The sequence below is a fragment of the Streptomyces sp. NPDC008137 genome (genome assembly GCF_042957035.1).
Classification (GTDB): domain Bacteria; phylum Actinomycetota; class Actinomycetes; order Streptomycetales; family Streptomycetaceae; genus Streptomyces.
Window position 1 is genome coordinate 227,374 of the sequence record NZ_JBIBHN010000004.1, and the last position, 227,545, is coordinate 454,918.

Annotated in this window: 163 protein-coding genes and 9 pseudogenes (1 of these 172 cut by a window edge); 75 read left to right on the forward strand and 97 right to left on the reverse strand. The window is 70.2% G+C overall.

Going from position 1 to position 227,545, the window contains the following annotated elements:
• Positions 1-59: the 5' portion of a fused MFS/spermidine synthase gene (locus tag ACFZBT_RS09155; protein ID WP_391100334.1), read on the reverse strand. Its footprint begins 1,486 nt before the window's first position; 59 of the gene's 1,545 nt are visible here — the first part of the coding sequence; the start codon lies at positions 57-59; its stop codon lies off the left edge, out of view.
• Positions 60-560: 501 nt separating this feature from the next.
• Here ACFZBT_RS09155 and ACFZBT_RS09160 point away from each other — a divergent pair.
• Together ACFZBT_RS09160 and ACFZBT_RS09165 are read left to right on the forward strand one after the other, a co-directional pair.
• Entirely contained in the window at positions 561-1,328 is a 768-nt protein-coding gene (locus ACFZBT_RS09160) for a thermonuclease family protein (protein ID WP_391100336.1), read from the forward strand.
• Positions 1,329-1,413: 85 nt separating this feature from the next.
• Positions 1,414-1,551: pseudogene (locus ACFZBT_RS09165) on the forward strand (aldehyde dehydrogenase family protein); the annotation flags it as partial.
• 208 nt (positions 1,552-1,759) lie between these two features.
• Here ACFZBT_RS09165 and ACFZBT_RS09170 read toward each other — a convergent pair.
• A complete protein-coding gene (locus tag ACFZBT_RS09170; RefSeq protein ID WP_391100339.1) occupies positions 1,760-2,233 on the reverse strand; it encodes a winged helix-turn-helix transcriptional regulator in 474 nt (157 codons plus the stop codon).
• Here ACFZBT_RS09170 and ACFZBT_RS09175 point away from each other — a divergent pair.
• Positions 2,232-2,489, forward strand: a complete 258-nt coding sequence (locus ACFZBT_RS09175) for an amidase family protein (protein WP_391100341.1) — start codon at positions 2,232-2,234, stop codon at positions 2,487-2,489. The genes ACFZBT_RS09170 and ACFZBT_RS09175 overlap by 2 nt on opposite strands.
• A 129-nt stretch (positions 2,490-2,618) precedes the next feature.
• On the opposite strand, the gene ACFZBT_RS09180 is transcribed toward ACFZBT_RS09175, so the two are convergent.
• The gene (locus ACFZBT_RS09180; protein WP_391100343.1) at positions 2,619-4,049 is read right to left on the reverse strand and encodes an aspartate ammonia-lyase; all 1,431 of its coding nucleotides are present in this window, start codon (positions 4,047-4,049) and stop codon (positions 2,619-2,621) included.
• A gap of 186 nt (positions 4,050-4,235) precedes the next feature.
• Between ACFZBT_RS09180 and ACFZBT_RS09185 the strand changes: the two genes are divergently transcribed.
• The 3 genes from ACFZBT_RS09185 to ACFZBT_RS09195 are packed head-to-tail and all read left to right on the forward strand — an operon-like array spanning position 4,236 to position 6,974.
• Complete coding sequence (locus tag ACFZBT_RS09185; protein ID WP_391100346.1) at positions 4,236-5,498, forward strand: cation:dicarboxylate symporter family transporter; 1,263 nt, start codon at positions 4,236-4,238, stop codon at positions 5,496-5,498.
• On the forward strand, positions 5,495-6,205 hold the full coding sequence (locus ACFZBT_RS09190) for an amino acid racemase (RefSeq protein ID WP_391100348.1): 711 nt from the start codon (positions 5,495-5,497) through the stop codon (positions 6,203-6,205). The genes ACFZBT_RS09185 and ACFZBT_RS09190 overlap by 4 nt, the downstream gene beginning before the upstream one ends.
• Positions 6,206-6,260: 55 nt before the next feature.
• Positions 6,261-6,974, forward strand: coding sequence for an FCD domain-containing protein (locus tag ACFZBT_RS09195; RefSeq protein ID WP_391100350.1), 714 nt, complete (start codon positions 6,261-6,263; stop codon positions 6,972-6,974).
• A gap of 34 nt (positions 6,975-7,008) precedes the next feature.
• Here the strand turns inward: ACFZBT_RS09195 and ACFZBT_RS09200 are convergent, their stop codons facing one another.
• Both ACFZBT_RS09200 and ACFZBT_RS09205 read right to left on the reverse strand, forming a co-directional pair.
• Positions 7,009-7,422, reverse strand: coding sequence for a cytidine deaminase (locus ACFZBT_RS09200; RefSeq protein ID WP_391100353.1), 414 nt, complete (start codon positions 7,420-7,422; stop codon positions 7,009-7,011).
• Between the two features lie 39 nt (positions 7,423-7,461).
• A pseudogene (locus ACFZBT_RS09205) lies at positions 7,462-8,193 on the reverse strand (nuclear transport factor 2 family protein); the annotation flags it as partial.
• 9 nt (positions 8,194-8,202) lie between these two features.
• Between ACFZBT_RS09205 and ACFZBT_RS09210 the strand changes: the two are divergent.
• Positions 8,203-8,535 carry a LysR family transcriptional regulator gene (locus ACFZBT_RS09210; protein ID WP_391100356.1) on the forward strand — a complete coding sequence of 111 codons (333 nt, stop codon included), beginning with the start codon at positions 8,203-8,205 and terminating at the stop codon, positions 8,533-8,535.
• Here the strand turns inward: ACFZBT_RS09210 and ACFZBT_RS09215 are convergent.
• From ACFZBT_RS09215 to ACFZBT_RS09225, 3 genes are all read right to left on the reverse strand, one after another.
• Positions 8,489-9,022 carry an AAA family ATPase gene (locus ACFZBT_RS09215; RefSeq protein WP_391100359.1) on the reverse strand — a complete coding sequence of 178 codons (534 nt, stop codon included), beginning with the start codon at positions 9,020-9,022 and terminating at the stop codon, positions 8,489-8,491. The genes ACFZBT_RS09210 and ACFZBT_RS09215 overlap by 47 nt on opposite strands.
• Positions 9,023-9,283: 261 nt before the next feature.
• The gene (locus ACFZBT_RS09220) at positions 9,284-9,709 is read right to left on the reverse strand and encodes a hypothetical protein (protein ID WP_391100361.1); all 426 of its coding nucleotides are present in this window, start codon (positions 9,707-9,709) and stop codon (positions 9,284-9,286) included.
• A gap of 228 nt (positions 9,710-9,937) precedes the next feature.
• Positions 9,938-10,495 (reverse strand): TetR/AcrR family transcriptional regulator, encoded by a 558-nt coding sequence (locus tag ACFZBT_RS09225; protein WP_391100364.1) that lies wholly within the window; start codon positions 10,493-10,495, stop codon positions 9,938-9,940.
• Positions 10,496-10,587: 92 nt separating this feature from the next.
• On the opposite strand from ACFZBT_RS09225, the pseudogene ACFZBT_RS09230 reads away from it, so the two are divergent.
• From ACFZBT_RS09230 to ACFZBT_RS09255, 6 genes and pseudogenes are all read left to right on the forward strand, one after another.
• Positions 10,588-11,739, forward strand: a pseudogene (locus ACFZBT_RS09230) (FAD-dependent monooxygenase); the annotation flags it as partial.
• A gap of 147 nt (positions 11,740-11,886) precedes the next feature.
• Positions 11,887-12,324 (forward strand): annotated as a pseudogene (locus ACFZBT_RS09235) (DinB family protein); the annotation flags it as partial.
• A gap of 82 nt (positions 12,325-12,406) precedes the next feature.
• Complete coding sequence (locus tag ACFZBT_RS09240; protein WP_391100366.1) at positions 12,407-20,449, forward strand: SDR family NAD(P)-dependent oxidoreductase; 8,043 nt, start codon at positions 12,407-12,409, stop codon at positions 20,447-20,449.
• Positions 20,446-21,939: a tryptophan 7-halogenase gene (locus ACFZBT_RS09245; protein ID WP_391100369.1), complete on the forward strand. Its 1,494-nt coding sequence runs from the start codon at positions 20,446-20,448 to the stop codon at positions 21,937-21,939. Before ACFZBT_RS09240 ends, ACFZBT_RS09245 begins: the two co-directional genes overlap by 4 nt.
• Before the next feature lie 52 nt (positions 21,940-21,991).
• Positions 21,992-23,512, forward strand: a complete 1,521-nt coding sequence (locus ACFZBT_RS09250) for an aromatic amino acid lyase (RefSeq protein ID WP_391100728.1) — start codon at positions 21,992-21,994, stop codon at positions 23,510-23,512.
• Positions 23,509-24,582 (forward strand): ABC transporter substrate-binding protein, encoded by a 1,074-nt coding sequence (locus tag ACFZBT_RS09255; RefSeq protein WP_391100371.1) that lies wholly within the window; start codon positions 23,509-23,511, stop codon positions 24,580-24,582. The genes ACFZBT_RS09250 and ACFZBT_RS09255 overlap by 4 nt, the downstream gene beginning before the upstream one ends.
• Here ACFZBT_RS09255 and ACFZBT_RS09260 read toward each other — a convergent pair.
• Together ACFZBT_RS09260 and ACFZBT_RS09265 are read right to left on the reverse strand one after the other, a co-directional pair.
• Positions 24,570-25,478 carry an endonuclease/exonuclease/phosphatase family protein gene (locus ACFZBT_RS09260; protein ID WP_391100731.1) on the reverse strand — a complete coding sequence of 303 codons (909 nt, stop codon included), beginning with the start codon at positions 25,476-25,478 and terminating at the stop codon, positions 24,570-24,572. The two genes, ACFZBT_RS09255 and ACFZBT_RS09260, sit on opposite strands and share 13 nt — an antisense overlap.
• Before the next feature lie 92 nt (positions 25,479-25,570).
• A complete protein-coding gene (locus ACFZBT_RS09265) occupies positions 25,571-25,921 on the reverse strand; it encodes a hypothetical protein (protein WP_391100374.1) in 351 nt (116 codons plus the stop codon).
• A 119-nt stretch (positions 25,922-26,040) separates the two neighbouring features.
• Between ACFZBT_RS09265 and ACFZBT_RS09270 the strand changes: the two genes are divergently transcribed.
• Both ACFZBT_RS09270 and ACFZBT_RS09275 read left to right on the forward strand, forming a co-directional pair.
• A complete protein-coding gene (locus tag ACFZBT_RS09270; protein ID WP_391100376.1) occupies positions 26,041-26,424 on the forward strand; it encodes a VOC family protein in 384 nt (127 codons plus the stop codon).
• 163 nt (positions 26,425-26,587) lie between these two features.
• Positions 26,588-27,006 (forward strand): annotated as a pseudogene (locus ACFZBT_RS09275) (histidine kinase); the annotation flags it as partial.
• Between the two features lie 5 nt (positions 27,007-27,011).
• On the opposite strand, the gene ACFZBT_RS09280 reads toward ACFZBT_RS09275, so the two are convergent.
• The 3 genes from ACFZBT_RS09280 to ACFZBT_RS09290 all read right to left on the reverse strand — a co-directional run bounded on the left by ACFZBT_RS09280 (position 27,012) and on the right by ACFZBT_RS09290 (position 29,928).
• Positions 27,012-27,719 carry a GNAT family N-acetyltransferase gene (locus tag ACFZBT_RS09280; protein WP_391100733.1) on the reverse strand — a complete coding sequence of 236 codons (708 nt, stop codon included), beginning with the start codon at positions 27,717-27,719 and terminating at the stop codon, positions 27,012-27,014.
• A 160-nt stretch (positions 27,720-27,879) separates the two neighbouring features.
• Entirely contained in the window at positions 27,880-28,674 is a 795-nt protein-coding gene (locus tag ACFZBT_RS09285) for a hypothetical protein (protein ID WP_391100378.1), read from the reverse strand.
• Positions 28,675-28,806: 132 nt separating this feature from the next.
• A complete protein-coding gene (locus ACFZBT_RS09290; RefSeq protein ID WP_391100380.1) occupies positions 28,807-29,928 on the reverse strand; it encodes a SpoIIE family protein phosphatase in 1,122 nt (373 codons plus the stop codon).
• Positions 29,929-30,035: 107 nt separating this feature from the next.
• Between ACFZBT_RS09290 and ACFZBT_RS09295 the strand changes: the two genes are divergently transcribed.
• The 4 genes from ACFZBT_RS09295 (at position 30,036) to ACFZBT_RS09310 (ending at position 38,088) form a co-directional block, all read left to right on the forward strand.
• The gene (locus ACFZBT_RS09295; protein ID WP_391100382.1) at positions 30,036-32,777 is read left to right on the forward strand and encodes a SpoIIE family protein phosphatase; all 2,742 of its coding nucleotides are present in this window, start codon (positions 30,036-30,038) and stop codon (positions 32,775-32,777) included.
• 83 nt (positions 32,778-32,860) lie between these two features.
• Positions 32,861-33,433, forward strand: a complete 573-nt coding sequence (locus ACFZBT_RS09300; RefSeq protein WP_391100384.1) for a helix-turn-helix transcriptional regulator — start codon at positions 32,861-32,863, stop codon at positions 33,431-33,433.
• A 94-nt stretch (positions 33,434-33,527) separates the two neighbouring features.
• Positions 33,528-35,252, forward strand: coding sequence for an acyl-CoA dehydrogenase family protein (locus ACFZBT_RS09305; RefSeq protein WP_391100387.1), 1,725 nt, complete (start codon positions 33,528-33,530; stop codon positions 35,250-35,252).
• Between the two features lie 397 nt (positions 35,253-35,649).
• The gene (locus ACFZBT_RS09310) at positions 35,650-38,088 is read left to right on the forward strand and encodes a SpoIIE family protein phosphatase (protein WP_391100735.1); all 2,439 of its coding nucleotides are present in this window, start codon (positions 35,650-35,652) and stop codon (positions 38,086-38,088) included.
• Positions 38,089-38,191: 103 nt separating this feature from the next.
• On the opposite strand, the gene ACFZBT_RS09315 is transcribed toward ACFZBT_RS09310, so the two are convergent.
• Together ACFZBT_RS09315 and ACFZBT_RS09320 are read right to left on the reverse strand one after the other, a co-directional pair.
• A complete protein-coding gene (locus ACFZBT_RS09315) occupies positions 38,192-39,493 on the reverse strand; it encodes an RICIN domain-containing protein (RefSeq protein WP_391100738.1) in 1,302 nt (433 codons plus the stop codon).
• Positions 39,494-39,593: 100 nt separating this feature from the next.
• Positions 39,594-41,024: an endo-1,4-beta-xylanase gene (locus ACFZBT_RS09320; RefSeq protein ID WP_391100389.1), complete on the reverse strand. Its 1,431-nt coding sequence runs from the start codon at positions 41,022-41,024 to the stop codon at positions 39,594-39,596.
• A 333-nt stretch (positions 41,025-41,357) separates the two neighbouring features.
• Between ACFZBT_RS09320 and ACFZBT_RS09325 the strand changes: the two genes are divergently transcribed.
• Together ACFZBT_RS09325 and ACFZBT_RS09330 are read left to right on the forward strand one after the other, a co-directional pair.
• Complete coding sequence (locus ACFZBT_RS09325) at positions 41,358-42,827, forward strand: non-reducing end alpha-L-arabinofuranosidase family hydrolase (RefSeq protein ID WP_391100392.1); 1,470 nt, start codon at positions 41,358-41,360, stop codon at positions 42,825-42,827.
• A gap of 442 nt (positions 42,828-43,269) precedes the next feature.
• The gene (locus ACFZBT_RS09330) at positions 43,270-44,235 is read left to right on the forward strand and encodes a glycoside hydrolase family 6 protein (RefSeq protein ID WP_391100395.1); all 966 of its coding nucleotides are present in this window, start codon (positions 43,270-43,272) and stop codon (positions 44,233-44,235) included.
• 348 nt (positions 44,236-44,583) lie between these two features.
• Here the strand turns inward: ACFZBT_RS09330 and ACFZBT_RS09335 are convergent, their stop codons facing one another.
• Positions 44,584-44,709 carry an NAD(P)-binding protein gene (locus tag ACFZBT_RS09335; RefSeq protein ID WP_391100398.1) on the reverse strand — a complete coding sequence of 42 codons (126 nt, stop codon included), beginning with the start codon at positions 44,707-44,709 and terminating at the stop codon, positions 44,584-44,586.
• A 25-nt stretch (positions 44,710-44,734) separates the two neighbouring features.
• Positions 44,735-45,127: a nuclear transport factor 2 family protein gene (locus tag ACFZBT_RS09340; RefSeq protein WP_391100401.1), complete on the reverse strand. Its 393-nt coding sequence runs from the start codon at positions 45,125-45,127 to the stop codon at positions 44,735-44,737.
• Positions 45,128-45,249: 122 nt separating this feature from the next.
• Here ACFZBT_RS09340 and ACFZBT_RS09345 point away from each other — a divergent pair, with 122 nt between their 5' ends.
• The gene (locus ACFZBT_RS09345; protein ID WP_391100403.1) at positions 45,250-45,834 is read left to right on the forward strand and encodes a helix-turn-helix transcriptional regulator; all 585 of its coding nucleotides are present in this window, start codon (positions 45,250-45,252) and stop codon (positions 45,832-45,834) included.
• 400 nt (positions 45,835-46,234) lie between these two features.
• On the opposite strand, the gene ACFZBT_RS09350 is transcribed toward ACFZBT_RS09345, so the two are convergent.
• From ACFZBT_RS09350 to ACFZBT_RS09365, 4 genes are all read right to left on the reverse strand, one after another.
• Positions 46,235-47,044, reverse strand: coding sequence for a GDSL-type esterase/lipase family protein (locus tag ACFZBT_RS09350; protein WP_391100406.1), 810 nt, complete (start codon positions 47,042-47,044; stop codon positions 46,235-46,237).
• A 531-nt stretch (positions 47,045-47,575) separates the two neighbouring features.
• Positions 47,576-47,911: a respiratory nitrate reductase subunit gamma gene (locus ACFZBT_RS09355; protein WP_391100408.1), complete on the reverse strand. Its 336-nt coding sequence runs from the start codon at positions 47,909-47,911 to the stop codon at positions 47,576-47,578.
• A 273-nt stretch (positions 47,912-48,184) separates the two neighbouring features.
• Positions 48,185-49,912: a glycoside hydrolase family 6 protein gene (locus tag ACFZBT_RS09360; RefSeq protein WP_391100412.1), complete on the reverse strand. Its 1,728-nt coding sequence runs from the start codon at positions 49,910-49,912 to the stop codon at positions 48,185-48,187.
• Positions 49,913-49,998: 86 nt separating this feature from the next.
• Complete coding sequence (locus tag ACFZBT_RS09365; protein ID WP_391100414.1) at positions 49,999-50,475, reverse strand: hypothetical protein; 477 nt, start codon at positions 50,473-50,475, stop codon at positions 49,999-50,001.
• Positions 50,476-51,127: 652 nt separating this feature from the next.
• Here ACFZBT_RS09365 and ACFZBT_RS09370 point away from each other — a divergent pair.
• From ACFZBT_RS09370 to ACFZBT_RS09385, 4 genes are all read left to right on the forward strand, one after another.
• Positions 51,128-54,043, forward strand: a complete 2,916-nt coding sequence (locus ACFZBT_RS09370; protein ID WP_391100416.1) for a glycoside hydrolase family 48 protein — start codon at positions 51,128-51,130, stop codon at positions 54,041-54,043.
• A 441-nt stretch (positions 54,044-54,484) separates the two neighbouring features.
• The gene (locus ACFZBT_RS09375; protein ID WP_391100419.1) at positions 54,485-55,624 is read left to right on the forward strand and encodes a cellulose binding domain-containing protein; all 1,140 of its coding nucleotides are present in this window, start codon (positions 54,485-54,487) and stop codon (positions 55,622-55,624) included.
• A 352-nt stretch (positions 55,625-55,976) separates the two neighbouring features.
• Complete coding sequence (locus tag ACFZBT_RS09380) at positions 55,977-56,999, forward strand: substrate-binding domain-containing protein (protein WP_391100421.1); 1,023 nt, start codon at positions 55,977-55,979, stop codon at positions 56,997-56,999.
• A 157-nt stretch (positions 57,000-57,156) separates the two neighbouring features.
• Positions 57,157-57,369, forward strand: coding sequence for a hypothetical protein (locus tag ACFZBT_RS09385; protein WP_391100424.1), 213 nt, complete (start codon positions 57,157-57,159; stop codon positions 57,367-57,369).
• A 13-nt stretch (positions 57,370-57,382) separates the two neighbouring features.
• On the opposite strand, the gene ACFZBT_RS09390 is transcribed toward ACFZBT_RS09385, so the two are convergent.
• Both ACFZBT_RS09390 and ACFZBT_RS09395 read right to left on the reverse strand, forming a co-directional pair.
• Positions 57,383-58,009 (reverse strand): TetR/AcrR family transcriptional regulator C-terminal domain-containing protein, encoded by a 627-nt coding sequence (locus tag ACFZBT_RS09390; RefSeq protein ID WP_391100427.1) that lies wholly within the window; start codon positions 58,007-58,009, stop codon positions 57,383-57,385.
• A gap of 151 nt (positions 58,010-58,160) precedes the next feature.
• Positions 58,161-58,358, reverse strand: a pseudogene (locus tag ACFZBT_RS09395) (D-arabinono-1,4-lactone oxidase); the annotation flags it as partial.
• A gap of 324 nt (positions 58,359-58,682) precedes the next feature.
• Here ACFZBT_RS09395 and ACFZBT_RS09400 point away from each other — a divergent pair.
• Together ACFZBT_RS09400 and ACFZBT_RS09405 are read left to right on the forward strand one after the other, a co-directional pair.
• Positions 58,683-61,973 carry a discoidin domain-containing protein gene (locus ACFZBT_RS09400; protein ID WP_391100429.1) on the forward strand — a complete coding sequence of 1,097 codons (3,291 nt, stop codon included), beginning with the start codon at positions 58,683-58,685 and terminating at the stop codon, positions 61,971-61,973.
• Positions 61,974-62,429: 456 nt separating this feature from the next.
• Positions 62,430-62,696 (forward strand): hypothetical protein, encoded by a 267-nt coding sequence (locus ACFZBT_RS09405; RefSeq protein ID WP_391100432.1) that lies wholly within the window; start codon positions 62,430-62,432, stop codon positions 62,694-62,696.
• Between the two features lie 130 nt (positions 62,697-62,826).
• Here the strand turns inward: ACFZBT_RS09405 and ACFZBT_RS09410 are convergent, their stop codons facing one another.
• Positions 62,827-63,492, reverse strand: coding sequence for a TetR family transcriptional regulator (locus tag ACFZBT_RS09410; protein ID WP_391100434.1), 666 nt, complete (start codon positions 63,490-63,492; stop codon positions 62,827-62,829).
• Between the two features lie 289 nt (positions 63,493-63,781).
• Between ACFZBT_RS09410 and ACFZBT_RS09415 the strand changes: the two genes are divergently transcribed.
• Positions 63,782-64,999 carry an oxygenase MpaB family protein gene (locus tag ACFZBT_RS09415; RefSeq protein WP_391100436.1) on the forward strand — a complete coding sequence of 406 codons (1,218 nt, stop codon included), beginning with the start codon at positions 63,782-63,784 and terminating at the stop codon, positions 64,997-64,999.
• A gap of 110 nt (positions 65,000-65,109) precedes the next feature.
• Positions 65,110-66,618: a DHA2 family efflux MFS transporter permease subunit gene (locus tag ACFZBT_RS09420; RefSeq protein WP_391100438.1), complete on the forward strand. Its 1,509-nt coding sequence runs from the start codon at positions 65,110-65,112 to the stop codon at positions 66,616-66,618.
• A 1,857-nt stretch (positions 66,619-68,475) separates the two neighbouring features.
• Here the strand turns inward: ACFZBT_RS09420 and ACFZBT_RS09425 are convergent.
• The gene (locus tag ACFZBT_RS09425; RefSeq protein ID WP_391100441.1) at positions 68,476-69,486 is read right to left on the reverse strand and encodes an NmrA family NAD(P)-binding protein; all 1,011 of its coding nucleotides are present in this window, start codon (positions 69,484-69,486) and stop codon (positions 68,476-68,478) included.
• Positions 69,487-69,608: 122 nt separating this feature from the next.
• Here ACFZBT_RS09425 and ACFZBT_RS09430 point away from each other — a divergent pair, with 122 nt between their 5' ends.
• Entirely contained in the window at positions 69,609-69,986 is a 378-nt protein-coding gene (locus ACFZBT_RS09430) for a MerR family transcriptional regulator (RefSeq protein WP_391100444.1), read from the forward strand.
• 24 nt (positions 69,987-70,010) lie between these two features.
• On the opposite strand, the pseudogene ACFZBT_RS09435 reads toward ACFZBT_RS09430, so the two are convergent.
• The 3 genes and pseudogenes from ACFZBT_RS09435 to ACFZBT_RS09445 all read right to left on the reverse strand — a co-directional run.
• Positions 70,011-70,316 (reverse strand): annotated as a pseudogene (locus ACFZBT_RS09435) (transposase); the annotation flags it as partial.
• A gap of 308 nt (positions 70,317-70,624) precedes the next feature.
• The gene (locus ACFZBT_RS09440; RefSeq protein ID WP_391100446.1) at positions 70,625-70,978 is read right to left on the reverse strand and encodes a pyridoxamine 5'-phosphate oxidase family protein; all 354 of its coding nucleotides are present in this window, start codon (positions 70,976-70,978) and stop codon (positions 70,625-70,627) included.
• 78 nt (positions 70,979-71,056) lie between these two features.
• On the reverse strand, positions 71,057-72,088 hold the full coding sequence (locus tag ACFZBT_RS09445) for an aldo/keto reductase (RefSeq protein ID WP_391100448.1): 1,032 nt from the start codon (positions 72,086-72,088) through the stop codon (positions 71,057-71,059).
• Positions 72,089-72,193: 105 nt separating this feature from the next.
• On the opposite strand from ACFZBT_RS09445, the gene ACFZBT_RS09450 reads away from it, so the two are divergent.
• On the forward strand, positions 72,194-73,135 hold the full coding sequence (locus tag ACFZBT_RS09450) for a cupin domain-containing protein (RefSeq protein ID WP_391100450.1): 942 nt from the start codon (positions 72,194-72,196) through the stop codon (positions 73,133-73,135).
• A 400-nt stretch (positions 73,136-73,535) separates the two neighbouring features.
• Here ACFZBT_RS09450 and ACFZBT_RS09455 read toward each other — a convergent pair whose 3' ends face one another.
• The 6 genes from ACFZBT_RS09455 to ACFZBT_RS09480 all read right to left on the reverse strand — a co-directional run bounded on the left by ACFZBT_RS09455 (position 73,536) and on the right by ACFZBT_RS09480 (position 80,691).
• A complete protein-coding gene (locus ACFZBT_RS09455; protein ID WP_391100452.1) occupies positions 73,536-74,492 on the reverse strand; it encodes a hypothetical protein in 957 nt (318 codons plus the stop codon).
• A 148-nt stretch (positions 74,493-74,640) separates the two neighbouring features.
• The gene (locus ACFZBT_RS09460; protein ID WP_391100455.1) at positions 74,641-74,994 is read right to left on the reverse strand and encodes a DoxX family protein; all 354 of its coding nucleotides are present in this window, start codon (positions 74,992-74,994) and stop codon (positions 74,641-74,643) included.
• On the reverse strand, positions 74,991-76,958 hold the full coding sequence (locus ACFZBT_RS09465) for an acetoacetate--CoA ligase (RefSeq protein ID WP_391100458.1): 1,968 nt from the start codon (positions 76,956-76,958) through the stop codon (positions 74,991-74,993). Before ACFZBT_RS09465 ends, ACFZBT_RS09460 begins: the two co-directional genes overlap by 4 nt.
• Complete coding sequence (locus tag ACFZBT_RS09470; protein WP_391100461.1) at positions 76,955-78,538, reverse strand: bifunctional 3-(3-hydroxy-phenyl)propionate/3-hydroxycinnamic acid hydroxylase; 1,584 nt, start codon at positions 78,536-78,538, stop codon at positions 76,955-76,957. The genes ACFZBT_RS09465 and ACFZBT_RS09470 overlap by 4 nt, the downstream gene beginning before the upstream one ends.
• A 19-nt stretch (positions 78,539-78,557) precedes the next feature.
• Positions 78,558-79,496, reverse strand: coding sequence for a fumarylacetoacetate hydrolase family protein (locus ACFZBT_RS09475; RefSeq protein ID WP_391100464.1), 939 nt, complete (start codon positions 79,494-79,496; stop codon positions 78,558-78,560).
• A gap of 49 nt (positions 79,497-79,545) precedes the next feature.
• Positions 79,546-80,691 carry a VOC family protein gene (locus ACFZBT_RS09480; protein ID WP_391100467.1) on the reverse strand — a complete coding sequence of 382 codons (1,146 nt, stop codon included), beginning with the start codon at positions 80,689-80,691 and terminating at the stop codon, positions 79,546-79,548.
• Positions 80,692-80,828: 137 nt separating this feature from the next.
• Here ACFZBT_RS09480 and ACFZBT_RS09485 point away from each other — a divergent pair, with 137 nt between their 5' ends.
• Entirely contained in the window at positions 80,829-81,509 is a 681-nt protein-coding gene (locus ACFZBT_RS09485) for a TetR family transcriptional regulator (protein WP_391100469.1), read from the forward strand.
• Between the two features lie 125 nt (positions 81,510-81,634).
• On the forward strand, positions 81,635-81,769 hold the full coding sequence (locus ACFZBT_RS09490) for a hypothetical protein (RefSeq protein ID WP_391100472.1): 135 nt from the start codon (positions 81,635-81,637) through the stop codon (positions 81,767-81,769).
• 113 nt (positions 81,770-81,882) lie between these two features.
• Here ACFZBT_RS09490 and ACFZBT_RS09495 read toward each other — a convergent pair.
• A pseudogene (locus ACFZBT_RS09495) lies at positions 81,883-82,179 on the reverse strand (aldehyde dehydrogenase family protein); the annotation flags it as partial.
• A gap of 622 nt (positions 82,180-82,801) precedes the next feature.
• Between ACFZBT_RS09495 and ACFZBT_RS09500 the strand changes: the two are divergent.
• From ACFZBT_RS09500 to ACFZBT_RS09515, 4 genes are read left to right on the forward strand one after another with little or no spacing between them, the layout of a single operon-like run.
• A complete protein-coding gene (locus ACFZBT_RS09500) occupies positions 82,802-83,635 on the forward strand; it encodes an alpha/beta fold hydrolase (RefSeq protein ID WP_391100475.1) in 834 nt (277 codons plus the stop codon).
• A 19-nt stretch (positions 83,636-83,654) separates the two neighbouring features.
• Positions 83,655-84,560: an alpha/beta fold hydrolase gene (locus ACFZBT_RS09505; protein ID WP_391100478.1), complete on the forward strand. Its 906-nt coding sequence runs from the start codon at positions 83,655-83,657 to the stop codon at positions 84,558-84,560.
• Entirely contained in the window at positions 84,557-86,086 is a 1,530-nt protein-coding gene (locus ACFZBT_RS09510) for an FAD-dependent monooxygenase (protein WP_391100481.1), read from the forward strand. The genes ACFZBT_RS09505 and ACFZBT_RS09510 overlap by 4 nt, the downstream gene beginning before the upstream one ends.
• Before the next feature lie 59 nt (positions 86,087-86,145).
• Complete coding sequence (locus ACFZBT_RS09515; protein WP_391100484.1) at positions 86,146-87,471, forward strand: amidohydrolase family protein; 1,326 nt, start codon at positions 86,146-86,148, stop codon at positions 87,469-87,471.
• Positions 87,472-88,273: 802 nt separating this feature from the next.
• Here the strand turns inward: ACFZBT_RS09515 and ACFZBT_RS09520 are convergent.
• Positions 88,274-89,392, reverse strand: a complete 1,119-nt coding sequence (locus ACFZBT_RS09520) for a tyrosine-type recombinase/integrase (RefSeq protein WP_391100487.1) — start codon at positions 89,390-89,392, stop codon at positions 88,274-88,276.
• Between the two features lie 620 nt (positions 89,393-90,012).
• On the opposite strand from ACFZBT_RS09520, the gene ACFZBT_RS09525 reads away from it, so the two are divergent.
• Complete coding sequence (locus ACFZBT_RS09525; protein WP_391100490.1) at positions 90,013-91,428, forward strand: hypothetical protein; 1,416 nt, start codon at positions 90,013-90,015, stop codon at positions 91,426-91,428.
• A 188-nt stretch (positions 91,429-91,616) separates the two neighbouring features.
• Here ACFZBT_RS09525 and ACFZBT_RS09530 read toward each other — a convergent pair whose 3' ends face one another.
• The 7 genes from ACFZBT_RS09530 to ACFZBT_RS09560 form a co-directional block, all read right to left on the reverse strand.
• Positions 91,617-92,411, reverse strand: coding sequence for a hypothetical protein (locus tag ACFZBT_RS09530; protein WP_391100493.1), 795 nt, complete (start codon positions 92,409-92,411; stop codon positions 91,617-91,619).
• A gap of 185 nt (positions 92,412-92,596) precedes the next feature.
• Entirely contained in the window at positions 92,597-94,357 is a 1,761-nt protein-coding gene (locus tag ACFZBT_RS09535; RefSeq protein WP_391100495.1) for an Hsp70 family protein, read from the reverse strand.
• Entirely contained in the window at positions 94,354-95,082 is a 729-nt protein-coding gene (locus ACFZBT_RS09540; protein WP_391100497.1) for a hypothetical protein, read from the reverse strand. Before ACFZBT_RS09540 ends, ACFZBT_RS09535 begins: the two co-directional genes overlap by 4 nt.
• A 173-nt stretch (positions 95,083-95,255) precedes the next feature.
• Complete coding sequence (locus ACFZBT_RS09545; RefSeq protein WP_391100500.1) at positions 95,256-96,980, reverse strand: hypothetical protein; 1,725 nt, start codon at positions 96,978-96,980, stop codon at positions 95,256-95,258.
• Entirely contained in the window at positions 96,980-102,439 is a 5,460-nt protein-coding gene (locus tag ACFZBT_RS09550) for a DEAD/DEAH box helicase (RefSeq protein ID WP_391100502.1), read from the reverse strand. Before ACFZBT_RS09550 ends, ACFZBT_RS09545 begins: the two co-directional genes overlap by 1 nt.
• 2 nt (positions 102,440-102,441) lie before the next feature.
• Positions 102,442-103,422, reverse strand: a complete 981-nt coding sequence (locus tag ACFZBT_RS09555) for a hypothetical protein (RefSeq protein WP_391100504.1) — start codon at positions 103,420-103,422, stop codon at positions 102,442-102,444.
• Positions 103,419-105,479, reverse strand: coding sequence for a hypothetical protein (locus ACFZBT_RS09560; protein ID WP_391100506.1), 2,061 nt, complete (start codon positions 105,477-105,479; stop codon positions 103,419-103,421). The genes ACFZBT_RS09555 and ACFZBT_RS09560 overlap by 4 nt, the downstream gene beginning before the upstream one ends.
• Before the next feature lie 1,081 nt (positions 105,480-106,560).
• Between ACFZBT_RS09560 and ACFZBT_RS09565 the strand changes: the two genes are divergently transcribed.
• Positions 106,561-107,619 carry a hypothetical protein gene (locus ACFZBT_RS09565; RefSeq protein ID WP_391100508.1) on the forward strand — a complete coding sequence of 353 codons (1,059 nt, stop codon included), beginning with the start codon at positions 106,561-106,563 and terminating at the stop codon, positions 107,617-107,619.
• Here the strand turns inward: ACFZBT_RS09565 and ACFZBT_RS09570 are convergent.
• The 8 genes from ACFZBT_RS09570 to ACFZBT_RS09605 all read right to left on the reverse strand — a co-directional run bounded on the left by ACFZBT_RS09570 (position 107,580) and on the right by ACFZBT_RS09605 (position 132,582).
• Entirely contained in the window at positions 107,580-109,964 is a 2,385-nt protein-coding gene (locus tag ACFZBT_RS09570) for a UvrD-helicase domain-containing protein (RefSeq protein WP_391100511.1), read from the reverse strand. The two genes, ACFZBT_RS09565 and ACFZBT_RS09570, sit on opposite strands and share 40 nt — an antisense overlap.
• Positions 109,961-116,704, reverse strand: coding sequence for a DEAD/DEAH box helicase (locus tag ACFZBT_RS09575; RefSeq protein WP_391100514.1), 6,744 nt, complete (start codon positions 116,702-116,704; stop codon positions 109,961-109,963). The genes ACFZBT_RS09570 and ACFZBT_RS09575 overlap by 4 nt, the downstream gene beginning before the upstream one ends.
• Complete coding sequence (locus ACFZBT_RS09580; RefSeq protein ID WP_391100516.1) at positions 116,701-122,187, reverse strand: hypothetical protein; 5,487 nt, start codon at positions 122,185-122,187, stop codon at positions 116,701-116,703. Before ACFZBT_RS09580 ends, ACFZBT_RS09575 begins: the two co-directional genes overlap by 4 nt.
• Positions 122,184-125,180, reverse strand: a complete 2,997-nt coding sequence (locus ACFZBT_RS09585) for an SNF2-related protein (RefSeq protein ID WP_391100518.1) — start codon at positions 125,178-125,180, stop codon at positions 122,184-122,186. Before ACFZBT_RS09585 ends, ACFZBT_RS09580 begins: the two co-directional genes overlap by 4 nt.
• Before the next feature lie 171 nt (positions 125,181-125,351).
• Positions 125,352-126,524: a protein kinase gene (locus ACFZBT_RS09590; RefSeq protein ID WP_391100521.1), complete on the reverse strand. Its 1,173-nt coding sequence runs from the start codon at positions 126,522-126,524 to the stop codon at positions 125,352-125,354.
• A gap of 185 nt (positions 126,525-126,709) precedes the next feature.
• Positions 126,710-127,969, reverse strand: a complete 1,260-nt coding sequence (locus tag ACFZBT_RS09595) for a TIGR02679 family protein (RefSeq protein WP_391100523.1) — start codon at positions 127,967-127,969, stop codon at positions 126,710-126,712.
• Complete coding sequence (locus tag ACFZBT_RS09600) at positions 127,969-131,241, reverse strand: SDR family NAD(P)-dependent oxidoreductase (RefSeq protein WP_391100525.1); 3,273 nt, start codon at positions 131,239-131,241, stop codon at positions 127,969-127,971. Before ACFZBT_RS09600 ends, ACFZBT_RS09595 begins: the two co-directional genes overlap by 1 nt.
• Before the next feature lie 297 nt (positions 131,242-131,538).
• On the reverse strand, positions 131,539-132,582 hold the full coding sequence (locus ACFZBT_RS09605) for an alcohol dehydrogenase catalytic domain-containing protein (protein ID WP_391100527.1): 1,044 nt from the start codon (positions 132,580-132,582) through the stop codon (positions 131,539-131,541).
• 246 nt (positions 132,583-132,828) lie between these two features.
• On the opposite strand from ACFZBT_RS09605, the gene ACFZBT_RS09610 reads away from it, so the two are divergent.
• Positions 132,829-133,716 carry a helix-turn-helix domain-containing protein gene (locus ACFZBT_RS09610; protein WP_391100529.1) on the forward strand — a complete coding sequence of 296 codons (888 nt, stop codon included), beginning with the start codon at positions 132,829-132,831 and terminating at the stop codon, positions 133,714-133,716.
• Positions 133,717-134,098: 382 nt separating this feature from the next.
• Here ACFZBT_RS09610 and ACFZBT_RS09615 read toward each other — a convergent pair whose 3' ends face one another.
• Complete coding sequence (locus ACFZBT_RS09615) at positions 134,099-135,076, reverse strand: aldo/keto reductase (protein ID WP_391100531.1); 978 nt, start codon at positions 135,074-135,076, stop codon at positions 134,099-134,101.
• A 282-nt stretch (positions 135,077-135,358) separates the two neighbouring features.
• Positions 135,359-136,258 (reverse strand): helix-turn-helix domain-containing protein, encoded by a 900-nt coding sequence (locus tag ACFZBT_RS09620; RefSeq protein WP_391100534.1) that lies wholly within the window; start codon positions 136,256-136,258, stop codon positions 135,359-135,361.
• Positions 136,259-136,441: 183 nt separating this feature from the next.
• Between ACFZBT_RS09620 and ACFZBT_RS09625 the strand changes: the two genes are divergently transcribed.
• From ACFZBT_RS09625 to ACFZBT_RS09645, 5 genes are all read left to right on the forward strand, one after another.
• On the forward strand, positions 136,442-136,795 hold the full coding sequence (locus ACFZBT_RS09625) for a nuclear transport factor 2 family protein (RefSeq protein ID WP_391100536.1): 354 nt from the start codon (positions 136,442-136,444) through the stop codon (positions 136,793-136,795).
• A 47-nt stretch (positions 136,796-136,842) separates the two neighbouring features.
• The gene (locus ACFZBT_RS09630) at positions 136,843-138,093 is read left to right on the forward strand and encodes an MFS transporter (protein WP_391100539.1); all 1,251 of its coding nucleotides are present in this window, start codon (positions 136,843-136,845) and stop codon (positions 138,091-138,093) included.
• 75 nt (positions 138,094-138,168) lie between these two features.
• Positions 138,169-139,212, forward strand: a complete 1,044-nt coding sequence (locus ACFZBT_RS09635) for an alcohol dehydrogenase catalytic domain-containing protein (protein ID WP_391100542.1) — start codon at positions 138,169-138,171, stop codon at positions 139,210-139,212.
• The gene (locus ACFZBT_RS09640; RefSeq protein ID WP_391100740.1) at positions 139,209-139,472 is read left to right on the forward strand and encodes an NAD(P)-binding domain-containing protein; all 264 of its coding nucleotides are present in this window, start codon (positions 139,209-139,211) and stop codon (positions 139,470-139,472) included. Before ACFZBT_RS09635 ends, ACFZBT_RS09640 begins: the two co-directional genes overlap by 4 nt.
• A gap of 42 nt (positions 139,473-139,514) precedes the next feature.
• On the forward strand, positions 139,515-140,018 hold the full coding sequence (locus ACFZBT_RS09645) for an NADPH-dependent F420 reductase (protein WP_391100545.1): 504 nt from the start codon (positions 139,515-139,517) through the stop codon (positions 140,016-140,018).
• A 34-nt stretch (positions 140,019-140,052) separates the two neighbouring features.
• Here ACFZBT_RS09645 and ACFZBT_RS09650 read toward each other — a convergent pair whose 3' ends face one another.
• From ACFZBT_RS09650 to hmgA, 5 genes are all read right to left on the reverse strand, one after another.
• Complete coding sequence (locus ACFZBT_RS09650; protein WP_391100547.1) at positions 140,053-140,553, reverse strand: flavin reductase; 501 nt, start codon at positions 140,551-140,553, stop codon at positions 140,053-140,055.
• A 58-nt stretch (positions 140,554-140,611) separates the two neighbouring features.
• Positions 140,612-141,823: an acyl-CoA dehydrogenase family protein gene (locus ACFZBT_RS09655; protein ID WP_391100549.1), complete on the reverse strand. Its 1,212-nt coding sequence runs from the start codon at positions 141,821-141,823 to the stop codon at positions 140,612-140,614.
• 29 nt (positions 141,824-141,852) lie between these two features.
• On the reverse strand, positions 141,853-142,629 hold the full coding sequence (locus ACFZBT_RS09660) for an alpha/beta fold hydrolase (protein ID WP_391100552.1): 777 nt from the start codon (positions 142,627-142,629) through the stop codon (positions 141,853-141,855).
• A 96-nt stretch (positions 142,630-142,725) separates the two neighbouring features.
• The gene (locus ACFZBT_RS09665) at positions 142,726-143,892 is read right to left on the reverse strand and encodes a fumarylacetoacetate hydrolase family protein (protein WP_391100555.1); all 1,167 of its coding nucleotides are present in this window, start codon (positions 143,890-143,892) and stop codon (positions 142,726-142,728) included.
• A gap of 31 nt (positions 143,893-143,923) precedes the next feature.
• Complete coding sequence (gene hmgA, locus ACFZBT_RS09670; protein ID WP_391100557.1) at positions 143,924-145,261, reverse strand: homogentisate 1,2-dioxygenase; 1,338 nt, start codon at positions 145,259-145,261, stop codon at positions 143,924-143,926.
• 125 nt (positions 145,262-145,386) lie between these two features.
• Here hmgA and ACFZBT_RS09675 point away from each other — a divergent pair, with 125 nt between their 5' ends.
• From ACFZBT_RS09675 to ACFZBT_RS09685, 3 genes are all read left to right on the forward strand, one after another.
• Positions 145,387-146,307 (forward strand): LysR substrate-binding domain-containing protein, encoded by a 921-nt coding sequence (locus tag ACFZBT_RS09675; RefSeq protein ID WP_391100560.1) that lies wholly within the window; start codon positions 145,387-145,389, stop codon positions 146,305-146,307.
• A 137-nt stretch (positions 146,308-146,444) separates the two neighbouring features.
• The gene (locus ACFZBT_RS09680) at positions 146,445-147,635 is read left to right on the forward strand and encodes a cytochrome P450 (RefSeq protein ID WP_391100563.1); all 1,191 of its coding nucleotides are present in this window, start codon (positions 146,445-146,447) and stop codon (positions 147,633-147,635) included.
• A 43-nt stretch (positions 147,636-147,678) separates the two neighbouring features.
• Positions 147,679-148,479, forward strand: coding sequence for an SDR family oxidoreductase (locus ACFZBT_RS09685; protein ID WP_391100565.1), 801 nt, complete (start codon positions 147,679-147,681; stop codon positions 148,477-148,479).
• 16 nt (positions 148,480-148,495) lie between these two features.
• Here ACFZBT_RS09685 and ACFZBT_RS09690 read toward each other — a convergent pair whose 3' ends face one another.
• From ACFZBT_RS09690 to ACFZBT_RS09755, 14 genes are all read right to left on the reverse strand, one after another.
• On the reverse strand, positions 148,496-148,714 hold the full coding sequence (locus ACFZBT_RS09690) for a 3-hydroxyacyl-CoA dehydrogenase NAD-binding domain-containing protein (protein ID WP_391100568.1): 219 nt from the start codon (positions 148,712-148,714) through the stop codon (positions 148,496-148,498).
• The gene (locus tag ACFZBT_RS09695) at positions 148,711-149,952 is read right to left on the reverse strand and encodes an FAD-dependent oxidoreductase (RefSeq protein ID WP_391100571.1); all 1,242 of its coding nucleotides are present in this window, start codon (positions 149,950-149,952) and stop codon (positions 148,711-148,713) included. The genes ACFZBT_RS09690 and ACFZBT_RS09695 overlap by 4 nt, the downstream gene beginning before the upstream one ends.
• Entirely contained in the window at positions 149,949-150,272 is a 324-nt protein-coding gene (locus tag ACFZBT_RS09700; protein WP_391100573.1) for a 2Fe-2S iron-sulfur cluster-binding protein, read from the reverse strand. Before ACFZBT_RS09700 ends, ACFZBT_RS09695 begins: the two co-directional genes overlap by 4 nt.
• 230 nt (positions 150,273-150,502) lie before the next feature.
• Positions 150,503-151,492 (reverse strand): AI-2E family transporter, encoded by a 990-nt coding sequence (locus ACFZBT_RS09705; protein WP_391100575.1) that lies wholly within the window; start codon positions 151,490-151,492, stop codon positions 150,503-150,505.
• A 200-nt stretch (positions 151,493-151,692) separates the two neighbouring features.
• Complete coding sequence (locus ACFZBT_RS09710; protein ID WP_391100577.1) at positions 151,693-152,535, reverse strand: alpha/beta hydrolase fold domain-containing protein; 843 nt, start codon at positions 152,533-152,535, stop codon at positions 151,693-151,695.
• Between the two features lie 139 nt (positions 152,536-152,674).
• A complete protein-coding gene (locus ACFZBT_RS09715; RefSeq protein WP_391100580.1) occupies positions 152,675-154,339 on the reverse strand; it encodes an ATP-binding protein in 1,665 nt (554 codons plus the stop codon).
• On the reverse strand, positions 154,336-155,025 hold the full coding sequence (locus ACFZBT_RS09720; RefSeq protein ID WP_391100742.1) for a response regulator: 690 nt from the start codon (positions 155,023-155,025) through the stop codon (positions 154,336-154,338). The genes ACFZBT_RS09715 and ACFZBT_RS09720 overlap by 4 nt, the downstream gene beginning before the upstream one ends.
• A 70-nt stretch (positions 155,026-155,095) precedes the next feature.
• Positions 155,096-156,652, reverse strand: a complete 1,557-nt coding sequence (locus ACFZBT_RS09725; RefSeq protein ID WP_391100582.1) for a streptophobe family protein — start codon at positions 156,650-156,652, stop codon at positions 155,096-155,098.
• 256 nt (positions 156,653-156,908) lie between these two features.
• A complete protein-coding gene (locus tag ACFZBT_RS09730; RefSeq protein WP_391100585.1) occupies positions 156,909-158,207 on the reverse strand; it encodes a hypothetical protein in 1,299 nt (432 codons plus the stop codon).
• Positions 158,208-158,611: 404 nt separating this feature from the next.
• Entirely contained in the window at positions 158,612-159,352 is a 741-nt protein-coding gene (locus ACFZBT_RS09735) for a response regulator (RefSeq protein ID WP_391100588.1), read from the reverse strand.
• A 268-nt stretch (positions 159,353-159,620) separates the two neighbouring features.
• On the reverse strand, positions 159,621-160,280 hold the full coding sequence (locus ACFZBT_RS09740; RefSeq protein WP_391100590.1) for a response regulator: 660 nt from the start codon (positions 160,278-160,280) through the stop codon (positions 159,621-159,623).
• Complete coding sequence (locus ACFZBT_RS09745; protein ID WP_391100592.1) at positions 160,277-161,605, reverse strand: histidine kinase; 1,329 nt, start codon at positions 161,603-161,605, stop codon at positions 160,277-160,279. Before ACFZBT_RS09745 ends, ACFZBT_RS09740 begins: the two co-directional genes overlap by 4 nt.
• Before the next feature lie 157 nt (positions 161,606-161,762).
• The gene (locus ACFZBT_RS09750) at positions 161,763-163,997 is read right to left on the reverse strand and encodes an MMPL family transporter (protein ID WP_391100594.1); all 2,235 of its coding nucleotides are present in this window, start codon (positions 163,995-163,997) and stop codon (positions 161,763-161,765) included.
• A gap of 723 nt (positions 163,998-164,720) precedes the next feature.
• On the reverse strand, positions 164,721-165,605 hold the full coding sequence (locus ACFZBT_RS09755) for an IclR family transcriptional regulator C-terminal domain-containing protein (protein WP_391100597.1): 885 nt from the start codon (positions 165,603-165,605) through the stop codon (positions 164,721-164,723).
• Positions 165,606-165,706: 101 nt separating this feature from the next.
• On the opposite strand from ACFZBT_RS09755, the gene ACFZBT_RS09760 reads away from it, so the two are divergent.
• From ACFZBT_RS09760 to ACFZBT_RS09770, 3 genes are all read left to right on the forward strand, one after another.
• A complete protein-coding gene (locus tag ACFZBT_RS09760) occupies positions 165,707-167,200 on the forward strand; it encodes a bifunctional 3-(3-hydroxy-phenyl)propionate/3-hydroxycinnamic acid hydroxylase (protein WP_391100599.1) in 1,494 nt (497 codons plus the stop codon).
• 27 nt (positions 167,201-167,227) lie between these two features.
• On the forward strand, positions 167,228-168,439 hold the full coding sequence (locus ACFZBT_RS09765; RefSeq protein ID WP_391100602.1) for an acyl-CoA dehydrogenase family protein: 1,212 nt from the start codon (positions 167,228-167,230) through the stop codon (positions 168,437-168,439).
• Positions 168,440-169,095: 656 nt separating this feature from the next.
• Positions 169,096-170,499 (forward strand): MFS transporter, encoded by a 1,404-nt coding sequence (locus tag ACFZBT_RS09770; protein ID WP_391100604.1) that lies wholly within the window; start codon positions 169,096-169,098, stop codon positions 170,497-170,499.
• A gap of 57 nt (positions 170,500-170,556) precedes the next feature.
• Here ACFZBT_RS09770 and ACFZBT_RS09775 read toward each other — a convergent pair whose 3' ends face one another.
• The 4 genes from ACFZBT_RS09775 to lnt all read right to left on the reverse strand — a co-directional run bounded on the left by ACFZBT_RS09775 (position 170,557) and on the right by lnt (position 175,592).
• A complete protein-coding gene (locus ACFZBT_RS09775) occupies positions 170,557-172,503 on the reverse strand; it encodes a GAF domain-containing protein (protein WP_391100607.1) in 1,947 nt (648 codons plus the stop codon).
• A 79-nt stretch (positions 172,504-172,582) separates the two neighbouring features.
• The gene (locus ACFZBT_RS09780) at positions 172,583-173,383 is read right to left on the reverse strand and encodes a 3-hydroxybutyrate dehydrogenase (protein ID WP_391100610.1); all 801 of its coding nucleotides are present in this window, start codon (positions 173,381-173,383) and stop codon (positions 172,583-172,585) included.
• Between the two features lie 54 nt (positions 173,384-173,437).
• Positions 173,438-173,917 carry an NUDIX domain-containing protein gene (locus ACFZBT_RS09785; protein ID WP_391100612.1) on the reverse strand — a complete coding sequence of 160 codons (480 nt, stop codon included), beginning with the start codon at positions 173,915-173,917 and terminating at the stop codon, positions 173,438-173,440.
• Between the two features lie 67 nt (positions 173,918-173,984).
• Complete coding sequence (gene lnt, locus ACFZBT_RS09790; protein WP_391100615.1) at positions 173,985-175,592, reverse strand: apolipoprotein N-acyltransferase; 1,608 nt, start codon at positions 175,590-175,592, stop codon at positions 173,985-173,987.
• 287 nt (positions 175,593-175,879) lie between these two features.
• Between lnt and ACFZBT_RS09795 the strand changes: the two genes are divergently transcribed.
• The gene (locus ACFZBT_RS09795; RefSeq protein ID WP_391100745.1) at positions 175,880-176,935 is read left to right on the forward strand and encodes an O-antigen ligase family protein; all 1,056 of its coding nucleotides are present in this window, start codon (positions 175,880-175,882) and stop codon (positions 176,933-176,935) included.
• A 39-nt stretch (positions 176,936-176,974) separates the two neighbouring features.
• On the opposite strand, the gene ACFZBT_RS09800 is transcribed toward ACFZBT_RS09795, so the two are convergent.
• Complete coding sequence (locus ACFZBT_RS09800) at positions 176,975-177,526, reverse strand: hypothetical protein (protein WP_391100617.1); 552 nt, start codon at positions 177,524-177,526, stop codon at positions 176,975-176,977.
• 111 nt (positions 177,527-177,637) lie between these two features.
• Entirely contained in the window at positions 177,638-178,423 is a 786-nt protein-coding gene (locus tag ACFZBT_RS09805; protein ID WP_391100619.1) for an aspartate/glutamate racemase family protein, read from the reverse strand.
• 39 nt (positions 178,424-178,462) lie between these two features.
• On the opposite strand from ACFZBT_RS09805, the gene ACFZBT_RS09810 reads away from it, so the two are divergent.
• Positions 178,463-179,656: a glycosyltransferase gene (locus ACFZBT_RS09810; protein WP_391100621.1), complete on the forward strand. Its 1,194-nt coding sequence runs from the start codon at positions 178,463-178,465 to the stop codon at positions 179,654-179,656.
• A gap of 22 nt (positions 179,657-179,678) precedes the next feature.
• Here the strand turns inward: ACFZBT_RS09810 and ACFZBT_RS09815 are convergent, their stop codons facing one another.
• On the reverse strand, positions 179,679-180,974 hold the full coding sequence (locus ACFZBT_RS09815; RefSeq protein ID WP_391100623.1) for a TerD family protein: 1,296 nt from the start codon (positions 180,972-180,974) through the stop codon (positions 179,679-179,681).
• Between the two features lie 295 nt (positions 180,975-181,269).
• Here ACFZBT_RS09815 and ACFZBT_RS09820 point away from each other — a divergent pair, with 295 nt between their 5' ends.
• The 4 genes from ACFZBT_RS09820 (at position 181,270) to ACFZBT_RS09835 (ending at position 186,015) form a co-directional block, all read left to right on the forward strand.
• Positions 181,270-181,701, forward strand: a complete 432-nt coding sequence (locus ACFZBT_RS09820; protein ID WP_189730607.1) for a DUF6643 family protein — start codon at positions 181,270-181,272, stop codon at positions 181,699-181,701.
• Between the two features lie 42 nt (positions 181,702-181,743).
• Entirely contained in the window at positions 181,744-182,568 is an 825-nt protein-coding gene (locus ACFZBT_RS09825; RefSeq protein WP_391100627.1) for an MOSC N-terminal beta barrel domain-containing protein, read from the forward strand.
• A 176-nt stretch (positions 182,569-182,744) separates the two neighbouring features.
• Positions 182,745-183,350 (forward strand): hypothetical protein, encoded by a 606-nt coding sequence (locus tag ACFZBT_RS09830; protein WP_391100630.1) that lies wholly within the window; start codon positions 182,745-182,747, stop codon positions 183,348-183,350.
• A 229-nt stretch (positions 183,351-183,579) separates the two neighbouring features.
• Positions 183,580-186,015: a right-handed parallel beta-helix repeat-containing protein gene (locus ACFZBT_RS09835; protein ID WP_391100632.1), complete on the forward strand. Its 2,436-nt coding sequence runs from the start codon at positions 183,580-183,582 to the stop codon at positions 186,013-186,015.
• A gap of 8 nt (positions 186,016-186,023) precedes the next feature.
• On the opposite strand, the gene ACFZBT_RS09840 is transcribed toward ACFZBT_RS09835, so the two are convergent.
• Positions 186,024-188,369 (reverse strand): hypothetical protein, encoded by a 2,346-nt coding sequence (locus tag ACFZBT_RS09840; protein WP_391100635.1) that lies wholly within the window; start codon positions 188,367-188,369, stop codon positions 186,024-186,026.
• 291 nt (positions 188,370-188,660) lie between these two features.
• Here ACFZBT_RS09840 and ACFZBT_RS09845 point away from each other — a divergent pair, with 291 nt between their 5' ends.
• Both ACFZBT_RS09845 and ACFZBT_RS09850 read left to right on the forward strand, forming a co-directional pair.
• Positions 188,661-189,491 carry a DeoR/GlpR family DNA-binding transcription regulator gene (locus ACFZBT_RS09845; RefSeq protein WP_382488087.1) on the forward strand — a complete coding sequence of 277 codons (831 nt, stop codon included), beginning with the start codon at positions 188,661-188,663 and terminating at the stop codon, positions 189,489-189,491.
• A 63-nt stretch (positions 189,492-189,554) separates the two neighbouring features.
• Complete coding sequence (locus tag ACFZBT_RS09850; RefSeq protein WP_391100638.1) at positions 189,555-190,022, forward strand: SRPBCC family protein; 468 nt, start codon at positions 189,555-189,557, stop codon at positions 190,020-190,022.
• 16 nt (positions 190,023-190,038) lie between these two features.
• Here the strand turns inward: ACFZBT_RS09850 and ACFZBT_RS09855 are convergent, their stop codons facing one another.
• A complete protein-coding gene (locus tag ACFZBT_RS09855; RefSeq protein ID WP_391100640.1) occupies positions 190,039-191,163 on the reverse strand; it encodes a pyridoxal-phosphate dependent enzyme in 1,125 nt (374 codons plus the stop codon).
• 395 nt (positions 191,164-191,558) lie between these two features.
• On the opposite strand from ACFZBT_RS09855, the gene ACFZBT_RS09860 reads away from it, so the two are divergent.
• Together ACFZBT_RS09860 and ACFZBT_RS09865 are read left to right on the forward strand one after the other, a co-directional pair.
• Positions 191,559-191,882, forward strand: coding sequence for a hypothetical protein (locus ACFZBT_RS09860; RefSeq protein WP_261682162.1), 324 nt, complete (start codon positions 191,559-191,561; stop codon positions 191,880-191,882).
• 183 nt (positions 191,883-192,065) lie between these two features.
• Positions 192,066-192,602, forward strand: a complete 537-nt coding sequence (locus ACFZBT_RS09865) for an ATP-binding protein (protein WP_391100642.1) — start codon at positions 192,066-192,068, stop codon at positions 192,600-192,602.
• Between the two features lie 61 nt (positions 192,603-192,663).
• On the opposite strand, the gene ACFZBT_RS09870 is transcribed toward ACFZBT_RS09865, so the two are convergent.
• Positions 192,664-192,954, reverse strand: a complete 291-nt coding sequence (locus ACFZBT_RS09870; RefSeq protein WP_391100644.1) for an SHOCT domain-containing protein — start codon at positions 192,952-192,954, stop codon at positions 192,664-192,666.
• Between the two features lie 154 nt (positions 192,955-193,108).
• On the opposite strand from ACFZBT_RS09870, the gene ACFZBT_RS09875 reads away from it, so the two are divergent.
• From ACFZBT_RS09875 to ACFZBT_RS09885, 3 genes and pseudogenes are all read left to right on the forward strand, one after another.
• Positions 193,109-193,672 (forward strand): TetR family transcriptional regulator C-terminal domain-containing protein, encoded by a 564-nt coding sequence (locus ACFZBT_RS09875; RefSeq protein ID WP_391100647.1) that lies wholly within the window; start codon positions 193,109-193,111, stop codon positions 193,670-193,672.
• Between the two features lie 10 nt (positions 193,673-193,682).
• Complete coding sequence (locus ACFZBT_RS09880) at positions 193,683-194,261, forward strand: DUF4865 family protein (protein ID WP_391100649.1); 579 nt, start codon at positions 193,683-193,685, stop codon at positions 194,259-194,261.
• Positions 194,258-195,171, forward strand: a pseudogene (locus tag ACFZBT_RS09885) (phosphotriesterase). Before ACFZBT_RS09880 ends, ACFZBT_RS09885 begins: the two are co-directional and overlap by 4 nt.
• A 2-nt stretch (positions 195,172-195,173) precedes the next feature.
• Here the strand turns inward: ACFZBT_RS09885 and ACFZBT_RS09890 are convergent.
• The 4 genes from ACFZBT_RS09890 to ACFZBT_RS09905 all read right to left on the reverse strand — a co-directional run bounded on the left by ACFZBT_RS09890 (position 195,174) and on the right by ACFZBT_RS09905 (position 198,531).
• Positions 195,174-195,596 carry a TIGR03618 family F420-dependent PPOX class oxidoreductase gene (locus ACFZBT_RS09890; RefSeq protein ID WP_391100651.1) on the reverse strand — a complete coding sequence of 141 codons (423 nt, stop codon included), beginning with the start codon at positions 195,594-195,596 and terminating at the stop codon, positions 195,174-195,176.
• 12 nt (positions 195,597-195,608) lie between these two features.
• Positions 195,609-196,553: an NAD(P)-binding domain-containing protein gene (locus ACFZBT_RS09895; protein ID WP_391100747.1), complete on the reverse strand. Its 945-nt coding sequence runs from the start codon at positions 196,551-196,553 to the stop codon at positions 195,609-195,611.
• Between the two features lie 61 nt (positions 196,554-196,614).
• Entirely contained in the window at positions 196,615-197,850 is a 1,236-nt protein-coding gene (locus tag ACFZBT_RS09900) for an ROK family protein (RefSeq protein ID WP_391100655.1), read from the reverse strand.
• A 36-nt stretch (positions 197,851-197,886) separates the two neighbouring features.
• Positions 197,887-198,531, reverse strand: a complete 645-nt coding sequence (locus ACFZBT_RS09905) for an alpha-ketoglutarate-dependent dioxygenase AlkB (RefSeq protein WP_391100657.1) — start codon at positions 198,529-198,531, stop codon at positions 197,887-197,889.
• Between the two features lie 56 nt (positions 198,532-198,587).
• On the opposite strand from ACFZBT_RS09905, the gene ACFZBT_RS09910 reads away from it, so the two are divergent.
• Positions 198,588-199,730 (forward strand): methyltransferase, encoded by a 1,143-nt coding sequence (locus ACFZBT_RS09910; protein ID WP_391100660.1) that lies wholly within the window; start codon positions 198,588-198,590, stop codon positions 199,728-199,730.
• Here the strand turns inward: ACFZBT_RS09910 and ACFZBT_RS09915 are convergent.
• Positions 199,720-200,580 (reverse strand): ketose-bisphosphate aldolase, encoded by an 861-nt coding sequence (locus ACFZBT_RS09915; RefSeq protein ID WP_391100662.1) that lies wholly within the window; start codon positions 200,578-200,580, stop codon positions 199,720-199,722. The genes ACFZBT_RS09910 and ACFZBT_RS09915 overlap by 11 nt on opposite strands.
• 27 nt (positions 200,581-200,607) lie before the next feature.
• On the reverse strand, positions 200,608-201,498 hold the full coding sequence (locus ACFZBT_RS09920; protein WP_391100664.1) for an SIS domain-containing protein: 891 nt from the start codon (positions 201,496-201,498) through the stop codon (positions 200,608-200,610).
• 117 nt (positions 201,499-201,615) lie between these two features.
• On the opposite strand from ACFZBT_RS09920, the gene ACFZBT_RS09925 reads away from it, so the two are divergent.
• Positions 201,616-202,395: a DeoR family transcriptional regulator gene (locus ACFZBT_RS09925; protein ID WP_391100666.1), complete on the forward strand. Its 780-nt coding sequence runs from the start codon at positions 201,616-201,618 to the stop codon at positions 202,393-202,395.
• A 68-nt stretch (positions 202,396-202,463) separates the two neighbouring features.
• Positions 202,464-204,281, forward strand: coding sequence for a glycoside hydrolase family 15 protein (locus ACFZBT_RS09930; protein WP_391100669.1), 1,818 nt, complete (start codon positions 202,464-202,466; stop codon positions 204,279-204,281).
• A 190-nt stretch (positions 204,282-204,471) separates the two neighbouring features.
• Here ACFZBT_RS09930 and ACFZBT_RS09935 read toward each other — a convergent pair whose 3' ends face one another.
• Complete coding sequence (locus tag ACFZBT_RS09935) at positions 204,472-205,434, reverse strand: hypothetical protein (RefSeq protein ID WP_391100671.1); 963 nt, start codon at positions 205,432-205,434, stop codon at positions 204,472-204,474.
• 192 nt (positions 205,435-205,626) lie between these two features.
• Here ACFZBT_RS09935 and ACFZBT_RS09940 point away from each other — a divergent pair, with 192 nt between their 5' ends.
• Positions 205,627-207,864 carry a heavy metal translocating P-type ATPase gene (locus tag ACFZBT_RS09940; protein WP_391100673.1) on the forward strand — a complete coding sequence of 746 codons (2,238 nt, stop codon included), beginning with the start codon at positions 205,627-205,629 and terminating at the stop codon, positions 207,862-207,864.
• Between the two features lie 11 nt (positions 207,865-207,875).
• On the opposite strand, the gene ACFZBT_RS09945 is transcribed toward ACFZBT_RS09940, so the two are convergent.
• Positions 207,876-208,532: a methyltransferase domain-containing protein gene (locus tag ACFZBT_RS09945; RefSeq protein ID WP_391100676.1), complete on the reverse strand. Its 657-nt coding sequence runs from the start codon at positions 208,530-208,532 to the stop codon at positions 207,876-207,878.
• Positions 208,533-208,696: 164 nt separating this feature from the next.
• Here ACFZBT_RS09945 and ACFZBT_RS09950 point away from each other — a divergent pair, with 164 nt between their 5' ends.
• From ACFZBT_RS09950 to ACFZBT_RS09970, 5 genes are all read left to right on the forward strand, one after another.
• Positions 208,697-209,365, forward strand: a complete 669-nt coding sequence (locus ACFZBT_RS09950) for a phosphatase PAP2 family protein (RefSeq protein WP_391100678.1) — start codon at positions 208,697-208,699, stop codon at positions 209,363-209,365.
• Between the two features lie 110 nt (positions 209,366-209,475).
• A complete protein-coding gene (locus tag ACFZBT_RS09955; protein WP_391100680.1) occupies positions 209,476-210,294 on the forward strand; it encodes a hypothetical protein in 819 nt (272 codons plus the stop codon).
• Between the two features lie 22 nt (positions 210,295-210,316).
• Positions 210,317-212,377 carry a CHAT domain-containing protein gene (locus ACFZBT_RS09960; RefSeq protein WP_391100683.1) on the forward strand — a complete coding sequence of 687 codons (2,061 nt, stop codon included), beginning with the start codon at positions 210,317-210,319 and terminating at the stop codon, positions 212,375-212,377.
• Positions 212,374-217,479 (forward strand): hypothetical protein, encoded by a 5,106-nt coding sequence (locus ACFZBT_RS09965; RefSeq protein ID WP_391100686.1) that lies wholly within the window; start codon positions 212,374-212,376, stop codon positions 217,477-217,479. Before ACFZBT_RS09960 ends, ACFZBT_RS09965 begins: the two co-directional genes overlap by 4 nt.
• Positions 217,476-218,768 (forward strand): hypothetical protein, encoded by a 1,293-nt coding sequence (locus ACFZBT_RS09970; protein WP_391100689.1) that lies wholly within the window; start codon positions 217,476-217,478, stop codon positions 218,766-218,768. Before ACFZBT_RS09965 ends, ACFZBT_RS09970 begins: the two co-directional genes overlap by 4 nt.
• Positions 218,769-218,828: 60 nt before the next feature.
• Here ACFZBT_RS09970 and ACFZBT_RS09975 read toward each other — a convergent pair whose 3' ends face one another.
• From ACFZBT_RS09975 to ACFZBT_RS10005, 7 genes are all read right to left on the reverse strand, one after another.
• Complete coding sequence (locus tag ACFZBT_RS09975; RefSeq protein ID WP_391100691.1) at positions 218,829-219,443, reverse strand: hypothetical protein; 615 nt, start codon at positions 219,441-219,443, stop codon at positions 218,829-218,831.
• 5 nt (positions 219,444-219,448) lie between these two features.
• Positions 219,449-220,309 (reverse strand): ABC transporter permease subunit, encoded by an 861-nt coding sequence (locus tag ACFZBT_RS09980; protein ID WP_391100694.1) that lies wholly within the window; start codon positions 220,307-220,309, stop codon positions 219,449-219,451.
• On the reverse strand, positions 220,306-221,244 hold the full coding sequence (locus tag ACFZBT_RS09985; RefSeq protein WP_391100696.1) for an ABC transporter permease subunit: 939 nt from the start codon (positions 221,242-221,244) through the stop codon (positions 220,306-220,308). The genes ACFZBT_RS09980 and ACFZBT_RS09985 overlap by 4 nt, the downstream gene beginning before the upstream one ends.
• Entirely contained in the window at positions 221,241-222,524 is a 1,284-nt protein-coding gene (locus tag ACFZBT_RS09990) for an extracellular solute-binding protein (protein ID WP_391100698.1), read from the reverse strand. The genes ACFZBT_RS09985 and ACFZBT_RS09990 overlap by 4 nt, the downstream gene beginning before the upstream one ends.
• A gap of 69 nt (positions 222,525-222,593) precedes the next feature.
• Entirely contained in the window at positions 222,594-223,355 is a 762-nt protein-coding gene (locus ACFZBT_RS09995; protein ID WP_391100701.1) for a cupin, read from the reverse strand.
• On the reverse strand, positions 223,349-224,275 hold the full coding sequence (locus tag ACFZBT_RS10000) for a DUF6807 family protein (protein ID WP_391100703.1): 927 nt from the start codon (positions 224,273-224,275) through the stop codon (positions 223,349-223,351). Before ACFZBT_RS10000 ends, ACFZBT_RS09995 begins: the two co-directional genes overlap by 7 nt.
• Positions 224,272-225,396, reverse strand: a complete 1,125-nt coding sequence (locus ACFZBT_RS10005) for a Gfo/Idh/MocA family oxidoreductase (RefSeq protein ID WP_391100705.1) — start codon at positions 225,394-225,396, stop codon at positions 224,272-224,274. Before ACFZBT_RS10005 ends, ACFZBT_RS10000 begins: the two co-directional genes overlap by 4 nt.
• Positions 225,397-225,736: 340 nt before the next feature.
• On the opposite strand from ACFZBT_RS10005, the gene ACFZBT_RS10010 reads away from it, so the two are divergent.
• Positions 225,737-227,281 carry an alpha/beta fold hydrolase gene (locus ACFZBT_RS10010; RefSeq protein WP_391100708.1) on the forward strand — a complete coding sequence of 515 codons (1,545 nt, stop codon included), beginning with the start codon at positions 225,737-225,739 and terminating at the stop codon, positions 227,279-227,281.
• The last annotated feature ends 264 nt before the right edge of the window (positions 227,282-227,545 follow it).

The window sequence follows — 227,545 nt, forward strand, 5'->3', positions numbered from 1 at the left end:
TGATTGCCAGACGGGCCTTCGGAGTTGGGCGGGGAAGACGATCCGGTCACGGGCGACATTCTGACACGCGGACGACTCAGCGGCTCAAGGGCGGCAGATCGGCGTGGAAGTGGCGCGCTCCTCCCTCAAGTAGGCAGCGCCCGGCGAAAGATACGAGGGCCCCGGGACGGCGCCGTCCCCCTGCGGCGCGGGCTGCTGGAGCCATCTTGTGATGTGCGCTCATTGAATCGCCAACCGTTACAGAGCGGTGGCGTTGACCTCCCTTGCGGCACATAATGGATAGAGCAATCTCACTCATAAATGCCGGAGTGACGGGGGCTTACCGACTTGAGGTCGCAAAGCCCAGGCGTGACCGGCAGTTTTCACCTCAGAGCCGATGAAGCCGGTCGCGGTTGAACGCCGAAGTAATTCCGGGGCGCCGGAGCTTGCGCGCATTGACATACGCAGTCACATGAGACCGGAACAAGACCATGATCGATCTCGGCTTCGTGGGCCCCAGTCGGCCTGCCAAAGATTACAGATTCCTGAGTGTTACCGACGGCGACACTCCGAATATCGCAATGGCGATTCGCATGGTGTCCATCGACACCCCGGAAAGCGAATTCGGCGGCGCCCCCGCCACCGCCCAGGCCGCTCTGGACCGCACCAAGGAGCGACTGCTGGACGGCACCTATGACGCACTGCCGCAAGACCTGCGTGACTATCTCGTCTCCCGGATCACTCCCGACGCAGCACAGCGGCATCAGGCAGCCGGCAAGGCGGCGGCCGAGGCCCACTCGGACATGGTGGCCACTCGTCTGGTCCGCCCCGACGGCTCCCAGCGCAAGCTGGCCGTGATCGCCACCGGCGAGCTCGTCGAGAGCAACGGACGCCTCCTCGCCTACACCGCGCCCTGGTTCAGCGGCGGTTCGTCCGACCCCCTGCCGCCACGTGACGACCCGCGCCGGCGGACGTTCAACCTGGACATGGTGGCTCTCGGCTGGGCTGCGACCTTCCTCATCTACCCCTCCATCCCGCCCACCGGCGACCTGAACCTCCTGCTTGAGGAGGCGGAGTCGGCGTGGACCCAGCAGCTCGGTGTCTGGGCCCAGTTCGGACAGGACCTCCTGCTGGGATACGAATACCGGGCCTGCATCAAGCTCGGTGCCCGTGAGGTGAACGATCCGGCCAAGACCATCGGCCAGGCTTACCAGCGGGTGTGCGTGGACCTGCGAACCCTGACCGAGGTCGGCCTGTACGGCTACCACCAGGTGCCACCCCAGCACCGGCTGTGGATCTGGGAGGACGATCTCGAGCAGGCACGCGAGGACCTGCCGATCACGCTCTGACGATCTGCCGCGTGTCGGCCTGTGACAGCCGGCCGGGGATTCACTCCGTCGGGACGGTGTCCGGCAGGCCGAGTGCGGTGGAGACATGGCGCCATACGGAGGTGAGCGCCGGGTGTTCGGCCCGGTCGTCACCGTCCAGCCCCTCAGCGACGAGTCCGAGGCCTTCCGCCTGGCCAACGGCGTGCCCCAGGGGCTCGCGGCCGGCGTCTGGACTCGCGACCACGACCGGGCCATGCGGGCGAGCCGCGCGCTGCGGACCGGCATCGTCTGGGTCGACACCCACCGGCACGACGGTCTCGGAGATGCCGCACGGCGGCGTACGCCATTCCGGGTACGGCAGCGACCTCTCGCTCACCGGTCTGCTCGACTACACGCAGGTCAAGCACGTGATGCTGTGAACGGCATCCGATGTATCGCCGGCGGGTGGAACGTCAGCCGGGCAGCCACGGCGCGAGCATCCCGCCCCGCTTCAGAGATCCGAGGACCATCGACACATCCACGGACGCCGCCTCGTCCAGCCACGGAGAGCGGGTCACGAAGTCGTGGAGGGCGGCCTCGTCCGGAAAGGCGGTCAGGGTGAGCAGTTGACGTTCGCCGGTGACGAAGCTGACGTACCGGACGTGCGGGGAGCCGGAGAGCGCCGCCGCCACCCTGTCGACCCCCGCCGGGACGGCACGCACCCACAGCACGGCCTCCACCGGCAGTCCGAGCAGCACCGGTTCCGTCACGGCCCGGACGCGGACGCGCCCCTCCCGGCGCAGGGCGCCCAGCCGGCGTCGGGCGGTGGCCTCGGACACGCCGGAGACCCGGGCCAGTTCGTCGTAGGTGCACCGCCCGTCCTCGGCCAGGATGTTCACCAAGAGGCGGTCGGGGCGAGCGAGTCCGGCGCCTTCGAACGCGGGCATGAGGTCTGCCGACGCGGCGGCGGTTCTGGTGGGCGTGCCCTGGGCCAGTGACTGGATGCGCTCGGCCTACCTGATCACCATGACCGGCTGCCCGGCCCTGTCGGTCCCGGCCGGCTTCACCCCGGCCGGGCTGCCGGTCGGGCTCCAGGTGGTGGGGCCGCACCGGGGGGACGCGGCCGTGCTGAGGGCGGGACACGCCTTCGAGCAGGCGACGCGGGTGGGGGAACGGCGGCCCCCCTCAGCGGCAAGCTGCTGACCGGGAGTCGTGCGGCCCGGAACTCCTCGTCCTGCGCGGCGGGGTGAGGAGTCTGCAGCTGCTGGTGATACCCGTGGCCGCCCGGTGCTCGGGGTCACGTCGGGATGGGTGGCGAGCCGGACCTGATTCCTACGCGGGCAGTACGGCCCGAGCGTCCGGCACGGGCGCCTGCCCGGTGAGGTTCTCCGGGCGCAGGATCGTTTCCAGCTCCTCGGCGGTGAGCAGACCCGCTTCCGCGGCCAGATCCTTGATGCCACGGCCCGTGGCGAGGGCCTGGCGGGCCAGCGTGGTGGCGGCGGCGTAGCCCACGTGCGGGGCGAGGGCGGTCACGAGGCCGATGGAGCGGTGGACCGTGTCGCGGAGGTGCTCGCGATTGGCGGTGATGCCGGGGACGCAGCGAACGGCGAGCGTGTCGCAGGCGGCGCGCAGCTGGGTCAGGGAGCGCAGCAGGCTGTAGGCGATGACGAGTTCGAACGCGTTGAGCTGGAGCTGTCCGGCTTCCGCGGCCATGGTGACGGTCAGGTCGTTGCCGATGACCTCGAAGGCGACCTGGTTGACGACCTCGGGGATCACCGGGTTGACCTTGCCGGGCATGATGGAGGAACCGGCTTGCACCGGCGGCAGGTTGATCTCGCCGAGCCCGGCGGTGGGGCCGGAGGACATCAGGCGCAGGTCGTTGCACGTCTTGGAGAGCTTTACCGCGACGCGCTTGAGGACACCGGAGAGCTGGACGAAGGCACCGCAGTCCTGGGTGGCTTCGATGAAGTCGCCCGCGGGCCGGACGGGTTCGCCGCTGATCTCCGCGAGGTACGCGCGGGCGAGTCCGGCGTAGCGGGGGTGGCCGTTGATGCCGGTGCCGATCGCGGTGCCGCCGAGGTGGGACTCCAGCAGCAGGGTGGCGGCCTCGGTGAGCCGCCGGCGGTCCTCCTCGATCATGACGGCGTAGGTGGTGAACTCCTGGCCCAGCGTCATGGGAACCGCGTCCTGGAGCTGGGTGCGGCCCATCTTCAGTACGTCGCCGAAGTCCGTCGCCTTGTCGGTGAAGGCCGTGGCCAGCGCCCCCAGGGAGTCGCCGAGCCGACGCAGTGAGGCGACCAGGGCCAGACGTACGGCGGTGGGATAGACGTCGTTGGTGCTCTGTCCGACGTTGACGTGGTCGAGTGGGTGGATCACGTCGTAGCGGCCGCGCGGGTGGCCGAGGATCTCCAGGGCGCGGTTGGCGATGACCTCGTTGGCGTTCATGTTCGTCGACGTGCCGGCCCCGCCCTGGACGGGGTCGACGACGAACTGCTCGTGCAACCGTCCGGCGCGGATCTCGTCGCACGCGCCGATGATCGCCCCGGCGATGTCCGGCGGCAGCAGACCGAGATCACGGTTGGCCTGCGCGGCGGCTTGTTTGACGGCGGCCAGCGCGGCGATCAGGTCGGGGAACCGGGCGATGGTCGAGCCGGTGATCGCGAAGTTCTCCACGGCCCGCACGGTGTGTACGCCGTAGTAGGCGCCGGCGGGGACCTCCTTGTCTCCCACCAGGTCGTGCTCGATGCGTGTGCTCCGCGCCATCTGATGCTCCTCGTCCGTGCGGGCCCCTTGACAGGCCCCCGCTTCCGGCCTCAGTGTTACCCGCCAACACGCAGAACGCAATATATTGCATATGGCAGGAGTCCCATGGGCACCGATCACCCCCGTCCCACCAGCACAGACACCCCACCGGCCCGGCGCGCAGGGTTCTGGCGGCGCTGCCGGAACATGCCGATCGGAATCCAGTCGATCATCGCCGTCGGCCTCGGAGCCCTGATCGGATCTCTCACCCCCTCGGCCGGCGAGCAGCTGAAGATCCTCGGGGAGGTGTTCCTGAACCTGGTGCAGGTCGTGGTCCTGCCGCTGGTCTTCCCGCTCATCGTGCTGGGCATCGCCCGCATGGAGTCGGTCAAGAAGGTCGGCCGGATCGCCGGAAAGGCCATCCTCTACTTCGAGATCGTCACCACGGTCATCCTGCTGATCGCGGTGGGCCTGGCGAAGTTCACGGGCATCGGCAAGGGCGCCCCGGTCGAAGGGGCCGATGCCAAGGACCTGGACGGCATGAGCCAGGGCATCGACTTCCACGAACTGGTCCTGCACGCCTTCCCGAAGAACATCTTCGCCGCGTTCGGTGAAGGCAATCTGCTCGGCGCGATCGTCTTCGCCCTGCTCGTGGGCGTCGCCATGGCCGCGATCGGGGAGAAGTCCGAGCCTTTCGCCGCCGTCCTGGAGTCCGTCGCCTCGGTGATGTTCAGAGTCGTCGGCTACGTCATCCGCATCGCGCCCATGGGCGTGCTCGGCTTCATCTCCTACGACGTCGCCCACTACGGCTTCGGCAACCTGCGCAGCCTGCTGGGCTTCATCGCCGTGGTCTACGCCGGACTGGCCATCGTCATCGGCGTGCTGTTCCCGCTCATCGCCGCGTTCTACCGCATCCGCTACGTCGAACTGATGAAGTCGATCGCCGGGCTGGCCGGAATCGCCTTCGTCACCCGCAGCTCCGAATCGGTGCTGGCCCCGCTGATGGGCAGGCTCGAGGCGTTCGGCCTCAGCCGGTCGACGACCTCGTTCGTCGTCCCTCTCGGGTACTCCTTCAACACCGACGGCTCGGTCCTGTACCAGGCCGCCGCCCTGGTCTTCCTCGCCAACGCCTACGGCGCCGACACCTCGCTGCCCGCCCTGCTCCTCATGGTCGGCGTGCTGGTGATCCTCTCCAAGGGCATGGCCGGTGTCGCCTCCGCCTCCATCGTCGTACTCATCGCCGCCGGCAACTCCATCGGCCTGCCCGCCGAAGGCATCGCCCTGCTCCTGGGCGTCGACTTCATCGTCGACATGGCCCGCACCGGCGTGAACGTCATCGGCAACTCACTCGCCGCCGCCGTCGTCGACAGCTCCGAGAAACGGCGCGAGGCCAAACGCGGTGCCGACGACCTCCCCCGCACCCCGGCCGGGACCGAGGCCACGAACCTCCAGAAGGAACCCGTCCGGTGACCGCCTCCCCCTCGGAGATCATCGGCATCCTCGGCGGCATGGGCCCGGCCGCCACCGCCGACTTCTACGCCAAGCTGGTGTCGATGACCCCGGGCAGCAGCGACCAGGACCACCTCAGGACAGTCATCTGGTCAGACCCCACCATCCCCGACCGCACCGCGGCCCTGATCGGGGACGGCCCAGACCCGACACCGTGGCTCCTCCACGGCGGGCGTGTCCTGCGCGAGGCGGGCGCCACCGTCATCGCCATCCCCTGCAACACCGCCCACGCTTTCGTCCCCCGCATCGCCGGCCATGTGGGCCTGCCCATCGTCCACATGATCGGCGAGGTCGCACGGCACCTGTCCGCCCTACGGCCCCCTGTGCACACCGCCGGGCTGCTCGCCACGACCGGAACCGTCCGTGCGGGCCTCTATCAGGAGTGGCTGGACCGCTTCGGCATCAGCCTCGTGCTGCCCGGCCCCGACAGCCAGCGGGACGAGGTCATGGCCGCCATCCACGCGGTGAAGGCCGGCCGGCACGACACCACGGCGACCGAGCCGCTGACGCGTGCCGCGCGCGGACTCACGGCCCAGGGGGCGCAAGTGATCATCGCGGGCTGCACGGAGATCCCGCTCGGGCTGTCCTCCGGAACGGTCGAGGTCCCCCTCGTCGACCCGGCCGTCGTCCTGGCTCAGGCCCTGGTCCGCCGGATACGCACGGCATGAGGAGGAGGGTGGGTGATCGGGAAGGCCGCGCGGCGACCGATGTACTGTACGCAATATGTCACTCGACAGCCCTGTCTCCCGCCGTCTCCTCAGCGACGAGGTCTTCCACCGTCTGCGCGACTCCATCGTGCGCGGCGAACTCGCCCCCGGGGAAAAGGTCAAGGACGGCGAACTCGCCGAGCGTCTCGGCCTCAGCCGCACCCCGGTGCGCGAGGCGCTCGCCCGGCTCGCGGACATCGGTCTGGTCGAGTCCAAACCCGGCGTCTACACACGGATCACCACCCTCAACCGCCGCGACGTGGAGAAGACCCTCGCCGTCCTGCGCTCCCTCGACCAGCTCGCCATCGAGACGGCCGTGCCGGTGATGACCGAGCAGGACCGGGAGCGCATGCGCGAGGCCAACCGGGACTTCGAACGGGCCGTCGCCGCCAACGACACCGACGCCGCCCTGGCAGCCGACGACCGCTTCCACGCCGTCCCCATCACGGCGGCGGACAACCCCGTTCTCAGCCGGATCGTCGAGCGGCTCCACCCGCAGATCCACCGCATCCTCTACCGCAAGTTCTCCACGCTCCTCGGGGGCCGCAACACCATCGAGCACCACGACCAGCTCATCGACGTCTGTGCGGGAGGCGACGCCCGGGCCGCCGCCGAACTCTCCGGACAGCACTGGTCGGAGCTCGGCGGCCACATCAACCGGCTCTTCGACACCAACCAGTTCAAGGAAACCGCGCCCGCCGTCGAGTACAGGGCAACCGGAATCCGCTGATGGACCATCCCGGGTGGGCCCGCCGAACGGCGGTCTACTCGGTGTCGTCCAGGTGGTCGGCCCAGACATAGCTTTCGGGGAGCAGGTCGGTGATACGGACGGTTCGGAGGCGGTCGCCCTCGCCGACGACGACCCTGATGGCGGGGAAGTAGTCGAGAAGGACCTGACGGCACCGGCCGCACGGCGGGACGACCCCCCGGTCGCGGTCCCCCACGGCGACGATCGTGTCCAGGTCGTGGATCCCCTGGGTGGCTGCCGCGCCGATGAGGGCCAGCTCGGCGCACGGGCCTCCGGTGAAGTGGTAGACGTTCACCGCCGTGACGATCCGCCCGTCCTGAGCGCGGGCCGCGGCCGCCATGGTGTGCTGGTCGCCGCGGCAGCGGGTGCGGGCGATGTGCGCCGCCGCCTCGATGAGTTCGTGGTCGACGTGGTGCGTCTGCGTGGTCATCGTCTCCGCTTTCGTGAGGTCCGCTTCCGCGAAGGATCCTCACGAGTGTCGGTGATAGGCCTTGTTGGCGATGCGCCAGCCCTCGTCGGCACGGACCAGAAGGAAGATGTCGGTGAAGAGGTCGGTGCCGTGGCGCAGCGTCATGGTGGCGGTCGCGACCGTGCCGTGGACGTCGACGGCGTCGATACGGCGGGAGCGGGCCGGTTCGTCCGGGGCCGGCCGGCCCGGGAAGAGAGCGCAGTACTCGTCCAGGCGCCAGGAGACGAACACCCCGTCCCGGATTCCCTCGATGTGCGCGGTCGGCAGGAAGGCAGCACGGAAGTGGGCGGGCTCGCCGGTGGCGTGCCCGCTCATGTAGGCGTGCAGCGGTTCCAGCACGGCGTCCGGCACGGCGGGGGCGGTGGCGGCAACGGCGGTGTCAGCCTCAGGGTCGGCAGCGGTGTCGGCCAGGTCGGCCGCGCAGCGCAGCGCAGCGCAGCGGAATGTTCGACGCGGCGGCCAGCAGAGCCATGTCCTTGGCCAGCGCACCGATCGTGAACTCGGCCGTGCCGACGGCTGTTTCACCGTCGAGGAAGGGTCTCTTGGCGGTCACGAGCCCGCCGAGCCGACCGAGTTCGAGGACGTCCAGCACTTGGGCGCGGGGCAGGCCGAGGGCGTCGGCCTGCCGCAGCGCGTCGCGCAGCGCGAGGACGGCCCCGGCGAGGCTGTTGTTGGCGATCAGCTTGAGCGCGCGGCGGCGGTGCAGGCGTCGTCCACGCGTAGCGCGGTGCCCGAACCATCGTGACCGTGTGCCGCCTGGGTTCGCTGTCGGCCGCTGCCGCCGAGCTGAATCACACGCAGTCGGCCGTCTCCGGGCAGATCGCCGGACTGGAGCGGCAGCTCGGCGTGCCGCTGATGGAACGTCATGCGCGCGACATCACCACGGTCGACCTCGTCGACCCTCCGGCCCGGGGCATCTACACGATCACCCCGCGCCGCGACCCGCACCCCTGTGCGGCGCCCCTGCTCGACCATCTCGCCACGGCGTTCACCTCGATCCGCTCAGGAGCGGGTCAAGCCGCACCGCTCAGCGGTCCAGTGCGGGAAGGCGGTCCAGGCCGGTCTCGCGCATGATGCGGTCGACGGTCTCGTGCAGGGCGCTGCCGGCGCCGATGACGGTCTCGCTCCCGCCCGGCAGCAGATCGAGCGGCCGGTGCCAGTCGCGCAGTTGTACCTCACTGACCTCGTCGGCGATCGGTTTGCCGGCGTGCCGGGCGAGGGTCTCGGCGAACGGAACGTCCAGGTAGTAGCCGTGGGTCGGGCCGCGGTGGTCGGCGCGCAGCCGGGCGAGCATGTCGCCGTAGCGGTCGGCGTAGAGGATGCCTTCGACCACGACGTGGAATCCGGCGTCCAGCGCGTAGCGGGCCGTCAGGTCGATCAGGCCGATGTTCGCGGCGCCGGGCCGGTCCCGCTCACGCAGGACGATACGGCGGAGGTTGTCCTGGCCGACCAGGGCCAGCCCGCGGCCGAACATCTCGCGGAGCGCGGCCGCGACGGACGACTTGCCCGAGGCGCTGTTGCCGCGCAGGACGACCAGCCGGGTCTCTTCGGTGCCCACCATCACGGCGGTCACGTTACCGACGGCGCCGGTCAGCGGAGACTTGTCGCCGGGTCCGCCACGGGATACGCCACGAACGTGCTGCTGACGCGGCAGCCGCTGGTCGTCGAAGCCGTGGTGGCCAACCGCGACGCCGAGACCGAGGTCTTCGGCGCCCTCGACACACCGCCCTGCTGATCTTGTATCTGCTGAGGGGCCCGCGGGGTGTCACAGGGAGGGCGGGAAGCGCGAGTGAGGTCCCGCCCGGGGGCGCGTCGGTCCGAGTCAGGAGCCGTAGTAGGGATTCACCGCGATGTATCCCGTCTCGCACTCGTCGGCTGTTCCGGGCGCGCTGCGGCACAGGGTCATCGTGAGGCTTCTGACGCCGCTCGGGTCGGTGGCGGCGATGTTCTGGAAGTCGGCGGTCGTGCCGCAGCCGCCGGTGTTGTGGTGGTCGCTCACAGGGCGGGCCGCGCCGGATCCCGTCTGGACGGTGAGGGTGGCGTGGACGGACCGGTCGTCGCAGGTCTGGTCGGCGACGGCGAGGGCACCGTTGTGGAAGGAGTCGCGGTCGGCCCAGGTCAGCTGAACGCGGGTCCGGTCTCCCCAGCTGGTGGTGATGTCGCCAGTGGTGGTGTCCGCCCAGCCCTGGCCGGCGGTCCCCAGCGTGAGCGCGGTCGTGGCGGCGACGACGAAACCTGCACGGCGCATAGAGGTGCCTCCTCCGGCGGAGCGGCGAGCTGTTCTTCCGCATATGTCGTGTCAATCCTCGACCGCTCCCGGCAGTCACCTCTCGCGAAGCGCCGCCAAAAGCGTGAGCGGCTCGGGTGCTGTGCGTGCCGTCGGTGGGCGGGGCGCGGCGAGTGCGGGTGTGGGTGTGGGTGTGGGTGAGTCGTAGGCGAAGATCGGCGTCGCCGTCTCGTAGCCGTACGCGGCGCTTCATCGCAGCGTCGCCATCACCAGTCCGCGGATCTCCCGTTCCGACACGCTTCCGCCGCTCACGAGGCGGTCGAAGACCAGTCCGTCCACGCAGGTCAGCAGCGTCACCGTACGGTCCTCGGAGTCCGGGAGGCCTTGCGCGGTGAGGAAGTCCTGTACGACCTGTCGCCCCGCGTTCTCGCGTGCCACGAGGATCTCCCGCAACTCGGGGTGGCGCACGCTCTCGAGGGCGCACGCGTAGCGCGCGAGGGAACGCCGCCGTCCCTCCCCCGTGAGCCGCCGCTCCACGAAGCCGGCGATCCCGGCCACCAGTTCCTCGGCGTGCCTCGGCACCGGTGTCCGCTCCCCGATCTCCTGGAGTTCGGCCTGATCGAGGGCGACCAGGCGCCGGACCAGTGCGGTGAGCAGTGCCTGGCGGGTGCGGTAGTAGGCGGACGTGGTGCCGGGCGGCAGGTTCGCCGTCCGGTCCACGGCGCGGTGGGTCAGTCCTCGTATCCCGCTCTCGGCGAGCACGGCGATGGCCGCGTCGGCGAGGAGGGTGCGTCGGTCGGTGGACACCCCCTAGTTCTACACCTGTAGAGGGTCGGAGCAATGTCGGCGTACACTCCTTCTACATCTGTAGAAGAACGGTGAGCGGGGGCGGACCGGGCATGCGCGGCAGTGCGGTGGTGGTCGGTGCGGGGATCGGCGGTCTGGCCGCCGCGATCGGCCTGCGCCGGATCGGCTGGGACGTGACGGTCGTCGAACGCGCTCGCGTCCTGGCCGACGCGGGAGCGGGCATCTCCCTGCACGCCAACGGCATCCGCGCCCTGGACGTCCTCGGCGTCGGCGGAGCGGTACGCGCGGCCGCCCGGCCCCAGTACACCGGGGGCACCCGCACCCCCGACGGCAGATGGCTGATGCGCATGGACGGGGCCGTGCTCGAACGCGAGCTGGGCACGCCGATCGTCGGCATCCCCCGGGCCGTACTGCACCGCCTGCTGCGTGCGGCGCTGCCGCCCTCGTCCATGGTCATCGGATCCGAGGTCTCGGCCGTCGACCGCTCAAGCCCCGGCCGGGTCCGTGTGCCGGTCACCGACGGCGTCCTGGACGCCGACCTGGTCGTGGCCGCCGACGGTGTGAACAGCCGGCTGCGGGCGCAGGTGTTCCCGGGCATGCCCGGCCCCGTCCACAGCGGATCGACGGTCCTGCGTGCCATCACCGAGCATCCGGTGTCGTTGCGCACCGACTTCGAACTGACCTGGGGGAAGGGGGCCGAGTTCGGCCACATCGCCTTCCCCGACGGCCGGGCCGAGTGGCACGCCGTGCTCAACTCGCCGCCGGGCATACGGCATCCGGACGCCCTCGCGGTGCTGCGCCGGCGCTTCGGCGACTGGCACGATCCGATCCCCGCGCTGCTCGACGCCACCCGGCCGGACGCCGTCCTGCACCACGACATCCACGAACTGGCAACGCCTCTGCCCACGTTCGTCGAAGGCCGGGTGGTGCTCCTCGGCGACGCCGCCCACGCCATGACCCCCAACCTCGGGCAGGGCGCCTGCCAGGCACTGGAGGACGCGGCCACCCTGGCCGCCGCCCTCGCCACCGAGCCCACGGTCGATTCGGCACTGGCCCGGTACGACGCCGAGCGCCGCCCGCGCAGCCAGTCCGTGGCCCACGCCGCCCGTCAGGCCGGCCGGATGGGCCAGCGCCTCACGCACCCCTTGGCCGTCGCCCTGCGCAACACGGCCCTCCGCCTGGTCCCCTCCCGCGCGTCCGTCCACGCCATCCTGCGCCACGCCGACTGGACACCGCCGAGCCTGGAACGCCCCGGGCCGGTCGTCGACGATGCTCTCCCGGGGCCTTCGAGAAAGGTCGCGCGGCCTATCGTTGCGGGCATGGTCTTCGAGTCAACGACAGAGCCCGCCGTGTTCCACGCGGCGTTCCGCGACCAGTTCGAGGTCTTCCTCGATGAGCATCGATCCGCGCTGCACGACAGTCTCGACGGGCTGACCGAGGAGCAGGCACGCCGGTCGCTGGTCCCGTCCAAGACCACCCTGCTCGGCCTGGTCAAGCACGCCACGTTCGTCGAGAAGGTCTGGTTCGACGAGGCGATCACCTGCCGGTCACGTAGTGAGATCGGCATTCCCGACTCGCCCGACGAGTCGTTCGACCTCCACGACGACGACACGGTCGCCTCGATCCAGGATGCCCACCGGCAGGCGTGCGCGGCGTCCCGCCGGGCCACGGAGAAGCTGACGCTGGACGACCTGCTCCACGGCAACCGCCGGGGCCCGCTGCCCCTGCGCTGGATCTACCTCCACACACTGCGCGAGCTGGCCCAGCACTGCGGCCACGCCGAGATCCTTCGCGAGCAGATCCTCGGCGACACGACGCGCCCCAGCTGATCCGGGGCGCCGACCGGGGCACCGCTCCCAGGTCCCGTATGGTCAACATCGTTGCCACGTGGGGGACTTGGGAGGCGGAGACATGGGGCGTGACGAGCTGATCCGGCCGGTGCCGGAGCTGTTGCGGCAGCACGCCGAGGTGGCTCCGCGGCGGATCGCCTACTCCGACTCCGCGCGCAGCGTCACCTACGCCGAGCTGGAGCGCCGCACCCGCTCGCTGGCCTCGTACCTGAAAGCCCGGACAGCTCTGCGCGACGGCGACCGCGTCGCGATCTGCCTCGGCAACCGCGTGGAGGCGGTGGAGAGTTGCCTCGCCGTGCTGCGCGCGGGGATGGTCGGGGTGCCGCTCGACCCGCGGTCCTCCGACGCCGAGCTGGCCCACTTCCTCCGGGACAGCGGTGCCGGGTTCGTCATCACCGATGCCGCGCGTCTCGCACAACTGCGCCGCCTGGGACCGCCGTACGACCGCCTGGGTGTCCTGGTCACCGGGACCGGCCCGGTCCCGGAGGGCGGCGAGCTGTTCCGGAGCGCGGTCGAGAGTGACACGTCCGCGGAGATCGATCTGCTCGGGCTCGACGATCCGGCCTGGATGCTCTACACCTCGGGCACCACACACCGGCCCAAGGGCGTGCTGTCCACGCAGCGGGCCGCGTTGTGGTCCGTGGCCGCCTGCTACGCCCCGATCTTCGGCCTCTCGCCCGACGACCGGCTGTTCTGGCCGCTTCCGCTGTTCCACAGCTTCAGCCACTCCCTGGCGATCCTGGGCGTGACCGCTGTGGGCGCGAGCGCACGGATCGCGGGTGAACCACTGCCGCCGGGCGGCCTGCGGCAGGAGCTGCTCACGGCGCACGAGGGTCTCGGCGGGCCCTTCACCATGCTGGCCGGTGTGCCGACGACGTATCAGCGACTGGTCGGCTCGGCGGGCGAACTCCCCGAGGCGCCACGGGTGTGCGTCGTGGCCGGCGCCCCGAGCGGACCCGCTCTGCGCGCGGCCGTGGAGGAGAGCCTCGGGGCGCCGCTGCTCGACGCGTACGGCAGTACCGAGACCTGCGGCATGATCGCGGTGAACCGCCCCGACGGGCCCAGGGCCGACGGTTCCTGCGGTGCCCCCGTCCCGGGCATGGACGTACGCCTGGTCGACCCGCGCAGCGGCGAGGACGTCCCGGACGGGGCCGAGGGCGAGGTCTGGGTGCGAGGGCCGGGCCTGATGACCGGGTACCACGGGCAGCCCGAGGCGACGGCCGCCGCGCTGCGGGACGGCTGGTACCGCACCGGCGACCTCGGCCGCCGCATCGAGCACGGCCGTCTCCGGCTCACCGGCCGGGTCAGCGAGTTGATCATCCGCGGTGGCGAGAACATCCACCCCACGGAGATCGAGCGGGCCTTGTCACACTGTCCGGGCGTGTCCGAGGCCGTCGTCGTGGGTGTGCCGCACGACGTGCTCGGCGAGGTGCCGGTCGCCTTCGTCGTACCGGGTCCGGAGGGGATCGACGCACGGCGGGTGCTCGCCGACTGCCGGACCCTGCTGGCCGACTACAAGGTTCCGGCCGAGATCCACGAGATCGCCGAGGTCCCGCGCACCGCGTCCGGCAAGATCGCCCGGCACGCGCTGGCCGTCCCGGCTCCGCCCGCGGCCGATACGGCCCCCACCGCCCTGCGCGAGCGGCTCCTGCCCCTCTCGCCCGAGGACCAGGAACGCGCGCTCCGCGAAACGGTGCTCACCGAGACGGCCGAGGCCTGCCGGTACACGCTGGGCGATCCGCCCGACGCGGACAGCCCTTTCACCGATCTCGGCATGACATCCGTCGGCGCCGTCGAGCTGGTGGACCGGCTCGGTGAGCTGACCGGCCTGAGTCTGCCGTCGACGCTGGTCTTCGACCACCCGACACCGGCCGGGGTCGCCCGCTACCTGCGTGTGGCGCTGTTCGAGGGCGAGCCCGGCGATGAGCCGCGTACGCCCGTGACAGAGGGCCGGTCCCCCGACGACGATCCCGTGGTGATCGTCGCCATGGGCTGCAGGTATCCCGGTGACGTCAACTCACCCGACGAACTGTGGGAGTTGGTGACGCGGGGGCGGGACGCCATCTCGGAATTCCCGACCGACCGCGGCTGGGACCTGGATGCCTTGTACGACCCGGATCCCGACCGGATCGGCACGTCGTACACGCGACACGGCGGTTTCCTGCACCGGGCGGCGGAGTTCGACGCCAGGCTGTTCGGGATCTCGCCGCGCGAGGCGCTCGCGATGGATCCGCAGCAGCGGCTGCTGCTGGAGACGTCCTGGGAGGTGTGGGAGCGGGCCGGCATCGATCCGGCCTCGGTGCGTGAGAGCGACACCGGCGTGTTCGTGGGCGTGATGTACGGCGACTACTCCGCCCGCTTCAGCCGCTCCCACGAGTTGGAGGCACACCTGGGGCTGGGCTCGGCGGGCAGCGTGGCCTCCGGGCGGATCTCGTACGTCTACGGTCTGCGCGGTCCCGCGATCACGGTCGACACCGCGTGCTCGTCCTCGCTGGTGGCGCTGCACCAGGCGGCGCGGGCGCTGCGCTCGGGCGAATGCTCGATGGCGCTGGCCGGCGGGGTCACGCTGATGGCGACGCCCAAGCCGTTCCTCGCCTTCAGCCGGCAGCGCGGGCTGTCGCCGGACGGGCGCTGCAAGTCGTTCTCGGCGGCGGCCGACGGCACGGCCTGGGGCGAGGGCGTCGGCCTCGTCCTGCTGGAGCGGCTGTCCGACGCGCGCCGCAACGGCCATCCGGTCCTGGCCGTGCTCCGCGGCTCTGCCGTGAACTCCGACGGCGCCTCCAACGGGCTCGCCGCGCCCCACGGGCCGGCGCAGCGGCGGCTGATCATCCAGGCTCTCGCGGACGCGGGACTGCGCGCCGGCGACGTGGACGCGGTGGAGGCCCACGGCACCGGCACCAGGCTGGGCGATCCCATCGAGGCACAGGCCCTGCTGGCCACGTACGGACAGGGCCGCGAGCAGCCGCTGTGGCTCGGCTCGGTCAAGTCCAACCTCGGGCACACACAGGCGGCGGCCGGAGTCGCCGGCGTCATCAAGATGGTGCAGGCCCTGCGGCACGGCGAACTGCCCCGGACGCTGCACTGCGACTCGCCTTCGCCGCATGTCGACTGGTCCGCCGGACGCGTGGAGTTGCTGACCCACGCCCGGCCCTGGCCCGCTGCGGACCGGCCGCGGCGTGCGGGGGTGTCGGCCTTCGGGATCGGCGGGACCAACGCGCATGTGATCCTGGAGGAGGCGCCGGAGAGGGAACCCACGGGCTCACCGGGAGCAGGGACGGCGCCGCCCCTGCCGCGGCCGCTGTCCGCCGCCGTTCCGTGGTTGCTCTCGGCCGCCGACGAACCCGCCCTGCGCGCCCAGGCCGGCCGGCTCGCGGCCGAAGTGGCGAACCGGCCCGGCCTGTCGACCGTCGATGTCGCCTGCTCGCTGGCGGTGTCGCGCTCCGCCCTCCCCCATCGTGCGTTCGTGCCGACCGGTGACCCGACCCGGACGCTGGACGCGCTTAACGCGTTCGCGCGGGGCCGGGACGCACCGGGAGTGGTAAGGGGACTGGCGGACCCGGAGATCCGTACGGCCTTCCTGTTCACCGGGCAAGGCGCCCAGCGCCCCCGGATGGGTGCCGAACTGCGCGCCGCCTTCCCCGTCTTCGCCGACGCCTTCGACGAGGTCTGCCGGCACCTGGACGACCGTCTCCCCCGGCCGCTCAGCGCGGTGCTGTCCGCCGAGGCGGGCTCACCGGAGGCGGCGCTCGTGGACCGTACGGACTTCGCCCAGGCCGGACTGTTCGCCTTCGAGGTGGCACTGTTCCGGCTGCTCGGGTCGTGGGGCGTGCGAGCCGACCGCCTGGTGGGCCACTCCGTCGGCGAGCTGGCGGCCGCCCATGTCGCCGGGGTGCTCGATCTGCCCGGCGCCGCGAGGCTCGTCGCCGCTCGCGGCCGCCTGATGCAGGCACTGCCCGACGGCGGCGCGATGGTGGCGCTGGACGCGACCGAGGAAGAAGCCGTGGCATCGCTCGCGGAGTTCGGGGCGCGGGTGGCCGTCGCGTCGGTCAACGGGCCCCGTTCCGTGGTGATCTCGGGCGCGCGGGACGCGGTACTCGCCGTCGCGGCCGCCTTCGAGGCGCGTGGCCGCAGGGCCGTACGGCTGCGGGTGAGTCACGCCTTCCACTCGCCCCTGGTCGAGCCCATGCTCGACGAGTTCCTCGACGTCGCACGCGAGTTGAGCTTCCAGCCGCCGCGTATCCCGATCGTCTCCACCGTGACGGGCCGGCCGGCCGATCCCGCGGAACTGTGCTCGCCCGAGTACTGGGCCCGGCACGCCCGGCTGCCCGTGCGCTTCGCCGACGCCGTGCGCGGGCTCGCGGACGACGGGATCTCCGCCTGCCTGGAAGTCGGCCCCGGACCCGTCCTCACCGCGGCGGCCACCGACTGTCTGTCCGAGGCGCTCACGACCGGCTCCTCCGTTCTCGCCGCGGCGACACGAAGCGGTACGGGCGAGCCGGAAACGCTGCTGTCGGCCGTGGCCAGGCTGCATGTGGCCGGCGTCGCTGTCGACTGGGCGGCGGTGTACGCGGGTTCCGGTGCGCGCCGCGTGGATCTGCCGACGTACGCCTTCCGGCGGCAGCGGTACTGGCTGAACGCGCCGCGCCCGGCGGCGGCCGACGACGGGGCGGCTCTGCTGAGCCCCGCGTTCCCGGTGCCGGACACCGGGCGGACCGTGCTGACCGGGCTGTTGTCCCTCGCGACCCACCCATGGCTGGCGGATCATGTCGTCGCCGGGAGGGTCGTCGTGCCGGCGACGGTGTTCGTGGAGATGGCCGTACGGGCGGGGGACGAGGTGGGCTGCGGCACGGTCGACGAACTCGTGCTGCTGTCGCCGCTCGCGCTGCCCGGTTCCGCCGGGGTGCGGATCCAGGTCGTGGTGGGCGCGCGAGACGACTCGGGATCGCGCACGGTCGACATACACTCCCGGCCGGAGGAGTCCGGCGAGGAAGCGTCGTGGACCAGGAATGTCACGGGACGGCTGGGCCGGGGCCGCGCCGCGCGGGACGAGCTGACGCGGTGGCCGCCCCAGGGCGCCGAGGCGGTGGACCTCACCGGCGCGTACGCCGCCGTCGCCGACGCCGGGCTCGTCTACGGGCCCGCTTTCCAGGGGGTCGGCGCGCTCTGGCGGCGTGGCGACGACGTCTTCGCGGAGGTCGGGCTGCCCGCGCAGCACACCGCGGAAGCGGACCGCTTCGGGCTCCACCCGGCGCTGTTCGACGCCGCGTCGCACGCGCCGCTGCTGGCCGCGTCCACCAGCACGGGCCCGGTCCGAGTGCCGTTCGCCTGGAGCGGCGTGAGCCTGCACGCCTCGGGAGCCACGGAGCTACGGGTCAGGGTGACACCGACGAGCCCGGACACGGTCTCCCTGACCCTGGCGGACCCGTCCGGCCGAGTCGTGGCACACGTGGATGCGCTGACCACCAGGGAACTCCCGCCCGACCAGGCCGGCATGGCGGACGACACGGCCGCCGACGTCGTACGAAGGGCTCTGCTGCGTCCCGGGTGGGCCACAGTCGACGTCTCCGGCGACACCGACGGGCACACCTGGGCGGTACGCGGGCCCGACGAGCTGAACCTCGCCGGGTTCCTGCCCGGTGCCGTGGACGCCGAATTCGTCGCGGTCACCGCCATCGCCCGTGCCGCCGGCAGCAATCCTCTCTCCGCCGTACACGAGCTGACCGGCCGCGTGCTCAAGGCGCTCCAGGACTGGCAGGACGATCCGGGTACGGCGGGTTCCCGGCTGGTGGTGGTGACGCGGGATGCCACCGGGCCGGTGCCGGACCTGGCGGGTGCGACGGTCTGGGGGCTGGTGCGTGCGGCGCAGTCGGAGCTGCCCGGTCGTGTGGTCCTGGTGGATACGGACGGGCGGCCCGAATCGCTGCGGACGCTGCCGTCGGCGGTCGCCACCGGTGAGACGCAACTCCGGTTGTGGGAGGGGCAGGTGACGGTTCCGCGACTGGCCGCGGCCGGTGCCGCCTCCGGCGAGGCGCCTCCCTTCGACGCGGACGGCACGGTTTTGATCACCGGAGGCACCGGCGCGCTCGGCGCGGAACTGGCGCGTCACCTGGTGGCCGAGTACGGCGTACGCCATCTGCTGCTGACCGGGCGCCGTGGGCCACAGGCACCCGGGGCCCGGGAACTGCGCACCGAACTGGCGGAGTTGGGAGCGCGGGTCGCCCTCGTCGCCTGCGACGCGGCCGACCGTGCCGCCCTGGCCGAGGTGGTCGGGCGCTGCGAGCCGCCGCTGACCGCGGTCGTGCACGCCGCCGGGGTCCTCGACGACGGCGTGCTGGACTCGCTGACCCCTGAGCGGATGGCTGCCGTGCTGCGGCCGAAGGCCGACGCGGCCTGGCATCTGCACGAACTGACCCGGGGCATGGACCTTTCGGCGTTCGTCGTGTTCTCCTCCGTCTCCGGTCTGCTGGGCCGGGCGGGCCAGGGCAACTACGCGGCCGCGAACGCCTTCCTGGACGCCCTCGTCCGGCGCCGCGCCGCCGAGGGGCTCCCGGGGGTGTCGCTGGCGTGGGGCCCGTGGGAGCACGCCGAGGGCATGGCGGCGGGGCAGCACCCACAGCACCACCCGCACCCACAGCACCCACACGACGTGCTGCTGCCGCTGTCGACACAGCAGGGCTTGGCCCTCTTCGACGCCGCGCTGCGTTCGACGGAGCCGGTGCTGGCGCCGATCCTGCTGGACCGGGCGGCGCTTCGGTCGGGGGTGGGGCAGCTGCCGCCGCCGTTGCGCGGGCTCGTCCGCCGGAACCGGCCGGCCGTCGCGAAGGCGCCCTCCGGGTCTTCCGGGCATGCCGGGTCCTCCGGCTCCTCCGGGCCCTCCGAGCAGATGCTGGAGCCGGGAGCCTGGCGGAAGCGGCTGGCCCTCGTACCCCCGGGTGAGCGGGAGGCGGCGCTCGTGGAGCTGCTGCGGGCCGACGTGGCCGCCGTGCTCGGCTATCCGCACGCCGACGCGCTCCCGGCCGGCAAGTCCCTCGCCGACCTGGGGTTCGACTCCCTCACCGCCGTGCAGATCCGAAACCGGCTCAGCATCGCGCTGAAGCTCCGGGTGTCGGCCGCGGTCGTGTTCGAGCACCGTACGGCCGAGGATCTGGCACGCCATCTGCTCGGCCTGCTGGACGGCGAACCGGCGGCGGCGACGGCCACCGAGACCACGGGGCCCGAGCGACAGGCGTACACCCTCTCCTCCCTGTTCCGGACGGTCAGCACCGCCGGCCGGCCGGTGGCGGCGATGCACCTGCTCGTCACCGCGTCCTGGGCGCTGCCCACCTTCCCGGCCGCGCAGGGCCGCGAGCACGCGCTGCCCCCGATCCGCCGCTCCCACGGCCGGTCCGGCTCCGGCTCCGGCCCCGGGAGGCCGACGGTCGTCTACTTCCCGGCCTACCATCCCTCGCTCGCGTCGGGCGGCGGAGACTTCCCCCGGTTCCACCGCGCGCTCCAGGACGAGCTGGGCGTTCTGGAGTTCCCGCACCCCGGGATCGGCGCCGGCGCCGCCGTACCGGAGGACCGGGCCGCGCTGGCGCGTACGCAGGCCGAGAACGTGCTGCGGCACGTCGGGGACGAACCCTTCGTGCTCGTAGGACGCTCGGCGGGCGGCAATGTGGCCCATCTGGTGGCCCACCGGCTGGAAACCATGGGCCGGGCACCGACCGGTCTGGTGCTGCTGGACACGTACCACATCACGCCGCGGAACAGCGGCGAGGACTGGCTGCTGTCCCTGGGCGCCCCACCGCCGCAGGACACCGAACAGCCCCTCTTCACCGAGGACGACGACAGGGCCCTGGCGGCGGTCGGTGCCTACAACCGGATCTTCCTCGACTGGGACCCGGAGCCGGTCGCCACGCCCACGCTGCTGGTGCGCGCGCTGCGACCCACGCCCGCCATGGCGGCCTCCGCCGACACGGACCACTGGCGGACGTCCTGGCCGGCGGCACACGAGGTCGCGGACGTCCCCGGCGACCATCTGACGATGATGCGGGAGCACGCGGAGACCACCGCGGCGACGGTCCGCACCTGGATCGACGGGCGCGCGACGAAGGGAGACCAGTGAGTCAGGCCCATCCTCCGCAGGACTTCGACGTCATCGTGGTGGGTGGCGGCCCTGCCGGGTCCACCGTCTCGGCGGCCGTCGCCCTGCACGGCCATCGCGTGCTCCTGCTCGAGAAGGAGACCTTCCCTCGGTATCAGATCGGCGAGTCCCTGCTCCCCTCCACCGTGCACGGCGTGTGCCAAATCCTCGGTGTCGAGGACGAGATGGCGCGGGCGGGCTTCAAGCCGAAGCGCGGCGGCACGTTCCGCTGGGGCCGCAACCGGGACCCCTGGCAGTTCTCCTTCGCACTGTCGCCGCGGCTGGCCGACCCGACCTCGTTCGCCTACCAGGTCGAGCGGTCCCGGTTCGACGCGATCCTCCTGGACAACGCCCGCCGGGTCGGGGTCGACGTACGGGAGGGCTGCCGTGTGACCGGCGTACTCGACGACGAGGAGCGGGTCCGCGGGGTGCGCTGGACCGGCCCCGACGGCGAGATCCGCGAGGCCGGTGCCCGGTACGTCGTGGACGCCTCCGGCAACGGCAGCAGGATCCACCCGCACGTCGGCGGAAAGCGGATCCACTCCGACTTCTTCCGCAACATCGCGGTGTTCGGCTACTTCGCCGGCGGCGCGCGGCTCCCGGCGCCGAACGACGGCAACATCTTCTGCGCCGCCTTCGACGAGGGCTGGATCTGGTACATCCCGCTCCGGGACGACCTGACCAGCGTCGGTGCCGTGGTCGCCCGCGAGAACGCCGAGGCCGTCCAGGGGGACCCGGCGGCCGCCTGGCGCCGGCTGATCGACGCCTGCCCGGAGATACGCGACCTCCTCGACGGCGTCCCGCAGGCCACGGAGGCGCCCTACGACCAGGTCCGCGTCCGCAAGGACTGGTCGTACTGGAAGTCACGGCTGTGGCGGCCCGGCATGGCACTCGTCGGAGACGCGGCGTGCTTCGTCGACCCGGTGCTCTCCAGCGGGGTGCATCTCGCGACCTACGGCGGACTGCTCGCCGCCCGGTCCCTCAACGGCTGCCTCGCCGGAACCCTGGACGAGGGCCGGTTGTTCGCCGAGTTCGACGCCCGCTACCGGCACGAGTACGGCCTGTTCCACGAGTTCCTGGTCTCCTTCTACGACATGCACCAGGACGAGCGGTCGTACTTCTGGAAGGCGCGCAAGGTCACCAGTATCGGCACGACGGAACTGGAGGCGTTCGTCGAGCTGGTGGGCGGTCTGGCGTCCGGCGACGCGTCGCTCACCGGGGCCGGACCGGCCGGCGAGCGGCTGACGGCGGCAGCCGGCGACTTCGAGCGAGCCGTGCGCCGCCTTCCCGACGCCGACGACCTGCGCAATCCGCTCTACGAGTCCGAGACCTTCCGGCAGGTGTTCCAGGAAGGGACCGTCCTCCAGGAACGCGGGTTGTTCGGCGGCCCGCTGGAGGACGAGGTACCGCTGCGGCCGGGCGGACTGGTCGCGTCGGAGGACGGGCTGTCCTGGGTCGCCCCTGAGCGGTAGGACTGTGCATGAATAGCGGTCAACTGCCTGGATCGAGGGGTGTTTGGGCTTGATCTCGTCTCTGGTTGCGGACACTCCGGACATCCCCGGGGGTGCCCGCCAGGGCTCGACTCTCGTCGCTCTCGACGGCACGGGTCTCGGTGTGGCGGACGTCGCGCGGCTCGCCCTCGGGACCGCGCGGCCGACTCCCCGGAGCGAGGCGATGCTGCGCATGGAGGAGTCCTGGAACGCCGCCCGGCAGATCGCCGCGACCGGCCGCGTCTACGGCCGCTCCACCGGTGTCGGCGCCAAACGGAACGAGGACGTACCCACCGGGGCGGACACCGAGCACGGTCTGCGGCTGCTGCGCAGCCACGCCGGCGCCATCGGTGAGGAGCTCCCCGCCCGTCAGGTACGCGCGATGCTCGCGGTACGGGCCAACCAACTGCTGGCCGGGGGCGCGGGGCTGCGGCCCACCGTCGTGACGGCGCTGTGCGAGGCGCTGGAGAGCGGGGCGTACCCGGTCGTCAACGAGTTCGGGTCCGTCGGCACCGGCGACATCGCGGCCCTGGCGCAGGCGGGGCTGGCCCTGGCAGGGGAGCATCCCTGGCGCGGAGGCACGCCGCCGCGGCCCCTGCCGCTCGACAACAACGACGCGCTGGCCTTCATCAGCAGCAACGCCCTCACCCTCGGTCAGTCGGCCCTCGCCCTGCACGAGTTGCGCGGGCTGCTGGAGGCCACCCAGGTCGTCGCCGCGCTGTCGCTGCTGGCCACGGACGGTTCGCACGAGGCCTACGCCGCTCCCGTGCACGCCGCCCGCCCGCACCGCGGATGCGCCGATGTCGCCCGCCGTATGCGAGAGCTGATCGGCGCGGCCGATCGTCCGACCCCGCCGCTGGACCGTCTCCAGGATCCGTACGGCTTCCGTTGTCTGCCCCAGATCCACGGCCCGGCCCATGACGCGGCGGACGCCTTGGAGGAGGTCGTCGCCGTCGAGATCAACGCGGCCGCCGAGAACCCGCTGATCTTTCCCGAGGACATGGCGGCCTACCACCACGGCGGCTTCTACCAGGCCCGACTCGGCCTCGCCCTGGACCATTTCCGGCTGTCCCTGACCCAGGTGGCACGGCTGTCGACCTCCCGCCTCGCGACCCTGAACGAGCCCGCCTACACCCGGCTGCGCCCGTTCCTCTCCGACCAGGTGCCCGCCTCCTCCGGCGTGATGATCCTGGAGTACGCCGCCGGGGCCGCGCTCGCCGATCTGCGGGCGTTCTCCGCGCCCGCGTCGCTCGGCCACGCCGTGCTGTCACGCGGCGTCGAGGAACAGGCCGGCTTCGCCTGCCTGGCCGCACGTCAGACGCTGCGTGCCTGCGGCGCGTACCGGCTCGTCGTCGGCTGTGAACTCGTCGCCGCCGTACGGGCGTTGCGTCAGCACGGCCTGAGGCCCGAGCCGGGACTTCCGGTGGCCCACGCGCTGGAACTCACCGGATCGGCGCTCGACGAGAACCATGCAGACCGGCCGCTCACGGACGATGTGACGGCGGCGGCCGCACTGCTCGACCGGTTCACGGACATTTGGAGGAAGGGCGCATGAGGCTACCCGTACGGATCGGCGCACTCGTTCCGCTGACCAGGCCCGGCTGGACCGAAGCGGGCCGGCACCTGCTCGCCGGGCTGGAGCTGGCCGTAGCCGAGGTCAATGACGCCGGGGGGATCGCCGGGAGACCGCTCGAGCTGGTGGTCCGGGACACCGCGGCCGATCCCGGGAGGGCCACGGCGGCCGTGGACGAGCTGTCCGCCCTGGGTGTGGCCGCCTTGTCCGGGGAGTACCACAGCGTCGCCGCCCGCGCCGCCGCCACCAGGGCCGATGCCGTCGGCCTGCCGTTCCTCTGCTCGTCGGCGGTTCTCGACGCGCTCACCGAACAGCCGACGGAATGGGTCGCGCGCCTGCCCCCTCCGCAGTCCCGCGGCTGGCGGGCCTACGCGGACTTCCTCCTCGGCGCGGGCCACACCCGTATCGCCGTGGCGACCCAGCCGAGTGTCTACTGGGCATCCGGGACCCGCGTGCTGCGGGACTCTCTCGCCCCACGCGGCGGCACGGTCATCGAACTCGACATGAGCGCGCTCACTCCCGCAGCCGTGTGCGACGCACTCGCCGGCCTTCGCGCGACCGCCCTCCTGCTGCTGGTCGGCCACCCGGAGCCGGCCGTGCCGATCGTCCGGTCCGTCCGGCGCGACCAGCGCCTCGCCGAGATCATGATCGGTGCTCCGGCCGGGCAACCGGAGTTCACCTCATGGGCGGAGCTGCTGGGCGACGACGGCGCCGGGGTTCCGTTTCTGCGCTACCTGCCCGAGCGCCTCAGCCCCCTCGGTGCGCGAGTGGGGGCGGCCCTCCGCGAGCGACTGGCCGAAGCGCCCTCCTTCGTCGCCTTCGAAGGCTACGACACGATCGCCGTCCTGGCCGACGTCCTGCGTTCGCACGGCACGGAACGACGACGCGTCGCCGAATCCTGGCCGCGTGTCGCGGTCGAAGGCACCCGCGGGCAGATCCGGTTCACCCGCACGCCGGGCATCAGCGTCTGGCAAGGGGCCGGGCCGCCCATCCAGGTAGTCGACCGGGATCCCGCGGATCCGGATCGCTTTCGGATCCTTCACACCGGCTGAGCCGGGCCCTCGCTGAACGCTGGATCCACGTCGGTGTACAGCAGGTCGTGGTCCGAGTACGGGGTGGTCTGCACTCGGTGCCTGAGCGGGGCGATGCCTCGCAGGAAGACATAGTCGAACTTGCTGCGCCAGTCCGTGGTCGGCTCGCAGGTGCCGGCGGACGAGGGACGGCACTCGGAGTCCGTGTCCGCGGCCAGGGCCCAGATGGGGGCGAGTTCGGGGGCGCCCGGCACGGCGTTGAAGTCGCCGAGAACGATCGCACGGTCGTGCCGGGCGACGTCCGCGGCGAGTACGCGGGTCTGGTCCGCCCGGACCGCTTCCTGACGTCGTTGGGCGAGGTGGGTGTTGAAGACCCGGACGGGCTGGCCGCCCACCATGGTGGTGACGGACATGTACCCACGGTCCTCGGATCCGCCGTCGGGGTATTCCACTTCGACGGTGTCCGTCATCGGTGCGGCCGAGAGGACCGCCTGGCCGAAGGCTCCCGGATTCCACGGCGCTCCCCCACAGCGGCCCCAGTCCTGGAGAACGGTCCCGTACTCGACGTGGTACTCCAGCCCGTGAAGGCTCCTCAGATACTCCCGGATCCTCTCGACATCACGCACACAGGCTTCTTGCAGGCCGATGACCTGAGGCGCGTACGTGGCGATCTCCGCCGCCCGGCCGACGTTGCTCGCATCGCAGGGGTTGCAGATGTTCCACGTCATGACCCGGTTCGGTACGACATCCCTGACGGCTTCGACGGGCACCGACCTGCCGAAGAGGGCACCGCTGGGTGCGCTGGGCCCGACCAGCACCATGCAGGCCACGACAACGGCGCCCGCGAGCAACCGCGTACCCCTGACGAGCACCATCGCCTCCTCCGTGTGAAGACATGTGGCGTCCGGCGTCTCCATGTCCAAGCACGAGGTTATGGGACGAGGCTGTCGGCGACACACGCTTCTCATCGTTCAGCAGCCACCGCCCGGCAGGGGGCGACCGGCCCGGATCATGACACGCGATGCGCGAAGCGCGCGGGAACTCTTGCGCGATTCGCGCAGTCATGCGGGCGTTCCCCTGGCGTCAGCGCCTGAATGCCCTTGCCGGTCCAGGGCTTGCCGATCGGTCCGGTCGGCGCCAGGTCGACGGCGCGGCCCACCTGCTTCATGCGCGCCGGCGCCCAGTGCGAGAGGGCGGCGGCCCGCTCCGCCGCCGTGTAGCCGACCGTACTGACCTCACCGTTGCCGGCCGCGGCCGCCACGGGTACGACCGGGGCCGCCAGAGGAGCGGCCAGGGCCAGCAGAGCGGTGGCGAGAGCGGAGACGGTGCGGCGCGCGCCTGAGGACGGGCTGTGCGACATGGATGTCCTCTCGGATGATCAGGATCGGGCGGCCACCCGGAAGGACGCGGTTTCGGCGAGTGGGGTGCATCCGCCGTCTGGTCTTTCCTCCGGGCGGAGCTTCAGGCAGGCTCTCGTGCATGGTCTCGGTATTGCGGAATGTGGCGATCGACTGTGCGAATGCCTATGAACTGGCCCGGTTCTGGAGCGAGGTGCTCGATTGTCCGCTGCACCAGGACGACGAACCAGGCTCCCCGGAGACCAGGGTGATGCTGCCGGAGGGCCCGCTGCTGCACTTCAACCAGGTGCCGGAACCGAAGACCGTCAAGAACAGGCTCCACCTGTGCCTGCGTCCGAATACCACGCGCGAGGAGGAGGTCGAACGACTCTTCAAACTCGGCGCCACCCTCGTCGAAGACCGCCGCGAACCCGACGGCCCCGGCTGGGCTGTCCTCGCGGACCCCGAGGGCAATGAATTCTGCGTTCTCCGCAGCGAGTCCGACCGCGCGGCGACGACTGAGTAAGGCTCCCACGCGCGTCGGAGGCTCCGGCACCGCTGCCCCGGAGGCGCGGGAACTGTTTGAAAGCCCTGAGCAAGACCGGCCAGGTATCAGCCTCCGTCACGGAACAGCTCCACCAAGAGCGCCAAGAGCAGCAAGCTGCTCATGGTCCGAGTTTTCGGCGGCTCTTATGGCGAACGGCCTGATCGAGGACCGGGAACACGGCCCCGACACCGGCCTCGCAGCACTGCGCCAAGCCCTGGCACACCCGGCCCGGCCCCCGAGGAGACCTGCCAGGACGTCCTCGACGCGGTGCTGCCCGCCCGGCAGAGCGACGACATCGCCCTGCTCGTGGCCCTCACCCGCCTGCTGGACCCCTCCCACATGGGTGAGTGCGGCACGGAACCGATCCGGCTACGGCCGGTGCACGACCGCGACAGCCTGATCTGCGAGGTCGCCGACGGCAGCAGCACCTCCCGGCACCTGCGCCGGGCCGCGACAACCGACGAAGGCGGACGAGGGCTGTTCCTTGTCGCCCAGTTCACCGATCCCGACGGGGCGTCGGCCGACGAGCTGCTGGACCGAACACGGATGCCTGAGGGATAGATGCCTCACGGAGTGCGGAACCCGCGAAACGTCACGTGCTTCCGGGTCTCGAACCCGAGCCGCTCGTAGAGCGCGATCGCTCCGGTGTTCGCCTCGGCCACGTGCAGGAAGGGACGTTCACCCCGACCCGCAATGCGCGCGACGAGCGCACGCACCAGACGTTCGGCGTGGCCCCGACCGCGTGCCTCGGGAGCTGTGCAGACAGCGCTGATCTCGGTCCATCCAGGAGGCCGGAGCCGCTCCCCCGCCATCGCCACCAGCGTGTCGCCGTCGTGGATGCCGAGATAGGTGCCGAGTTCATGGGTGCGTGGCCAGAACGGCCCCGGCCGGGTCCGCTCGACGAGACCGAGCATCCCGGGCACGCTCCCAGCGCCCAGCTGGACCACGGCGGGATCGAACTCGCCACGCGAGACATCAGGACGGCCGTCGCCGGTCCAGATCATCTGACGGCCCTCGAGGACGAAGACCGGCTCCCAGTCCGACGGCGGCATCGCCGGGCAACTGAACATGTCAGCGAACTCGCCACGCCCCAGCAGTCTGGCGAGGTCGCCCCACTCCTCCGGGTCCGCCTCCGCCGACACCGCGGAAAAGGTCGCGACTTCCGGCAGGTATGTGACAGCCCTGCCGAGGCTGCGAGCGAGATGCCCGTGGCGGCCGCGGAGCGATTCCCCCACCGGGTCGTCGAGTGCGACGACGTCGCGGAGACCTGTCATCGTGCTGTGCCGCTCCTGACCTTTGTCGGAGTCGGTCACCCCTGACCGACCCGGTGCCATCGGGTGCCGACGGACCATCGTAATGACCTCAGGCGTCGCCGTTTGCCGTGCCCCGGACATCTGGACCGGCGCGATCAGCCTCGGTTGACACGACGGCGGGTCAGGACCCGTCGCATGGGGGTGCGTCCTGCGCCGAGATGTTCCACGCCTCCGAGCTCACCATGGTGGGCCGCCCTGACGCCGCCCACGCGTCCCTACGCGCCAGGACCCCGCCACTGTTGCGGATCCAGGCCTTGCCCATCGGGTCCATGAACTCCAGCCGGAGCTGGGCCAGGTCCCATTCCGTCAGACTCACCGGCGGCTGCTCCACGGCCATGGAGTCGAGCAGTGCCTTGTTCGGGACGGCGATCTGCTTGCAGGGTTGGAGGAGGTCCAGGTCCCATCTCACCTTGTTCGCCGGGAGCGTGAGCCGCATCGCCATGACGCGGGAGCTTCCGTTCACCACGATCACCTCCGAGCCCATGCGGTAGAAGTCGACGAGGTTCGCGTACGCCTTCTCCCGGTCCTCCTTTGACCGGCGCTCCTCCGCGGCCGCGCGCTGGTCCTCCCTGCCGGCGTACAGCTCGGCCCGAATACCGAGGATCAGCCCGACCAGTGCCGCTGCCACCGTGACGGCGCCGACCGCGAACCGTCCGAGATCCAGCACGGTGACGCGGTACGGGCCGGTACCGGAGTCCTCGGAGGGGGCATCCGCGTCCGCGGCCGGCGCGGACGCCTCATGCGGGGGTGAGGTCTGTTCCGTGCCAGTTCTCGTCCCGGGTGGAGACACGTTCTCCGGCGCGCTGCCGCCGTCACCGGTCCCGGAGGCATGCGCGAGGCCGGCGGGCGGACCGGCGGAGGTCCTCGCCGTCCCCTCGGACTCCGACGGGCTCTCTGCACTTTCGTCTGGGGCCATTCGGCAAGCATGCCCATGCTCCCCTGCCGCGGGGGCCGGTTGCGACATATGGTCCGGAATAGACACCGGCAGAACACACTGGCCGGCGCGCCGACCGCCGTCGACTCGATCTGTTCGCCGGCACTCAGTGGTTCATGGGCCGACGACTCCCCGATCCCCCACGTCGGAGCGCCTCAGCGCGAGGGCCGCGATGTCGTCGTCGAGCCTTCCTCCGCTGTGCCCCAGCAGATCCCGGTGCAGCTGATCGAGCAGCTCGCGGGGCTGCTCCAGGCCCTGCCGCTGCATCCAGTCCGGCAGCGGAAAGAACCGGCCGGCGTGGTCGCGGGCCTCCGATACGCCGTCCGTGTAGAGAAGCAGCTGGTCACCCGGGGCAAAGGCGACGCTGTCGACCCAGTAGCGGTCACCGATGAGCGCTGCGAGGTTGAGGGGCGGGGAGGAGATGGTGGGCTCCAGGACCCGGGCCTTCCCGCGATGCGCGATCAGTGGCGGGGGATGTCCGCAGTTGAGAAGTCGTATGCGGTCGCCGTCGGGCGGGATCTCGGCGAGGAGAGCGGTGGCGAAGTGCTCGGGCTGGTCCTGGGCGGGAAAGACGGCACTGTGGCGCGTGACGGTGGTCTCCAGGCGATGGACGATGCCCCGCAGGTCGGGCTCGTCGTACGCGGCCTCCCTGAAGCAACTGATCACCGCCGAGGCCACCCCCACCGCTGACAGACCCTTGCCCCGTACGTCGCCTATGAGCAGCCGGACCCCGTGCGGTGTACCGATCGCTTCATAGAAGTCGCCGCCGATCCGGGCCTGTTCCTGGGCCGCCAGATACAGCGACTCGATCTCGAGGTCCTCGATACGGCGTGGCAGCGGGCGCAGCAGAACCTTCTGGGCCGCGTCGGCGACGAGCCGGACCTGGAAGAGTACTTCCTCTCGCTGAAGCCGGACATGGCTTCCGTACGCGGCCGCCAAGGTGACGGCGACGATGGCGGCCGACGTGTACTGCGTCCCCAGATCGGTGTGGAAGAGGCTGAGGACCGTCATGAGCAGCAGACAGAACGCCCCCAGCAGCATCGTGGGAAGCACGGGCCACATCGCGGCGGCAAGGGCGGGCGCGGCGGGCAGGAGGCGGCTGATGGCGATCTCCCGGGGAGTGGAGAACGCGAGGACGGCGATGAGGACGGTCAGGACCACGGGTGACAGCCGTGCCGCGTCCCATCGACCGCTGTAGGCGGGGCGATGGCGCCTCAGCCGTGCAGACGTGATCACAAATGCATGATATCGACCTAATCGGACATCGGGCGCGCAGGGAATCATGCGCCGCGTGGATCATGCGGGCTCTGGCCGCTCGGGATCACCAGTGTTAAAAAGGTCGCATGGCGAATCGCTTCGCCCGTGTCCAGCACCTGTCGGTCAAGCACGTGATCAGCAAGACCACGCGGAGCGTGGCCGGTCAGGTGTTGATCTTCCAGGTGACTCTCGTGGTGCTGCTCGTGGCCTGCGGCGTTTTCGCTCTCATTCTGCAGTCGGAGCGGGACTCCGCCGCCGAGGCCAGGCGCCGTTCCACAGCCGTGGCACAGACCTTCGCGCACTCACCGGGCGTACTGGCGGCTTTGCGGACCCCGGACCCGAGCAGGATTCTCCAGCCGCTCACCGAGGAGGCGCGCCGGACCGCCGGTGTCGACTTCATCGTGGTCATGGACACCAAGGGCATCCGGTACACGCACCCTTTGCCGGACCGTATCGGAAAGCAGTTCGTGGGCGAGATCGGACCGTCGCTGGCGGGTGAGGTCTTCGTGGAGAGCGTCGACGGCCCGCTCGGTCGCGAAGTGCAGGCCACGGTCCCGATCGAGGACGCCGGCGACAAGGTGGTGGGCCTGGTCTCGGCGGGGATGAAAGTCAAGAACGTCGAAAGCCAGTTGAACCGGCAACTACCGATCATCCTGGGCGCGGGGGCCGGAGCGCTCGCGTTGTCGACCGGTGTGACGGCACTGGTGGGCAGGCGGCTGCGACGGCAGACGCACAGCCTGGCCCCGGACGAGATGACCCTGATGTACGAGCACCACGACACGGTGCTCCACTCCGTCCGGGAAGGCGTCCTGATCATGGCCGACGACGGGCGGATCATGCTGGCGAACGATGAGGCCAGACGGCTGCTGGAGCTGCCCCCGCACGTGGAGGGACGACCCGTTTCGGGACTGCCGGGCCTCGATCCCGAGACAAGGGCGCTGCTCGCCTCGGGGCGCGAGGCCACCGACGAGGTACACCTCGCGGGAGAGCGGCTGCTCGCGATCAACCAGCGGCCCACCAATCACAGGGGAGGCACCAAGGGAACGGTGGTGACGCTGCGCGACTCCACCGAGCTGCAGGCGGTGACCGGCAGGGCGGAGGTGGCACGGGAACGGCTCAGGCTGCTCTACGACGCCGGGCTCCACATCGGCACCACCCTGGACGTGCTGCGCACCGCCGACGAGCTGGCGCGGGTCCCCGTTCCTCGCTTCGCGGACTTCGTCACCGTGGACCTGGCCGACACCGTCCTGCACGGCGATGAGCCGTCCGCCACGGGGACGGACATGCGACGCGCGGCCGTGTGCGGCATCCGGGACGACCACCCGCTCTCCGAACCGGGCCGGCTGTTCGACTACCTTCCCTCCACTCCCCAGGCACGCGGCTACGGCAGCGGCCACTCCCAGCTGGAGAGCGATCTGCCGAGGGCCACGGGCTGGCGCCTGCAGGACCCGGAGCGCGCCCAGGCGGTCATCGACTACGGCATTCATTCCCTCATCACCGCCCCCATCCAGGCCCGTGGCGTCGTGCTGGGCATGGCCAGCTTCTGGCGCGGGCAGGGGCACGAGCGCTTCAACGAGGAGGACCTGTCACTGGCGGAGGAGCTGGTGGCCCGGGCCGCGATCAGCATCGACAACGCCCGCCGCTACACCCGCGAGCACGCCCTCGCCGTCACCCTCCAGCAGAGCCTGCTGCCGCAGGCGATGCCCGAGCAGAACGCCCTCGACATCGCCTACCGCTACCTCCCCGCCCAGGCAGGCGTGGGCGGGGACTGGTTCGACGTGATTCCCATGCCGGGCAGCCGGGTGGCGCTGGCCGTCGGCGATGTGGTCGGCCACGGCCTGCACGCCGCCGCCACGATGGGACGACTGCGCACCGCGGTCCACAACTTCTCCGCCCTGGATCTGCCACCCGACGAGCTGCTGAGCCATCTGGATGACCTGGTCGGGAACATCGACCAGAACGAGACGGCGGAGACCGCGGCGGGTGTCGTGGGCGCCACGTGTCTGTACGGGATCTACGACCCCGTGACGCGTCGCTACGTCGTGGCGCGTGCGGGGCATCTGGTGCCCGCGCTGGTCAACCCCGACGGATCCGTCACCTTCCCGGACGTGCCGGCCGGTCCGCCTCTGGGCCTCGGCGGCATGCCGTTCCAGACCGCGGAGCTGTGCCTCGAGGAGGGGACTCAGCTGGTCCTGTACACCGACGGCCTCATCGAGGACCGCAGGCGCGACCTGGACGTCGGGATGGAGTTGCTGCGTGACGCGCTGACGGGCCACCCCGGCCGGCCGCCCGAGGAGACCTGCAAGGACTTGCTGGACAACCTGCTCCCCGGGCGTCCCAAGGACGACGTCGCCCTGCTCGTCGCCCGCACGCGGCAACTGCCGACCGACCGGGTCGCCGACTGGGACGTGCCGGCGGACCCGGCCGCCGTCTCCGGCATGCGCGAGGCCGTGTCGCACAAGCTCGAGGAGTGGGGCCTGGAGGAGTTCGGCTTCGCGATGGAACTCATCCTGAGCGAGCTCATCACCAACGCCATCCGCTACGGCGCAGGGCCGATCCACGTCCGGCTGATCCGCGACCGTGCGCTGATCTGCGAAGTGGCCGACGGCAGCAGCACCTCACCGCATCTGCGGTACGCCGCGACGACCGATGAAGGAGGCCGGGGTCTGTTCCTGGTGTCGCAGATGGCCGAGCGCTGGGGCACCCGGTACACCCCGCAGGGCAAGGTCATCTGGGCCGAACAGGCCCTGCCCGAGGTCATGCAGCAGCCCGCCCCCGGGGCGGCCGACGCGAAGACACCCCTGGACGGCGAGACAGCCGACCCCTGAGGCAGGTCGTTCGGGCGTGAGCCGCGTCGCATCGCCCGGGGTGGGACTTGCTATGCAACGAGTTGCATAGCACGATCGCCGTCATGGCGCTCGAACACGCGATCCTGGTGTCGCTCCTGGAGAAGCCGGGATCCGGCTATGAGCTGGCCCGGCGTTTCGAACGGTCGATCGGCTACTTCTGGACCGCGACCCACCAGCAGATCTATCGCGTACTGAAGCGCATGGAGAACGACGGCTGGGTCGAATCCCGGGACGTCCCGCAGCAGGGACGGCCGGACAAGAAGGAGTACTCCGTCGCCGACCTCGGCCGGGCCGCGCTGTCCTCGTGGCTGCGCGATCCGATCGAGCCGGAGAGTGTCCGCCACGACCTGGCGGTGAAGATCCGGGGTGCCGCCTTCGACGACCCGGCCGCACTGATCCGCGAGGTGGAGCGGCACCGGCAGGCGCACCGGGACCGGCTGGCGCACTATCTGGCAGGCGAGGAGCGGGACTTCACAAGGCCCGAAGCGGGCGCGGCCGCTCCGCAGGCGCCGCTGGACGCGGAGCGGGAGCTCCAGCACATCGTCCTGCGCGGCGGCATCGCGTACGAGCGGATGATGATCGGCTGGCTGGACGACGTGCTCGCCACGCTGGCCCGCTTCGGCCCGGCCCGTTGACCGCGCTCCACCGCACCGGCCGCGACTGTTCCGCCGCTCCGGCCGCCGCACCTCTCCATTCCCATCCGTCCACCAGCCGAAAGGGGCCCTCACCATGGCTGACCACCTGCTCTTCAACCCGCGCACCTACGACCCCGCGCACTTCGACCCCGAGACACGCCGCTTGCTGCGTGCCACCGTCGACTGGTTCGAGGAGCGCGGGAAGCGGCAGCTGATCGAGGACTACCGGACCCGCGCCTGGCTCGGTGACTTCCTCGCCTTCGCCGCGAAGGAGGGCCTGTTCGCCGCCTTCCTGACGCCGTCGTCCGCCGCTGGGGAGGGGGAGCCGGACAAGCGGTGGGACACCGCCCGGATAGCGGCGCTCAACGAGATCCTCGGCTTCTACGGCCTGGACTACTGGTACGCCTGGCAGGTCACCATCCTCGGCCTCGGCCCGGTCTGGCAGAGCGACAACGCCGCCGCCCGCGCCCGCGCCGCCGAACTCCTCTCACAGGGAGAGGTGTTCGCGTTCGGCCTGTCCGAGAAGGCCCACGGCGCCGACATCTACTCCACCGACATGCTGCTCGAGCCCGACGGCGACGGCGACTTCCGCGCCACCGGCTCCAAGTACTACATCGGCAACGGCAACGCCGCCGGACTCGTCTCCGTCTTCGGCCGCCGTACCGACGTCGAAGGCCCCGACGGCTACGTGTTCTTCGCCGCCGACAGCCGTCATCCGGCCTACCACCTGGTCAAGAACGTCGTCGACTCGTCCAAGTTCGTCAGCGAGTTCCGCCTGGAGGACTACCCCGTCACGTCCGACGACGTCCTGCACACCGGCCGCGCGGCCTTCGACGCCGCCCTCAACACGGTCAACGTCGGCAAGTTCAACCTGTGCACCGCCTCGATCGGCATCTGCGAACACGCGATGTACGAGGCCGTCACCCACGCCCACAACCGCGTCCTGTACGGCCGCCCCGTCACCGCCTTCCCGCACGTGCGGCGCGAGCTGACCGACGCCTACGTCAGGCTCGTCGGCATGAAGCTGTTCAGCGACCGCGCCGTCGACTACTTCCGCTCCGCCGGACCCGACGACCGCCGCTACCTGCTCTTCAACCCCATGACGAAGATGAAGGTGACCACGGAGGGCGAGAAGGTCATCGACCTGATGTGGGACGTCATCGCCGCCAAGGGCTTCGAGAAGGACAACTACTTCAGCCAGGCGGCCGTGGAGATCCGCGGCCTGCCGAAGCTGGAGGGCACGGTCCACGTCAACCTGGCGCTGATCCTGAAGTTCATGCGCAACCATCTCCTCGACCCCGCCGACTACCCGAATGTGCCGACCCGTCTCGACGCGGCCGACGACGACTTCCTGTTCCGGCAGGGGCCGGCCCGCGGCCTCGGTTCGGTGCGCTTCCACGACTGGCGCCCGGCCTTCGAGGCGTACGCGCATCTGCCCAACGTCGCTCGACTGCGCGAACAGGCCGACGCACTCTGCGAGTTCGTCGCCGCGGCCGCCCCCGACGCGGAGCAGAGCCGCGACCTCGACCTCGTCCTCTCGATCGGCCAGCTCTTCGCGCTCGTCGTGCACGGGCAGCTCGTCCTGGAGCAGGCCGGCCTGACCGGACTCGACGAGGACGTGCTCGACGAACTCTTCGCCGTCCTCGTACGGGACTTCTCCGGCCACGCCGTCGAACTGCACGGCAAGGACTCGGCGACCGAACAGCAGCAGGAGTGGGCGCTGGCCTCGGTCCGGCGGCCGGTCGTCGACGAGGCGCGCACGGAACGCGTCTGGCAGCGGGTCGAGGCGCTGTCCGGCTCGTACGAGATGGCCCCGTAGGCGCGCCGAGTCCATCACCGGTGGCCGGGCCGCGGCCCGGCCACCGGCCGGCCAGGGTCCGGCTCCGCAGAGGGGATCCGGCGTGCAGCAGACCGTGAAGCCCGGCAGGGTGACCACGGTCATGATCAGGATCCTGGGACCGACGCCGATGCGGTCCAGCCCGACGAGCAGCACGGGGATGCCGATGGCGGCGCCGACACGGCTCACGGCCGCGCCGCGCGACCATCGCGGTCGGCACCGCCTCGCTCGGCCTCCTGGCCATCGGGTTCCCGGCTCTCGCCGCCGAACGCGCACCGGCCGGAGCGCCGTGGTGCAGGGGCCGATCTACGCTGGAAGCAACCGCTGGTAGCCAGCCCTCACGGGCACGGGAATCCGGACGGAGGCGTGGCACGTGGAGATGGCCGACAAGCAGGATGCCCCCACTGCCGCTGTAGTGGTGGGGCCGGACGGCATCGTGTGCGGCTGGAGTGAGGGGGGCCGGCTGCTGCTGGGCTGGACCCCGGAGGACACCGTCGGGCGCCCCGTGGCGGACCTGCTGGTCGATCCCCCGCCACCCGCCTTCCCGGAGGGCCTCGGCGACGACCCGTCGGGGTTGGTCCTCCTGCGCCACCGGGACGGTTCCACGGTGGACGCCGTGGTGACGGCTCACCCGCTGTCCGGGCCCGATGGGCAGGCATTGGGCCACGTCATAACCGTCCAGTGTTGGGGACGTCGCCCGGTGATCGCCGACCGGGCGTTCGAGCAGTCCCCCTTCGCTCTGGGCGTCTACGACCCCGAACTGCGGTTCCTGTGGATCAACGCCTCCTCGGGCCGGGTGATCGCGCACTCCGAGGAGCAGGTGCTCGGCAGGAAGTACCGTGAGGTGCTCCCCGAATTCGACCGCACCCTGTTTCCCGAGCGGGACGACAAGCCCTACACCGACGCGCTCGCCCAGGTGGCGAGGACGGGCGAGCCCACGCGTCTCATTACCGTCTTCCGCCCACGCGGCAGCGACTACGCCAACGCCTGGGCCACCAGCATCTGGCCCGTCCGGGACGCCGAGGGCAGGGTCCGGGCGATCGCCAACTGGGGATTCGACATGAGCGCCGAGTACTGGGCCCGGCAGCGCCTGCTGATCCTCAACGAGGCAAGCGGCGGCATCGGCCGGACCCTCGACGTGATCGGCACCGCCCGGGAACTGGCCACCACTCCGGTGCCGGGATTCGTCGACCTCGTCAGCGTGGACCTCTTCGACGAGGTGCTGAGCGGAGAGGAACCGCCCTCAGGATTCCCCTTCGCGCCCGGCGAGACCATCACGCTCACCCGTGCCGCCCGGCACAGCACGAAGGAGGACGCCGGGGAGGCTCCGACACCGGTCACACACGCCCCCGGTTCCGTCGCCGCCCGCTGCATGGCCGCCGGCACGTCCCTGGTCGAGCTCTCCGCCGGGCCCGGCCAGGGCGGCGAATGGGCCTTCGGGCCCGGACTCGCCGCCGACCCAGCGCACTGGCCACCGGGCAATCCGGTATTCGACGAGTCCATCACCGCAGACGGGCTGACCGGCCGGATCACCGTGCCGCTCCGGGCGCGCGGCGCGCTGCTCGGCGTCGTCGCCTTCTCCCGCGTCGACCGGCCCGAGGCGTTCACCGCCGACGACCTGATCCTCGCCGAGGAACTGGCGGCCAAGGCAGCCGTCGCCATCGACAACGCCCGCCGGTACTCGCGCGAGCGCACCACCGCGCTGACCCTGCAACGCTCCCTGCTGCCGCAAGCGCTGCCGGTCCAGGAGGCGGTCGAGGTGGCCTCCCGCTACCTGCCCGGAGGGACGGGGACGGAAGTGGGCGGTGACTGGTTCGACGTCATTCCGCTGTCCGGCGCCCGGGTCGCCCTGGTCGTCGGCGACGTCGTCGGGCACGGCCTGCACGCCTCGGCCGGCATGGGCAGACTGCGTACAGCGGTACGCACCCTTGCCGACGTCGATCTGCCACCGGACGAACTGCTGACTCACCTGGACGACCTGGTCCTCCACCTCGCCAGCGACCTCCGGCCCACCGGCGACTTCCAGCCGACCGGCGAGTCCGGGGCCACCTGCCTCTACACCGTCTACGACCCGGTCTCCCGGCACCTCACGCTGGCGAGCGCCGGTCATCCCCTGCCGCTGATCATCTCCCGGGACGGCACCCGGACCCCGGTGCCCGTCCAGCCGGGACCGCCGCTCGGCATCGGTGGGCTGCCTTTCGAAGCCACCGAGCTCGAACTGCCGGAAGGCAGCCTGCTCGCCCTCTACACCGACGGACTCGTGCGAAGCCGCGAGTTCGACGTCGACCAGCGGACCGCCGAACTGCAGCGAACCCTGAACCACCCGACCACCTCGCTGGAGACCCTGTGCGACACGGTGATGGACGCCATGCTTCCCCAACGCCGCACCGACGACGCCGCGCTGCTGCTCGTGCGCACCCACGCGCTGGATCCCCAGCACGTCGCCGACTGGGACGTCGAGCCCGACACCGCGCAGGTGCCGCGCGCCAGGAAGCTCGCCGTCGACCAGGTGGACGCCTGGGACCTGGAGGAGGCGGCGTTCGTCACCGAGCTGGTGGTCAGCGAGCTGGTGACCAACGCCATCAGATACGGCGAGCCGCCCATCAGGCTGCGGCTGATCCGCGACACCTCCCTGATCTGCGAGGTCTCCGACGCCAGCAACACCGCCCCGCACATGCGCCGGGCCCGCGCGTTCGACGAGGGCGGCCGGGGCCTGTTGCTCGTCGCCCAGCTCACCCAGGGGTGGGGCACCCGGCACACCACCCACGGCAAGACGATCTGGTGCGCGCAGAACCTCCCTGGGCCTGAGCCGCACTGAGATCGGCGGAACACGGGGCCTCAACCGAATCCCGCTCCCCCACGGCCTGCCCCGACGGAGTGGAGCCAGGATCCTCCTCGCTCCACTCCGCGGTGCGGGCGTGTCACTGGAACTGTGCGAAGAACCTCCAGATCTCTGTCTTGGTCCAGGTGGTGACGCCGCTTTCGCCGCCGGAGCCGTCGACCGGACCGGGTATGTGGCCTCCGTCGAACGCGGCCCACTGGACCGGGTATCCGGCACGGCAGCCCGAGTAGGTGGTGGTGATGTGCGTCCGGCTGCCCGGCGCGGGTTCGCGCGGGCCCTGGGGGGTGCAGCCGTTGTTGCTGACGAATCTGTCGCGCAGGGACCGTCCCTGCGCGATGTTGAGGACGTTGTCGCTGATGCCGTGGATCCCGAAGTAGGCGATGGGCTGGGTGCCGCCGCTGCACCCGCTGATCTGAGCGCCGGAGATGACCGCGACGGCCCTGAAGACGTTCGCCCGGCTGCATGCGAGTGCGTAGCTCATGCCGCCGCCCCAGCTGAATCCCGTGGCGAATCGCTGTGCCGGGTTGACACAGAGGCCGCCCTCGATGCGCCGGATCATGTCGTCGACGAAGGTGACGTCCTCACCACCCGTATTGGCCCAGCCGTTGCCGAGGCCCTGGGGAGCGACGAGGATCGCGGTGTTGTTCGCCTGTTGCTGTTGGCCGTAGTAGGACCAGGCGTTCCCGCTCGTGCCGCCCGAGGCGACGTCGCCGGCGGTTCCGCCCCGCCAGTGGAACGCGAAGATCAGGCGGTAGCGGTGGCTGCTGTCGTAGCCGGCGGGAATCCTGAGGATGAAGCTGCGGCTCTTGCCGCCGCTCTGAATCGTGTGCGTACCGCTCGTCAGGGTCGGGGCGCTGCCGCATCCGCCGCCGCCTCCGGACGACAGCTTGACCAACTGCCATTGCTGGTTGGCGCCACCCCAGTCGCTGTACTGGACGACGCTGCCGCCGTCGGCCGTGGAGGCGCCCTGAACCTCCACCGCCTTGCTGCTGCCGCGATTGATCAGCCGGACGTGGCCCGCGTCGGAGTCCGCCAGGCGGAACTGCTGGTTGGCCCCGTTGTGGTCGGCCCATTGCTGGACCGCGGCGCCGTCCGCGTTCGAGGCGCCGGCCACGTCGAGGACCTTGCCCGAATGCCGGGCCTTGAGACGGTAGAAGCCACCGCCGGAGTCCACGAACTGCCACTGCTGGCCGGCTGCGTCGTTGCGCGTCCACTGGCCGACCCGCGCGCCGTCGGCGGTGGACGAGCCGGAGACCTCCAGGGCCTTGCCGCTGTTGCGATTGACCAGGACGTACCAGGCGTTGGTGTCCACCGTCGCCGCCTCCGCGGGCACCGGATCCACCGCGGCGAGCATTCCGATCGCGAGGGTGGCGGCCATCACGGCGGCGACCCGGGACCACCAGCGCTGTGTACGAGGAGGGGCGGGAGGATCCGCACCGTCGGTCTTCATCGATTCACCCTTTCGTCGGTGACAGGTCCCCTCAGGTGCGCGTCCAGCGTTGGTTACTGCCGTTGGAGCACGAGTAGAGCTGGATCAGGGTGCCGTTGGCGGTGCCGCTCCCGACGGCGTCGAGGCAGAGGCCGGACTGGACGCCGACGATGGTTCCGTCGGAGCCGAGGCGCCATTTCTGGTTGTCACCGCCCCAGCAGCTGTAGATCTGGACTTTGGACCCGTTGCCGGTGCCGGCGGCGTCCAGGCACTTGTCGCCGTAGACCCTGAGTTCGCCGGCGGCGGTATACGTCCACTGCTGGTTGGTGCCGGTGTGGCAGTCCCACAGGTGCAGCTGGGTGCCGTCGGCCGTACTGGTGCCGGGCACGTCCAGGCAGCGGCCCGAACCGACCCCCTTGATCGTTCCGCCGCCCGGAGAGGGCGTGGAGGTGCCGCCGTTGAGCGCGTTGAGGACCGCGGTGTAGGCCGGCTTCTTGCTGCCGTCGCGGTTGAACAGCAGCGGCGTGTGCTCCGGTCGCCAGGAGTCGCTGTCGCGCACGCCCCAGACGGTGATGCCGAGACAGCGGGGGACGGCGAGACAGTCGTTGGTCACGTTGGCGTAGGTGGTGGCCGGGGCGCCCTGGATGTCGAGTTCGGTGATGGCGACGTCGACGCCGAGGGCGGCGAAGTTCTGCAGGGTGGTGCGGAAGTTGCTGTTGTAGGGGCTGCCGCTGTTGAAGTGCGACTGGAAACCCACGCAGTCGATCGGAACGCCGCGCTGCTTGAAGTCGCGGACCATGGCGTACATGGCCTGGGTCTTCGCCCACGTCCAGTTCTCGACGTTGTAGTCGTTGTAGCAGAGCTTGGCGGCCGGATCGGCGGCGCGCGCGGTGCGGAAGGCGACCTCGATCCAGTCGTTCCCGGTGCGTTGCAGGTTGGAGTCGCGCCGGGCTCCCGAACTGCCGTCTGCGAAGGCCTCGTTCACGACGTCCCACTGGGCGATCTTGCCCTTGTAGTGGGCCATCACGCCCTTGATGTGGTCGTTCATCGCCTGACGCAGCGCGCTGCCGCTGAGGGCCTGCATCCAGCCCGGCTGCTGGGAGTGCCAGGCCAGGGTGTGGCCGCGCACCTGCTTGCCGTTCTGCACCGCCCAGTTGTAGACGCGGTCACCGGCGGTGAAGTTGAACTGACCCCGCTGCGGTTCGGTGGCGTCGATCTTCATCTCGTTCTCGGCCGTCACCGAGTTGAACTCGCGGTTCGCGATCGTCGTGTACGCCGAGTCGCCGAGCCGGCCCGAGGCGATGGCGGTGCCGAAGTAGCGGCCGCTCTGCGCCGCCGCGGCACCGAGCGTGCTCTCGGCGGCGTGCGCGGTCGGCGTCGCGACCAGTGGGGCGACGACACCGAGTACGCCGATGAACAGCGCCGGCAGCAGGCCGCGGACCTTCCGGCGGCGAACGGGTCTGGGAAGGGCGTACGAGCCCATGGCTGTGCCTCCAAGGTAGAGATCACGGAAGGACTGAAGCTCAGGGGGAAGCGTCGTCCGGTACATCTGCCGTGCAGCACACGTGGTTCGGAATATCGAACTATGACCGGCCCCTCAGCCACGGAGCGTGCGGGATTGACGATGCATCGTCAACACTCCGAACGGAAGAAGTTTCCGACTCGCGTCCGAAACTTGCGGAGCCCCCGCTCCAGGGTGCGCCCGCTGTATGTGGACAGATCGGCGACAGGCCTTGACCAGAGAGCCTCACGTTCCTAACTTGTGCCCTCAAGCTTCCGGGAATCGCTCGAATGTTTCGAGAAATGAGGCCCCCACATGTGGTTGCGTCACCTGTCCCCGGTCCGCCCGAGACGATTAATCGCCGTTCTCGCGCCCTTGCTGCTCATGGTCACCTTCCTCGGTGCCCAGCCCGCAGACGCGGCGACCATTGACCCCAACGCCTCGTACGTGCTGGTCAACCGCAACAGCGGCAAGGCGCTGGACGTCTACAACATGGCGACCGGCGACGGCGCCCGCATCACCCAGTGGACCAGGAACGACCAGAAGCAGCAGCAGTGGCGGTTCGTGGACTCCGGGGGCGGCTACTACCGCATCGAGTCCCGCCACTCGGGCAAGGTCCTGGACGTCCACAACCGGTCCACCGCGAACGGCGGCTCGATCGTCCAGTGGACCGACCTGAACGCCACCAACCAGCAGTGGCGACTGGCCGACAGCTCGGACGGCTACGTGAGGCTCGTCTCGCGCCACAGCAACAAGGCCCTCGAAGTCCAGGGCGCATCCACCGCCGACAACGCGAACGTCGTCCAGTACGACGACTGGGGCGGCAGCAACCAGCAGTGGCAGCTCGTCAAGGTCGGCGCCGACGGCCCCGGCTCGTGCGATCTCCCGTCGGCATACCGCTGGACCTCGACGGGCGCGCTGGCCCAGCCCAAGGCGGGGTGGGCCTCGCTCAAGGACTTCACCGTCGCCCCCTACAACGGCAGGCAGCTCGTCTACGCGACGACGCACGACACGGGGACGAGTTGGGGTTCGATGAACTTCGGCCTGTTCACCAACTGGTCGGAGATGGCCTCGGCGAGCCAGAACAAGATGTCGGCCTCGACCGTCGCGCCCACGCTCTTCTACTTCGCACCGAAGAACATCTGGGTGCTCGCCTACCAGTGGGGCGGGCCCGCCTTCTCCTACCGGACCTCCAGCGACCCCACCAACCCGAACGGCTGGTCCTCCCCGCAGACGCTCTTCTCCGGCAGCATCTCCGACTCCGGAACGGGACCGATCGACCAGACACTCATCGGTGACGGGACGAACATGTACCTGTTCTTCGCCGGTGACAACGGCAAGATCTACCGGGCCAGTATGCCGATCGGGAACTTCCCGGGCAGCTTCGGCGCGACGTCGACCGTGGTCATGAGCGACACGAGGAACAACCTTTTCGAAGCCCCGCAGGTGTACAAGCTCCAAGGCCAGAACCGCTACCTCATGATCGTCGAGGCGATCGGCGCGCAGGGCCACCGCTACTTCCGCTCGTTCACGGCCACCAGCCTCAACGGCTCATGGACACCCCAGGCCGCGACCGAGAGCAACCCCTTCGCCGGCAAGGCCAACAGCGGCGCCACATGGACCAACGACATCAGCCATGGCGAACTGATCCGCACCAGCGCCGATCAGACCATGACCGTCGACCCGTGCCGCCTGCAGTTGCTCTACCAGGGGCGCAGTCCCGACTCCGGCGGCGACTACGGCCTGCTGCCCTACCGCCCGGGCCTGCTGACAATGCAGCGCTGAGGGCATGACACGAGTCCGGCTCCTCACGGAGCCGACGTGGCGGGCTCGGGGAAAGGCCGAGCCCGCCAGGCTCACGCAACAGCGCCGACGCACACACGGTGCCGACGCGCGCACGGCGCCGGGGCGTGAGGGCGGACAGCGCGCACCGGGCACAGGCCCGCCCACAACGCGGTGCCGCCGGTGGCGCACCACCAGCGGTCCGGGCGCACCGGCCCGCCCGGTGCGCCATGGCGGACAAGCCGGACGTCGGTGATGTGGCTGCACTCACCTCGGCCGCGCCGCTCGGGTCGTGGTGGCGTGGCGTCACCGGCCCGCCGCCCCGGACCAACTCGACCTGCTGATACCGACCGTGCCTCGGGGAGCACTTCCGACGGGAGCGCTCCCCGCACTCACCGCCGATCTCCGGACGCATCCCCGTCAGACAGAAAGCCGAGGTAATGCCATGCGCCGCAGACTTCTCGCCCTCGTGGCGGCACTGTCCTCGCTGCCGCTGGCGCTCGCCGCCGCGCCGTCCGCCCACGCGGCCGATCCGACGACCATGACCAGCGGGTTCTACGTGGACCCCGACTCCAGCGCGAAGCGGTGGGTCGCCGCCAACCCCGGTGACGGCCGGGCGGCCGCGATCAACGCCTCCATCGCCAACACCCCGACGGCCCGCTGGTTCGGCTCCTGGAGCGGCACCATCGGCACCGCCACCGGCGCGTACGTGGGCGCCGCGGACGCCCGGGACAAGCTGCCCCTCCTCGTCGCCTACAACATCTACAACCGCGACTACTGCGGAGGGCACTCCGCGGGCGGAGCCTCCTCACCGTCCGCCTACGCGAACTGGATCGCCCAGTTCGCGGGCGGAATCGCCTCGCGCCCGGCCGTCGTCGTCCTCGAACCGGACTCCCTCGGGGACTACGGCTGCATGACCCAGGCCCAGATCGACGAACGCGAGCGGATGCTGACCGGAGCGCTCGCCGAGTTCAGCCGTCAGGCCCCCAACACCTGGGTCTACCTCGACGCGGGCAACCCGGCCTGGGCGAGCGCGGCGACCATGGCCCAACGCCTTCACGAAGCGGGTCTCCGGCAGGCCCACGGATTCTCGCTCAACGTCTCCAACTACCTGACCACGGCCGAGAACACCGCGTACGGCAACGCTGTCAACAGGGAACTCGGCGCCCGGTACGGCTACACCAAGCCGTTCGCCGTGGACACCAGCCGCAACGGCAACGGCTCCAACGGCCAGTGGTGCAACCCTTCGGGCCGCCGCATCGGCACCCCTTCACAGCTGGGCGGAGGCGCCGAGATGCTCTTGTGGATCAAGGTGCCGGGCGAGTCCGACGGCAACTGCGGCGTGGGAGGCGGCTCCTCGGCCGGACAGTTCCTCCCGGAGGTCGCCTACAAGATGATCTACGGCTACTGACCGGGAGCCGCCGGGGACAACGCCATACGGATCGCTGGAGCAGACCGAAGGGGGACCTCAGGGCACTGTGACTGCGTCCTTCCTGACCTGCCCGGCGGGCCGACAATCGTTCCCCGCGGGCAGAGGGAGCAGCCGACTCAGGCCGCGAGCACGAACACGATCGCGGGACCATTCCCGCGGTCGCGGGGATGAACTCGACCTGACCTGTGTCCGGGCGAAGGGTTTGGGGCTGATGCCCAGCGATTCAAACGGTGCCGCTGCTGGCGGAGCAGCGCTTCGCAACGCACGCAGTTCGTTGCCGTCGAGCACGGTGGTCCCCGGGTAGCGGCTTGTTGGAGCCAGTAAGCGCTATCGCCGGATGGAGGTGGCGCAGCCGCCGGGGAGGTTGTGGCGTTCCATCAGGAGAGTGCGCAGTCCCGCGCGTTGGAGAATAACGGCGGCGGTCAGTCCGGCGTTGCCCGAGCCGATGACCACCGAGTCGAGGTTCGTCGTCGCGTGGCTACTGTTCGGCGGCCTCTCGGGCGATCTGTTCGAACTGGGCGCCCATGGCCTCGGCGAGCGCCTGGGCAGCGGAGAGCGGACGCACCATCACCATGAACTCGTCGATCTTCCCCTCGTCGTCGAAGTGCAGGAAGTCGCACCCTTGGAGCTTCTTGCCGGCGACGGTGGCGGTGAAGACGAAGGCGTGGTCGCGGCCGTCGGGGTTGGCGATCTCACGGATGTAGGTGAAGTCCTCGAAGACCCGGGACACGCCGCGCAGGATCGCGGCGGTGATGGCCTTGCCCGGGTACGGCTTGAAGGCGACGGGACTGGTGAAGACGACGTCGTCGGAAAGCAGAGCGGCCACGGCCTCCATGTCGTCACTCTCGACGGCCTTACGGAAGGGATGCATGAGCCTACCTGTACTCAGAAATGTGAATAGGTGCGGTGGAGCCTAGAGGGCCCGTTAAGGCTTGTCTACAGGGAAAGGGCGACTATTAGTCACCTTGTTGAATAGTCTGCTAGCGTGGATCCATGGCTTTGCGGAACGCGGTGATGGCCGCGCTGCTGGAGGGCGAGGCGTCCGGGTACGACCTCGCGAAGGCGTTCGACGCGACGGTCGCCAACTTCTGGATGTCGACACCTCAGCAGCTCTACCGGGAGCTGGATCGCATGGAGGCCGAAGGACTCGTCACGGCCCGCGTCGTCGAGCAGGAGCGCCGCCCTAACAAGCGGCTGTTCTCCCTGACGGAGGCCGGGCGGAAGGCCGTCCACGACTACACCGCCGAGCCCATGGGTAAACCGGCCGTGATCCGGGACGAGTTGCTCGTCAAGGTGCAGTGCCTGGATGCGGGCGACATGGAAGCGGTCCGGACTGCCATCGCCGAGCGCATGGAGTGGGCCACCGCCAAGCTGGCCCGCTACGAGAGGCTCCGGCAGCGTCTGCTCGACGGGCGCTCGGAGGAGGCGTACTTCGCTGAGGCCGAGCGCATCGGCCCGTATCTGACTCTGCTGCGCGGCATGTCGTTCGAGCGGGAGAACCTCCAGTGGGGGGACATGGCGCTGCGCAGGCTCGAACAGCGCACGGCCGCCCTCCGGGCGGACGCGGAGACGCGGTAGCAGCCGGGGAGGGTGCAGCCGAGGGCGTTGCCCACCTGGCCGCTGATGGCATGGGTGGCGAGCATGCCGCAGGCGACGAGGACGAGCGAGTAGTAGAGGGCACTCAGCCCCGGGCCGCTGTGCGAGTCGAGCGGATGCCCGTCCCGACCTGTGCCACGGTCGGGCCGGTCAGCAGCAGGAGCACGGCAACGGCAAGCTCTGCCTGAGCGGTCAGCTCCCTGCCCGCCTGTGCATAGGCCGACTGGCCAACACGGTGAGTGTCGGGCGGGCGGCGTTGCGCGCCGCCTCGGGGCTGGTGAGTGCGGCGACGGTGGAGGTGAAATCACGGGCGACGAGCGCGCCGAACAGCTTGCTTCGCCGAGCTCCTCCGTCATTCCCTTCTCGTCCACCACCTAGAGCATCACACCGCTGGGGCGGTGTCCCCAGCGGACGCGGCCACCGGAAGAAGCGTCGGCCGCTTGGCCTGGCGGCCGTCGCCGGAGGAGCGGCCACGCAGGCGGCGGCCGACCCAAGGGCCGAGGAAGGTGCCGGCCCAGCGCAGTTCGGCACCCACGGTCCTCCAGGCAGAGATGTCTGTCCTCGCGGCCGCCGGAAGGGGAAGGGTCCACTTGTCGTCGCTGCCCGGCAGACCGAGCGCATGGGCCACGGCAGCCGCGATGCGCGCGTGCCCCAGCGGGCCGGCGTGCAGCCGGTCAGCACACCACAACCGCGGATCGGTCGCCGCCGCGTGCGCGGCCGTCTCCGCCACCACCACTCCGTGGCGGTCGGCGGCCTCCCGGATACGCGCGTTGAGAGCGAGAACACGGTGACCGATCGGGCGGGCCAACGGCGTGATACGCCCGACGTCGGGAAACATGAGGGTCGCGACGGTGGCGCCCTGCGCGGTGAGGGCGGCGAACATCGCCTCAACGTGGCCGGCCACCTCGTCGAGGTCGCAGTTCGGCCGCAACACATCGTTGACCCCGGCCACCACGGTGGCGAGGTCGGGCCGCATCGCGAGAGCCGGAGCGAGCTGCTCGGCGCGCACCTGATGGGCCTTACGGCCGCGCACCGCGAGGTTGGCGTAGAGCAGGCCGGGGCAGTGTCGGGCGACCTGCTCGGCGAGCCGGTCCGCCCAGCCTCGAAGACCACGGACGTCGTCGCCGTCCCCGAGCCCCTCGGTGTGACTGTCACCCAGGGCGACATAGCGCAGATACCCACTGCTCGACACGGGGCCGACCGCCTCTCGTCAACGCTGCTGATGGAAGTGGCACACGGCCATCACTAAACAACTAGACACCTAGTCGCATTGTTGAATAGGAGGATAGCTGCGGGCTCACCTTCCTGCAAAGTAGCGCCCCTCAGGCAAGTGCTGAGGAGGTCGAGGGCGGGCAATCCACCGCCTCGGTTCCGCGCCGATCTCACCGCCTATTCCCTCTTCAGACCTGAGCACCGACCACAGTCCGCGTTGGCACCTTCGCGCCCGGGTCGTCAACGGCATGCACAACGAGGACGCGGTCGGCTTGGCCTTCGCCAGCCGTTTCGCGCCGAACCGCCCGTACCGGGTCACCTTCAAAGGTGGCATCCACGGCCCGGCCGACGAACACTCGGGAAGCCGGATCTCGTCAACCAGGGCGAACCCGCGCGCGGGACCACCACGACCATCAGCTGACATGCAGGTCCCGGCTTCCCGACGCTCAGGATCCCGGGAACCCGCGCGCTTCGTGGCGCACTGGCCTCATTGCCGCCGGCGCCAGCACCGTCAGCTGGACGGGCGCGGGCGCCCTGTGGCTGAACGTCCTCGGCCACTGGTGAAAACCCCACCCCGGAGCCTGGCGCCCGCGCGGCCCGGCTCAGCAGCCGGGCCCGTCGGCATGTCCATGGGCGGACAGCCCCGCTCCTCGACCACCGTGGCGGCCAGGCCGAGCACGATGGTCACGGTCAGCGAGACGTACATGGCCTTGTCGTTGCGCGTGGTGGCGGAGAAGACCAGGCCGACGGTGCGGCGCCGGTAGATCAGGAAGGACAGTCCGCCGAGCGTGGCGACGCCCGCGATCGTGCCGACCGAGCCATGTGCCGGTGCGGGCCTCCAGGGCATGGAAGCCCTGCGTGGCCAGATGCCCGTTGGTGGTGCCGGACACCACCGCGGGCAGGGCCGCCACGAACCACGGCTCAACCCGTGCGTATCTCCCGCTGACCCGAACCCGCCCAGCGGCCGGGACACAAGAAGTCGTGCGGAAATCCGAGGAATATCCGACGAAGCCCAGAAGATCCACGACGACATCCGCCACGGGAGCCGTGACGCCCCCTCCGCCGGGGCCCGGCTCACAGCAAGGGCCGACCCCCGGCGGACACGCACCCCTTCAGGAGGTTACGGAAGCGGTGGGTAGGCGTTCTGCATCAGCTGCCGGAACTGGGCGGAGAACCAGTGTCCCGCCACGGGCGCGTTCGGCAGTGAGCCCGAGGGGTTGTTGCCGTTGCGCGGGTTGCCGCCGTAGGTCGGGTCGCACATGCGGTCGAAGCCCTTGCCCTCGTCGTTGGGGATGGCGGCGCTGGAGCCGTCCGACTCCCCCGGCGGCTTGACCCATACGTAGGCGTCGATACCGGCGGCCGGTGCCGCGGTGGGCCGTTCGCCGATGCCGGCACCGCTCTGGTTGCACCAGTTGCCGGCGTGGATGCGCCGGTCGATGCGGCTGCCGTTGACGTAGTCGTCGACGGAGGTCATCGGGCCGGGACCGCTGGGCCGGGCGGCGCCGCCCCAGCCGTTGCGGGAGGTGTCGATCAGCATGCCGATGCCGGAGCCGAAGCCGGCCGCGACGAGCTTGTCCCGCAGGGCCTGGGCGAACGACTGCTCGTCCGCGTACTGGTTCCAGTCCAACCACTTCGACTGACGCACGGTCTGCCCGTTGACCGTGTCGGTGATCTTCAGGTGCGGCTCCTTGGTCGGGCTGTAGTTGGCGGTGTTGACGATGAACCCGGCCACGTCGTTCACGCTCGCGCCGTTGGTGGTGGCGACCTTGTGGAACTGCTGCACGGCGGGACCGAGGTTGCTGTCCCAGCCGAGCCAGCCGTGGTGCGCGGCGTCGATGTAGTTGTAGACGTTCGGGATGGCACCGAGCTTGTCGAGGGCGTAGGAGACGCCCTTCTCGTAGTTGCCGTTGGCCTTCATGGTCACGCAGGCGTCGGTGGTGGTGGGGGTGCCGCCCGCGTTGGTGACCAGGTTGGGCAGCGAGTCGGGTTCGATGATGGTGGCGATCCTCAGGGACGCGTACTTCGCGTCGGAGAGGATCGAGGTGACGGGGTCGATGTACTGGGTCTTGTACTTGTCGATCTCGTCGGGCTTGAGCTCACCGTTGGAGGCGAGGGCGGCACAGTCGCGGCCCGGGAGGTCGTAGATGACCACCTGGATGACGAGTTCGCCGGAGCCCTTCTGCTTCAGGGCCTCATCGAGGTGGGCGCGCAGCCCCATGCCGTCGTTCACGCCGTTGATCGCGGCGATCCGGTCGAGCCACACAGCGGTGGGCTGGTCGGCGATGCGGCTGCCACCCGGCTCGGCGGCGGCCTTGGCCGACCATTCGGGGTTCACATAGGCCTTGGCTCCGACATAGGGATTGGCGACACGACTGCCGTTGTCTCCGCCACCCCCGCCGTTGTCGCCTCCGCCGCCCGAGCCGCCCCCGTCATCGACGTTGCAGGCCACGCCGTCGAGGGTGAACGTGGCCGGAACGGCGTTGGTGCCGCTGTAGGTGCCCTGGAAGCCGAAGCTGACCGAACCGCCGGTGGCGAGCGTGCCGTTGTAACTCTCGTTGGCGGCGGTGACGGCGCTCCCGCTCTGGCTGATCTTCGCGTTCCAGCCGCTGGTGACCTTCTGGTTTCCGGCGTACGACCACTTCACCGACCAGTTCGACTTGGCGGCAGCGCTGTTGGTGATGGTGACGGCGGCGGTGAAGCCGGTGGCCCACTGGTTCTGCACCTTGTAGTCCACCGTGCAGGGGACCGAGGCGGTGGCGGCACCGGCCGGTGCCGTGAGGAGCGCAGCACCTGAGCTTCCGGTGAGCAGCGCGAGTGCGGCGAGCAGTGAGGTCCTGGTACGACTCATGAGTGTGGGTTCCTTCTCCTTCGGGATCCTTCTACCGATCACGGCCGCGCAGGCGGTCGCGCGGTCCGATGCCGTACGGGGTGGGCTTACCGTCGTGGTTCGAGACCGGGGACCGGCCGCAGCAGCGGTGCCCGGGTGTTCCCTCTCCAGCCCGGATAGGACGGACTGCGGTCGCCGAACCACTTCATGACCTGGCCGGTGACGCCGTGCGAGGAGGTGCTCTCACCGATCTCCCCGGCCACCAGGAGCAGTTGCGCGGCTGCGGGATCGAGCAGGGACGTCTGCCGGCTCTCGTCGGTGCAGGTGTCGGTACAGGCATTGAAGTTGTGGACGCGCCGGGGGCGACCGGATGGCGCAGGTCGGTGGGCTGCAGCCACCACGCGGCCGTTCTCGCACCTGCCGGCGACCGATACCCGGGCTGACAGCACGGACTGAATGTCCGGAATCGACTGCCGGCAGCCGGCGGGCACGTCGGAGCGGCCTGCCGAGATGCCGGCGTACCTGCCGCAGGTACGGTGCAGATCGATGACCCGGGTCATGCCGTGCGACTCGACGGGAGCCACGAGGCTGTTGTCGGCGGCGGCCTGTCCGCGCTCCCGTGGTCCGGTCTGTCGTCGGACAGGCCGTGTCGAAGCACCTCGCTGCCGGTCGGCTCCAAGCCCTCGGTCGTGGCGGCCACCGGCGTGCCGGACCGGGGCCAGACGGCGTTCCGGTCCTGGGTGAGCGTCCGACTGTCGGCGAAGATCGAACGGCGATGTCCGACCGTGCGGCGTGACGGACCCGTCGGTACTACCTACTGAAACGTGGAAGCCGTTGTCCCGCTGATCGTCGACGGTGTGCTCCCTCGGCCGAGGACGCGTTGCTCCCCGGGCCAAGACCATCGGGACGACCGTGGTGGCGACGAGCGCGTCGGCGCCCGCAGCGGCTAAGAGTATCGAAGGTGGGGGGTGTCGCATGAGCGACTCCTTGCAGTTGAGCGCGCCGTGACCGGCGCGCCGCCTGATTGGAATCGCTCCCACTGGTGCGAAGGACGGTAGCGCCCAGTGGCGCGGTTGCCCAGGGGGCTGCCGAAACTTTCGTTGAACTGAACCGTTCTGAGCCTTCGAGTCTTCAAGCGTCTTGACCGCCATTGCCCGCATCCCCATTATGGGAGCGCTCCCACTGGCCAAGACTTGTCCTTCCCCGAGCCGCATAGCCGCTAGGAGGAACCAGTTCATGGATCCCGGACGCAAACGCAAAGCCGTTCGGCGGGTGTGGACCGCCGTGGCAACCGCTTTAGCCCTGCCCCTGTCGTTGCTGGCCACGGGTTCGGCTCCCGCTCAGGCGGCCGCACTTCGGTGCAGCGTCGACTACAAGACGAACGACTGGGGCTCCGGCTTCACCGCCGACCTGACGATCACCAACCGCGGCACGGACGTCATCGACGGCTGGACCCTGACCTACAGCTACGCGGGCAATCAGAAGCTGAGCAACGGCTGGAACGGCACCTGGTCACAGTCCGGCCAGTCCATCACCGTGAAGGACGCCGGCTACAACGGGAGGATCGCCGCCGGCGCCGCCGTTTCGACCGGCGCGCAGTTCAGCTACAGCGGCTCCAATGCCGCCCCCACGAACTTCGCGATCAACGGCACCAGTTGCACCGGCGCCCATCAACCCCCGATCACGGTGCTGACCAGCCCGGCAGCGGGTGCGGTGTACTCGCAGGGCGACGCCGTTCCGCTCGCGGCCACCGCCGCGGCCGCGGACGACGCCGCCATCAGCAAGGTGGAGTTCTACGACGACACCACACTGCTGGGCACGGACACGACGGCGCCGTACTCGCTCTCGGTCTCAAGCTTGACCGTGGGCAGTCATTCGCTCGTCGCAAAGGCCTACGACAGCCTGGGCGCGTCGGCGTCGTCCACGCCAGTCGGCATCATGGTCGCCTCTGGGCCCACGGTGGTCGCCACGCCCACCCAACTGGGCGTCCAGCAGGGCAAGACGGGCACGTACGAGGTGAAGCTGTCGAAGCAGCCGAGCGCGAACGTGACGGTGGCGACCGCTCGTGCGAGCGGTAACTCAGGTCTGTCGGTGACCGGTGGCGCCTCGCTCACCTTCACTCCCTCGAACTGGAACACGGCCCAGAAGGTGACCATCACCGCCGCCTCCTCGGGTACCGGCGCGGCGACCTTCGAGTCGACGGCCAACGGCCACGCGAAGGCCTCGGTCACCGTGACGCAGCTGGGAGCGACGAAGGACTACGACGCGCGCTTCCTGGAGCTGTACGGGAAGATCACCAACCCGGCGAACGGCTACTTCTCCCCCGAGGGCATCCCCTACCACTCGGTGGAGACGCTGATCGTCGAGGCGCCGGACCACGGCCACGAGACCACCTCGGAGACCTACAGCTACCTGCTGTGGCTCCAGGCCATGTACGGCAAGGTGACCGGCGACTGGTCCAAGTTCAACGGAGCCTGGGAGATCATGGAGAAGTACATGATCCCCACTCACGCCGACCAGCCGACCAACTCCTTCTACAACGCGTCCAAGCCAGCCACCTACGCGCCCGAGCACGACACCCCGAACGAGTACCCGGCCAAGCTCGACCCGTCCGCCGCGGCCGGCTCGGACCCGATCGCGGCCGAATTGAAGAGCGCGTACGGCACGGACGACGTCTACGGCATGCACTGGCTGCAGGACGTCGACAACGTCTACGGCTACGGCAACTCGCCCGGCAAGTGCGAGGCGGGCCCCTCGGACACCGGACCGTCCTACATCAACACCTTCCAGCGCGGACCGCAGGAATCGGTGTGGGAGACCGTCCCGCAACCCACCTGTGACGCCTTCAAGTACGGCGGCAAGAACGGCTACCTGGACCTGTTCACAGGTGACGCCTCCTACGCCAAGCAGTGGAAGTTCACCAACGCGCCGGACGCCGACGCCCGGGCCGTGCAGGCCGCCTACTGGGCGGACCTGTGGGCGAAGGAGCAGGGCAAGGGCGGGGACGTCTCCGCGACGGTCGGCAAGGCCGCCAAGATGGGCGACTACCTGCGCTACGCCATGTTCGACAAGTACTTCAAGAAGATCGGCAACTGTGTCGGGCCCTCGGCCTGCCCGGCGGGCACGGGCAAGGACGCCTCGCACTACCTGCTCTCCTGGTACTACGCCTGGGGCGGCGCCACCGACACCTCGGCCGGTTGGGCCTGGCGCATCGGCTCCAGCCACGCCCACGGCGGCTACCAGAACCCCTTCGCGGCCTACGCGCTCGGCAACTACGCGCCGCTGAAGCCCAAGTCGGCGACGGGCGCTGCCGACTGGGCCAAGTCCATGGAACGGCAGTTGGAGTTCTACCGCTGGCTGCAGTCGAGCGAGGGTGCCATCGCCGGCGGCGCGACCAACAGCTGGGCGGGCCGGTACGCCACCCCGCCCGCCGGGAAGTCGACGTTCTACGGCATGTACTACGACGAGAAGCCCGTGTACCACGACCCGCCGTCCAACCAGTGGTTCGGCTTCCAGGCGTGGTCCATGGAGCGCGTCGCCGAGCTGTACCAGCAGACGGGCAACGCGCAGGCCAAGACGGTCCTGGACAAGTGGGTCGACTGGGCGCTGTCCAAGACCACGTTCAACCCGGACGGCACCTTCCGGATCCCGTCGACGCTCCAGTGGTCGGGCCAGCCCGACACCTGGAACGCCTCCAGCCCCGGCGCCAACAACGGGCTTCACGTCACCGTCGCCGACTACACCAACGACGTCGGTGTGGCCGCCGCGTACGCCAAGACCCTGACGTACTACGCCGACCGCTCCGGTGACACCGAGGCCGCTGCGGCGGCGAAGAAGCTGCTGGACGGCATGTGGGACAACCACCAGGACGATCTGGGCATCGCTGTCCCGGAGACCCGCGCCGACTACAACCGCTTCGACGACAGGATCTACGTCCCGAGCGGCTGGACCGGCACGATGCCGAACGGTGACGCGATCAACTCGTCGTCGACGTTCGACTCGATCCGCTCGTTCTACGAGGACGACCCGGCCTGGTCGAAGATCGAGGCATATCTCGCGGGCGGCGCGGCGCCGTCGTTCACGTATCACCGGTTCTGGGCCCAGGCGGACATCGCCCTGGCCATGGGCTCGTACGCGGAACTCCTCGAGTAGCCCCCCGCTGAGGCCGCGTGCGCGACCCCGTCACCAGGAGACGGGGTCACCCGCCGGGCGGCCCCCGCACACAAGGGCCGCCCGGCAACCACCCGTTTCGCCGCCGAACGCGCCTGTCGGCCGTAAGTGGGGAGAGGCACCAAGGAAGCTTGCCGGCCTGTGGCCCGCGGTGCCTCCGCCGCGGACAGCATCGGACGGGACGGCACGGACGAGATCCGGCCGGAACAACCCGTCGCAGGACGAGAGCGCGCATCACAGGGCCGTCAAGTTGCCTTCCGCCAGCATGACCTGCGGCTTTAGGGCCCCCTCGTGAGGCACGCTTTCTCCATCTTGTCAGGTTCATGATCCTCTCCTACAGTCCTTGCGAGAAGGGAATGGGAGCGCTCCCAAACAGTGGCGCTCTTCTCCCTCTCTCCCCCACGTCCATTGCGGAGGAGCCGCATGCAACCATCACGCCACCACGCCCGCGGAGTACGCGCCCTGTCCGGTGCGCTTCTCACCTCACTCGCCGCGCTGGCAGCGCTGCTCACCGGCACTTCGACGTCGCACGCCGACACAACGATCTGCGAGCAATTCGGCTCCACCACCATCCAGGGCCGTTACGTCGTGCAGAACAACCGCTGGGGGATCAGCCAGCCCCAGTGCATCACCGTCACGGACTCGGGCTTCAGAGTTGCCCAAGCCGACGGTTCGGTCCCGACGAACGGCGCCCCGAAGTCCTACCCGTCCGTGTACAACGGCTGCCATTACACCAACTGCTCCCCCGGCACGAAGCTCCCGGCGCGACTGAGCACCATCGCCGACGCGCCCACGAGCATCTCCTACGGCTACGTGGGCGGCGACGCCTCCTACAACGCCTCGTACGACATCTGGCTGGACCCGACACCCCGCACCGACGGCGTGAACCGGACCGAGATCATGATCTGGTTCAACAAGGTGGGCCCGATCCAGCCCATCGGCTCCCAGGTCGGCACCGCCACCGTGGGCGGACGTACCTGGCAGGTGTGGTCGGGCAGCAACGGCTCCAACGACGTGCTGTCCTTCGTCGCGCCGTCTGCGATCGACAACTGGAGCTTCGACGCGATGGACTTCGTACGGCAAGCCGTCTCCCGCGGGCTCGCCCAGAACGACTGGTACCTGACGAGCGTTCAGGCCGGCTTCGAGCCCTGGAGGAACGGCGCCGGACTGGCGGTCAACTCCTTCTCCTCAACCGTCAACCTCGGTGGCGGCTCCCCCGGCGGTCCCGGCACTCCCAGCGGACCCGCGGCCTGCAAGGTGGCCTACGGCACCAGCGTGTGGCAGGGCGGCTACACCGCCGATGTCACCTTGACCAATACGGGCTCCTCGCCCGTCAACGGCTGGAATCTCGCGTTCACGCTGCCCGCGGGGCAAACGATCACCAGCACGTGGAACGCCGGGATCTCTCCGTCGTCGGGGGCGGTCAAGGCCGGCAACCTGACGTACAACGCGTCCCTTGCACCCGGTGACCGGGTTTCCTTCGGCTTCCAGGCCTCCTACAGCGGCAGTTTCGCCAAGCCGTCCGACTTCAGTCTGAACGGCACTTCCTGCACCACGGCTTGACGTCTTCAGGATGCCCACCCGACCGGGACACCGGCCGACCACCCCATTGCCGAGCACACACCGGACCCGAGTCGCCCATGCCCACCCGGGACCCGCCCTCCAGGCTCGCGCTGGAGGGCGGGTCCCGCCTTTGTCACGAAGCATCTGTCTCCGGCTGGTCGAGTCCATCCCACCCACGCACCCAGCGCCGCAGGTTCGAAGCACCTGAACGCGACGACGTGCAGAGCGCAATCACATATGAACGAGGCGAACCAGACGTCCTCTCGGCCCACGGAGCGCAGGTCACGCCTGGAAGCCGTGTGCCCGGTTCCTTCGCCACGTAAGATCGGATGATCTCGTGGGGGAGGTGGTCATGGGCAGGCGACGCCCCGGTACGCCAACACTGGAAGAGGTGGCCGCTCGCGCGGGGGTGGGGCGGGGCACGGTCTCCCGGGTCATCAACAACGCGGCCGGCGTGAAGGAGTCGACGCGCGAAGTCGTGCAGCGAGCCATCGAGGAACTGGGGTACGTGCCCAATCTCGCGGCCCGCTCCCTGGCCGGGCAGCGCACCGATGCCGTTGCTCTCGTTCTGACGGAGCCCGACTGGAGGGTGTTCGCCGAGCCGTTCTTCTCGGAGATCGTCGGCTCGCTCGGGGACGCGCTGACGCACACCGGGATGCAACTGATGCTGACCCTGGTCCGCTCGGACACCGAACGCAAGCGCTTTTTGGAGTACGCCCGCGGCGGCCGGGTCGACGGGGTCCTGCTGCTGTCCGTGCACGCGGGAGACCGGCTGCCGGACATGCTTGCGGAGGCACGGTTGCCGACCGTGATGCTGGGGCGCCGCTCGGGCGACGAATATGTCAGTTACGTGGACGCCGACAACGTGGGCGGTGCCCGCAGCGCCGTCTCCCATCTGCTGGCACGGGGCCGCAGAGAGATCGCCACCATCGCGGGGCCGTTGGACATGTACGTCGCCCAGTGCCGGCTGCGGGGCTATCAGGATGCTCTGGCGCTGGCCGGCCTGACCTACGAGGAGTCCTTGGTCGCGGAGGGCGACTTCACGGAGGAGAGCGGGCGCCGCGCCATGGCGGAACTGCTCGCACGGCACCCGGAGATCGACGGTGTACTCGCCGCGTCGGACACCACGGCGGTAGGGGCGCTTCATGCATTGCGTGCGGCAGGGCGTCGGGTACCGGAGGACGTCGCAGTGATCGGTTTCGACGACTTTCCACTGGCTCAGCGCACCGAGCCACGCCTGACCACGGTGCGTCAGCCGCTGGAGGATATGGGGCGGGCCATGATCCGGCTGCTGCTGGAGGACATGGAGGAGCCGTCGGTGGCCTACCGCCACGTCATCCTCCGCACGGAGCTGCAGGTCCGTGATTCCGCCTGAAGGGCGTCGGCGCCCGCCCGGTGACCCGAACGGAGATCTTCCAAAGGCTTTGGGAGCGCTCCCGATCGCAGCGTCGTGCTGGGCGGTCCACCGCTTCGGGTGCACCGCCCGCCAGGCACCTGCTGCCACCCGGTCCTGCCGCTGCGGAGGTGTGACGGTGGCACCGGAGAACGCGGTGCCACCGCGCTGGTCGCGCCATGCACGGCGGATCGGGTCCGGCTGCTTCCGAGAGCTGGTCGTCTTCAGCAGAAAGCCAACTTCGCAACCGGCGGAACGCTACCGGGACATGCTCACCTCCCTGGAGCTGCCACTGACCGCGGAGCGGGATCTGCCCGAGGGAGCGGTCCGTTTCCAGACCTTGTCCGAGTGATCACATCGCTCGGTCAGACCTCGTCACGCAGGCGGGCAAGCCCGCCGAGAAGGAGTTCGAGGCCGAAGGAGAACTCCTCCTCGATCGGCACCGGCATCACCCCGGCAACGGCGACGGTGGCCGGGAACAGGTCCGGATCCACGCTCTGGAAGACGGCCGCCGACTGTGTGTCGTCGGGCTGTCCCGCACCGCCGTGTCCGTTGACCTGCACGGCGAACCCGAGGACGTAGCGGCCCACAGTCGCGTACGCGTACGCGGCGGCTCTCGGCGGGAAGCCACTGTCGAGCAACACCGCGAGACAGCGCTCCCGCAGTGCCATGGCGTTCGGCCCCAAGGGAATCCGCTCAACCACCAGCCGCGCCGCGTTCCGGTGCCGGGCCAAGGCATCGAACATGGCCTGTGCGACCGTCCGCAGCGCCCGCTCCCAGCCCATCGCGAGGAGTTCGTCGCCGTTCAGCTCCACGACGCCGAACATGCGGTCCACGACATGAGCGACCAGAGCCGCCCGGTTGTCGAAGTGCCGGTACAGCGTCGCCGTGCCCGAGCCCAGACGCTGGGCCAGCGTCCGCATCGACAGAGCGTCGGGGCCCTCCTCGTCCACGATCCGCAGTGCCGTGGCGACGATGCGCTCCAACGGCACCGGCGGCCGCCCCGGAGAACGCCGAGCCGATGCCGCGCCCGCTCGCGCAGGACCAGGTTCCGCCACGGTACGTCCACCTCCTCGAATCGAACAGCACCATAACAGCAACACCGTAGCCGATATGAGGTCGCAGGTCGGACGAGACGCGTGATCATTCTCCCAGCTCCCGGCGCAGATAGAGGTTGGTGAAGCGCCGGTCGGGGTCGAGTCGGTCGGGCAGCGCCGTGAACTCGTCGAAGCGGGGGTGGAGCGCGGCGAAATGTTCGGCGTCGCGAGTGTTGAGTTTGCCCCAGTGCGGGCGCCCCTCATGGGCGACGAAGATGCGCTCCGCCCGCGTGAAGTACTTCTGGGCCAGCATGCAGTCCCTGCCTACGACACCACGACGAACTCGACGGGCAGGCCATGAAACGCACTTGACGCTACCTCGTGCGGAGAACCGAGCGCACGGGCCTTGACAGTCTCTCGCGCGACGTCGAACAATTCCCGCTGCAAGCACGCTGATGAAACGATTCAAAACATCGCGTCCCGCAGACCTCTCTCATCCTCGGCCTCCAGGACGCCCCCTCCTCACCATCACCGCACATCGCCAGCGGGAGCCCGTATGTCCTCTGTAACGCGTCGGTCTGTCCTGCGCTCGGCCATAGCCGTGGCACTCACGCCCACCCTCGGCTCGGTGCTTCTACCGGGGCTCGCTCCCGCGGCGTCGGCCGCCGTCTCCTGGACCGCGAAGTGGATCTGGGCCCCGTCCAGCTCGGCGAACCAGTGGGTGGCGTTCCGTAGATCGTTCAGCCTGGGCTCCGCGCCGTCCAAGGCGGTGACGCAGATCGCGGCGGACTCCAAGTACTGGCTGTGGGTCAACGGCACGCTCGTCGTCTTCGACGGGCAGCTCAAGCGCGGCCCCAGCCGCACCGGCACCTACTACGACGAGATCGACCTCGCTCCGTACCTGAAGAGCGGCAGCAACACGGTGGCGCTGCTGGTGTGGTACTTCGGCAAGCAGGGCTTCTCGCACAGCAGCAGCGGCAAGGGCGGTCTGCTGTTCCAGTCCGACATCACCGCCGGTTCCACCACCACCCGGGTCGTCAGCGACACCAGCTGGAAGCACACCGTCCACCCCGGCTACTCCAACAACACCAGCGGAACCCAGGTCAACTTCCGCCTGCCCGAGTCGAACATCTACTACGACGCCCGCAACGCCACCGCTGTGACCGCCTGGGAGTCGGCCGGCTTCGACGACAGCGCGTGGAGTGCCCCCACCGACTTCGGAGCCGCCGGCGCCGCGCCCTGGAACGGGCTCGTCCAGCGGCCGGTCCCGCAGTTCCGGTACTCGGGCCTGAAGTCCTACGGCAACGCGTCGTCGTTGCCGTCCACGGGACAGGGCGCCACCGCCATCACGGCCACCTTGCCCTCGAACCTCCAGGTCACGCCCTATCTGAAGGTGAACGCTCCGGCCGGCGCGGTGATCGGCATGCAGACCGACCACTACGCCGACGGCGATGGCCTGACCGGCCTCACACCCGGGGCGGAAAACAACATTCGCGCCACCTACGTCTGCGCGGGCGGGATTCAGGAGTTCGAGGCGCTGGCCTGGATGAGCGGCACGGCGATGAAGTACACGATCCCCGCGGGCGTCACCATCCTGGATCTGAAGTATCGGGAGTCCGGCTACGACACCGACTTCGCAGGCTCCTTCAGCAGCAACGAGGCATTCCTCGACACCCTGTGGGGCAAAGCGGCCCGCACGATGTACGTCAACATGCGCGACACCTACATGGACTGCCCCACCCGCGAGCGCGCCCAGTGGTGGGGCGATGTGGTCAACCAGCTCAAGGAAGGCTTCTACACCTTCGACACCCGCTCCCACGCCCTCGGCGCCAAGGCCATCGCCGAGCTGACCGCCTGGCAGAAGCCGGGCGGCGTGCTCTACTCGCCGATGCCGTCCACCATCTGGACCGCGGAGCTGCCCGTCCAGATGCTCGCCTCGGTGTGGGCCTTCGGTACGTACCACCTCTACACGGGCAGCTCCGACGCGGTCTCCGGCACCTACCCGGCGGTGAAGGCGTACCTGAACCTGTGGAGCCTGGACTCGGCCGGGCTGGTCAACCACCGCGCCGGGGACTGGGACTGGGAGGACTGGGGCACCAACATCGACGCCCGCCTCCTGGACAACTGCTGGTACTACCTGGCTCTCGACACGGCCATCACCCTCGCCCGCCTCAGCGGCAACAGCGGCGACGTCGCCTTCTGGCAGGCCAAGCGCGACAGCATCGAGGCCAACTTCGACCGCGTTCTGTGGGACACCTCCAAGAACGAGTACCGCTCACCCGGCTACACCAAGGACACCGACGACCGCGGCAACGCACTCGCCGTCGTCGCCGGCCTCGCACCCGCCTCCCGCCACCGGGCGGTCACCGAGGTGCTGCGCACCCACCTCAACGCCAGCCCCTACATGGAGTTCTACGTCCTGGAAGCGCTCTACCTCATGGGCGCGGCCACCGTCGCAGAGGAGCGGATGCGTAACCGCTACGCCGCCCAGGTCGCCGACCCCGCCTGCTACACCCTGTGGGAGATATGGGACAAGTCGGGTGGAACCGACAACCACGCCTGGAACGGCGGCCCCCTGTACGCACTGTCCGCCTACGCCGCCGGTGTCCGCCCCACCAAGCCCGGCTGGACCACGTACGACGTCGTCCCGCAGACCGGCACGCTCACGCAGATCAACACGGTGACACCGACCGTCAAGGGCAACGTCCGCGTCGGCATCACCCGCGACGGCACCCAGGTGACGCTGACCCTGACCTCCCCGAGCGGCACGACCGCGCGAGTGGGGGTGCCGACCTATGGCGGCTCCTCGCCGGTCATCAAGGCGAACGGCACCACCGTCTTCACGGGCGGCTCCGCCACCGGCAGCGTCTCCGGCCTCGGTTACGCGGGCAAGGACTCCTCGTACGTCTACCTCACCCTTCAACCGGGCAGTTGGACGTTCACGGTCAGCGGCGCCGGCCGTCTCGACAACCTCGCTCTGGGGCGGCCCGTCACCAGCAACAGCAGCCTGGAGAACAGCGACTGGGGCAAGAACCGGCTCACCGACGGCAAGCTCACCAGCGTGACCGGCGCCAAGGGCTGCACCAGCATCGACTTCCCCTCCGCCGACGTCAGTGCCAACCCGGTCTGGGTCGAGATCGACCTCGGCACCGACACGGACCTCGACGCCGTGCGCCTCTTCCCCCGCACGGACACCCCGGCGGTCGGCGGAGGCACCGCGGGCTTCCCCGTCGACTTCACGATCCAGGTCCGGGCCGACAGCGCCACCGCGTACACCACGGTCCGCACGGTCACGGCCGAGCCCAACCCGGGCGGGCTGGTGCAGACGTACGGCTTCAAGACCACCACCGCCCGTTACGTACGCCTCCAGGCCACCAAACTCGGTACGCCCCCCGTGGACGAGACCACCAAGTACCGCCTTCAACTCGCCGAACTCACCGTCCCCACCGCCGCGACCACCGTCACCGCCAACTACACGCTGGAGAACGGCGACTGGGGCAAGACCCGTGTGCTCGACGGCTCCACCACCAGCGTGACCGGCTCCAGGGGCTTCACCAGCATCGACTTCCCCTCCGCCGACGTCACCGCCAGCCCGGTCTGGATCGAGATCGACCTCGGCGCCGACCGGTCCATCGGCTCCGTCACCCTCCACCCCCGCACCGACACCGGCGCGGTCGGCGGAGGCACCGCGGGCTTCCCCGTCGACTTCACCATCCAGACCCGCCCCGATGGAGCCGGCACCTACACCACCGCCCGCACCGTCACCGCCGAACCCAACCCGGGCGGAGCCGCTCGAACCTACGCCCTCACGTCCGCCACCGGCCGCTACGTACGCCTGAAGGTCTCGAAACTCGGCAAGCCCGCCTCGGACGAGACCACGAGGTACCGCCTCCAACTCGCCGAGATCCGTATCAAGTAGCAGGTCATCCCGAAACATGCGGCGGTGAGGTCCTTCACCACGACATCACCGCCGCGGAATGGGTCGAGTGGTTCAACGACCAGCGTCTCCACACCGCGATCGGGCACATCCCGCCCCACGAGCACGAGATCTACCACCACGCTCAACACCAGCCCCGACCGACGGCTGGAGTCGACCTATGGAGCATCCACCGATCCCGGAGCGCTTCACCCACCCCTACCGGATCACCTCGCTGCCCTCGGCGTCGAGAGCGCCGAAGGTGCGGAGGGTGCCGAGGGTGCGGAGGGTGCCGAGGGTGCCGAGGGTGCCGAGGGTGCCGAGGGTGCCGACCGGATCGTGCTGCGCACCGCCGGAGTTCGCGCATTTACGGCCGCAGAGAGAAAGGTTTCCTCTCCCTCACCGACGCCCAGGACTCCGACGCCGCCGTCCACTGCGATCTGTTCGACTGGGACCTGGGTGCTCGCCCTCCGTTCCGCCGCCACGCTTCCCTGCGCGACGCGGACCAGCCCCTCGCGGCCGGCGGCGACCAGCCCGGGGAGTGGGGGCGCCAACAAGACCTTCAGCCTCGAACCCGCAGAGGGCGGGTGCGAGTTGCTGCGCGACATGCTCACCGGCGGCCGGGCGCAGGCCGAGCCGGACACCGGCAGCCTCGTGTCCACCGCGCAGGCTCCCGAGCGGGCGGTCCGCACCGCCCGGTACGTCACCTGCGCCCTCCAGGGCTGAGTCCTGTCGCTTGAATCAGGCCGGCTGTGAGGTGCGGTGCCTTCCGGCCGACCGCAGCGGAGCCCGCGACACCGGGCTGATCCGCCTGATACGAGCTCCCAAGCTCCGCAGGACAGGACGCCGGACGAGCTCACCGGCTCGTTGGCGCTCCCATCGCGAGGAGTCCGTTGACCACGAGCGTCGCCAGCGCCTCCGCTGTCTCCGTGAGCTGCTGCGACGAGGCGGGCTCGGGTCGGCCAAGGCGCCGCGCCAGAGGGCCCTCGACCATTCCCGCGACGGGCGGAATGACAGCGAAGAACAGCACGTCCATAGGGACGGGCGCCATGCGTCCGGAGGCGACGAGCCGCTCGATGCTCGGCGTCATGAGCCGCAGAGTCGGAGCGATGTGGCGCTCGTACAAGTAGTCCAACCGTTCGGTGTCCCGGGACGACTCGTCGACGAAGACGCGTCCGATCAACGGCGTGTCTGCCGCGGCGCGGTAGAAGCCGGTGACGATCTTGCGCAGCCGCTCGGCGTCGTCGACTCCGGAATCCGCCTGTGGCAGGTGCTCCAGTTGCGGCCCCAGCGCATGGTCCATCACCGCCCGCCAGAAGGCCGCCTTCGACCCGTACCGGTCGTTGATGAAGTTATGGCTGACGCCCAGACGGCGGGCCAGTTCACGCGCGGAGGCACGGTCGTAGCCCAGCTCCGCGAAGGCCTCGAGGCCTCGCTGGAGGATGCTCTCCTCCCCGGGCACCGCGGGAGTGCCGGCACCGGGGCGTCCCGGCCGCCTGCCGGACTCGGTTCGTACTCCCATCACAGCCTCCATGACTGCTGGTTCGTGCCTGCGCGGTGTGTACCTCACAGGTGTCCTTCGCCGATGAGTCTCGCGCTCTTCCCGAAGAGCCCGCGCCTCGGCTGCCTGCGAGGGCTGCCCGCAGCCCGGCTCCGGGCCCACGAGAAGAGCTTACTTGACACCCGTCAGATCGGCACTAATCTGACAGGTGTCAGAGAGCGTCTGCGACGGACACCCCACCTTCCCGACCGGCTCGGGGAACTGCGCGCGCCCGACGCCCCGGTCGCGCCTTCTCGGAAGTGAGAGCCGCATGACCGCGAACCACACCCCCCACACACCCACCGAACGAGTGATCGACCTGGAAGCGGTGGGCCGTCGGCCCTCCGTGGAGGCCGACCGCATGGCCCCGCTGCTCACCGCCGGGGATCCACTCGCCGACGCCGTCATCGCCGAACTGGACCTCCACGGCCCCAAGGCACGGCAGGCACTCGACGCCGGTCTGAGGAAAGGGCTGGCAGGTCTCGACGAGCGGCCCCCGGACGCCGTCGCCGCACTGCTGAAGCACGTGGAGACGACCCCTTCCTGGGTCGACCCCCTGATGCTCCACCGTGGCGATGTCGTGAGCCTGTCCATCCCGCCCATGTGGTTCAGTCTCTGCGCGATCACCAGTGCGCTCGCCCACACCTACGCTTCCCCGGCCACCGCCCGGCTGTTGATGCGAACCGACAGGCCCACGCCGACCGTTTCGCGCCGGCTCTCGGAGGACGGGGTGTGGGTGAGGCAGACCATCCGGCCGGGCGGGCTGCTGCGCGGAGAGCCCGGGTACGTGGCCACCGTCGAGGCCCGGCTGCGCCACGCCCGCCTGCGGGCCACGGCCCTCACCGACTGGGACTCGGGCGTCCCGGGTCTGCCGATCGGCCGGCTCGACATGGCACGCACCTGGCTCGGCTTCACCCTCATCGCCCACCGGTCCCTGGCAGCCGTCGGCATCGACATCACGTCCGAGGAGGAGCGCCACCTCTACCGGTACTGGTCGTACGTCGCCCATCTCCTGGGGCTTGACGAGATCCTGTGCAAGCCCGTCGTCGACCACGCCGGCGCCCGCCACCTGCAGGACCTGCTGGAGGCCATCACTCCTGCGCCCGACGACACTTCACGCACCGCTACCGCTGCCGTGATCGGCACGCAGGCCCACGCGACGTCTCACGCCCCGGGCGCGGTCCTGTCCGAGGACGCACTGCGCGACCTCATCCAGGGCTTGCTCCGGCGGTCCCTCGGGAACTCTGCGGCAGATCGCCTGGGCATCCCCGAGGCCCCGGCCGTAACCGACCTCATGCCGCTGATCAGCACCTTGAACCGCCAGGCCCGGTACTGGCAGACCTTCTCCCCCGCCTTGGCCCAGGCAGCTCGCCTGGAGGCCGCCGAAGAGCCCGGACCCGGATCCGAACCGGTCGCGGCAGTTCTTCCCCTCGGTGTCGCCTTCCAGCGCCGCACAGGCGTCCGCCGCTCAGGTACGCCGGCGGCCTGACGGCTACGCGATCACCGACCGCATCACGTGACGAGCTCCGACGAAGCAGCCGTCCGCATAGCACCACCGCACCTTCATGTCCCTCGACCACTTCGTCTGGAGACCTCGTCATGTCCCAAACCTCCATCGACAGGCCGGACACGGCCACCGTGTCCCCGCCCCCGCCCAGCCACGCACCACCTCGCCATCGCTGGTGGATCCTCGTCGTCATCGGCGTGGCCCAGCTCATGGTGGTCCTCGACGCGACCATCGTGAACATCGCCCTGCCCTCGGCACAGAAGGACCTGGGCTTCTCCGACGGCGACCGGCAGTGGGTCGTCACCGCCTACGCCCTCGCCTTCGGCAGCCTGCTGCTGCTCGGCGGACGCATAGCCGACCTCTTCGGCCGCAAGATCACCTTCCTGATCGGGCTGGTCGGCTTCGCCGGGGCCTCCGCCCTGGGCGGCGCCGCGGGCAGCTTCGAGATGCTGGTCGCCGCGCGCGCCGGCCAGGGCCTGTTCGGCGCCCTCCTCGCCCCGACCGCGCTGTCACTGCTGACCACGACCTTCACCGACCCCAAGGAGCGCGCGAAGGCCTTCGGCGTCTACGGCGCCATCGCCGGCGCTGGCGGTGCCATCGGCCTGCTGCTCGGCGGTGTGCTCACCGAGCACCTCGACTGGCGCTGGACTCTCTACGTCAACCTCGTCTTCGCCGGTGCCGCGTTCATCGGCGGCGCCCTCCTGCTGCGTCGTTCCGTCCGCGACAAGACCGCGAGCCTCGACATCCCCGGCGCCGTCCTCGTCGGCGGCGGCTTGTTCAGTCTGGTCTACGGCTTCGCCAACGCCGAGAGTCATGACTGGAGTTCGCCGCAGACCTGGGGATGGCTGGCCGCCGGGGCCATCCTGCTCGCCGCGTTCACCGTGTGGCAGACCAGGTCCTCCCACCCCCTGCTGCCTCTGCGCGTGCTGCTCGACCGCAACCGCGGTGCCTCCTTCGTCGCCGTGCTGATCAGCGGCGCCGGCATGTTCGGCGTGTTCCTCTTCCTCACCTACTACCTGCAGCAGAGCCTCGGTTACACGCCCATCCAGACGGGACTGGCCTTCCTGCCCATGTCCGGCGCGCTCATGATCACCGCCACCCTCGCCACCAGCGTGCTGGTCCCCCGCATCGGTCCCAAGCCGGTGGTCCCGCTCGGCATGGGCCTGGCCGCCGTCGGCATGGCCTGGATGACCACCCTCGACCTCAACAGCTCCTACGTCACGGACGTCCTGCCGACACTGATCGTCACGGGACTCGGCCTCGGCCTGGTGATGCCGCCGGCCATGGCCCTGGCCACCGAAGGCGTGGACATCGAGCACTCCGGGGTCGCCTCCGCCACCGTCAACGCCATGCAGCAGGTAGGCGGCTCGATCGGCACCGCCCTGCTCAACACCCTCGCCACCAGCGCCGCCACCGATTACCTGGCCGGCAAGGACCCCAGGGACCCCGCCGTGCAGGCCCACTCAGGCCTGGAGGCCTACTCCACCGCCTACTGGTGGTCGGCGGTCTTCTTCGCCGTCGGCCTGGTCATCAGCGTCGTCCTCTACCGGCGCGGCGTACCGGAGCAGAACCCCGACGCCGTCCCCGTCGTGCACATGTGACGGCCGAGCAGGGGCGGAACCGACCTTCTGCACCGGGTCGGTTCCGCCCCTTCGGCGACCTGGCTTCGCGGTCTGCCGCGGCCGCGCCCAGGAGCGGTCCCCCGGACAGGAGTGCGGTGTCCGGCCGTCGGCGCGCGGCGGGGACGTGAACCGGAGAAGTACGGCACCGGGCGAGACGTCTACAACGAGCTGCAGATGTGGGCCGTCGACGGCACGTGGGAGCGGGTGTTCACCGCCCTGGTGGCCCAGGCCGACGCGGACAAAGAACGTCAGATGGGCCGTGTCCGTGGACTCCACGATCGTGCGCGCTCACCAGCACGCGGCCGGGGCCCGCAAAAAGGGGCCCCGGCCGGGAGCCGGACGACCACGCCATCGGCCGGTCCCGCGGCGGACTGACCACGAAGATCCACGTCGCGGCCGACGGCCGGTGCCGCCAACTGGCGTTCGTCCTCACCAATGGCCAGGCCGGCGACGCACCCGCCTTCACCGAGGTCATGGCCCGCCTGCGCCTTCCCCGCTCTTACGGACGGCCCCGAACCAGGCCGGACCTGGTGATGGCCCGACAAGGCGTACTGCTCCCGCGCGTCTGCGAGCACCTGCGCAGACACCACCCGCACGGTGATTCCGGAACGGGTCGACCAGCAGGCCAACCGGCGGCAGCGCGGACAGGCGGGCGGCAGACCGCCGGCCTTCGACCGAGAGGCGCACCAGTAACGCAACACCGTCGAGCGGCATCTCGGCATCCCCCATGCCACCTTCCATCGCCACTATGCCCACCTGATCGACATTCACTTCCGGCCCCGGATCCCGGGCCCCGCGCCGACTCGCACACGAACCAGCCACAGGCCGCCGCGGCGAAAGAAGGGAACCTTCGCCGGCTGCGGCAGGAGAACACCGACTTGCGCCGAACCCTCGCCTTGCATGAGGAAGCCATCCGCAAGCTCGGGTCCTCGAAAACGACGCCCTGCGCGACGGTGCCACCGTCGTCCCGCTGCCCGCCCGCAGCCGAATTTCCCCACCATCACGGCCCTGACCTGGGCCCATTCGGGTCTTTCCAGCGGGCGAGTGGGGGCGGTCGCGCGTAGATGTGACCGTGTGGCCCTGACTCCCCCGATCGAGCCGATGCTTGCCGAGGGCCGCCGTCAGCTGCCTCCGGAGGAGGCGCCGGCGCGCGACTGGACCGCGGAACAGAAGCTGGACGGCTTTCCGGAGCATCCTCTTCGCTCGCCCCGGCCTGGTCGTGCTGCAGTCCCGTCAGGGCGCGTACCTCACCGGCGCCTTTCCCGACATCGCCGTCCGCGGCCGGCGAGTTGAGCGAGGCGGGGCGCCTGCATTTCGGGGAGTTGCAGCGCCGCGCCCGCCGCCGTGGCCGCGGAGCCATCGAAGCCGCGGCCGAACGCCCCGCCTACCTGATTGCTTTCGACGTCCTAGAGCAAGGGGACACCGAGTTACTCGCCCGGCCCTACCGAGAGGCGCACAATCCTGGAGGATCTTTTCACCGGCTTGGCGTTAACCGCTGTTCCGTTGTGCCCAAGGCCGTCCAACGCGGGCGCGCGTGTCCGAGTCGAAAGCTGAACCGTTCACCTCCCGCCGGTGACCGTGCGCCCGCAGGATCGCCCCTGATGAACTGGAGATCGTCCCGAAACGCGGGAAGGGCCCCAGGGCCGTCCGTGGATGACTCTGGGGCCCCGTTGGTGCCCGTGGCGCTCTCAGCGGCCTCCAGCGCCACCGTGGGCCCCGTGGTGGTCACGCGTTTGTCGTGCTCTCGCGGCATTCGCATGACGGTCGGCGGGGAAGGGTGCTGCCCCTTCTTGGTGCCCTTGGTGATGACGAGCCGGGCGGCGATCTCGCGCAGGCTCAGCTCCTGGCCCGCAGGTGCAGCGCCATGCCGAGCATGTCGTCGTCGGTGACGCTCGCGCCGCCGATCCCCTTACCGAGGTTTTCCTTGACCCACTGGCGGAGGTCGGTCACGGGGATCGCGTGGCGTGCGTTGTAGGTGTCGTCCTTCGCCCACGCGACGCCGCGGCCCTGCGCGAAGACCGCCCGGTACTTCCGCGTCATGTTGTCCGGGTCGGCGGCCAGCTCGTCGAGCAGCGATGGAACCGTCCACACCACACGGCGAAACGGACGCTCCAGCACGGTCTCGAGCGTCTCGGCCAGCTCGCCGTAGGTGATGGTGTCACCGGCGAGGTAGACGATCTCGTTACGGATGCGAGGTTCGGCGAAGAGGATGTCCGCGGTCAGGACGCCGATGTCTTCGGGCGTCGTCACGGTGACCGCCGTCTCGAGACTTCCCAGTGCGTTGACGGTGTCGTTGGGCAGGTCCACCATGCCCGAGCCGGGCTCGAAGAGGTAGTTCATGAACATGCCGGTGGAGATGATGACCCACTCGGTCTGGTCCTGGGACCGGAGCAGGTCACGGACGTCCAGCTGGGAGTCGAAGATGTCCTGCGGGCTCCCTCGGCCGATGACGTCGAAGTCGACGCCGAACTGCCACGGGAAGTACCGCGGAACCCTCGCCTGGAGGGCGGCTTCGGCGACCTTCATCGGGGTTTCGAGGCCGGCGGTGATGCCCGTGCACCCGATGACCGTGTCGTAGTCGGCCAAGAGGGAGGCGAGTTCGTCGACGGTGTTCTTCACGAGGTCCCCTTCGACGATCTTCACGCCCAGGTTCTTGATCTCAGCGACGTCGCGCTGCTTGTCGGGTGCCGTGGACGCGATGGCGCCGGCCCGCAGGAGCACGCTGATGGACGAGCCCTCCACGTCCTTCGCTCGTCGGACGACGTTGCGGATGACGGGCATGCCGAGCTCCCCGGCTCCGATGATGAGGATGTCCCGGGATGTGGGGATCGAGCTGTCGTTGATCATCTGAAGATCGCTCTCGTGTTCGTCTTCCCCCAGCGTGTTCTGGTCGCTGGGTCTCGAGAGTCACCGTAAACTTTGACATCAATGTCAAGGTCAAGTCGGCGACTGACGAGGAGGAACGAGTGATGAAGATCAGTGAGGCCGCCCAAAAGGTAGGAGCACCGGCCCGGATGCTCCGCTATTACGAGCAGCAGGGGCTCATCGAGTCGTCGCGGTCGACCAACGGTTACCGCGACTACTCCGAGGACCAGGTCGAGCATGCCCGTCACGTCCGGGCGCTCGTCGAGGCTGGTCTGTCGACGAGGATGATCAAGATCGTGCTGGACATCGAGGCTCCATCGAACCAGGACGCAGCAGGCGCGTGCACTCAGATCCTGGCAGAGGAACTCGCTCGCGAGCTGCGCGTCGTCGAGAACAGGATCGTGTGCCTGGAGAAGAGCCGAGATGCGGTGATCGACTACCTCCGGCGAACGGGCCACGCAGACCTGCTGAGCCCAGCGTGACTCGCAACCCCCGGCATGGCGGGTGCGGGCGGTGGTCGCAAGTCTGGCTGCGGCGGAGAACAGTCGCAGGCGCATCTTCTTGGACTCCCAGCGGCGGACTTCGCCGTCGAGGGCGAGCATCGGCGGCCATGCGAGCAGGTCCAGGGCGGGGGAGACGATCTCCAGCCAGACCTGGTTCTGGGAGGTGCCGTGCAGGGGGAGGTTGCGCAGTCCGGTGGTGCGGGCGGCGCGGATGCGATCCTCGGCGCGTGCCCTGCGGCGGTGGCGAAGTTCGAGGTCTACGAGCTGGCCGCCGGAGGTGTTCGTGGCGAAGACGGTGAAGCTGTGGCCTGTGCCGCGTCCAGCCCGCTTTTGCGGGCTGTCTCGACCAGCAGCACCCCCGCCGGCGTGGGGGACCACCCCGCTGGAGTCACCCGATACCCGCACACGCGGGTAGGGCCCGCTACGACTCTTCACTTGAAAGGTGCCTCTTGCTCGGCGACATACTGGACCCTCGATAAGCCCTGTCGTCCCAGGTAAAAGGCCCTTTCTGATTCCTGACCATCCGTTGGACAGTCAGCTCCGTGAAGCGCGAGGTCAGAGCTGAAGGGGACAACCTCCGGACCAACCGAACCACCGGTCGATCGCTACGTGGACCGTCACGAGCGGGTGCTCTCTGGCGAGGTAGTCCTTGCCGAGGAAGTGCCTTGAGAGTCGGTCGATGTCGCGAGTCCCTCATCAGGCTTGATCGACACGACGTGTCCCTGGACGGAGACGTGCGTGCCGAAGTCGTCCGCTCCGAGCACGGTCAGTGACACATGGCCGTTGTTTTGCAGGTGTTTCAGGCGGGCGCGGTCGGCGTTCATGCACAGCACGAGAAGGCCGTCATCTTCGATGAGGTACCAGGTCGCCACAGATACTGGGCGGCCTTTCGCCGTGACCGTCGCCATGACGGCCGGATTCGGTTTACGGAGCAAGGCCAGAGCAGCCTCGGGCAGCGGAGCATCAGACATAGATCTATCCCTTCCATGAGACGGGTCCCGTGATGGGGGCCTCCGTCGGATCACATCTCAGACCAACAGCACGGGCCGTCACGCCGCCGCGCGTTCAACCGGCGGCCGGCGCCTCAGTTCCCGCTGGAGGACGGCCGGCGGCTGGTGGGCCACGTCGAGTGTGCCGGTGTCCGTGCCGGGCGGCACGATGGCGTCGATCCGGTCCAGGACGTCGTCCGGGAGGGTGACCTCGGTGCCCGCGAGCAGATCGTCCAGATGCGCCATGGACCGCGGTCCGAGGAGGGCGGAGGTGACACCGGGGTGAGCGAGCACGAAGCCTACGGCCAGATGGGTCAGGGGCATGCCCGCCTCCTCGGCGAGCGGGATGAGCTGTTCGACGGCGTCGAGCCGCCGTTCGTCCTTGAGGTGTGCGAAGTCGTATTTCGAGGTGCGGTGTGTCGCGGCCTGCCGGCCCTTGCGGTAGCGCCCGGTCAGCAGCCCGCCGGCGAGCGGCGACCAGACCAGGGTGCCCATGCCGAACTCCTGCGCCACCGGGAGCACCTCGCGCTCGATGCCCCGGTCGAGGATCGAGTACACCGGCTGCTCGGTACGCGGCCGGGAAAGGCCGCGCCGCTCGGCGACCCAGTGGGCGCGGACGAGGTCGGAGGCCGGCATGGCCGAGGTGCCGAAGGTGCGGATCTTGCCGGCTCGCTGCAGGTCGGTCAGAGCCCCGAGCGTCTCCTCGATGTCGGTGTCGGGGTCCGGGCGGTGAATCTGGTAGATGTCCACATAGTCGGTATCGAGGCGGCGCAACGAGTCCTCCAGCGCGCGCACCAGCCAGCGCCGGGACGCGCCCTGGTGGTTGGGGTCGTCGCTCATCGGCCTGCTGGCCTTGGTCGCGAGGACGACGTCGTCCCGCCGGCCCTTCAGCGCCCGGCCGACGATCTCCTCCGACTCGCCGTGGCCGTACACGTCGGATGTGTCGATGAGGTTGATGCCGGCGTCCAGCGCCCGGTGGATGATGCGGACGCAGTCGGCGTGATCGGAGTTGCCGATGGCCCCGAACATCATCGCGCCGAGAGCATAGGGGCTTACCTTGATCCCGGTCTTGCCGAGGCCGCGGTGACGCATGTTCTCTCCTGTAGAACCGTCTGCGAGGTACAGCAACCAGCCTGCCGGGGGGAAGCCGGACGATGAATACTTGAGAGTCCCGATTTTTTGAGCGAGAGTACGGGTATGGCCACCGACCGACTCTCCGAAGCACTCGATCTGGTCGAGGTCCGCGGTGTCCTCGCGGGCGGCATCGCGGCTCGCGGCGGATGGTGGAGCCGCGCACCGCTCTCCGACCCGGTCAAGTTCTTCGCGCTCGTCAGCGGTCGGGCCCGCCTGGCCACCGACGGGATCGACGAACCGGTCGACCTCGTGGCGGGTGACGTGGCGATCCTCACCGGGCGCTCCTGGGTCGCATTCGAGGCCGGTGCGGAACCCCGCCAGGAGGTGCAGCCGGAATCCGACTTCTCCACCGACCGCTTCGCGTCCGCGGACCGCGACGCCGACGACATCGTGATCGGCGGCAGCGTCAGTCTGAACGAGGCCGGAAGGACACTCCTCCTCGAAACACTGCCGCCACTGGCGCACATCAAATCGGCCGGTGACGACGACCGGCTCCTCGCCGCCTTGCTGCGGCTGTTCGACGAGGCCACCGCGCGGCGGCCCGGCTCGGCCTTCGCGGTCCAGCAGTACGCCCAGCTCTTCCTGCTGGAGGTGCTGCGGTCCTATGTCGACCAGACCGCGCTGCCCTCCAGCTGGCTGCGGCTGCTCGTCGACGAGCGTCTGCGCCCCGCCCTCGACCTGCTGCACGACTGCCCCGGGCGCCCCTGGGGGCTCGAGGAGTTGGCGCGGGCCGCCGCGATGTCCCGGACGACCTTCGCCGACCGGTTCCGGCAGGCGGCCGGTGTGCCACCGCTGACCTACCTGGGACGATGGCGCATGCTGCTCGCCCAGCGCGCGCTCCGGGACGGTGACGCCCGCGTCGCGGCGCTCGCCGAGGAGTTGGGCTACGGCTCGGAAAGCGCCTTCAGCACGGCGTTCAAACGCGTCGTCGGCGAGTCGCCGCTGCGCTACCGGGCCCGCGCGCGACAGGACGTCACCGAGCGCCTTCGGACCCAGACGCCATGACGCCTTGGCCCCGTTCAGCTTCCTGCAAAGACCTGGCCGATGCGGGCACCGCGTCTGCCCCGCGCCTGATGACCCGGCAGTGCCTGGAAACCGTCCCGCACCTGGCGCTCGCGGTGGCCTCGGCACTGACCTGCACTGACCAGATTTCCCACCGGCCACTTCGCCGACCGCGTCGGCCGCAAATCACTCGTCGTCTACGGCATGCTCGTCCAGGCCGTCGGCTCTGTCCTCGCCCTTGCCCTACTCGAACGCCCGCTCCTCGCCGGAATCCTGTCCGCTATCGCGCTCGGCCTGGGCACCGCCATGGTCTACCCCGTCCTCATCACTCCATCTCCGACCACGCCCTCCCCGCCTGGCGGGCCAACGCCCTTGGGACGTACCGGTTCTGGCGGGACATCGGCTACGCCGCCGGCGCCTTGGTCGCGAACATCCTCGCCGATACTCTCGGCCTGAATGCCACCGTCATCGCCGCAGCCGTCCTCACCGCGACTTGCGGACTCTTGGCTGATCGCTGGACCACAGAGCACCGGCTCGCCACTTGCTGAGGGGCGCAGCGGTCAGAGCTGATGCCATCGCCCAGGTGGGGTCGTCGAAGCTGTAGGTCCCACCGCCGGACAGTGGTGGACCACGGACAAGACAAAACCCTGTCCATAACGGTGGTCAGGGCGCGAGCCGTGACCGATCCGTCCGGGCAGGTGTGGCGCTCCCGCACCCGAATCGTCGGCTCCTGACCTCCTTGCGCCGTCGACGCCTGGGCGAGCCCGTGCAGTACGAGGGGGCCCGGCGCCGGAGTGCCGTGCCCGTGCACCGCGGAGTCGAGCAGGTCGACGGTGACCAGGTCGGCGAAGTGGTCGAGAGCGAGGTCTGCCAGTTCCTGGGTGGTGCGAGCGATGTCCAGGGTGGTCCCGATGCGCAGACCGGCCTCGTTCACCAAGGACTGACGCCACTGCATTCGCCGGTCCCGCTCCTCCTGGAACGCCGTGACACCCTGCTCGGACGCGTCGTCCACGTATCCGTTCGCCATCGCGATCAGGAGGCGCGATGCCGCGCTGACCAACTCCGCGTCCTTCGTCAGCCGCGGCATTTCGGCAAGCAGTCTCTCCAGGACTACGCCCTGACCGAGCCGGAAGGCCCGCAACAGCGCTGTGACCGGCGTGCCGTACCGGGCCAGTCGACGTGCGCGTTCCAGCTCGGCGGCCGGCGGATCTATCTCGCCCGGGTCGATGCCGTGTTCCAGGCCGGCCAGCACACCCACGACGTGCTCGGCGACGTTCTCGGACGTCATGCGGACGAGATCCTGATTGCTCCACAGTTCGGGAACCTCGCGCCGCAGGCACCGCAGCACGTCGGCGACCACCTCGTCCGCCTTCGGCCCCAGGTCGCCGGCGACACGGGACACAAGGGATGTGGCCGTGTACTCCACATAGTCGACGGTACGCCCCACAGGAGGCCCGTGAGCCGTCGAGCGTCGACAGCGCCCCTCTCCGGCCGACGCACCCGGGCCGTCAGCCGGCGGCGATCGCCACCCCGGCGTACGCCACCGCCGTCAGAGCGAGTACCGCGGCGGGCAGGGCCTGCCCGGGCGGGTCGCCATGGCGCAGGTGAACCACCGCGGCGGCCACCATCAGCGCGGTCAGCCCGACAGCGGCGGCCACCCCGAGCGGAACCGAAGCCAGGCCCATCAGCAGCCCGGCGGCCCCGGCGGTCTCCAGCGCGCCGATGACTCGGTAGCGGCCCGGTGTCATGCCTAGGTGTGCTGCCGCCTGGCGCATGAACGGCACCGCGGCGACCTTCGCCAGCCCCAGGGGGAGGAAGATCATTGACAGCGCGACGGCGAGGACGGTCTGTGCGGTGGTCATGCCGATCGGTCCCTGCGTCGGGCGCCCAGGCGGGCGAAGTGGTCGATGAGGTCGGGGGCGTCCACGGCAGCGGGGTTGACGACCTGCTCGACCGGGGCGCCCTGGAGGATTCGCTTGACCGGGACTTCGAGCTTCTTGCCTGTGCGGGTGCGCGGGATGCCCGGCACTTCGAGAATCTCGTCGGGGACGTGGCGGGGTGAGACGTCGGTGCGGATCGTCTCCTTGATCTTCTCGCGGAGGGTCTCGTCCAGGGTCGCTCCGGCGGAGAGAACCACGAACAGCGGCATCCAGTAACCGCCGTCGGGTTCCTCCGCGCCGATGACGAGGGCCTCGGCGATCTCGGGGAGGCGCTCGACGACGTCGTGGATGTCGGCGCTGCCCAGGCGTACGCCGTTGCGGTTGAGTGTGCTGTCGGAGCGTCCGTGGACGACCACCGAGCCGTGCGAGGTGACCGTGATCCAGTCGCCGTGCCGCCAGACGCCGGGGTACACGGAGAAGTACGCGTCGCGGTAGCGGGTGCCGTCGGGGTCGTTCCAGAAGTACAGCGGCATCGACGGCATCGGTCGGGTGACGACCAGTTCGCCGACCCGGTCCACGACCGGGAAGCCCTCGGCGTCGTAGGCGGCGAGGGCCACCCCCAGGTGCGGCGCCGACAACTCTCCTGCCCAGACCGGGGTGTTGGGCGCGCTGCCCGCGAAGCCGGAGACGACGTCCGTACCGCCGCTGATGGACGCGAGGAGAACATGGTCGCCGATGTGCTGGCGGACCCAGGGGTAGGCGGAGGCCGGGAGGGCGGAGCCGGTGCAGCCGACCACTCGGATCGACGACAGGTCGTGGCCGGACGGGTCGATGCCGAACTTGGCCATGCCGAGCAGGTATTGGGGGCTGGTGCCGAACACGGTCACCCGGTGGCGCGCGGCCAGCTCCCACAGGACGTCGAGCTTGGCGAAGGGAGCCGGGCTGCCGTCGTATGTGCACGTCGTGGCGCCCGTCAGCAGGGTCGAGGCGACCAGGTTCCACATCATCCAGTGGGTGGTGGTGTACCACAGGAGGCGGTCGCCGGGGCCGAGGTCTGAGTGCAGGCCGAGGGTCTTGAGATGTTCCAGCAGGACGCCGCCGTGGCCGTGGACGATGCCTTTGGGCAAGCCGGTCGTGCCGGAGGAGAACACGACCCACAGGGGGTGGTCGAACGGTACCGGCGTGCAGGTGATCTCCTCGACACGGGTGGCCGCGTCCTCCCACGGGACGACCAGGGACGGGTACGCCCGCGACGGCCATGGCAGGCCCAAGTGGTCCACGAGCAGCGTCGCCTTCAACGTCGGCAGCGTGCCCGCCAGTTCGAGGGTGGCCTCTCGGCGGTCGTAGGTGGTGCCGTTGAAGACGTAGCCGTCGGAGGCGATCAGGACGGTGGGTTCGAGCTGGGCGAAGCGGTCGGCGGCGGCCTTGGGGGCGTAGTCCTGCCCGCACACCGACCACACGGCGCCCAGGCTCGCGGAGGCGAGGAAGGCGACGATCGCGTGCGGGATGTTGGGCAGGTAGCCCACCACTCGGTCCCCCTTGCCGACACCCAGTTCGCGCAGGGTGGCGGCGACGGAGGCGACCTGCGCGCGCAGGCGGCCCGCGGTCACCTCGTAGCAGGAGCCGCTCTCGTCGAGGGCGATGATCGCCACGGCGTCGTCGGCGAGATTGCGCAAGGCGTGGTGGGCGTAGTTGAGGGTGGCGCCGGTGAACCAGCGGGCGCCGGGCATCCGCTCTTCGTCCAGCACCTGCTCGTAGGGGGTCTCCGCGTCGATGTCGAAGTACTCCCACACCGCGGCCCAAAAGCCCGCGAGGTCGGTGACCGACCAGCGGTGCAGGGCGTCGTAGTCGGCGCCGGGCATCCCGACGTGGCGGGCGAAGTCCATGATGTGGCTGTCCGCGACGGCCCGCGGGTCCGGCGTCGTGAATGGCTCGGGCACGGTCATCTTGAGTCGCTCCTCGGCGGGCTCTTGTCGGTGGTTTGCTGGGGTGGCAGGGGGCTGCGCGTGGTGTGCAGGAGGGGCGCCCAGCCTGCGATGGCGGTGAAGTCGCGCTTGCCTGCCGGGACGACGTCCATGACGACCCGGTCGGGGCGCAGCAGGACGGCGTCCGCCCGGCCGGCGCGAAGCCAGGCGGCGAGCGTGCCGTCGTCGCCGAGGTCGGTCACGGGGATCGCCCGGACGCCGAGCGCGTGGGCGAGGGCGTTCAGCCAAGGCCAGGGTTCGCCGGCGGTCAGGACGGTGAAGGAGTCACCGAGGAGTTCGTCGAGGCGGGTACGTCGTCCGTCCGCGGTGATCCACGGTTGCGGGCAGTGGGTGCCCGCCAGGCCCTTGCGGATGCCGCGGAGGACGAGGGGCCCGGTGGTCAGGGGCGGGCTGAGGTCGCGGCCGGCCGCCGCGGTCAGGCCGGGGACGCGGCAGGCGGCGGCCAGGAGTCCGCGGCGCAGTGCGGCGGCGCCGTCCTGGCCGCCGGTCATGGCCCAGCCCAGCGCGACCGCCAGCCGTATCACGTGCCGGGCATGGGGCTTGCGTTCGCTCTCGTAGGTGTCCAGCAGCCGCTCGTCGCCGCCCTGGCGCAGGACGCGGGCGAGTTTCCAGGTGAGGTTGTGGGCGTCCCGCAGACCCGAACACAGCCCCTGTCCGATGAACGGCGGGGTGAGATGGGCGGCGTCGCCGAGCAGGAAGACGCGTCCGCCGCGCCACCGGTCGGCGACACGCGCCCGGAAGGTGTACTGCGTCTCGCGGACGACCTCGAACTCCCTGTCACAGGAGGGCGACAGCCACGGGGCGACCAGCTCGCGGACCGACTCGTCGCCGTCCCCGAGCCGGAACTCCCAGCGGTAGCGGTCCTCACCGACACGCATGAACGTCGCCGGGCGGCGCGGGTCGCAGACCTGGTCGACGCCCTCCCAGCCGCGGACGTCGGCTTTCGTGCGGACGTCGATGACGGTCCAGCTCTCCTCGAAGCGCAGGTCTTCCCATACGGCGCCGATGGCCGCGCGGGTGACGCTGTTCGCGCCGTCGCAGCCGAGGACCGCCTCTGCCCACAGCTGGTGCTCGCCGTCGTCGTCGCGGTATGTCACGCGCACGGAGCCGGCGGTGTCCGGGCCGATGCCGGTGACCTCCACGCCGCCGCGCAGTTCGCACTCCGGATGCCGGGCCAGGGCATCGCGCAGCAGCCGTTCCAGCTCGGGCTGGTCGAACATGCTGGTCTGCGGGTAGCCGTGCAAGCCGTGCTCGGAGCGCCGGAACTCGGCCATCACCCGGTACCGGGCGTCCAGCAGCCGCAGTCCGTTCGCCGGGCGGGCGATCGCGGCGAACTCCTCCTCCACGCCCGCGGCCTGGAGGAGCCTGCGGACCTCGTCGTCGGCGGCGACGGCGCGCGGCAGGGGGTAGACGTCCTGGTGACGTTCCAGGACGACGGTGCGGATTCCGCGCCGGGCGAGGAGGAGGGCGGCGGTCACGCCCACCGGTCCGGCGCCGATGATCGCCACGGGTACGTCCGCCCCGGTGCTTTCGGTGGTCATGTGCGGCTCACTTCGGGTGCTATTTCGCGTCGGTGACGGGGTTGCGCTGCTCGCCGAGGTCGATCCGGCCGTCGGGGGTCGCGATCGTCGCTGTGATCACGTCACCCTCGTGCAGGTAGTGCGGGTTCTTCGCCTGGGACTTGAAGAACGCCTTCCACTTCATGGCGGGCGGCAGCAGCGCTCCGATCTTCTCGACCGGCTTGGGCGGGGCCTTCAGGGCCGTGCCGCCGGGCGTGCCGGTCAGCAGCAGGTCACCGGGGTCGAGGGTCTGGAAGCGGGCCAGCAGGGTCAGGGCCCGGGCCGGGCGGACGATCATGTCGGCGAGGGTGCGGTCCTGGCGCAGCTCGCCGTTGACGGACAACTTCAGCCGCAGGTCGAGGAGATGGTCGAAGTCCTCGGGCTCCAGCAGGGCCAGGTACGGCCCGGCCGGCGTGAAGGTCGGGTACGACTTGCTCTCGTAGAACTGGGTCTTGGTCAGCTGGACATCGCGGGCGCTGATGTCATTCGTGATCACGAGCCCGGCGACGTACGACGGCAGGTCCCGCTCCTCGACCACGGTGCCGACGGGCAGCGGCGCCCCCATGACCAAACCGAGCTCGATCTCGTAGTCGAGGAAGTTGACGTGGGAGGGGCGGACGACGGCCTCGCCGGGGCCACTGACCGAGCCGGACGCCTTGCGGAAGAACGTGGGCGGGATGTCACCGGTGAAGCCCGAATCGCGGGCGTGACTGCGGTAGTTGACCATCTGGGCGACCACCCGGCAGGGGGTGGTGACCGGTGAAAGGGCGGCCAGGTCGGCGACCGGCGTGCCCGTCTCGGCCGACAGTGCCGCCTCCCGTACGGCGTCACGGTCGGCAATCAGCTCGGCGGTGGTGACGGCCTTGGTGTCGACGGGGACGGCCCGCTCACCGCGGACCACCCACCATCCGTCGGCGGTACGCAGGACATTGGTGCTCATGACAGTGCCTTCGTGAGGAGGTCGGGGGTCAGGACCTGGAGGTCGGGGGTCAGGACTTGGCGGCCTTGAGCAGGCCCCGCAGGCGCTCGGGGTCCATCTCGTTGGCGCCGCGCAGGGCCTGGATGACGTCGCGGACCCGCTGCGGGGAGGGGCTCGCGCCGAGGAAGTCGCGGGTGGCGGGCGGACCCCACTGGGCCAGGCCGCTGGTGGACATGGGTGCCCAGCCCGGCTCGACGTCGCTGGAGAACAGGTCGCCGTCGGCGAAGTGCTCCAGCATGAAGCGGTCGGGGTCGCGCCAGTAGTCGAAGAGCTGGCTGCCATGGATGTGCCGGCCGATGCCCCAACTGCGCTGGTAACCACGCTCCTTGAGGTACTCGCCGCCCGCGGCGATCGAGTCCAAGTCGGTCACCTGGTAGGCGGAGTGGACATAACCCGTCCCCGGCCCCAGGTGCATGGCCAGCGTGTGATGGTCAGCCGGCGCGCTGCCGAGGTCGCAGCGGATGAACGCCATGACCGGGCCGCGGTCGCGCTGCCCGTCCAGGAACAGGAAGTCGGACACGATCATCCCGAGGGTGTCCAGGTACCAGTCCAGGGCCCGCGCGAACACCCTTGTCTCCAGCACCAGATGTCCCAGCCGTTGGATCCGGGACGGCTCGCGCGGCGGGCGCTGCGTGGTTTCCGTACGACGGTGAGCTGTGCCGAAGTTCAGGAGCAACGGCTGCTGCTCGGGCAGGGCCGGCAACCGCTCGCCGCAGTGCACCACCCGCACCGGGAAGCCGGACGGGTCGAGCAGATCGACCGCCTTGCCACCACCGGGCACATCCGCGTCCCGCACGTCGGACCCGGTGGCCCTCGCCAGCCGGTCCAGGTCGGGCCGCTCCGCCGCACGGAACACCGGGCCGATGAAACGGGAGGTCCGCCCGCACCGGATCACCATGCACGGCGAGCCCGCGAAGGTGCCACGCAGCCACAGCTCCCGCTCCGTGCGGGCGGCGATGCCGAAGCCGAAGTCCCGGGCGAAGACCTCCGCCCGGTCCAGGTCCGGTTTCTCGAACTCCAGCCAGGCCAGGTCCGCCACCTTGATCAAGGGGTTCCTGGAGCTGCCCGGATGCTCTCCGCGCAGGGCGCCCTGTTCGCTGTGCAGGTCCTGGTGGGCAGTCTTGACATCGGCCCCCTGGACGCGGGTCTCAGACATGGTGTCCTCCGAGCAGCATCGCCATAATGAGGAAATCATCAAGGTTGACGACATTGCCCGTCAAGCGGTTCACCCAAGGAGAATGATGAATTCATCAGAGCTGCTGTCGCCATCGCCACCGCCGTTAGACTCTGTGCATGCCTAGGTCAGCCCCACCCAGCAACCGGTTCGAGCGGCGCCGCGCCGAGACCCGTCGCGCGCTCATTCGCGCCGCCCGGCAGATCCTCGCCGAATCCGGGGACACCAGCGCCAGCATCCAGGCGATCGCGGAGCGCGCGGACGTCGGTTTCGGCTCCTTCTACAACCACTTCGAGTCGAAGACGGAGCTGTTCGAGGCCGCCGTGGTGGACGCCATGGAGGAGTTCGGCCAGAACTTCGACGAGCGTCTTACGGGGATCGAGGACCCGGCGGAACTCGTCGCGGCGGGCTTCCGGCTCAGCGCCCGCATGGCCGACTCCCACCCCGAGCTCATGCAGGTCCTGCGCCGCCGCGGCCTCGGTCACATCCACTCGGACAACGGCCTGGCCCGGCGGGCACTGCGCGACCTCGAGGCCGGCTTGACCTCCGGCCGCTTCGCCCCCGTCGACCCGTTGGTCGCCCTGTCCGCACTCGGCGGAACCCTGCTCTCCCTGGTGGAGCTGAGATTCGCCCATCCCGACGTGGACGGTGACCAGGCCGCGGTCAACCTCGCCGAGATGGTTCTGCGCATGCTGGGCGTCCCGTCGGACGACGCTCACGAGGTCGCCCGGCGCCCCCTCCCTGACACCGCCTCACCAGCCGCCCCTGCGCGGGGAGCGACCAGCTCGGCCGGAGTGTGACCGAGCGGTCGGTGCAGCCGACCCCGACCGCGTCCCGCATGGGTGGCGCGCGACGGCGCGCAGATACAGCCCCTCGGGAACGTTCCGCAGCGGGAGGGGACCTGCGAAAACCTTGTCCCGCGTCCGTGACCAGGGCAGCGACCCGCCGCGCGGCCTCGTCGACCAGCGGGCCGGGCACGGTGAAGGACATGCCCGGGTCGCCACTCGCCAGGTCGGCGACCTTCCCGGTGAACCCGCCGGGCGAGACCTTCGGCGAGTGAGCCGCGCACCAGGACGCGGTCGGCACCTGTAGATCTGGCCGGAGTTCACATACGCGGCGAACGCGGGGGCGTCGACCGCGCGGTCGAGGTCGGCGCCCTCCAAAGGCGATCACACAGTTCCTGCCGCCGAGTTCGAGCACGGCCGACTCGAGGCGCTCGGCCGCGAGGGCACCGATGATCCGCCCGACGTCGGCGGATCCGGCGAAGTTGACGGCAGAGACACGCCGATCCGCGATCAGTGACCGCACGACGCCGACGGCGTCCGCCTTCTCGGTGGTGATGACGTTGAGGGCACCGTCGGGCAGTCTTCCCGCGTCCCGCGACACGTCGGCGACGAACAGGCCGCACGCCATCGGGGCCTTCCCGCTCGCCTTGACCACGACAGTGCCGCCCGCCGCGGCGGTCGGCGCCCTGCTGCGCGCACCGAAGACACCGCCAACAGCCGACTGACCCCTGCGGCAAGGTCAGTGACGTACAGGCACGTACCCGCACATGACGGAATGGGCGACCGGCCGTCTCACCAAGGGCCGCGCCGCAGCCGTCGGCGCTGCCGGTGGCGAACACGCTGCCACCGGCGTACGCCGCGACTTCACCCCGGTTCGCACCTCGCCCACCCGGCCGGTACAACATGGTCGCCCGCAATGACTGTGACGAGGCCCGGGACTCTCTCGCGAGCAGCAGCCACAGCGACGCTCGATACAGGGGCGCATGGCGCGGACTCCGTGGACGCTCCTGGCTGAGCAGTCGGCAACTCGTCCACAGCCGAAGGCGGCATCGACCGCCCGGCGGCGCGGGCGAGCGGCTGCCGCCCGGCGGCGACCGCAAACCGCCGATCCTGCCGGTCGACCGGCGCCCGACGCAGCCCGAGGCCATGCCGGGATGAGCGTCCCACGCGGCTCCGGACGCCGCCCCGGCGAGGCATACGCAGCGCGCGCTCGACGTCGCAGGCCGCGAGGCCGCGAGGCCGCGAGGCCGCGACGTCCGGAGGCTTGCACTTGACACGATCACCTTATCGGTAACAGTGTATCCATTATGAGTACCTGGTCTGAGCCGCAGCCCGATTCCCGGTTCGTCGCGGTGGGTGGATTGCGGATCCACTACAAACGCGTCGGACGTGGCCCGGCACTCGTACTGCTGCACGGCAGCGCTTCGTCGCTTCAGCACTTCGACCGTGCGGCGGTCTTGCTGTCGGAGGCGTTCGACGTCATCCGCCCCGACCTGCCGGGGTTCGGCTTGACAGGCCCCCGCGAGGACCGCGACTACCGCATCCCGGCCTACGCAGCGACAGTGGCGGACTTCCTGGAGGCACTGGGGGTGCCGCGCTACGCGGTGGCCGGCAATTCGCTGGGCGGCAACATCGCCTGGAACCTCGCCCTGGATCACCCCGAGCGGCTGACCGGCCTCGTGCTGGTCAATGCCACCGGGTACCCGGAGAAGGAGGTGCCGGCAGGCATGCGCCTGACCCGCAACCCCCTGCTGCGCCCCCTGTTGCGGCGGGTGATGCCGCGCGGCGCCATGGAGCGCAACCTGCGCTCGAACGTCGGCCCGCACTCGACGATCGTGGACGACGCCATGGTGGACCGCGCCCACCAGCTCATGAACCGGCCCGGGAACCGCTCGGCCTTCGTCGACTTCTGCAACACCGACCAGCCCGACCGCAGCGCGCAGATCCCCCGCATCACGACACCCACGCTCGTACTGCGCAGCGCGGGCATCGACGGCCAGCACTTCGCCCGCGACATCCCCGGCGCCGAGGAGCTGGTGCACCCCCACGGCGGTCACCTGCTGCCCGAAGAGGAGCCCCAGTGGTTCTCGGACGCGATCGCGAAGTTCCTCCGCTCCTCCACCGACACCCCCACGCACTGAGACCAAGGAGGCCCGTTCCATGAAGTACTTCGTCGCACAGGGCGAGGACCGACAGCTCACCGCCGAATCACGGCATGCCCTGCGCGGCAGTTTCGCCGACCTCTCCGACGGCGTCACGCACTACGAGCTGGAGGGCCCCGAGGACGGGGAGCTGGTCGTGATGGCGGGCGGCCTGACCATCCCGCTCTTCTACTGGGACGGCCTCGTCACCGAGCTGAACGCCCGCGGGCTGCGGACTCTGACCTGCAGCGCGTACGGCCGCGGCTACTCGGACCGGGTGCGGGCGCGATACGACGAAACCCTCTTCGCGCGGCAGCTGACCGAGCTGACCGAACGCCTCGGCCTGACAACGCGCCCACTGCACCTCGTCGGCACCTCCATGGGCGCTCTCGTCGCCATGACCTACGCCGCCCAGCACAGCTCCTCGGTGTCCACCCTCACCATCGTCGGGCCCGCCGGTCTGGCGAAACCGCGGCCGACCTCACCTCACCGGCTGCTGCGCAGCGATCTGCTGGCCGGTGTCGTCGCCCGGCGGCGCGGCCACCGGATACTCCAGGGGCACCTCGGGCACAACGTCCGTGACCCCGGGCTCGGCGCGAGACTGACGGACATGGTCCTCGACGCGTTCCGCTTCGAGGGTTCGCTGTACGCGGCCTTCGACACGCTGCAGCACCTGCCGTTCTCCGGCCGTGACGACCTCTTCCGGCAGACGGGCGCACTGGGCATCCCCACGCTGCTCCTGTGGGGCGACGAGGACAAGGTCACGCCGCTGAATCACCTCGACACGGCTCGCGCCCTGCTGAAGCCCCAGGACCATCACGTCATTCCCAGGTGTGGCCATATGGCCCCATTCGAACGCCCGCGCCAGGTCGCCGATCAGCTCGTCCCGTTCGTGGCCGCACGTGCCGAAAGGCTCGACTCATGAGCAACCCCCAGGTCATCGACGTACTGGTCATCGGTGCGGGTCCTTCGGGCTCCGCCGTGGCGATCGACCTCGTACGGCGCGGACTCGACGTACGGATCGTCGACAGGTCTCCCCATGACTTCGACGGCTCCCGTGCCAAGGGCGTCCAGCCCCGCAGCCTCGAAGTCCTCGAAGACCTCGGTGCCTTGCACGACGTGCTGGCCGGCGGCAGCATCTACCCCAAGCTCGGGATCCATGCGGGCCCCCTCGCCCTGCCCTGGAAGATGTTCACCCACAGGGAGGCGACCGCGGACGTCCCCTACCCGAACACCTGGCTGATCCCTCAGTTCCGCACGGACCGCGCACTGCACGCCCGGCTCGCCGTGCTCGGCCAGGAGATCGAGTTCGGCAGGGAACTGACCGGGCTGACGCAGGACGAGGACACGGTGGTCGCCAAGGTGGCGGGCGTGGACGGCACGGAGGAGATCGTCGCGCGGTACGTCGTGGGCGCTGACGGCGGTTCCAGCGTGGTGCGCAAGCAGCTCGGCGTCGGGTTCGTCGGGACGACGGACGAGAGCGACCGGGTGCTGCTCGTCGATGCCTCGGTGACCGGTCTGGCCCGTAACCGATGGCACATGTGGCCCGGCCGGGGCGGCAGGCTCATCGGCGCCTGCCCGCTCCCGCACAGCGACATGTTCCAGTGGATGATCCGTCTCCAGCCGGACGAGGAACCGCCCGCGAAGAAGGACGACATCCTCCAGCGGATCCGCTCCCACACCCGCGATCGACGCATTGAGCTGCACGACATCCACTGGACGTCGGTGTTCCGGCCCAACATCCGCCTGGCGGAGAACTACGGCCGAGGACGTGTCTTCCTCGTGGGTGACGCCGCGCACGTCCACACCCCGGCCGGCGCCCAGGGCCTGAACACCGGCGTACAGGACGGCTACAACCTCGGCTGGAAAATCAGTCAGGTCCTCGCCGGGGCGGACGCGGCGCTGCTGGACACCTACGAGTCGGAGAGGCAGCCGATCGCCGCAGGGGTCCTGGGCCTGTCCACGGAGAAGTGGGGCGGCATCGCCAAGCTCGACCCGTCGAGCATGAAGCGAGGCAAGGACGAGCAGCAGCTGGCCCTGACCTACTACGGCGGTCCGCTCGCACCCGCCGACGGCATGCGTACCTCGACGCTGCGCGTGGGCGACCGCGCGCCGGACGCCGAACTGCTCGGCGCCGACGGGACCGGGACCCGGCTGTTCGACGTCTGCCGCGGACCGCACTTCACCGCCGTCGCCTACGGTGCCGGTGCCGCCCGCGACCTCGAAGTGCTCGCCTGGCCGACGGCCGGCGCTCAGCTGAAGCGGCTGACGGTAGGGGCGACCGCCGCCGACGAACTCGCCTTTTCCGACCCTGAGAACACGCTGAAGGGCGCTTACGGCCTGGACGGCGACACGCTGCTGCTGATCCGTCCCGACGGCTACATCGGGCACATCGCCACCCGGGACTTCCTCACCACCACCCAATCCGCCGCGCGGGCAATGACGCCATGAGCAAGGAGCAGCATCATGTCCCTGCAGGACCACACCTCCCCCGGTTCGGGGGGCACCGCATGAGCCGCGTACTGCTGCGCGGGGCGCAGGTCATCACGATGGCGCCGGGCCGTCCCGACGCCGAGCACGCCGATATCCTCGTCGACGGCGACCGTATCGCCGCCGTCGGCAAGAGCATCGAGGCACCCCACGCCGAAGTCGTCGACTTCGCCGGCCGCATCGTCATCCCCGGCCTGGTCAACGCCCACCTGCACACGTGGCAGACCGCTTTGCGTTCCGTGGGCGCCGACTGGACGCTGATGCAGTACCTCACCCACCTCCACGGTGAGTGCGTCGGGCACTACACCCCGGCCGACATGCACATCAGCAATCTCGCCGGTGCGCTGAACCAGCTCAACTGCGGTACGACCACCCTCGGCGACTTCTGTCACAACGTCCTGTCGCCCGAACACGCCGACGCCGCCGTCGAGGGCCTGGCCCAGGCAGGGATCCGCTCCGTCTTCCTGCACGGCACGCCCTACCGGGCGCCGGACACCTCCCACCCCCTCGCTGAGATCGACCGGCTGCTCGAGGGCCCTGTCCGCGACCACGCCCTCCTCACCCTGGGTATGGCGCTCCAGGGGCCGCAGTACTCCTCGCCCGAGACGGCGGTGGCGGACTTCCGAGCAGGCTCGGAACGCGGCCTCGTCGTTTCGATGCATCAGAGCGGCGGAGAACCCTCACCCGGCTGGGAAGCCGTACGCGCTGCCGGACTGTTCAGCCCTCTGACCAACATCGTGCACGGGATCGACCTGCCCGACGACTGGATCAAGACGCTCGTCGAAGCGGGCGTCACCTTCACCACCACCCCGGAGAACGAACTGGGCCAAGGGCACGGCACGCCCATCACCGGGTCCCTGCTCCGCCAGGACGCGGCGCCCTCCCTGGGTACCGACATCGACACCGCCGTACCCGGCAAGCTCCTCACCGCTGCCCGCATCGCCCTGGCCCACCAGCGCGGCCTGGACCACGCCCAACACCGGCAGACGACCGGCATGCACGCCGACACCGCTTCGGTCACCGCCAAACAGGCACTGGCCTGGGCCACGGTCGAAGGAGCGAAGGCACTGGGCCTGGCCGACCAGGTGGGCCGGATCGAGGTGGGCATGCAAGCCGACCTGGTCGCAGTCGACGCCCGGGCATTCAACCTGTGGCCGGCACACGACCCGGTCGCCACGGTCCTGCACGCCGACATCGCCAACATCGAAGCGGTGATGGTCGCAGGCACCTGGCGCAAACGCGATCACGCCCTGCTCACGTCCCGACTCGACGAGCTCAAGGACCGGCTCCGCGAGTCCGGAGAGCGGCTGCTGCGCAGCATCGGGCCCGCAGGCCCTCAGGACTGACACGCCCCAGCAGTCTCCGAGCAGGAACCGCGCGCCGACGGGCACGTCACTCCGTCCTCGCCGGCGCGACGGCCCCCGTCCCAGCCGTCGGATCCGCGCGCCCCCACACAGCGGGAGGTGACGTGAACAGCACCATGACGGCGAGTAGTCAGCACCAAACCAGCACGGGAGTCAGCACGCCCCCTTCAAACCAACCCGAAGTGCGCAACACAGACAGGCCCCGCTTCGCCACCGACCTAACCCGCAAGAGGGCCCTCCTGGCACTGGCATAGAGGCAACATGCACACCCCGCCCCCGAACTATGGTGTCCCACCACATGTGCCCTTGACCTGCACGTTCCTACCGTGTGCGAAACCGATCCGTCCCCACCGCACACGAGGAAGTGGCGCCCATGGCCTCCGCACCCACCGCTCCCCCACCCCCCGCCAGCCTCAAACGCATCGTCACCGCCAGCCTCATCGGCACCACCATCGAGTGGTACGACCACCCACTCGAACAGAGCTACGACCTGCAAGTTTAACCAGGAACGAGCGTTCGAGTCAGCACCGAATCAGCACCGGAATCTTCCCGTGCTGATAGGGCGCCATGGGGCGTTGCAGGACGAGCCCTGTGAAGCTCCCGTCAGCCTCCGCCGTTCGTTACGGACCGTATTCACGACGAGGTGGTCACCGATACCAGCAGCCTCCCCCTGGGCATGTCCCCCGTACCGCCCTTCCTCGTCTCAGCAGCCGTCAGTTCACCGGTTCGAGCGGTGCGGCCTTCGAGCCGGGAGACCTCGCCTGGTGTCCTCATGTACGTCCGGTCAGCGAGGAGTTGCGGTGTCTCGCATGAATTCGAACTGGAGGGGCAGGACGAGCTGGGTCTTCAAGCTGAGCACGTCGTCCATCACCGACCGCAGACGTTCAGGAGCGTCCGGCAGAACGTGCGCATAGATCTCGTAGGTCGTGCGCGGATCGCTGTGGCCCAGCCATGCGGCCATGTCCGTCACCGGCACACCCTTGGCCAGGCCGACCGAGGCGAAGAAGTGCCGCAGCCACTGCGGCGTGACCTTCCGCGTGACACCCGCGGCCCTCCTGGCCGCCTGCCACAGCCGATGCACCAAGGCGTACATCAGAATGTTCGTCCGTCCGATGTTCGCGAACAGATAGTCGCCGGCCATACGGTTCGGGCCGTCAGCAACGCGGAAGGTGCCATGCCTCCGCACGTGTTCACGGACCTTGGCCGCGATCACGCTCGGCAGCGGCACGAGCCACCCTTCACCCGGCGCGCGCCACTTCAGGTGCCGGATCCGATGCGCCCGCCCCCGCCACTGCACATCAGCACCCCGACGCCTACGCCGTCCGGCCTGCGGTGCTCCCCCGTCCTGGGTGATCTGCCGGTCCACAATCAGCATGCCGGCCGCGAAGTCGAACTGCTGCAGGCACACCGCGCTCGCCTCACCAATCCGCAACCCACACCCGGCCATCAACCACACCAACAACCGATAGGGCGCGGGAAGACGCTCCGCAATGGCTGTGATCTCGGCCAGTGTCGGGAGCCGCACCGTCTTGCGCCGGCCCCGCCTGCTGTAGTGACGACTCGTGCTCCACCCCCGAGACGGATCCTGGGCGCGATAGCCATTGGCGACCGCATAGCCGAGCACCCCACGCAAGATCCCATAGCGGTTGACCACCGTGCTGCGCGCATAGCCACGCTCCTCGACCATCCACGCCAGCCAACCCCGCAGCTCCTTGGGCTGGAGAGAACCGATGGTGCGCTGCCGGAAATACGGTTCGACATGCAGACGCAGGCTCGCCTCGTACTGATAGCGCGTCGACCCCGCATACGGCCCGCCATCGATGTACTCCCGATACACATCAACCAAGGACCGTGACGCCCCCACCACGCCGACGCGGACACCGAGAAGCTTCTCCTGCTCCACCGTGACAGCGAAACTTCGCGCCTGCCCCTTCCGGGGAAACGACACCTCCCGCTGCCGGCCACGACGCCCTCCGGGCTCCCGATAGCGCACCGTCCACGCATGACCACACCGCAACCTGCCACAGGGATAATTCCGGTTCCTCTTATCGGCCTTGCACTTCTGAAACACACTGGCCAACCGCGCAACCGTTCCCTACTCGGCACACGTAAAGACCTTTCATCCCTACCCACACAACTAGATCGCGATGCCCGGAGCGAGGGCGTGGAGAATGAGCGAGTCCGGCGCGCTGCGCCGTTCCTCCGTTTCGGCGCCCTTCCGGTTGGGAGCCTTTCGCCTCGCCGGGCGTGTAGCCCCGCGAGCATGTCGCCGTGAGGCTCTTCAGCACAGGCCGAGCCACCACGCCAGGCAGCGACCTGCAACTCGGAGACAAGCTGTGAACTACGAGCTCAGGGCATCCTGAGAAGGCCACGATGGCGGCAAGGCGTCATTTGACGAGGCAGGTGCAGCGTCTTCGAGGCTGAGATCATGCGAGACACCCCTCGCTGCGCGACGTGACCTTGCGTCAACCGTTGCTCACACATGACTGGATGCGATGGCTGGCTCACGGGCACCATACGCGCATGACCGATGCCCCGAGGGTTCCACCGTCAGCTCCACCGGCGCCTCGCTCCAAGCGACGCAATGCCGTGCTGGCGCTGTACGACAGTCCCCTCTATCGGGACTGGGCGTTCTGGATGACCGTCGGCTGGGGACTCATCACAGCGGTCGCCATTCCCTCCGGCGACCAGCCCAGCTCGCTGCCCGTATGGCTGGACACGCTTCTCGCCGTGCTGACGTTCGTCATCCTTTTCGGTGTATTTCCTACCTGGATCCGATTGCTCATCCGACGATGGCTGGCGCGCAGGCGCCGCCGCTCGCCGCAGTCATTTGTCGGGACGCCGCCTAGTTCCGGTGGTGGTGCCGCCGCGAGTTCCGCTCAACGGCTCACTTCGCCAGTCGTGCTGCCGCCCCCGCCGTCGGGTGCTGAAACAGCAACGCGCCAGCCTCCCGCTGCCCAAACACCTTCTCCCCGCCAACATCGGGGCCCTTCACAGCCCCACCCACAGCAAAGCGTCCCCCTCACCAAGGACGGCACGGAGCCGCTGTCTTCCTCCTCAGTATTGGCGGACGCCCGGCGAATGATGCCGCACCCCGTTGCTCGCGCCATTCGCACCCTCCAGCAGGCGAATACCAGCAAGGAGCAGTACGAGGCGGTGCTCGATGCGGCCGAGATCCTCGCGATCAGCGCCAGTGTCACTGCGGCTGCTGTCCTTCAGGGGAAGATTGCTGGCAGTGTAGAGATCGATGAGAGCGGCCGACGCAGCCTTGCTACGCTCCGCAGCGCCCTGCTCACCCCAGGGGGTGCCACGTTCGGCACCTGGACCAATTGGCTTGAAGGTCTGCGCCTCTTCGCCGCAGGCCACCCGAATGCAGTTCCCGGACTCCCGCAGGCGTTGTACGGCGATGCCCACGCCACGGACCTGGTCGACCACCTCAACGCCCTGCGCACGGAACGGAATCGTGCCGCCCATGGCGACAGGCCCCAAAGCGCAGGCGAGTCCACGCTCCGGGTGACCGAGATCAGACCCCACCTGGAACAGGCACTGACCAAGGCAACGTTCCTGACGCAGTTACCCTGGTTGCTCACCATCTCTTGCTCATACCAGCCGAAGTCACACACCTTCGACGTTGTTGCACACGATGTGATGGGTGATCACCCAGACTTCGAACGACGCGAGTTCACCTGGCCCAATCCCGTGGCCAACGACGTGTTCTATATCCTGAGCCCCGAAGGGCCGGTCAGCCTGTCCCCCTTCGTCGCCAGCCTGTTCTGCCCCCAATGCCAGCAGATGGAAGTCTGCTACGCCACCCGCACCGGCAAGAAGACCGGGCCCGCAGTGCTCAAGAGCTTCGCCCGAGGACACACCGTCCACTCTGCCGACCTCGGCGACGAGATTCGCTCGCTACCCGCCCACCGGCCTGGAACCGCGCGGTGAAAGGCGTTCACCCGGAGCGAGCACCCCATCGCCGCAACCGGACCGGCCACTGTACGCCGGGTTCTGTTCCGCTCAGGGAGAGATCACGCTCTGACCGTCTGCTGACGTTCGAGGCCTCGGGATTGGCTGCGGCCATTGGGCAAGCACCTGAACCAGCGCATCGGAAGGTACGCCCCTGGCGAGAACGATTATTCCGGGGCCCAGACGGCGCCGAAGAGGGCCAGCTCGAGCACGTCCGGGGCTGCGGGCCAGTCGATCGACGCCGCGAGTCGATCGTTGGCGGCGTGCATCCACTGGAGGTAGACGTCGTAACGGTGGGAACTCCAGTCGCTGTCGCGCCAGATCCACTTGGCGATCGCCTCGGACCACTCGTAGCCAGCCCCGCGTCCAACTTCAGTGGCGTGCCGGCGCAGAACCCCGGCGAGCACGCTGTCGAGGATCAAGGGACGCGGGCCCTTTACCTCTGGCATCGCCTGGCCCGCGAAGTAGAGGTATTTGGTGAGGAACGCCGGACCGAGGCCGTCGAGAGTGTTCAGCACCTCGTAGGCTGCGACCGCGCCCTCATCGACGAGCAGGGACACCGCCTCGGTGAGTACTGCCTCAGCGCTGGGCTGGGCGAGCACCTGACGAGTGCGGTACGGGCCGTAGCCTGTAACACCGTAGCCCCACACCTGCGTGGCCACGAACGCCTCTGCCCAGCTCTCGGACTGCTCCGCGGCCCGGACCGCGGCCACGACCTCGGCTCGGCTCACCGAGACCGAATCGGCCGCTGTCCGGTTCGCGAAGGTGCTGGGCCATGGCTCTACGGCCATCCACTTGGATGGTGTGTACGGGATGCTGTGAGGGCCGCTCCCGTTCGCGTACCGCTGACCGCGCTCTGGGTCGGCAAGCCACCGCCCCAGTGACTCCACCGCGCTTTCGGGCAGCAGCAGTTCGAGCATCGTTGCATCAAGCTTGTCCGCCCGGCTCTGGTCGTACCGCATGGCTAACCTCGACCCTCATTTTCCTCATCTGACGCGTCAGTGGCACGACCTACCTGGCTTGATTTCTTTGACAGGGGTTCTTCCTTGACCGGGAATTACAGCGAAGAAGACCGTACTGTCCCGTCGCTGGCAGTGGAGTGAGCCACTGCCGCACCTGGGAATACCCAACAGAATCCAGAGGCTGGTCAAAGTCCCCCCGTCACAACTCTCTGCGGCTCGCCGTTGACCGTTACGGCAGGGTCGGCCTCCACCACTCGCACGGACATGTCGATGGGTGCGGGACGGGCAGTGGCCGTTTCGGCGGCCGAGAGGCGCCGGACGTTGGAGGAGCCGTCGGCGAACGGGCGGACGGTGTGGGCCAGAAGGCGAGTCAGCTCGTCGTCGAGGCCCTGTTGCAGTGGGGTGCCGTCGGGGCCGAAGGAGTCGATCTCACGCTCTTCAAGCACCACGCCGGTCTCCGCGTGCGTGGCGGTGAAGCGCAGGATGCCGCTCTCGTTGTAGCGGAACTTGATCTCGATCTTGTTCCGGCGCACGTCCTGTTCGCGGGTCGGGAGATCCACCTCGATGTTGGCCAGGGGGAAGGCGCGGTCGCTGTCGGCCCGGGAGCCGACCTCGCCCTCGATCACCGGCACGCGCACGAAGGAAGCGCCCGGCGTGTCCGGGTAGAAGGTGGCCGAACCCTCCGCGGGAAGAGTGGCGTTGCGTCGGATGATGGCGCGGAAGCCTTTCTGTTCGCCCGCGCTCACGGCCGTTCCCAGGTCGTAGCTGGTCACCAGGGAGAAGTCGCTGTCGTCGCCGAGTTCGCCGTCGAGAGAGGCCGCGTAGATGGCTGCCCCTCGGGCGACGGCGGTCATGGGCCGACACAGGCCGCTGTCAACGATGCGGTCGTGGCTGAGGAGCTCGCCCAGGGCGTGACGCACCTGGGGGATCTGCGAGGTGCCGCCGATCATCAGGACGGAGTCGATGTCGTCCGAGGTGATGCCCAGGTCCTCCAGTGCCTGCTGGACCGGCTCCATGGCGCGGGTGATAAGCGGGGTGATCGCCTCGGTGTACTCGGCAGCGGTGATCCTGACCTCCCGCCTCGAGATCGAGGGGGCAAGGCCGACAGGGAGGTCGAAGAAGAGCGCGCCGTCCATCGGCACGGAGGACAGGGCGATCTTCGTCAGCTCGACCGACCGGCGCCACCGGCGTCGTTCGGCCTTGGTGAGTTGGTCCGCGGTCAGACCCATCTTCTGCTGGATCAGCTTGGCCAGGGCGTTGTCGAACTCCAGGCCTCCGAGGGCGGTGATGCCGCGGGAGGTCTGCTCCTCGAAGAGGCCGTCGTCGTATTCGAGGACGGTGACGTCGATGGTGCCGCCGCCCCAGTCGAATACGAGGAAACGGCCGGGGATCGGGACGTCGTGGGCGTACGAGATCGCAGCCGCGGTGGGCTCGTTGAGCAAGGCCCGGACCTTTACTCCGCCGAGCGCTGCCGCGGCACGGGTGCGGTAACGGGCACCGCCTGTGGCGTTGGCGGGCACGGTGACGACCGCGTCGGAGAGGTCGAGCAGTTGGGCCGAGACGCCTTCCTTCATGCGACTGAAGAGGGAGGCGGCCGCGACCGTGCTGTGGAACTTCTCCGAGCCGACCCAGACGTGGTGCTCCTCGAGCTGGGCCGTGACCTCAAGGCCGTCGGTGTCGCCGTCCTTCTCGGCACCGGAGCGCGTGCCGAGCATGCGCTTCACTGCATCGAGCGGCTCGCTGGTGCCGGTCTTCGCCTCCCAGCCGAAACAGAGAGTGCGCTGAAGGTCGCGGACGGACAGCACGGAAGGGAAGAGCTGCTCGAACTCGGACATCTGCCACTGGGCAGGCACGTTGTCGCCGTCGACCGGCAGCACTTCGGTGGTGTGCCCGTTCCAGTGGGCCACCACGGAGTTGCTGGTGCCGAAGTCGATACCGAAAGTCATCGCTTTCCCCTCCGCTTCGCCCGGCCGTCCCCGTTTCCTTCAGGCCCGGGGCGCGACCCGCCGCTCCGCCGCCCGTTGCCTCTGTTCTGCTGCTTCTCGGGATCCTGACCCCGGTGATGCTTTTTCCTCCCCTGCTGCGCAGGAGCCGCTTCCTTCTTCTCCGGCTCCTTCCTCCCACCTTCGCCATGGATTGCTCTACGCCTCTGCCTGGGCGTCATTTCCTCGGGTGGAACCTTGGCAACGGCCCGCAGCCAGCCGCGTTCGACAAGCTTTCCGGACTCCTTGTCGACGTAGGCCGGTGCGACGAGTTCGAAGGTGACCGGGTCTGTCTTCATCACGCCGGGCTGGTCCTCCACGACGTTGAACAGCGACTGATCGCCGGCGTCGCCGACGATCTGCAGGCCTGCCTTCGCCGCCTCGTCATCGATGCGGGTGAGCACCACCCTCAAGGTCTTCGCCTCCAGCGCCTGCCGGTGAAGAACGGCCAGCTGCGCCAGGTGCATCTGGCGCGTTCGGATGCTTTCCAGCACGCCGCTGCGGACGGCTTCGGTGAACTGGGGAAGCACTCGGCGCATCAGCTCGGCCCGGAAGGCGGAGACCAGATCGGCCTCGGTCTCCTTGTCGGCCAATGCTGCGCCCAGTTTCTCCGCTGCCTCCTCCAACCCCCTCTCCACCACTGGCAGGAGTGTGTCGTTGACCGACTTCAGGATCGCGGGGGCGTCCAAGGTCCCCGAGGTGAACTCAGGCAGGCGGCTCTCGGTGAACCGCCAGGGAGCTGCCTCGGCAGCCCTGCGCTCCCCACGATTGCGCACGCTTCCGCTGTTCGGCCCGCGTCCCCGGTTCCGCTGGGATCCGTCACGGGGGCCAGAACGACTTTCGCCTTTATCGGCTCCGTTGCTCACGATGTGCTGCTCTCTGGGTTTTCAGGGGCTGCGGTGTCTTCAGCAGCCGGGGATAGGCGATCTGTCGCCCTGGTGATTGTTTCTCGGGCTGCCTCGGTGCGGGACCACGCACGGTCGCTGTCCGTGGGCGGCCGGGTGAGCCGCTGCAGGGGCTCGGGCGGGAGTTCCAGCCGGTGGCTCGTGCCGGTCGGGTCCTTCCACCGGTGCGGGGCGAGTGGGACGGCGAACCGAGGTACTTCCTGCTGCTCCCGCTCGGCCTTCTCGATCATGTCCTTGGCACGGTTGATCCGGACACGGCCGCTGTCGTCGAGCTCCTTCCTCAGGGCGCGCCAGGCCTTCTTCCAGTCGTCCGCCCCGTCAGGCACGCCGAGCACCGTATACGGGTTGAGCGGCTGGTCGCGTTCTCCCTGGGTCCGGTCCTCCAGGAAGCTCCGGTTATTCCGCAGTGTGGCCATGGCACCTCCGCCGAGTTGCTCCCGCGCTGGGGGACGTCCTTCGGCGTCCTGTTCCAGGAGTTTGAGGGACTCCGTCATCTCCTGGCTGGCGCGTAGGTAGGCATGGACGTTCTGGGCCTCCCAGCGAACCGGCTGCGAGTGGTGCCGGAGTCTCGCGGCCATGGCGAGCGCCGCCTTCCTCCGCTGGTCCGCCGTCTCGCCGTCCTCGCGGAGGAGGGCACGGTGCATCTGCCGCACGGCCCTGATCAGGGTCCGGATGCCGATCCAGCCGTTGAACTTCTTGTTGCTCGAGCTGCGCACGCGGGGGTGGATGCGCTCCAGGAGCACCCACAGCCTCTCGTCCGCGACGAGGTCGTCTGGAATCTCTCCGGTCCGTCGCACTTCGCGCAGGGTGTCGAGGAGCTTCTGCGTCGGTGGCAGGAGGTCGGTCCACTCCTCGGCGATGGCCTTGGCGTCGTTGGCCTGCAGCCTCACCAGCAGGCGCCAGTCCTGCGGCCAGTCACGGCCGGGGTCCGTTCCGGGGCCTGCCTCCCGGCGCTCCCGTTCCAGGGGCCAGGCCAACAGGTCCATCTCCTCGTCGGTGAGGGACGCCGGGTCCAGGCGGGCGCGGAAGTAGGCGGCACGGGAGGTGCCGTCGCGCTCGGGGACCGTGCCGATCCACTCTTCGTCGATGTAGTCGTCAAGAAGCGGTCGGGGAAGTTTAGCCAGGAGCGCCCTCTGTCGGGGGGCCGGCAGGTTGGTCTCCATCAGGCGACGGTCGTCCTGGTAGATCTGCCACATGCTGCCCGGCTCCCCCGGCAGCGGCAGTGGCTCGTCCTCCAGCAGGGCACGGGCGCGGTCGTCGAGCCGGTCGTTGAAGACGTCCAGCCCATGGTCCTGTGCCATGACGAGCAAGGAGACGCCCGAGACCGGATCATCCTGCCGGGACGCTGCATCGGCCGCGGCCTGCGCCAGCTTCGGCGCGGAGAGCGTCCCGGGCTCTGCCTGCAGCGCCTTGGGCAGCACGATTTCAGCAAAGGAGCGGGCGCGCTCCCAGGCATGCCGGTCGACGAATCCCTCTGGGACCGGCTGGGGCGCGACCGGCTCCGGCTGCTTCTGCGGCGGAACGACGGGAGCAGCGCTGCCGGCTGCTTCCGCGCCCTGCGGAGCTTTCCCTATGGTCCGGGCCTGGCGGAGGGCGAGGCGGCGGGCGATCTCGCGCTGCCGCAGCTCCTCCAGTCGGGCGCGGTCGTCGTGGCCCGCTCCCAACGGGGTTCCTGTCGTCATCAGAGCTCCTCCGCGAAGGTGTGCACCTGCTCGATCACCGCGGCAGGGGTCCGGTCCAGGCTGTAGGAGTCGGCGAAGGCGATCCTTGTGGCGAGGCCATCGCCTCGGATCTCGTTGCGAAGGGCCTGGAGCCGTTCGTTCCCGCACTCCTGGGTGGCGGACTCCAGCGGATGCTTGACGGCGACCGCGACAGGCTCGCCGGTGAAGTCCGATGTGAAGAACGCCACCGGTCCGGCGGCCGTCTCCTTCAGGCTGACGGTGGGCTCCTCGTCCGCCCAACCCTTCAGCAGGACGGCGTGCTCGTCCGGGTCGATCCGCAGTTTCCGGCCGCGCAGGGCGTCGGTCAGGTCGCGGGCGAGCCGCCAGTCGTACAGCGGGTGGAGGCGCATGTTGGAGTAGTCGCGCAGGCAGGAATAACAGGAGCTGCGGCAGTTCTGCGCATGATGGTCGGCCTCCAGGTCGTGCACGTAGCGGTCCACCGCCTGGAGGAATTCCTCGATGTGTTCCTCTGAACCGAGGTAGGTGCTGAAGCCCGCGCCGTTGTCGAGGCTGTCCGCCAAGTAGGCCATGACGGGAGCGGCCACGGGGGCGTCCGAGCCATGGATGCCGCTGAGGAGTTCCTCCGGCTGAACGTCCAGGTGCGGAGCGGCGGCACGGCGCAGCAGGGCCGCCAGCGAGTACCAGGCGGCGCGCCGACCGTGGTAGGCCTCGGGGAAGCCGTCGATCTGCTGGGACTTCGAGATGTCGAAGCGAAGGCCCCGGATCGTGTCGAGGGCGTTCTTGGCCCCGATGAAGAGCATGTCTGTGTGTTGGGTGGCGCCGAGGGCGATCTCCAGGTCAGCTTCCGCCTTGGGGTTGTCCAGAGCGAGGTATCCGCGCCACGGGCCGGTGTTCTTGACGAACCGGAAGAGCTTTCCGGCGTTGGTGTTGACGATGTAGCGGTCGCCGCTGCCGGTGTGGACGACCATCCAGTCGTCGGCGGCACGGTGGATGCGGGGGGCGGTCTTCTCGAGGTCGGTGGCGGTCCGTGCGCTGGTGGCGTTGGAGCCGAGCTCCCGGTAGCCGTCGTAGTCCCGTGCTTCGTGGGCAGCCCGAAAGCCTGCGGGCTCCCGGAAGGGAATGGCCCTGTAGTACTTGCTCTCCGCGCCGCAGGCGGGGCAGGTGCCGGCGCTCCCGGTTTCCGGGTCGACGACCGCCTGTGGGTCCACGTGGGAACAGATCCGGCACATGGCGACCAACTGTTCCGGTCCGAACGGGTCCTCGGCGGCCTGTACTCCGCGCCCGCTCGGGACGAGGGAGACCACTCCCCTGGAACGGAGCAGACGGCCGTCCTGCGGGGTCTCGCTGCCTGGTGCGAACTTGCTGAGGGCGACGGCCAGGTCACGGTTGACGGAATCGGCCGGCGGCCAGGGGAAGGTCTTCTGAGGGACGCTCCGGTAAAGGAGGCGGGAGCGGGTCGGGAAGCCGAACATGGGCAGCAGACCCGCCTCTGCCAGACGCTGGCTGAGGTCGGAGTGGCCGACCGTCCGGGCTGCCACCTCGTCGACCTGGCCGAGGAGTTCGTCGATGGCGGCCACCGGATCGATGGCAGCGATGCTCTCCGGTGTTCCGGCCCGGAGGGCGGCGGCAGCGGCTCTGACACGGTCAGAGTGCTCCGCGATCCACCGGCGGACGGCGCCACGATGCGTCGGCCAGTCGGCGGCAAGGCCGAACTGTCCGTGGACGTTGCTCGTCATGTCCGGCCCCTTCCGGCGGTCCTCCGGCTGCAGGGGCTCGAAGGCCTGGCGGAGGACCTCTCCCAGCAGGACCCGCCGGAAGACGGAGACCATGCCGAGGACCAGGTAGGGGGGCGGAGTCGGATCGTTGGTGATGGCTTCCGGGCGGGCGAAGTAGTGCTCGTCGTGACTGCGGCCGCGGCAGACGGTGAGGGCCACGGCGACCGGGCTGTTGCGTCGGCCTGCGCGCCCCACCCGCTGCTGGTAGTTGAAGCGGGTGGGCGGCATGTTGGCCATGATCACGGTGTTGAGGGGGCCGATGTCGACACCGGCCTCCATGGTCGTGGTCACGGAGAGCAGTTCCAGTCCGTCCGCCTGCGGAACGTCGTTGTCGCCGAGGAAGACGTCCTGGAAGAGGCTCTGCCGCCGCTGGGCCTCCAGCCGGTCCGTCTGGCCGGTCAGTTCCGCGGTGCGCAGGGGGAAGTCACCGGTGCGATGGGCGGCCTTCCACGCGTAGTAGTCGTCTTCGAGGACTCCGCTGTATTGCTGGGGCACGACGGGCAGCGGGGCCAGGCACTTGGTGCACAGCCCCGCGCCTGGGTGAAGGTGCGGCCGGTGGCAGGAACGGCATGTCCAGGTCTTGTTCTCTCCGGGGCGGAGTGCCACCTTCTCTGGCTTGATGACGTAGTCCACCACGGCGTCCTTCCAGGCGCCCAGCACCCTGTCCTCGATCGTCTGCACATCGGTGCCCTGATGTTCGGCGACCTGTTTCCAGAATCGCTTCAGAGGCGCAGGCGGCCTCTGCAGAGAGGCACGTATGCGGGTGAAGCGCCGCATCAGGCCGAGAATTCGCAGACTGGCTCGCGCCACTGCCTGATCGGTGTCCGGGCCGGTCTCCAGAGGCGAGCGGTCGTCGCGCAGGCAGAGCCAGCCGAGTCCGAGCGACTCGAAGTCACGGCCGCCGCCGGAGAAGAGGCTTCCGATGGTCTCGAGGCGGAGGCGGGAACGGAGGCGGTTGAGGAGTTCCTCCTGTGCCTGGGTCTCCACCACTGCTTCCCGGTCTCGCTCCCAGTTGTAGAGCGCGGTCCAGGGCTGTCCGGCCGAGGTCTGCTGGAGCGAGGCCGCGGGACCGGCGGGGTTGGTGCCGTACCTCAGCAGCATGCCCTCGAGGTCGGAGGCGAGGTCGTCCAGGGAGGGCAGTTCGGAGAACTTCCGCTCCAGGTCGGGCAGGAGTTCCGGTTCCGCGTCGAGGTCGTCGGCAAGGATCGCCTTCAGGCGCCCCCAGTCCGCTGGGTTGCGGTCCCTCAGCCGTTCCATTGCGGTACGGGCGCCCGCACGATCGACCGGTTCCCCGGCGTAGTGGGCCTTCACCAGCTGAAGGTCTCCGAACGGATCCCCCTGGTTCTCGACGCCCTGGGCGCTGAGCAGGCGGAGAAGGTCCTGGTGGTGGCGGAGGGCAAGACCGCTGGCAAGCTCGGAGGCATCGTCGCGGCTGTCGGAGAAGGCGATCGCCTTGCGCCGGCCGTCGGGAAGGTGGCCGAGGGCTTCGGTCACCAGCACTTGGTTGATCTTGTAGAAACCTGTGCGCATCCGCCGGACCGGCGCGTTGCGCAGCCGGTCCGGAGATTCCAGTGGAACGAAACGGCCGTCCCTGTCGTACTTGATCTCCCAGTCGTCGCCGCAGGCGGGGCAGCGGGTGGGGAACGCCTGCAGTCGGGCCGGGTCGTAGGCCGCCTTCTTGCCCTCCTTGTCCATGGGCACGGAGATGTGGAACGACCATCCGGTGTGCTGGACGTCCCGGTTCTCCAGGCGGCCGGTGGCGGGCTGGTAGGCGCTGCGGCGGAACTCGAACCCGACCTGCGGCCCGCCGTCGGACAGGCCCGCGTGCCAGCCGGGGTCGTCGAGGCCGAGGCCCTTGGTGCGCGGCCAATACACGACGTAGTTCGCCGCGGTTGGCGCGCCGCTGGCCTCATCTGGGAGCAGGTCCATGTCCGGGAAGTCGGTGTGGAGGGCACCGGTGAACCTACGCCGTTGGGTGTCCTTGGGGCTGGCGTACCCGCCGAGCATGAGGTCGCCGCAGGCCTGGCAGGAGAGAAGCTCAAGTACGCGGGAGCCGCAGGTGCAGCGGGACGTGGGCTCGGCGAAGAGCCGGCCTACCCGCCGTTCGGGGCCGTGCTCCACGGGGATGTGGCGGCAGCTGAGGTCGGAGCAGGCCCAGATGCCCTCGATGTTCCGGAAGAAGAAATGGGCGCGGAGCTGGGGAAGTTCGGGGTCCTGGGCAGAGCCGAGTATGCGCAGAGCACCGTGGAGGGCGGCCTTGCGCTGTTTCTCGGGGACGTCCGGGAAGAGGTTCTTCGCCAGTTCGGGAGCGGGCAGAGCACGAGGCTTGCCGCCGGGAGTGAGTGCGCGCTGGAGCGCCGGGCCGAGGCCGGTCTCCCGGGCCAGGGCAACGGCTCCGACCTGGGTGACGGGGACCTTCGCAGCCTGCGCGAGGCGTGCGGTGTGTGCGGCCAGGTCGCCCCCGCCGTGGATCTCCTTCGCCTTTCCGGGGATGATCACGCGCCGGGAGCCGGGCAGGGCGAAGAACCCGTCGAGGAAGTCGTCGTCCCGGCCGGCCTCCAGGGAGGCGGAGGCAGCGAGCACCCGCAGCTTCTCGGGGTTGTTGTCAAGGCCGAGGCGGTGGCGGAGGTTGCGTAGCAGGTAGGCCACCTCTGTACCGGCCGTGCCGCGGTACATGTGGAGCTCGTCGAGGATCAGGGTGAGGCGGGCGCCGGGGGCCTCCTCCAGCCACTTACTCGTGGCGCTGAAGATGTGCTCCTCCTGCTTGCGGAGCAGCATGATGTTCAGCATCGAATAGTTGGTGACCATGATGTCCGGCGGCGCGGCCTGCATGTCCCAGCGGGCGTGCATCTCCGCACCGCCGAGGCGCGGGATGAAGGGCCGCAGCTCCGCATCGAGCTTCCCGTCGGCCTTGCGCTGCCGCTCCTGGACCTCCCGCAGGTACTGCCGGAGACGGAAGTTCGCCGGCTCGGAATCGCGGCTGCCGGAGACGGGAGTGGCTCCGGTGTAGCGGCCGAAGTAGAAGCGGTGTCCGTTGCGCTTGCGGTCCAGCCATGCGTGGGCCTCGCGGCTGTCCAGCGACTTGCGGAGCCGGACCAGCTGGTCATCGGCGAGGGCGTTGGTGGGGTAGAGAATCATCACGCGCAGGGCGGCGGGGTGCCCGTGCTCGTTCTGTCGACTGGGCACGTGGTCGCCGTCTTGCTGCCACCATTCCCGCTGCGCCGCACGTGTGCCCTGCCAGTGGGCGGACTCGGTGACCAAGTCGGCGAGGACCGGCAGGAGAAAGGACTCCGTCTTGCCGGAACCGGTGCCTGCGGTCACCACGAAGTCTTTGCCCTCGCAGGCGGCGACCAGGGCGTCGTGCTGATGCTGGTAGAGGCTGGTCACGCCGTCGGGGAGCGTGAAGCGGGCGAACTCGGCCGCGTCGGGGTGTGCCCCTGCTTCGGCGAATGACTCCGCGACGCTGACGCCCCGGGAGGCGTACTGCGGGCGCAGCTCGATCAGCGGGTCGCGCCAGGCCCCGTTGTCCCGGTCCAGCAGGTTGCGCCGTTCGTCCATGACGGAACGATCGTCGACGCAGAACGGGGTGTCGTAGTAGCGGAAGAGCGCGCTGCGCAGGTCGTCGAAAGTGCCCATGACGTCCTGGACGTCGGTGTCCGTCACCGCCGTTGTCTGTTGTTCCACGCTCACTTGACCCTCCCGCCGGTGGCCGCCACCGATCGCGGCATGATCTCCAGGTTCTGCCGCAGCGAGACCGCGATCGCCTCGGCGAGCGCCCTCGGCACGTTGTCGTACGCGCGGGTCTGCGTCTGCCTGCCCGCTGAGGGCGGAAAGCCGCTGCATAGGACGGCCGCGCGCTCGTGCAGAGCGGGCAGGGGCGCGTACCGGTCGACGAAGAGCCAGCCGATGCCGGCACGGCCCTTGCCTGGTTCCGGGCGCCAGCGCATGACGCTGGTGCGGTGGCGGGCGAGCTCCAGGTAGATGCCCGTCTCGCGTTCCACCGCGTGGAAGACGCCGTTGCGGCGGACGCGGGTCAGGCGTGCGTAGTCGGCTCCGCGCCACCGGTACAGGCCGTCCTCGTCGTCCCTTGCCACGGGAACGAACCGCTGGAGCCGCAGCTCGTACCTCTCCAGCGTGTTGGCGGTGCTCCCTCCGGGCGGTGCGGACTCGGGGCCCGGCGCAGCCTGCGGAAGCAGTTCCATCAACTGCAGGGCCGCGCAGGGCACGTAGCGTGCCCCGAGGAACTCCGCGGCTTCGCGCAGGGTCGGCGGGTCCTCGTACTGGAACAGGAGGGTGTCGGGCAGCGCGGCCTCACCAGCCTCCGGCCGGTGGGGGACAGTGATCAGCTCCATCCACTCCTGAGCCGCCTCCTCGACGCGTGTGCTGATCTGCGCGGTTCGGGCGCCGGTCAGCAACGCGAGGCCGTCGGCGTGGGGCAGCCGGGTCAGTACCGGCGGTGCCACCGACCAGCGGTCGGCGCGCAGGTCCGCGTCGATGAAGCCGAGGGCGGCGGCCTTGCGCATCCAGTCCCAGTCGGCGTACTCCTTCAGCTCCAGGCCCCATGCCTGGGCCTGGCTACGGATCGCGTCGCGCAGTGCGGACGCCTTGCCGCTGCGGCTCTCGCTCAGCCAGCGCAGGAGGATTCCACCGAAGTCGGTGCTGCTCATCGGTCCAGCTCCTTCGCTGCCTGCACGTACGCGGCCCACGAGGGCTCGGTGGAGGCCTGCTGGGCGTTGAGGACGGCGCGAGCCCATGCCCGCGGGTTGCCGGCGCTCTTCGGAGTCGGCGTTCCGGGGTTGACTGGGCGGCCCCTCCAGCGTCCGCTCCGGCGCTCCAGGAGCCAGCCACCGATGCCGTGGAAGTCGGCCTCGAATCGCAACGGCGCGGGAGTGCCGGGGAGACGTTCTGTCCACCAGTCCGGTTGTTCCGGGGCCTCCAACGTCCACAGCCGTCCGTCGGCCGCCGCGAACAGCACCTCGTCCGCGTCCCGACGGCACAGTTCCATGCCGGCTGTCACGTCCTGGGTGGTGGCGCCCGCGCGGTGGGCGCCGGTGATGCCTGTCGGCAGCGTCTCCTCTACGAGGAGGGAAGGCGACTCCGACGCCTTGCCGTCCACGACGGTGAAGCCGCAGACCTTGGGCATCTTCGGCTCTACGACGGCCTGGTCCGCGGTGACGAAGTCGATCTCCACCCCTGCGTAGCCCACTGTGTGGCGGCCGGGCTCCAGCCTGAGCACGGCCAGGGAGACAGGGCGGCCCGCGGCGATCGCCTTCCTGAGCTCGGACCGCTCCCTTCCGTCGACGAGGAGCGTGCCCGTGCACTCCACGGCGTCCGGCACGACCACGTGGGGCTCGCCTCCGCACAGATACAAGTGGGAATCGAGCGAGGGCGCGAGCTTCAGTCCGCCCTCGAGGCGCAGCTTGAACTGGGCCGGGGGCTGTAGGAGGCCGACCGCGCCCTGGACCTCCTGCAGCGCCCGGCGCAGGGTGACTGCGTCGTCGAAGGTGACGGGCTTGTGCATGGACCAGCCGTGCGGCACCCAGGCCAGCTTGCTGGTGTCGGCGCTCCGGCCCGTGGTCGCGGCCTTGTCCAGCAGCCGCTGCACGTCCCGCTGCGCGGTCGGGGCAGCGAGCACCACGTGTGCCTCTCCCGGGCGGAAGCCGTCGGTGCCGGCCCAGACGCCGAGCACGTCGTCCCGTGCGAGCACCAGGACGGAGGAGGCGGGGCGGCTGAGCACCAGGTTGTCCCCGTCGCGGCGGATGCCCCTGGCGAGGGTGTCCGCGCTCAGGGCGGGCAGGCCCGTCACCTCGTAGTAGGCGGTGTCGCCGAGCTGTTCGAGGACGACGCCACCCTTGAGCTCGATGCGCTTCTTCTGCTCCGCGGACCGCAGGCGCGCCACCCAACTCAGCCGCCCCGCGTCCAACCGCACCAGAAGTTCGGCCCGGGTGACACCGGTTGGCACCAGCTCGTCCGAACCATCCCAAGATGTCGCGTAGTTGCCGATCAGCCTGGCGAGGAAGGGGCGGAGATCCTCCTCCTGCACAGCGTTGCGAAAGCCCTTGGAGAAGTGCTGCCCCATGCCCCGGATCTCGATCTGGGCCAGCAGTGTCTCCCCCGGTAGCGGCCAGGTCGTGCCGTACTCCCGCAAGGACCGGAACAGCTTCGGCATGAAGGACCGGTCTGCGCCACTGACGAGCGCCTGAGACTGGGCGAACCCGATCATGCTGCGGTTGGAGGGCAAATCTGCGGGGGCGGGAACGGTGCAGAGACCCCGTGCGCCCCTCTGACTGAACTGCCAGGAGGCCAGCACCTGCCACATACGAGAGATGGGCTCGTAGTGCTGGCTGCCCAGTTGCTTCTCGTCGCCGGTCAGCAGCTCGGAGAAGCGGGCATGGTAGGCCGTGGCCCGGTGGTTCCGATCGTTCACCATCCGGGACGCGGCCATCACCGAGCAGGCCAGCAGCGGCAGGAAGGCGGGCACCCCCTCCTTGTCCTGCTGTCGCTTGCGCCAGCGGTAGCCCTCGAGCGCGCTGTAGGGTTCCGCGGTCCCCAACCGCAGGAACCTGCCCACACACTGGGCGAGAGGCTCCTCTATGACGCATCCGTGCCTGAGCTCCTGCTCCACGTCGTCGTCAACGTAGAACAACGTCGGGTGGCCGGCGTGCTGCCGTCCGAAGAACTCCTCGGCCAGCACTTCCTGCCACGCCTCATAAGAATGGTCCACTCTGTCCCCAAAAGAGAGGTTCCGATGCCCCGTTCGTGAAATCCCCCGGGCATGGAACGGTCCTCCGCGTCACACTAGAGCCCACTGACATCAACGGTCTGCTGCCGAACACGCCCTCGGGCGCCGTCCCCGTCGGCCGTGCAGCTCTTGGCCGTTACCGCTAAGCGCAACTTAACGACACACAACACACCAAGACGTATCCCCCTCGGCGGGCAGCAACGCCTCCCGGTCAGACCTGACGCCAGCCGCGGCCTGCAACACCACGGGCGACCGCTCCGGCGGTCCATGCATCCCCGCCAGCACGCGCGATCTCCACCACGGCAGCCACAACCCTGGCGCCGTCCGCGTCGAGCTACGCCCACTTACGTCGCACGAACCCGCTCCCCTGCCCCACGCGATTGCGCAATCTCCGCGACTGCACGCCCTAGCCCGACGTGCCTTCTTCTCGCCAACTGCGGCCTGCTGACGGACGGCAGGGCCCGATTCCCCCAATGCGTCGTACACACAGGCAGGTTAGCGGAATCCACCAACAAGTTTCACAGAGGCTCCATATCGGGAATGCTGCCGGGACGCTATACACGCCTATCGTTCAATTTTTCGGCCCTCCGCACTCAACAGCACGCTGCCCGACCAGGCTCAACAACCCACCCACGCCCCTGTCCCCCTCTCGGACCGCGGCTGGCCCACCCTGTTCCACGCAGTGGCCACGATCAGTCCGCTGCTCGTGGGCAATCCCAAGAAGTCCAGCGCCGAAAGGCGATGGACGACCTTGGGGCTGCCGCCCACGTCACTGAACCTCCGGCGCCCAGCCGTTGATACAGGCAGCGAGCTTTGCGAGTCTCGACTGTCCCGCTCCGCTCCGCACGCGCGGAGGTGCCCCGCTGGACTCGACGTCTGTGGAACCCACGGATTGTCCGCTCTGCACTTTCGAAGGTCACCCAAACCACGCGCGGAAGAAGGCCCTCGCCAACCTGTTCGCCAACCTGCAGTGACTCGTCACATGGCCGCCCTCGCCCCCCCCGCCCGAATGAGATGATCACGTTGCCTGTGCGTGTTCGGCTCAGCGGGAAGGAGCACCAGGGTGCTCAAGGACTCGTCATTGCGGGGCTACTTACTAGAAGAGTCCCTGGCCTGGCTGCTGCGCTTCAGCGGCTACCGGCTTCTCGTCCACGAAAATCAGGACCCGGTCGAGTTGGTGACGGAGGGCCAGACTCTCCGGGTCCGAGGGCGGGGTGCGCTCCACCAGGTCGATGTTCTCGGGGAGTTCGCCTTCACCCCTGCGTTTTCTATGCCGGTGCGGCTGTTTCTGGAGGCCAAGTACTACCAGACGCGCTGTGAGTTGGAGGTCGTGCGGAACGCCCACGGCGTGATGCACGACGTGAACGAGAACTTCATGACGGGCGCCGGGACGCGGCCCCGGCAGCGGTACAAGTACTCGTACGCCTTGTTCTCCGCGGGCGGTTTCACCGCCGACGCCCAGAAGTACGCGCTCGCCCATCAGATCTCTCTCGTGGACCTGTCGGGTGCCTCCTTCACCTGGCTGCTCGGCAACATCGGAGCCACGGCGACGAGCCTGTTCGCGGCACAGCAGCATCTGTCGAAGTCGGTCCCGTTCCCGCTGAATTGGATGCGATCCCGGCTGCGGAAGGCACTCGGGACGTCCCCGCTGGAGCTGCCACCTGTCTCCATCCCCGAGGGGAAGTTCAAGCAGGCCGCTGGCACGGTAATTGATGACTTCGCCACGGCGCTCCGGCAGCACAGCGACGCGGAACTCCTCCTCGGTTTCCCTGCCGCGCCATTCATCCTGCCGCTCGCCGCTAGTGATCACCGAGGATTCCTGGAGTACGTGGAGACCAAGCCCGACCATACGGTGCGGATCAGACGGCGAGGCACGGGGGCCGCCGCGGAGTGGACGCTCGCGCCCGCAGATGAGGTTGGCGCCTATGAGTTGACCTTCAAACTCCCAGAGCACATCGAGGAATGGATCAGTGGCATTGGGGAGAAGGAACGCCATCGCACCGTTCAGGTCAAGGAGCAGTTCCTGTCCGCGATCACGCTCTACCGCATGAATGGCGCTGGCGTACGTTCCTACCAACTGCGCTACGAACCGAGTTCCCTCTCCCGGGCCGGAGCTCCATAAACGGCTGCCGGCCCAGGTGCGCCACCGGCTCCTCCGGTCGGCAGGAAGGGACTGGGCTTGTCGTGCCAGCTGATGTTGAGGGCGTCGCGAGCACGGGTGGCGGCGACGAACAGTAGAGAGCGGGCCTTGCGCTGTTCGCGCTCGTAGCGGGGCGGGTCCTCGGTTCGATAGCGCTCGATCGCGCTGGTGCGCGGAATGATGCCGTCGCTGGCGCCGACGATGGCGAGGCGTTGGTATTCCAGGCCCTTGAAGCGATGCATGGTACCCACGTGAATCTCACCGTCGCCCTTGGGGCCTTCCTTGGTGAGCTCGGCGCAGGTGATGCCCGCCTTCGTCTCCAGGTAGTACATGGTCTGGCTAACCATGTCGCGGTCGGCGACGCACACGGCGATCCGGCCGCTGGGGTCGAGAGACGCTCCGTTCTCGTCGGTCGACAGCTCTGCACGCCAGGTCGTCAAGGTGGCCGCGAGGCCACCAAGTTCGTCCTCCCAGGTCTCATACGGAACAAAGCCCGGCTTCGGGCCGTGGAGCACGGAACGGTATCCGGCCAGGTTGTCGGTGCCGTCATCGAGATCGTCGTAGGTGATCTTCCCGCTGTTCTCCTTGGGCTCCACGACGCGGAGGGCCTCGGCGAGGATCTCTTTGGTCGTGCGGTAGCTTAGGGTCAGGCGGGAGGCTCGGCCGCGGATATTGATGCCGAGGGCGCCGAGGGCGACTTGGTGGTCGTAGATGCGCTGGTGGGTGTCGCCGGCGATGAACAGGTCATTGGGCAGGTCGGGGTCGGCCATGGCGCGCAGCATCTTCCAGTGCGCGGGGCGCAGGTCCTGGGCCTCGTCGACGACGATGTGCCGGTAGCGGTAGCCGAGGTAGCGCATTCCGGAGCTGTTGTCGCGGTGGATTAGGTCCTTGCCGCCGATATCTTCTTTGTACTCGCGGCGGGCCCTGATCTTCGCGGCACGCTCGATCTCGTGTCGGGCGGCGCGCTCGGCGGCCTGGCCCCAGGTTTCCACGCCCAGCTTGTCAAGGCGAGCGGTGAACTGCTCGATGAGCTTCCAGACGTGGTTGCGCTCGGGGCGGGTCAGCGCCCGGCCGCGACCGGCCCGGCGGGCGTTGAAGTAGTCGGAGCGGGTGGCGACGGCCTGGCCGAGGATGACCTGTTCCCACTCCTCCAGCAGGAACTCCGGCTCGAAGCGCCGGTCGTCGAGTTCGGCGAGCAGTTGGCGCATCTCGTTGAGGGCCACGTGGTCGTACACGCGCTGCTTTCCGCGTCCGGGGGCGGTGTTCTCGCCGAGGACGCGCGCGGCGAGCTGGTCGATGTGGGCGATGTCGACGCGGGCCAGGAGCTCGGGTTCGATCAGGGAGGCGAGCCTGAGCCGTAGGTCGGTGGTGAGGTTCTTGGTGAAGGTGGTCAGCAGGATCGGCTTGCTGTGGCCGGGAGGCAGCTGCTCGACGAGGTGCTTGACACGGTGCAGGGCGACGATGGTCTTGCCAGTGCCGGGGCCGCCCGAGACCCGGGCGGGGCCTTTGTAGTGGCGGTGGACCAGGCGTTCCTGGGTCGGGTGGAGGAAGACCTTCCAGGCGCGGAAGTCGCCTTCTTCGATGGCGTCGCGTACGTCGTCGTCGACCGTGGTGACCTTCGTGCGCGACAGGGCGGCCGCGAAGTCGTCGAGGTCGGGGCGCTCGTCGAGCTCGACGGGTGCGGTGATCTCGCGGCGTACGTCGTCGATGTTCATCCCGGCGGCGAGGCCGTACAGGACGTCCTTCGACAACAGCGGAGCACCTTCGACGAGTTGGTCAAGCTCCTCGCTGGTCGTCGCGGTCAGCGCCAGCTCGATGAGCTGTTCCGCGACGCCGAGCTCACGTAGCTGCCCGGCGTCGTACGCGGACAGCAGGGCCGGTGCCGCGGGTACCGGCTCGGGGACAGGCTCCACGGCCTGCGGCTTCGTCTCAGGCTCGGGCTCCGCCGGGGTCAGCGTGATGCCGGCTCTGCGCAGAGCACTCTGGCCGACGACCGACAGGTCGACGAACTCGATCTCACCGGTGACGCGGTTGACGGCGACCTGGAGCTCTTCGTAAACGTCCTTGCGGTGGCGGACGGCGATGAGCAGCCAGCTCTCGATACCGTCCGCGTCGACGCCGGTGGGGGTCAGCAGGGCCCGATAGTCCTTGCTGACGCGGGCTGACCAGATGCGTGAGTCGCCCTTGAGCTGCTTCTTGCGCAGGCCCGGTAGCTCGGGGTTGTCCCGGAAGTGGTGACAGAAGTTGTAGAAGTCCGACTTCACCGAGCGGTCGAGCTTGTACAGCTCCTGTTCGGCCTTGCGGTACAGGCGGAGCCGGGCGGTCATCGGGGTGTGCCTTCTTCCGTGTCGGGGAGCTGGGCGATCAGCTCGTCGAGGTGGTCGAGCCATGCGGCCGCGGTTCGTACGGTCCAGCCGTCCGCGGTGTAGGCGGCGTCGCGCCGGTGTGCCTCGTCGTCGTCCTCGCTCGTGGGTGCGGGGACCACGGCGATCTTCACGCCGGAGACGTGCCATGCGAAGTCGGCCGGCCAGCGGCTGGTGCTGCCCAGTTCGTAGCCGAAGACGGGCGCCCGCTTGCCCCGGTCGGCGAGCACCTCGGCGAGGCGGAGCAGGTCAGGTGCCTCGACGGGCTCCTCGCGCAGGATCTCCAGGATCTCTTCGTCCCAGGCCGCGTCACGCAGGAGCCGGGCGACGGCCTGCTCGGCCGCCGAGTCCTCTTCCGGGCTCGGGTCGGCTGGCTTGACCGTGACGGCGGGTACGCCGATGAGCGAGTCGAGCTCACCGAGTCCGCCGCAGACGGCAAGGACCTCGACCTCGAATTCGGCGGCTTTGCTGGTGGCGAGCTGCACACCGTCGCCACCGGCGGACGAGAGGAACTGGGTGAGGTTGCTCCAGTACAGCCAGGCCCGCCAGCGTTCCTTGTGCTCGTCGGTGTCCAGAACGGCGTCGCTGTCGTCGAGGACGGTGAGCGCGGTCCATTTCAGCTTCTCGGGGTTGGCACCGTCCACCGCGAACACGATCGGCAGCCCGGTGTCGTCCTGTGAGCGGAAAACATGCACGGGTCCGATGCCGGCGACGTCCGGGACGACCGGCTGATCGTTGCGGTCGGCGGCGGAGAACGTGGCTAGCTGGCCACGCAGGGCGGCGACGAGTTCGCTGCGCCGTCCGGTCGCGGCGACCGGGGCCGTGCCGGGCTGGGCCGTCAGCCCGGTGACGAGCGCGCGGGCCCGACGGGTCCAGCGCTCGGGGTCCGGATCGCGCAGGTAGGCGATCAGCGTGTCGATGGGGTTGGCGAAGACGGCTCCGGCGAAGTGGGCGCGCTGGCCGCCGTACTGTTCGTACGCCGTCTTAGCTCCCTCCTGCGCGGTGCCCCGGTAGGGCGGCCAGACAGGCTTTGTGCGGGCGGGCCGGTTCTCGAACAGGTCGATGTCGGCCCAGGTAACCTGGAAGACGATCTCTCCGTCAGCGCGCAGGCGAGTGCGCTTGGCTGCGTCGGCGGCGATCTGGTTGTGCTCGCGGCTGGCGTGGAAGCGGAAGCCTTCGAGGTAAACCTTGACGCTCTGGGCGGGGCCGTCGACGCGGGTGAAGGTGAAGTCGCTGACGGTGCCGCGGAGTTGCTGCTGGGCGGTGAGCCGCCAGTGCATCACACCGGAGCCGCTGGATTCGTCGGCACTGCTGGTGAAGCGGAGGTGGCCGCTGGCGTGGCCGTCTTCGTCCAGGGAGGCGTCGTCGGTGACCTTCACCCAGTCGCGCAGGGCGGCCAGGAAGCGGGCCTCCAGGTCGGACTCCACCTGGGCGTCCAGGCCGACGAGCCCGGTGTGCTCGACGTCGTCGATCTCCCAGCCGTTCTCGCCGTCCTTCGTGAACAGCAGGGACTCCAGCATGGTCAGCGCGGACTGGCGCGAGACGATGTCCTGGAAGGGCTCCGGGGTGTAGCGGTGCAGGCAGCGGTGGCAGGCGCGGCGCTGTTCCTCGGCGCACGGGCAGTTCTTCAGCGCCTCGTACGCCGCCAGGAGGGTGTCGCGGAAGGCGTCCCGGTCGGTGAGCCGGTCCAGGTAGCCGGTGCCGCCGGGCAGGGAGTCGAAGAGCACCAGGAACCAGCGTCGCTCCCCGCTGCCGGTGTCCGGCATGGAGGCGACCGTGGTGGCCAGGTGCTGCGGGTCGCCCCCGAAGTGCAGGTCCACGCCGAGCCGCAGTGCGGACCGGAAGGAGTGCACCTTGGCGTCGACGTCTGCGGTGGCGGCCGGGATGAGCACCCGTAGTGCCTCGGTCTGCAGCTGGTGGGCGAGCAGCACCGGCTCCTCGCGGGCGCCGGTCTTCTTGCCGCGGCGCAGCGGGCACCACGGGCGGTGGTGCTTGAGGCGACCACTGCGGGCGGCGAGGGAGTCCAGTTCGTCGGTGTCGTGGTCGAAGACGGGCTGTCCGTCGGCGCTGGCCGCGCCGCACGCGGTGCACACGTGGAACGGGTTGAGCCGCACCAGGTGGCCGACGAAGTCGTCACGGGACTGGGCGTCGTAGCGGACCGGCCCGACGTTGATCCGCCGGATCATGGCGCGGCGGCAGTAGTCGACCCCGAACGTCTGGTGCTTGTGCCGCCACGAGCCGGGCTCGATGTCCGCCTCCGGGATGTCCACCGCGTCCACCACGGCGTAGGAACGGCGGTCGCGGTCGTCCTTGTCGTCGCGGATCCGGGCGTCCTCTCGCTTGTCGCGCGAGGTGACGGTGGCGGGTTCGACGATCTGGAACAGGCACGAGCCGTCGTCGGCAATGTGCGCGGTCTTGCATCGCGGGCACGGTGAGCGGTCCTCGGCAGCGTTCTCGGTACGGACGTAGCCGCAGCCGGGGCACACCCGCCAGGTACGCCACTCCTGCTTACCGCCCGTGGCGATCTCCAGGCCGCTGATCTGGTGCTTGTAGCCGTTGACGTAGAAGGTGTTGCCGGGTGCCAGTTCCTCCAGCGCGATGCGCCGGGGCCGCTCATAGGCGTACGTGTCGGAGGTGTACTTCGTCTTCTTCGTCTCGGGGTCTACGCCGTCCTCGCCGTACAAGGTCGCTGACAGGATGGTCGTGGAGTCGATCAGGGCATAGTTCGGCAGCAGCCCCAGGTCGCACAGCGCGGTCTGCGCGGGGGTCTCGCCCAGGTTCATCAGACGCCGCCCGACACCGCGCCGTTCGGCGTCGAGTTCGGCCTTCTGCCGGGCCTGGTCCGGGTCGGACTCGTGTAGCTCGTCGTGGGCCTCGTCGATCTCCTTCAGCCGGGCCCGCAGCGCGCGTTCGCCCCGGAACCACTCCCGTTCGGCCTCCTCGACCTTGCCGCGCAGTTCGTGCGTGGCGTACCTGATCAGGTCCTCCTCGGCCTGGTTGCTGACACCGGTGGGGAACAACTCCAGGAATTGCTTGGCGAGTTCTTCACCCTGGGCGATGGCCAGTTCCACCAGGTCGACGAGATACCCCGACGGTCCGAACAGGCGCGGCGCCTTGTGCGGCAGGGCCCGCAGCACGATCCCGTCCGCGCGCACCAGCCGTCCGGCGGCGGCGTGGTCGAGCAGGTGGGCCAGGTACTGGCGGCGCAGGATCTCGATGGCCGACAGATAACAGCCCGGGGGCACGATCGTGCCCGCGATTAGGTCCTTGGGACGCTCCAGGAAGTACAGGTCCCGGCGCCTGCGGTCCGGGATCGTCAGCAAGAACGCGTTGCCCGTACGGCGGCCGGCGCGCCCGACCTGCTGTGCGTACGAGGCCGGGCGGCGCGGCAGCGCGGCCAGCACCACCGCCGACAGGTCACCGATGTCGATGCCCATCTCCAGCGTCGGCGTGCAGGACAGCACGTTGGGGTCCTTGAATCCCTCACGCCGCTTGAAGGCCTGCTCGACCTGCTCGCGCTGCGGGCGGGTGAGCATGCCGGTGTGCTCGGCGGTGACCACCTGATAGGTACCGGCCCCGCGGTAGAGGCTCCGGTAGTAGTCGCGGGTGTAGTCCCGGTCACGATGGTGGACTCCGAGCCCCTCGGGCCGGTCGCCGGCGACCAGACGGCCCCGGCGGCAGCGGTACGAGGGACAGGGCTGCTCGTGCCACTGGTCCAGCAGCAACGGATGCACCGTCTGCTCCCAGAAGCACACCGGGCAGCGCACATAGGCGTGCCGCACGTGTTCGTCGTCCAGCAGCCGGGCCTCGATGTTGCCCGGCTTGAGCCCGTAGACCCGCAGCGACGTGTCCTGCGGGGTGCGTACCGACAACAGTCCGAGAGCGGCCAGTTCGGGCAGCAGTTTCGACCAGAACTCCGGTGCCAGCTCACGCGGTAGCTCCAGGCAGCGGCCGACCCACCGCTCGTACCAGGAGAGCCGGCCGGTGGCGAAGTCGAACTCGCTGCCGTTCTTGGGCTGGTTGAGCAGGAACACGGGTGCCGCCACTCGCTTGGGGAACGCCTTCATCCCCGGCGCGCGCCCGCCCCAGACGAAGTACCGGCTGGTACCCGCCTCGTCCATGTACTTGTTCAGCCACTTGTGCGCGACGGCCCCGCGGGTCCGCAACCGCTCCAGGAAGATCCGTACGAACGCCAAGTAGCGGGCGTCGTCCTGGGCGACCAACGGCACCCCGTCGCGCACGCACTCCTCATGGATCCGCCGGACCAGCGCCACCACGGCCGCCGTGTCGTCGATGCGCACCTGCGCGGCGGCGGTACGGGTCAGCTCCAGCGTACGGCCATTGCGGGACCGGAACCCGAACTCCATCAGCGCCTCGAAGGCGAGCCGTTGCCCGATCAGCCGCCACACCGGCAGGCCGCCACCACGCCCCTGACCGGACAGCAGCCGGTCAACTCCCCTGTAGACGTGCAGATCGGGTGGCACGACGGCGGCGAGCGTGTCCTTGTCGGTGGTGGCCTCGACGACGTTCGCGATCAGATCGTTGAGCGCGGTCGGCTCGTCGTGGCTCAGGTGCTTGGCCAGCAGCGCGCGCAGCGAGAAGGTGTACGACCGGTTCGCGACGAATCCGGCCCGGTGCGCGGCGTCCTGCACCGAGTCGTTGAACATCAGCGTCTTGTTCTCGTGCAGCTCCTTGTCGAGCTCCCCGCCCGTAAACAGCTGCGTGATCGAGGCCGCGGCCATCGCCGCCGACCCGGTACCCAGGAAGCGGATCGCGTTGCGCTCACCGCAGGCCGGGCACCAGTCCTCTCGAGCCGCGGTGTTGGCGACGGTGCCACCGAAGTGGACCAGCACGAAAGCCGAGTCGCGGGCCGTAAGCCGCGGCTCTTTGGTGTCCTTGTCGTAGTCGTTGAGGGGGTCTGGCAGCCGCAGACGCTTACGCGCGCCGTCGAGCACCATGAGCAGCCCGCCGGCGCCCTGCCCTGCCGAGGCGCCGTTCGTGCCCCTGCCCCCGCCGGCCATGGGCGCCGCGCCGGACCCTTCCCGCGCCTCTCGCTCGGTCGCAGCGATCAGGTTCCGCACGCGCGCCTTGTCCTGGCCGAGCGAGGCGCGCCGGATCTTGAAGGTGTCGAACTGGACGTCGTGGTCGTCGCTCTCCGGCGAAAACACCGCCCAGCCCGACCGCCCGCAGTCACGGCAGTAGACGGCCGGCAGGAAAAGGTTGGCGTTCTGCCCCGAGGTCGCCGTCGTCACGGGAGCCGGACGTCCGCTGTCACTCGCGCTCGCGTCGGCCAGCCCAGCGGCGTCCCACCGGAACTCCGCCTTCGGCCACGGCAGTACGCCACGCAGCAGCCTCGACACCGACCGGGCCCACTGGTGCACCTCGACATGCACGAACGGCCGCGGCTCCCCCGGCGGCGACTTCGGATCCCGCGCGTACGACAACAACGCCACGAACCTGGCCAGCGCCTCAGCCGCTTTCTCCGGCTGCCGGGCCACCGCCTCGGCCCAACCGGCTGCACCGGCGCGCCACATGACGTCCAGCACCTCGGCGCTGTTCTTCACCTCACCGTCCAGCGCCTGCATCACGGCTCGGGTGAACAGGTGTCGCTTCAGGTTCTCGCCGAGCAGGAGCGGATCCTTGTCGCGGATGCCGGTCACGGACTCGATGAGGTCGAGCAGAGCCTCTTCGCCAGAGGCGGGATCGGGCAGCGCCAGCATCTCGTCCGGCGTGGGAAGACCCTGCATCTTGACGTCGGTGAGCGGAACGAACTCCTCGACCGACAGCCGGTTCTCCCCGACGATGGACTCTGCCGTGAACTCGGTACCGAAGACATCCGTGGCCACGTCGAGCAGCCGCGCCATGCCATCGTCGTCCGTCCCCGACGCGAGCGTCGCGGAGGTCGCCACCGGGCAAATGGACCCGAGCGGGCGCCCCTTTTCGGACACCCCGACGGCGGAGGCGAGCCGCCGCAGCAGCATGGCCACGTCGGTGCCTTGAGCGCCGTCATAGGTGTGGAACTCGTCGACCACCACGTACCGGATGTCCGTCCCCTGCCACAGCGGGGCGTCGTCCTCGCGCTGCAGCAGCAGGTCCAGCATCTTGTAGTTGGTGATCAGGATGTCCGGCGGCGACAGCTGCATGTCGGATCGCCGGGTGCGTACCTTCTCGTACTTGGTCGCCGCACGGTCCCCGATGTACAGCCCCGCCCACAGCTTGCCGAGCCCGGCCTCGTTCTGCGTGAGCAGGTCGTTTATGCGCTGCGCCTGGTCGGTGGCGAGCGCGTTCATCGGATACAGGAGGACCGCCTTGACCCCCGTCTTCCCGGCCTCGCGCTCCCGGCGGCAGTGGTCGAGGACGGGGTAGAGGAAGGATTCCGTCTTGCCCGATCCCGTGCCGGTCGTGACAAGGGTCGGCTGTGGGGTGTGCCCGTTGGCGGAGGTCAGCCGGGCGAAGGCGAGGGCCTGGTGGGCGTACGGCGTGAATCCCTCACGCTGCCATTCGAGGTGCTCGCGCCAGCTGTCGTCGGCGGCGGTGAAGGGCGTACGGATCCGGAGGTACGGTCCGCGGAACATCCCGGACGTCTCGTCCCCGAGGAATCGGTGCAGCGCCTCGCGAGCGCCCTCGTCGGTGAGCGCGTACGTCGTCGACAGGTACTGCAGCAGGCTCTCCTTGAGCCCGCGCGCCTGGAGAGTCGGCCTCACGGGTTCGGTACCTCCTGCAGTACGGGGTCCCACTTGCCGTCGGCGACCGCTTCCTCAAACCGCTGCTTGAAGTAGGCGTGCGCCTCACGCATCTCATGCTCGCGGTCCGCCCTGTGGAAGGGGAGGGTGTAGCCGTCGGGGACGGGGGCAGTGTCCGAGGCGGCTTGGTACGCCTCGAACTGCTTCCAGGTCTCCTTCGTCTGACGCTGGCCGATCGTGCGGGCGTTGCCGGCGAGCTTCCATCCGTTGGCGTCGAACCAGGTGACGGCTTCGTACTTCTGGAGCACGGGGAAACGGCCTCGGTACGCGGCGATGAGGGCGTCGGCGTCCATGCCCAGCCATACGGCTACGAGGGCGTCGATCTCGACCAGGGCGGAGCGGCGGGCGCGCTCGGTGCGGAGGGGGGTGTCGGGGGTCCAGTCGGGGGTTACGTCGTTCAGGGGCGGGAGGCCTGGCCAGGTGCAGGCCCAGGGTTCCTGGGTGGGCCAGGTGGGGTCGTGGAGGTCTTGCCAGAGGTCGGCGTAGGCGGTGGTGAGGCAGTTGAGACGTAGGGTCCGGAGGAGGAGGGCGGGGGCCAAAGGATGGTTGGGGGTGGGAGCGGGTAGTCGCTGTGCTTGTGCGACGTCCAGGTTCGCTACGCCCAAGAGCCGCAGCGCGTAGTCGATAGGCAACGACGCCCAGAAACCAGCCCACAGAGCAGTACTGCGGTCGTCCACAACCCGCCCGCTGCGGACACCATCGATGTGCGTGGCGCCAGGTGGAATGAGAGCCACGTACAGCGCTCGCTCCGTGTTCGGCGCGATCATCTTCCGCCAGGCAAGTCGGTGGAACGAGGCGAACCGCCTACGGGCCCGCTGGACAAGCACGGCATCAATCTGCTCAGGAGTCACCTTCCCTTCAGGAATGCCGTGTTGGATCGCGATCTGCCGACGTGCGCGCGCGGATGCGTTCTCGGACGCCCTCAGGCGCGCAAGAACTGAGTGGTCGATCCACCGATCCTGCTCACGCAGGTACGCCTGATTCCTCCCGGGCGCTCGCACATACTCCGTGTCCGGCACGAAGTCCGCCGGAAGGGCGACAAGATCTGCGCCGTAGGGATCGTTGCTGTTGGCGTCATGCCGCTTGAATACCGGAGTCGCGACGCTGATCTGAGTGCCCTTGAGGATGACGCGGCGCCACCGATCCGGCTGATACTTCTGTCCCGTGTTGGGGTCAGGCCGGTTGTAGTCGATCAGGTTGTCCTTTTTGGCGCCGCTCTCGTGGTAGCCCGAGGAGATCTGGGCCCTCAGCGGCCCAAGCCGCACCGGATAACCCGCCAACGCCTCGATCGCCGCTGCCTCCGCCGTGCTGACCGGAAACAGCAGCCGCGCCTGCTCGATCGGCTGATCAGCCTCGTCCAACAACTGCTGCCAGACCGCCAGTTGCCCGGCGTCCACTCGCACAACCCGCGCCAGATGGGGCCGCTCGTCGAACTCCCCGTTGCGATACCGAATCCCCGGTACTTCACCGGACCCGTCATCCTTGCCGGAATTCCGTAGGGCATCCGCCGAGACCAGCCAGGACAGGTGGTCGAAGCCGATTTCCCCCGGCCGCCCGTAGACGTGCACCCCGAAGTGCGCAGTGTGGCCAACCGGCTCCGGGAAGAATCGCTGCCCGGCGTTGACGAAGTCCCCGTGCATCCGAAGCCTCCGGTACGACTCCGCCCGCAGTGCCCCTTCCTTGTCCCCCGTGAAGTGTGTATCCGGATGCACCATCCCGGCCGTGCCGTCGGCCGACATATGCGCCCACACCTGCGACATGAACGCCCGATACAGATCAGGCTGCGTCCCCGTCAGCAACGGATACATCTGCGACGATCCGAACACGGCAACTTGCGCACTGGTGTTGGTCAGCTCGCCCAGGACATACCGCCGAGCGTCTTCCTTACCCAGCACCTCGACCCGCCGACGCTCCTTGTCCGCCGTAGAAGCCTTCGCCTCCAGCTCGAACCACGGCTCATGCTCCGCGAGCACCGCCGACTCGTTCCAGCGCGGCCGCACCCAGGGCGGATTCCCCACCTGAAGGTCGAAGCCCCCACCCTGCGCGAACACGAGGGCGAACTCCAACTCCCAGTGCAGGAACCCCTGTTCCTTGGCGATGTCCCGCACCGCCCGCAACCACGGAAACCGGTCCTCCGGGTTACCGGCATCCATGCCCATGAACCCAGGCAGCGTCTCCTCGAAGCCCTTCAGTGCCTCAAGGCTCTTGAAGCTGTCGAGCAGCGTCCCTTCGGGCACATCCGCCGTGCCCAGCATCGCTTCCAGGAACTCGATCCAGTCGTCGAGTTCCTTGAGCGGCACGAACCGACGCCGTTCTGGCGTGTTCGTGCCCGCCTTCGACGCACCCGGCTTGGACCTCGATGCCCCGACGCGCTTAAGCTCGACGACCCCTTCGTCGTCCGCAGTCAGCTCAAGGTCTTCAAAGCTGGTCTGCTCGGGCCCCATCGCGAACAACGCCGTAGCCTCGACAAACCGCGGTTCCACAGCCGCGGGAACGGCCTCAGCCCGCTCCCCCGTCAACGGCACCCCGCCGAGCACCTCGCTCAGCCCCTCTGCGTCCCCGATGTCAGCGGCATCGGCCCCCACCGCGTACTCACCATCGGCCCCGTCCAGCAGGCCGACCTTCTCCACCGGCCAGAACCACAGCGCACACCACGCGTCCATGACGGTCTTCAGCCGCCAGTACGGCGTATCGACGGCGTTGAAGAGGTCCTCCAGCACCTTCTCCTTCGGCACCGCCTGCTTAGGACGTTCCAGGAAGGCGTACTCGGGATCGGCCGGGTCGGCCTGCCATACGTCGATCCGCCGGGCGATCTCCTGCTCGGACAGCTCCATACGCTTGACGACGGCAGACCACAGGAACTCGGCCCGCCGAGCGGCATCCCGCAACTTCGTGAACTGCGAGGACGCTTCCGCCTTGGGCTTCCCGGTCTTGCCATCGATCTTGCGGCTGCCGTCCTTGTTGAGGTGCGCGGTGCTGCGCTTGGGGCGCTGGAGAATCCCCTTCTTCCACGCGGCGAGCTGCTCGACGCCCATCTTCGCGAGTTCCTTGGCCTCCTTGGACCCGGTGGCCGCCGCCCACCCCGGACACGGCAGCAGGAACTGGTGAACCGCGTCCTCCGGCAGCGGCTGAGCTTCACCGTCCTTGAGGAAGGGCAGCGGCGTAGGCGCGAGCGCCCCCTTCGCCTTCAGCCACGCCTTCTCCGCACCCGAGACGTCGTCACCGTCGTACACCGCTCGTCGCCCGCCGATGAGCGAGTTGCCGCGACGCAAGTGCAGGCCGAACCAGGGCGCCCGCATGCCGGGGTGCATGGTGTTGAGCCACAGAGACACCTCGGCCAGCTCGACACCCGTGGCGTTCAGGTCGACGCCGTATGCGTTGTGCAGCGCGATGTACGCCTTGGCCTTCTGCTTCTCGGTGATCGCGTCGGCGGTCGGAATGGTGATGCCGAGTTCCTCCTGGCGGCGGCGCAGGTATTCGTCGGCGACCTGGTCGATGGCCTCGTTGAGGAACGCACCCGAACCGAGGGCCGGTTCGCAGATCTTGTACTTCAGCAGCTCCGCGGCCCGCGTCTTGATGACGTTGCCGTGCTCGTCCCGTTCCTGGTCGAGACGGTGATTGAGGGTGAGTTCGACCGTGACCTGTCGCAGCGACTTGGGGGTGTAGTAGGAGGCGGAGGTCTCCCGGTCGCGGCCGGCGAGCCGGTAGACGAAGGAGCCCTTCTCGTACTTCTTTACACCACGCAGGCCCTTGCGGGCGTCCTGCTCGCCGTACTGGACGAGGGTCTTGTCCGGGTACTGGTCCTGCTTGCGCGCGGGGATGAGCCAGGAGCCCTGCTCCGGATCGCCGCCCCGGGCCACCTCGCACAGCTCCTCCTCGGCGATGATGCCGGTGTAGGACATCAACCCCTCGTAGACGGCGCCGAGTTGGTCGATGCCGAGGTTGCGGTACGAGATGAAGCCGCCTCGTTCTCCGCGTCGGCCCTTCTTCATAGTGAGCAGGCGCAGCACCTCGTGCAGGACCTCGTTGCGCAGGCGCAGGTCGAGCCAGCGCGGCGCCTCGTCCTCGTCGCTGCGCGGGTCGATGACTCCCCGGCCGATGAGGCGGATGGCGTCCGGTTCGAAGAGTTCGCTGCGCAGGGGCTCGAAGCGCAGGCCCCGGCCCTCGATGCGGCGGGCCGCCTTGGCCTTGCGGGTCTCCTCGTCGTCGCCAGGCAGGTCGTCGTCGGCTTCGGTGCCATATGCGCGATGGCCGTAGTTGACCTTGTTGAACAGGACGTCGAGTGATTCGTGGAGGTGGAAGCCGTTCTTCGCCTCCTCCTCCACCAACTCCTCGTCGCGTTCGACGAGGTCGCGCAGCCGGGACATGGAGTACCCGGACTCGTACGATCCGTCGTCGGCGGGCAGGATGCCCAATTCAGGGCGGGCCTCGGCGTACAGCAGGAACAGGATGCGGTAGAGGTAGCGCAGCGACTCGCGGGTGAGTTCCCTGGTGAAGGGGATCTTGGGGTCTTCGATGTCGGCAGGGGTGACGTTGTTGTCCGGCTCGGCCATCCGGTGCAGGACCTCGTTGGCGATGAGCTCCACGGAGTGCTGCAGGCCGTAGCGAAGTTCGCTGGAGACGCCGGCCGCGTTGTCGCCGGAGGACTTGAGGAGGGCGTCGATCGCCCGGCTCTGGTCGTTCTCGCCGGGGCAGAGCATGTCCAGGCTGAACAGGGCTGCGATGGTGGCGAGTTCGCCCTGCTGAGTGCGGTCGTTGCGTTCCAGCGCGGCGTCGAGGTTGGCGGCGAGGTAGCGGCCTTCGTTCCAGGACCGGCGGTCGGCGAGGATGATCACGCCGCCGCAGAGCAGCAGGACGAAGCGGGGGTGCGGGCCGCCTGCCTCGCCGAGTTCGCTCTGGAAGAGCCAGGAGGCCAGCGCCGCCCCCGTCTCGTACGACTCCCCCGAACCGGCCCGGAAGGGCGTGAGCAGGCGTCCGGCACCGTCGGCGTCCAGGGCCGCGTCGTTGTCGGCGGACCAGCCGCAGTCGAGGGCGATGACGCCGTGGCTGTGGTAGGCCACGGGCAGGGTGTGGTCGCGTCCGGCGCGGTGCACGGTGAGGTCGGCCGGCGAGGAGTCGTAACCGAGGCCCCGCAGAACCGTCTGGTGCCACTCGGCGAGCCGCTTGGCCCACTCCGGGTTGTTGTGCGTGTTGAGGCGGGCCTCGTCATCGGTGTCGGCCTGGGTGGTATGGGCGAAGTATCCGCGCACCTCCTCTGCGAGGTAGGGCGTGCGCAGGGTGCGCAGCAGTTCGCGCGCAGTCTTGCGCGGGTCGTTCTCGTCGCCCTCGCGCAATGCCCAGGTGGCGAACAGCCCCTTCTTCAGGTCCGTACCGAGTTGATCGGCAAAGTAGTGCGCGGAGAGGTATTCGCCGCGGTTGGCGAAGGAGTCGAAGTCGGTGCTCATCGCTGTGTGCCTCCCTCGGCGGCGGTGTGTGGTTCGAGGACGGCCAGCAGGCGCAGCATGGGTTCGCCTGCCGTCTCCAAGGAGTTGACCAGCTTCAGCCGCCTCTGGGCCGTCCGGTCGAGCTCCGCCTCCTTCGGCCGTGCGCTGGCGAAGAGCGCTTCCTGCCGCCATTCGGCGACCCGCTCGCGGTAGGGGGCGAGGGTGCCGTCGATCTGCTTGCGGTACTCGGCCTCGAGGGCGACGAGATGGCTTCGCGCCGCGTCGATCGCGTCGGGCACGAGTGCGCTGAGGCCGGGTAGGTCGCGGGGGGTGGCGCGGCCGGGCATGTTCGGCCCGACGCCATGGCGTTCCAGTGTCTCAGCGGTCAGCCTCTCGACGACGGGGCTGCCGGGCACACCGGACACGGCCATCCACTCGACGACCGTGGGCTTGCCGAGCGCGTTGGAGTAGATGCCCTGCACCAGGTACGTCGGGCTGTCCACCGTGGCGGCGAGCACGGGTGCCTTGTGGCGGCCGATCTCGACCAGCACCTTGTCCGTGAGCCAGTCCAGGACGGGGTGGACATCGGTGAGGTACGAGACGTTGGGCCACTGCGACTCGGTGGTCTCACGTGCCGCCTTCAGGCGGGTGCTGGCGAGGTCCTTGGAGAAGGTGACGCGGATGCGTCCCGGTTCGTTCTTGCGCGGCAGGATCTGTTGCTCGTCCAGGTACGACTTGGGGAGCGCCTTGAGTCGGTACAGCAGGTCTTGCGGGGGTTCGAAGGCGATCGTGCCGTCGTCGTCGCGGCGCAGGGACAGCATGTCTTCGGGGTTGGGGCGGCAGACCTGTCGCAGCGCCTCCTCGAAGTAGTCAGCTGTGGACCGGAAGAGCTTCGGGACCACCGCGCGGGCCACCTCTGGGTGTTCGTGCACCGCACCCACCTGGCCGAGTAGGCCGGCAAGGAAGGCTGCCCCGCCCTGCTGGGACTGCTTGATGGACTCCTCGACCGTGTGGCCGGCGATCAGGTCCTGAGTGAGGCGGTTCTCCTCCTCCTTGGCCCGGTAGAGACCGGTGACGGCCTCCGCCGACCCCTCGATCCGGTGCGCCTCCTCCTCGCGCTTGAGGAGCTTCTCGCCCACCAGGCGGTCGTCCAGGGTGCGTGGCTGCCCGGTCGCCTCGTCGGTGCGCCACGGGATGTCGCTGGTCAGGACGAGGGCACGGAACTCGGGCCGGTGTTCCTGGCCGTAGCGGTCGATACGGCCGTTGCGCTGCTCGATGCGGATCAAGGACCACGGCAGGTCGTAATGGATCAGCAGATGGCACTGCTGGTGGAGGTTGACGCCCTCGGAGGCGACGTCGCCCGTGAACAGGGTGCGTACCGGGTCGTCGCGCAGGCCGAACTTCTCGACGATGTCCTGCTGGTCCTGGTCCGTGGTGGCCTCGCCGTGCATGACCTGCACGGCTCCGCCATATCCCAGCCAGGGCTTTTTCTCGTCCGGGCTGGTGGCGAGCCGGAAGCCGAGCATGGCTGGCACGGTCTCTGCCAGCCACTTGAGGGTGGGGATACTCTCGGAGAACACCACGACCCGGGTGTCGGAGCCCGGTCCGACACCCATGGTGCGCAGTTCGTCGACCAGCGCCGCCAGCTTGGCGGAGTCTTGGTCCTCGATCTGCTCGGCGAGATCCCTCAGGTCGACGAGCGCGGCCCTCTCCGCCTTCCGCGCCGCTTCCCGGACCGCCGGGTCCTCGGTCCGGGTCTGCCGCTTGGTGCCGTTGGGCTTGTCGGGCGGCGGGTTGTCGAGGTTCCCGATCCGGGTCTTAATCGTCTCCAGCAGGGCTTTGTGCGACGACAGGAACGACTTCAGCAGCCGGTACGGCACGAGCTGATGCCTGCTGGCCGACGGCGCTGACGGGTCGCCGGGGATCCAGCGCGTGGCCAGCTCCTTGAAGACCGCGAGCTCCTTGTCGGTGGCCGCGGCGTGGAGCGGCATGGACGGGCCGCGGTCGGCCCACGCGCCCTTGAGTGACTCTCGGACCTCGGGCGAGGTCTTCGTACGCCGGATGTAGAGGTGGTCGAGGTTCTCCACCTTGTACTGGCGCGGATTGGCGATCGCCGCCTCGTCCAGCATCCTGACCAGCTCGGCGAACGACTCGGCGTCACCATTGTGCGGCGTGGCCGAGGCCAGCACTAGGGCGTCGGTCCGGCGGGCCAGCAGACGGGCCAGCGCGTTGTTCTTCGTACCGCGGTTGACAAGATTGTGGGATTCGTCGATGACGACGGCGTCCCAGTCGGTGTGCTCGAGGTGGTTCGCGTACACGTCGCTCTTCAGCGTGTCCACGGAGATGATCACGCGCTTGAAGTACGCGAACGGATTACGGCCCGCCGGGATGTCCTGCTGAACCCGCTGAATGCCGGTCGAGTCGAGCCGCACCAACGGAATCCCGAACCGCGTCCACAACTCCCGCTGGAACTGCTCCAGGACATGCTGCGGCGTCACCACCAGAATCCGCTCACCGCGCCCGCGCCGGATCAGCTCCGCCAGGAGCACGCCGATCTCCAGGGTCTTGCCGAGCCCCACCACGTCCGCGATCAAGATCCGCGGCTGCGGATTCTTCATGGAGAGCGCCAGCTCCGCCGGCCGCAGCTGGTGGACCTGCTGGTCCATGAGGAAGTTGTCCGCCAACGCCAGCCCGTGCTCGGTCTGCGGCAGAAACGTCTTCCGCATGATCGCCTCAAGGAAGAGCCGGGAGCGGCGGTGGTTCGGCGAGTCGTCCGCGACCAGCTCGGTCTCGCGCGGATCCAGCTCCTGAACGGCGTCGAGCCGATCGTAGAACGTGGCGTCCATGCCGCGGACAAACGACGAGATGCCGGTGACCTCGATCATCCAGCCGTCACGAGTCCACGTGCAATGGCGCACGAGCCACAACTCGTCGCGGATCAGGACCTGCGCTCCCGGCGCGTACCCGGACGAGCCCAGCGACCGCGTTCCTTCCGCGGCCTCGTCAGACTCCACCGCAACGCTCCGACCGCTCACAGCCCCCGCCTCGACGCCCACACTCGCTCCGATCCCTCACGACTACGGCGCAACCCACGCCGTACACCGGTCACGCGACGCATGAACAGCCCCAGGCCCCTCCACACGCGTGCCCGCCAAGCTTCTCACCAGCCACGGACGGTTCGACCGTCACAGTGCGGTATCAACCGCATACTCCGTCCGCAGCTCGTCCGCGACCCGTTTCGAGGCGGGCGGCCTCCCGGCCTTGGACCGGACCTTCGGCTCCGCGGGTGCATGCGAGACCGGCCTGGCGGGCTCCCCTGGCGTGACGTTCTGCTCCACGTCCCCCTCAGCAGCATCGGCATCCGCTCTTGCATCTGTCCTCAGACCGTCGAGGGGCGAGTCGGGACCCGAGATCTCCACGATCTTGCCCTGTGCCTCAAGCAGCCTCTCGAACGACGGTGACAGCGGCTCCTTGGCCGCATCAGGGGTGCCACCCGCGGTCGTACGAGCGATCAGCTGAAGCCGTGCTTCAGCCGGGGGCAGCCCGGCGGACTTCAGCAGCTGCGCGCACGCGTCGGCCACGACGCCGAGCGTCGGCCGCTCCTTCGGGACATGGGCCAGCATCGATGCGATCAACGGCTTGATCGCGTCCGGTACGCCGCTCAGATCCGGTCCGATGGCGGGGTTCGCCACCTGCACGGCGACGGCTTCCCACGCCGCGCCGTCGTACGGATAGTGCCGGGCCGCCGCGTACAACAGCACCGTGCCCAGCGCGTACACGTCCGCAGCAGGCGTCACCTTCGGCTGCCCGCTCGCCTGCTCCGGCGGCATACAGCGCACGGTCCCGATGATCATGCCGCTGTGCGACAGCGACTCCGTTGCGGCGTCCATGAACGCGCCGAGCCCGAAGTCGATGATCACGGGGCCGTCCTTGCCCATGACAACGTTCTGAGGCTTCAGATCCCGGTGCAGCAGGCCGGCGGAATGGACAGCACTCAGCCCCTCTGCAAGCAGCGCACCAAGGCTGGCGACCAGCGATGTGGGAAGGACGCCGTCCTCGTCGACACACGCAAGAAGCGTGCGCCCGGCCACGTACTCTATGGCCAGCCACGGCCGGTCTGCGAACGGGTCGGCGTCCAGGAACCGCGCCACCCTGTTCGTGCCGATCACGGTCCTCGCGATCAGAGCTTCCTTCTCGAACCGCGCCCGCATAAGGGGATCCAGCTTGTCGCTCCGGATCCGCTTCACCGCGACCGGATCGCCACCGGGGGTATAGGCAAGGTAGACCTCGCCCATTCCCCCCGCGCCCAGGTCCTTGGCCACGGTGTACCGGCCAATCCGGTCGGGCATCCCCGTCATCTGCTGCTCAGCACTCCCTACACCCACCCGTGCGCCATCCGGTCCAGATTCGTGGGCGCCGATCAAGCCTAGTCGCTCGTTGTACGGGACATGCAGGGTTCCGGTGCCTCTGCTGCCTCACACTGCGGGCCGTTCCCCCGGCGGCTGCCGGCCACTCAGCTCAGCAGGTCACCGACCGCCCACGATCACGGCAGGTCGCCCCACTTCGCCAGGAGAGCATCAGCGACGCCCTCCTCGTACACAACCGCCTGATGCTCCTGCATCACCATGCTCAAATTCGGGTCCCATGAAGTGCTGCGGGCCTTCCCGGACAAGGCAACGTGGTCGTCTTCGGTCCGGAGTCCCTCAAGGTAATCCTCAGCCGTCATCTTCCAGGGCTCGGCTCCGTAGCGACTGATGAGTCGATTGGTCATATCGATTCCCGGCCAGTCGAAGTCCCCGTGGTAGAGGAGTCGGCCCCCACCGTTGACGATCAAGCAGGCCAGTCGGTGAAAGGCCGTTGACGGCCGACCTTCGGCGCAGATCAACGGCGGACTGCTCGCGCCGAGCTCTCCGGCGGCGCGGCGGAGGACAGCCGGGTTCTCACAGACGTACACCTGCGGCAGGTGAACGGTGACGGGCAACGTGACCAGCTGGTGGAGTGTGACTTGGAATGGGGTGCCGTATCGAGCCGCGTCAGTGAGCCACTCCCCCAGCCCTTGACCGGACGCCGGCAGATTGAGGACAAGGACGCGGCTGGCCAGGTCGTCCACGATGACGTCGAACGCATCCCAGAGCTCACGCCGGGCCTCGGCTCCTGGATCGAGCGGAACTCCTCTCGCTTTTGCCAACGCTCGGAGTACGAGGGTCGGCAGTAAACCTTGGCCAGGATTTAGGGCCTTAGTGTTTCCCGTGGTGGCGTCGGCCAAGGCGGCCAGCATGACAGGCGGCGAACCGCTGGCGCGGCCGTGGAGGTACTCGAGAACGCGGATGGCCTGGCTGAGGAGGCGTTCGTCCTTCTTATTGATCAGCCCAGTGATCGTCCCGTCGGAAGCCAGGCTACTCAGCCACTCCTTGTACCAGGGGTTCTCAGCATGGAGTGCGCTGGCCTCTCCCTCGGCCAGCAACTGTTGCCGGGCCAGGTCAATGGCGCTCCGTTCGTCGGCTCGAAACCGCAGAGGGGCACCGAGTCGTTCCAAGAGGTCGCGGAGAGAGGCACCGGTGACGTTGCGGACGTTCTGGTCCAGTGCCGCAAGCGGAAGAGAGAGACGGCGGACGTCAGCCGCGCGGTACGCGCCTGTGATGCCGATGATGGCATTGCGCTCTTCTGCCGTCGGATTCGTAAGGCCGATGGAGCCAGTGATCTCGCCTCCATTGCGTTCAAGGGAGCGCCGGGCAGCCCGAAGAAGGCGGCGGAACTGAGGGCCTGTGAAGCGTTCGTACAGGTCGGACGTCGGCAGACTCATTACTCCCCCTCACTTTCCTCAGTACCGCTTCCTACCGGCTCGTCCTCAGGCACGTCGGTGAGCAATCCCGCGTGTGCCGGAACGTGGCGGCTTGGCCGGAAGCTGAGCAGCTCGGCGGCCAGATCTTCGGATCCGGGGTATCCGACGTCGTCGAGGATCTGTTCGCCGTCCCAGACCAGCAGCATGGCGGAGACGGTGTGCGATGCCTCGTCGTGCTTCATGTCGTAGTGCGAGATCTGCGGCACATCGGGATACGTGATCCACAGGTCGTAGCCGGTCATGAAGAGGTCGAGGTCGAACTTGGCCGTGAGGGCGAGCAGATCGGGGCGGTACTTCTCGTCGATGCCGGCGAACGCCTCGTCGAGGGCGATCAGGCGTGGGCAGGTGGGGTAGGCGGAGCTGTACTGGGCGTGGGCGGCGGCGAAGAGTGGCAGGTGGATGGAGGCGGACTTCTCTCCGCCGGACATCACGCTGTGCTTGGCCTTGGTGAGGACTTCTCCCTTCTTCCTCTCCTCCTCACTCATGCCCGAGCGGAACAGGCGCAGTTCGAACCTCCGCCAGGACCGGTAGTCCAGGACTTCGGCGATCACGTGTTGGTAGCTCTGCTTCTTGTCCGCGGCTGCCTTGGTGCGGATCTGGCTGCGCAAGTGGGAGCGGAGCTCGGTCAAGCGCGCAGGGTCGAGTTCGGAGGCGTCCTTCTTCAGCAGTTCGCTGACGGCTTTCTGGGAGTCGGTCAGGCTGTCGGAGACCACCCAATGGATGCCGACCGTGGTCCCGGACGACATCGGCCTGGCCCGGGTGTCGGCGTCCATGTTCCTGACCAAATCGCGGGCCGCGACGGTGCGGTCGTGAATCTGCTGGGCAAGCCCGGTCAGTAGGCCGTCTTCAAGGACGGTGCGTTCCCTATCCTCAAGCAATACCCGCTGATCGGCGAGTTGTTCGGCCAAGCGGCGCCCGAAGTCTGCCACCGGCGTCGGGCCTTCGCTGTCGGTGACCCTGGCCAGGATGATGTCGCCGGCCTGCTCCCACTCGAAGAGGTAGCCCTGATCGGATCCGAGCAGGGAGCTTTCCAATGTGGTGATGGCTGTGGAGATCTTGGTGGTGGCGGTCTCGAGGAGGCTCTCGGTGATGCGGCGGCCCTGAGTGGCTTCGTCGAGTGCGTCTACGAGGGACATGACGGTCGCGGGGACGGCGCTGCGGGCTGCCTCGATGCCGGTGACCGAGGTGTCATGGGCAGTAAGCGCGTCTGTGAGGCGCCGCACTGTCTCCTCGCCGGACGGCCACACTTCTCGCGGTACCCAGACTCCTGCCACCGTTGCCTCGATGAGGCCGAGCAGATCTGGCCGGGCGTACGGCTCAAGGGTAAGGGTCGTCCGTACCTGTTCGCGTACGGCGGTCATCAGGGCGTCGCCGAGGAACTCCAGGGTGTGTTTGGCCTTCATGAGCCGGTCACGCAGCTCTTCGACGTCCTTCACTGCACGCCGATGTGCCTTCTCTGCCTCCGCAAGCTGTCCCTCGGCCTCCTTGATGTTCTGGAGGATCTCCCGCAGCGGTGCTTCAAGGGTCTCTTGCCGCGTACGTAGCCGTTCTTCCAGGACGGCGAATTTATCCCTACGCAACTGCAGTTGCTCAGCCTGCTCTACGCAGGACTGAGTCCGCTCATCGATGATCGATTTGCGGCCAGCGAGGTCCTTCTCGGACTCCTCGATCTGTTCTCGGCACGCCGCAAGCCCCTTGCCTGCAGTGCCGAAGTCGGTGATGGCCTGGGCGACGCTGTTGAGTTCGCTACGGGTCGAAGGAAGCCGTGCTGCTGTGGCAGCGTGTCTCAACTGCCGCTTCTTCTCGTGTGCACGGGCAACAGCACCATCAAGATCCTTGCGAGCCTTCTCAAGGCGACGGCGAGCTCCGGCAAGATTGCCGGCGATCACCGCCACGCCGCGTGCCGCTTCGTCGATCGCCTGGGTGCTGGGGAGCTGACAGCGCATGCGGTCGAAGTCGTCGAACACCTCCTGGGCGTGCTGCCGTTGGTCTTCGGCAGCGCTGAGCTTCGTCTCCAGCACAGCGATGGCCTCATCGAGGCGGCTCAGTCGCTCACGCCGGCGTGCAGCTCGTGCAGTGGCTCCGATGTACTCCGGCTGTTCCTTGGGGTGGGCACCGACCTGAACGCCCAAGGAGAATTGCGAGCCTGTGGTGATGCAGGGGGTGCTGTCCGTGCCGCCGTCGCTGTCAGTTGTTGGAGCTTCGTCCGTGACACCGACAGAAGCGAGGACGGCTTGCACACCGTCGGCGCTCACATATCCCTGCTCATCGACGACCAGGATGTCGGCGAGTGTGCGCCCTGTGGGCCGTTGTATGACGGGCAGCGGACGCAGATAGGCGTCAGGCACCTTGTCGCGTAGTGCTTGGTCGGTGGCTTCCGAATCAGGATGCAGCCATGCAGTGAGTAGGCCGGCCGCGTACAGGGCGCCTTCCACCGCGGCGGCGTGGTCGTCGGGAATGTGATCGGCGAACCGTACGAGTTGCCACAGCGGAGCGCCGAGGCGTCCCGCTCTGTCGGCGGGTCGCAACTCGCTGAGCGGAGGTGCCTCGTCTTCCTCAGCCGCTACCTTTTCCCGCTCGCTTCGCGTCTTGCGCAGGACATCCGCAATGTCGTCGTAGTGCCTCTTGAGCGTTTCGACGCGGGCGAGCGCCACGGTCCGGCGTTGATCGGTAAGAGAGCGGAAGACCTCAGGCAGCGGCGTCGCTGCGGGGTCTCCTGCGGCGGCCAAGGCATCGAGCAGGGGTTCACGGTCGGTTGGGCCGTTGCTCGCCACGCGGCCGGCGTAGGAGCCGATGTTGACGATGTCGGCGACCTGGCGCGGGTCCTGTTCGGCGGCCTTGAGCAGGTGCGGCAGGGCGGCGCGGGTGGTGTAGAGCAGGCCCTGGACGTTGACGGCGATCATGCGGTCCCACTCCTCGGCGTCCGCGCCTTCGACGGGGCCCAGGAGCATCAGGCCGGCATTGTTGACCAGCGTGTCCAGCCGTCCGAACCACTCGATGACCTGCTGCACAGCGCCCTCCGCCTGGACGCGGTCGGTGATGTCCGCTTCCACCACCAGCGAGGTGCCACCGGCCTGCTCGATCTCGGCGGCGAGAGCCTCCAGGCGGTCCTTGCGGCGGGCCACGAGCGCCACCGAAGCGCCCTGCTCGGCGAGCTCGCGGGCGGTGGCGGCACCGATACCGCTGCTCGCACCGGTGACGAGCGCAACCGTGCCGGTCAGCTTCAAAGCCATGGGGGTGTCCTCTCTGACGTACAGGGCAGATGGGGTGGCAGAGACGATCTGCTGGGTGCCGTTACGGCGGGTCTAATCGAATGATCAGTGCCGTTCAGCAGGCCCGCTATCCAGGCAACCACCCGTCGACCCCGCCCGGGCCCCTGTACGGGGCACGGCTCTTCCGGGGGTCTGCCAGTACCCCTTTCCCCGGCTCCGTCGAGCGGGGCCGCCACACGGTGAACCCGATGGACAGCAGTCGCCGGGCGCCGTCGCCGAGGCGGATCGGGCCACAGCGGCGACGGCCTGGAGGTCGGCTCAGGCAAGCGTGGCGATGTCGATCACGAAGCGGTAGCGCACGTCGGAAGCGAGCACGCGCGCGTAGGCGTCGTTGATCTCCTCGGCGGAAATGACCTCGATCTCGGCGCCGAGACCGTGCTCGCCGCAGAAGTCGAGCATTTCCTGGGTTTCGCGGATGCCTCCGATCGCCGAGCCGGCGTAGGAGCGTCGGCCGAGGATCAACCTGAAAGCGTCGATCGACAGCGGCTCCGCCGGGGCGCCGACGTTGACCATCGTGCCGTCGATCGTCAGCAGCGCGAGGTAAGAGCTCACGTCGAGCGGAGCACTGACAGTATTGACGATCAGGTCGAAGGCGCCGGCCAGCTGCTCGAAGGTGCCCGGGTCGCTGGTGGCGTGGTAGGCGTCCGCGCCGAGGCGCAGTCCGTCCTCCCTCTTCTTCAGTGACTGGGACAGAACGGTGACTTCCGCGCCCATGGCATGGGCGAGCTTCACTGCCATGTGACCGAGTCCGCCCAGGCCGACGACGGCGACCTTCCGGCCCGGCCCGGCACCCCAGTGACGCAGCGGCGAGTAGGTGGTGATACCGGCGCACAGCAGCGGTGCGGCCTCGTCCAGGCCCAGGGTCTCGGGGATTTTCACCACGAAGTCCTCGGTGACCACGATGTGGGTCGAGTAACCGCCCTGGGTGATGGTGCCGTCCCGGTCGACGGAGCCGTAGGTGAGGGTATTGCCGCGCAGGCAGTACTGCTCTTCGCCCTTGCGACAGCTCGTGCACTCACCGCAGGAGCCGACCATGCAGCCGACGCCCACTCGGTCGCCCACAGCGTGACGGGTGACCGCGGAGCCGACCTCGGTGACGATACCGGCGATCTCGTGACCGGGGACCAGCGGATACGGGACCTCGCCCCACTCGCTGCGGACGCCGTGGATGTCGGAGTGGCAGATCCCGGCGTACTTGACCTCGATCAGGACGTCGTGCGGGCCCGGGTCGCGGCGCTGAATCGTAGTGGGGGCGAGCGGTGCGGTCGCGGAGACCGCGGCATAGGCGTTGGCGGTGAGCACAGGTACTCCTGGTCTGTGAGTGCGGTTCCGGCGGCGGTCACGCCGCGGGGTCTGACGGACGGCCGGTGAAGGTTCCGCCGGCGGGGAGTCACGTCAGGTCCTTCGGGCCAGCGCAGCGGGCCCGATATCCAGGCGACCACGTGGCAGCCCCCGTCTGTGCACCCGTAGGGGGCACTACTCACAGGAGGGTCTGGCAGTGCCTCTTTCCAGCACCTGACGCGTCCGGGTTCGCCGTACGGTGGATGCATGGACCGCAGCAGTGAGATCCGTGAGTTCCTGCGCACGCGCCGGGCCCGGATCACCCCCGAACAGGCCGGCCTCGCCCCACACGGCGGCGCCCGCCGCGTACCGGGCCTGCGCCGAGAGGAAGTCGCCCAGCTCGCCGGAGTCAGCGTCGACTACTACATCCGCCTGGAACGCGGCCGCACCCAGGGCGTCTCCGAAGCCGTCCTCGATGCCGTCGCCCGCGCCCTGCAACTCGACGACACCGAACGCGCCCACCTCTTCGACCTCACCCAGCACACCACCACCCGGACCCGCCGCCGGCGCCCCCTCGCCCCGCAGCGAGTCCACCCCGTCCTCTACCGGACCCTGGACTCACTCAACGTCCCCGCGGTGATCCAGGGGCGGCGCACGGACGTGCTGGCGACCAACAAGCTCGCATCAGCCCTCTACACCGACTTCGAAGCCCGGCCCCGTCGCGAGCGCAACTTCGCCCGCTTCGTCTTCCTCGACGAAGCCGCCCGCAGCCTGTACACCGACTGGGAGCAGGTCGCCGGTGACTGCCTGGCCTCCCTACGCCTGTACGCCGGACGCCACGCCGACGACCCGCAGCTCACCGAGCTGATCGGCGAACTGTCCCTGCACAGCAACACCTTTCGCCGCATGTGGGCCGACCACAACGTCATCGCCCACACCCGGGGCACCAAACGCCTCCACCACCCACTCGTCGGCGACCTCACCCTCGACTATGTGGCTCTCGCCGTCGAAGGCGACCCCGACCAAACCCTGGTCATCTACACACCCGAACCCGCCTCTTCCTCAGCAGAAGCCCTGGGCATCCCCGCCAGCTGGACCGGCACCGCCACCACTGGCCCGCGCGCCTCCGAACAGACACACAAGCCGGCCGGCTGACATCCCCAATGCGAGCGTCGGGCTTCTTCCGGACCGGACCGGCAACGACGTTCTGCGCCCGGATCGGTGCGTCGGACCAGTCGGCGACCATCAACAGCAGGGGCATGACAGACGGTGTCCAACGGAGTTCCCGCACTTCAGCGAACTTGGTCTACGCTGTTCCAGCAGGAACCCCGTTGCTTGTGGCAGCCGCCTTCGACGCTCTCCCTCAGCCACTTCCTCATGGCCTTGCCGCTCGCACAGTGTGAGGGGCCTTCAGCTCTTGCAGCCCTCATTCATCAGCCACCAACCTCGCGTAGGTGAAGACGCCAGGTTGCCGATATCGCTGCAGCACGGGCCACGCTGAGCGCACGAGGTGCGAGCACGGTGTCGGCCGAAGTGGTCAGCGTTCCATCATGCGCATGGCGGCCTCGGTGTGGGTGTCGCCCGCGGCAGGGGGCAGGCTGGAGAGCCTGGTCAGGACCTCGTCGGGCAGCTGGATGCGGTCTGCTGCGGCGTTCTCCTCGACTCGGGTCACCCGCTTGGTGCCGGGGATGGGGGCGATGTCGTCGCCCTGGGCGAGCAGCCAGGCGATCGCGACCTGGGCGGGCGTGGCCCGTGCTTCGGCTGCGATGGCCTGGACCTCGTCGGCGAGGGCCAGGTTGCGCCGGAAGTTCTCGCCGGTGAAGCGGGGGTTGCCGCGGCGGAAGTCGCCTTCTTCGAAGTCGTTCTCGTTCCGGACGGTTCCGGTGAGGAAGCCGTGTCCGAGCGGGGAGAACGGCACGAGACCGATCCCCAGCTCTCGCAGGACCGGCAGGACGCGGTCCTCGATGCCGCGAGTCCACAGCGAGTACTCGGACTGCACGGCGGTGAGGGGGTGAACGGAGTGGGCGCGGCGGATGGTGTCCGGGCCGGCCTCGGACAGTCCGATGTGGCGGATCTTGCCCTCGGTGACGAGTTCCGACAGGGTGCCGACGACTTCCTCGATAGGGGTGTTCGGGTCGACGCGGTGCTGGTAGTACAGGTCGATGTAGTCGGTGCCCAGCCGCTTCAGTGAGCCTTCGAGGGCGGTGCGGATGTTCGCCGGGCTGGAGTCCACCGTCCAGGCACCGGCTCCGGAGTGGGAGACGAGGCCGAACTTGGTGGCCAGGACGACCTGTTCGCGGCGGCCGTCGAGGGCTCGGCCGAGGAGGTCCTCGTTGGTGTAGGGACCGTAGATCTCGGCGGTGTCGATCATGGTGACGCCGAGGTCGATGGCGCGGTGCACGGTGCGGATGGACTCCGCGTCGTCGGTCCCGGCTCCGGTCAGGCCGTGGGACATGCCCATCGCCCCCAGGCCGATGCGTGCGATGTCGAGGTCTCCCAGCTTGATGTGCTTCATGATGTCGTGCTTCTCCTGTCGAATGCGGTTGGGTTCGGTCGGTGCGTCCGGCGTGGGAGGTCTTTTGGTGGCCTGCCCGCGCCGTTCTTCGTCATGGGCCGCCGCGCGGGCGCCCCGTCGCGGACCAGGGGTTGCATTTGACCGCTGATGAGGACGGGCGCGCGTGCCATGCCGTTGAGGCGGCAGGGCCGCGTCACGGCTCGCGGCAGGCGAGCACCGTCGACGGGGTGCGCACGTGGGTGACGACCCCGGTGCAGCCGGTGAGAGGCGGAAGGAAGCCGGTCAGTCCTGCTGACGCGTGGCGTCTTCGCGCGAGGAGTCGGGTAGTGGGGTTGCGGTCATGTCGAGCAGAAGCACGGCGTCGTGGTCGGGGGTACCGGGCTGGGCGGTGTAGACGGCCATGCGGTGGCCGGGGCTGCCTTCGAGTGCCATGCCCTGGAAGGCGAGGGTGAGGGTGCCGACCCGGGGATGCCGGAACGTCTTGGACGGGTTCTTGCGGCCGGTGACCTCGTACCGCTCCCACAGCCCGGCGAAGTCATCGCTCTTGAGCAGAAGCTCGCCCACCAGCTGGGCCAGGTCCGGGGCGTCGGGGTCGGTGCCGGCCAGGGCCCGCAGGCGGGCGACGCACCCGCGGATCTGGTTGTCCCAGTCGGGGAAGATCCCCCGTCCCGATGGATGCAGGAACAGGTAGCGGGCCAGGTTGCGCTGGTTGGCGGGCCACTCGGCCAGACCCGGGTAGAGGGCCATCCCGCCGGGGTTGTACGCGAGGACGTCCATGCTGCGGCTGAGCACATAGGCCGGGTTCGGACGCAGCGCCTCCAGCATCAGCTTCACGTGCGAACGCACGGTGCGGCTGGGCGCGGGAGCCGGCTCGGGCACGTAGCGGGCGGCACGGACCGCCAGGGTGCGCAGGTGCTGGTGCTCGGCGTCGTCCAGGTGCAGGGCCCGGGCCAGGGAGTCGATGACAGCGGGGCTGGGACGGGTTTCCTTGCCGCGCTCCAGACGCGTGTAGTAGTCGATGCTCACGCCGGCCAGGGTGGCCAGCTCCTCGCGGCGCAGCCCGGGGGTGCGGCGCACGCCGGGCCCGGGGGTCAGGCCCGCGCTCTCGGGGCTGGTCTGGGTGCGGCGGGCGCGCAGGAAGCGCCCCAGCTGATCACCGCTGCTGTGCTGCTCGGATGCCATGCGTCCAGTGTTGCGCCGTTGTTGCCGTGACACACCGGCTGAGGGGGGCCCTGTCGTACCCCCGCTGACCGCTCCCCGGCAGATTCCGGCCTGCCTGTCGCGCGCGTCGGACGGCAGCCTGAAGAGGCACCCCCGAACGCATCCGGCCCCGCCGGGCCGCCTGAGAATGTACGGAGTACGCCCATGACCCGCGACATCGCCTCGCTCGTCGCCGCCGCGGACCGCCACGACGCCGACGCCTTCGCCCAGCACCTCACGCCCGACGTGAAGTCCGTCTTCGCGAACACCGAGCCCGTCGTCGGACAGGAGAACGTGAAGAAGGCGACGACGGCCTTCTGGGACACGATCGAGGGCGTCAGCCACCACATCCTCGCGATACATGAGAGCGGCGACACGGTCACCGTGCAGTTCGACATCGACTACCGCCGCAAGGACGGCAGGACGGTCACCCTGCCCGTCTGCAACGTTCTGACCTTCGAGGGCGACCTGGTGAGCGTCTCCCAGGTCTACGCCGACCTCGCCCCGCTCTACGCCTGAGCCACCGCATCATCTCCCCAGAAAGGCTCCTCGTGACAGGGTCGACCATGCCCTCCAAGCCCGACCGCCGGATGACTCCGGCACGAACCCTCATCTTCGCGATCGCCGCCGGCATGGCCGTCGGAAACCTCTACTGGGCCCAGCCCCTGATCGAGGTCATCGCCTCGTCCCTCGGCGTCTCGTCATCCAGTGCCGCCACGCTCGTCACCGTCACCCAGGTCGGATACGCGCTCGGTATCTTCCTCATCGTGCCGCTGGGCGACATCCTCGACCGCCGCCGCCTCATCCCCCTCATCCTCACCGTGTCCGCCGCTACTCTCATCGGCGCCGCGCTGGCACCGTCGTTCGCCGTGCTCCTCGCGGCCCTCGGCGGCGTCGGACTGACCACCGTCGGTGCGCAGTTGCTGGCCCCGCTGGCCAGTGAACTGGCCGAGCCCGAACGACGCGGACGCGTCGTCGGCGCAGTCGCCTCCGGTTCGCTGATCGGCATCCTGCTCTCCCGCACGATCAGCGGGTTCGTCGCCGACCTGCTCGGTTGGCGCGCGATCTACGTGATCGCCGCGGTGGCGGCCCTCGTCCTCGCCGCAGTGCTGCGCGCCGTCATCCCGCCCCTCGAACCCCGCGCACCTGTCCCCTACCCGCGTCTTCTGGGCTCGGTGTTCACCACCGTGGCCAAGCACGGCGCGGTCCTCCCGAGCCTGGCGATCTGCGCCGCGAGCTTCTCGGTCTTCTCCCTGTTCTGGACGTCCCTGACGTACCTGCTGACCGCTCCCCCGTTCTCCTTCTCGGTCAGCCAGATCGGCCTGTTCGGCCTGGCCGGTCTGGCAGGAGCACTTGCCGCCCGACGCGCGGGCGCCCTGCACGACCGGGGCTGGTCCGTCCCCGCCACCGGGATCGCCCTGACCCTGCTGGGCCTGTCCCTGGCAGCCGCCTGGGCAGGCAGCAACTCCGTCGTCACCCTGATCGTGGTCGTCATCGCCCTCGACATTGCCGCCCAGTCCATCCTCGTCCTCGGGCAGACCCGCCTCTTCGCCCTCCCCGGATCCGCACACAGCCGCCTCAACACGGCCTTCGTCGTCAGCAACTTCCTTGGCGGGGCACTCGGTTCGGCGATCACCGGCCTGCTCTGGTCCGCGGGCGGCTGGGACGCGATCATGACCGCCTCCCTCGCCATCACCCTCGCCGGACTCACCATGTGGACCCTGGGACGCCACCGGCTCGCAGACACCGGCCCGCAGCAGGACAGTCCCGTCAAGCGCGCCCCCGCGGCACCCATCGTGTGCGCGCACCGCACATGACGGAGCGGGCCCCACACCCAGGGCCCGCGCCCACCCTTCCCCATCCATGAACCGACCCCCCTCATAGGAGGAGAAATGCTCACCGCTCACGCCTACGGAGCGACGTCGGCAACCGAGCCGCTGAGTCCGATGACCGTCGAGCGCCGTGACCCCGGCCCGCGCGACGTACTCATCGAGATCAAGTACTGCGGCATCTGCCACTCCGATGTCCACCACGCCCGCAGCGACTGGCGCGACGAGCCCTACCCGCTGGTTCCCGGCCACGAGATCGCCGGGATCGTCACGGCGGTCGGCTCCGAGGTCACCCGGCACAGCGTCGGCGACCGGGTCGGCGTGGGCTGCATGGTGGACTCCTGCCGTGAGTGCTCCCAGTGCCGCCAGGGCCAGGAGCAGTTCTGCCGCAACGGCTTCACCCTCACGTACGGGGCCGAAGGCGAGGACGGCGAGATCACCCAGGGCGGCTACTCGTCCCATATCGTCGTCGACCAGGACTTCGTGCTCCGCATCCCCGAGGGCATCGCCCTGGACGAGGCCGCCCCGCTGCTGTGCGCCGGCATCACCACGTACTCGCCGCTGCGCCACTGGGGCGCCGGCCCCGGCAAGCGGGTCGCGATCGTCGGCATGGGCGGCCTCGGGCACGCGGCCGTCAAGATCGCCCACGCCATGGGCGCCGAGGTCACCGTACTGTCGCAGTCGCTGCGCAAGCAGGACGACGGACTGCGGCTGGGTGCCGACCACTACTACGCCACCGGCGACCCCGGAACCTTCGAGAAGCTCGCCGACACCTTCGACCTGATCATCAACACGGTGAGCGCACAGGTCGACCTCGACGCCTACCTCGGTCTCCTGGCCGTGGACGGTGCCCTGGTCAGCGTAGGCGCGCCCGCGGAGCCGCTGTCGCTCAACGCCTTCTCCCTGCTCCGGGGTCGCAGGACCTACGCCGGGTCTCTGATCGGCGGCCTCGCCGAGACCCAGGAGATGCTCGACTTCTGCGCCGGGCACGGGATCGGCGCGGAGGTCGAAGTCATTCCGGCCGACCGGATCAACGACGCCTACGAGCGACTGCTGGCCTCCGACGTGCGCTACCGGTTCGTCATCGACATTTCCACCCTGAACTGACCAGGGAAACCTCGAAGAGGAGAAGTAAAGCAATGCCCGGAACTGTCGGATTCATCGGGACCGGCATGATCGGCGGCGCCCTGGCGCGCCTCGCGGCCACCGCCGGCCTGGACATCGTGGTGAGCAATTCCCGGGGGCCCGAAACACTGGCCGAGTTCGTCGACGAACTCGGCGACCGGGCCCGTGCGTTCACCTCGGTCGAAGCCGCCCACACGGCTGATCTGGTGGTGGCCTCCGTTCCCCTGAACGTCTACCGGTGACTGCCCGCCGAAGCTCTCGCGGGTAAGACCGTCATCGACACGATGAACTACTACCCGCAGCGCGACGACCGCATCGCCGAACTGGACGCGGGCGAGGTGACGGCCAGTGAACTGGTGCAGCGTCACCTCAATGGCTCCCGGTTGGTGAAGGCCTTGCACAACATGGACTACCACCGGCTGTTCACCCGTGCCCGGCCCTCCGGCGCCGCCGACCGAAGTGCCCTCCCCGTCTCCGGCGACCACGAGGACGCCAAGACCGAGGTCGTATGGTTCATGGACGTCATCGGTTACGACGCGGTGGACATCGGCACGCTCGCGGAGAGCTGGCGCAGCGAGCCCGGCACGCCGGTCTACGTCTGGCCCTATCTCGGTGAACACCCCGAGGGGCTCGGCCAGGAGGAGGCCGAGCGTTGGTTCCGTGAGACCCCTGGCCGCCCGGTGACCGCCGACCAGGTGCGGGAACTCGCCGCCCAGGTGGTGCGGGGTCCGGCCGGCGGCACCTTCGTACCCGGGTATGTGCCCGGCGTGCGGACCCGCACGGTCTGATTCGATGTTCCCCGGTGCATGCTGGGCGGCTGGCTCAGCATGCACCGTCGGCCAAGACTCCGAACCGGCCGCGGAAGAACAGCAGTGGCCCCGTCCGTCCGTCGGCGGCAAGGTCAGCCACACGGCCCACCACGATCACGTGATCGCCTCCCTCCAGCACGTCGGTGATCTCGCAGTCGACCCAGGCGAGCGCACCGGTCAGCAGGGGAGAGCCGGTGCGCCCCGCCCGCCAGTCGACTCCGGCGAACTTGTCGCCGCCGGAGACCGCGAACTGCCGGCACAGCGCGTCCTGCCCCTCGGCCAGTACGTTGGCCGCGAACCGCCCTGCCCCCTGGATCCGCGGCCAGGTCGTGGACGTCCTGGCCGCGGCGAACGTGACCATGGGCGGTTCGAGCGACAGCGCCTGGAAGGACTGGCAGGCGAAACCGACCGGCTCGCCGCCGTCGATCGCCGTGATCACCGCGACGCCGCTGCAGTAGTGACCGAGGACATCCCTGAACCGGGTGTCCGATATCTCCGTACGAATGGGCTGCATGTCCACTCCGATGGCGTTCCGTGCGGTAGCTGTCGTCATGACGGGTCGGCCGTCGGTGTCACGCGAGTGCGGTCATCTGCTGCTCTTCCGCGCCGAGCAGCGATCGGCCGTAGATCTCCTCCTTCAGGCCGGCCAGGTTGAGTCCGTGCCGACTCGCGGTGTTGAGATCGCGCCAGATGCGCTGGACGGGGTTGCTGAGGGCGAACGCGCTCGCGCCTTGCGCGTCGAGCAGCAGACTCACCGCCTCCTGGCACTGGCGGACCGCGTACGCAGACCGCATGGAGTTGCGGTGCCGCTCCGCTCGGGTCGCGAACTGGTGCCCGGTGCGGGACCGTTCGTCGATCTCGTCCGCGGCCGTCCGTACTTGGAGCACCGCGGCATCGATCATGGCCGCGGCTCGCGCGACGCTCGACTGGACCGACGGCGACTTCGTCGCGTCGCCGTAGAAGGTGTACGTCAGCGGCTTAGGCTTGGCCGTGAGGCGTTCGACGGTGAGCTCCAGCGCCGCCTGCGCCATCCCGACCACCGGCGGCAGTACACAGGTCAGGAAGATCGCGGCGGTGTCGGCCCGGTACATGTACCCGTCCTCAGGCACATGCGGGAACCTGGCGTTCAGAGGGTCCGCCCAGTCGAAGGTGAAGGTGTCCGGCACGAAGACGTCCTCGACCACGAGGGTCTGGCTTCCGGTCCCCGCCATGCCCGTGACGAACCAGGTGTCCTTGATCTTCGCCTCGCTCATGGGGATCAGCGCGATGGCCTGGCTGACGATGTTGCCGCCGTCGTCGGTCACTGGGTGGCCGAGCGCCGCCCAGTCGGCGTGCAGGCAGCCCGAGACGTATCCCCACTCACCCGAGATGCGGACGCCGCCCTCCTCCTTGCTGATGCGGAAGCCGGGTCCCGGGGTCAGCGGGCAGCACACGACACTGTCGGGGCCGTCGCGCCACACTGTCTCCTGCACCTCGGGGTGCATCATGCCGATGAGCCAGTCGTCCATGTTGAGGATGAAGCCGTACCAGGCGGAACCCGCGCATCCGGACCGCCCGAGTTCGAGGCAGACTTCCGTGTAGGTGCGGTGTCCGGCCTCGTGCCCACCGAACCGCCGGGGAACGAAGGTGCGGAGAACGCCGGCGTCGATGAGGGCCTTGAACGTCTCGTCCGGGAGTCTGCGGTCCTTCTCCGCCTGTTCGGCGTTCTTGGCCAGGAGCGGCCGCAACGACCTTGCCGCTGCGACAAGTTCCTCACGCGTCTTCAGCAGTTGCACGTTGTCCATGAACTTCCTCCATCTGCTTCGTTGCGGGATCAGAGGGTGCGGGCAGGGGTGACCAGGCCCGAGAGGAAGCTCTCGACCTGGGTGGCCAGGGCGACGGGTGTCTCGTCCATGGCGTAGTGACCGGCGCCGGGCAGGACGACGATCTCCGCGTCGCGGTACCAGGCCGAGAAGGTCTGCCGCATGGTCGCCTCACCCAACGCGGGGTCGTTCGCTCCCACGATCAGCCGGATCGGGATATCCGACCCGATCACGTCGGCATGGAAGTCGGTTCTGGCCCAGGCGACCAGGTACGCGGCGAACGCCTTGCGGTCCGACCGCTCCAGGGAGGCGCGGACCATCTCGTCCAGCCACACCTTCGTCAGGTGTCCGCCGGTCGAGAAGTCCAGGATCGCCCGGCGGCTGTCCGGGTTCTCCGCGGCGTCGGAGAACAACCGCCACGTGTCGTCATCGAACGGAACACCGCTGGCCGGTACGGGTGATATCCCCACCATGCCGGTCACGCGGCCGGGAGCGTCCAGCGCGACGCGCTGCATGACGCTGCCTCCCATCGAGTGCCCGATCAGGGAGAACGTCGACAGGCCCTGCTCGTCGGCCAGGATGATGGCGTCGGCAGCTGCTTCGGCGATGGAGTACTGGCCGTGTTCCTGTATCCGTGCGCCGTAGCCCCGGTAGTCGGGGAAGAAGTAGCTGTACGCCGAGCCGTCGAGGTGGGTTGTGAAGGGGCCCCAGGACTCGGCAGACCCGAACCATCCGTGGAGCGCGATCACGGCGTGCTCGCCGTGGCCCACGCGCTGAACAGGGATCATGCGCACCTCCATGTGCGGACTGTTGCGACGCCGTTCGTCGGAAACGGCACTGTTCGGTCTGTGCGGGGCGTGACACGGACGGGCGGAGCTCGCCCGTCAGCAGGCGGCCGCCGGCAGGATCACCGCGCGTGCCTCGCCCAGTGGCAGGGACGCGTCACGTCCGGCTGTCGCGCGAAGAACGATCTCGTCACCGTCGTCGAGGAACGACCGGATGCCGTCCTCACCGAGATCGATGGGTCTGGTTCCGCCCCAGGAGATCTCCATGAGGGACCCCATGCCCTCGGGTTCGTAGGACGAGATGGTGCCCGTGCCGAAGAGGTCACCGGTGCGCAGGGAGGCGCCGTTCCTGGTCATGTGGGCGAGCTGCTGGGCCGGTGACCAGTAGAGGCGGCCGCTGTCGGGGCGGGTCAGCACCCTTCCGTTGAGCTGGACTTCGAGGCGCACCGCGGGATTGCGGGGCTCGTCCACGCGCAGATAGGGCAGTACGCCGGGTTCCTGTGCCGGACCGTCCACCCAGACGGAGTCGTCGAGCGCCGCCAGGGGCACGACCCAGGAACTGATCGTGGTGGCGAAGGACTTCGCGAGGAACGGGCCGAGCGGCTGGTACTCCCAGGCCTGGATGTCACGGGCGCTCCAGTCGATCAGGACGACCATGCCGAAGACGTGGTCGCGGAACTCACCGGTGGACACCGGCCGGCCGAGGACCGACGGCACTCCGACGACGTAGCCGAGCTCGGCCTCGATGTCGAGGCGCTCCGTCGGGCGGCACACGACCGCTTGGGGGGCCTGGATCTGACCGGACGGGCGCACGATGCCGGCACCCGACGGGATCACCGTGCCGGCCCGGCCGTGATAGCCGACGGGAAGGTGGCGGTAGTTCGGCTTCAGCGGATTCGCGTCGCCCGGTCGCAGGATGCGTCCCATGTTTACGGCGTGCTCGATTCCGGAGAAGAAGTCGACGAAGTCCGCCACCTCGACGGGAAGCAGAATTTCGACGTCCCGCTGGGTGTACACGCCGATTTCGTCCGCCGTCACGCCGTTCACGGCGCGGGCGGCCACGAGGGAGCGCACCTCTTTCCAGCGTTCGGGGCCCGTCGTGAGGAAGGCGTTGAGGCTCGGCTGTGCGAACTCGTCGGGGCTGCCGATCAGATGCGTGAGATCGAGGACGAGTTCGCCTACGGCGACCCCGACCCGGGGTGGCAGGCCCGGCGGGCGGAAGACGCCGTACGGCAGCGTCCTCGTCCCGAAATCGATGACGGTCACCGCGTCCCCTCTCCCACTCTGTCCCTGGTCCTCAGCCGTGGAAGTGCCGCTCGATGCCGTTCCAGACGTCGTCGTATCCGGTCTGGAGATTGTCGGCCGCCATCGCCTGGCCGGTCGGCACGATGGGCAGCCGGGTCTCGAACATGAACGCCAGGGTGTCGTCGACCTTGTCAGGTGCCAGCTGGGCACTGCTGGCCCTGTCGTACGTCTCACGGTCGGGGCCGTGCGACGTGAAGCAGCTGTGCAGGCTGGCCCCGCCCGGTACGAAGCCCTCGGCCTTGGCGTCGTAGACCCCGCGGACCAAGCCCATGAACTCGCTCATGACGTTGCGGTGGAACCACGGCGGCCGGAACGTGTTCTCACCCACCAGCCACCGCGGCGGGAAGATCACGAAGTCGGCGTTAGCGGTGCCCGGGCGCTCGCCGGGCGAGGTGAGCACCGTGTAGATCGACGGGTCGGGGTGGTCGAAGGAGACCGTGCCGATGACCATGAACCTGGAGAGGTCGTACTTGTACGGGGCGTAGTTCCCGTGCCAGCCGACCACGTCGAGCGGCGAGTGGTCGTAGTCGGCGGCCCACAGTCCGCCGAGGTACTTCTGGTACACCACCACGTCTTCGTCGCGGTCCTCATAGGCCGCCACCGGGCTGAGGAAGTCACGAGGGCTGGCGAGCCCGTTGGCGCCGATCGGGCCGAGTTCGGGAAGTCTGAACTGCTGGCCGTAGTTTTCGAGTACGTAGCCGCGTGCGGCACCGTCGGAAAGATCGACTTTGAAGCGAATACCACGAGGAAGAACCGCGATCTCTCCCGGGGCGACTTCGAGAATTCCCAGCTCCGTCGGGACGCGGAGACGCCCCTGCTGGGGTACGAGCAGCATTTCGCCGTCGCTGTTGACGAAATACTCCCGGTCCATGGATCTCGTCGCGCGATACATGTGAATCGCCACGCCGTCCTGGGTACGGACATCGCCCGTACCGCCGACCGTGAAGAGGGACTCGACGAACGTCTTCGGGGTCACCGGCAAGTCGAAGGGGTCCCAGCGGAGCCGGTTGGGTTCAGGGGCGGGATGGTCGACCGGGGCGGCCAGCAGGCTGCCCGCGTCGACCTGCCGGAAACGCCGGTGTTTCGCCGACGGGCGTATGCGATACACCCAGGACCGCCGGTTGTCATGGCGCGGGGCCGTGAACGCGGTTCCGCTGATCTGCTCGGCGTACAGGCCCAGGGGCGCGCGCTGAGGGCTGTTGCGGCCGTCGGGCAGAGCGCCGGGCACGGCCTCGGTGACGTGCTGGTTCCCGAATCCGGGCAGGTAGGCGGGGCCGACGGGCGGGACGCCCGGGGCCGCCCTCACGCTCTCGATGTCGACGGTGGTCACCGGTGCCTCCTTCGGACGGGCCCACTTCGATCGAGACCTTCGATGTGGGGTGCGTCGCAACTGGTGACGCTTAGAGTGGCACCCGCATTAACATCAGGAAAAGCACATATTTCAGGGGAATCAGATTGGAAAAACTGATCAGGGCTCCCGGGTTCTCTCTGCGGCAGCTCCTGTACTTCGTGACGGTCGCGGAGACCGGGACGCTGAGCGAGGCCGCCGCCCGCTTGCACATATCCCAGTCCGCGGTCTCTCTGGCGCTGAACGAACTGGAGCGGGCGCTCAAGGTACAGCTGTGCGTCCGGCGCAAGGCCCACGGCATCACCCTGACGCCGGCGGGCAGGCAGGCCCTGCAGCAGATGCGGGCACTGCTGCGGCAGGCCGAGGAGCTGGAGTCGGGGGCTTCCGGGTCGGGAGACCAGTTGTCGGGCCGGTTGTCGGTCGGCTGCTATCTCACGCTGGCACCGACCGTTCTGCCACCGCTGCTGCAGGGATTCTCGGCGCTGCATCCGGCGCTGACCCTCGACTTCGAGGAGGACACCGGCGACCGTCTGCAACGGCGGCTGCTCGACGGGGAACTCGACCTAGCCGTGCTGTACGACATGGACGTACTGGCGGAGATGGACCGCGCGGCGCTGTTCACCCGGCGGCCGAACGCGCTGCTGCCTGCGGACCACCGGCTGGCCGACGCGACCTCGGTGGCCCTGCGGGACCTGGCCGACGAGCCGCTCGTGCTCTTCGACGCACCGCCGAGCTCACACCACACCCTGCAACTCTTCCAGGCCGCTGGTGTGACACCGATCGTGCGGCACCGCACCACCAACTTCGAGACCGCGCGGGCCCTGGTCGGCCGGGGCCTGGGCTACGCGATATCGATGCAGCGACTGCCGAACGACCGTACCTACGAGGGTTTCCGCCTGGTCTCCAAGGAGATCAGCGATCTGTCGGACGCCACCGTGTCCGTGCTGCTGTGCTGGCCACGCCAGGTGGCCCAAACCCGGCGGGCGAGCGAGTTCGTGCGCTACTGCCTGGAGAACAGACCCGCCTGACCGGCCGAGATTTCACGGACGGCCACCTGCCATTACAAGTTTTGTCGCGGTGGAACAGCTGCAACCTGTGCTTTTCATCAGAATCGCTTGACGTCACAGTCATTGCCAACCGTGCACCTCACCGCGGAAGGCAGACCATGGCCCAGACCACGACCACGGGGGACTACGCCGGAACGATCCGCCTGGAGGATCTCTGGGAGGACCCGTACCCGATCTACCGGCGGCTGCGTGCGGAGCAGCCGGTCGCCTGGGTGCCCGCCGCCAACCGGTATCTGGTCACCCGCCACCGGGACGTCGTTCACCTGGAGAGGCATCCGGAGATCTTCAGCGCGGCGGAGCAGGACTCGCTGATGATCCGCGTGATGGGCCACACCATGCTCCGCAAGGACGGCGCCGCGCATCTGCGGGAGCGCAAGGCGGCGGAGCCCGCGCTGCGTCCTCGGGCGATCAAGGAACAGTGGGCACCGGTCTTCCAGCAGATCGCCGACGAACTGATCGACGGCTTCCGCGATCGCGGCGAGGCGGACCTCTTCGCCGAGTTCGCCGGCCCCATGGCCGCGCGTTGCCTGGCTTCGGTGCTGGGTCTGCCCGAGGTGGAGGCGCAGGACCTGCGGACCTGGTCCCAGGCCATGATGGACGGCAACGGCAACTACGGTGACGTCCCCGACGTCTGGCAGCGAGCCGAGGCCGCGGCGCGCGCGGTGGACGCGGCGGTGGACACGGCGATCGCCCGGCTGCGGTCCGCACCCGACCGTTCGGTGATCTCCTCGATGCTGCACGCCGGCGATCCACTGACCCCGCAGGAGATACGGGACAACACCAAGATGTTCATCGGCGGCGGGCTCAACGAACCCCGGGATGTCACCGCGGTCGCCGTCCACGCTCTGCTGGCCGACCCGGAGCAGCGCGCGCTGGTCGAGGCGGATCCGGCCCGCTCGAGGGACGTCGTCGAGGAGTCGGTGCGCTGGGTCGCGCCGATCGGCATGTACCCGCGGCAGACCACCTGTGACGTGGAACTGGGCGGAACCCTGCTGCCCGCGGGAGCGCGCCTGGCCGTGATGGTCGGCTCGGCCAACCGCGACGAAACCGTCTTCGAGAACCCCGACACCTTCGACATCACCCGACCGAGCCGCGCGCACCTCGGCTTCGGCGGAGGCCCGCACTTCTGTCTCGGCTCGTGGGCGGCCCGCACTCAGGTCGGCCAGATCTCCCTGCCCACGCTGCTGCGCCGCCTGCCGAACCTCAGGCTGTCCGACTCCGAGCCCGTCCGCTACGGCGGCTGGGTGTTCCGTGGCCCCCTCAACCTTCCGGTGCGCTGGGACGCGTGACGGCTGACGGCACCAGGCCCCTGCACCGAACGGAGAAGTCACGATGCCGAACGAGAACAACGGCGTTCAGGAGGTTCCGGTCCGCGGAGGCGGACTCGGTCCCCTCGATCTCACGGCGAAGGCCGCCGTCGTCACGGGTGCCAGCAGCGGCATCGGGGCGGCGACCGCCCGCCGACTGGCCCGACAGGGAGCCAGGGTGGTCGTCGGTTACCACATCGGTGCCGAGCGGGCGGAGAAGATCGTCGCGGAGCTGCCCGGCGACGGGCACCTCGCGCTGCGCCTCCCCATCGAGGACACCGGGGCGCTGGAGGCGGCGGCCACCGTCGTGCGCGAGCGATTCGGTAGCGTCAGTGTACTCGTCAACTCGGCCGGTTCGACCGTCCCGGTCGCACACCGCGACCTCGACGGGCTCACCGACGAACTGTTCGACTCGATGATGCGGATCAACGTCCGTGGGCCTTACGCGGTGACCCGCGCCTTCGTGCCGTTGCTCCGGGCGAGCGGCGACGCGGTGATCGTCAACGTCTCGTCCGTCTCCGGCCGGACCGCTTCCGGCAGCAGCATCGCCTACTGCGCGGCCAAGGCGGCCCTGGACAACCTCACCATGTCCCTCGGGCGGGTTCTCGGCCCCGAGATCCGCGTCGTCGGTCTGGCGCCCGCCGCGGTCGAGACCGAGTTCGTCGCGGGCCGGGGGCGTGACGCCATCGCCGCTCAGGCGGCGTCGACCCCACTCAGGGTGATGGTGCATCCCGACGACATCGCGGACGCGGCGCTCGCCGCGATCACTCAGCTCCGGGTGGCCACGGGGACCACCTTCGTGGTCGACGGGGGAAAGCACCTCTGACGTCAGTGTCCCCTGGTCACCCACTCTTGAACGTGTGGAGCCTCGCTGCCGGTGACGAACGCGTCCAAGTCCCGGCGCTGTTGGAGGTAGAGGTCGATGAGCATCGAAAGGTCGTGACGGCCCCGGCACTGACCTCCACCACCAGGACGTCACAGCCCCGGCGTGCGGACGTCTCGGCGATGCCCGAGCCCATGAGGCCGCAACCCAGGACACCGACGCGGGCGACGGGGCTCATGCGACGGCCTTGCGTGCCGCGCGGTCGCGCAGGCTGAACCCGGAAGCGGCGACCTCGTCGGGCGTGAGATCGAGCCCGTCGGCCAGCAGCCGCCGCGCCGCCATGTGGTCCGCGGGCCGGTTGACGGACTCGACCGCGACCAGCGTCGAGCCGCGGAAACAGAACACCGAGAACTTCCCGGCCTGCCGCTCTCCGCACACGACCGTACGGTCATGGCCGCTGGACAGGCCGGCTATCTGGAGTCTGAGGTCGCCCTGGTAGCTCCAGAACCACGGCGGCGCCTCATAGGGGTGCGCTGCGCCGGTGAGCCGCGCCGCCAGGCAGCGGGCTTGGTCGGAGGCGTTCTGCACGGACTCCAGTCGGATACGGCCACTGCCGTGGGGTGCGGGGAAGGAGGCACAGTCGCCGATCGCGGAGACGTACGGGTCCGCCGTCGCGAGATACTCGTCGACGGCTATGCCGTTGTCCGTGGCCAGTCCCGCCGTGCTCGCCAGTTCGGTGTTGGGCAGGACGCCGATGCCGGTGACTACCAGATCGGCCGGGACGGTGACACCGTCCGTCGTACGGACACCGACCACCCGGCCGTTTCCGCCCAGCAGTTCGGCCGGGCCGCAGCCCATGAGGAACCGGCTGCCCCGCATGCCGTGCCTGTCCTCGAAGAAGGAGGCGGTCGGCCCGGACACGGCACGGCCCATCACCTGGTCCGCGATGTCGAGCACGACGGGACACAGACCGGCGGCCTGACATGCGGCCGCGAACTCCAGGCCGATGAACCCGGCCCCGATCACCACGACCCTGCGCGCGGAGGCGAGCCGTTCGCGCAACTCCTGGGCATCGGCGCGCGTTCGGAGGTTCAGCACACCGTCCAGGTCGTTGCCCGGGATCCGCAGCGGCCGGGGGCGGGTTCCGGTGGCCAGGACCAGATGGTCATACGGCAGCACGGAACCGTCGTCGAGCGTGACCGTTCGCCGGCTCCGGTCGACTGCCCTGGCACACCGGCCGGCGAGCAGGTCGATGTCACGATCCTCGTAGAAGGACTCCCCGCGTAGTACGACGTCGTCGCGGGACACCTTCCCGGCGAGGTATTCCTTCGACAACGGCGGTCGGTGATAGGGAAGTTCGGTCTCCTCCCCCACCAAGGTGAGTGGTCCGGCGAGTCCCGCTTCGCGCAGTGCTGCGGCCAGCTGCACCCCCGCCTGGCCGGCCCCCACCACGACGACACCTCTCCCGGCGTTCACGTCTGGCACCCGGGGACGTGGACGACCAGTCCGTCCATCGCGTCGGTGAGGCCCAGCTGGCAGCTCAGCCGGCTGTTGTCCCGCCGCGACTCAGCCGTGCAGTCCAGCAGTTCATCCTCTTCGTCGGTCACGGCCGGGAAGCGATCGTCAGCACCGTCTCCCGTGTAGACGTGACAGGTCGCGCACATCAGGTTGCCGCCGCACTCGGCGACGATGCCGGGGACACCGGCCGCGACGGCGCCCCGCATGACGCTGGTTCCTGCCGGGACGTCGAGCACGGTCTGGGTGCCGTCCACCTGGACGAAGGTCACTTTGGGCATGGGTGGGGTACTCCTCTCGGTGCTGTGGAGCGGAGTGGTCAGCCATCCGCGCAGGGGCCATGACTCGCGCGCTGACGTGCTGGGTGGAACGGCTGTCTCAGAGCCGCTGTGCCGGGCATATGGATGATCGGATCCGGTGCCGCTCGACGGGTGCGCTGACGCAGGACCAGCATGACATCGCGCTTACCTGCGGAAAAAGCGGGAGTTTCTGATGTAGTTCATCAGGCTCTTCAATGTGTCGGCGGCGGGTGATTCCGTTTCCGCAGTTCCGACACCACCCCGAAGGCCGCCGCGGTGAGTGGCACGGACAGCAGCATGCCGAGTGTCCCCGCGACCGAGGCACCGGCCGTGAGGGCCAGCAGGACCACCGCCGGGTGCATCTGCAAGGTGCGGCTCTGGATCACGGGCTGGAGCACGTTGCCCTCGATGGCCTGCACGGCGAGAACCACACCCAAGGTCCACAGGGAGATGGCCAGGCCCCCGTCCGCGAAAGCGACGAGGACCGCCACCGCGCCGGAGAGCAGAGCACCGAGGTAGGGGATGTAGGCACCGATGAAGACGAGCGCCCCCAGCCCGAAGGCGTTCGGCACCTGGAGGATCAGCAGCCCGGCGGTGATGAACACCGCGTTGATGACGGCGATGATCGTGGTCCCTCGCATGAAGCCCTCGATCGCCTGGAAAGCCCGACGGGCCATGGCCACGACGGTGTCACCGGAGCCGTGCGGGGCGAGGGAGTGCAGTGCCGCGACGGCCTTGCCGGAGTCGCGCAGGAAGAAGAAGAGAAGCAGGATCGCGAGAACGCCTGCCGCGATCATCTCGGTGAGCAGGCTGACGCCGCTCATCACGCCGGAGACCGCGGTGCCACCGAACTGGGACACCAGGCCCTTCGCGTTTTTGGCGATCTCGTCCACGGAGGTCCCCGCCGCCTCGAACGTCCCACTCAGCGACTGCGCGGCGTCCCGCAGAGAGGAGACGATCTGATCGCCGGTGTCGATCAGGGCGGCCACCACGATGTACGAGGCACCGCCCATCACCAGCACCACCGTGGTGCAGGTGAGCCCGGCCGCGAGGGACCTGTTGAGCCGCATGGCGACCAGCCGCCGGTAGAGCGGGCCGAGCAGCGCCGAGCCGAGCAACGCGAGCAGCACGGGGGTGACGACGGCCTGGAACGTGACGCAGAACCAGACGACCAGGGAGACGACACCGCTCAGGAGAAGCACCAGGGCGCTCCCGGCGGCGAGGCGCCGGGCAGGTTCCGGCAGCGGGCTCGGCCGGCCGTCCGCACGGCTCCAGCTCCCTTGCGTCGGCTGGACCGGCCGGACCGCGGGCAGGGTCGTGCCCCGTATCACGGGACGTGGACGATGCAGCTGTCCGCTCCGACGGCCCGGCCGCCTCCCGCGCAGCTCATTCCCAGGGGCTCTCACAGGGCACCCGCGAGGGCCTGGACCTGCCGGCGCCAGAACTCCTTCGAGACCTCGACGCGGGGGAACACCGCGTCGAACCCGTGGAAGGCACCAGGGACGATGTACAGCTCGCAGGGGACTCCGCTGTCGCTCAGCCGGCGCGCGTAGGCGATGTCCTCGTCACGGAACAAATCGAGGGTGCCCACGCCTATCCAGGCCCGAGGCAGGCCGGTGTGGTCCTCCCTGCGCGCCGCGGCGGCGTACGGGGACACGTCAGGACCGGCGACCGCGTCACCGAGATAGCACGACCAGCCGTATCTGTTGCTCTTGGCGATCCATAGGCGTACGTCCAGTGCGTCCAGGTCCGCCCGCACCGTCGTGCGGTCGTCGAGCATCGGATAGGCCAGCAGCTGGAACACCGGCCGAATCTCGGCCCGGTCGTGGGCGAGCAGGGCGAGAGCCGCGGCGACGCCGCCGCCCGCGCTCGCGCCTCCGATGGCGATGCGGTCGATGTCGACGTGCAGGTCGTCCGCCAGCGCCATCAGGCCACGCAGCGCCGCGTAGGCGTCCTCAACGGCAGCGGGGGCGGGGCTTTCCGATGCCGGCCGGTAGCGCACCGCGGCTACCGTGATGCCGAGTTCACGGGTGAAGGCGATGCTCGTGCGATCGTCGTTCTGCGGAGCTCCGAAGATGAGGCCGCCACCGTGGATCCAGAGCAGGGTCGGTGCCGCCGACTTCAGGCCGGTCGGCTGGTAGACACGCAGCGAGACGGCAGGTGCGCCCTCGGGTCCGGGCACCACCACCTCTTGGACGGTGACATCCGGCCCGGGTGCAACGGGGCGCGCCTTCATGCTCCTCATGACGCGTGATGCCAGGGGACCGCAGGAGGAGTTGGGGATGAGACGTCCCCGTGCGAGGTCGGGGTGGAAGTCACTCATCGGGCACCGACCGGAAGACCGTCGCGCATCCGGGCCAGGCCTTCGCGGACCTGGCAGGTTTTCATGAGGCGTCCTTCGTTACACGGGTCAGGGCCTCCGGGTTGACCGGGGGGCCTGTCAGGTCCACGCCCGAGACGTGGCCCCCCGGCTCGGGCGGATGGCTCGGGAGCCGTGCCCGGAAGGTGGCGCCGCGCCCGGGTGAGGAGTGCACCTCGACGCGTCCGGCATGTGCTGTGACGAGGGAACGGACGATGGCGAGACCCAGACCGGAACCTCCGGTCGAGCGGGTGCGGGAGCTGTCTGCGCGGTAGAACCGCTCGAAGATGCGGGCCGACTGTTCCTCGGTCAGGCCCGGTCCCTGGTCGGCCACCTCCAGCACCGCGCACTCCCCCAGGGTGCCGACGCCGATACGGACGGGCGTGCCGGGTGGGGTGTGGGTGACGGCGTTGCCGACCAGGTTGGTGACCACTTGACGCAGCCTGGCCTCGTCGGCGAGGGCGGGGGCGGAGGCGGGAGGCCCTTCGCCGTTCGGACCGGTGAGCGTGACGGGACGGGTGGGGTCCAGAGCCCGTACGTCATGGAGGGCGTCGGCGGCAAGGGTTCGCAGATCCATGGGGTTCAAGTCCAGGGCGGCCGGAAGAGCGCTGCCCTGTTCTCCGTGGCCTGTCGCGGCGGTGGGTCCGGACTCCTCGTCGAGCCGGGCGAGGAGCAGCATGTCCTCGACGAGCCGGGTGAGGCGCTCGGACTCACGGGCGATGCGGGTCATGGTGGCGTCGATGTCCTGCCGTCCGGGAAGAGCGCCCATGCGGTGGAGGTCGGTCAGGCCTTTGATTCCGGCCAGCGGGGTGCGCAGTTCATGGCTGGCGTCGGCGACGAAGCGGCTCATCCGGGCCTCGGACTCGGCGCGGGCGGCGAACGCGGCCTCAATCTGGCCGAGCATGCCGTTGAGGGCCGCCGCCAGGCGGCCCATCTCGGTGTTCGCACCCGACAGTTCGGGGACGCGACGGGTCAGATCACCACCCGCGATCTCCGCGGCCGTCTGCTCGATGCGGGACAGCGGCCGCAGCCCGGAGCGGACCGCGAACCACCCGGCCACGGCCAGCACACCGAGCAGGCACGTCCCGGTGATGCCGTAGGTGCGCCACATCTTCCCGACGGTGACGTCCACTTCGGTCAGGGACGCGGACACGATGACGGCACCGCTGGTGTGGTCCCGGCCCGTGCCCAGGGCATGCGTGAGTCCCGGTCGGGCGACCCTGGGTAGGGCGATCACGCGCCAACCCCCGTCGCCCTTGGTGCTGTCGACCGTGAAGGGCCGGCCGCCGTGCGCGGTGACGGCTGTCGAGGTCAGTGGTGGCAGCGCCGGACCGGCCGCGTTCTCGTTCCGGTGGGTTCCGGCCAGGGAGTCGATGCTCCTCTCGACGGCGCCGTCGTCGTCGACATAGGTGATGACGGGGTTACCCAGGACGTCCGTGCTGAAGTCCGCCAGCCCCGGCGTGAGGCGCCGGTCGGCGCCCCTCCCGGCCGCTGTCGGTGGCAGCAGGCTGAACACTTCTGCTGCGGCGCGGAGTTGGGCGTCGACACGGTCTTCGAGGTACGCGCGCAGGGCGTTTCCGGAGACCAGGCTGAACGCCGTGAAACCGACGGTCAGCAAAGTGACGGCGAGGAGCAGGACGCGGCCGCGCAGCGAGGCCCGTGTCCACAGGGTGCCGAGCCGCCCGGTCATGTCCTGGGCCCGCGCAGGACGTAACCGACGCCGTGGACGGTGTGGATCAGCTTGGGGCCGCCGTTGTCGAGCTTGCGGCGCAGATAGCTGATGTAGGTGTCGACGATGCCGGTGTCACCGCTGAAGTCGTAGTCCCACACCCGGTCCAGGATCTGGGCCTTGGAGACCGTACGCCCGGCGTTGGCCATCAGGTAGTGCAGCAGGCGGAACTCGGTGGGCGACAGTCGCATGGGCTCCCCCGCGCGGCTCGTCTGGACGGCCTCGGGGTCGAGCTCCAAGTCGGCCACCCGCAGCAGCGCGGTGGGGTCGCCACTGGTGCGACGCAGGACGGCATGGATCCGGGCGATCAGTTCCTGGAGGTCGAAGGGCTTGGTGACGTAGTCGTCACCGCCGAGCTGCAGTCCGTCGATCTTGTCCCGCGTGGTGTCCCGCGCGGTCAGGAACACCACGGGGATGTGTCCCGGGCGGGGCCCGGCGGCGGGCTCGTACTGCTCGCGCAGTCTGCGGATCACCTCGAAGCCGTTCATGTCCGGCAGCATGACGTCCAGCAGCACCAGGTCGGGCGGTTCCGTCCGCGCACCCTGCAGGGCCTCCCGGCCGGTGCCGGCCGCGGTGACGGTGAAGCCGGCGTGCCGCAGCGCCGCGCACAGCAGTTCCCGCACCGTCGGCTCGTCGTCCACGACCATGAGGTTCACACCCACGACAGTGGCCGGAGCGACGGTCTGCACGAACGGGTCGTCCGGCAGCGGGAAGCGTTCAGCGGTGGGCAACGGGTACCTCCAGGGGGTCCGCCCCCGGCTTCGCTTTCCGGCCGCCGAGAGGGGCGGGCGGGGTCTTGAGCGGGAGGATACGGGGGCGGTGCGTCATCCCCCGGTAAAGGAGACTCCCCCCGAACCCCGCCAGTGCCCCGACGACCAGCCCTCCCGCCATGGCCCACGGCACACTGCCTTCGAGCAGTGCTCGCTTGCCTCCCATCTCGCTGCCGAACATGGTGACGCCGAACCGTCCGGACGCGCCGGCCAGGGCGCAGGCCGCTCCCATGACCAAGGCCGTGAGGATGCCGAACCGTTCGGCGAGGCCGACGTGCCGCGCCAACGGGCCCCGGTACGGGTGCAGCGGGCGGACGTGCCGCGGGTCCGTGTGCCGGGCCGCCACGTAGGCGCAGACCACCAGAAGCAGGCCGGTCACGACCAGGGCCGTCGGCCACAGCGGCCAGCCGCCGGCCGACACGTCCCTGAGGTGTTCGGTGCGGTCGGGCTGTGGCGCCGGCCGGTCCCCGCCGCCCAGGGCTCCTAGCAGGCCGGCCAGCGGGTTGCCGCCCTGGCTCTGCACCTGCTCCATCGATGCCGTCCAGGGCGAACCCGCGCCCAGCGTCAGGAACACCGCCACGGCGTTCGGTGCCAGCAGCAGGGCACCCCCGGCCGCCGTCGCGGCCCGGCCCCCGGCCACCGCACCGACGAACGTGACCGCCACCAGCGGAACCGCGGCCACGAGCAGGAGCATCCGTACGACCGCCGAGAGCCCGGGCGCCCAACCGGGCCTCATCCGGTCCAGCGGCCCTCCCGACGGCACCTTCACCCGACGGCTGATCAGGCATCCCACTCCGAGCACCACGGCCACCCACAGCAGCGCGCCGAGCGCCGCCGAGCCCACGCTCACGTGGAACGCCATCGTGGGGTCGGACGACGCACCCCCACCACCGCCGAGAAGGCGGCCGAGTAGGCCACCGGAGCCACCGGCGCCACCGCCCGGACCTCCGGCGGCACCCTGCCCGCCCCGTAGCTCGCTCATCGCCGACGCGGGCAGCACGATCGTGCCCTTCGCGAGGCCGGCCAGGACGACGAGGGTGAACAGTGCCGCGGCCCCGGCACCCGTCGCACGCGCGGACAGTTCACGTGCGCAAACGCGTCGGTGCCGCAACCGCCAGGAGAAGGCGAACCACAGGACGACGGTGCCGACGAGGGTGACACCGAACGGCACCACGTCCACCGAACCGCTCATCGACGGGCTCATCCCGCCGCCGAACAGGCCCGCCAGACCGGGGCCCGGCTCCTGTGCGGTGCCGACCGGGTCGGCGCTCAAGGAGCCTCCAACGGCCATCACCGTCACGGCCGCTGTCAATGGCCCCAGCGATCCGACAGACCCCGCGTCGAGCAGCGACAGCGCGAGGGCCGAGATCGCGACCATGACGATCACGGCGCACAGCGCGGCTGCCGCGCCTTCGATGGCGTGCGGCAACAGGCCTTCAGGTACCGGCGGTACACGCCGGTCGCCCGGCCTTCCGGGCCTGGGCTTGGAGGTGGCGGCAGACATGTCAGTAGGACTCCGCTTCGTTTCCGGGGTAGGGCGCGGCGTCATGCGGACCGGTAGAGGTACGGCGCCGCCTGCCGCAGGGACACGCACAGACTGACGGCCCTGTTTGCGCGAGTCCGGAGAGGTTCTGGGAGATCCCTGAGAGCTCCCGGCCGAAACCAGCAGGTCACGCCCGGACCGCAGCACGCCCGCCGGCCTCGCTCTCAGGAACTTCCCAGAAGCGCGCTCAGCGCACCAGGCTGCCCGTTGCTCCCGCTCAGCCGGCGTCCTTCACGGCCACCAGACCACCGGCGACCCGTTGGTAAAGCGTGCCGTCGGGGCCCAGACTGGCCGGGGCGAAGATGTCATTGAACGTGCCGCCGGCGCCGGTGCGCTTCTTCCACTTCACCTCCCCTGTCCGGAAGTCCAGAGCCTCGGCGTACCAGACATAGGTTCCCTCGGCGGCGAGGTGTGCGTCCTGGGTGTAGCCGTAGACGAGGCCGGTGGCCGTCGACAGAACGGGGACCGACTTGATGCGCTCCGGTGTGCTCCACAGGGTGCGGCACTTGCCGTACGCGTCGACCTGTATCCGCTGTACGCCCGGGGCCATCTCGTTCATGTCGTTGTGGGGGCCGTCGATGTCCGAGGAGGGCGAGGGCAGGTCGGGGGCGTTGTAACCGTTCAGGACGACCACACCGGACCGTCCGTCGTGTTCGTAGCCGATCGTCCCGATGTCGTTCGCGCTGGCCCCCTTGGTGAACAGGGGTACTTTGCAGACGAGTTGAGAGTCGCCCCGGCCCGCCTCCCGCTGGTGGTACACCCGGAGATTGATCCGGCCGTTCGCGTTGTCCGTGACCGCGACGTACCGGTCGCCGAGCAGCGCGGGAGTGGCGCCCGAACCACGTGCGAAACCGCCGGGCTTGACGGCGTCCCCCGCGGCGTACGGCTCCTTCCAGAGGATCTCCGGCTCCGAACCGCTGCCCGGACCGAGCGCGTACATGTATCCGGTGGCGTCGGGCTCGTCGGCCGCGCCCGCTGGGCCGGTGACGACATACGCCGTGGTACCGCTGACCGCGATGCCGTTCTCCACGACTTGGTCCTCGAAGTGGCGGACGTGAGCCGTGTCGTCCTGGCCGAGGACGCCGAGTGTCGTTCCGGTTCCGAGCTCGCCACCGGCTCCCGCGATGCCCCCCGTGGTGAACCAGATGTTGCCTTTCGCGTCCCAGGAGCTATTGAGCAGTGATTCCCCGGGCCGCATGGTTTCCTGCGCGACCAGGTCGATGTCGCGTTCCACCTCGAAGGCGGGCCCGCCCTCACCGTCGGTCCGCCGCACCACGTAGATGTGCCCTTGCTTGGAGCTGACCAGGATCTGGCCCTGGTCGTTCGCGGACATGTAGGGGATGTTGAGCTCCTGGCCGGCCGGTGCGGCCCAGGACGACTCGACTTCCATGGTCACGGGATCCAGCGCCGAGAGGCCGTACGAGTCCTGCTCCGCGGACAGGTCCAAGTACCCGGCCGTCAGTGTGCCCTGAGGCCCCCAGAGCAGCACGCCGGAGGACGATTGCGCTGTCGTCACCCGGGGGTTCAAGCCCAGCGGGCCGGGAGCGGACGTCACTTTGGTGTTCCCCCCGTCGCCGTGCATGGTGGACACCCGCGGGTCGAATAGCGGCTGTGGATCTAGCGGCTGCGCCTCGACCGGGCTGCCCACGAAGTCCGGTCCGGCCGAGGGGTCCTGTGTGCTCGGGATCGGAGGCGGCGTGGACGTCGCGGCGACGGCACCGCCTCCTCCCATCGCGGCGCACGTGAAGCAGACGGTGGAGAGTGTGAGGGCGAACAACCGCGCGCGGAGGTGCGCGGCCTTTCCTCCGGTGAATCGAAACACGCTGGTCCTTAACATAGGCATCCCCTTCTCATCTATGCCGGTATTGATCTTCATGGCGCCCGGGAGGTCGGCTGTGGCCAGAGCCCCCGGGCGACGCCTCATGCCCCGCCCGTTGTCGTTGACCCTGGTGTCGGCGTGCAGAGGATGGCTCGCAGGCTCGGTCTGAGGTCCAGCCGGAAGCCGACTCCGCGGACACATGCGATGGTCAGCGCGTCACCGAGCTGCTGCCGCAGGGCGGTCACGTGGACGTCCAGGGTCTTCGTCGGGCCGAACCAGTTGCTGTCCCACACGGCCGCCATGATGGTCTCCCTGGTCACCAGGACTCCCTCGCCTTCGGTGAGGAAGGCGAGCACGGCGTACTCCTTGGGTCTGAGCAGCACTTCCGCCCCGTCCAGGAAGACGCGGTGGGCTCCCCGGTCGATGGTCATGCGTCCGTAGGCCACGCGCTGGCCCGGGTCCGGTGTGGGCCCGCCGGCGTCACAGGTGCAGTGTCGGTGCCGACGCCGCACCGCACGCATGCGGGCGATCAGCTCGCGAGTCAGAAAGGGCTTCACGAGGTAGTCGTCCGCGCCCAGTTCGAGAGCGACGATCCGCTCGATCTCGCTGTCCCGGCCACTGATCACGATGAGCGGTACATCGCTGCGGGCGAGCAACTCCCGGCAGACCTCTAGCCCGTCGGTATCGGGAAGCCCCAGGTCGAGCAGAACCATGTCCGCCGTCGACGTGTCCAACGCGGCCCTGCAGACGGGTATCCAGGTGACCTCGTGGCCGTGGCGGGCAAGTCCGCGCCGCAAGGACTCGGCGACATCCTGGTCGTCTTCGATGAGGAGTACGTGCACGTTCTCTCCTGGGACGCGAGGCCGATACCGTTCTCGGCTCTCTTCCGGCCAGAGGCGCTGTCTGGGGCGTTGGGGCCGGGCGGGGTGGTTGTGCGGAGTCGGACGAAGGCCCGGCCGTGGGTCCTGGTGTCGCGGGGCCCACGGCCGGACCGTTCACCGCAGCGGCGTCCCCGTCCCCACGGGCGTCGGTGCGGACCGGGCACGCGGCCGCTCACCTGCGTGCCCGGAGTATCGGGGGGGTGCCTGTGCGACAGCGCGGCGGCGGCCGTCAGGAGGGACGTACCAGCCCCACGTCGTACGCGAAGATCACCGCTTGGACGCGGTCGCGGGCGCCGATCTTGGCGAGGATGCGGCTGACGTGGGATTTGACGGTGGACTCGGCGAGGTGGAGCTGTTCGGCGACCTCGGCGTTGCTCCAGCCGGTGGCGACCGCCGCGAGAACCTCGCGTTCGCGCTCCGTCAGACCGGCGAGGCGCTGTTCCTGTGCGGCGCTGCGGCCGTTCGGCAGGCGCTGGGTGAACGTGTCGATGAGTTTGCGTGTGATGCCCGGGGAGATGACGGAGTCTCCGGCGGCCACCGCGCGGATGCCGACGACGAGTTCGTCGGGGCGGGCGTCCTTGAGGAAGAATCCACTGGCCCCGGCGCGCAGGGCTTCGTAGGCGTATTCGTCGAGGTCGAAGGTGGTCAGCACGAGGACGCGGGAGCGGCCGCCGGACTCGACGATCCGGCGGGTGGCCTCGATGCCGTCCATGCCGGGCATGCGGATGTCCATCAGCACCACGTCAGGGCGTAGTTCGGCGGTCTTGCGGACCGCTTCGCTGCCGTTGGTGGCCTCCTCGACGACGTTCATGTCGGGCTGGGCCTCCAGCAGCATGCGGAAGCCGAGGCGCTGCAGATGCTGGTCGTCGACAATGAGGACGGTGGTCATGCCGGGTGCTCCTGTGAGGGGTGGGCGGTGGTGCCGCTGGGCGGGGTGGTCTTCAGCCGGGCGCGGACGGTCCAGCCGCCGCGGGTGTTGGGGCCGGCGGTGATGCTGCCCTCGTAGAGGGCGGCTCGCTGACGCATGCCGACCACGCCCCGGCCGCTGCCACCGCGCAGGCGTCCGGCATTCGGGGCGTCTGTGGGGCCGGTGTCCTCCACCACGACGCGGACGGCGCCGGAGCCGGCCGTGACCGAGGTATTCACCTCGGTGCTGGTGCCGGCGTACTTGAAGGCGTTGGTGAGGGCTTCCTGGACGATGCGGTAGACGGCGAGCTGGAGGCCTTGCGGGAGGGCGGTGAGCTCGCCCTCGGTGTGCAGGGTGACGGTTGGGCCGGCGGCACGGAACCGCTCCACCAGCGCGTCGAGGTCGGTCAGGCCCGGCTGCGGGGCGAGCGGGGCCTCGCCCTGGGGTTTGTCTTCCTCCTCGCCGATGACGGCGAGGAGGCGCCGCAGTTCGCCCAGGGCGTCGCGGCCGCTGTCGGCGATGATGCGCAGCGTGTCGGCGCCGCGTTCGGGTCGGGTGGCGGCGAGGGCCGCGGCTCCGTCCGCGAGGCCGACGATCACGGCCAGGGTGTGGCCGAGGATGTCGTGCATCTCGCGGGAGACCCTGGCGCGTTCCTGAGCGGCGGCCAGTCGCGCCTGCTGGTCGCGTTCCTTCTCGAGCGCGGTCAGGGCGGCGTCGACCAGCCGACCGGCCAGCCCCAGCCCGGCACACGCCGACAGGGTGAGGACACCCACGAGCGCCACCACGTCCGGGCGCGTGATGTGCTCGAGTTGATCACGGCTCCAGGCGAAGGAGGCGCGTACGCCGATCTGCAGGACGGCGACGACAACGGCGACCGCGAGTTTGCGGGGAGCTTCGTGGCGGCCCACGTTGAACAGGGCGACCAGCCATGCGGTGGCGGCACCGGAGACGACATCGAGCGGGACGGAGCCCACCGAGACGGCCGTGGTGAGGCCGAAGACGAGCATGGGCCGGCGTTCCCGCCACAGCAGCGGAGCCGCGTACGAGAAAGCCAGGGCCAGTGCGCCCCAGGCGTCGACCCGGTCGGATGTGTCGAGCGCGGCGGGCACGCCGAGCAGCGCGCACAGCGCGGGCACCCCCCACCGCCGGACCATGGGGTGCGCCTGGTCGGCCATGCGCCAAGAGGCCAGCCGGAGGATGATCGAGAGGATCACGCGGTACTCGGGATCGCTCTTCAGCGGCCCGGGAATCCGCAGCACCTGCTCACCGCCCTGGGCGGTGGACGCGGATGCGTTCGATGGGGTCATGAATACGCCCTTCACGGTGCAGGCGGGCTCCGCCCGCCGGCCCCGGGGGGGTGTGGGCCGGCGGGCGGAGGTTCGAGGGCACAGTCGGCCGGAATCCGTCCCGTTCGGGTGGATCGTACGGCTTGGCAGGCAGTGCTCTTCGGCGGACCGGAGCGTGTCAGCCGCGGTGCAACGGAGTGGGTGCGACCGGCTCGGGTTCGACGCCTCCGGGGCCGTCCGCCTGCTGTGCCTCCAGGGTGTGGCGCAGCTTCTCGCCCTCGACGTCCACGTTCGGCAGGATCCGCTCCAACCGCGCCGGCAGGGCCCAGGCGCGGCGGCCCAGCAGGGTCATCACCGCCGGGACGATCGTCATCCTGACGACGAAGGCGTCGAAGAGGACCGCCGCGGCCAGCCCCAGACCGATCGACTTGATCAGCGCGGTGTCGTCCAGGAGGAAGCCGGCGAAGACCGCGATCATGATGACCGCTGCGGCCGTGACCACCCGTGCGCCGTGCCGGAAGCCGGAGACGATGGCCTCGGTGGGTTCGGCACCGTGGACGTACTCCTCGCGCATCCGGGTGACGAGGAAGACCTCGTAGTCCATGGCGAGGCCGAACACCACGCCGACCATGATGATCGGAAGGACGCTGACGATCGGTGCCGCTTCGCTGACGCCGAAGACGTCCTTCAGCCAGCCCCACTGGAAGACCGCGACGACCACACCGAGGGTGGCGACCACACTGATCAGGAAGCCGAGCGCGGCCTTGACCGGGACCAGGATCGAGCGGAAGACCAGCAGGAGCAGGATCAGGGCGAGGGTGACCACGACGGCCAGGTAGGGCAGCAGGGCGTCGCCGAGCTTCGCGGACACGTCGATGTTGACGGCCGTGGTGCCGGTGACCAGCAGGTCGGCGCCGGTGTCGGCGCGCAGTCCGGCGCTCTGGTCACGGATGGCGGTGACCAGGTCCTCGGTGCTCTCGCTCGACGGGGAGCTCTTCGGCACGACGCCGATCAGGGCCACGTCGCCGGCCTCGTTGAACACGGCGGGACGGGCGGCGGCCACGTCGGGCAGCTTGCTGACCGCGGTGTACGCGTCCTCGGCCGCGGCCTTGGGGGCATCGCTGCCACGGGCGTCGACGACCACGGTCAGCGGTCCGTTGAAGCCCTCGCCGAAGCCCTTGCTCAGGGTGTCGTAGGCGGCGCGCTGAGTGCTGCCCGGCGCGGCCATGCTGTCGTCGGGCAGGGTCAGGCGCATCGACATCGCGGGAATCGCCAGCAGACCCAGGACGGCCACCGACCCCACCAGCATCTTGACGGGGTTACGGGTGACGAACCGCCCCCAGCGCACCCCCATCGTCTCGCCCTCGCCGCGCTCCTGCGCCCGCAGCCGCTTGGTGGTGAGCCTGCCCTTCATGATCCGCATCCCGGCGAAGCCGAGCATCGCGGGCAGCAGGGTCAGCGCGATCACGACGGCGACGGCGACCGCGAAGGCGGCGGCCAGGCCCATGGTGGTGAGCATCTTGATGCCGATGACGCTCAGTCCGGCCAGCGCGATGATCACGGTCAGACCGGCGAACACTACGGCCGAGCCGGCCGTGCCCAGGGCCCTTCCGGCGGCCTCCTCGGGATCATGCCCCTCGCGGATCTCGCCCCGGTAGCGGGAGACGATGAACAGGGCGTAGTCGATGGCCACCGCCAGGCCCAGCATCAGCGCCAGCGTCGTGGACGCCGAGGACATGTCCACGAACGCGGTGGCGACGGTGATGCCGCAGATCGCGGCCACGACCCCGAGGATCGCGGTGAGCAGCGGCAGCCCCGCCGCGAGCATCGAGCCGAAGGTGATCACCAGGACGAACGCGGCGACCACCAGACCGATCATCTCGGCCGCCTTGCTGCTGCTCTTCTCCTGGACGGCGTTGCCGCCGAGGCTCACCTCCAGGCCGGCCTTCTCGCCCTTCTCCGCGACCTGGTTCAGCGCCTCGGAAGCGGCGTCGGTGAGGTCGGCCTTGGACACCTTGTAGGTGACCTGGGCAAAGGCGATGGTGCCGTCCTTGCTGACCTGCCGGTTGGCGAACGGGTCGGAGGCGTTCGCCACCTGAGGAGCTGTCTTCAGATCGGCCACGAGCGACTCGATGGTGGCCTTGTTGCCGTCCGAGGTCAGCTTCTGCCCGCTCGGTGCCTCGAAGACGACCCGGGCGGTGGCACCGTCGGCGGACGCCTGCGGGAACTCCTTCCCGAGCAGGTCGATCGCGTTCTGAGACTGGGTACCGGGCAGCGTGAAGTCATCCGTCGAGGTGCCGGGGCTCTTGACCGCGCCCACACCGACGGCGGCCAAGACGACGATCCACAGGGCTAGGACGAGCCGTCGTCGCCGGAAGGCGAGCCGGCCAAGCCGGTACAGGAAGGTTGCCACGGTGTGCTCCCAGCAAGAGAGGAGAGGGAATGAAGAGAAGGGCCGCAAAGACCCTGCGCTCAAGCTAGGAGCGGTTTCCCGCCGATCTCCGGCACTGCGGGACACAGTCCGGCGGACAGGTAGTACCCAGGTACCTATCGGCCTCGTCCTTGAGGCGCAGCGCACGGTGACTCGGGCGACGGTTCAGGGGGAGGGCGCGTCGCCGAGAGGGTCTTGCAGGTCATCGAACAGACCGAAGAATCGCGTCGTGGCGCGAGGTGCCGTTCGTCCGCCTGCCAGAAGGCGCACGCCACAAACGGACGCGTGCGGAGCGTTGGGAGGTCCTCGACCGCCGGGTCACGGCGTTACAAGCGGAGACGGATGAAGCAGTGCGTCAGCGAGTGACGTTCTCCCAGCTGCCCACGCCTTTGACAATCCCGCCCCGCCCCGCGTTCGGCGCAGGCGTACCGGAGCGGCTTGGCGTGTCTCCTGGCCGCTTCTCCGATCTCGTCGGCGACTTCCAGGGAATGCCGGGCGTGTCGAATCCGTTGATGGCCTGGCCCGCACGCTTGATGGCCTGGCCCGCACGCTCGCCGACGCGGAGGCGGTCGCCCTGCTCGGGCGCTTAGGAAATCGGTCGGGGCACCCGAACCGGCGCGCTACGGCGTTGTCTGCGCATGCACGCGGGCCGTCCCCGCGAAGGCGGGACGGCGGACCGATCCGGCCGCATCGTCGACTTGCGCGTCACGGAACACCCGTTGATCGCATGCTGGCCTCGATCGCCAAGGCATGTGTTCTCAACAGCGAAGACAGCGTGCGTACCTTGGCGGCGGACAGCTGGCTGCTCACCGTACCGATGCTGAGCGCCGCGACCACGCGATTCAGGGAGTCGCGAACCGGCACCCCCAGTGCGCTGACTCCCACGGTGATGGTGTTGTGGATCAGCGCGTAGCCGTCGCGGCGGGTTCGCCGGACCAGGTCGTGCACCTCGGCTTCGGACATCGCCCACTTCTCGGCGAGCACCTGCTTGACCGAGTCGATGACCTCCTCTCGCTCCCGGTCCTCCAGCGAGGCCAGGATCGCGAGGCCGCCTCCGCCGATGCCCAGCGGACGGCGGCTGCCGATGTTCAGGGCGATGACCTGGATGGGGAAGGATCCCGCCCGTCGGTCGACGCAAACGGCCTCGTTGCCGCTCCTGACCGTCAGGTAGGCGGTGTGTCCGGACTCCGCCGCGACCTGTTCGAGATCGGGGCCGCAGATGCCGCGGAGGTCGAAGCTCTGGGCGGCGGCCAGGCCGAACTCGAAGGTCAGCACGCCCAACGCGTACCGACGACTGTCGGTCCGGCGCACCAGCCGCAGGGAAACGAGCTGTTTCAGCAGGCGATGGACGGTGGCATGCGGCAGCCCGACCTGCTGGGTGATCTCGGTGAGCGCGACTCCCGCGGGCCCGGCATTCGCCAGCAGGCGCAGCACCGACACCGCTCGGCTCAGTGGACCCTCACCGACGGGTTTTTCCATGCGGTCGACGGTGCCTCGCGGATCCTCGGAGGTCAAGGCCCGATCACCAGCGAAAACGCATGTCCACTGAGCGGACAACTCGTATTGCCCGGGCCGTGGGAAGCCCCTCATAGTGCCGGTCACCCACACGTCGCAGGCCACGAGGAGGCGGACATGAAACCGGTGGGTTCGGATTCCGATGTTTCGGTGGCTCAGCGAAGCGCGTCGGCACGATGAGCTACGACGCCATCGTGGTCGGTTACGGCCCTGCCGGGGCGACCATGGCCAATCTTTTGGGTCAGCGTGGCTGGCAGGTGGCGGTCGTGGAACGGAGCGAGAGCGTCCATCCGTACCCGCGAGCCATCACCGCCGATCACGAGGCGATGCGGGTCTTCCAGCACATCGGCCTGGCCGAGGAGATCGCTCAGGGGACCGTCCCTCATCCGGGCACGGATTTCGTCGGAGCCGACGGGCTTCCGATCAAGCACTACAACCCCGCGCCCGCTCCACACCTCTTGGGCTGGGAACCGAACTTCATGTTCCACCAGCCCGAGCTGGAACGGGTGTTGCGCAGGGGTGTCGACCGGTTCCCGCACGTGGAGGTAATGCTCGGGCGGTCCTGCCGTGCCGTGCAGCAGGACGAGGACGGTGTGCTCGTCCAGGTCGACGACGACGTGCTGTCCGCGAAGTACCTGGTGGCCTGCGACGGTGCGAGCAGCGGCGTCCGCCGCGACCTCGCCGCTCCGATCGACGACCTGGAGTTCGACGAGTGGTGGGTGGTGGTGGACACGCATCTGTCGGGCGACGCCGAGTTGCCCGAGCGGATTACCCAGTACTGCCGGCCAAGCCGTCCCGGCACCTACATCGTCGGCCCCGGCGCGCTGCGCCGGTGGGAGATCAAGATCCTGCCGGGCGAGGACCCGGAGGAGTTCCGGGCACCGGAGAAGGCCAGGTCTCTTCTCAGCCAGTTCGTCGATGTGAGCAAGGTCGAGATCCAGCGCCTCGCGGTGTACCGGTTCCATGCCCTGGTCGTCGACAGGTGGCGCTACGGCAGGATCTTCCTCATGGGCGACGCGGCCCACCAGATGCCCCCGTTCCTCGGCCAGGGCATGTGTGCGGGGATCCGGGACGCGATCAACCTCGCGTGGAAGCTCGACGGCGTCGAACGCCAGGGGTACGGCACTTCACTGCTGGACACCTACGGTCAGGAGCGCAAGCCCCACGTGCGGGCCGTCGTCGAGACAACGAAGTCGTTCGGCATCATAATCGGCAAGACCGATCCCGTGGAAGCCGCGCGCCGGGACGATGTCCTGCGGACCCAGCCCCAGTTGACGTCCGTCCGACAGAAGTCGATCCCTGGACTCGACACAGGGCTCATCGCCCTCGACGGCAGTGATCCGGGCGTTGCCGCAGGCGAGTTGTTTCCACAGCCTCGCACGTCCGGAGGCGTGCTGCTGGACGACCTGATCGGTCCGGGCTTCTGGCTCGTGGCGCTCCGTGACGACGTGGTCGACCAGGAACTCCGGCAGCTCTGGGCCGAGCTCCGAGGGCGCGTCGTCCATGTGACGGAGGAGATGGATCCCGACCGGCTCGTTCGCAGCTGGTCCGACAAGTTCGACGCGGTCGCGGTCATCGTCCGTCCCGATCGCTACGTCTTCGGTGCGGCCAGGGACGCCGATCAACTGCGCGACCTGGTCGCCGACCTCGTGCACCGGCTCAAGGCCTGACGGCTCGTCCAGAAACAGGAGTCTGACATGACTGATACATCCACTGCGTCCTCCACCACGTCGGCCCGGACGGAGTTGCTCGAACGGGCGTCGAAGATCGCACCGTTGCTGCGCGACAACGCGGCCGAGGCCGAGCGGTCCCGGAGACTGCCTGACGCCAATGTCGAGGCGATGAGCGCGGAGGGCTTCTTCTCATTGCGCACTCCCGCACGCTTCGGCGGACTCGAGACGGATCTGCGCACCTACACGGACGTGGTGGCACGGATCGCCGGCGCGTGCGGCTCGTCCGGCTGGATCGCGTTCATCTCCAACGCGACCGCATGGGTGGTGTCGAGTGCGTTCGGCGAGCAGGCGCTCCGGGAGGTGTTCGGCGGCAACCCCTCGACGCGGTTCATCGGTCTGCTGGCTCCCACCGCGACATCGCGCCGGGTCGAGGGAGGACATGCTGTGACTGGCCGCTGGGGGTTCGCGTCGAACAGCTCGCACGCCGACTGGGCGATGCTCACCGCACCGCTTGAGGACGAGGACGGCGACGTCTCACCCCACCTGATCCTCGCGCCCATGACCGAACTCACTGTCGTCGACACGTGGTTCGTGGCGGGGATGGCAGGCACAGGCAGCAACACCGTGGAGACCGGCGGGGAGGTGTTCGTGCCCACTCACCGTACGGTGCCGTTCGGACGGGTGCTCTCCGGGCGGACACAGAGCGAAAGTTCCCATCAGTCGGTGCCGCAAAGGGAGAACTTCGTGATCTCCGCGGTCCATATGGTGGGCGCACCGGTGATCGGGATGGCCCGGGCGGCACTTGACGTCACACTGGAGCGACTGAGGACGCCGAAGCCCATCTCCTACACGTTCTACACCGACACACGTGACGCTCCGTCGACACAGCTCAACATCGCGAAGGCGGCCACTCTGATCGACACGGCGGAGATGCTGCTCCAGTGGTGGGCCGACGAGACGGTCGGGGCCGCGAGCGAGGGCCGGGAATTCGACGCTCTCGCACGCGCCCGCTTCCGGGCGAACTTCGGATATGCGATGGAATGCTGTCGGGACGCGACGAAGCTGTTGCTCAATGTCCAGGGTGCGAGCGCCTTCGCGACCACGAATCCCGTCCAGCGGATCTGGCGGGACCTGGAGACGGCGTCCCGCCACGGACTGCTCAACTACGAGTTCGGCCAGGAAGTGTACTCCCGCTCCCTCCTCGGCATCGAGGAACCCATCGGGGTGCTGGTGTAACGAAGCAAGCCGCAGGCGGCCCCACTCTCAGGGAAGGGGGCACTGCCGGTACCTGGATCATCAGGCTCTCTCTCATCACCCGTCCGCTCTGTTGCATGGGTTGTTCACGCGGACTCCCGCGGCGACACGACCTCGGAGCGGTTAGTAAGGAAGCTGGATGCATACCACGACGCTCGGTACGAAGGTCCGGAGGTCGGCACGATCGGCCTGTGGTGCATGGGCATGTCGCACAGCTATGACATGGGCACCCTGCGGGACGAGGACACATCCGTGTCGGTGATCCGTCCGGTTGAGTCGCTTGCTGCAGCGCAAATCTGGGCCCGATCCACCCCCGATGCCCGACTTCTACGGAGCGTAGTCAGCACCAAGTCAGCACGGGAGCGACGAAGACGGGTGATGACGTGGGATTTTAGTCAGCACCAAACCAGCACGGGAGTCAGCACGCCACCGCCAAATCATCCCTAACCACGCGTCCCGGACGGCGCTCTTTTCGCCCACTTCGAGCCCTTGAACCGCCCTTCGGGGAGCTGACATGGTGGACACAGGCATAGCCAGCCCCCGAACTATGTTGCCCCGCCACATGTGCGCCTGACCTGCATGTTTCTACCGTGTGCCGACACGTACCCGTCCCCACGGCACACGAGGAAGTGGCGCCCATGACCTCCGCACCCACCGCTCCCCCACCCCCCGCCAGCCTCAAGCGCATCGTCGCCGCCAGCCTCATCGGCACCACCATCGAGTGGTACGACTTCTTTCTCTACGGCTCCGCGGCCGCGCTCGTGTTCAACAAGTTGTTCTTCCCGGACTCCGACCCGCTCGTCGGGACGCTGCTCTCGTTCCTGACGTACGCGGTCGGATTCGCCGCCCGGCCCCTCGGCGCGCTGGTGTTCGGGCACTACGGCGACCGGATCGGGCGCAAGAAGCTGCTGGTGCTGAGTCTGCTGATGATGGGCGGCGCGACGTTCGCGATCGGGCTGCTGCCGACGCACGCCACGATAGGGACGGCCGCGCCGGTCCTGCTCACCGTGCTCCGGCTGGTCCAGGGGTTCGCCCTCGGCGGTGAGTGGGGTGGTGCCGTGCTGCTGGTGTCGGAGCACGGGGACGCGCGGCGGCGCGGGTTCTGGGCCTCGTGGCCGCAGACCGGCGCGCCGGCGGGGCAGTTGCTCGCGACCGGTGTGCTGTCCCTGCTGACGGCGGTCCTGTCGGACGCCGCGTTCGGCAGCTGGGGCTGGCGCGTCCCGTTCCTGCTCTCCGGGGTACTGGTGATCGTCGGTTTGTGGATTCGTCTGTCTGTCGATGAATCGCCGGTCTTCAAGCAGGCGTTGGCGCAGGCCGAGGCCCGCAAGGCGGATCGCGCCGCGGAGGCGGAGAAGCTGCCGCTCGTCGCCGTGCTGCGGCACCACTGGCGTGACGTCCTGGTCGCGATGGGGGCGCGCATGGCGGAGAACATCAGCTACTACGTGATCACGGCGTTCATCCTCGTCTACGCCACCACCTCGGCCGGTGTCTCCAAGCAGACCGCGCTCAACGCGGTGCTGATCGCCTCGGCCGTGCACTTCGCGGTCATCCCGGCGTGGGGCGCGCTCTCCGACCGGATCGGTCGCCGTCCCGTCTATATGGTGGGTGCCGTGGGGGTCGGGCTGTGGATGTTCCCGTTCTTCTCGCTGATCGACACCGGCGGCTTCGGCAACCTGATCCTCGCCGTCACGGTGGGACTGGTGCTGCACGGAGCGATGTACGCCCCCCAGGCCGCGTTCTTCTCCGAGATGTTCGCGACGCGCATGCGCTACTCCGGCGCGTCCATCGGCGCGCAGTTCGCCTCGGTGGCGGCGGGCGCGCCCGCGCCGCTGATCGCGACCGCGCTGCTGGCCGACTACGGCAGCTCCACGCCGATCGCCCTGTACGTCATCGCCGCCGCCGTGCTCACGGTCGTCGCGGTGGCGGCGGCCAAGGAGACCCGCCACCGGAACCTGGCCGATGTCGCCGCGCCCGCCGACACGGACCGGACGACGGCCGCCCCGGCAGCGGACGCCTCGGCGGCGGATGCCCGGACCAGCTGACCGTCCGGAGTCCTGCCGACCCAGCCCCCGTGCGACCGTGCCGGCCACGTGCGGGGGTCAGTGCTGTCCCGGCTCCGACAACCGATGCAGACGCAGGGCGAGTTGGATCTCCAGGGCGCGGGCCGGGGTCTGCCAGTCGTCGCCGAGGAGGCGGCCGACCCGTTCCAGGCGCTGGGCGACCGTGTTCACGTGGACGTGCAGTCCGTCCTTGGTGCGGGCGGGGCTCATGCCGCAGGCGAAGTACGCGTCGAGGGTGCGCAGCAGTTCGGTGCCGCGTCGTCGGTCGTACATGACGACCTGGCCGATGGTGCGGTCGACGAAACCGGGTATGTCCCGGTCGCCGGCCAGGAGCAGCCCCAGGAAGCCGAAGTCCTCGGCGGCGGCCCCGTCCCCGGAGCGGCCGAGGAGCCGCAGGGCGTCGAGGCAGCGCCGGGCCTCCGCGTAGGCCGTGGCCACGGTGTCGGTGCCGACGGCGAGGTCCCCGGCGGGTGCCGAGGCACCGACGGTGACCGGGGTGTGGACCGCTGTGCCCAGCTGCCGGGCGGCGCTGCGGGCGAGGCCGGTGGCGCTGTCGCCGGAGCCGAGGGGCAGCAGCAGGACGGTGCCGCCGTCGCGTGCGGCTGCCAGGCCATGGCGGGTCGCGGCGAGGTGGGACGCCGCGGCCGCCAGGCGTCTGCGGGCGTCCGCCTCCTGGTCGGCGTCGGCCGCGCCGTCTTCGAGACGCGCGGCCAGCACCACGTGGACGGCGTCGAGGTCGGCGTGCAGGCGGGCCGCGCGCTCCCGCAGCAGGCGCGGGTCGCGGTCGCGGGCGTCCAGCAGGTCGTCGAGCAGTTCGCCGCGTACGCGCTGTTCGGCCTCGGCGGCCGACCGGCGGGCGAGGAGCAGCAGCGAGGTGACCATCGCGGCACGCTCCAGGGTGCGCTGGTCGACGGGGTCGAGCCCCGGGTGGCCCCTCAGCACGAGGGCGCCGAGCAGTTCCCCGCCGGCCGCGACGGCGGCGATCCAGTCGTCCTCGAACCGCACGGCGTGCCCGTCCGCGCGAGACGATTCCAGAGCCTCGGCCGGTGCGGCGGCGGCCTCGGCGAAGACGACCGTGCCGTCGAGCACCTCGGAGACCGCGGCGGCCACGTCGTGCACCCCGCCGCCCCGCAGGACCAGTTCGGCCAGGCGGTCGTGCACGTCGGAGGCCCGCTCGATGACGCCGCTGCGGTCCCGGATGATCTCGTTGGCCAGCTCCAGGTCGGCGAGGGCCGTCCGGGTCTCGGCGAGCAGGTTGGCGGTGTCGATGGCGGCCGCGGCGAGGGCGGCGAAGGAGCCGAGCAGCGCGATCTGCTCGCGCTCGAAGACCCGGGCGCGGCGGTCAGCGGCGAACAGCACGCCGATGACGTGGTGCCCGAGCATCAGCGGCACGCCCAGGATGGCCACAAGCCCCTCGTCCCGTACGCCCGCGTCGATGGTGAGGGTGTGCTGGAAGCGGTCGTCCTTGAAGTAGTCGTCGGTGACGTAAGGGCGGGCGGTCTGCGCGACCAGGCCGCCGAGGCCCTCCCCCATGCCGAGCCGCAACTGCTGGAACCGGGCGGCGACCGAGCCCTCGGTGACCCGCATGTGGGTGTCGCCTCTCGCCGGGTCGTTCAGGCTGAGGTAGGCGACGTCCGTGCCCAGCAGCGACCGGGCGCGCTGCACGATCGCCTGGAGCACGGCGTCGAGGTCGCGCAGCCCGGCGAGGTCGTGGGCGGTCTCGAACAGGGCGGACAGCTCGGCCTCGCGCCGACGGCGTCCCTCCAGCTCCGAGCGCACCCGCAGGGCGAGCGGCTTGGCCCGCTGGAGCGCGGCGATCCACTCCGCGGACCGTCCTTCAGCGCGTGCGAGCAACACCGGCTGCTCGTAGGCGTCGGCGGAGGCGCCCCGGGCCAGCAGCTCGAGAAACGGCGTCTCGACGTCGGCCGGCGGTGCTTCGGCGGCGCCGGCGGAGCGCTCGGCTGACTGCACGTGATCGCTGGACATGCTCACAGGATTCACCATGACCGGACCGTCCCGTCAGCCCTGTGGACAACCCGGGAGCCGACACAGCCGGGCCAGGAGGTCAATGGGCGGTCCAGCCGCCGTCGAGCGCGAGCGAGGTTCCGGTCACGAAGGACGCCTGCGGGCCGCACAGATACGCCACGGCCTCGGCGACCTCCTCCGGTTCGATGAGCCGCTTGACGGCGCTGTCCTGCAACAGCACCTCGGACAGGACGCGTTCCTCGGGGATGCCGTGCGCCTGCGCCTGGTCGGCGAGCTGCTTCTCGACCAGTGGGGTGCGCACATAGGCGGGGTTCACACAGTTCGAGGTGACACCGTGGGGTGCGCCTTCGAGGGCGGCGGTCTTGGAGAGTCCCTCCAGGCCGTGTTTGGCGGCCACGTAGGCCGACTTGTAGGCCGAGGCGCGCAGCCCGTGGACGGACGACACATTCACGATGCGGCCCCACCCCTGGCCGTACATGTGGGGCAGGGCACCGCGGATGAGCCGGAACGGTGCCTCCAGCATCACGGTGAGCACCCGGTGGAAGGCGTCGGGCGGGAACTCCTCGATGGGGCGCACCAGCTGGAGCCCGGCGTTGTTGACGAGGATGTCGGTGCCCGCGGCGGCGCGTTCGGCGGCGTCCAGGTCGGTGAGGTCGAGGACGTGCGGTTCCACGGTGCCCGCGAGGTCGTGTCCCTGTTCGGCGAGTGTCTCCAGGCCCGCGGCGTCGCGGTCGACGGCTCTCACCTCGGCCCCGGCGGCCGCGAGCCGCAGCGCGCAGGCGCGGCCGATGCCGCCGGCGGCTCCGGTGACGAGCGCGATGCGGCCGCCGAGGTCGAGCGAGGAAGCGTGGGGAGCCGGGGAGACACGGGGCGCGGTCATGCGTCGACCTTAGGAAGGGCTCCTGCCCGGCCCCATGTGGTCACACCCCATAGTTCAGCTGGGGGCAGTGGGGTCGAACCATGTGGGGGCGTCCGACACAGCCTGCTTGATCCGGAGCAGTCCGAACTCGTTCAGCTCGGGCAGGGCGTCGATGTCGAACCAGCCCACGTCCAGCGACTCGTCGTCGTTGACCCGGGCCTCGCCGCCGACGGCCCGGCAGCGCAAAGTGATGTCCATGTACTGGCAGGTGTCGCCGTTGTCGTACGTGACGGGGTTGAGCGCCTGGACGAGGACGACCCGCTCGGCGACGCAGTGCACGGCCGTCTCCTCGTGGACCTCCCGTACGGCGCAGGCCGCGGGCTCCTCCCCCGGGTCCGGGATGCCGCCGATCACGGACCACTTGCCGGTGTCGGACCGGCGGTTGAGCAGCACTCTGCCCTCGTCGTCGAAGACGATGGCGGTGACTCCGGGAAGCCAGAGCAGCTGATGGCCGGCCGAGGCGCGGAGGGTCCGGATGAAGTCAGGAGTAGCCATGCCGACGACCCTAATCGGCCGGTCGCGGTGTCCCGCGCGATTCAGGCAGCGTGCGACGGGCGTACGGCTACACGTCACCGGCGCGTCGTCCGCGCAGACCGGCGCCGACGGCCCAGCCCAGACCGCCGGCCGCGACCAGCACGAGGGCGATCTCCGGCAGGATGCCCAGCCGCGTGGCAGGGGTCTGCGAGGACCGCAGCGGCACCTTCTGCACCAGTGAGTCGGCGACGAACATCCCGGTCTTCTGCGTGATCTTCCCGTCCGGCATGATCATCGCGCTGACTCCGCTGGTCACCGGCACCGTCACGGTCCTGCTGTGCTCGACCGCGCGGACCCGTGACATGGCGAGCTGCTGGTAGGTCATCTCACTGCGGTCGAAGGTGGCGTTGTTGCTCGGCACGGAGATCATCTGGGCGCCGTCGGTGACCTCGGAGCGCACGGCCCAGTCGAAGGCGGCCTCGTAGCAGGTGACGAGGCCGACCTTGGCGCCGTCCATGGTGAACACGCCCGGTTCGGTGCCGCGGCTGAAGTCCTGGCGGACCATCGCCGTCCAGTTCTCGTTGATCGCGCCGATGAACGAGCGCAGGGGCAGGTACTCGCCGAACGGCTGGATCTGACGCTTGTCGTAGGTGTCGACGGGGCCCTTCGCCGGGTCCCACAGGATCTGCTCGTTGTACAGCTTGCCGTCGCGCTCCACGACGCCGCCGACCGAGACGGGCACACCGATGGCCTTGGCCGCCTTGTCGATCACGGCGCGGGCGTCGGGGTTGGCGAAGGGGTCGATGTCGGAGGAGTTCTCCGGCCACAGCACGAAGTCGGGCTGGGCCACCCTGCCGGCCTTGACCTGCGCGGCCAGGCGTTCCGTCTCGCGCGCGTGGTAGTCGAGCACGGCCCGCCGCTGGGAGTTGAAGTCGAGGCCCGCGCGGGGCACGTTGCCCTGGATCGCGGCGACGGTCACGCTGCCGTCCTCGGCCTTGTCGCTGACCAGCGTCCGGGCGGCCACCGCCCCCAGGACCGGGACGCCCAGGCTCAGCACGGCGACCGCTGCCGCGATGGGCCGTACGACCCCGGTGGCCCGCCTCTCCAGACCGAGACGCGCGGCCTCGTACAGCCCGAAGCCGCACAGGACCACGGCGAAGCCGAGCACCGGCGTTCCGCCCACCGCCGCGAGCGGCAGGAACACCCCGTCGGCCTGCCCGAACGCGACCTTCCCCCAGGGAAAGCCCTCGAACGGCACACGCGCGCGTGCCGCCTCTCCGGCGATCCACACAGCGGCCGCCCACACCGGCCAGCCGGGCAGCTTCGACACGGCCGCGACGCCCGCGCCGACCAGGGCGACGAAGATCGCCTCGATGATCACCAGGGCGAGCCAGGGGCCCGGCCCGACCTCCACTCCGGTCCACACCAGCAGCGGCAGCAGAAAGCCGAGGCCGAAGAGATACCCCAGGCCAAGTCCCGCCTTCCAGCTCCGGCCGCGCAGCACCCAGCCGAAGACGGCGAAGGCCGGCGGTGCCAGCCACCAGAGAGTGCGGGGCGGGAAGCTGACATAGAGGAGCAGGCCGGAGAGCGCGGCTGCGGCGGCCGGAACGAGACGCCGGGCCCACGCCCGCGCCCGGGGCGCGTTCCGCGGCTCCAACTGGTCCGACTCGCCGACGGAGGTTGCGGTGACGGTCACTCCCGGAGTCTAAGGCGCGTGACCTTGAGGCCGACAGCGCGGTCCACGGGGCAGGCGGCTCCACGCCGTGGGGGCGGCCACGCGCGGTGTCGCCCCGCGTCCGCAGCATCGTTCCTGCTCATTTCGTCACGACACATCCACAAACCGTCCACCAGCGGCTACGGTGTGCCGGAGTTTCAGTCGTGCGGCCGGTCACGGCCTGTGCGGCCGGGGTCTTCACAGTCGGGGGCGACGTGGTGCGGGGGCGGGGCGGGGTGGGTTCACGCGGGCTGACGTCCGCGTCCGGGCTGGACGCGGACGGCGAGAGAAGAATCGTTTCCGATGCGGCGGGCGTCGTGGTGCTGGGAGCGTGCGCGGGCTGGTCCCTGATCACGGCCGCGGTGCACGAGGGCCGGCCCGAGGGCGTGCTCCTCGCGGTGCTTGCCGTGGCGGCCGGGTACGCCGCGGGGCGGATCGGCGGGGCGCTGCTGCCGGTCGGCGCGCCCTGCGCCGGGGCGCTGGCGGGTGTCGCGCTCACCGTGGCCGTTCCGCACCTCACCCCGGGCCCGCAGATCACCGCGCCCCTGGGACACGCCGGGGCCACGGCGGCCGTCCTGACGCTGTCGGCCGGTGCCGCGTGCTGCGCGGCCTGGGCCGCCGGCGCTCCGGCCGCCCGGATCGCCCTGTGCCTGCTGGCCGCCGGGACCGCGGTTCTGGCGGCTGTGCTCGGCTCTACCACCGGCTGTGTCACCTGCGTCGCGGTGCTGTTGTGCTCGCTCGCCGCCGGCCGCACCCGTCATCGGGGCGCCGGCCTGGCCCTGCTGGCCGCGGTCGCCGCCCTGGTGCCCTGCCTGGCCTGGGCGGTCGCCGCGCGGGCCGTACCGGGCGGGCTCGTGGCCGCCCTCGAAGGACGGCTGACGCCGCACCGCGTGCGGCTCTGGGAGGACGCGTGGGGTCTGCTGCGCGAGGACGCCGTGCTGGGGGTCGGCCCGGGCCGCTTCGGGGAGCTGAGCACGACGTCCGCCCAGTCGCTGCTGTCCGACGGCAAGCCCCACTCGGCACCCCTGCAGCAGGCGGCCGAGCAGGGCCTCGTCGGCGTGGCCCTGCTGGCGGCGGCGTTCGGCTGGGTGCTGTACGCGCTGTGGCGCGGCCCACGCCCGACGCCGGTGGCGCTGACCGCGGGCGCGACCCTTACGGCGCTCGCCGCCATCGCCGCGTTCGGCAACGCGCTGAGCTTCACCGCGGTGTCGGTGGGCGCGGGCCTGCTGGCGGGCACGGCCACGGCACGCCCCTGGGCCGACGAACAGTCGAGCCGCGCCCCGGACACACACCAGCGCGGCGCAGGACGCACCCCTGCCTGGTGACCGGCCGCCCTGGTGATCACGGCCGGCGAACCACCGCGCTCAGTGCGCGGGAGCGCCCGGCTTCTTGGGCCGCAGCCGTGCCTTGATCACCTGGACGGCCGCCTCCGCGTCGTCCACGGTGACCGTGAAGGTGTGACCGTCCCACAGCTCCAGCACGACGCCCTCACCCCGTCGTACGACCACCGCGGTGCCCTTCTCGGGCCGCCATCGGTAGCCCCAGCCGCCCCAGTGCCGGGGGGTGACATGCGGCAGGTAGGTCGCGCCCGCCACATGGGAGAGCGGGATACGACGGCGGGGCAGCCCGATGTGGCCGCAGCGCACCTCGAGGTGCTCGTCGTCGACCCGGAGCGCGACGTGCACGAAGGCGAGGGTTCCGAAGAGGACCAGCAGCCCGGCGGCGATGCACCCGACGACGGCCATGACGAGCGCGGCGCCGGACCTCCACGCCGAGTCGACGGCCAGCTCGATGCCCAGCGCCATGCACGCGGCGCCGGCCAGCGCCAGCAGCCACTGGACCCGGTTGGTGGCACGGCCGGTCCAGACATCGGGGTGCGAGTGGGGGGCGCTCTCGCCGTGGGGGTGGTCCCTCATGCATATGAGGTTACTCAGGTTTCGCTCCGCGGGTACCTCATGGCGGAGCGTGACTGCGCCGACCGGGCGGCGCCCCGTCCGGCACGGGCGACGGCCGGTGACAGGTGCCGGTCAGCCGGCGGGGGTGACCGCCTGGAGCAGCCGCCCTTCGTCGTACGCCAGGGCCGGCGCGGGCAGCGTGCCCTCGCGTCCGCTCAGCAGCACGGTCAGGGTGCCGTGCGGGGAGGCTCCCGGTGCGGGCTGCTGACCGAGCCGGCGCAGGGCCTGGGCCGCGACGGCGCCCGCGGAGCCGTGCAGCACGAGGGGCGGCCTGCCGGGGCGCTGGACGGCGGTCCGGATGCGCTCGGCGACCAGTTCGTAGTGGGTGCAGCCCAGGACGACGGTCGTCACCTCGTCGGGGGTCAGCGCCGCGGCGGCGGCCACGGCGGCGTCGATCGCCGCCTCGTCCGCGTGCTCCACGGCCTCGGCGAGGCCCCAGCAGGGCACCTCGGCGACGGGCACTCCGCCGGCGAAGTCCCGGATCAGCGCCTTCTGGTACGGGCTGCCGGTGGTGGCCGGGGTGGCCCAGATGGCTATGGGTCCGCCGCCGGCCGCGGCGGGCTTGATCGCCGGGACGGTGCCGACGACCGGGAGCTCCGGTTCGAGGCGGGCGCGCAGGGCGGTGAGCGCGTGCACGGTCGCGGTGTTGCAGCCGACGATCAGGGCGTCGGGGCGGCGCGCGGCGGCCGCCTCGGCGACGGCCAGGGCCCGCTGGGTCAAGTCCTCCGTGGTCCTCGGTCCCCACGGCATCCCGTCGGGGTCGAGGGAGAGCACGAGATCGGCGTCGGGGCGCAGCCGCCGCATCGCGGCGGTGGCCGCCAGCAGACCGATTCCGGAGTCCATGAGCGCGATCTTCACCCGATCACGATAGACGATGAGCCTTCTCGGCCGGGTCCGGTGGGGCAGACTGCGCGCGTGAGCGCCGTTGTGTGGACTGCCGCTGGATCACTTCTCGCCTGGCTGTGGCTGCTGCTCTGTCAGGGTTTCTTCTGGCGCACAGACGTGCGGCTGCCGCCGCGCCGGGATCCGGACGTGTGGCCGTCCGTGTGCGTGGTCGTACCGGCCCGCGACGAGGCGGCGATGCTGCCCGTCGCGCTGCCGTCCCTGCTGCTGCAGGACTATCCGGGGCGCGCGGAGGTCTTCTTCGTCGACGACTGCAGTTCGGACGGCACCGGTGACCTCGCCCGGGAACTGTCGCTTCGGCACGGCGGGCTGCCGCTGACCGTGAGCTCGCCGGGTGAGCCGCCCCCGGGCTGGGCCGGGAAGCTGTGGGCGGTGCGCCACGGCGTCGGCCTGGCACGCGCGCGTGATCCCGAGTATCTACTCCTGACGGACGCCGACATCGCGCACGCGCCGGACAGTCTGCGGGAACTGGTGGCGGCGGCCCGCGCGGGAGGGTTCGACGTGGTCTCGCAGATGGCGCGGCTGCGGGTGGAGAGCGCCTGGGAACGGCTCGTCGTACCGGCTTTCGTCTACTTCTTCGCGCAGCTCTACCCCTTCCGCCGGATCGGCAGGAAGGGAACGCGGACGGCCGCCGCGGCCGGTGGTTGCGTCCTGCTGCGGGCGGAGACCGCCGAGCGGGTGCGGATCCCGGACGCGTTCCGGCACGCCGTCATCGACGACGTGGCTCTCGCCCGGGCCGTCAAGCGCGGCGGTGGCCGTGTCTGGCTCGGGCTCGCCGACCGGGTGGACAGCGTGCGGCCGTATCCACGGCTGCACGACCTGTGGCGGATGGTGTCGCGCAGCGCGTACGCGCAACTGCGGCACAACCCCCTGCTGCTGGCCGGGACGGTCGCGGGGCTGGCGATGGTGTACCTGGTGCCGCCGGTGGCGGTCGTGGCCGGTCTGGCCGCGAGGAGCGCGGCGGCGGCGGTCACCGGTGGACTGGCGTGGCTCGTGATGACCGGGACCTACGTCCCGATGCTCCGCTACTACCGGCAGCCGCTGTGGCTCGCTCCCCTGCTGCCCTTCACCGCGTTCCTCTATCTCCTCATGACGGTCGACTCGGCGGTGCGGCACTACCGGGGACGCGGCGCGGCCTGGAAGGGCCGCACCTACGCCCGTCCCGAGGCCGTGCCCGACGAGGGCTGACGGCCGTCGGCGGGAAGGGTGGTCATTTCCTGCCGGGGGTCCAGTTCATGCCCCACCCGTAGGTGTGGTCGACCGTGCGCTGCGGGCTGACCCCGCGCTCGGGCACCAGGTAGCGCGCCTCCCGCTGGACGACCAGATCGCCCCCGGTGTTGGTGATCAGGGCGAGCGCGCACACGGTTGAGGGGACCGTGCACTCGTCGAGGGAGAACTCGATCGGGGCGCCGTACTGCGGCCGGAGCGTGACCGTGGCGTTCAGGTCGGCGAAAGAGCGTGCGCCTTCGTAGATGGTGACGAAGACGAGGATGCGCCGGAAGGCGTTCTTGTGGTCGAGATTGACGGTGAGGTTCTCACCGGCCGCCACAGCGCCGGTGCGGTCGTCGCCGTCGAGGTGGACGTACGGGGGCTGGTGCAGCGCTCCGAAGCTGTTGCCGAGGGCCTGTACGACGCCCTTGCTGCCGTCGGTGAGTTCGAACAGCGCGCACAGGTCGAGGTCGAGGTCGGAGTGCATCGCGGCCGGGCGGCCGAACTTGCCGCTCCACCCCGAGAACTGCTTGCGCACCTCCCAGTTGAGGTTCACGTGGAGGGCGCCGGAGGTGCCGCCCTGCTTGGTGAGCGAGACGGAGGGGGCCGCCTTGGTGAGCGTCACCTTGGTCAGGCGGACCGGCGCCGGGGGCGCGGCGGGCGGGGTCGCCGGCCCTGTCATCGGCGGGGGTGCGGGCGCCGGGGGCGCCGCGGGCGGTGGGGTGGCCATGGGCGGTGGGGTGGCCATGGGCGGTGCCGCGGCCGGGGCCGTCTGCTGCGGTTCGTCCACGGTGATGCCGTATTCGGTGGCCAGCCCTTCGAGCCCGCTGCTGTAGCCCTGCCCGACAGCGCGGAACTTCCAGGCGCCCTGGCGGCGGTAGAACTCGCCCAGCACGAAAGCGGTTTCCGTCGTGGCGCCCGGGTTGTCGAAGCGGGCCATCGGAGTGCTTTGGGCGGCATCCTGGACCTCGATGTACAGGTCCGGGACCTGTCCGAAGGTGCCGCCGTCGGCGGAGGCGGCGAGGACGACCGTCTCGATCGAGGGCTCCACGCGCGAGAGGTCGACGAGGAGCGCGTCGGTCACCCGGCCGTCGGCGTTCCGCTTGCCCTCGTGACGGATCGCGCCGGAGGAGTGCGCGGGCTGGTTGTAAAAGACGAAGTCCGCGTCGGAACGCACCTTCCCGCTTACCAGCAGCAAAGCGGAGGCGTCCGCGTCGGGCACACCCGGTCCGGTACGCCAGCCCAATTCCACCCGCAGTGCCGCGGTAGGCACAGGAGTGTTTGAACCTTTCAGCATTTGCATGTCCGCCCCCATCGCGTATCACCGCGCCAGGCACATCCCGGCCGTTCTTCGAGTTCCGTGCGCACAACCTATTCCTCCCCACATCGAACTCCCATGCGCGCCGCCGGAAGTCCGGTGGCCAACCCCTGGTAACCGGCCCGGAACTCGGCCTTTACACGATCAGCACCCGGTTCGGTGCCCTTTTTTGGCGAGTTCGCTCGCATTGGGGATCCCAGGTCACTGACGACGCGGAAAACAACCCTCTTATCGGTCTCCCCAACCAGCACATCGTTGGCTTAACTTATGTGGCATGACCTCCCCCCGCTCCACCTATGGCGGCGGCTACTACTCCGCCTCCTTCCCGGACACCCCGATCTACGACAGGCTCGTCGCCGAGCGGGGCACCCCGCAGATCGCCCCGATCCGGGTCCCCGCGCAATACGACATGCCCGGCAGCAACCTGCCCGCCCTCCCGTCGGCCCTGCCCGCCCTGCCGGCAGCCCCCTCCCAGCCCGCCTACGGCTATCCGCAGGCGCAGCAGCCCGCCCCGCTCCAGCAGGCGCCCGCGGCGTACATCCCGCAGCAGGCCTCCGCACCGCGGGGCTATCCCGGCCCTCAGCCGCAGCAGCCGCGCCCGGCGGCACCCGGAGGAGGTTACGAGGCGATGCGACCCGCGGCTCCCCGCCCCGCTCCCGCTCCCTATCAGGACCCGTACAACAACCAGCAGTACCGCGGTTACTGAGCGGTCCCGGGGGTTGTCGGTGCCGGCTGGCACGATGACCCCATGGGGAACGCACATCTGCACTCGATTCACGTCCATCCGGTCAAGGCGGTCCGGGGCCTGGCGCCCCGGAAGGCCGTCGTAGAGCCCTGGGGGCTGGCCGGAGACCGACGCTGGGTGCTGATCGACGACGGGGGAAAGGTCGTCACGCAACGCCAGCAGCCGCGCCTCGCACCCGCCGCCGCGGAACTCCTCCCGGACGGCGGCGTCCGGCTGTCCGCGCCCGGCATGGAGCCGCTGACGGTGCCCGTTCCCCGGCCCCTCGGCACAGTGCCGGTGCAGATCTTCCGCGACAAGGTCGAGGCGGTCCCGGCCGAGGACGACGCCGCGCACGCCTGGTGCAGCGCCTATCTCGGCATCGGTGTGCGCCTCGTGTACATGCCGGATCCGGCCACACGCCGACCCGTGGACCCGGAGTACGCGCTTCCCGGCGAGACCGTCTCCTTCGCCGACGGCTTCCCGCTGCTGCTCACGACGACGGCCTCGCTCGAGGCCCTCAACACCCTGATCGCGCAGGGCGACCACGCGGACGAGGGCCCGCTGCCCATGAATCGTTTCCGGCCGAACGTGGTCGTGGCGGGCACCGCCGCCTGGGCCGAGGACGCGTGGTCCCGCATCGCCATCGGGGAGGTGTCCTTCCGGGTCGCGAAGCCCTGTGGCCGGTGCGTGGTGACCACCACCGACCAGGGCACGGGCGAGCGCGGTCGCGAGCCTCTGTACAGCCTGGGGCGGCACCGGCGGCTCGGCGGCAAGCTGGTCTTCGGCCAGAACCTGGTGCCCCTGTCCCGGGGCACGATCCGGGTCGGGGACCCTGTCAGAGCCCTCTGACAGCGCGGGCAGGAGGTCTCCGACGAGGTCGGGAACCGCCCCACGGGCCCGGGCGTTGGCCTTGTGTGAGAAGTTCATGAGAGACCCGTCAGGGGTGATGTGGCTCTCTCTTCGACGGGTCAGCGCGTGGAGGGCTCCGCCGGGGGTTATCACGGAGCGGGAAGGGGGTGCGGTCGGTGCGTGCGATCAGGGGGCTCTGGCGCTGGCGGCGCAATCCGCTGTGCCGGGCGACCGATCTGGCCGAGGCGTGGGTGGCGCTGGCGGCCCTGCTGCTGATCCTCCTGGTCGCCCCGGTGGCCGGGTTCTTCGTCGGAGGCGCCGCCCAGGACACGCTGCAGCAGTCCGTCCGGGCACAGCACGAGGCGCGGCATCCGGTGACGGCCACGGTGGTCCGCAAGCTGGACCGTTCCCCGCTCGACGCCGACCCCGAGACCTCGACGGGCCGAGATCTGCGCAACCGCGTCCTCGCCGACTGGACCGCCCCGGACGGCACCGCGCACCAGGGCCCGGTCCTGGCCGGCCTCAAGGACCCGCGGCAGGGCGACGAGTTCCGGATATGGACCGACCGGCACGGCCGGATGGTGGCCCGCCCGCTCGACTCCGCGACGGCGTCGACGCACGCGGTCCTCGGCGGCATGGGCGCGGCCCTGGCGGCCGGCGGCCTCGTCGAGGGAGCCAGGCGGCTGATCGTCTGGCGCATGGTCCGCCGCAGGTACGCCCGTTGGGACCAGGCATGGGACAAGACGGGCCCGGACTGGGGCAGGACGGGCACCGGCAGCTGAGACGGCCTTCCCACTCTGGTCAACCCGTCACCCGCGCGCACGCTACGGTGGTCCGGCCGAGACGATCGGCACAACCCGCGCGAGCGAGCAGGAGGGACGCGCCGGTGTCGCTGCCGCGTGCGCGCGCAGGCCCCAGAGGCCGAGCACGGCCGCGACTCCCGACACGGGCCGAAGCGCCCCGAGGGCGAACGAGCCATCAGTACGACCGAGGTGGGGGCACAGCTACACCATGGCACAGGGCACGGTCCAGGTGACGCACACCGGCACGTCGCGGTGGCGGCGCCGCACGGGTGAGTACGCATCGCTCGCCGCCGCTCTGGAGGCCGCGGCCGACGGAGACGTCCTCACCGTCGCCCCCGGCACCTACCGGGAGAACCTCGTCGTGCAGCGCGCGGTGACCCTGCGGGGGCCCGAGGGCTCCCCCGGCTCGGTGCGGATCGCGCCCGTGGACGGGGTGCCGCTGACGGTGCGCGCCTCGGCCGTGGTGCAGGACCTGCATGTGGAGGGCCAGGACTCGGCCGCCCCCGCCGTGCTGGTGGAGGAGGGCACACCGGAGCTGCGTGACGTGCGGGTCGTCACGCGCTCGGCGGCGGGGATCGAGGTACGCGGCAGCGCCCGTCCCACGGTCCGGCGCTGCGCGGTCGACAACCCGGCGGGCGTCGGCATCGCCGTACTCGACGGCGCGGGCGGGTTGTTCGAGGAGTGCGAGGTCGTCGCGGCCGGCCAGTCCGGTGTGGCCGTGCGCGGCGGCGCCCACCCCCGCCTGGAGCGCTGCCGGGTGCACCACACCTCGGGCTCGGGCCTGTCGGCGACCGGGGAGAACTCCGCGCTGGAGGCGGTGGGCTGCGAGATCTACGAAGTCCGGGGCAGCGGGGTGCAGATCACCGGCCGGGCCACCGCGCACCTCACGGACTGCGATGTGCACCGGACGACGGCCGACGGCGTCACGCTGGACACGGACGCCGTGCTGACGCTCGCCGACTGCCGTATCCACGACATCCCGGAGAACGCGGTCGACCTGCGCTCGCGTTCGGTCCTCACCCTGACGCGCACCACGGTGCGGCAGTTCGGCCGCAATGGCCTGTCGGTGTGGGACCCGGGCACGCGCGTGGACGCCAACCAGTGCGAGATCTTCGACAGCACGGGCGACTACCCGGCGGTGTGGGTGAGCGACGGCGCCACGGCGGTGCTCGACTCGTGCCGGGTGCACGACGTGCCGGACGCGCTGTTCGTCCTCGACCGCGGTTCGCGCGCGGACGTCGTCGACAGTGACCTGTCGCAGGTGCGCAACACGGCCGTGTCGGTGAGCGACGGCGCGACCGCCCAGCTGGACGACTGCCGGATCCGGGACGCGGCGACGGGCGCCTGGTTCCGCGACCACGGCAGCGGCGGCACCCTCAGCAACTGCACGCTGGACGGCACCCAGACCGGCGTCATCGTCACCAAGGGCGCCGACCCCACCGTGGAGCGCTGCACGATCGACTCCCCGGCGGAGGCCGGGGTCTATGTCTCGGCAGGCGGCCGCGGCAGCTTCCAGAACTGCCGCGTGACGGGCAGCGGCGGCTACGGCTTCCATGTGATCGACGGCAGCCGTACGTCGCTCAGGAAGTGCCGCACGGAGCGGTGCACGCGTGGCGGCTACGAGTTCGCGGACAGCGGCGCGGACGGGGCGTCCGGCACGGGCCCCGTAGTGGAGGACTGCACCAGCGACGAGAGCGCGGGGCTCAGGGCGCCCGCGGCACGGGAGACGGCCGTGCAGACGGTGAACCACTCCCCCGGTCTGCTGGGCGCCCTCCCGGAGCAGCGCACCGAACCCGCGCCTCCGGCCCCGGCCGCGGAGCCCGAGCAGCCCTCGCGCAGCTCGAAGGCGGTCCTCGGTGAACTGGACGCGCTGGTGGGCCTGGAGAGCGTCAAGCGCGAGGTGCGTGCCCTCACCGACATGATCGAGGTCGGCCGGCGCCGGCAGCAGGCGGGCCTGAAGGCGGCGTCGGTCAAGCGGCACCTGGTCTTCACCGGCTCCCCCGGCACCGGCAAGACGACGGTCGCGCGGCTGTACGGCGAGATCCTCGCCTCCCTCGGCGTGCTGGAGAAGGGGCACCTGGTCGAGGTGTCCCGGGTGGACCTGGTGGGCGAGCACATCGGCTCGACGGCGATCCGCACGCAGGAGGCCTTCGAGAAGGCGCGCGGCGGTGTGCTGTTCATCGACGAGGCGTACGCGCTGTCCCCCGAGGACGCGGGCCGCGACTTCGGCAAGGAGGCCATCGACACGCTGGTGAAGCTGATGGAGGACCACCGGGACGCGGTCGTGGTGATCGTCGCGGGCTACACGGCCGAGATGGAGCGCTTCCTGTCGGTCAACCCCGGTGTGGCGTCCCGCTTCTCGCGGACCATCACCTTCAGCGACTACGGCCCCGAGGACCTGTTGCGGATCGTGGAGCAGCAGGCCGAGGAGCACGAGTACCGGCTGGCGCCGGGCACCGCCGAGGCCCTGGGGAAGTACTTCACGGAGCTCCCCAAGGGCCCGGCGTTCGGCAACGGCCGTACCGCGCGGCAGACGTTCGAGGCGATGGTGGAGCGGCACGCGAGCCGGGTCGCCCAGGTCGCGGAGCCGAGCACGGACGATCTGACGCTGCTCTACTCCGAGGATCTGCCCGAGCTGCTCTGAGCCCCGGCCTACGCGGCGGGCGGCTCGGGCTCGTCGCGGGGTGCCGGCAGGCCCGGCCGCAGCCGGGCCAGCAGCTTGCGCCGTTCCTCGGCGAACGCCGGGTCGGCCTGGTAGTCGGAGTGGCCGAGGATCGGCGCGGGCAGCGGCAGCAGTTCGGTGCGGCCGTAGGCGAGCGGGTCCTTGAGCGGGCCGTGGTCGACCTGGTGGCCGCGGTCGTCGGGCAGGCGCATCGGGCCGCCTATGGGGTCGGTGAGCCGGTAGAGGTTGCGCCAGCAGTCGATTTCCCGGTGCAGTGAGCTGAGCGCGGCGGGGCCGAAGTGTGCGGGGAACCAGCGGCCGTAGAGGCGTTCCAGCGGGGAGCCGTAGGTCAGCAGGGCGACGCGTTTGCGGGCGGACGGGGCGAGTTGCCAGGCCGCCGCGGCGGCGAGCACGCTGCCCTGCGAGTGCCCGGAGATGACCAGCCGTCCGCCGGTGGTCCGGGTCCAGGTCGCCATCCGCCAGGTCAGGTCGGGCACGGCGCGTTCGGCGTAGCAGGGCGGGGCGAAGGGGTGGGCGGCGCGCGGCCAGAAGGTGCCGACGTCCCAGAGGATGCCGATGGTGCGGCGGGCCGCCGCGTCCTTGTAGGCACGTCGGCCCCAGGTGACGAACAGTATGAAGCCGAGGCCGATCAGCCAGGAGCCGAGGGCCTGGGCGGTCTCCGCGGCACCGTGGACGACGGGGTAGGCGCCCTGCGCGGCCTCACCCGGTGTCTCGTCGGTGGTCAGGGCGCCCACCAGGGCTCCGGCGCCGAGCAGCAGGGTGACGCCGGAGGTGATGGCGACGACGCGGGGTCCGCGGTCGGTGAGCGCGGCCATCGCCCGGGTGGAGGCGATACGGCGGGTCCGGGCGCGGTCCTGGGCCTCGTCCGGGTAGTCGCGTGCCACGGCCTCGCGCTCGGCCCGGGCCAGCTGCCAGGCGCGCCGGCCCAGCCAGCCGAAGAGCACCAGGAGCACCACGATCAGGGGCGGGATGACGGACGCCTGCCAGGTCAGCAGGACGGGTGGGCCGTCGATCGACGTGCCCGTGCCGTCCAGCCAGTCGGACACGCGCTGGGACACGCCGCCGGACATCACCCCGCCCAGGGCGCAGGCCAGCATCGCGACGGCCGGTCCGCCGAGGCCGCGCAGCACGGCCCGCCGGTCGGGGTCGGTGCGGTGCAGGGCGTGGGCGACGACGGCGAGGACGATCACGAGCAGCCCCTGCACCAGGGCGATGCCGCCGAAGGCCAGGTCGCCCGGCAGCCGCCCGGCCGACTCCCAGCCGGGGCGCTCCCACCCGGCGTACAGCAGGGCGAGGCCGAGCAGGACGAGCGCGGTGAGCGGCAGGCGTCGTACGTAGCGTTCGTCGAGTTCACGGTCGAGGCGCCTCTCGCTGCGGCCCCGGCGGCACACGACCCAGATCACGGCGACCGCGCAGGCCGCGAGGGCCGCCTCCAGGAGCAGGCCCAGGATGTTCAGTGCGGCGGGGCCGCCGGGCTCGCGGTCGCGGCGGGCGGCGGCGCCGGCGACCGCGGCCGCGACGGTGATCAGTCCGGCGGCGGTGTGGGCGGCGCGCAGCCGGGCGACCAGCCGGCGTCCGTACCAGAACCCGGGACGCCCCAGCGCGGTCGGGCTGCCGTCTCCGTCGGGCTCGGGGTCGCGTTCGATCGGCTGCTGGGACTCGTAGTCGGTCCAGGTGCGCTTGGACAGGTACCACAGCAGGGCGGTCAGCGCGGTGGGGACGAAGGCGGCGAGGGCGAGCCTGCGGCCGGGACCGCTCCACCAGCCGCCGTCCGAGACGGTGGGCGAGAGGAAGCCCAGCCAGGAGTGGCGGTCGGCGCACGCGGGGGTGCCCGCGCACTGCCAGGCCGCCAGGTCGAGGGCGACCTCGCAGGCCGCCGCGACGAGCAGCACGGTCAGGGTGAGTCCCGCCAGCCGGACCAGAAGGCCGTAGAGGCGCACCGTGCGTCTTCGGCCGCGGGCGGTGGGGCGCATCCAGTGGGCGAGGTTGACGACCATGAACGGCAGCAGCAACAGCCACAGGGCGCGGGTGCCGTTGCCGGAGGTGAGGTTGCACCAGACGTAGGCCTCGGGCACCGGTCCCTCGCGGTGGTCGGCGTCGGGGCCGGTCTCCGCGTCGACGTCGTCGGCGCGGCGGAAGACGGCAGCGATGTGGTCGCCGGTGATCCGGACGGTGCGCGGATCGTTGAGCATGTCCTGGGGCGTGGTGCCGCCCACGCCGTGGACCAGGAGTTCCAGGGCGGTTTCGGTCTCGCCGGGCGGCCGGGCGGACTGGTCCGGCCCGCAGGTCGAGACATGTTTCTGCGCATGTTCCACTGATTCGCACTTCCCCCGTGACACGCCGTCGGCTCTGTCCGTGCGGGCACAAGGATCTCCACTTCCGCGGCGCCGCACACCTCCTGTCACGGAATCTCCCCGATCCGTGACGCGGGGAAGCGACGGGTGAGCCCCGAGTGACATGTGCGCGACGAGTGGTCGGTGGCGCCGCCGGCTCCGCGACATGCGAGGATGAGACGTCCGCGCACCGGAGCCCGGGGAAATGTCCTGAATGAGGGCGGGTGCGCAGGGCGAGTCGGACGGCATTGAGGCGAAAGGACCGGAGCGTACGTGAGCGAGAATCAGAACCTCCTCGCGGAGCAGCGGCGATCCCTGATCCTCGACGAGGTCCGCCGCCGGGGCGGTGTCCGGGTCAACGAGCTGACCCGGAAGCTCGGCGTGTCGGACATGACGGTCCGCCGCGATCTCGACGCGCTGGCCCGCCAGGGTGTGCTGGAGAAGGTGCACGGCGGCGCGGTCCCGGTGGTCGAGGCGAGTACGCACGAACCGGGCTTCGAGGCCAAGTCGGGCCTGGAGCTGACCGCCAAGGAGGACATCGCGCGGGCCGCGGCCAAGCTGGTCGCGCCGGGCGCGGCGATCGCCCTGTCGGGCGGTACGACGACCTTCGCGCTGGCGCACCAGTTGCAGGACGTGCCGGATCTGACGGTGGTCACCAACTCGGTGCGGGTGGCGGACGTCTTCCACGCGGCTCAGCGCACCTCGGGCCCCCGGCAGGGTGCTGCCACGGTCGTGCTGACCGGTGGTGTGCGCACTCCGTCCGACTCGCTGGTGGGGCCGGTGGCCGACCAGGCGATCGCGGCGCTCCACTTCGACCTGCTGTTCCTCGGCGTGCACGGCATATCGGTCGAGGCCGGCCTGTCGACACCGAACCTCGCGGAGGCCGAGACGAACCGGCGGCTCGTGCAGTCGGCCCGGCGGGTGGTGGTGGTCGCCGACCACACCAAGTGGGGCAAGGTGGGGCTGAGTTCGTTCGCGTCGCTGGAGCGGATCGACACGCTGGTGACGGACGCCGGTCTGCCGGACGAGGCGCGCGGCGTGGTCGTGGAGCATCTGCGGCGGCTGGTGGTGGCCGGGGAGCCCGAGGAGGGGGCAGACATCTGACGGGGCGCCAGCTAGGGTGACGCTTCCGGTCATCGCCCGTTCCGTGCGAGGAGGGCTTCGTCCATGGCTCACCGACTGCGCCCCGTCGGGCTCGAATTCGCCGGGACAGCGCCCGTGCGGCATGTCTCCGCGCTGGTGATCCCGGCTTCGGTGGAGGCGGTCTACCGGGCGCTGGAGGACGTGCCCGGCTGGGTCGACTGGTTTCCGCAGGTGACGGCCGCCCGTGAGATCGACGGGGGCGCGGGCCGCGACATCACGCTCAGCGGGGGCGTCCGGTTCCGTGAGTCCGTCATCGCGGCGAAGGAACCCGAGGTGTACGCCTATCGCGTCGACGTCACCAACGTGCCCGGCGTGCGGGCGATCGTCGAGGAGTGGCGGCTCGCGCCGGCCGGCGACGGCACCCGGGTGCGGTGGACCTTCGCCACCGACGGGACGGCGGCCTACCGGCTCGTCATGAGGCCGATACGGATCGCCCAGGCGCGCGCGTTCCGGGACGCCGTCTCGGCGCTGGCCCGGAGGCTGGCGGTCTGACGCCGCGGGCCCGGTCTCAGTCGGGCCAGACGCCCGTCTCCAGCAGCGAGTCGATCGCGGCCGTGTACGGCGCGATGTCCAGCCCCTGCGCGGCCAGCCAGGTGTCCGAGTAGTACTTGTCGAGATACCGGTCCCCCGGGTCGCACAGCAGGGTCACGACACTTCCCTGCCGTCCCTCGGACACCATCTCGGCGACGATCTTCAGCGCGCTCCACAGACCCGTGCCCGTGGAGCCGCCCGCCTTGCGGCCGATGGCCCGCTCCAGTGCCCGCACGGCGGCGACACTGGCCGCGTCGGGCACCTTCATCATCCGGTCGATCGCGCCGGGCACGAAGCTCGGTTCCATACGGGGCCTGCCGATGCCCTCGATACGGGAGCCGGAGTCGCACGCAACATCCGGATCACCGGTGGTCCAGCCGTCGAAGAAGCAGGAGTTCTCCGGGTCGGCCACGCAGACGCGTGTGTCGTACTGCATGTAGTGGACGTAGCGCGCGAGGGTCGCCGAGGTGCCGCCGGTGCCCGCCGTGGCGACGATCCACGCCGGCTCGGGATACCGCTCCAGGCGCAGCTGACGGAAGGTGGATTCGGCGATGTTGTTGTTGCCGCGCCAGTCCGTGGCCCGCTCGGCGTAGGTGAACTGGTCCATGTAGTGGCCGCCGGTCTCCGCCGCGAGACGGGCGGACTCCTCGTACATGGTGCGAGGGTCGTCCACGAAGTGGCATCGTCCGGAGTGGAACTCGATGAGGCGGATCTTCTCGGTGCTCGTCGTGCGCGGCATGACGGCGATGAAGGGAACGCCGATGAGCTTCGCGAAGTACGCCTCGGAGACGGCCGTCGAACCGCTGGAGGCCTCGATCACGGGTCTGCCCGGCCGGATCCAGCCATTGCACAGGCCATAGAGGAAGAGAGAGCGGGCGAGCCGGTGCTTGAGGCTGCCGGTGGGATGGGTCGACTCGTCCTTCAGGTACAGGTCGATGCCCCATCGCTCCGGCAGAGGGAACGAGAGCAGGTGTGTGTCCGCCGAGCGGTTGGCGTCGGCCTGGACCCTGCGGACGGCCTCTTTCAGCCACGCGCGGTAGCCGGCGTCACTGTGGTCGACGTCGAGGGTCACGCCGGTCCGGGTCTGCTGGGGAGTGCTCACGGGGGTGCTCCTATCGCTGCGCGCCGACGGCACGTCGCGCGGCCGACACCTCGATGATAGGCAGCTTCCGCACGCTCCTCACCTGCATAAACGCATCTTTGAGCCCCCCAAAGCGCCCCCTGGGGCAGAGGCCGGGGCAAGGGGGCGCGCGGTCCCGGGGGCGCATTCGCGTGTGTGCTGCGGGCGCCCCCGGCGAGGAGGTCGCACGTACTGGTGCTCGACGCCGGGTGCGGGCAGACTTCACCGCGGGACCGAGGCCCCGCACGGGGTACCGGCTGGGGTACGACGCACCGCCGGAGCAGGCTTCCGAGGCACACTGGATCAGTACACGGGCCCGTGCCGGGCGCCGCGGGGAGCGCGGGCCGGTACACCGAGCGCACAAGGGGGCGGGTGGCATGGCGGAGCCGGAGTTCAGGGCCACGGGCGTGCGGATCGGGAAGCGGCTGCGCTCGCTCACCCGGGCCGGCCAGGTCCGGATCAGCGACGGCCGGCTCGAGCTGCTGACCAGTTACGGCAGCGAGATCGACAGCGCGCCGGTACAGGCGGTGCGCGCCTCCAAGCCCTGGTTCGGCCCGGACGACCGGGCCACGGCGGATCTCAACGGCAATCGGTATCTGCTCACCCTGGGCGATCACGACCCCGCCCCGGGCGAGCCGGGACCGCCCGCGGCACGGCGCTTCATCGAGGCCGTGCGCCGAGCGGCGGGGCGTGGCGACTGAGATGTCCGCGAGTTGCGGTACCTCACCCCCTGCGTCACTCTGGTCTCACGTCACTCTGGGTTTACCGGCGATAACGCTGCGAACCAGCCCGCCGGCCACGACAGCGGGCGGCGGTGTCACGAAGGCGCCCTGCTGGATCCGAACTCCGTGTTCTTCCGGACCTCACGTCGGGGAGTCGCAGCCGTGATCAGCTACCCGAACAGACACTGCACGGTCGAGCTCCAAGCTCTGCCGTCGCGGATCGGCCAGGTCCGCAGAATCGTATCTGCGCAGTTGCGCTACTGGCATCTGGACGCCCTGATCGACCGGGCCTCGCTCGGCGTGACAGAGCTGCTGTCCAACGTCCACCGGCATGCCCAGCCCGACAAGACGTGCACGGTGAAGATAGAGCTCCTCCTCGACCGGCTCACGGTCTCGGTGCATGACCACGACCCGCGGATGCCCGTGGTGGAGGATCCCCAGGACATCGCGCCGCTGGCGACCTGCGGGCGCGGACTCGCGATGGTGGCCGCCATGAGCGAGAGCTGGGGCGTCCGGCCGGACGGCGAGTCCGGCAAGGTCGTGTGGTTCACCCTGCCGACCTCCGCGGTGGCGGCGCCTGCACGCCGGGCGCGCCGCGCGGTCCTGGACAAGCCCGTGCGCAGGTTCGCGGAGGTCGGGTCCTCCGCCGACGGGCTGCGGCCCGACCATGCTCCCGCCCGGTCCGCCGTTGCCGGTTGACCGGGCGGTGACCACCCTTCGCACGGCGGTCACTCCGAGTTGACTCGTTCGGGCAGCATGCTCAGACACCACCACCCTTGGCCGAGCGCCCGAACTCCTCGTTCAGTACGGACAGTCGGCGCCAGTACTCGTCCTCGTCGATCTCGCCGGAGGCGAAGCGGTGACCGAGCACGGCGATGGGCGAGTCGTTCCCGACCGCGGGCTGCCGCCAGGGGCCGCCCCGGCGTCCGCGCCATACGGTGCGGCGCAGTAGCACGATGCCTGCGCCGATCACCAGCGCCCAGATCAAGGGGAAGAACAGGATCCACGGGCCGGGCCCGCCGCCGTCACCGAAGTTCGCCAGGGTCTGCATGTCGTCCAACTCCTCGACGCGTTGCCGCGATGTCCTTCTGCGCTTCCGATAATCGCTCCGCGAGGGGTCCCGGGTCGTCGTACGGAAAGCGGCAGTGCGCGTACCTCACGGGGAGTACTGGAGTTTGTAACTACCAGTATGTACAGTCCTGGTTATGAGCACCTCGGAACGGCTGATCGAGTCCACCCGCGAGCTGCTGTGGGAGCGCGGCTACGTGGGCACGAGCCCCAAGGCGATCCTCGAGCGCGCGGAGGCCGGACAGGGCAGCATGTACCACCACTTCAAGGGCAAGCCCGATCTCGCGCTGGCCGCGATCCGGCGGACCGCCGAGGAGATGCGGGCTGCCGCCGAGGGCGTACTCGACGGCCCGGGAACGCCGTACGCGCGCGTCGAGGCGTATCTGCGGCGCGAGCGGGACGTGCTGCGGGGCTGTCCGATCGGCCGGCTGACCATGGACCCGGACGTGATCGCGAGCGACGAACTGCGTGCGCCGGTCGAGGAGACCCTGGACTGGCTCCGGGGACGCATCGCCGGGCTCGTCGAGGAGGGCAAGGAGCAGGGCCAGTTCGTGCCCTCGCTGGACGGCGGGGAGATCGCGGCGGCGGTCGTGGCCACGGTCCAGGGCGGCTATGTCCTCGCCCGCGCCTCCGGCTCCCCCGCCGCGTTCGACGCGGGGGTACGGGGGTTGCTCTCGCTCCTGGCGCCCCGTCCCGCCTGAGGAGGTTTCCGTGCACGCCATGCAGTACGAACTCACCTTGCCGGCCGACTACGACATGGGCGTCATCCGCGACCGGGTCACCCGGGTGGGGCGGCTGCTCGACGACTGGGAAGGGCTCGGCCTCAAGGCCTATCTTCTGCGCGAGCGCGGCCTGCGCGACTCGCCGGTCAATCAGTACGCGCCCTTCTATCTGTGGAACACCGTGGAGGGCATGAACTCCTTTCTGTGGGGCGGGGGCTTCCAGCGGCTCGGTGACGACTTCGGGCTGCCGTCCGTGCGGCAGTGGACGGGGCTCGCGTACGAGGAAGGGGGCGGGTCCCGGGCGCGGTACGCGGTGCGGCACCGCCAACGGGTAACCGGTGGAGGGCGGTTGGCCGATGTCGTGGCGGACGCGGTGGGCAAGGCCCGGCGGCTGGCGGCGGAGGACGGGGCCGTGCTCGCGGCAGCCGCCGTCGACACGAGCCGGTGGGAGCTGGTGCGCTTCTCGCTCTGGGAGCACGACACGCCCAAGGCCGACGGTGACGTGTTCGAGGTGCTGCACCTGTCGGCGCCCGGCCGGGACCGGCTGCCCCGGGGACGCCAGTGGTGACCGCGATCCCCACCGTGCTGGGAGACTTACCCCCTGGAGACCTGGGCGGGTGCGACGCCCACGACCATCTGTTCTTCGGCAGTCCCCGGCTGCCCGGTCAGGAGCTGCGCAGCGTGGCGGCGGCGCGGGCGGAGCTGACCGCGTTCCGGGAGCGGGGCGGCGGGGCCGTGGTGCAGTGGACGCCGTACGGGCTCGGGCGGCGGGCCGCCGATCTGCCGCCGCTGTCCCGGGAGACCGGCGTGCACGTGGTCGCCGCGACGGGTCTGCACCAGGCCGTGCACTACGACGAGGGCTCACTCGCCGGGCTGCGGGGCGGCTCGCCGACGTCTTCGTCTCCGAACTCACCGAAGGCATCAGGGTGTCGGGGGTACGGGCGGGGCTGGTCAAGGTCGCGGGCGGGTTCCACGCCCTGGACGCGCACGCCCGCTGGACCATGGAGGCGGCGGCCGAGGCACATCACGCCACGGGGGCGGCCATCGCCGTGCACCTGGAGCTGGGCACGGGGGCGCTCGCCGTACTGGACCTGCTCTGCGGGAAGTTGGGGGTGCCCCCGCACCGTGTGGTGCTCGGGCATCTCGACCGCTCCCCTGACCTAGTAACGCACCGGCAGGCCGCGGAGTCCGGCTGCCATCTGGCGTTCGACGGGCCCTCACACGCCCACCACGCCACGGACTGGCGGATGCCGGACGCCGTACAGGCCCTCGCCGACGCCGGGTTCGGCGACCGGGTGCTGCTGGGCGCGGACACCACCACCACGGCCGCCGCCCGCTCGGTCGGCGGCGGCCCCGGGACGCCGTATCTGCTGCGCCGGGTGCGGCCCCGGCTGGTCCACGCCGTGGGCGAGGACATGGTGGCGCGCATCCTCACGGCGAACCCGGGCCGGGCGCTCGGGACCGAGTGGCGGCGGTGACCTCAGCCTCCGGCCTGATCGCTGTCCTTCAGCTCCCCCCAGCCGTGCCACCGGTCGACCTCGATCCAGGCGCTGACCCGGGAGCGGACACGGTCCGGGTAGGGCTTTCCGATGTAGTGCCGGGCGAGGGTGTCGATGTCGGCCAGGCCCTCGTCGTCGTACATCTCGGTGACCCGGCCGATGAGGGTGACGTGGGTGTACCAGTCGTCGCCGGCGAGGACGGTGAGGGTGACGCGCGGGTCGCGACGCAGGTGCTTGAGGCGTACGCGGCCCTCGTCGAGGTTGACCAGGACGCGGCCGTCCTTCCACAGGTACCAGGTGGCGGTGGAGACGGGCGCGCCGTCGGAGCGCAGCGTGGCCATGACGCACGGGTTGGGCCGGCTCAGCAGGGCATCGGCCTCGGGCGGCAGCGGCGGCTTGGACATAAAAGGGACCTCCTAGGAGTCGGTCTTCTCGTCGAAGCTGGCGAAGTAGGCGGCGACCATGTCCTCGTCGCCGTGGCCCTGGGCGGCGGCACGCTCCATGCGGGTGGCGGCCGCCTCGGCGACGTCCAGGCGGACGCCATTGCCCGCGCCGGCCTGGACGATCAGGCGGGCGTCCTTGGCCGCGGTGCTCACCGCGAACTGCGGCGGCGTGAGCCGGTCGTCGAGGACCAGCTCGGACTTGGCACGCAGATAACCCATGTCGAGCGGGCCGCCGGCGACGAGGTCGAAGAAACCCTGCGGGTCGACGTCGAGGGCCTTGGCCAGCGCCAGGGCCTCACCGGCGGCGGCGGTGACGGCGAGGACCCAGCTGTTGGCGACCAGCTTCAGCCGGGTGGCCCCGCCCGCCGCCCCGTCCTCGCCGGTCCACACGGTGCGGGCGCCCACGGCGTCGAAGACCGGCGTCACCCGGTCCCGCCCCTCGGCGGGACCGGCGGCGAGCACGCTCAGTTGCCCGGCCTCGGCGGGCTGGCGCGTGCCCAGGACAGGCGCGTCGTAGAAGACCAAGTCGTGCTCGCGGGCGAAGGCGGCCAGATCGGCGGTGCCCTCGACACCGGCGGTGGTGGACTGCACCCACGCGATGCCGGGACGCAGCGCCGGGGCCGCCTCGCGCATCGTCTCCAGGACGGCCGGACCGTCGTAGAGCATGGTCAGGACGACATCGGTGTCCTGGACCGCCTGGGCAGGCGTGTCGACGATCCGAACGCCCTCGGCGGCCAGCGGCTCAGCCTTGGCACGCGTGCGGTTCCAGGCGCGGACGGTGTGTCCGGCCCGGGCGATGTTGCGGGCCATGGCCGCGCCCATGATGCCGGTGCCCAGGACGCTCACGGTGAGCTTGTCGGTCATTGCGCTCAACTTCCTCGGTGGTGCGGTGCGGCGGGCGTACTGCCTGTGAACCAGCCTGCCCGCTCGGGGCTCGCCTGCCCGGGAGCGGCGCGGGCACTCCCACGGGGCATGCCCTCTAGGTCAGCGCTCCGAGCGGGTCGTCCAGCACCGGCTGCCACGCCAGTTCCGCCGCGCCGACCAGGCTGTTGTGGTCGAGGGTGCACGGGAGGATGGGGACGCCGCCGCTCTGGCCCCAGAGGCTGCGGTCGGCTACGACGGCGCGGAGGCGGTCGGGGTCGGCGTCCAGGAGGGTGCGGTGGAGGCCGCCGAGGATGATGCGGTCCGGGTTGAGGATGTTGACCAGGCCGGCGAGGCCGAGGCCGAGGCGGTCGATGAGGGTCTCGGTGGCGGTGCGTACGCCCGGGTCGTCGTAGTGGTGGCGGACGAGGTCGATGGACTGCTGGAGCAGGGACACCTCGGGGCCGGGGGCGCGGCCTGCCGCCGTGAGGAAGGCCAGGGGGTCGGTCTCGACGTCCAGGCAGCCGCGGCTGCCGCAGTGGCAGGGGCGGCCCTCGGGATGCACGGTGAGGTGTCCGACCTCCAGGGCCAGGCCCGAACTGCCCCGGTGGAGGCGGCCGTCGAGGACGAGCGCGCCGCCGACGCCCCGGTGGCCGGTGGCCACGCACAGCAGGTCGCGGGCGCCCCGCCCGGCGCCGTGCCGGTGCTCGGCGATCGCGGCGAGGTTGACGTCGTTCGCGGCGAAGGCGGGTCCGTCGATGCCCGCCGCGCGCACCTGTTCGGCGAAGATGTCGCGGACGGGCGCGCCCGCGGGCCAGGCCAGGTGCAGGGGGTTGAGGGCCAGGCCCTCGGGTTCGGCCACCGCGGAGGGGACGGCGAGTCCGGCTCCCACGCATCGGCGTCCCGTCTCGCGCAGCAGTTCGGCGCCCGCCGTGACGACGGAGGCGAGCACCTTCGCCGGGTCCGCGTCGACGACCTCGCAGCCGGGCGCGGTCGCGACGATCCGGCCGCCCAGCCCCACCAGCGCCGCCCGGAACCCGTCGGCGTGCACCTGCGCGGCGAGCGCGACGGGCCCCTCGTCGGCGACGGACAGCTTGTGCGAGGGCCTGCCCTGCGAGCCGGCCGCCGCGCCGGGCCGGGCGTCGACGCGGATCAGCCCGAGTGCCTCCAGCTCGGCGGCGACCGCACCGGCCGTCGCCCGGGTCACTCCGAGTTCGGCGGTGAGTACGGCCCGGGTCGGCGCGCGTCCGGTGTGGACGAGTTCCAGCGCGGGTCCGAGCGCCGCGCGCCCCCGGTCCAGCCGCGTCCTCGAGGTGCTCCCATCCCCCGGCCGGGGGTCCGCCTTCCCGCTCATGAGGGCGAGTCTCCCATGATCCGCCGGGCCTGCGGCCTACAGACCGCTGACCCGGAGCGTGATGTTGAGCCGTCCGGTCAGGCCCAGCCCGGGCGGTGCCGTGCCCCCGTGTACCCGGGGTACGCCGTGGTAGGCGAGCCTGGACGGGCCGCCGAAGACGAACAGGTCGCCGCTGCGCAGCTCGACGTCGGTGTAGGGCCGGGTGCGGGTCTTCGTGTTGCCGAAGCGGAAGACGCAGGTGTCGCCGAGGCTCAGCGAAACCACCGGCGCGTCCGACTTCTCGTCGCTGTCGCGGTGCATGCCCATGCGGGCGTCGCCGTCGTAGAAGTTGATCAGTGCGATGTCGTAGGGAGCCGGCATGGCGGCGTCGAAGGCATCCCTGGCCGCTCGGCGGCCCAGCTCGCCGAGCCAATCGGGGAACGGCTTCACCGGGGTGCCGTCGCCGTCCACCACCGTGCGGGCGTAGGCGTACGGGTACCAGTGCCAGCCCAGACAGACCTGCCGGGCGGTCATCGTGCCGCCGCCGGGTGTGCGGACCGTGCGCAGTCCGGCGGGTGGGCGGGCCCACTCGCGGCAGGCGTCGAGCAGCGCGCGCTGGTGTTCGGCGTCCAGCCAGTCCGGTAGGTGCACCGCGCCGGGTGCCACCTGCGTCCGGGCCCTGGGGAACAGCTCGCCGTCCATGCTTCCCATCCTGCCCGACACGGCCTGAGCTGCGGCTCGGCTAGCCTTGACGCACGATGAACGACCGTATGACGACGCCGTGGGGCGAGTTCGCGCTGACCCGTTTCCCCGAGGATCCGCGGGACAGGCTGCGTGCCTGGGACGCTTCCGACGAGTATCTGCTGAGGCATCTGGAGCGGGAGCGGGTCCCGCTGTCGGGCACGGTCGTGGTCGTCGGGGACCGGTGGGGCGCGCTGGTGACGGCGCTCGCCGAGCACGGGCCGACGCAGATCACGGAATCCCACCTGACCCAGGAGGCGACCCGGGCCAACCTGGCGCGGCACGGCGTCGAGCCCGGCGCGGTCCGACTGCTCACCACGCAGGATCCGCCGCCCGACCGCGTCGATGTCCTGCTGGTGCGGGTGCCGAAGAGCCTGGCGCTGCTGGAGGACCAGTTGCTGCGGCTGGCACCGGCCGTGCACGCGGGGACCGTGGTCGTGGGCACGGGGATGGTGAAGGAGATCCACACCTCGACGCTCCAGTTGTTCGAGCGGATCCTCGGCCCGACCCGCACCTCGCTCGCCGAGAGGAAGGCCCGGCTGATCTTCTGCGGGCCGGACCCCGCGCTGGAACGGCCCGCCAGCCCATGGCCGTACGTCTACACGCTGCCGGACGGCATCGGCCTGGCCTCGGGAGCCACCGTCGTCAACCACGCGGGGGTCTTCTGCGCCGACCGGCTCGACATCGGCACCCGGTTCTTCCTCGGGCAGCTGCCGGGCGGCCAGGGGCGGCGAGTGGTGGATCTGGGGTGCGGCAACGGCGTGGTCGGTACAGCGGTGGCGCTGGCCGACCCGGAGGCCGAGGTGCTGTTCGTGGACGAGTCGTTCCAGGCCGTGGCCTCGGCGGAGGCGACGTACAAGGCGAACGGGGTGCCGGGGCACGCCGAGTTCCGGGTGGGCGACGGGCTGGCCGGGGTGCCGTCGGGCAGTGTGGACCTGGTCCTCAACAACCCGCCGTTCCACTCCCACCAGGCGACGACGGACGCCACGGCCCGGCGGATGTTCACCGGGGCGCGGCGCGCGCTGCGGCCGGGCGGCGAGCTGTGGGTGATCGGCAACCGGCATCTGGGCTACCACGTCACACTGCGGCGGATCTTCGGCAACAGCCGACTGGTCGCCAGTGACCCGAAGTTCGTGGTGCTGAAGGCCGTCAGGCGGTAGCAGGGCCGAGGGTCCGCAGGGCTCTCGACACCGCCTTCGTCATCGCCTCCCGCGCCACCGTGAGGTAGCCGCGCGGGTCGACGGCCTCGGGGCGCTCGGCGAGGAAGTCCCGGATGGCGCCGGTCAGTGCGATGTTCAGGGCCGTGCCGATGTTGACCTTGGCGATGCCGCCCGCGACGGCGGCGGTGAGTTCGTCGTCCGGGACGCCGGAGGAGCCGTGCAGGACGAGCGGGACGTCCAGGGTTGTCGACAGGCGCTTGAGGAGGGCGTGGTCGAGGGTCGCGGTGCGGGTGGTCATGGCGTGGGCGCTGCCGATGGCGACGGCCAGGGCGTCCACCCCCGAGTCGGCGACGAAGGCCCGGGCCTCGTCGGGATCGGTGCGGGCGCCGGGGGCGTGCGCGTCCAGCGGGGGCCTGCCGTTCTTGCCGCCGATCTGCCCCAGCTCGGCCTCGATCCAGAGTCCTTGGGCGTGGGCCCAGTCGACGGCCGCCCGGGTCGTGGCGAGGTTCTGGGCGTAGGGCAGCCGGGCCGCGTCGTACATCACGGAGCTGAAGCCGGCCTCCGCCGCCTGGTACAGCAAGGTGTCGCTCTGTACATGGTCGAGGTGCAACGCGACCGGTACGGCGGCGCGTTCGGCCTCGGCGACGGCCGCACGGGCCAGCGGGAGCAGTTGCCCGCCGTGGAACCTGACCGCGTTCTCGCTGACCTGGAGGACGACGGGGGCGTGCACGGACTCGGCCCCGGCGATGACGGCCTCGGCGTGTTCCAGCGTGATGACGTTGAACGAGGCGACGGCCGAACGGGCCGCGGCGGCGCGGGTGACGAGCTCGCCGGTGGTGGTGAGGGGCACGGTGCCTCCAGGGTCGGTGGACGAGGATCACCGAGGTCGGTGAGTGAGGATCACCGAGCGGGTGAGATGGCGGGGGCTGTCCGGGTCGAGGCCGCGTGACGCGGCGACCGCGACGGCGAGCCGCTGGGCACGGACGAGTTCGGCGAGCGGGTCCAGGGTTGCGGCGATCCACAGCGCGCCCGTGCCGCGCACCTGTTCGGCGAGGCCGTCCGGTGCGTCTCCGATCATCCAGGTCGCGGTGCCACCGGTGGTGACACTGATGGGGCCGTGCCGGTACTCCATCGCCGGGTAGGCCTCCGCCCAGGACAGCGACGCCTCGCGCATCTTCAGCCCGGCCTCGCTGGCCAGGCCGACGGTCCAGCCGCGGCCCAGGAAAGTGAACTGGGCGCATTCCACCAGGCCTTCGGGCAGGGGCTCCGCCAGGGCGGTGCGCGCGTCGGTGACGGCCGTGTCCGGGTGGAGTCCCAGATGGGCGCGGAGCAGGGTGAGGGCGGTGGTCGCGAACCGGGTCTGCACGACGGAGCGTTCGTCCGCGAAGTCGAGCACCGCGAGCTCGTCGGCCGCCGTCATCACGGGTGTGTCCGGGTCGGCGGTGATCGCGGTGGTGCGGGTGCGGCCCTTCAACCGACCGAGCAGGTCGAGGACTTCGGTCGTGGTGCCGGAGCGGGTGAGGGCGACGACCCGGTCGTACCCCCTGCCGTACGGGAACTCCGAGGCGGCGAACGCGTCGGTCTCGCCCTGGCCGGAGTCCTCGCGCAGGGCCGCGGCGGCCTGCGCCATGAAGTACGAGGTGCCGCAGCCGACGATCGCGACCCGCTCCCCCGCCGCCGGCAACTCCTCGCCGTACCCCGCCGCCTCCGACGCGGCGCGCGTCCAGCACTCGGGCTGGCTGATCAGCTCGTCCTCGACATGCGTCATGCCGCACCCTCCGCTCTGCTTGTTCCTGCAAGATATCGCCACCTTTCGAGCAACATCAAGCATTGCGAGAGATCGGGTGCGCTAGGGTCGCCCGGAGATCGAGACGTGGAGGTGCGGATGTCGCGCGACGCCCGCTGGAAGGCGCTGCTGGACCTGCTCGTGGAGCGCGGCCGGCTGGACGTCGAGGAGGCCGCCGGGGAGCTGGGGGTGTCGGCCGCGACGATCCGCCGCGACTTCGACGGACTGGCCGAGCAGCAGATGCTGGTGCGCACCCGGGGCGGCGCGGTCGTGCACGGCGTGTCGTACGAGCTGCCGCTGCGCTACAAGACGGCCCGGCACGCCTCGGAGAAGCAGCGCATCGCGAAGGCGGTGGCGGATCTGGTCACGCCCGGTGAGGCGGTCGGGCTGACCGGGGGTACGACCACCACCGAGGTGGCGCGGGCCCTGGCCGTGCGCGGGGATCTGGCGTCCGGGTCGCCCGCGCTGACCGTCGTGACGAACGCCTTGAACATCGCGAACGAGCTGGCCGTACGGCCCCAGTTCAAGATCGTGCTGACCGGCGGGGTGGCCCGCGCCCAGTCGTACGAACTGGTGGGACCGCTCGCGGACGGGGTGCTCGGGCAGATCACCGTCGATGTGGCGGTCCTCGGCGTGGTCGCCTTCGACGTCACACACGGGGCGGCGGCGCACGACGAGGCCGAGGCCGCGATCAACCGGCTGCTGTGCGAGCGGGCGGAGCGCGTGGTCGTGGCCGCCGACTCCAGCAAGCTGGGCCAGCGGGCCTTCGCCCGTATCTGCGCGGCCGAGGCCGTGGACACTCTGGTCACGGACACGGCGGCCGACGCGGAGACGCTGCGGCGCTTCGAGGAGACCGGGCTGACGGTCGTCACGGTGTGAGACCCGGCCGCTTCCCGGCCGCGGGCCTAAGCTGAAACTCAGGCGCTCGCCAGGGCAGGGAGGCTGCCATGCGGGGAACAGCGGACGGCCGGCGGTATCTGCCGATCGCCGAGCACGGGCTGATCGGCGACCTGCGCAGCGTGGCCCTGGTGGGGACCGACGGCACGATCGACTGGTACTGCTGCCCGGCCTTCGACGCGCCGAGCGTGTTCGCCTCGATCCTGGACGCGGAGCGCGGCGGCTGCTTCGAGCTGGCGGCGACCGTGCCGGCCCGGACCAAGCAGTTCTACTTCCCGGACACCAACGTCCTGATGACCCGGTTCTTCACCGAGGACGGCGTCGGCGAGGTGCAGGACTTCATGCCGGTGGACGGCGAACCGGCCGAGGCTGAGCGGCACCGGCTGATCCGGCGGGTGGTGTGCGTACGCGGCTCGATCCCGTTCCGTACGCGCGTGGCTCCACGGTTCGACTACGGCAGCCTGTCGCACACCGTTCGGCTGGACGGTGAGACGGCCCTCTTCGAGGCCGACGGGATGGCGCTCGCGCTGACCGCGACCGTGCCACTGGAGGCCGACGGACCGGACGTGTGCGGGGACTTCAAGCTCGGCGAGGGCGAGTCGGCGGTGTTCGCGCTGGACAAGGTCGGCGGCGAGGTGTCGCCCCGCCGGTGTGCGCGCACGGAGGCGGAGGAGCAGCTCGCCGCGACGGTGGCGTACTGGCGGAGGTGGCTGGCGTCGTCGCGGTACCGGGGTCGCTGGCGGGAGATGGTGCACCGCTCGGCACTGACGCTGAAGCTGCTGACATACGCGCCGACCGGGGCGATCGTGGCCGCGCCGACGACGAGCCTGCCCGAGCGGCTCGGCGGCGAACGCAACTGGGACTACCGGTACGTGTGGGTGCGCGACGCGGCGTTCTGCGTCTACGCCCTGCTGCGGCTGGGCTTCACCGGCGAGGCCGAGGCGTTCATGGACTTCGTGACCCGGCACATCAGCCCGGGCGACGGCAAGCACTCCGGCCCGCTGCAGATCATGTACGGCATCGACGGGCGCGCCGACCTGCCCGAGCGCACCCTCGACCACCTGGAGGGACACGAGGGTTCGGCTCCGGTACGGGTCGGCAACGCGGCGGCCGACCAGCTCCAGCTCGACATCTACGGCGCGCTGATCGACTCCATCTACCTCTACGACAAGTGGGCCAAGCCCATCTCCAGCGGCCAGTGGGACGATGTGACCGCGCTGGTGGACTGGGTGTGCGCGCACTGGGACCAGCCCGACGAGGGGGTCTGGGAGACCCGGGGCGGCCGGAAGAACTTCCTGTACTCGCGGCTGATGTGCTGGGTGGCGATCGAGCGGGCCATCCGGATGGCCACCCGGCGTGGCCTGCCCGCCGATCTGGTGCGCTGGCGGGAGTGCCGCGACACGATCTACCGGCGGATCATGAGCCGGGGCTGGTCCGAGGAGCGCCGGGCCTTCGTCCAGCACGAGGACGGCGACGTGCTGGACGCGGCCGTGCTGATGATGCCGCTGACGAAGTTCATCGCCCCGACGGATCCCAAGTGGCTGTCGACGCTGGACGTGCTCACCGAGGAGTTGGTGTCGGACTCGCTCGTCTACCGCTACGACCCGCAGTCCAGCCCCGACGGTGTGCGCGGCGACGAGGGCACGTTCTCCATCTGCTCGTTCTGGTACGTCGAGGCCATGGTGCACGCCGGCCGGATCGACGAGGCACGCCTGGCCTTCGAGAAGATGCTGACGTATGCCAACCATCTCGGCCTGTACGCCGAGGAGATCAGTCACACCGGGGAGCAGCAGGGCAACTTCCCGCAGGCGTTCACGCATCTGGCGCTGATCAGCGCGGCCTTCAACCTGGACCGGGCGCTCGGGTAGGGCCTGTCGTTTGGATCAGGTCGCAGGGGATCAGCGGCACCTTGTCAGCGCCGATGAGCGGGGTCTGGTGCGTGCAGCTGCAAGGCGGAGGAGGGCGTCGATGCGGAGCATCGGCAACCGACGACAACACGGCAGATGCGCGTGCCGGGCCCCGCGTCTGCGGCGTGATCCGAACGACAGGGCCAAGGGCTCAGTGCCCGTGGCCGTCGTCCGTATGCCCCTCGGGGGTACCCGGGCGGTCGGCCGCGGCCCCGCCGGCCCGGACCGTGAAGGCCGCCGTGTGGACCTTGCCCTCGTGCTTGAAGTCGAGGAACAGGCGGTAGGAGCCGGTGCTGGGTGCCGTGGCCGTGAACGAGACGTCGGGGCCGGGCCGGGTGGTGCCGTCGCCGGGTTCGCCGTTCGGGTGGACGTGCAGGTAGGCGAGGTCGCCGGAGCGCAGGGCGACCAGGTGGCCGTACGCGCCGAGGTAGGGCTGGAGGTCGGTGACGGGCTTGCCGGCCCGGGAGACCTTCAGTTTCAGTTCGCTCGCCTTGCCCGGGCGCAGGGCGCCGGCCAGCTCGACCTCGTAGCCGTTGGTCTCGGCCCTGGTGCTCGTCGGCGGGAGTTTCTCCGGCCGGTACGGGCCGGAGGCGGCGAGGTCCGCGCCGAGGGTGAGGTTGCGGGCGTCCTTCTTCGCCGGGGTGAAGTCGGCGAAGACGCGGTAGCCGCCGGCGCGGGGCAGGTCGACGGGGGTGCTCCAGGTGCCGTCGGCGGCGCGGGTGGGGTGCAGGTGGCGATAGGTGACCAGGTCGCGTGAGGCGACGATGAGGTGGAGTTCCTTGTCGTGTTCGCGCTGGTAGGCGGTGACGGCCCGGCCGCTGCCGTCCCGGACGGTGAAGCGCAGGTCGGCTCGCTGTCCTGCGGTGACGCGCGGGGTCGCGAGGTCGAGCGTGTAGCCGCCCTCGGAGATCTGGAGTCCGCCGGCCGGGGGCGTCTCCTGCCCGGCATGGCCGCCCTCCTTCGGCTCCGGTGAGGTCCGGGTGTGCTCGTCGCCCTCGTGTTTCGGCGATCGGTCGGCGACGACGGGGTCGATGCCCTGCCCGACGCCGTAGGCCGTGCCGAACGTCGCGGCCAGGGCCGCGGCGAAGGTGGTGATCTTCAGTCCGGTGTTCATGGCCGGCGTCTCCTTCAAGAAGCGGGCCTCCCGCTCGGATGCGGGGACTCCATGCAGTTCACCATACCCCTGGGGGGTACTGAGTCAAGCTGTTCTCGCACTTGCATCCTATACCCCTCAGGGGTATACAGGGGCTCAGCACCGGATACCCCTACCCCGTATTTCTGCCGAAGCCCACAGAGGAGGCGCCTCATGCTCACCGCCACCGAGGTCGAGCTCGCCATCGGAGGCATGACCTGTGCCTCCTGCGCGGCACGCGTCGAGAAGAAGCTCAACCGCATGGACGGGGTCACCGCCACCGTCAACTACGCCACCGAGAAGGCCAAGGTCAGCTACTCCGGCGAGATCTCGGTCGGAGATCTGATCGCCACCGTCGAGGCGACCGGGTACACCGCCCAGGAGCCGGCGCCGCCCGAGCGGCGGGCCGAGCCCGCGGAGACCGACGGACTCCGCCCGCTGCGCGAGCGGCTGATCACGGCCGTGGTGCTGGCGGTTCCCGTCGTGGCCATGGCCATGATCCCTGCGCTGCAGTTCGAGTACTGGCAGTGGCTGTCGCTCACGCTGGCCGCGCCCGTCGTGACCTATGCCGCCTGGCCCTTCCACAAGGCCGCGCTCACCAACGCCCGGCACGGCGCGGCCACCATGGACACGCTGATCTCGGTGGGCACCTCGGCCGCGTTCCTGTGGTCGCTGTGGGCGCTGTTCTTCGGCACCGCGGGCACGCCGGGCATGACGCACCCCTTCGAGCTGACGATCGAGCGCACCGACGGCGCGGGGAACATCTACCTGGAGGCCGCCGCGGGCGTGACGGCCTTCCTCCTGGCCGGGCGGTACTTCGAGGCCCGTGCGAAGCGCAAGGCGGGGGCGGCGCTGCGGGCGCTGCTGGAGCTGGGCGCGAAGGACGTCACGGTGCTGCGGGACGGGGAACGTGAACAGACCGTTCCGGTCGCGGAGTTGCGGGTCGGCGACCGCTTCCTGGTCAGGCCCGGCGAGAAGATCGCCACGGACGGGACGGTCGTCGAGGGTTCCTCAGCCGTGGACGCCTCGATGCTCACCGGCGAGTCCGTGCCGGTGGAGGCCGGCCCCGGCGACCCCGTCACGGGCGCCACGCTCAACGTCGGCGGGCGGCTCGTCGTGCGCGCCACCCGGATCGGCTCCGACACCCAACTGGCCCGCATGGCCCGGCTGGTGGAGGACGCGCAGAACGGCAAGGCCGCGGCGCAGCGGCTCGCGGACCGGATCTCCGCCGTGTTCGTGCCCGTGGTGATCGCCCTCGCACTGGGCACGCTGGGCTTCTGGCTCGGTAACGGCGTCGGTCTGACGGCCGCCTTCACGGCCGCGGTCGCCGTCCTCGTCATCGCCTGCCCGTGCGCCCTCGGTCTGGCCACGCCGACCGCGCTGATGGTCGGCACCGGGCGGGGCGCCCAGCTCGGCATCCTCATCAAGGGCCCGGAGGTGCTGGAGTCGACGCGCCGGGTCGACACCGTCGTCCTCGACAAGACCGGCACCGTCACCACCGGCCGTATGACCCTGCTGGCCGTGCACACCGCCGACGGCACCGACGAGGCCGAGGCGCTGCGGCTGGCCGGGGCGCTGGAGCACTCCTCCGAGCACCCGATCGCCCGTGCCGTGGCCGACGGGGCGCTGGAGAAGCTGGGCGGCGCGCTGCCCACGCCGGAGGACTTCGCCAATGTGCCGGGGCTCGGCGTCCAGGGTGTCGTGGAGGGCCACGCGGTGCTCGTCGGGCGGGAGAGGCTGCTGGCCGACTGGGCGATGGAGCTGCCGGAGGGTCTGGCCCGTGCCAGGGCGGCGGCCGAGGAGGCCGGTCGTACCGCCATCGTGGTCGCCTGGGACGGCGAGGCGCGTGCGGTGCTGGAGGTCGCCGACGCCGTGAAGGAGACGAGCGCGGAGGCCGTCGAACGGCTGCGTGCCCTGGGCCTGACCCCCGTCCTGCTGACCGGCGACAACGAGGCGGTGGCCCGGTCCGTCGCCCGTGAGGTCGGTATCGCTCCGGAGGATGTCGTCGCCGGGGTGCTCCCGCAGGACAAGGTCGAGGTCGTCAAGCGGCTGCAGGCCGAGGGCCGTTCGGTGGCGATGGTCGGCGACGGCGTCAACGACGCGGCGGCCCTCGCCCAGGCCGATCTCGGACTGGCCATGGGCACCGGCACGGACGCCGCGATCGAGGCCGGGGACCTGACCCTGGTACGGGGCGACCTGCGGGCCGCGGCGGACGCCGTCCGACTCTCCCGCCGCACCCTCGGCACCATCCACTCGAACCTGTTCTGGGCCTTCGCCTACAACGTGGCGGCCCTGCCGCTGGCCGCGGCCGGACTGCTCACGCCGATGCTCGCCGGGGCGGCCATGGCCTTCTCCTCGGTCTTCGTCGTCGGCAACTCGCTGCGGCTGCGCACCTTCCGGGCCGGCGGCTGAGCGAGCGAGGCTCAGCGGTGCTGCCAGACCAGCGTGTAGCGCCAGAACAGACGGCGGTGCAGACGGGCACCGGGCAGGACGGCACGGGCCGCGCGGAGGATCTCGGGGAAGGTCATGTCCGCCGGTCTCGTGGGGGCGGTCATCGAGGCCGGGCGTGCTGCCCGGCGGCCCCGGTTCTTCACCAGTGCCATGACGATGTTGAGCGGGACCGACACGATGCCGAGAAGGTGGTCGGTGAGGGTCTGTTCCCGGGCGACACCGACGACGACCAGCGTGCCGCCGGGGGCCAGACGGTCGCGGAAGGCCTGGAGAGTCTCCGTGAACGGCAGGTGGTGGAGCACGGCGACGCACGTGATGACGTCGTACGACTCGTCGGGAAGCCCGGTCGGCGCGGCGGCCACCGCGTAGGTCGCCGGGACAGTCGCCGGGGTCAGCTCCCGCGCCCGGGCCGTGACCGCGGGGTCGACGTCGATCCCCCGTACCCGGTCGGCCCGGGTGGCCAGCAGCCGGGCGAGGTCACCACTGCCGCATCCCACGTCCAGGGCGCTTCCCGCACGCGCGGGGAGTTGCCGCAGGATCCAGCGGTGGAAGTGGGCGTTGTGGTCCCAGGGGCGGGCGGCGTGGAAGCGGTCGAGCGCGCGCAGGACCCGATGGAGCGGTGACGTCATGCCGCAAGTCCACCAGGTCGCCCCGGCGGCGATGCCGGGGCCGGCTCACGGATGGCCGTCCGCCGCGTGGGCACTCGGCGGGTACCGGCCCGCGGGGGCGCCGAGCGTGCGCCCGGCGTGAGCCGGTACCTTGCTGGGGAAAGGCCACTGCGGGGAGAAGCAACATGACCGATCCGACGATCACAGACGCGGACGCCCCCCGTCCGCTGCCGAGCGAAGGGAAGCCCGCGAGCGGACCCGGCCGGCTCCTGACCGCCGTACTCGGCGATCTCAGGGCCGTGGACGGCGCCCTCTACGCGGCGGTGGCCGCCACCCCCACGCCCACCCTCGACCGGACGCTGCGCCATCTGTCGCACGCGGCCGACCACTCCAAGATCTCGTTCGGCATCGCCGCCGCCCTGGCGCTGGCCGGGAGGCGCCCGCGCCGGGCCGCGGTCGTCGGCGTCGGGGCGATCGCCGTGGCGTCGGCCTCCGCCAACCTGCTCGGCAAGCGCCTGGTGCGCCGGGCCCGGCCGGACCGGGAGGCGGCCCGGGTGACGGTGGACCGGCATGTCCGGATGCCCACGTCGGCCTCGTTCCCGTCCGGGCACACCGCGTCGGCGGTCGCGTTCGCCACCGCCGTCGGTGTGGTCCTACCGCCCGCCGCGGTGCCGCTCGGAGCGCTGGCGAGCGCCGTCGGCTACTCGCGCATCCACACGGGCGTGCACTATCCGGGTGACGTGGCCGCGGGCGCGGTCCTCGGCATCGCGAGCGCCGCCACCGCGCTCGCCGCCGCGACGGCCGTTCCCCTGCCCGCATGGCTCGTCTCCAGCAGCGGAAAGCGGGCACTTTAGCACCGCGCCGTCAGGCCGGCGGAATGTCCGGCGGATTGCGCGGAACCACTGGCGTGCGCGGCACACGGCTGTACGCTGCAAAAACGCTTGGGGATCACACGGGGGGCAAGATGAAGGATTCCTACCAGCTGTACCGTCGTGCCGTCGACGACGTGTGGAAGGGCTGGTGGGTGGCCTGGCCCCTCTCCCGGCGCGTCGAGGTGGGCGACGTGCTGGAGAACGCGGACGGCAGCGTGCGCGCCGCGGGCACTCTGGAGAACCGCGGCATCCCCGTGACCATGCGTCACGGCACGCCCCACAACGACTACGCGTACGACACGCAGGGCTCCGCATCCGTCGTCTTCAAGACCGCCGGCGTCGCCGCGGACGGCTTCACCGCCCTCGCGGCCGCCGACTTCGGCGCCAAGGTCAGCTTCGAGAAGGGCAACGCGGCGCTCATCGTCTACCGGGGCCTGACCGAGACCGGTGTCGACGACGTAAGGGACCTCGCCGCGGCCCTGGTGCGCCGCGTCTGGCGCGACTGGGACGAGAACCTGCTCGCCGTGACGGACGTGGTCAGCGCCGCCTCCGGCACCGTGCTCACCGCCGCGGAGAGCGGAGCCGTCGCCGAACTGCGTCTCCAGGCGGGCGCGGGCCAGGCCCAGACGGTCCTCACCGACCTCGCCGGCCGAGCCGCTGTCGCCGGACGCCACCGGCTCGGCCTCGAGTGGACCGGCGCGGAAAGCACTCCGTTCTTCCGGGTGGTCCGCCTGCGCAAGGGCTGGTTCGGCCGGGTGAGGAAGGACTACGGTCCCCGGCAGCCCGGTCGGGGTGGCGCGCCCGTGCCAGTTCCCCCCGTGCTGGTGGAGGAGGCGTGGGAAGAGCCGGAGGCAGTGCTGGAAACGGTGGCATCGGACGAGCAACCGCTGCCCGGCGACTCCTCGTCCTAGCGGCTCCCGGAGGCACGGCGCGATGGCAGACGACACGGCGAAGGGGCCGGTCGAGGCGGAACTCAGGGTCGTCGGCGGTGACGGGTACACCGTGTGGCTCTCGACGGACGGCGGCCTGGTCGCCTCCGCCCCGCTGGGCGGCTTGTCCCCGCCCGAGGAACTCACCAAGCTCTTCGACCGCGGTGTCGCCGACACCGACCGCGCACAGGCGGGCGAGCAGCTGTACACGGCGTTACTCGGCGGGGACCTCGCGCCGCACTGGGCCGCTCTGCGGACGGCCGCGGCGCCTTCCCACCGCGTGCTGCGCATCCGCCTGGAGATCAGTCCGCCCGAGCTGCGGCCCCTGCCATGGGAGTTGCTGCGGGACCGGAACCAGTGGCTGTGGCGGCGCCCCGAATTGCGCTGGAGACGCGGGGTCGCGGACCGCTCTGAGGCGCCGGACGTGGTTCGCGAACTGGGACCGCTGCGTGTGCTCGTCGTCGTGTGCAATCCACCCCATGACGACCGGGTCCTCGCAGAGCAGGAACTGGCGGTCATCTCCGGGGCTCTGGAGCGCTCTCCGGGCCTCACCCATCTCGAAGTACTCGACGCGCCGCGGGACGCCGCGGAACTGTCGCGCCGGATCGACCGGTTGCGTCCACACGTCGTGCACTTCATCGGGCACGGCATGCCCCGGCCCGGGTCGGGCAGCCCCGTGCTCGCGTTCGTCCCGGCCGAGGGCGGGGCGGACGACTGGGAGCTGGCGGCGGAGTCGATCGCCGACCTGACCACGTGGAAGCCCATGCTGGTCGTCATCAACGCCTGTCACGCCGGCAAGGCCGACCCCGCCGACTGGATCGGCGGGATGGCGCAGGCCTTCCTGGACGCGCAGACCAGAGCCGTGGTGTCGATGCAGGACGATGTGGCCTCCGACGCGGCGGTCGACTTCTCCGCGAAGTTCTACGAGGAACTGGGCGCGTCCCGGCCGCTGGACGACGCGGTCGCCGCAGCCCGCTCCGAACTCGCCAGGCGGGTCCCGGCCACCGGCGCCTGGGCGCTGCCGGTGCTGCTCACCAGCAGCGCGCCGGACCAGGTCCTGCCGGTCGACCGCCTGCCGCCACCCGGCACCTCGCTCACAGACGCCGAGAAGTGCCGCTGGTACATGGACCTCGGCCGGTTCGTGGGACGCAGCGACGAACGACGGCGCGCCTGGTGGGCGCTGGACGACCCGACCCGCACGCCGAACGGCACAGACCGGCCCGTGCTGGTGATCGGTGGCCACTCCCAGACCAACAGCGCCCGTACGGGCAAGTCCTGGCTGACCAACTGGTGCCTGATCACCTGGTTCCTGCGCGGACACCGCGTCGTCTCGGTCAACCTCGCCGCCCGGCTGAGACCCGGGCCCGGCATCCCCGACTCCCTACCGCGGACCCAGCACAAGGACTGGCTGTCCGCGCTCCGCCTCATCCGCCAGGAGGCGACGTCCCCCACCCAGCTGTGCCGGCTTCCGGACGCCGCCTTCGGCCACTTCAACGCCGTACTCAACCATCTCGTGGGAGCCGCCACGCTGCCGCCCGACGAACTGGAGCCCGCCGAGGACGACTGGCAGCAGTTCGACGACGAGATCGGGGACCCCTACGACAAGCGCAAGACGGGCATCATGGACGCCTTCCTCGACGCCCTGCGGACCGCGGCCGCCGGACAACCCCTGGTCCTCGCGCTCGACCAGGCCGAGAACCTCATGCCGGGTGCCTTCACCGACGTCCTGTACCAGGGGCTCATACGGCCGGTCGCCTACGACCATGGGGCGCCGCTGCGGCTCATCGTCGTCGCCCCCGACGCCTGGCTGAGCGGGAAGCTGCCCGAGACGGACGCGCACATGCTGGGCAGGGTGAGCGTCGACGACTTCGACAGCGCCCAGTTCATGCGGCTCGCCCGCGCCTACGCGTTCCGTCTCGGCGTGCCGCCCGACGAACAGATCGAGGCCGTGCTGGAGAGCATCCAGAAGACGCTGACGCCGCACTTCGGCGTCGAGACCTTCGAGCGCCTCACCGACATCCTGCCGGTCTGGTGCGCGGCCCGGGCAAGGACGGTGCTGCGATGACGGACCCTCTGGGAGACCTCGCGCGACGGCTCGCAGCGGGCGAGAGCCTCGAGGCCATCGCCCGTTCCCTCCTGCCGCCCGACTGGACGCCGACGCTGCGGGCCTGTGCCGTGGCCCGTACCTTCGACGCCCAGCTGTACGAGGAGGTCCTGCGCCCTCCCGCCACCGGCCCCGGCCTCGACGAACTGATCGAGGCACGTGCCGTACGGCCGGTCAGCGGCGCCCCCGGCTCGTACGCGCTGTCGGAGGCCGACCGCGCCTCCTACTTCCTCGACTGGATCCCCGTCGCCGGTGATGACGCCGCCCCACCCGCCGACCTGCTCGACCTCGAACGCGCGATCGCCGGCCGACGGCGTGCCCTCGGCGACCACGCCGAGGCGGTACGGCACCTCCTGCTGCCCGCGCCCGCCGACGCCCTGGCCCTCTACCACGAGCGGTTCTCGGAAGCCGACGAGCGACGGGACTTCGCCGCCTGCCAGGACCTCGTCGAGGCGCTCGGCGATCCCGACCGGCTCCCCTTCGTCGGTCCCGAGATCCCCGAACTCGGCCTGGACCACGCCGGGTACGTAAGGGCCCGCGACCACTGGGCCGCCGACTACTCACGCTCCGCGCAGTTCCTCCAGCCCGCCGGACTGGCCGAGCAGGCCGGACAACTCCTCGCCGGGAAGCGGCGGGTCTGGCAGATGCACGCCCCCGGAGGCGCGGGCAAGACCATGCAGCTGCGCTGGCTGGTGGCCCGCTACTGCGTGCCCGCGCCCCGGGACGTACCGTGCGCCCGGGTCGACTTCGACCTGGTCAACCCACACACCGTGGGGCGCCACCCGTGGCTGCTGGTGCTGGAGATGGCGGAACAGTTCGGGCGGCGGCTGCCCGGGCGGCCCTTCGAGTCGCTCGCCGACCAGGGCGTCTACCGGATTCTGCTGGACCGCCGGCCCTCCGCGCCGGCGCGCGAGGTCGCGGGCGCCGTCGACGCCCTCGACACCGAGGCGGTCGAGGGGGAACTCGTCGCGGCCTTCGCCGAACGACTCGACCTGGCCCTGGGCGGCCGGCCGGCGGTGCTGGTCCTCGACACGCTCGAGGAACTCCTGCTGCACGGCCACACCGAGGCGGAACGGCTGCTGCGGATGCTCGCAGGCCTCCTCGAGCGCTGCCCCGGCCTCAGGCTCGTCCTCGCCGGCCGCTACGACCTGCGCGACCGCGTCCCCAACGGGCTCAGGGCCTTCCCCGCGAGCCACGTGAAGCACATCAGGGTCCGGCCCTTCAGCAGCGCTCAGGCCCGGTCCTACCTGACCGAGGTACGGGCCGTCACGGACGCCCGGCTGGTCCGCGTCGCCACGCGCAAGGCGAACGGGCTGCCCTTCGCACTGGCTCTGCTCGCCGACGTCATCCAGCAGGACCCGAGCATCACCGCCGGGGAACTGGAGGCCTGCGACGCACCACTCGTGCGCTATCTCATCGAACGCGTGGTGCTGCGCATCGACGACCCCGCTGTGCGCTGGCTCGTACGGTACGGAGTGATCCCCCGCCGACTGCGCAAGGAGGACGTCCTCACCGTCATGCGGGAGAAGCTGGCCGGCGCCGTCACCGGCCGGTCCGGCACCGACGACCCGCGAGAAGACCACCACCATCTCCGGGGCAGCGACGATGTCTTCCCGCTCACCACGGCCGAACCCACGGACGACGACCTGGAGCGGGCATGGCAACGGCTGCTCGACTACGCCGCCAAGTCCTCCTGGGTCTCACGGCACGCGGGGGACGACAGCACCGTCGTCTTCCACACGAACGTCCTGGCGCCGATGCGGCTGCTGGTCTCGGACCATCCTGTCTTCGCTGAACTGCACCATGCGTTCGTCGCCCACTTCGACGCGCTGGCCGGGGCGTATCCCGAGCAGTGGGCCGCGTACACCAAGGAAGCGTTGTACCACCGGTTCCAGGCCGCGGACCCCCAGGCGGAGTCGGCCTGGAGCACGGCCGTCGTCACCGCGGGCGAGCGGGAGAGGCCGGATCTGGTCCGGGAACTGTGCGAGGAGGTACTGGGCGACGAGTACCTGGACGAGGGACGGCCCAGACTTCGTCTGGACGGGGAGCCGATCATCAGTGTGCAGTCGGTGGTCAGGGCCCACCTGGCGGTGGCCGGAGCGGTCATGCACGACTATCTGGACGTTCCCAAGGTGAACCCGTCGGACCCGGCCTGGAACGAGGTCGAACGCCGGCTCGCCCTCATCGAACGGCTGGCGCCGGAGTCGGCCGAGTCCATCGGCGCCCACGGTCTCGCCGCCGAGCTGCGGGCCCTCGTCCTGTTCGGCCGGGGGCGCCTCGCCGAGGCCGAGGAACTGGTTCGTGCGACGCTGGCGCCCGGCCTCGACGACGAGGTCCGGCAGGATCTGCAGTTGCTGCTCTCCCGTATCCAGAGTCAGTCGAGCGACCCGGGGGCCGAGGAGACCTACCGCGAGGCGATGCATACGGCGCGTGCCCGGGGCGGTGTGGCGAGCGAGGCCCGGATCTCCCTGGAGCTGGCGCACAACCTGGGGGAAATGGGCCGCATCGACGAGGCGATCGCCCTGCACCGCCAGGTGACGGCACTCCAGGACCCGCAGGGGCAGAGCGAACCGGCGCTCGCCGAGATCCGCCACCGCGCCGTGCTGCACCTGGCATACGCGCAGCTGACGGCCATCGAGCCGAGTACCGCGCTCAAGACGCTGAGCACCTTCCCCGCGAACGACGCCCCGGCCGCCGACCGGATCGACGCATGTCACGCCGAGGAATTGGCCCACACGGTGCTGGGCCGGTCCCGCCCCGCCCTGGAGGCGCTGGGCCGCGCGGACCGCATCGCGGAGAACGACATCGCCGACGCCACCCGGTACCGGCATCTGGCCGAGATCGCCGTGCGGCGCGGCGTCATCGAGGGCCGGCTGCTGTACGTGGACGAGGCGGAGCGCTCCTTCGCGCGGGCCGCCGCCCTCTTCAGCGAGTGGGGTTATCCGGACGGTCACCCCTCGTGCCTGCTGGAGTACGCCCGCTTCCTCGCGCGGGACATGGGCGACCTGCGCCGGGCCGCGGACGCCCTGGACCGGGTGCGGATGGTGGACCAGGCAGGGGAGTTCGCGGTCGGGGCGGCGCTGCTGTGGCACGAACTCGTCGGCCGGGGCCACGACGTGCCCGACCGCTCGGTGCTCGACATCCCGCAGCGCACGGTCGCGGACCTGCTGGCCGGCGGCGTCGCCGCGGTGGTGGCCGACCCCGGCCGCGCGCCGGCGCTGGCGGATGCGCTCGGCTCCGTGCAACCCCCGGCGGCCCGGCTCCGGGTGTTCGCCGGGTTGTCGCGGATCACCACTCCCGACGGCGCGCCACCGCCGGGCCTCGATCTGCTCCGCCCCCTGTTCGAACCGCTCGCCGACGGCGATCCCACCAGCGTCGACCATCACCTGCGGCTGACCCGGCTGGCGGAGTTCGAGCGCGTCTCTGGCCGCGGCGATGCCGCCGAACGACTCGTGGCTCAGGCGTACCCGGTGCTGTGCGCGGCAGCGGACCCCGGCGATCCCTTTCCCAAGTGGCTCTGGGTCCAGGCCCAGATGCGGCTGCGGGGGCTGCCGGAGCGCGGGCTCTGCGAGTCACTGCGGCGCACCGCCCCCGCGGCGCCTCCCCTGCTCGGGGCCATCGCCCACTGGCTGGTGGCACGCGCCGAGGGAGACACGGAGGTCAAACGCGAGTTGCTGCGCGCCGCCGCGGAGTCCGTGGGGCAGGTGCACCGGCCTTCGGTGTGGGCGCACGAGGTGTTGCGGTCGGTCGCCGACGTGAACGAGGACGAATCGACGCGCCGGGCCGCCGTCCGTATGGCGGCCGCCCTCGGTCACCCGCCCGACGAGTCGGCGCCGCAGGCCGCGCCGGCCCCGTCCCTCGTCGCCCTGGCGGAGAACGAGGACGTGTACCGCGTCGTTCCCCCCGTCCCGTCGGGGGCCGCCCTCCAGGAGATCGCCCAGTCCCTGTCGTCCGACTGGGCCGGCGCCGCACGGGCCGTCGAGGATTCGCTGCGGTGCGAGGCCCGGGGACGACGGCCGCTCCACGCGGTGCAGATCCAGGGCGACTCGATCACGGAGCACGTGTTCCCGTGGGAGCTGGCCTTCCTGAAGGAGCGCACGGCCGTGTACCGCACCATGCCCGTGGCCGCGGAGGCCGCCGATGTCCGGGCGATCCAGGCGACTCTCAAGGCGGAAGGCCACACGAACCTGGTCACCGACGGGGTGTGGGGGAGGCTCACGCAGCTGGCGGTGGCGACTGCGGTGGGTGCCGTGGCGGGGCCCGCCGCGGCGATCGGGGTGCTGTCCGGTCACGCGGTGGCGACCTTGCTGCATCGTGTCAAGACGACTCAGCAGCGGGCGAGGTCCGGTACCGGGCCGCAGGTGGTCGTGCTCAGGCCCGACAGCCCCTTCGACAACCATTCGTATGCCGCTTCGGGCTCCGCCGTGTCCGCGTCCGCGTCCCTCACGCTCAGGTCCTACCAGGCGCTCGGTCACGCCACCTGCGAGGGCCATGCGCTGGGCCGGCTGCCGAAACTGCAGGACCCCCCCGCGGTGGTGCACGTGCGTGCTCCTCTGCGGCTGCGGGGCGGAAGGATCCCTTGCTTCGACCTGTCGTCCACGGACCTCGAGCACGGCAACCGGCTGAGCCGCACGGCCATGGGCACCGACCTGGACCCGGACGGCCTGATCGACTGGCTGTCGGAGTTTCAGGCGGGAACCCAGCCCCTGGTCGTCCTCGATCCGCCGCGGCCGGGGTCGGTGGCCGACATCCCCTGGCAGCTGGTGCTGCGCAACCTGTTCGCCGCCCACCTGTTCGCCTCGGGCTGCGCCCCGGCCGTTCTCGGCGTCGGACTGCTGCGGGGCGGGGGCTACCAGGCCGTCAGGCAGTTGAACCACCTGGCGCGGGCGGTCGGCGACGGCACTGCCCTGCTTCGCCTGTACGAGAGGTTGCACAACCGTGTCGGCCCGCCACCGTTCGCCGGCTGGGGCCAGGACGTCCTGGAGTGCCGTTCGGTGTGCCTGTTCGCGAGCCCCGCGGCCCTCCGCGTCTCGGAGATCGACCCCCGGCTGATGCCCCGATGAACGGCTACGAGCAGCCAGTCGCCGCCGATCCGCTCCACCGCGCCCGACGCGAGGCCGAAGTACGCGCTCTGCTGACCGGCCTGGAGGCCGAACTGGCGGACTGGAAGCAGGCCGCGCGGGAGCGCGGTCCCCTGGAGAAACACCAGTCCCAGATCGAGAGCGCGGTACGCGTCGTCACCGGAGCGCTGGACCGGCTGAAAGCCCTGCCCGCCCCCGAGCGGCACGCCAAGGCGCCCGAACTCGTCCTCGACCTGCACCACCTGTGGGACTTCTTCCGCACCAAACTGGCGGTGCGCCACATCCCGCGCTGCCGGCGGATCCTCGACGTGGCCGACGAGCTGGCCTGGGCGGTCTACGACCCGGTGCGCCAGGCGGCCGCCGACCGCCTCGCTCTCAGGGAGCCGCCGCTCACCTTCCCCAGCCGGCACCCGGTGCCCTTCGCCACGGCCCGGGGCAGTGACTTCGAGGAGCTGCTGCCCTCGGGCAGGCAGCGCACTCTGGCAGGCCGCAGGGCGACCCGGCATCTGCCCTTCCCGGTCATCGGCATCCCCTGGTCGGCGGGCCACCACCTTCCCTCACTGCTCGCCGTCGCCCACGAGACGGGCCACCACATCGAGGACGACTTCGGCCTCGCCGAGCCGCTGCGGACACGGCTGCGGGAACGTGCGGGACTGCCGGCGGACCGGGTCGCGGTGTGGGAGCAGTGGCTCGGGGAGGTGTTCGCGGACGTGTGCGGGGCGCTGGCCTGCGGAGCGGCGTACCTCTGGACGCTGGCCGACGCGCTCGCCGCCGATCCCGACGCCGACGGCGGCCTGCGGGACTATCCGCCGCCCCGGCTGCGTCTGCTCGTCTGCCGGAGCGCGCTGGCCGGGCCGGGCACGAGCACCCTTCCACTGCTGCCGGGGACGGCGGGACCCGACGACGTGGAGGCCCCTGCCGTGGTGCGGGCGCTGGTCGGCGACGCCTTCGAGGAACTGGGCGGCGCGACCCTTGCCTCACTGGTGGGGCTGCGCCGTCCGGCGGAACTGGAGGAGGCCCGCCTCCGGCTGTGCGCCGGACTGCGGTCGGGGCGCAGCGACGTACCCGGAGTGCTGGCCGCGGCCACCCTCGCGTTCGTCGGCGACCCGGACGAGTACGACCGGAAGTCCCTCGGGGAGCGCGCCCTGCGCGAGGTCCTGTCTCTAGTCCCGCAGGAACGGCGCGCCGCGTCGGCCGCCGAGCAGGTGCTCGCGGCCCGCGACCACGCGACCGGCAGCGACCTGTTCGATCTCCTCACCACCAGCCGCTGAGCAGATCCTTGCACTGTGAGCGCCCATCCGGGCCGCATGGTGCAAGGACCCCTGAGGGCGTCAGGCGTCCTCCGGCACGACGCTGCGCGCCTCCCCTGCGGCCGCGCGGCGTACGTCGACCGCCGTCAGCGCCAGCGCCAGCGGCCCCGGCACCAGCAGCGCCAGCGGCATCAGCATCCCCGCGCACAGGGCCGCCGTCGCCACCGCGAGCAGCACCAGGGCGCTGCCGGCCACGTCCTGTACGCCGTCCCGGGCGCCCTTGCGCAGGGCGGCGCGCCAGTCGGTGAGCGACTCGGGGCGTGCGCAGGCCCGCAGGCCGATCACCAGCGCGCCGGCGCCGATGACGGCGGCGGCCACCGCGAACAGCGGCGCCCCGGGCAGCCCCGCCCCGGCCAGCGCCAGATCGGCCGCGAGCAGCAGCAGACCCGCCAGCGCCACGCCGCCCGCCATCAGGTCACCGGCCCGGAGCCGGTGTCGTAGCAGGGCGAAGTACCGCCCCGCTGTGACGGGCCGGTCCTGGCCCGCGCCGCGCAGGACGGCGCACGCCGTCGACAGCGCGGCCGGTGCGGTCACCAGCGGCAGACAGGCCGCCGCCGTGGCGAGGCCGACGCTCAGCACATCGGCGAACAGGGCCATGCGCGGCCCGAACACCTCGCCGGCCTCACGCGCGCGCATCCCGCTCACCCCTTGACTCCGGAGCTGGCCATGCCCTCCACCAGGAATCGCTGGAAGGCGAGGAAGAACAGCACGATCGGCAGCAGCGCGATCACCGACAGCGCGAACATCGGGCCGAACGCGGAGGTGCTGGAGGCGTCCACGAAGGAGCGCAGCGCGAGGGTCAGGGTGAACTTGTCCGGGTCGAAGAGGTAGATGAGCTGGGTGAAGAAGTCGTTCCAGGTCCAGATGAAGGTGAAGATGGCGGTGGTGATCAGGGCCGGCCGGGTGAGCGGCAGCACGACCTGGAAGAAGCTGCGGAAGGGGCCGCAGCCGTCGATCCGGGCCGCCTCCTCCAGTTCGCGCGGCAGCCCGCGCATGAACTGCACGATGAGGAAGACGAAGAACGCCTCGGTGGCGAGGAACTTCGGCAGGATCAGCGGCCAGTAGGTGTTCACCAGGCCGAGCTGGTTGAAGATGATGTACTGCGGGATCAGCACCGCGTGGTGCGGCAGCATGATCGTGGCGATCATGAAGGCGAACAGCGGCCCGCGGAAGCGGAACCTGAGGCGCGCGAAGGCGTAGGCGGCGAGCGAGCAGCTGATGACGTTGCCGAGGACCGCGCCGCCCGCGATCAGCAGCGAGTTCGAGAGCAGCCGCCAGATGGAGACGTCGTTGACGCCGTCCAGGGCGGTGGAGTAGTTCGACCACTCCAGATGGCCGGGCAGCAGGTTCAGGCTCGCGATGACCTCGTCGGCGGGCTTGAGCGAGGTGGCCAGCAGCCAGGCCAGCGGGTACAGCATGACCAGCAGCGCGGCCAGGCAGCCGAGGTGCACGGCGACACGGCCCCAGCGAACGGGCCTGTGTGTAACGGTCGTTGAGGTCACCGGTCCCCCTCGGAGGCGTAGAAGACCCAGGAGCGCGAGGTGCGGAACAGGACCGCCGTGACGACGCCGATCACGACGAGCAGCACCCAGGCCATGGCGGAGGCGTAGCCCATGTGGGAGGCGACGAAGCCCCGGTCGTAGAGGTACATGGTGTAGACGAGGGTCGAGTCGGCCGGTCCGCCCTTGCCGCCGCTGACGGCGAATGCGGGCGTGAAGACCTGGAAGGCCTGGATGGTCTGCAGGACCAGGTTGAAGAACAGCACCGGGGACAGCATCGGCACGGTGACCGAGAGGAACTGCCGCCATTTCCCCGCCCCGTCCACGGCCGCCGCCTCGTACAGTTCGGCGGGTATCTGCTGGAGTCCGGCGAGGAAGATGACCATCGGCGCGCCGAACTGCCACACCGTCAGCAGCGCGACGGCCAGCAGCGAGAAGCCGGGCTTGTTGACCCAGCCGCCGGTGCCGAGCAGGTTGTCGACCGTGCCGCCGTCGTTGAAGACCGCCCGCCAGACGAGGGCGATGGACATCGACGCGCCGAGCAGCGAGGGCGCGTAGAAGGCGGAGCGGTAGAAGGCCTTGCCTCGCTTCATGCCCTTCAGGGCGAGCGCGACGACGAGGGCGAGGGCCAGTTGCAGGGGCACGGCGATGACGACGTATGTCAGGGTCGTCACGACCGAACGCCAGTAGCGGGGGTCCTCGGTGAACATCTGCGTGTAGTTGCGCAGGCCGACCCACTTCGGCGGGTTGAACAGGTCGTAGTCGGTGAACGACAGGTACAGCGAGACGGCCATCGGCAGCAGCGTCAGGACGGTCGCGCCGAGCACCCACGGGGACAGGAACACCCAGGCGGGGCCCTGGCTTTCGCGCCTGGGGCGGCGCTTCGGGGTGGTGGCGGGGGCGCGCTTCGCCTCCGGGGGGATCGCGGTGGTGGTCATGACCTCAGCTCCGCCTTCGCCTCGGTGACGTAGTTCTCGGCCGCCTCGCGGGGCGACATGCGCGCGTAGGAGACCTGGTCGTAGTCGCGCTGGAAGGTGGTCTGCAGGGCGTTGTCGCCCGAGGGCGGGGCCTGGGGCGGGTCCTTGAGCTTTCCGTCGAGGGAGGCCTGGAAGTCGGCGATGGTCTTGTCGAAGTCCTTCAGGCGCGGGGCGATCTCCTTCTGGATCGACTCGTTGACCGGGATGCCGCGGCTCGCGCCGAGGATTTTCGCGGCCTCCCTGTCGTTGATCATGAAGTCGACGAGCTGGGCCGCCTCCTTGGGGTGGCCGGTGTTGGCCGAGACGCCCAGGAACATGGACGGCTTGAAGTACTGGCCGGGGGTGCCGTCCTCGCCGGACGGCATGGGGGCGAGCGCGACGCCGGTCGGGACGAGGGCGAGGAAGCCGCTGGCCGGGGCGTCCCAGTTGGCGTCGGTGACGGACTTGCCGCGTCCCAGCGGGGTGTTCTCCACGGAGCCGTCGAGCTGGGTGGTCTGCTCGGCGGGCGAGACGGCGCCCTCGCGGCGCAGCCTGTCGGTGAAGGTCCACCAGCGGGTGAGGTCGCCGGCGGTGAAGCCGAGCCCGCCGTCCTCGGTGTAGAGGGCCTTGCCCTGGCCGCGCAGCCAGACCTCGAAGGCGTCCTCGCTCTGCCCGGGGTCGGTCGCCCCGGGTTTGCCGGTCTTCTTCGCGAGGGCGCGCATGGTGTCGGCCCACTGGTTCCAGGTCCAGCTCTCGCCGGGCAGGGGCACGCCCGACTTCTTCCAGGTCCGGACGTCGTAGGCGACGGTCTCGGTGCCGCGGCCCTGCGGGATCGCGTACTGGACGTCGTCCACGCGGCCGGTGGCGAGGAGGCCCCGGTCGATCTCGGAGGTACGCAGTACGGACTTCTGCTTCGCGAGGTCGAGCAGCACACCGCCGGAGGCGTACTGGTCGATCTGGCGGTAGTCCAGCTGCATCACGTCCGGCGCGTCACCGCCGGCGGCCTGGGTGGCGAGCTTCTGCTTGTAGGCGTCGTAGCCGGAGAACGACGTCGTGACGTCGATGTCGGGGTGCTGTTTCTCGAACAGCGCGACGGCCTGCTCGGTGCGTGCCGCGCGGTCGGGGTTGCCCCACCACGCGTAGCGCAGCACGACCTTGCCGCCACCGGCGGATTCCCCGGATCCTCCGCAACCTGCCAGCACGGCGCACAGTGCCAGTGCGGCGGCCGACGCGCAGAACCCCTTTGTCCTGTGTCCGGGCATGCCGAGGTCACCTCTCCTTTCCTCGGACTTCCTGTTGGCCCCCCTCGGCCTGTCGCCCCCCTTGCCGGGTTACTCGCCCTGGTACGGCAGCGTGGTGCCCGGCAGGTTGTACTCGTCCCGGCGGCCGCACATGCCGAAGCCGCCGAGCCGGGTGGGCGCCGCCTCGTGGGCGGTGGCCTCGCCGAGATGGACGGGCTCCCCCGCCTCCAGCGCGTCGAGCTGGGCGCCGGTGCGTTCGGCCGTGGCCAGCGCACCCGCCCGCCACAGCTCACGCCAGGTCGGCACCTTGTCGCGCACGATCCTCGCGGCGGCCCGCTGGAACTCCAGGTACGGGCCGCTGTCGCCGGCTTCGAGGGCCTCGCGCAGGACGAGGTAGCCCTCGACGGCGAGGTCCCTGCGCCGCCGGGCGGCCGCCGCCGTCTCCGGTCCCGTGCCGGGCGGCAGCTTCGCGGCGGCGGCGTACCTCTCCGGGTCGGCGAGCACCTCGGGCGGGAACGTGAACACGGCGTCCCCTGCCTCGGGCAGGCCGCTGTTCTGCATCAGCACGGTGATGCGCAGGTCGCCGCCCTGCACCATGCGGTGCACGGTGCCCGGTGTGAACCAGGCGATGGAGCCGGCCGCGAGGGGGATGTCCCGGTAGCCGTCGGGGCTCAGCGTCTGGACCGCGCCCCGGCCGCCGGTGACGACGTACGCCTCCGTGCACACCAGATGCAGATGCGGGCTGCCGCCGCAGACGCCGTCGGCGGCCTCCCAGTCGTAGGCGCTCAGATGGGACAGGCCGATCGCGCCGGGCAGCGGGTGCGGCAGGGCGGGCTTCGGGTCGCTCACCACGGCAGGCTCTCCATGTGGGTGCCGACCCGGTCGCGGTCCCAGGCGCCGTCGGCGACGACCAGCCGGTAGCGGTAGGCGAAGGACTCGCCCGGCGGGAGTGCGAACTCCTCGAAGAACGCCCAGGAGAAGGCGACCGTCGGGAAGGGCTCGGCACGGACGAACCAGTGCGACTCGTGGATCGCGGACGTCTCGTCGAGGTTCTCGGGCGCGTGTGCGAAGACGAGCGTGGAGTGGCCGTCGACGTCGTCGTGCTCGGTGGTGAAGGCGAGCCAGGGGCTCTGGGTGCCCATGAGCTTGCCCGCGTCGGCGTCGGTGTCGGGGGCGAAGACCGTGCCGCCGGTGAAGTCGCGCGGGCCGCGCCACTGGAGTCCGGTGTAGCCGGCCATCTCACGGCCCGCGGTGGTCGGGGAGCCGAAGGCCAGGGGCTCGGAGCGGAGGTTGGTGAGGCGGATCGACCAGTCGAGGGCCCAGGATCCGGCCTCCTCGTCCACCGAGTGGACGGTCAGTCCCCGCACCTCGCGGGCCCACTCCTCGCCGCCGTTCTCGACCCAGGTGAGGTTCTCGGTGAAGGCGAGGCGGTCGTCCTCGACCGTGAAGTCCTGGAAGCCGTCGTGCCGCATCGAGCCGACACGCTCGGGCAGGGGCAGATAGCCCTGGCCGTGGACGTAGCAGTTGCCGCCCCAGAAGTTCTGGCCGGACAGATGGCTCGAGGTCATCTGCAGGCCCTTGTGCCAGCGGTGGTCGTTCGGGCGGTAGCCGGTGACCGTGCGGCCGGAGAGGGTGCGCACGGGGTGGGCGTACGGCTTGCGGGACTCGAAGGGATCCGGGTCGGGGCGGTAGACGTAGCGGAGGATCTCCGTGCCGCCTGCAGCCGTGACGGCGATGTCCTCGCCGTGGGTGTGGGTGACTCGGATGGTCATGCGCGCTCCTTGGGGGCCCAGTCGGGGTACTCGCCGTGCATGGCCTGGTAGAAGGGGTCGCCGGGGCCGATCTCCCCCGCGCGCACCGAGCGGCCGGTGAACGCGGCCTTGTACAGGGCGGCGGCGAACTCGAGGGTGGCGCGGGCGTCCTGGCCGCTGCCCGGTGGCCGGGTGCCGGTGTCGTAGGCGTCGAGAAGCGTGCGGAGCTGGGCGGTGTGCGAACTGGGCACGTCGTTCGCGGGGGTGCGCCAGGCGGTGGCGCGGTCGGAGGCGACGTGCGGCGCCGGGGTGTAGGCCCAGCTGTCGTTGCTGTGGCCGTACAGGTGGGTGAGCTCGACGGTGGCGTCCGCGCAGTCGACGCGGACGCGGCTCACCTCGTCGGGGGACAGCACGCTGTTCACGACGGTCGCGAGGGCGCCGCTACGGAAGCGCACCAGCGCGGTGGAGACGTCCTCGCTCTCGGTGTCGTGGACGAGCCGGGCCGCCATGGCCTGGATCTCCTCCCACTCGCCGAGCAGGTGCAGCAGCAGGTCGTACTGGTGGATGCCGTGTCCCATGGTGGGGCCGCCGCCCTCGCTGGCCCACTTGCCGCGCCACGGCACCGCGTAGTACGCGGCGTCCCGGTGCCAGGTGGTCTGGCAGTGCGCGACCAGCGGGGCGCCCAGCTCGCCGCTGGTGATCAGCTCGCGGGCGTGCACGGCGCCGGAGCCGTAGCGGTGCTGGAAGACGACCGCCGCGTACGCCCCGGAGGCCTCCTCGGCGGCGGCGATCTCGTCGTACTCGGCGAGCGACAGGGTGAGCGGCTTCTCGCAGAGCACCCAGGCACCCGCCTTGAGCGCGGCCACCGTCTGTTCCCGGTGCAGGGAGGGCGGTGTCCCGATCAGGACCAGGTCGGGGCGTTCGGCGTCCAGCATCGCGTCCACCGAGGTGTACCCGGCGACCTGGTCGCCGGCCAGCTCGCGGAAGGTGTCGAGCCGCTCCTGGTCCACGTCTACGGCGGCGACCAGTTCCACCCGGTCGGAGTGGGCCCGCAGCGCGGGCAGGTGGCTGCCGCTGACGATGGCTCCGGTGCCGACGACGGCCACGCGGCGGCGGGTGGGAGACCCTGGGGACACGGACATGCGGCGCTCCTCGAAACGGCCGGTGGACTCACGCTTGGAAAGCGCTTGCACTCGGAAGGTGACCCTAGGCGCGGGACCATGTCTGGACAACCCCCCTGCGGCGACCTGCACAAGGTCTGCGCGAGCGTTCTCCCAGCTTGGGGCCCGGATTCCCGTTCTCGCCGGGCGCGGAGAAACGGCATTCCCCCGTCTGTCCGCTGGGGTTGGCCCCACCATCAACCGGTGGTCGGCCGGAGTGATCGGGCAGCGGCCCGTCCCTACCGTTCTGTCACACGAGATCTCCCCTCGGCATGCCCCTGCCAGCCACCGAGGGAACATTCGCGACAGAAGGGACATCCACGTGTTATCCCGTTCCCCGGGAACCGCGAGAAGAGCCGCGCTCGCCCTGACGGCAGCCGCCCTCGCCTTCACGGCACTGCCCGCCACGGCCCGGGCCACACCGGACCCTCTCGCCCGCTACCACCAGCAGCACCTCACCTGGAAGAGCTGTGTGCTCGGCCCGGACGACGCGACCGGCAAGGAGCTGCGGCAGGCGGGCGCCCGCTGCGCCGACGTGACCGTACCTCTGGACTACTCGGACCCCGGCGGCCGCACGATCACCGTCGCGATATCCCGCATCCGCGCCACCGAAACCGCCCGCCGTGTCGGCCCGCTGCTGCTCAACGGGGGCGGCCCCGGCGGGCCGTCGCTCGGCGACCCGCCGTGGGTGCGCAAGGCCATGAAAGACGTCGCCGCACGGTACGACGTGGTGGGCGTCGACCCCCGCTTCGTCGGCCGCAGCACCCCGCTGGACTGCCGCTGGCCGACCGGCTCGGCGTGGCGCGGGGCGGGTGAGGACCGGGCCGGCTTCGACCGCGTGACCGCGTTCTCGAAGAACCTCGCAGAGCTCTGCCGCACCAACGGGGGCGATGCCCTGCCCCACGCCACGACCCGCGACACCGCGCGCGACATGGACGTCGTCCGGGCCGCGCTGGGCGAGCGGCGCATCTCCTACCTGGGCTACTCGTACGGCAGCTACCTCGGCGAGGTGTACACCACGATGTTCCCCGGGCGCACCGACCGGGTCGTCCTGGACGGTGTGATCGACCCGGACCGCTACGGGCCGAGGCTGCTTCGGGGAGTCGAGCGGGCCAACCGGCACGCGCTGGAGGGCTGGGCGTCCTGGGCCGCCGCGCGCGAGGCGGCCTACGGGCTGGGCCGTACCCGGGGCGAGGTGCTCGCCGCACTGGAACGCGTCCGGAAGGCCTCGGCCCGCACACCGCTGCGGCTCGGCGACCACCGGCTGGACGAGCATGTGATGCCCATGGTCGTCTTCAACGGCCTCTCCCAGCACAACGACGCCGCCTACGGTGACTTCGCACAGGGCGTGCGGGACATGCTGCGGGCGTCCAGGGGGCAGCGGGTCACACCGTCGCCCTGGCTCGCCGGGGTGCTCGAGTTCACGCTCACGGGCACCGACTCCCCCTACGGCAGCGCGCAGACGGCGATCCTGTGCGGCGACGGCGCCGCGCCTCGTGATCCGGAGGTCTACTGGCGCGACGTCCAGCGCGCCCGCGCGCAGGACCCGCTGTTCGCGCCCGTCACGCACAACATCAACCCGTGCGCGTTCTGGGACCGGCCGCGCGAACGCCCGACCACGATCCGGGACGACCTGCCGGCCCTCCTCGTCAACGCCACCGGGGACCCGCGCACCGACCACGACGGCGCCAGGACCGTGCGCGGCATGTGGCCCTCCTCGCGTCTGGTGACGCTGAACGGTGCCGATCAGCACGCGGTGTACGGCGTCTACGGTGCGCCGTGCGTGGACGACACGGTCAACGCGTACCTGGCCACGGGCCGCCTGCCGGCCCGGGACGTCGACTGCGCGGCGCCCGTACACGAGTAGCCCGAGCTGCGGGCGAGCGCCCTGCCTCAAGGGCATGGGAGGTGCCCGCCCTCCGGGCGGACGGCGCGCCCTAGCGGACACCCGCTAGGTCGTGTCCGCGAAGTCCCTCCTGCCCCGCGGCGTCTGGCACGCACTCTCGCCGCACCGGACACAGTCCCGGGTACGCCCGGTACGAGGGACTGCGTCCGGCACTCCCCCAGCCTTCGGCCGGGGGGACCCCCAGAGCACGCACCAGACGCCGCAGGGCCCGCCCTCCGGGCGGAC

Excerpts from the sequence above, each read along its gene's own strand:
- ACFZBT_RS09935 (WP_391100671.1), bottom strand. The coding sequence starts at position 205,434 with ATGAACACCGGACTGAAGATCACCACCTTCGCCGCGGCCCTGGCCGCG.
- ACFZBT_RS09950 (WP_391100678.1), top strand. The coding sequence starts at position 208,697 with ATGACCGATCCGACGATCACAGACGCGGACGCCCCCCGTCCGCTGCCG.
- ACFZBT_RS09710 (WP_391100577.1), bottom strand. The coding sequence starts at position 152,535 with ATGAGGAGCATGAAGGCGCGCCCCGTTGCACCCGGGCCGGATGTCACC.
- ACFZBT_RS09355 (WP_391100408.1), bottom strand. The coding sequence starts at position 47,911 with ATGCCCTGGAGGCCCGCACCGGCACATGGCTCGGTCGGCACGATCGCG.
- ACFZBT_RS09925 (WP_391100666.1), top strand. The coding sequence starts at position 201,616 with ATGTCGCGCGACGCCCGCTGGAAGGCGCTGCTGGACCTGCTCGTGGAG.
- ACFZBT_RS09620 (WP_391100534.1), bottom strand. The coding sequence starts at position 136,258 with ATGGCATCCGAGCAGCACAGCAGCGGTGATCAGCTGGGGCGCTTCCTG.
- ACFZBT_RS09320 (WP_391100389.1), bottom strand. The coding sequence starts at position 41,024 with ATGGGCTCGTACGCCCTTCCCAGACCCGTTCGCCGCCGGAAGGTCCGC.
- ACFZBT_RS09900 (WP_391100655.1), bottom strand. The coding sequence starts at position 197,850 with ATGAGCGGGAAGGCGGACCCCCGGCCGGGGGATGGGAGCACCTCGAGG.
- ACFZBT_RS09785 (WP_391100612.1), bottom strand. The coding sequence starts at position 173,917 with ATGGCTACTCCTGACTTCATCCGGACCCTCCGCGCCTCGGCCGGCCAT.
- ACFZBT_RS09905 (WP_391100657.1), bottom strand. The coding sequence starts at position 198,531 with ATGGACGGCGAGCTGTTCCCCAGGGCCCGGACGCAGGTGGCACCCGGC.
- ACFZBT_RS09680 (WP_391100563.1), top strand. The coding sequence starts at position 146,445 with ATGGCCCAGACCACGACCACGGGGGACTACGCCGGAACGATCCGCCTG.
- ACFZBT_RS09360 (WP_391100412.1), bottom strand. The coding sequence starts at position 49,912 with ATGAGTCGTACCAGGACCTCACTGCTCGCCGCACTCGCGCTGCTCACC.
- ACFZBT_RS09645 (WP_391100545.1), top strand. The coding sequence starts at position 139,515 with ATGAACTACTACCCGCAGCGCGACGACCGCATCGCCGAACTGGACGCG.
- ACFZBT_RS09440 (WP_391100446.1), bottom strand. The coding sequence starts at position 70,978 with ATGTCTGATGCTCCGCTGCCCGAGGCTGCTCTGGCCTTGCTCCGTAAA.
- ACFZBT_RS09430 (WP_391100444.1), top strand. The coding sequence starts at position 69,609 with ATGAAGATCAGTGAGGCCGCCCAAAAGGTAGGAGCACCGGCCCGGATG.
- ACFZBT_RS09265 (WP_391100374.1), bottom strand. The coding sequence starts at position 25,921 with ATGTCGCACAGCCCGTCCTCAGGCGCGCGCCGCACCGTCTCCGCTCTC.
- ACFZBT_RS09990 (WP_391100698.1), bottom strand. The coding sequence starts at position 222,524 with ATGCCCGGACACAGGACAAAGGGGTTCTGCGCGTCGGCCGCCGCACTG.
- ACFZBT_RS09160 (WP_391100336.1), top strand. The coding sequence starts at position 561 with ATGGCGATTCGCATGGTGTCCATCGACACCCCGGAAAGCGAATTCGGC.
- ACFZBT_RS09800 (WP_391100617.1), bottom strand. The coding sequence starts at position 177,526 with ATGAGGGACCACCCCCACGGCGAGAGCGCCCCCCACTCGCACCCCGAT.
- ACFZBT_RS09615 (WP_391100531.1), bottom strand. The coding sequence starts at position 135,076 with ATGAAGCACATCAAGCTGGGAGACCTCGACATCGCACGCATCGGCCTG.
- ACFZBT_RS09940 (WP_391100673.1), top strand. The coding sequence starts at position 205,627 with ATGCTCACCGCCACCGAGGTCGAGCTCGCCATCGGAGGCATGACCTGT.
- ACFZBT_RS09755 (WP_391100597.1), bottom strand. The coding sequence starts at position 165,605 with ATGAGGGGCTTCCCACGGCCCGGGCAATACGAGTTGTCCGCTCAGTGG.
- ACFZBT_RS09920 (WP_391100664.1), bottom strand. The coding sequence starts at position 201,498 with ATGACGCATGTCGAGGACGAGCTGATCAGCCAGCCCGAGTGCTGGACG.
- ACFZBT_RS09890 (WP_391100651.1), bottom strand. The coding sequence starts at position 195,596 with ATGTCCAAGCCGCCGCTGCCGCCCGAGGCCGATGCCCTGCTGAGCCGG.
- ACFZBT_RS09345 (WP_391100403.1), top strand. The coding sequence starts at position 45,250 with ATGGCTTTGCGGAACGCGGTGATGGCCGCGCTGCTGGAGGGCGAGGCG.
- ACFZBT_RS09370 (WP_391100416.1), top strand. The coding sequence starts at position 51,128 with ATGGATCCCGGACGCAAACGCAAAGCCGTTCGGCGGGTGTGGACCGCC.
- ACFZBT_RS09850 (WP_391100638.1), top strand. The coding sequence starts at position 189,555 with ATGGCTCACCGACTGCGCCCCGTCGGGCTCGAATTCGCCGGGACAGCG.
- ACFZBT_RS09220 (WP_391100361.1), bottom strand. The coding sequence starts at position 9,709 with ATGCGCCGTGCAGGTTTCGTCGTCGCCGCCACGACCGCGCTCACGCTG.
- ACFZBT_RS09630 (WP_391100539.1), top strand. The coding sequence starts at position 136,843 with ATGCCCTCCAAGCCCGACCGCCGGATGACTCCGGCACGAACCCTCATC.
- ACFZBT_RS09515 (WP_391100484.1), top strand. The coding sequence starts at position 86,146 with ATGAGCCGCGTACTGCTGCGCGGGGCGCAGGTCATCACGATGGCGCCG.
- ACFZBT_RS09965 (WP_391100686.1), top strand. The coding sequence starts at position 212,374 with ATGACGGACCCTCTGGGAGACCTCGCGCGACGGCTCGCAGCGGGCGAG.
- ACFZBT_RS09580 (WP_391100516.1), bottom strand. The coding sequence starts at position 122,187 with ATGAGCACCGACTTCGACTCCTTCGCCAACCGCGGCGAATACCTCTCC.
- ACFZBT_RS09280 (WP_391100733.1), bottom strand. The coding sequence starts at position 27,719 with ATGACAGGTCTCCGCGACGTCGTCGCACTCGACGACCCGGTGGGGGAA.
- ACFZBT_RS09380 (WP_391100421.1), top strand. The coding sequence starts at position 55,977 with ATGGGCAGGCGACGCCCCGGTACGCCAACACTGGAAGAGGTGGCCGCT.
- ACFZBT_RS09590 (WP_391100521.1), bottom strand. The coding sequence starts at position 126,524 with ATGACGGGGATGCCCGACCGGATTGGCCGGTACACCGTGGCCAAGGAC.
- ACFZBT_RS09215 (WP_391100359.1), bottom strand. The coding sequence starts at position 9,022 with ATGGTGGGCACCGAAGAGACCCGGCTGGTCGTCCTGCGCGGCAACAGC.
- ACFZBT_RS09635 (WP_391100542.1), top strand. The coding sequence starts at position 138,169 with ATGCTCACCGCTCACGCCTACGGAGCGACGTCGGCAACCGAGCCGCTG.
- ACFZBT_RS09260 (WP_391100731.1), bottom strand. The coding sequence starts at position 25,478 with ATGGAGACGCCGGACGCCACATGTCTTCACACGGAGGAGGCGATGGTG.
- ACFZBT_RS09700 (WP_391100573.1), bottom strand. The coding sequence starts at position 150,272 with ATGCCCAAAGTGACCTTCGTCCAGGTGGACGGCACCCAGACCGTGCTC.
- ACFZBT_RS09770 (WP_391100604.1), top strand. The coding sequence starts at position 169,096 with ATGACCTCCGCACCCACCGCTCCCCCACCCCCCGCCAGCCTCAAGCGC.
- ACFZBT_RS09625 (WP_391100536.1), top strand. The coding sequence starts at position 136,442 with ATGACCCGCGACATCGCCTCGCTCGTCGCCGCCGCGGACCGCCACGAC.
- ACFZBT_RS09650 (WP_391100547.1), bottom strand. The coding sequence starts at position 140,553 with ATGCAGCCCATTCGTACGGAGATATCGGACACCCGGTTCAGGGATGTC.
- ACFZBT_RS09970 (WP_391100689.1), top strand. The coding sequence starts at position 217,476 with ATGAACGGCTACGAGCAGCCAGTCGCCGCCGATCCGCTCCACCGCGCC.
- ACFZBT_RS09295 (WP_391100382.1), top strand. The coding sequence starts at position 30,036 with ATGGCGAATCGCTTCGCCCGTGTCCAGCACCTGTCGGTCAAGCACGTG.
- ACFZBT_RS09480 (WP_391100467.1), bottom strand. The coding sequence starts at position 80,691 with ATGTCTGAGACCCGCGTCCAGGGGGCCGATGTCAAGACTGCCCACCAG.
- ACFZBT_RS09715 (WP_391100580.1), bottom strand. The coding sequence starts at position 154,339 with ATGACCGGGCGGCTCGGCACCCTGTGGACACGGGCCTCGCTGCGCGGC.
- ACFZBT_RS09195 (WP_391100350.1), top strand. The coding sequence starts at position 6,261 with ATGTCACTCGACAGCCCTGTCTCCCGCCGTCTCCTCAGCGACGAGGTC.
- ACFZBT_RS09760 (WP_391100599.1), top strand. The coding sequence starts at position 165,707 with ATGAGCTACGACGCCATCGTGGTCGGTTACGGCCCTGCCGGGGCGACC.
- ACFZBT_RS09910 (WP_391100660.1), top strand. The coding sequence starts at position 198,588 with ATGAACGACCGTATGACGACGCCGTGGGGCGAGTTCGCGCTGACCCGT.
- ACFZBT_RS09545 (WP_391100500.1), bottom strand. The coding sequence starts at position 96,980 with ATGACGACAGGAACCCCGTTGGGAGCGGGCCACGACGACCGCGCCCGA.
- ACFZBT_RS09240 (WP_391100366.1), top strand. The coding sequence starts at position 12,407 with ATGGGGCGTGACGAGCTGATCCGGCCGGTGCCGGAGCTGTTGCGGCAG.
- ACFZBT_RS09725 (WP_391100582.1), bottom strand. The coding sequence starts at position 156,652 with ATGTCTGCCGCCACCTCCAAGCCCAGGCCCGGAAGGCCGGGCGACCGG.
- ACFZBT_RS09690 (WP_391100568.1), bottom strand. The coding sequence starts at position 148,714 with ATGAGCCCCGTCGCCCGCGTCGGTGTCCTGGGTTGCGGCCTCATGGGC.
- ACFZBT_RS09340 (WP_391100401.1), bottom strand. The coding sequence starts at position 45,127 with ATGCATCCCTTCCGTAAGGCCGTCGAGAGTGACGACATGGAGGCCGTG.
- ACFZBT_RS09835 (WP_391100632.1), top strand. The coding sequence starts at position 183,580 with ATGGCACAGGGCACGGTCCAGGTGACGCACACCGGCACGTCGCGGTGG.
- ACFZBT_RS09720 (WP_391100742.1), bottom strand. The coding sequence starts at position 155,025 with ATGGTCGTGGACGACGAGCCGACGGTGCGGGAACTGCTGTGCGCGGCG.
- ACFZBT_RS09985 (WP_391100696.1), bottom strand. The coding sequence starts at position 221,244 with ATGACCACCACCGCGATCCCCCCGGAGGCGAAGCGCGCCCCCGCCACC.
- ACFZBT_RS09525 (WP_391100490.1), top strand. The coding sequence starts at position 90,013 with ATGACCGATGCCCCGAGGGTTCCACCGTCAGCTCCACCGGCGCCTCGC.
- ACFZBT_RS09485 (WP_391100469.1), top strand. The coding sequence starts at position 80,829 with ATGCCTAGGTCAGCCCCACCCAGCAACCGGTTCGAGCGGCGCCGCGCC.
- ACFZBT_RS09460 (WP_391100455.1), bottom strand. The coding sequence starts at position 74,994 with ATGACCACCGCACAGACCGTCCTCGCCGTCGCGCTGTCAATGATCTTC.
- ACFZBT_RS09425 (WP_391100441.1), bottom strand. The coding sequence starts at position 69,486 with ATGATCAACGACAGCTCGATCCCCACATCCCGGGACATCCTCATCATC.
- ACFZBT_RS09530 (WP_391100493.1), bottom strand. The coding sequence starts at position 92,411 with ATGCGGTACGACCAGAGCCGGGCGGACAAGCTTGATGCAACGATGCTC.
- ACFZBT_RS09535 (WP_391100495.1), bottom strand. The coding sequence starts at position 94,357 with ATGACTTTCGGTATCGACTTCGGCACCAGCAACTCCGTGGTGGCCCAC.
- ACFZBT_RS09510 (WP_391100481.1), top strand. The coding sequence starts at position 84,557 with ATGAGCAACCCCCAGGTCATCGACGTACTGGTCATCGGTGCGGGTCCT.
- ACFZBT_RS09310 (WP_391100735.1), top strand. The coding sequence starts at position 35,650 with ATGGCCGACAAGCAGGATGCCCCCACTGCCGCTGTAGTGGTGGGGCCG.
- ACFZBT_RS09375 (WP_391100419.1), top strand. The coding sequence starts at position 54,485 with ATGCAACCATCACGCCACCACGCCCGCGGAGTACGCGCCCTGTCCGGT.
- ACFZBT_RS09285 (WP_391100378.1), bottom strand. The coding sequence starts at position 28,674 with ATGGCCCCAGACGAAAGTGCAGAGAGCCCGTCGGAGTCCGAGGGGACG.
- ACFZBT_RS09765 (WP_391100602.1), top strand. The coding sequence starts at position 167,228 with ATGACTGATACATCCACTGCGTCCTCCACCACGTCGGCCCGGACGGAG.
- ACFZBT_RS09330 (WP_391100395.1), top strand. The coding sequence starts at position 43,270 with ATGCGCCGCAGACTTCTCGCCCTCGTGGCGGCACTGTCCTCGCTGCCG.
- ACFZBT_RS09500 (WP_391100475.1), top strand. The coding sequence starts at position 82,802 with ATGAGTACCTGGTCTGAGCCGCAGCCCGATTCCCGGTTCGTCGCGGTG.
- ACFZBT_RS09660 (WP_391100552.1), bottom strand. The coding sequence starts at position 142,629 with ATGATCCCTGTTCAGCGCGTGGGCCACGGCGAGCACGCCGTGATCGCG.
- ACFZBT_RS09300 (WP_391100384.1), top strand. The coding sequence starts at position 32,861 with ATGGCGCTCGAACACGCGATCCTGGTGTCGCTCCTGGAGAAGCCGGGA.
- ACFZBT_RS09820 (WP_189730607.1), top strand. The coding sequence starts at position 181,270 with ATGACCTCCCCCCGCTCCACCTATGGCGGCGGCTACTACTCCGCCTCC.
- ACFZBT_RS09175 (WP_391100341.1), top strand. The coding sequence starts at position 2,232 with ATGAGGTCTGCCGACGCGGCGGCGGTTCTGGTGGGCGTGCCCTGGGCC.
- ACFZBT_RS09185 (WP_391100346.1), top strand. The coding sequence starts at position 4,236 with ATGCCGATCGGAATCCAGTCGATCATCGCCGTCGGCCTCGGAGCCCTG.
- ACFZBT_RS09825 (WP_391100627.1), top strand. The coding sequence starts at position 181,744 with ATGGGGAACGCACATCTGCACTCGATTCACGTCCATCCGGTCAAGGCG.
- ACFZBT_RS09815 (WP_391100623.1), bottom strand. The coding sequence starts at position 180,974 with ATGCTGAAAGGTTCAAACACTCCTGTGCCTACCGCGGCACTGCGGGTG.
- ACFZBT_RS09775 (WP_391100607.1), bottom strand. The coding sequence starts at position 172,503 with ATGTCCAGCGATCACGTGCAGTCAGCCGAGCGCTCCGCCGGCGCCGCC.
- ACFZBT_RS09170 (WP_391100339.1), bottom strand. The coding sequence starts at position 2,233 with ATGCCCGCGTTCGAAGGCGCCGGACTCGCTCGCCCCGACCGCCTCTTG.
- ACFZBT_RS09325 (WP_391100392.1), top strand. The coding sequence starts at position 41,358 with ATGTGGTTGCGTCACCTGTCCCCGGTCCGCCCGAGACGATTAATCGCC.
- ACFZBT_RS09470 (WP_391100461.1), bottom strand. The coding sequence starts at position 78,538 with ATGACCACCGAAAGCACCGGGGCGGACGTACCCGTGGCGATCATCGGC.
- ACFZBT_RS09255 (WP_391100371.1), top strand. The coding sequence starts at position 23,509 with ATGAGGCTACCCGTACGGATCGGCGCACTCGTTCCGCTGACCAGGCCC.
- ACFZBT_RS09415 (WP_391100436.1), top strand. The coding sequence starts at position 63,782 with ATGACCGCGAACCACACCCCCCACACACCCACCGAACGAGTGATCGAC.
- ACFZBT_RS09505 (WP_391100478.1), top strand. The coding sequence starts at position 83,655 with ATGAAGTACTTCGTCGCACAGGGCGAGGACCGACAGCTCACCGCCGAA.
- ACFZBT_RS09600 (WP_391100525.1), bottom strand. The coding sequence starts at position 131,241 with ATGGCTTTGAAGCTGACCGGCACGGTTGCGCTCGTCACCGGTGCGAGC.
- ACFZBT_RS09930 (WP_391100669.1), top strand. The coding sequence starts at position 202,464 with ATGCGGGGAACAGCGGACGGCCGGCGGTATCTGCCGATCGCCGAGCAC.
- ACFZBT_RS09740 (WP_391100590.1), bottom strand. The coding sequence starts at position 160,280 with ATGACCACCGTCCTCATTGTCGACGACCAGCATCTGCAGCGCCTCGGC.
- ACFZBT_RS09305 (WP_391100387.1), top strand. The coding sequence starts at position 33,528 with ATGGCTGACCACCTGCTCTTCAACCCGCGCACCTACGACCCCGCGCAC.
- ACFZBT_RS09655 (WP_391100549.1), bottom strand. The coding sequence starts at position 141,823 with ATGGACAACGTGCAACTGCTGAAGACGCGTGAGGAACTTGTCGCAGCG.
- ACFZBT_RS09870 (WP_391100644.1), bottom strand. The coding sequence starts at position 192,954 with ATGCAGACCCTGGCGAACTTCGGTGACGGCGGCGGGCCCGGCCCGTGG.
- ACFZBT_RS09465 (WP_391100458.1), bottom strand. The coding sequence starts at position 76,958 with ATGACCGTGCCCGAGCCATTCACGACGCCGGACCCGCGGGCCGTCGCG.
- ACFZBT_RS09745 (WP_391100592.1), bottom strand. The coding sequence starts at position 161,605 with ATGACCCCATCGAACGCATCCGCGTCCACCGCCCAGGGCGGTGAGCAG.
- ACFZBT_RS09450 (WP_391100450.1), top strand. The coding sequence starts at position 72,194 with ATGGCCACCGACCGACTCTCCGAAGCACTCGATCTGGTCGAGGTCCGC.
- ACFZBT_RS09200 (WP_391100353.1), bottom strand. The coding sequence starts at position 7,422 with ATGACCACGCAGACGCACCACGTCGACCACGAACTCATCGAGGCGGCG.
- ACFZBT_RS09975 (WP_391100691.1), bottom strand. The coding sequence starts at position 219,443 with ATGCGCGCGCGTGAGGCCGGCGAGGTGTTCGGGCCGCGCATGGCCCTG.
- ACFZBT_RS09555 (WP_391100504.1), bottom strand. The coding sequence starts at position 103,422 with ATGAGCAGCACCGACTTCGGTGGAATCCTCCTGCGCTGGCTGAGCGAG.
- ACFZBT_RS09180 (WP_391100343.1), bottom strand. The coding sequence starts at position 4,049 with ATGGCGCGGAGCACACGCATCGAGCACGACCTGGTGGGAGACAAGGAG.
- ACFZBT_RS09610 (WP_391100529.1), top strand. The coding sequence starts at position 132,829 with ATGGACCGCAGCAGTGAGATCCGTGAGTTCCTGCGCACGCGCCGGGCC.
- ACFZBT_RS09685 (WP_391100565.1), top strand. The coding sequence starts at position 147,679 with ATGCCGAACGAGAACAACGGCGTTCAGGAGGTTCCGGTCCGCGGAGGC.
- ACFZBT_RS09780 (WP_391100610.1), bottom strand. The coding sequence starts at position 173,383 with ATGACCGCGCCCCGTGTCTCCCCGGCTCCCCACGCTTCCTCGCTCGAC.
- ACFZBT_RS09475 (WP_391100464.1), bottom strand. The coding sequence starts at position 79,496 with ATGAGCACCAATGTCCTGCGTACCGCCGACGGATGGTGGGTGGTCCGC.
- ACFZBT_RS09270 (WP_391100376.1), top strand. The coding sequence starts at position 26,041 with ATGGTCTCGGTATTGCGGAATGTGGCGATCGACTGTGCGAATGCCTAT.
- ACFZBT_RS09875 (WP_391100647.1), top strand. The coding sequence starts at position 193,109 with ATGAGCACCTCGGAACGGCTGATCGAGTCCACCCGCGAGCTGCTGTGG.
- ACFZBT_RS09955 (WP_391100680.1), top strand. The coding sequence starts at position 209,476 with ATGAAGGATTCCTACCAGCTGTACCGTCGTGCCGTCGACGACGTGTGG.
- ACFZBT_RS09445 (WP_391100448.1), bottom strand. The coding sequence starts at position 72,088 with ATGCGTCACCGCGGCCTCGGCAAGACCGGGATCAAGGTAAGCCCCTAT.
- ACFZBT_RS09945 (WP_391100676.1), bottom strand. The coding sequence starts at position 208,532 with ATGACGTCACCGCTCCATCGGGTCCTGCGCGCGCTCGACCGCTTCCAC.
- ACFZBT_RS09960 (WP_391100683.1), top strand. The coding sequence starts at position 210,317 with ATGGCAGACGACACGGCGAAGGGGCCGGTCGAGGCGGAACTCAGGGTC.
- ACFZBT_RS09570 (WP_391100511.1), bottom strand. The coding sequence starts at position 109,964 with ATGACCGCCCGGCTCCGCCTGTACCGCAAGGCCGAACAGGAGCTGTAC.
- ACFZBT_RS09410 (WP_391100434.1), bottom strand. The coding sequence starts at position 63,492 with ATGGGAGTACGAACCGAGTCCGGCAGGCGGCCGGGACGCCCCGGTGCC.
- ACFZBT_RS09860 (WP_261682162.1), top strand. The coding sequence starts at position 191,559 with ATGGCGGAGCCGGAGTTCAGGGCCACGGGCGTGCGGATCGGGAAGCGG.
- ACFZBT_RS09595 (WP_391100523.1), bottom strand. The coding sequence starts at position 127,969 with ATGAGTCTGCCGACGTCCGACCTGTACGAACGCTTCACAGGCCCTCAG.
- ACFZBT_RS10000 (WP_391100703.1), bottom strand. The coding sequence starts at position 224,275 with ATGACCATCCGAGTCACCCACACCCACGGCGAGGACATCGCCGTCACG.
- ACFZBT_RS09420 (WP_391100438.1), top strand. The coding sequence starts at position 65,110 with ATGTCCCAAACCTCCATCGACAGGCCGGACACGGCCACCGTGTCCCCG.
- ACFZBT_RS10005 (WP_391100705.1), bottom strand. The coding sequence starts at position 225,396 with ATGTCCGTGTCCCCAGGGTCTCCCACCCGCCGCCGCGTGGCCGTCGTC.